Origin of the sequence: Clostridium saccharobutylicum DSM 13864, assembly GCF_000473995.1 — a bacterium.
Lineage (GTDB): Bacteria > Bacillota > Clostridia > Clostridiales > Clostridiaceae > Clostridium > Clostridium saccharobutylicum.
This window is the reverse complement of record NC_022571.1, coordinates 3,130,589-3,361,274: the sequence shown is the minus strand read 5'-3', so window position 1 is coordinate 3,361,274 and position 230,686 is coordinate 3,130,589. Positions and strand designations below refer to the sequence as shown.

Annotated in this window: 238 protein-coding genes, 1 tRNA gene and 1 pseudogene; 222 read left to right on the top strand and 18 right to left on the bottom strand. The window is 28.2% G+C overall.

What is annotated here, in order from left to right:
• The first annotated feature begins 283 nt into the window (after positions 1–283).
• The 9 genes from CLSA_RS14590 (at position 284) to CLSA_RS23495 (ending at position 7,192) form a co-directional block, all read left to right on the top strand.
• Positions 284–964, top strand: a complete 681-nt coding sequence (locus CLSA_RS14590; RefSeq protein WP_022747153.1) for a DUF5680 domain-containing protein — start codon at positions 284–286, stop codon at positions 962–964.
• Positions 965–984: 20 nt separating this feature from the next.
• The gene (locus CLSA_RS14585; RefSeq protein ID WP_022747152.1) at positions 985–1,854 is read left to right on the top strand and encodes a methionyl aminopeptidase; all 870 of its coding nucleotides are present in this window, start codon (positions 985–987) and stop codon (positions 1,852–1,854) included.
• A gap of 78 nt (positions 1,855–1,932) precedes the next feature.
• On the top strand, positions 1,933–2,037 hold the full coding sequence (locus CLSA_RS24600; RefSeq protein ID WP_335618195.1) for a L,D-transpeptidase family protein: 105 nt from the start codon (positions 1,933–1,935) through the stop codon (positions 2,035–2,037).
• A gap of 95 nt (positions 2,038–2,132) precedes the next feature.
• Positions 2,133–3,578, top strand: a complete 1,446-nt coding sequence (locus CLSA_RS14580; RefSeq protein WP_022747151.1) for an FAD-dependent oxidoreductase — start codon at positions 2,133–2,135, stop codon at positions 3,576–3,578.
• Complete coding sequence (locus CLSA_RS22880) at positions 3,568–3,726, top strand: hypothetical protein (RefSeq protein ID WP_022747150.1); 159 nt, start codon at positions 3,568–3,570, stop codon at positions 3,724–3,726. Before CLSA_RS14580 ends, CLSA_RS22880 begins: the two co-directional genes overlap by 11 nt.
• 532 nt (positions 3,727–4,258) lie before the next feature.
• Positions 4,259–4,840 carry an RNA polymerase sigma factor gene (locus CLSA_RS14575; protein ID WP_022747149.1) on the top strand — a complete coding sequence of 194 codons (582 nt, stop codon included), beginning with the start codon at positions 4,259–4,261 and terminating at the stop codon, positions 4,838–4,840.
• The gene (locus CLSA_RS14570) at positions 4,833–5,651 is read left to right on the top strand and encodes a hypothetical protein (RefSeq protein ID WP_022747148.1); all 819 of its coding nucleotides are present in this window, start codon (positions 4,833–4,835) and stop codon (positions 5,649–5,651) included. Before CLSA_RS14575 ends, CLSA_RS14570 begins: the two co-directional genes overlap by 8 nt.
• Positions 5,652–5,976: 325 nt before the next feature.
• Entirely contained in the window at positions 5,977–6,897 is a 921-nt protein-coding gene (locus CLSA_RS14565; RefSeq protein WP_041716290.1) for a DMT family transporter, read from the top strand.
• 118 nt (positions 6,898–7,015) lie between these two features.
• Positions 7,016–7,192, top strand: coding sequence for a hypothetical protein (locus CLSA_RS23495; protein ID WP_022747146.1), 177 nt, complete (start codon positions 7,016–7,018; stop codon positions 7,190–7,192).
• Positions 7,193–7,345: 153 nt separating this feature from the next.
• On the opposite strand, the gene CLSA_RS23490 is transcribed toward CLSA_RS23495, so the two are convergent.
• Both CLSA_RS23490 and CLSA_RS14560 read right to left on the bottom strand, forming a co-directional pair.
• A complete protein-coding gene (locus CLSA_RS23490) occupies positions 7,346–7,507 on the bottom strand; it encodes a hypothetical protein (protein WP_022747145.1) in 162 nt (53 codons plus the stop codon).
• A 747-nt stretch (positions 7,508–8,254) separates the two neighbouring features.
• Positions 8,255–8,341 (bottom strand) — tRNA-Leu (locus CLSA_RS14560).
• 494 nt (positions 8,342–8,835) lie between these two features.
• Here CLSA_RS14560 and CLSA_RS14555 point away from each other — a divergent pair.
• The 3 genes from CLSA_RS14555 (at position 8,836) to CLSA_RS14545 (ending at position 11,639) form a co-directional block, all read left to right on the top strand.
• Positions 8,836–9,528 (top strand): iron-sulfur cluster assembly scaffold protein, encoded by a 693-nt coding sequence (locus tag CLSA_RS14555; RefSeq protein WP_041716289.1) that lies wholly within the window; start codon positions 8,836–8,838, stop codon positions 9,526–9,528.
• Between the two features lie 26 nt (positions 9,529–9,554).
• Entirely contained in the window at positions 9,555–10,556 is a 1,002-nt protein-coding gene (locus CLSA_RS14550) for a GGGtGRT protein (protein ID WP_022747143.1), read from the top strand.
• 135 nt (positions 10,557–10,691) lie between these two features.
• Positions 10,692–11,639 carry a tyrosine-type recombinase/integrase gene (locus CLSA_RS14545; protein WP_022747142.1) on the top strand — a complete coding sequence of 316 codons (948 nt, stop codon included), beginning with the start codon at positions 10,692–10,694 and terminating at the stop codon, positions 11,637–11,639.
• 24 nt (positions 11,640–11,663) lie between these two features.
• Here CLSA_RS14545 and CLSA_RS14540 read toward each other — a convergent pair whose 3' ends face one another.
• The 3 genes from CLSA_RS14540 to CLSA_RS14535 form a co-directional block, all read right to left on the bottom strand.
• The gene (locus CLSA_RS14540) at positions 11,664–11,954 is read right to left on the bottom strand and encodes a helix-turn-helix domain-containing protein (protein ID WP_022747141.1); all 291 of its coding nucleotides are present in this window, start codon (positions 11,952–11,954) and stop codon (positions 11,664–11,666) included.
• 137 nt (positions 11,955–12,091) lie between these two features.
• Entirely contained in the window at positions 12,092–12,331 is a 240-nt protein-coding gene (locus tag CLSA_RS24380; protein ID WP_022747140.1) for a helix-turn-helix domain-containing protein, read from the bottom strand.
• 537 nt (positions 12,332–12,868) lie between these two features.
• The gene (locus CLSA_RS14535) at positions 12,869–13,225 is read right to left on the bottom strand and encodes a helix-turn-helix domain-containing protein (RefSeq protein WP_022747137.1); all 357 of its coding nucleotides are present in this window, start codon (positions 13,223–13,225) and stop codon (positions 12,869–12,871) included.
• A gap of 264 nt (positions 13,226–13,489) precedes the next feature.
• Between CLSA_RS14535 and CLSA_RS14530 the strand changes: the two genes are divergently transcribed.
• From CLSA_RS14530 to CLSA_RS14265, 59 genes are all read left to right on the top strand, one after another.
• Positions 13,490–13,693, top strand: coding sequence for a helix-turn-helix domain-containing protein (locus CLSA_RS14530; protein WP_022747136.1), 204 nt, complete (start codon positions 13,490–13,492; stop codon positions 13,691–13,693).
• Positions 13,694–13,871: 178 nt separating this feature from the next.
• Positions 13,872–14,147 (top strand): AbrB/MazE/SpoVT family DNA-binding domain-containing protein, encoded by a 276-nt coding sequence (locus CLSA_RS14525; protein ID WP_022747135.1) that lies wholly within the window; start codon positions 13,872–13,874, stop codon positions 14,145–14,147.
• A 2-nt stretch (positions 14,148–14,149) separates the two neighbouring features.
• A complete protein-coding gene (locus CLSA_RS23175) occupies positions 14,150–14,308 on the top strand; it encodes a hypothetical protein (RefSeq protein WP_022747134.1) in 159 nt (52 codons plus the stop codon).
• On the top strand, positions 14,305–14,430 hold the full coding sequence (locus CLSA_RS24375; RefSeq protein ID WP_022747133.1) for a hypothetical protein: 126 nt from the start codon (positions 14,305–14,307) through the stop codon (positions 14,428–14,430). The genes CLSA_RS23175 and CLSA_RS24375 overlap by 4 nt, the downstream gene beginning before the upstream one ends.
• 8 nt (positions 14,431–14,438) lie before the next feature.
• Positions 14,439–14,591, top strand: coding sequence for a DUF6906 family protein (locus CLSA_RS23170; RefSeq protein ID WP_022747132.1), 153 nt, complete (start codon positions 14,439–14,441; stop codon positions 14,589–14,591).
• A gap of 1 nt (position 14,592) precedes the next feature.
• Positions 14,593–14,811: a hypothetical protein gene (locus CLSA_RS14520; protein WP_022747131.1), complete on the top strand. Its 219-nt coding sequence runs from the start codon at positions 14,593–14,595 to the stop codon at positions 14,809–14,811.
• Positions 14,812–14,831: 20 nt separating this feature from the next.
• Positions 14,832–15,023, top strand: a complete 192-nt coding sequence (locus CLSA_RS14515; protein ID WP_022747130.1) for a hypothetical protein — start codon at positions 14,832–14,834, stop codon at positions 15,021–15,023.
• 8 nt (positions 15,024–15,031) lie between these two features.
• Entirely contained in the window at positions 15,032–15,232 is a 201-nt protein-coding gene (locus tag CLSA_RS14510; protein ID WP_022747129.1) for a hypothetical protein, read from the top strand.
• Complete coding sequence (locus CLSA_RS14505; protein WP_022747128.1) at positions 15,232–15,852, top strand: P-loop NTPase family protein; 621 nt, start codon at positions 15,232–15,234, stop codon at positions 15,850–15,852. The genes CLSA_RS14510 and CLSA_RS14505 overlap by 1 nt, the downstream gene beginning before the upstream one ends.
• Positions 15,853–15,854: 2 nt before the next feature.
• Positions 15,855–16,445: a hypothetical protein gene (locus CLSA_RS14500; RefSeq protein WP_022747127.1), complete on the top strand. Its 591-nt coding sequence runs from the start codon at positions 15,855–15,857 to the stop codon at positions 16,443–16,445.
• 19 nt (positions 16,446–16,464) lie between these two features.
• On the top strand, positions 16,465–16,827 hold the full coding sequence (locus CLSA_RS14495) for a helix-turn-helix domain-containing protein (protein WP_022747126.1): 363 nt from the start codon (positions 16,465–16,467) through the stop codon (positions 16,825–16,827).
• 41 nt (positions 16,828–16,868) lie between these two features.
• Positions 16,869–17,891, top strand: coding sequence for a phosphoadenosine phosphosulfate reductase domain-containing protein (locus tag CLSA_RS14490; RefSeq protein WP_022747125.1), 1,023 nt, complete (start codon positions 16,869–16,871; stop codon positions 17,889–17,891).
• A 74-nt stretch (positions 17,892–17,965) separates the two neighbouring features.
• The gene (locus tag CLSA_RS14485) at positions 17,966–18,523 is read left to right on the top strand and encodes an NUMOD4 domain-containing protein (protein ID WP_022747124.1); all 558 of its coding nucleotides are present in this window, start codon (positions 17,966–17,968) and stop codon (positions 18,521–18,523) included.
• The gene (locus CLSA_RS14480; protein ID WP_022747123.1) at positions 18,501–19,181 is read left to right on the top strand and encodes an ERCC4 domain-containing protein; all 681 of its coding nucleotides are present in this window, start codon (positions 18,501–18,503) and stop codon (positions 19,179–19,181) included. The genes CLSA_RS14485 and CLSA_RS14480 overlap by 23 nt, the downstream gene beginning before the upstream one ends.
• A complete protein-coding gene (locus CLSA_RS22185) occupies positions 19,181–19,618 on the top strand; it encodes a hypothetical protein (RefSeq protein ID WP_022747122.1) in 438 nt (145 codons plus the stop codon). Before CLSA_RS14480 ends, CLSA_RS22185 begins: the two co-directional genes overlap by 1 nt.
• On the top strand, positions 19,608–19,880 hold the full coding sequence (locus CLSA_RS14470) for a nucleoside triphosphate pyrophosphohydrolase family protein (RefSeq protein ID WP_022747121.1): 273 nt from the start codon (positions 19,608–19,610) through the stop codon (positions 19,878–19,880). Before CLSA_RS22185 ends, CLSA_RS14470 begins: the two co-directional genes overlap by 11 nt.
• Positions 19,880–20,371 (top strand): DUF5651 domain-containing protein, encoded by a 492-nt coding sequence (locus tag CLSA_RS14465; protein ID WP_022747120.1) that lies wholly within the window; start codon positions 19,880–19,882, stop codon positions 20,369–20,371. The genes CLSA_RS14470 and CLSA_RS14465 overlap by 1 nt, the downstream gene beginning before the upstream one ends.
• A gap of 155 nt (positions 20,372–20,526) precedes the next feature.
• A complete protein-coding gene (locus CLSA_RS14460) occupies positions 20,527–20,751 on the top strand; it encodes a hypothetical protein (protein ID WP_022747118.1) in 225 nt (74 codons plus the stop codon).
• Positions 20,752–20,760: 9 nt separating this feature from the next.
• Entirely contained in the window at positions 20,761–21,051 is a 291-nt protein-coding gene (locus CLSA_RS14455) for a hypothetical protein (RefSeq protein WP_022747117.1), read from the top strand.
• Between the two features lie 15 nt (positions 21,052–21,066).
• The gene (locus CLSA_RS14450; protein WP_022747116.1) at positions 21,067–23,676 is read left to right on the top strand and encodes a CHC2 zinc finger domain-containing protein; all 2,610 of its coding nucleotides are present in this window, start codon (positions 21,067–21,069) and stop codon (positions 23,674–23,676) included.
• Positions 23,677–23,810: 134 nt separating this feature from the next.
• A complete protein-coding gene (locus CLSA_RS14445; RefSeq protein WP_022747115.1) occupies positions 23,811–24,506 on the top strand; it encodes a DNA-methyltransferase in 696 nt (231 codons plus the stop codon).
• A gap of 470 nt (positions 24,507–24,976) precedes the next feature.
• Positions 24,977–25,960 (top strand): radical SAM protein, encoded by a 984-nt coding sequence (locus CLSA_RS14440; RefSeq protein ID WP_022747114.1) that lies wholly within the window; start codon positions 24,977–24,979, stop codon positions 25,958–25,960.
• A 40-nt stretch (positions 25,961–26,000) separates the two neighbouring features.
• Positions 26,001–26,222, top strand: a complete 222-nt coding sequence (locus tag CLSA_RS14435) for a hypothetical protein (RefSeq protein ID WP_022747113.1) — start codon at positions 26,001–26,003, stop codon at positions 26,220–26,222.
• A gap of 546 nt (positions 26,223–26,768) precedes the next feature.
• Positions 26,769–26,951, top strand: coding sequence for a hypothetical protein (locus CLSA_RS14430; protein ID WP_155762482.1), 183 nt, complete (start codon positions 26,769–26,771; stop codon positions 26,949–26,951).
• Positions 26,938–27,381, top strand: a complete 444-nt coding sequence (locus tag CLSA_RS14425) for a hypothetical protein (protein ID WP_022747111.1) — start codon at positions 26,938–26,940, stop codon at positions 27,379–27,381. The genes CLSA_RS14430 and CLSA_RS14425 overlap by 14 nt, the downstream gene beginning before the upstream one ends.
• Before the next feature lie 316 nt (positions 27,382–27,697).
• On the top strand, positions 27,698–28,144 hold the full coding sequence (locus CLSA_RS14420) for a hypothetical protein (RefSeq protein ID WP_022747110.1): 447 nt from the start codon (positions 27,698–27,700) through the stop codon (positions 28,142–28,144).
• Between the two features lie 259 nt (positions 28,145–28,403).
• Positions 28,404–29,003: a recombinase family protein gene (locus CLSA_RS14415; RefSeq protein WP_022747109.1), complete on the top strand. Its 600-nt coding sequence runs from the start codon at positions 28,404–28,406 to the stop codon at positions 29,001–29,003.
• 88 nt (positions 29,004–29,091) lie between these two features.
• Positions 29,092–30,918 carry a hypothetical protein gene (locus CLSA_RS14410; protein WP_022747108.1) on the top strand — a complete coding sequence of 609 codons (1,827 nt, stop codon included), beginning with the start codon at positions 29,092–29,094 and terminating at the stop codon, positions 30,916–30,918.
• 12 nt (positions 30,919–30,930) lie between these two features.
• Positions 30,931–32,268 carry a phage portal protein gene (locus CLSA_RS14405; protein WP_022747107.1) on the top strand — a complete coding sequence of 446 codons (1,338 nt, stop codon included), beginning with the start codon at positions 30,931–30,933 and terminating at the stop codon, positions 32,266–32,268.
• Position 32,269: 1 nt separating this feature from the next.
• Positions 32,270–32,401, top strand: coding sequence for a hypothetical protein (locus CLSA_RS24370; protein ID WP_022747106.1), 132 nt, complete (start codon positions 32,270–32,272; stop codon positions 32,399–32,401).
• Positions 32,394–33,287: a minor capsid protein gene (locus CLSA_RS14400; RefSeq protein WP_022747105.1), complete on the top strand. Its 894-nt coding sequence runs from the start codon at positions 32,394–32,396 to the stop codon at positions 33,285–33,287. The genes CLSA_RS24370 and CLSA_RS14400 overlap by 8 nt, the downstream gene beginning before the upstream one ends.
• A 155-nt stretch (positions 33,288–33,442) precedes the next feature.
• Positions 33,443–34,081 carry a DUF4355 domain-containing protein gene (locus CLSA_RS14395; protein WP_022747104.1) on the top strand — a complete coding sequence of 213 codons (639 nt, stop codon included), beginning with the start codon at positions 33,443–33,445 and terminating at the stop codon, positions 34,079–34,081.
• A gap of 14 nt (positions 34,082–34,095) precedes the next feature.
• Positions 34,096–34,470 (top strand): hypothetical protein, encoded by a 375-nt coding sequence (locus CLSA_RS14390; protein WP_022747103.1) that lies wholly within the window; start codon positions 34,096–34,098, stop codon positions 34,468–34,470.
• A gap of 16 nt (positions 34,471–34,486) precedes the next feature.
• Positions 34,487–35,518, top strand: coding sequence for a major capsid protein (locus tag CLSA_RS14385; RefSeq protein ID WP_022747102.1), 1,032 nt, complete (start codon positions 34,487–34,489; stop codon positions 35,516–35,518).
• Positions 35,519–35,566: 48 nt separating this feature from the next.
• Positions 35,567–35,839, top strand: a complete 273-nt coding sequence (locus tag CLSA_RS14380) for a hypothetical protein (RefSeq protein ID WP_022747101.1) — start codon at positions 35,567–35,569, stop codon at positions 35,837–35,839.
• Positions 35,840–35,841: 2 nt separating this feature from the next.
• Entirely contained in the window at positions 35,842–36,171 is a 330-nt protein-coding gene (locus CLSA_RS14375) for a hypothetical protein (protein WP_022747100.1), read from the top strand.
• Positions 36,164–36,535, top strand: coding sequence for an HK97 gp10 family phage protein (locus CLSA_RS14370; RefSeq protein WP_022747099.1), 372 nt, complete (start codon positions 36,164–36,166; stop codon positions 36,533–36,535). Before CLSA_RS14375 ends, CLSA_RS14370 begins: the two co-directional genes overlap by 8 nt.
• Before the next feature lie 6 nt (positions 36,536–36,541).
• A complete protein-coding gene (locus CLSA_RS14365) occupies positions 36,542–36,973 on the top strand; it encodes a phage tail terminator family protein (protein WP_022747098.1) in 432 nt (143 codons plus the stop codon).
• A gap of 23 nt (positions 36,974–36,996) precedes the next feature.
• Positions 36,997–38,040: a phage tail sheath subtilisin-like domain-containing protein gene (locus tag CLSA_RS14360; protein ID WP_155762481.1), complete on the top strand. Its 1,044-nt coding sequence runs from the start codon at positions 36,997–36,999 to the stop codon at positions 38,038–38,040.
• Between the two features lie 67 nt (positions 38,041–38,107).
• On the top strand, positions 38,108–38,572 hold the full coding sequence (locus tag CLSA_RS14355; RefSeq protein ID WP_022747096.1) for a phage tail tube protein: 465 nt from the start codon (positions 38,108–38,110) through the stop codon (positions 38,570–38,572).
• Between the two features lie 25 nt (positions 38,573–38,597).
• Positions 38,598–39,011 carry a hypothetical protein gene (locus CLSA_RS14350; protein WP_022747095.1) on the top strand — a complete coding sequence of 138 codons (414 nt, stop codon included), beginning with the start codon at positions 38,598–38,600 and terminating at the stop codon, positions 39,009–39,011.
• A 17-nt stretch (positions 39,012–39,028) separates the two neighbouring features.
• Entirely contained in the window at positions 39,029–39,175 is a 147-nt protein-coding gene (locus CLSA_RS23165; RefSeq protein WP_022747094.1) for a hypothetical protein, read from the top strand.
• A gap of 26 nt (positions 39,176–39,201) precedes the next feature.
• Positions 39,202–41,172 carry a hypothetical protein gene (locus CLSA_RS22180; RefSeq protein WP_022747093.1) on the top strand — a complete coding sequence of 657 codons (1,971 nt, stop codon included), beginning with the start codon at positions 39,202–39,204 and terminating at the stop codon, positions 41,170–41,172.
• A gap of 50 nt (positions 41,173–41,222) precedes the next feature.
• Positions 41,223–41,924 (top strand): LysM peptidoglycan-binding domain-containing protein, encoded by a 702-nt coding sequence (locus CLSA_RS22175; RefSeq protein ID WP_022747092.1) that lies wholly within the window; start codon positions 41,223–41,225, stop codon positions 41,922–41,924.
• The gene (locus tag CLSA_RS24065) at positions 41,921–43,645 is read left to right on the top strand and encodes an XkdQ/YqbQ family protein (RefSeq protein ID WP_022747091.1); all 1,725 of its coding nucleotides are present in this window, start codon (positions 41,921–41,923) and stop codon (positions 43,643–43,645) included. The genes CLSA_RS22175 and CLSA_RS24065 overlap by 4 nt, the downstream gene beginning before the upstream one ends.
• Before the next feature lie 14 nt (positions 43,646–43,659).
• Positions 43,660–43,977: a DUF2577 domain-containing protein gene (locus tag CLSA_RS14325; RefSeq protein WP_022747090.1), complete on the top strand. Its 318-nt coding sequence runs from the start codon at positions 43,660–43,662 to the stop codon at positions 43,975–43,977.
• A complete protein-coding gene (locus CLSA_RS14320; protein ID WP_022747089.1) occupies positions 43,978–44,418 on the top strand; it encodes a DUF2634 domain-containing protein in 441 nt (146 codons plus the stop codon).
• Positions 44,411–45,499 carry a baseplate J/gp47 family protein gene (locus CLSA_RS14315; protein WP_022747088.1) on the top strand — a complete coding sequence of 363 codons (1,089 nt, stop codon included), beginning with the start codon at positions 44,411–44,413 and terminating at the stop codon, positions 45,497–45,499. The genes CLSA_RS14320 and CLSA_RS14315 overlap by 8 nt, the downstream gene beginning before the upstream one ends.
• Positions 45,496–46,107, top strand: coding sequence for a YmfQ family protein (locus CLSA_RS14310; protein ID WP_022747087.1), 612 nt, complete (start codon positions 45,496–45,498; stop codon positions 46,105–46,107). Before CLSA_RS14315 ends, CLSA_RS14310 begins: the two co-directional genes overlap by 4 nt.
• A gap of 3 nt (positions 46,108–46,110) precedes the next feature.
• Positions 46,111–48,285 carry a phage tail-collar fiber domain-containing protein gene (locus CLSA_RS24060; RefSeq protein ID WP_022747086.1) on the top strand — a complete coding sequence of 725 codons (2,175 nt, stop codon included), beginning with the start codon at positions 46,111–46,113 and terminating at the stop codon, positions 48,283–48,285.
• A gap of 9 nt (positions 48,286–48,294) precedes the next feature.
• Positions 48,295–48,537, top strand: coding sequence for a hypothetical protein (locus CLSA_RS14300; RefSeq protein WP_022747085.1), 243 nt, complete (start codon positions 48,295–48,297; stop codon positions 48,535–48,537).
• Positions 48,538–48,540: 3 nt separating this feature from the next.
• Positions 48,541–48,675 carry a hypothetical protein gene (locus tag CLSA_RS24365; RefSeq protein WP_022747084.1) on the top strand — a complete coding sequence of 45 codons (135 nt, stop codon included), beginning with the start codon at positions 48,541–48,543 and terminating at the stop codon, positions 48,673–48,675.
• A 93-nt stretch (positions 48,676–48,768) separates the two neighbouring features.
• Positions 48,769–49,380, top strand: a complete 612-nt coding sequence (locus tag CLSA_RS24055; RefSeq protein WP_022747083.1) for a serine O-acetyltransferase — start codon at positions 48,769–48,771, stop codon at positions 49,378–49,380.
• A 258-nt stretch (positions 49,381–49,638) separates the two neighbouring features.
• Positions 49,639–50,649, top strand: a complete 1,011-nt coding sequence (locus CLSA_RS14290) for an Ig-like domain-containing protein (protein ID WP_022747082.1) — start codon at positions 49,639–49,641, stop codon at positions 50,647–50,649.
• 84 nt (positions 50,650–50,733) lie between these two features.
• Positions 50,734–50,970: a hemolysin XhlA family protein gene (locus tag CLSA_RS14285; protein ID WP_022747081.1), complete on the top strand. Its 237-nt coding sequence runs from the start codon at positions 50,734–50,736 to the stop codon at positions 50,968–50,970.
• Between the two features lie 22 nt (positions 50,971–50,992).
• The gene (locus tag CLSA_RS14280) at positions 50,993–51,442 is read left to right on the top strand and encodes a hypothetical protein (RefSeq protein WP_022747080.1); all 450 of its coding nucleotides are present in this window, start codon (positions 50,993–50,995) and stop codon (positions 51,440–51,442) included.
• A gap of 58 nt (positions 51,443–51,500) precedes the next feature.
• Positions 51,501–52,328 (top strand): lysozyme, encoded by an 828-nt coding sequence (locus CLSA_RS14275; RefSeq protein ID WP_022747079.1) that lies wholly within the window; start codon positions 51,501–51,503, stop codon positions 52,326–52,328.
• A 306-nt stretch (positions 52,329–52,634) separates the two neighbouring features.
• Entirely contained in the window at positions 52,635–53,462 is an 828-nt protein-coding gene (locus tag CLSA_RS14270) for a DNA/RNA non-specific endonuclease (RefSeq protein ID WP_022747078.1), read from the top strand.
• A 340-nt stretch (positions 53,463–53,802) separates the two neighbouring features.
• Positions 53,803–54,609, top strand: a complete 807-nt coding sequence (locus CLSA_RS14265) for a cell envelope integrity TolA family protein (protein WP_041716287.1) — start codon at positions 53,803–53,805, stop codon at positions 54,607–54,609.
• 241 nt (positions 54,610–54,850) lie between these two features.
• On the opposite strand, the gene CLSA_RS23160 is transcribed toward CLSA_RS14265, so the two are convergent.
• Positions 54,851–55,009: a hypothetical protein gene (locus CLSA_RS23160; protein WP_022747076.1), complete on the bottom strand. Its 159-nt coding sequence runs from the start codon at positions 55,007–55,009 to the stop codon at positions 54,851–54,853.
• 153 nt (positions 55,010–55,162) lie between these two features.
• Here CLSA_RS23160 and CLSA_RS14260 point away from each other — a divergent pair, with 153 nt between their 5' ends.
• The 13 genes and pseudogenes from CLSA_RS14260 to CLSA_RS14215 all read left to right on the top strand — a co-directional run bounded on the left by CLSA_RS14260 (position 55,163) and on the right by CLSA_RS14215 (position 67,818).
• On the top strand, positions 55,163–55,807 hold the full coding sequence (locus CLSA_RS14260) for a helix-turn-helix domain-containing protein (protein ID WP_022747075.1): 645 nt from the start codon (positions 55,163–55,165) through the stop codon (positions 55,805–55,807).
• Positions 55,808–55,812: 5 nt separating this feature from the next.
• Positions 55,813–55,968 (top strand): hypothetical protein, encoded by a 156-nt coding sequence (locus CLSA_RS23155; RefSeq protein WP_155738339.1) that lies wholly within the window; start codon positions 55,813–55,815, stop codon positions 55,966–55,968.
• A gap of 87 nt (positions 55,969–56,055) precedes the next feature.
• Positions 56,056–56,196: a hypothetical protein gene (locus CLSA_RS23485; RefSeq protein WP_022747074.1), complete on the top strand. Its 141-nt coding sequence runs from the start codon at positions 56,056–56,058 to the stop codon at positions 56,194–56,196.
• A 15-nt stretch (positions 56,197–56,211) separates the two neighbouring features.
• Positions 56,212–57,135, top strand: a complete 924-nt coding sequence (locus tag CLSA_RS14255) for a ParM/StbA family protein (protein WP_022747073.1) — start codon at positions 56,212–56,214, stop codon at positions 57,133–57,135.
• Positions 57,116–57,541, top strand: coding sequence for a hypothetical protein (locus tag CLSA_RS14250; protein WP_022747072.1), 426 nt, complete (start codon positions 57,116–57,118; stop codon positions 57,539–57,541). The genes CLSA_RS14255 and CLSA_RS14250 overlap by 20 nt, the downstream gene beginning before the upstream one ends.
• Before the next feature lie 79 nt (positions 57,542–57,620).
• Positions 57,621–58,340 (top strand): BRO-N domain-containing protein, encoded by a 720-nt coding sequence (locus CLSA_RS22165; protein WP_022747071.1) that lies wholly within the window; start codon positions 57,621–57,623, stop codon positions 58,338–58,340.
• An 857-nt stretch (positions 58,341–59,197) separates the two neighbouring features.
• A pseudogene (locus CLSA_RS22870) lies at positions 59,198–59,299 on the top strand (GGGtGRT protein); the annotation flags it as partial.
• Positions 59,300–60,186: 887 nt separating this feature from the next.
• Positions 60,187–63,189 carry a DEAD/DEAH box helicase gene (locus CLSA_RS14240; RefSeq protein ID WP_022747069.1) on the top strand — a complete coding sequence of 1,001 codons (3,003 nt, stop codon included), beginning with the start codon at positions 60,187–60,189 and terminating at the stop codon, positions 63,187–63,189.
• Between the two features lie 513 nt (positions 63,190–63,702).
• A complete protein-coding gene (locus CLSA_RS22160) occupies positions 63,703–64,152 on the top strand; it encodes a helix-turn-helix domain-containing protein (RefSeq protein ID WP_022747068.1) in 450 nt (149 codons plus the stop codon).
• 234 nt (positions 64,153–64,386) lie between these two features.
• Positions 64,387–64,812 (top strand): helix-turn-helix domain-containing protein, encoded by a 426-nt coding sequence (locus tag CLSA_RS14230; RefSeq protein WP_022747067.1) that lies wholly within the window; start codon positions 64,387–64,389, stop codon positions 64,810–64,812.
• A 76-nt stretch (positions 64,813–64,888) separates the two neighbouring features.
• Positions 64,889–65,866: a hypothetical protein gene (locus CLSA_RS14225; RefSeq protein WP_022747066.1), complete on the top strand. Its 978-nt coding sequence runs from the start codon at positions 64,889–64,891 to the stop codon at positions 65,864–65,866.
• Between the two features lie 105 nt (positions 65,867–65,971).
• Positions 65,972–66,727: a Fic family protein gene (locus tag CLSA_RS14220; RefSeq protein WP_022747065.1), complete on the top strand. Its 756-nt coding sequence runs from the start codon at positions 65,972–65,974 to the stop codon at positions 66,725–66,727.
• Positions 66,728–67,257: 530 nt separating this feature from the next.
• A complete protein-coding gene (locus CLSA_RS14215; protein WP_155762480.1) occupies positions 67,258–67,818 on the top strand; it encodes a DUF1256 domain-containing protein in 561 nt (186 codons plus the stop codon).
• A 5-nt stretch (positions 67,819–67,823) separates the two neighbouring features.
• On the opposite strand, the gene CLSA_RS23150 is transcribed toward CLSA_RS14215, so the two are convergent.
• Entirely contained in the window at positions 67,824–68,123 is a 300-nt protein-coding gene (locus CLSA_RS23150) for a hypothetical protein (RefSeq protein ID WP_155738336.1), read from the bottom strand.
• Between the two features lie 313 nt (positions 68,124–68,436).
• Between CLSA_RS23150 and CLSA_RS14205 the strand changes: the two genes are divergently transcribed.
• The 25 genes from CLSA_RS14205 (at position 68,437) to CLSA_RS24360 (ending at position 93,835) form a co-directional block, all read left to right on the top strand.
• The gene (locus CLSA_RS14205) at positions 68,437–68,670 is read left to right on the top strand and encodes a hypothetical protein (protein WP_022747062.1); all 234 of its coding nucleotides are present in this window, start codon (positions 68,437–68,439) and stop codon (positions 68,668–68,670) included.
• Positions 68,671–69,359: 689 nt separating this feature from the next.
• Positions 69,360–70,283 carry a DUF3991 and TOPRIM domain-containing protein gene (locus CLSA_RS14200; protein ID WP_022747061.1) on the top strand — a complete coding sequence of 308 codons (924 nt, stop codon included), beginning with the start codon at positions 69,360–69,362 and terminating at the stop codon, positions 70,281–70,283.
• A gap of 475 nt (positions 70,284–70,758) precedes the next feature.
• Entirely contained in the window at positions 70,759–71,955 is a 1,197-nt protein-coding gene (locus CLSA_RS14195; protein ID WP_022747060.1) for a hypothetical protein, read from the top strand.
• Positions 71,956–72,078: 123 nt separating this feature from the next.
• A complete protein-coding gene (locus CLSA_RS14190) occupies positions 72,079–73,866 on the top strand; it encodes an ATP-dependent DNA helicase (RefSeq protein ID WP_022747059.1) in 1,788 nt (595 codons plus the stop codon).
• 86 nt (positions 73,867–73,952) lie between these two features.
• The gene (locus CLSA_RS22155) at positions 73,953–74,738 is read left to right on the top strand and encodes a four helix bundle protein (protein ID WP_022747058.1); all 786 of its coding nucleotides are present in this window, start codon (positions 73,953–73,955) and stop codon (positions 74,736–74,738) included.
• A 216-nt stretch (positions 74,739–74,954) separates the two neighbouring features.
• A complete protein-coding gene (locus CLSA_RS14180) occupies positions 74,955–75,497 on the top strand; it encodes a helix-turn-helix domain-containing protein (protein WP_022747057.1) in 543 nt (180 codons plus the stop codon).
• Positions 75,498–75,666: 169 nt separating this feature from the next.
• Positions 75,667–75,936, top strand: a complete 270-nt coding sequence (locus CLSA_RS14175; RefSeq protein ID WP_022747056.1) for a hypothetical protein — start codon at positions 75,667–75,669, stop codon at positions 75,934–75,936.
• 93 nt (positions 75,937–76,029) lie between these two features.
• Positions 76,030–76,761, top strand: coding sequence for a hypothetical protein (locus tag CLSA_RS14170; RefSeq protein ID WP_022747055.1), 732 nt, complete (start codon positions 76,030–76,032; stop codon positions 76,759–76,761).
• A gap of 74 nt (positions 76,762–76,835) precedes the next feature.
• Positions 76,836–77,192: a hypothetical protein gene (locus CLSA_RS14165; protein WP_022747054.1), complete on the top strand. Its 357-nt coding sequence runs from the start codon at positions 76,836–76,838 to the stop codon at positions 77,190–77,192.
• A 39-nt stretch (positions 77,193–77,231) separates the two neighbouring features.
• Positions 77,232–77,948, top strand: a complete 717-nt coding sequence (locus tag CLSA_RS14160) for a hypothetical protein (protein WP_022747053.1) — start codon at positions 77,232–77,234, stop codon at positions 77,946–77,948.
• Between the two features lie 96 nt (positions 77,949–78,044).
• Positions 78,045–78,356, top strand: coding sequence for a hypothetical protein (locus CLSA_RS14155; protein WP_022747052.1), 312 nt, complete (start codon positions 78,045–78,047; stop codon positions 78,354–78,356).
• Between the two features lie 275 nt (positions 78,357–78,631).
• On the top strand, positions 78,632–79,321 hold the full coding sequence (locus CLSA_RS14150) for a hypothetical protein (RefSeq protein ID WP_022747051.1): 690 nt from the start codon (positions 78,632–78,634) through the stop codon (positions 79,319–79,321).
• Between the two features lie 218 nt (positions 79,322–79,539).
• A complete protein-coding gene (locus tag CLSA_RS14145; protein ID WP_022747050.1) occupies positions 79,540–81,057 on the top strand; it encodes a type I restriction-modification system subunit M in 1,518 nt (505 codons plus the stop codon).
• A gap of 22 nt (positions 81,058–81,079) precedes the next feature.
• Positions 81,080–81,346, top strand: a complete 267-nt coding sequence (locus CLSA_RS14140; RefSeq protein WP_022747049.1) for a hypothetical protein — start codon at positions 81,080–81,082, stop codon at positions 81,344–81,346.
• A gap of 12 nt (positions 81,347–81,358) precedes the next feature.
• Positions 81,359–82,654: a restriction endonuclease subunit S gene (locus CLSA_RS22150; RefSeq protein WP_022747048.1), complete on the top strand. Its 1,296-nt coding sequence runs from the start codon at positions 81,359–81,361 to the stop codon at positions 82,652–82,654.
• An 18-nt stretch (positions 82,655–82,672) separates the two neighbouring features.
• Positions 82,673–84,079, top strand: coding sequence for a KAP family P-loop NTPase fold protein (locus CLSA_RS14130; protein ID WP_022747047.1), 1,407 nt, complete (start codon positions 82,673–82,675; stop codon positions 84,077–84,079).
• A gap of 16 nt (positions 84,080–84,095) precedes the next feature.
• Complete coding sequence (locus tag CLSA_RS14125) at positions 84,096–87,290, top strand: type I restriction endonuclease subunit R (protein ID WP_022747046.1); 3,195 nt, start codon at positions 84,096–84,098, stop codon at positions 87,288–87,290.
• Between the two features lie 39 nt (positions 87,291–87,329).
• On the top strand, positions 87,330–88,097 hold the full coding sequence (locus CLSA_RS14120) for a hypothetical protein (protein WP_022747045.1): 768 nt from the start codon (positions 87,330–87,332) through the stop codon (positions 88,095–88,097).
• A 69-nt stretch (positions 88,098–88,166) separates the two neighbouring features.
• On the top strand, positions 88,167–88,880 hold the full coding sequence (locus CLSA_RS14115) for a M48 family metallopeptidase (protein ID WP_022747044.1): 714 nt from the start codon (positions 88,167–88,169) through the stop codon (positions 88,878–88,880).
• Between the two features lie 149 nt (positions 88,881–89,029).
• Positions 89,030–90,859, top strand: a complete 1,830-nt coding sequence (locus CLSA_RS14110) for a DUF262 domain-containing protein (protein WP_022747043.1) — start codon at positions 89,030–89,032, stop codon at positions 90,857–90,859.
• Between the two features lie 49 nt (positions 90,860–90,908).
• Positions 90,909–91,208, top strand: coding sequence for a YdbC family protein (locus CLSA_RS14105; RefSeq protein ID WP_022747042.1), 300 nt, complete (start codon positions 90,909–90,911; stop codon positions 91,206–91,208).
• A 77-nt stretch (positions 91,209–91,285) separates the two neighbouring features.
• A complete protein-coding gene (locus tag CLSA_RS14100; protein WP_022747041.1) occupies positions 91,286–92,323 on the top strand; it encodes a DUF1835 domain-containing protein in 1,038 nt (345 codons plus the stop codon).
• A gap of 64 nt (positions 92,324–92,387) precedes the next feature.
• Positions 92,388–92,903 carry a hypothetical protein gene (locus CLSA_RS14095; protein WP_022747040.1) on the top strand — a complete coding sequence of 172 codons (516 nt, stop codon included), beginning with the start codon at positions 92,388–92,390 and terminating at the stop codon, positions 92,901–92,903.
• 20 nt (positions 92,904–92,923) lie between these two features.
• Positions 92,924–93,547 (top strand): hypothetical protein, encoded by a 624-nt coding sequence (locus tag CLSA_RS14090; protein ID WP_022747039.1) that lies wholly within the window; start codon positions 92,924–92,926, stop codon positions 93,545–93,547.
• Between the two features lie 159 nt (positions 93,548–93,706).
• On the top strand, positions 93,707–93,835 hold the full coding sequence (locus CLSA_RS24360) for a hypothetical protein (protein ID WP_022747038.1): 129 nt from the start codon (positions 93,707–93,709) through the stop codon (positions 93,833–93,835).
• A gap of 161 nt (positions 93,836–93,996) precedes the next feature.
• Here the strand turns inward: CLSA_RS24360 and CLSA_RS14085 are convergent, their stop codons facing one another.
• Positions 93,997–94,287 carry a hypothetical protein gene (locus tag CLSA_RS14085; protein ID WP_022747037.1) on the bottom strand — a complete coding sequence of 97 codons (291 nt, stop codon included), beginning with the start codon at positions 94,285–94,287 and terminating at the stop codon, positions 93,997–93,999.
• Complete coding sequence (locus CLSA_RS14080) at positions 94,277–95,257, bottom strand: ParM/StbA family protein (protein ID WP_022747036.1); 981 nt, start codon at positions 95,255–95,257, stop codon at positions 94,277–94,279. Before CLSA_RS14080 ends, CLSA_RS14085 begins: the two co-directional genes overlap by 11 nt.
• 279 nt (positions 95,258–95,536) lie before the next feature.
• On the opposite strand from CLSA_RS14080, the gene CLSA_RS23145 reads away from it, so the two are divergent.
• From CLSA_RS23145 to CLSA_RS13985, 21 genes are all read left to right on the top strand, one after another.
• Positions 95,537–95,677 carry a hypothetical protein gene (locus CLSA_RS23145; protein WP_022747035.1) on the top strand — a complete coding sequence of 47 codons (141 nt, stop codon included), beginning with the start codon at positions 95,537–95,539 and terminating at the stop codon, positions 95,675–95,677.
• A gap of 180 nt (positions 95,678–95,857) precedes the next feature.
• Positions 95,858–96,109 (top strand): hypothetical protein, encoded by a 252-nt coding sequence (locus tag CLSA_RS14075; RefSeq protein WP_022747034.1) that lies wholly within the window; start codon positions 95,858–95,860, stop codon positions 96,107–96,109.
• Positions 96,110–96,215: 106 nt separating this feature from the next.
• Positions 96,216–96,338: a hypothetical protein gene (locus tag CLSA_RS24355; RefSeq protein ID WP_022747033.1), complete on the top strand. Its 123-nt coding sequence runs from the start codon at positions 96,216–96,218 to the stop codon at positions 96,336–96,338.
• Between the two features lie 100 nt (positions 96,339–96,438).
• The gene (locus CLSA_RS14070) at positions 96,439–96,747 is read left to right on the top strand and encodes a hypothetical protein (RefSeq protein ID WP_022747032.1); all 309 of its coding nucleotides are present in this window, start codon (positions 96,439–96,441) and stop codon (positions 96,745–96,747) included.
• Between the two features lie 206 nt (positions 96,748–96,953).
• The gene (locus tag CLSA_RS14065) at positions 96,954–97,472 is read left to right on the top strand and encodes a GNAT family N-acetyltransferase (RefSeq protein ID WP_022747031.1); all 519 of its coding nucleotides are present in this window, start codon (positions 96,954–96,956) and stop codon (positions 97,470–97,472) included.
• Between the two features lie 142 nt (positions 97,473–97,614).
• The gene (locus CLSA_RS14060) at positions 97,615–98,232 is read left to right on the top strand and encodes a DUF3841 domain-containing protein (protein ID WP_022747030.1); all 618 of its coding nucleotides are present in this window, start codon (positions 97,615–97,617) and stop codon (positions 98,230–98,232) included.
• Between the two features lie 244 nt (positions 98,233–98,476).
• A complete protein-coding gene (locus CLSA_RS14055; protein ID WP_022747029.1) occupies positions 98,477–99,226 on the top strand; it encodes a peptide arginase family protein in 750 nt (249 codons plus the stop codon).
• A gap of 21 nt (positions 99,227–99,247) precedes the next feature.
• Positions 99,248–99,568, top strand: coding sequence for a hypothetical protein (locus CLSA_RS14050; RefSeq protein WP_022747028.1), 321 nt, complete (start codon positions 99,248–99,250; stop codon positions 99,566–99,568).
• 1 nt (position 99,569) lies between these two features.
• Complete coding sequence (locus CLSA_RS14045) at positions 99,570–100,286, top strand: hypothetical protein (RefSeq protein WP_022747027.1); 717 nt, start codon at positions 99,570–99,572, stop codon at positions 100,284–100,286.
• A 21-nt stretch (positions 100,287–100,307) separates the two neighbouring features.
• Entirely contained in the window at positions 100,308–100,607 is a 300-nt protein-coding gene (locus tag CLSA_RS14040) for a hypothetical protein (protein WP_022747026.1), read from the top strand.
• Between the two features lie 402 nt (positions 100,608–101,009).
• Positions 101,010–101,579 (top strand): tyrosine-type recombinase/integrase, encoded by a 570-nt coding sequence (locus tag CLSA_RS14035; RefSeq protein ID WP_022747025.1) that lies wholly within the window; start codon positions 101,010–101,012, stop codon positions 101,577–101,579.
• Positions 101,580–101,622: 43 nt separating this feature from the next.
• Positions 101,623–102,159: a DNA topology modulation protein gene (locus CLSA_RS14030; RefSeq protein WP_022747024.1), complete on the top strand. Its 537-nt coding sequence runs from the start codon at positions 101,623–101,625 to the stop codon at positions 102,157–102,159.
• Between the two features lie 76 nt (positions 102,160–102,235).
• On the top strand, positions 102,236–103,006 hold the full coding sequence (locus tag CLSA_RS14025) for a TnsA endonuclease C-terminal domain-containing protein (protein ID WP_022747023.1): 771 nt from the start codon (positions 102,236–102,238) through the stop codon (positions 103,004–103,006).
• Positions 102,996–105,140, top strand: a complete 2,145-nt coding sequence (locus tag CLSA_RS14020; RefSeq protein WP_022747022.1) for a Mu transposase C-terminal domain-containing protein — start codon at positions 102,996–102,998, stop codon at positions 105,138–105,140. Before CLSA_RS14025 ends, CLSA_RS14020 begins: the two co-directional genes overlap by 11 nt.
• Positions 105,130–106,761 carry an ATP-binding protein gene (locus CLSA_RS14015; protein ID WP_022747021.1) on the top strand — a complete coding sequence of 544 codons (1,632 nt, stop codon included), beginning with the start codon at positions 105,130–105,132 and terminating at the stop codon, positions 106,759–106,761. The genes CLSA_RS14020 and CLSA_RS14015 overlap by 11 nt, the downstream gene beginning before the upstream one ends.
• A gap of 2 nt (positions 106,762–106,763) precedes the next feature.
• Positions 106,764–108,215: a TnsD family Tn7-like transposition protein gene (locus tag CLSA_RS14010; RefSeq protein ID WP_022747020.1), complete on the top strand. Its 1,452-nt coding sequence runs from the start codon at positions 106,764–106,766 to the stop codon at positions 108,213–108,215.
• 210 nt (positions 108,216–108,425) lie between these two features.
• Positions 108,426–109,490, top strand: a complete 1,065-nt coding sequence (locus tag CLSA_RS14005) for an ABC-three component system protein (RefSeq protein ID WP_022747018.1) — start codon at positions 108,426–108,428, stop codon at positions 109,488–109,490.
• Complete coding sequence (locus tag CLSA_RS14000; RefSeq protein WP_022747017.1) at positions 109,490–109,978, top strand: ABC-three component system middle component 2; 489 nt, start codon at positions 109,490–109,492, stop codon at positions 109,976–109,978. Before CLSA_RS14005 ends, CLSA_RS14000 begins: the two co-directional genes overlap by 1 nt.
• On the top strand, positions 109,971–111,812 hold the full coding sequence (locus tag CLSA_RS13995) for an AAA family ATPase (protein WP_041716284.1): 1,842 nt from the start codon (positions 109,971–109,973) through the stop codon (positions 111,810–111,812). Before CLSA_RS14000 ends, CLSA_RS13995 begins: the two co-directional genes overlap by 8 nt.
• A gap of 53 nt (positions 111,813–111,865) precedes the next feature.
• On the top strand, positions 111,866–113,359 hold the full coding sequence (locus tag CLSA_RS13990) for an AAA family ATPase (protein WP_022747015.1): 1,494 nt from the start codon (positions 111,866–111,868) through the stop codon (positions 113,357–113,359).
• Positions 113,340–114,380, top strand: coding sequence for an HNH endonuclease family protein (locus CLSA_RS13985; RefSeq protein ID WP_022747014.1), 1,041 nt, complete (start codon positions 113,340–113,342; stop codon positions 114,378–114,380). The genes CLSA_RS13990 and CLSA_RS13985 overlap by 20 nt, the downstream gene beginning before the upstream one ends.
• Positions 114,381–115,605: 1,225 nt before the next feature.
• Here the strand turns inward: CLSA_RS13985 and CLSA_RS13980 are convergent.
• Positions 115,606–116,406 carry a transglycosylase domain-containing protein gene (locus tag CLSA_RS13980; protein ID WP_022747010.1) on the bottom strand — a complete coding sequence of 267 codons (801 nt, stop codon included), beginning with the start codon at positions 116,404–116,406 and terminating at the stop codon, positions 115,606–115,608.
• A 428-nt stretch (positions 116,407–116,834) separates the two neighbouring features.
• Here CLSA_RS13980 and CLSA_RS13975 point away from each other — a divergent pair, with 428 nt between their 5' ends.
• The 11 genes from CLSA_RS13975 to CLSA_RS13930 all read left to right on the top strand — a co-directional run bounded on the left by CLSA_RS13975 (position 116,835) and on the right by CLSA_RS13930 (position 124,406).
• Positions 116,835–117,044, top strand: a complete 210-nt coding sequence (locus CLSA_RS13975) for a hypothetical protein (protein ID WP_041716283.1) — start codon at positions 116,835–116,837, stop codon at positions 117,042–117,044.
• A gap of 54 nt (positions 117,045–117,098) precedes the next feature.
• Positions 117,099–117,461: a spore coat protein gene (locus tag CLSA_RS13970; protein WP_022747008.1), complete on the top strand. Its 363-nt coding sequence runs from the start codon at positions 117,099–117,101 to the stop codon at positions 117,459–117,461.
• Between the two features lie 16 nt (positions 117,462–117,477).
• Entirely contained in the window at positions 117,478–118,614 is a 1,137-nt protein-coding gene (locus CLSA_RS13965; protein WP_022747007.1) for a zinc-dependent alcohol dehydrogenase, read from the top strand.
• A gap of 34 nt (positions 118,615–118,648) precedes the next feature.
• Entirely contained in the window at positions 118,649–118,876 is a 228-nt protein-coding gene (locus tag CLSA_RS13960; RefSeq protein WP_022747006.1) for a hypothetical protein, read from the top strand.
• A 25-nt stretch (positions 118,877–118,901) separates the two neighbouring features.
• Positions 118,902–119,207 carry a spore coat protein gene (locus CLSA_RS13955; RefSeq protein WP_022747005.1) on the top strand — a complete coding sequence of 102 codons (306 nt, stop codon included), beginning with the start codon at positions 118,902–118,904 and terminating at the stop codon, positions 119,205–119,207.
• Between the two features lie 539 nt (positions 119,208–119,746).
• Positions 119,747–120,427 carry a response regulator transcription factor gene (locus tag CLSA_RS13950; RefSeq protein WP_022747004.1) on the top strand — a complete coding sequence of 227 codons (681 nt, stop codon included), beginning with the start codon at positions 119,747–119,749 and terminating at the stop codon, positions 120,425–120,427.
• Between the two features lie 2 nt (positions 120,428–120,429).
• Positions 120,430–121,836 carry a sensor histidine kinase gene (locus CLSA_RS13945; RefSeq protein ID WP_022747003.1) on the top strand — a complete coding sequence of 469 codons (1,407 nt, stop codon included), beginning with the start codon at positions 120,430–120,432 and terminating at the stop codon, positions 121,834–121,836.
• Positions 121,837–122,034: 198 nt separating this feature from the next.
• Positions 122,035–122,622, top strand: a complete 588-nt coding sequence (locus tag CLSA_RS13940; RefSeq protein ID WP_022747002.1) for an undecaprenyl-diphosphatase — start codon at positions 122,035–122,037, stop codon at positions 122,620–122,622.
• 70 nt (positions 122,623–122,692) lie between these two features.
• Entirely contained in the window at positions 122,693–122,908 is a 216-nt protein-coding gene (locus tag CLSA_RS24050; RefSeq protein ID WP_236903254.1) for a DedA family protein, read from the top strand.
• A 6-nt stretch (positions 122,909–122,914) separates the two neighbouring features.
• On the top strand, positions 122,915–123,343 hold the full coding sequence (locus CLSA_RS24045) for a DedA family protein (RefSeq protein ID WP_335618178.1): 429 nt from the start codon (positions 122,915–122,917) through the stop codon (positions 123,341–123,343).
• A 265-nt stretch (positions 123,344–123,608) separates the two neighbouring features.
• Positions 123,609–124,406, top strand: coding sequence for a TIGR00266 family protein (locus CLSA_RS13930; RefSeq protein ID WP_022747001.1), 798 nt, complete (start codon positions 123,609–123,611; stop codon positions 124,404–124,406).
• A gap of 179 nt (positions 124,407–124,585) precedes the next feature.
• Here CLSA_RS13930 and CLSA_RS13925 read toward each other — a convergent pair whose 3' ends face one another.
• Together CLSA_RS13925 and CLSA_RS13920 are read right to left on the bottom strand one after the other, a co-directional pair.
• Entirely contained in the window at positions 124,586–125,236 is a 651-nt protein-coding gene (locus CLSA_RS13925; RefSeq protein WP_022747000.1) for a TIGR04100 family radical SAM protein, read from the bottom strand.
• Positions 125,237–125,296: 60 nt separating this feature from the next.
• Complete coding sequence (locus tag CLSA_RS13920; protein ID WP_022746999.1) at positions 125,297–126,124, bottom strand: pyridoxamine kinase; 828 nt, start codon at positions 126,122–126,124, stop codon at positions 125,297–125,299.
• 693 nt (positions 126,125–126,817) lie between these two features.
• Here CLSA_RS13920 and CLSA_RS13915 point away from each other — a divergent pair.
• The 22 genes from CLSA_RS13915 to CLSA_RS13810 all read left to right on the top strand — a co-directional run bounded on the left by CLSA_RS13915 (position 126,818) and on the right by CLSA_RS13810 (position 152,530).
• Entirely contained in the window at positions 126,818–128,248 is a 1,431-nt protein-coding gene (locus CLSA_RS13915; protein ID WP_022746998.1) for an anion permease, read from the top strand.
• Between the two features lie 259 nt (positions 128,249–128,507).
• Complete coding sequence (locus CLSA_RS13910) at positions 128,508–130,145, top strand: NAD-dependent malic enzyme (protein ID WP_022746997.1); 1,638 nt, start codon at positions 128,508–128,510, stop codon at positions 130,143–130,145.
• Between the two features lie 468 nt (positions 130,146–130,613).
• Positions 130,614–131,519 carry a LysR family transcriptional regulator gene (locus CLSA_RS13905; protein ID WP_022746996.1) on the top strand — a complete coding sequence of 302 codons (906 nt, stop codon included), beginning with the start codon at positions 130,614–130,616 and terminating at the stop codon, positions 131,517–131,519.
• Positions 131,516–132,385: a radical SAM/SPASM domain-containing protein gene (locus CLSA_RS13900; RefSeq protein WP_022746995.1), complete on the top strand. Its 870-nt coding sequence runs from the start codon at positions 131,516–131,518 to the stop codon at positions 132,383–132,385. The genes CLSA_RS13905 and CLSA_RS13900 overlap by 4 nt, the downstream gene beginning before the upstream one ends.
• Positions 132,386–132,620: 235 nt before the next feature.
• Entirely contained in the window at positions 132,621–133,202 is a 582-nt protein-coding gene (locus CLSA_RS13895) for a hypothetical protein (protein WP_022746994.1), read from the top strand.
• A gap of 471 nt (positions 133,203–133,673) precedes the next feature.
• Complete coding sequence (ruvA, locus tag CLSA_RS13890; RefSeq protein ID WP_022746992.1) at positions 133,674–134,270, top strand: Holliday junction branch migration protein RuvA; 597 nt, start codon at positions 133,674–133,676, stop codon at positions 134,268–134,270.
• Between the two features lie 85 nt (positions 134,271–134,355).
• Positions 134,356–135,396 carry a Holliday junction branch migration DNA helicase RuvB gene (gene ruvB / locus CLSA_RS13885; protein ID WP_022746991.1) on the top strand — a complete coding sequence of 347 codons (1,041 nt, stop codon included), beginning with the start codon at positions 134,356–134,358 and terminating at the stop codon, positions 135,394–135,396.
• 186 nt (positions 135,397–135,582) lie between these two features.
• Positions 135,583–136,608 carry a tRNA preQ1(34) S-adenosylmethionine ribosyltransferase-isomerase QueA gene (gene queA / locus CLSA_RS13880; protein WP_022746990.1) on the top strand — a complete coding sequence of 342 codons (1,026 nt, stop codon included), beginning with the start codon at positions 135,583–135,585 and terminating at the stop codon, positions 136,606–136,608.
• A gap of 242 nt (positions 136,609–136,850) precedes the next feature.
• Positions 136,851–137,990 (top strand): tRNA guanosine(34) transglycosylase Tgt, encoded by a 1,140-nt coding sequence (gene tgt / locus CLSA_RS13875; RefSeq protein ID WP_022746989.1) that lies wholly within the window; start codon positions 136,851–136,853, stop codon positions 137,988–137,990.
• 244 nt (positions 137,991–138,234) lie between these two features.
• Complete coding sequence (gene yajC, locus CLSA_RS13870; RefSeq protein WP_022746988.1) at positions 138,235–138,525, top strand: preprotein translocase subunit YajC; 291 nt, start codon at positions 138,235–138,237, stop codon at positions 138,523–138,525.
• A gap of 52 nt (positions 138,526–138,577) precedes the next feature.
• Complete coding sequence (locus tag CLSA_RS13865; RefSeq protein ID WP_022746987.1) at positions 138,578–138,946, top strand: TIGR04086 family membrane protein; 369 nt, start codon at positions 138,578–138,580, stop codon at positions 138,944–138,946.
• Between the two features lie 419 nt (positions 138,947–139,365).
• Positions 139,366–140,628 (top strand): protein translocase subunit SecD, encoded by a 1,263-nt coding sequence (gene secD / locus CLSA_RS13860; RefSeq protein WP_022746986.1) that lies wholly within the window; start codon positions 139,366–139,368, stop codon positions 140,626–140,628.
• Entirely contained in the window at positions 140,621–141,496 is an 876-nt protein-coding gene (secF, locus tag CLSA_RS13855) for a protein translocase subunit SecF (protein ID WP_022746985.1), read from the top strand. Before secD ends, secF begins: the two co-directional genes overlap by 8 nt.
• A 116-nt stretch (positions 141,497–141,612) precedes the next feature.
• Positions 141,613–142,491 carry a DHH family phosphoesterase gene (locus CLSA_RS13850; protein ID WP_041716281.1) on the top strand — a complete coding sequence of 293 codons (879 nt, stop codon included), beginning with the start codon at positions 141,613–141,615 and terminating at the stop codon, positions 142,489–142,491.
• Positions 142,492–142,550: 59 nt separating this feature from the next.
• Positions 142,551–143,069: an adenine phosphoribosyltransferase gene (locus CLSA_RS13845; RefSeq protein WP_022746983.1), complete on the top strand. Its 519-nt coding sequence runs from the start codon at positions 142,551–142,553 to the stop codon at positions 143,067–143,069.
• A 115-nt stretch (positions 143,070–143,184) separates the two neighbouring features.
• Positions 143,185–145,395 carry a RelA/SpoT family protein gene (locus CLSA_RS13840; RefSeq protein ID WP_022746982.1) on the top strand — a complete coding sequence of 737 codons (2,211 nt, stop codon included), beginning with the start codon at positions 143,185–143,187 and terminating at the stop codon, positions 145,393–145,395.
• 163 nt (positions 145,396–145,558) lie between these two features.
• On the top strand, positions 145,559–146,008 hold the full coding sequence (gene dtd / locus CLSA_RS13835; protein WP_022746981.1) for a D-aminoacyl-tRNA deacylase: 450 nt from the start codon (positions 145,559–145,561) through the stop codon (positions 146,006–146,008).
• Positions 146,009–146,073: 65 nt separating this feature from the next.
• On the top strand, positions 146,074–146,670 hold the full coding sequence (locus CLSA_RS13830; RefSeq protein WP_022746980.1) for an MBL fold metallo-hydrolase: 597 nt from the start codon (positions 146,074–146,076) through the stop codon (positions 146,668–146,670).
• Positions 146,671–146,809: 139 nt separating this feature from the next.
• Positions 146,810–148,234, top strand: a complete 1,425-nt coding sequence (locus CLSA_RS13825) for a coproporphyrinogen III oxidase (protein WP_022746979.1) — start codon at positions 146,810–146,812, stop codon at positions 148,232–148,234.
• Positions 148,235–148,277: 43 nt separating this feature from the next.
• Positions 148,278–149,531 carry a histidine--tRNA ligase gene (hisS, locus tag CLSA_RS13820; RefSeq protein WP_022746978.1) on the top strand — a complete coding sequence of 418 codons (1,254 nt, stop codon included), beginning with the start codon at positions 148,278–148,280 and terminating at the stop codon, positions 149,529–149,531.
• Between the two features lie 200 nt (positions 149,532–149,731).
• Positions 149,732–151,531 carry an aspartate--tRNA ligase gene (aspS, locus tag CLSA_RS13815; RefSeq protein WP_022746977.1) on the top strand — a complete coding sequence of 600 codons (1,800 nt, stop codon included), beginning with the start codon at positions 149,732–149,734 and terminating at the stop codon, positions 151,529–151,531.
• Positions 151,532–151,837: 306 nt separating this feature from the next.
• A complete protein-coding gene (locus CLSA_RS13810) occupies positions 151,838–152,530 on the top strand; it encodes a DUF554 domain-containing protein (protein WP_022746976.1) in 693 nt (230 codons plus the stop codon).
• 591 nt (positions 152,531–153,121) lie between these two features.
• Here CLSA_RS13810 and CLSA_RS13805 read toward each other — a convergent pair.
• Entirely contained in the window at positions 153,122–153,535 is a 414-nt protein-coding gene (locus CLSA_RS13805) for a C-GCAxxG-C-C family protein (RefSeq protein ID WP_022746975.1), read from the bottom strand.
• 390 nt (positions 153,536–153,925) lie between these two features.
• On the opposite strand from CLSA_RS13805, the gene CLSA_RS13800 reads away from it, so the two are divergent.
• The 24 genes from CLSA_RS13800 to CLSA_RS13690 all read left to right on the top strand — a co-directional run bounded on the left by CLSA_RS13800 (position 153,926) and on the right by CLSA_RS13690 (position 179,316).
• A complete protein-coding gene (locus CLSA_RS13800; protein ID WP_022746974.1) occupies positions 153,926–154,585 on the top strand; it encodes a sugar transferase in 660 nt (219 codons plus the stop codon).
• Positions 154,586–154,707: 122 nt separating this feature from the next.
• A complete protein-coding gene (gene cps2T / locus CLSA_RS13795; protein ID WP_022746973.1) occupies positions 154,708–155,898 on the top strand; it encodes a beta 1-4 rhamnosyltransferase Cps2T in 1,191 nt (396 codons plus the stop codon).
• 111 nt (positions 155,899–156,009) lie between these two features.
• Positions 156,010–157,194 carry a glycosyltransferase family 4 protein gene (locus CLSA_RS13790; protein WP_022746972.1) on the top strand — a complete coding sequence of 395 codons (1,185 nt, stop codon included), beginning with the start codon at positions 156,010–156,012 and terminating at the stop codon, positions 157,192–157,194.
• Positions 157,178–157,837, top strand: coding sequence for an acyltransferase (locus CLSA_RS13785; RefSeq protein ID WP_022746971.1), 660 nt, complete (start codon positions 157,178–157,180; stop codon positions 157,835–157,837). Before CLSA_RS13790 ends, CLSA_RS13785 begins: the two co-directional genes overlap by 17 nt.
• Before the next feature lie 26 nt (positions 157,838–157,863).
• Positions 157,864–158,928 carry a glycosyltransferase family 4 protein gene (locus tag CLSA_RS13780; RefSeq protein WP_022746970.1) on the top strand — a complete coding sequence of 355 codons (1,065 nt, stop codon included), beginning with the start codon at positions 157,864–157,866 and terminating at the stop codon, positions 158,926–158,928.
• 10 nt (positions 158,929–158,938) lie between these two features.
• The gene (locus CLSA_RS13775; protein ID WP_022746969.1) at positions 158,939–160,174 is read left to right on the top strand and encodes an O-antigen ligase family protein; all 1,236 of its coding nucleotides are present in this window, start codon (positions 158,939–158,941) and stop codon (positions 160,172–160,174) included.
• A 110-nt stretch (positions 160,175–160,284) separates the two neighbouring features.
• Entirely contained in the window at positions 160,285–161,214 is a 930-nt protein-coding gene (locus CLSA_RS22145; protein ID WP_022746968.1) for a glycosyltransferase, read from the top strand.
• A gap of 139 nt (positions 161,215–161,353) precedes the next feature.
• On the top strand, positions 161,354–162,466 hold the full coding sequence (locus tag CLSA_RS13765) for a glycosyltransferase family 4 protein (protein WP_022746967.1): 1,113 nt from the start codon (positions 161,354–161,356) through the stop codon (positions 162,464–162,466).
• Between the two features lie 11 nt (positions 162,467–162,477).
• Complete coding sequence (locus CLSA_RS13760; protein WP_022746966.1) at positions 162,478–163,887, top strand: lipopolysaccharide biosynthesis protein; 1,410 nt, start codon at positions 162,478–162,480, stop codon at positions 163,885–163,887.
• Positions 163,884–165,014, top strand: coding sequence for a polysaccharide pyruvyl transferase family protein (locus CLSA_RS13755; RefSeq protein WP_022746965.1), 1,131 nt, complete (start codon positions 163,884–163,886; stop codon positions 165,012–165,014). The genes CLSA_RS13760 and CLSA_RS13755 overlap by 4 nt, the downstream gene beginning before the upstream one ends.
• A gap of 11 nt (positions 165,015–165,025) precedes the next feature.
• Positions 165,026–166,189, top strand: a complete 1,164-nt coding sequence (locus CLSA_RS13750) for a Coenzyme F420 hydrogenase/dehydrogenase, beta subunit C-terminal domain (RefSeq protein ID WP_022746964.1) — start codon at positions 165,026–165,028, stop codon at positions 166,187–166,189.
• Between the two features lie 180 nt (positions 166,190–166,369).
• A complete protein-coding gene (rfbA, locus tag CLSA_RS13745; protein WP_022746963.1) occupies positions 166,370–167,281 on the top strand; it encodes a glucose-1-phosphate thymidylyltransferase RfbA in 912 nt (303 codons plus the stop codon).
• Positions 167,282–167,292: 11 nt separating this feature from the next.
• Positions 167,293–167,889: a dTDP-4-dehydrorhamnose 3,5-epimerase gene (gene rfbC, locus CLSA_RS13740; protein ID WP_022746962.1), complete on the top strand. Its 597-nt coding sequence runs from the start codon at positions 167,293–167,295 to the stop codon at positions 167,887–167,889.
• A gap of 1 nt (position 167,890) precedes the next feature.
• Positions 167,891–168,772 (top strand): dTDP-4-dehydrorhamnose reductase, encoded by an 882-nt coding sequence (gene rfbD / locus CLSA_RS13735; RefSeq protein ID WP_022746961.1) that lies wholly within the window; start codon positions 167,891–167,893, stop codon positions 168,770–168,772.
• Positions 168,773–168,786: 14 nt separating this feature from the next.
• Positions 168,787–169,842 carry a dTDP-glucose 4,6-dehydratase gene (gene rfbB / locus CLSA_RS13730; RefSeq protein ID WP_041716280.1) on the top strand — a complete coding sequence of 352 codons (1,056 nt, stop codon included), beginning with the start codon at positions 168,787–168,789 and terminating at the stop codon, positions 169,840–169,842.
• Between the two features lie 536 nt (positions 169,843–170,378).
• On the top strand, positions 170,379–171,128 hold the full coding sequence (locus tag CLSA_RS13725; protein ID WP_022746959.1) for a YveK family protein: 750 nt from the start codon (positions 170,379–170,381) through the stop codon (positions 171,126–171,128).
• Between the two features lie 84 nt (positions 171,129–171,212).
• The gene (locus tag CLSA_RS13720) at positions 171,213–171,875 is read left to right on the top strand and encodes a CpsD/CapB family tyrosine-protein kinase (RefSeq protein WP_022746958.1); all 663 of its coding nucleotides are present in this window, start codon (positions 171,213–171,215) and stop codon (positions 171,873–171,875) included.
• A gap of 16 nt (positions 171,876–171,891) precedes the next feature.
• Positions 171,892–173,100 (top strand): nucleotidyltransferase domain-containing protein, encoded by a 1,209-nt coding sequence (locus tag CLSA_RS13715; RefSeq protein WP_022746957.1) that lies wholly within the window; start codon positions 171,892–171,894, stop codon positions 173,098–173,100.
• A gap of 74 nt (positions 173,101–173,174) precedes the next feature.
• Positions 173,175–173,480 (top strand): lasso peptide biosynthesis PqqD family chaperone, encoded by a 306-nt coding sequence (locus CLSA_RS13710; protein WP_077393799.1) that lies wholly within the window; start codon positions 173,175–173,177, stop codon positions 173,478–173,480.
• Positions 173,455–173,967: a lasso peptide biosynthesis B2 protein gene (locus CLSA_RS13705; RefSeq protein WP_022746955.1), complete on the top strand. Its 513-nt coding sequence runs from the start codon at positions 173,455–173,457 to the stop codon at positions 173,965–173,967. The genes CLSA_RS13710 and CLSA_RS13705 overlap by 26 nt, the downstream gene beginning before the upstream one ends.
• A 97-nt stretch (positions 173,968–174,064) precedes the next feature.
• Positions 174,065–174,976, top strand: coding sequence for a phosphoenolpyruvate carboxykinase (ATP) (locus CLSA_RS13700; protein WP_022746954.1), 912 nt, complete (start codon positions 174,065–174,067; stop codon positions 174,974–174,976).
• Between the two features lie 22 nt (positions 174,977–174,998).
• On the top strand, positions 174,999–176,927 hold the full coding sequence (locus tag CLSA_RS13695) for an asparagine synthase-related protein (RefSeq protein ID WP_022746953.1): 1,929 nt from the start codon (positions 174,999–175,001) through the stop codon (positions 176,925–176,927).
• A 62-nt stretch (positions 176,928–176,989) separates the two neighbouring features.
• Positions 176,990–177,142 (top strand): hypothetical protein, encoded by a 153-nt coding sequence (locus CLSA_RS23140; RefSeq protein ID WP_022746952.1) that lies wholly within the window; start codon positions 176,990–176,992, stop codon positions 177,140–177,142.
• 233 nt (positions 177,143–177,375) lie between these two features.
• Positions 177,376–179,316, top strand: a complete 1,941-nt coding sequence (locus CLSA_RS13690) for a S8 family serine peptidase (protein ID WP_022746951.1) — start codon at positions 177,376–177,378, stop codon at positions 179,314–179,316.
• Between the two features lie 144 nt (positions 179,317–179,460).
• Here the strand turns inward: CLSA_RS13690 and CLSA_RS13685 are convergent, their stop codons facing one another.
• Complete coding sequence (locus CLSA_RS13685) at positions 179,461–181,161, bottom strand: ABC transporter ATP-binding protein (protein WP_022746950.1); 1,701 nt, start codon at positions 181,159–181,161, stop codon at positions 179,461–179,463.
• A 577-nt stretch (positions 181,162–181,738) separates the two neighbouring features.
• Between CLSA_RS13685 and CLSA_RS22140 the strand changes: the two genes are divergently transcribed.
• The 13 genes from CLSA_RS22140 to CLSA_RS13630 all read left to right on the top strand — a co-directional run bounded on the left by CLSA_RS22140 (position 181,739) and on the right by CLSA_RS13630 (position 196,827).
• Entirely contained in the window at positions 181,739–182,242 is a 504-nt protein-coding gene (locus tag CLSA_RS22140) for a hypothetical protein (protein WP_052334808.1), read from the top strand.
• Positions 182,243–182,297: 55 nt separating this feature from the next.
• On the top strand, positions 182,298–183,560 hold the full coding sequence (locus CLSA_RS13680; RefSeq protein ID WP_052334807.1) for a methyl-accepting chemotaxis protein: 1,263 nt from the start codon (positions 182,298–182,300) through the stop codon (positions 183,558–183,560).
• Between the two features lie 615 nt (positions 183,561–184,175).
• Positions 184,176–185,471: a homoserine dehydrogenase gene (locus CLSA_RS13675; protein WP_022746949.1), complete on the top strand. Its 1,296-nt coding sequence runs from the start codon at positions 184,176–184,178 to the stop codon at positions 185,469–185,471.
• A 252-nt stretch (positions 185,472–185,723) separates the two neighbouring features.
• Complete coding sequence (locus CLSA_RS13670; RefSeq protein ID WP_022746948.1) at positions 185,724–187,064, top strand: FIST signal transduction protein; 1,341 nt, start codon at positions 185,724–185,726, stop codon at positions 187,062–187,064.
• Between the two features lie 223 nt (positions 187,065–187,287).
• Positions 187,288–188,715 (top strand): sensor histidine kinase, encoded by a 1,428-nt coding sequence (locus CLSA_RS22570; RefSeq protein ID WP_022746947.1) that lies wholly within the window; start codon positions 187,288–187,290, stop codon positions 188,713–188,715.
• A gap of 113 nt (positions 188,716–188,828) precedes the next feature.
• Positions 188,829–189,386 (top strand): glycerol-3-phosphate responsive antiterminator, encoded by a 558-nt coding sequence (locus CLSA_RS13660; RefSeq protein WP_022746946.1) that lies wholly within the window; start codon positions 188,829–188,831, stop codon positions 189,384–189,386.
• Positions 189,387–189,604: 218 nt separating this feature from the next.
• Positions 189,605–191,104 (top strand): glycerol kinase GlpK, encoded by a 1,500-nt coding sequence (gene glpK / locus CLSA_RS13655; RefSeq protein ID WP_022746945.1) that lies wholly within the window; start codon positions 189,605–189,607, stop codon positions 191,102–191,104.
• Positions 191,105–191,288: 184 nt separating this feature from the next.
• Positions 191,289–192,716, top strand: coding sequence for an NAD(P)/FAD-dependent oxidoreductase (locus CLSA_RS13650; RefSeq protein WP_022746944.1), 1,428 nt, complete (start codon positions 191,289–191,291; stop codon positions 192,714–192,716).
• A gap of 56 nt (positions 192,717–192,772) precedes the next feature.
• The gene (locus tag CLSA_RS13645) at positions 192,773–194,026 is read left to right on the top strand and encodes an NAD(P)/FAD-dependent oxidoreductase (protein WP_041716621.1); all 1,254 of its coding nucleotides are present in this window, start codon (positions 192,773–192,775) and stop codon (positions 194,024–194,026) included.
• A 3-nt stretch (positions 194,027–194,029) separates the two neighbouring features.
• Positions 194,030–194,383: a DUF1667 domain-containing protein gene (locus CLSA_RS13640; RefSeq protein WP_022746942.1), complete on the top strand. Its 354-nt coding sequence runs from the start codon at positions 194,030–194,032 to the stop codon at positions 194,381–194,383.
• Between the two features lie 183 nt (positions 194,384–194,566).
• Positions 194,567–195,895 (top strand): phosphoglycerate transporter protein PgtP, encoded by a 1,329-nt coding sequence (gene pgtP, locus CLSA_RS13635; protein WP_022746941.1) that lies wholly within the window; start codon positions 194,567–194,569, stop codon positions 195,893–195,895.
• Positions 195,896–196,318: 423 nt separating this feature from the next.
• On the top strand, positions 196,319–196,453 hold the full coding sequence (locus CLSA_RS24350; protein ID WP_022746940.1) for a hypothetical protein: 135 nt from the start codon (positions 196,319–196,321) through the stop codon (positions 196,451–196,453).
• A gap of 218 nt (positions 196,454–196,671) precedes the next feature.
• Positions 196,672–196,827: a zinc-ribbon domain-containing protein gene (locus CLSA_RS13630; RefSeq protein WP_002580662.1), complete on the top strand. Its 156-nt coding sequence runs from the start codon at positions 196,672–196,674 to the stop codon at positions 196,825–196,827.
• A gap of 274 nt (positions 196,828–197,101) precedes the next feature.
• On the opposite strand, the gene CLSA_RS13625 is transcribed toward CLSA_RS13630, so the two are convergent.
• A complete protein-coding gene (locus tag CLSA_RS13625) occupies positions 197,102–197,590 on the bottom strand; it encodes a CarD family transcriptional regulator (protein WP_236903252.1) in 489 nt (162 codons plus the stop codon).
• A 295-nt stretch (positions 197,591–197,885) separates the two neighbouring features.
• Here CLSA_RS13625 and CLSA_RS13620 point away from each other — a divergent pair, with 295 nt between their 5' ends.
• From CLSA_RS13620 to CLSA_RS13605, 5 genes are all read left to right on the top strand, one after another.
• Positions 197,886–198,710 carry a hypothetical protein gene (locus tag CLSA_RS13620; RefSeq protein WP_022746938.1) on the top strand — a complete coding sequence of 275 codons (825 nt, stop codon included), beginning with the start codon at positions 197,886–197,888 and terminating at the stop codon, positions 198,708–198,710.
• Between the two features lie 722 nt (positions 198,711–199,432).
• Positions 199,433–200,056, top strand: a complete 624-nt coding sequence (gene udk, locus CLSA_RS13615; protein ID WP_022746937.1) for a uridine kinase — start codon at positions 199,433–199,435, stop codon at positions 200,054–200,056.
• A 176-nt stretch (positions 200,057–200,232) separates the two neighbouring features.
• The gene (locus tag CLSA_RS13610) at positions 200,233–200,889 is read left to right on the top strand and encodes an HAD family hydrolase (RefSeq protein ID WP_022746936.1); all 657 of its coding nucleotides are present in this window, start codon (positions 200,233–200,235) and stop codon (positions 200,887–200,889) included.
• A gap of 87 nt (positions 200,890–200,976) precedes the next feature.
• On the top strand, positions 200,977–201,153 hold the full coding sequence (locus CLSA_RS23135; RefSeq protein ID WP_022746935.1) for a hypothetical protein: 177 nt from the start codon (positions 200,977–200,979) through the stop codon (positions 201,151–201,153).
• 344 nt (positions 201,154–201,497) lie between these two features.
• Positions 201,498–203,561: a methyl-accepting chemotaxis protein gene (locus tag CLSA_RS13605; protein ID WP_022746934.1), complete on the top strand. Its 2,064-nt coding sequence runs from the start codon at positions 201,498–201,500 to the stop codon at positions 203,559–203,561.
• A gap of 266 nt (positions 203,562–203,827) precedes the next feature.
• Here the strand turns inward: CLSA_RS13605 and ilvA are convergent, their stop codons facing one another.
• Positions 203,828–205,048: a threonine ammonia-lyase gene (ilvA, locus tag CLSA_RS13600; protein ID WP_022746933.1), complete on the bottom strand. Its 1,221-nt coding sequence runs from the start codon at positions 205,046–205,048 to the stop codon at positions 203,828–203,830.
• 271 nt (positions 205,049–205,319) lie between these two features.
• Here ilvA and CLSA_RS13595 point away from each other — a divergent pair, with 271 nt between their 5' ends.
• Positions 205,320–206,522: a multidrug efflux MFS transporter gene (locus CLSA_RS13595; protein WP_022746932.1), complete on the top strand. Its 1,203-nt coding sequence runs from the start codon at positions 205,320–205,322 to the stop codon at positions 206,520–206,522.
• A gap of 159 nt (positions 206,523–206,681) precedes the next feature.
• Here CLSA_RS13595 and CLSA_RS13590 read toward each other — a convergent pair whose 3' ends face one another.
• Positions 206,682–207,104, bottom strand: coding sequence for a YjdF family protein (locus tag CLSA_RS13590; RefSeq protein WP_022746931.1), 423 nt, complete (start codon positions 207,102–207,104; stop codon positions 206,682–206,684).
• A 462-nt stretch (positions 207,105–207,566) separates the two neighbouring features.
• Positions 207,567–209,123: an ABC-F family ATP-binding cassette domain-containing protein gene (locus tag CLSA_RS13585; protein ID WP_022746930.1), complete on the bottom strand. Its 1,557-nt coding sequence runs from the start codon at positions 209,121–209,123 to the stop codon at positions 207,567–207,569.
• A gap of 1,231 nt (positions 209,124–210,354) precedes the next feature.
• Here CLSA_RS13585 and CLSA_RS13580 point away from each other — a divergent pair.
• The 16 genes from CLSA_RS13580 (at position 210,355) to CLSA_RS13505 (ending at position 230,530) form a co-directional block, all read left to right on the top strand.
• A complete protein-coding gene (locus CLSA_RS13580; RefSeq protein ID WP_022746929.1) occupies positions 210,355–210,891 on the top strand; it encodes a biotin transporter BioY in 537 nt (178 codons plus the stop codon).
• 226 nt (positions 210,892–211,117) lie between these two features.
• Positions 211,118–212,254, top strand: a complete 1,137-nt coding sequence (locus tag CLSA_RS13575; RefSeq protein WP_022746928.1) for a thiolase family protein — start codon at positions 211,118–211,120, stop codon at positions 212,252–212,254.
• A 90-nt stretch (positions 212,255–212,344) separates the two neighbouring features.
• Positions 212,345–213,832: an AMP-binding protein gene (locus CLSA_RS13570; protein WP_022746927.1), complete on the top strand. Its 1,488-nt coding sequence runs from the start codon at positions 212,345–212,347 to the stop codon at positions 213,830–213,832.
• A 64-nt stretch (positions 213,833–213,896) separates the two neighbouring features.
• Positions 213,897–214,181, top strand: coding sequence for a hypothetical protein (locus CLSA_RS13565; RefSeq protein WP_022746926.1), 285 nt, complete (start codon positions 213,897–213,899; stop codon positions 214,179–214,181).
• A gap of 214 nt (positions 214,182–214,395) precedes the next feature.
• Positions 214,396–216,066 carry an alpha-amylase gene (locus CLSA_RS13560; RefSeq protein ID WP_022746925.1) on the top strand — a complete coding sequence of 557 codons (1,671 nt, stop codon included), beginning with the start codon at positions 214,396–214,398 and terminating at the stop codon, positions 216,064–216,066.
• Between the two features lie 109 nt (positions 216,067–216,175).
• Positions 216,176–217,138, top strand: a complete 963-nt coding sequence (locus tag CLSA_RS22135; RefSeq protein ID WP_022746924.1) for a pseudouridine synthase — start codon at positions 216,176–216,178, stop codon at positions 217,136–217,138.
• A gap of 214 nt (positions 217,139–217,352) precedes the next feature.
• Complete coding sequence (locus CLSA_RS13550; RefSeq protein WP_041716277.1) at positions 217,353–217,805, top strand: GNAT family N-acetyltransferase; 453 nt, start codon at positions 217,353–217,355, stop codon at positions 217,803–217,805.
• A 27-nt stretch (positions 217,806–217,832) separates the two neighbouring features.
• A complete protein-coding gene (locus CLSA_RS13545) occupies positions 217,833–218,159 on the top strand; it encodes a hypothetical protein (protein WP_022746922.1) in 327 nt (108 codons plus the stop codon).
• Positions 218,160–218,202: 43 nt separating this feature from the next.
• Complete coding sequence (locus tag CLSA_RS13540) at positions 218,203–218,817, top strand: hypothetical protein (RefSeq protein ID WP_022746921.1); 615 nt, start codon at positions 218,203–218,205, stop codon at positions 218,815–218,817.
• Positions 218,818–219,375: 558 nt separating this feature from the next.
• Entirely contained in the window at positions 219,376–222,000 is a 2,625-nt protein-coding gene (locus tag CLSA_RS13535) for a dynamin family protein (protein WP_022746920.1), read from the top strand.
• A 137-nt stretch (positions 222,001–222,137) separates the two neighbouring features.
• A complete protein-coding gene (locus CLSA_RS13530) occupies positions 222,138–223,052 on the top strand; it encodes a coiled-coil domain-containing protein (protein ID WP_022746919.1) in 915 nt (304 codons plus the stop codon).
• A 151-nt stretch (positions 223,053–223,203) separates the two neighbouring features.
• Positions 223,204–224,970 carry a dynamin family protein gene (locus CLSA_RS13525; protein ID WP_022746918.1) on the top strand — a complete coding sequence of 589 codons (1,767 nt, stop codon included), beginning with the start codon at positions 223,204–223,206 and terminating at the stop codon, positions 224,968–224,970.
• Positions 224,971–225,203: 233 nt separating this feature from the next.
• Positions 225,204–227,003, top strand: a complete 1,800-nt coding sequence (locus CLSA_RS13520) for a dynamin family protein (RefSeq protein ID WP_022746917.1) — start codon at positions 225,204–225,206, stop codon at positions 227,001–227,003.
• Between the two features lie 129 nt (positions 227,004–227,132).
• Positions 227,133–228,455 (top strand): IS3 family transposase, encoded by a 1,323-nt coding sequence (locus CLSA_RS13515; protein ID WP_022744368.1) that lies wholly within the window; start codon positions 227,133–227,135, stop codon positions 228,453–228,455.
• 248 nt (positions 228,456–228,703) lie between these two features.
• On the top strand, positions 228,704–229,915 hold the full coding sequence (locus CLSA_RS13510; RefSeq protein WP_022746916.1) for an APC family permease: 1,212 nt from the start codon (positions 228,704–228,706) through the stop codon (positions 229,913–229,915).
• 321 nt (positions 229,916–230,236) lie between these two features.
• On the top strand, positions 230,237–230,530 hold the full coding sequence (locus CLSA_RS13505) for a hypothetical protein (protein WP_022746915.1): 294 nt from the start codon (positions 230,237–230,239) through the stop codon (positions 230,528–230,530).
• Positions 230,531–230,686: the final 156 nt, after the last annotated feature.

The window sequence follows — 230,686 nt, the reverse complement described above, 5'->3', positions numbered from 1 at the left end:
CTTGGGCTAACCTTTCTTATGCAATAGGGGAAGTAAATGAAAATGAAGATTCAGCAACAGTTCAAACAAAAATCGCTAATCAGGATTTATCAAATGTAAATAAGGATATATTGAGTTATAAAGATGCAGACAATTCGCCAATTGAAGCAATAAAAAATGCTAAATGATTGATATTAAAATTACTTTTTTACTGAAAGCAACTTTGGGTTGTCAACTTTGTTATATTTAAGTGGTAGAAATATGATAATATTGTCAGTATACTGATATTAGGAGGGATTAAACTATGAGTTTTCAAGAACAATTGCAAACACTTAGAAAAGCGAAAGGTCTATCACAAGAAAAATTAGCTGAATTTTTAGGTATATCAAGACAAGCAGTTGCAAAATGGGAAGTAGGACAGTCTTATCCTGATATAGCCAAATTAATTGCATTAAGTGATTTCTTTAAAGTAAGCATTGATAAATTAGTTAATGACTATGAAGAAAATTGTCGCTTGTATATCCAAGAAAATAAAGTTAACCATATAAATGAAAGTATAATCGATTTTCTATGTAGGGCTAAAAGATCTACATATGCTGGAAATGGGGCAGAGCATAAATCCTCAAGGCCGAAATCTCATGACTTAGAATATGTAGAGGGAAACTTAAAATATATTGACACTTATTTAGGTGGAGAAAGATTCTCAGGAGAAGAAGGGTTATGGGAAGATGATGTTCCATTTTGGTCAATGAATTATACTGGAAGAGTTTTGGATGAAAGATTTTCAGGCAGTTTTTTAAAGGAAGCTTTGAGCTTAGTGACTGAGGAAAATTCATATAGAGGCCCTATTATTTATCAAAATGGACAGTATAAATATCATTGTATTATAAATGGAGAATTTAAGTGGTTTCAAGGATATGAGGAAATATATTTTGATGATATTAAAGTTTATGAATGTTATTTTCACGGAGGATCAATTAAATAGTTAAAATAAGGAGTAATATCATGATGTTAAAAAGGAATGATTTATGTTGGTGTAAAAGTGGATTGAAATATAAAAAATGTCATTTAGAATTTGATAAAAAATTAAGTGACTTAAAAAGAAAAGGATATATAGTACCAGGGAAAAAGCTTATAAAAACAAAAGAGCAAATTGAAGGAATAAAAAAGAGTGCTGAAATTAATAATGGTCTTCTAGATTTAATTAGTGAGAACATCAAAGAAGGTATGACAACAGAGGAAATAGATAAATTAACATATGATTATACAATATCAAAGGGTGGAATACCAGCAGATCTTAATTATGATGGTTTTCCAAAAAGTATTTGTGTGTCAATAAATAATGAGGTATGTCATGGAATACCAAGTAACGATGTTATTCTTAAAAATGGTGATATTGTAAATATAGATGCAACTAGTATATTGAATGGATATTATTCAGATGCATCAAGGATGTTTATGATTGGCGAAGTAAATGAAGAAGCCAAGAATTTGGTTAAAGTGGCTAAGGAATGTCTAAATAAAGGATTGGAAGAAGTTAAACCTTGGGGATTTTTAGGAGACATTGGAGCAGCAATTCAGGAGCATGCAGAAAGTAATGGATATTCAGTAGTTAGAGAATTTGGAGGACACGGAGTTGGATTAGACATTCATGAAGATCCATTTGTTTTTCATTTTGGAAAAAGAGGAACAGATATGGTTTTAGCGCCTGGAATGGTATTTACAATTGAACCAATGATAAATGCTGGAAGTCATGAAATATTCATAGATGAGAATAATGGATGGACAGCATTGACCGCTGATGGATCTCTTTCAGCACAATGGGAACATACAGTTCTTGTAACAGAAGAGGGAGTAGAAGTTATTTCAAAATAACTATGTGATTTTGAGAAAGTGATGTATACTTCAAAATCATTAATAACAGATGAAATTAGCAAAAAGCATTAATATCAATTGGGAATAATTAGATTTGATGTTCCTTATGGTTGTATTAGAATGTTTAATAAAGATATTGAGAAATTATATGAGAATGTGAAATACGGAATCACAGTAACATAAATTGTATATAATAATTAACCTAAAATAGTCTATTTCATAATATAAATCTGTGTATATTATAAAAAAAATGGAATACTAAACATGAGGTGATTTACATGGAAAGTGTATGGAATTCTGAGGTTAATTTTAGAAAAAGAGAAGCTTTAAGTAAAGATATAGAATGTGATATTCTTGTAATAGGGGCTGGAATGGCTGGATTACTTACAGCCTATATGCTTACTAAAAGTGGGAGAGAGGTTGTTGTTATTGATGCTAAAAGTACAGCTAGCGGAGTTACGAAAAATACAACAGCAAAGATAACATGCCAGCATGACTTAATTTACGATAGTATAATTAAGGAATTTGGAGAAGAAGGAGCAAGTCAATATTTTAAGGCTAATCAACTTGCAATAGAAAAGTATAAAGAAATAATTGATGAGGAAAATATTGATTGTGATTTTGAACGCAAGGATGCATATGTGTATTCAGTAGATAATACTAAAAGCCTTGAAGATGAATATATTGCAGCAAAAAAACTAGGAATAGATGCAGAGTTAGTGGATGAAGTAAATCTTCCTTTTAAGGTTAAAGGAGCATTGAAATTTAAAAATCAAGCACAGTTTAATCCACTTAAATTTTTGCAAACAATTTCGGAAAAATTGACTATTTATGAAAATACAACAGCACTTGATATTACAGAAGAAATTTCTGTAGTTACAAAGGATGATATAAAAATTAAGGCAAATAAAATAATAGTAGCAACACATTATCCATTTCTAAATACTCCTGGATATTATTTTATGAGAATGCATCAAGAAAGGTCATATGTTTTAGCTTTAGAAAATGCTCAAGATGTAAATGGAATGTATAAAGGTATTGATAAAAATGCATATTCATTTAGAAATTATAAAAATTTATTAATATTTGGTGGTGCAGCACAAAGAGCTGGTGAAAACGAAGAGGGCGGAGCTTATGAAAAGCTTAGAAAAGCAGCCAAAGAATTTTATCCTAATTCAATAGAAAAATATCATTGGTCAGCACAAGACTGTATGACTTTAGATAATATACCTTATATAGGTCATTATTCATCAAAGACTCCGGATATTTATGTTGAGACAGGGTTTAAAAAATGGGGAATGACAACTTCAATGGTAGCTGCAATGATAATAAGTGATATGATTCTTGGAAAAGAAAATGACTTTTCAGAAATATTTTCACCTGGAAGATTTGATATGTCAGCATCAATGAAAAATGCGGCTAATGATCTAATGATAACTGCAAAGAACTTTATTGCACAGAGAATAGATATTCCAGAGGAAAGTCTTGAAAGTATTCAAAGAGGTCATGGCGGTATCGTAGAATATAATGGCCAAAAAACTGGAGTGTATAAGGATAACGATGGAAAGGTATTTGCAGTATCAACAAAATGTGCACATCTAGAATGTGAACTTCATTGGAATGATGATGAATTAACTTGGGACTGTCCTTGCCATGGTTCAAGATATGATTATAAGGGTAATTGGATAGAAAGTCCTACAAATAAATCTCTTGATGAAATATAGTTTTATAAATAAGAATAAATTCAAATTAGCTAGTGGATTAACAGAGTTTTTTGATTACTTAAAAGAAAGTAAAAATCCTTTTATAATTGCGACAGCTTCAGGAGTGAATAATGTTAAATTATTAATAAGAGTATTGAACTATTCATAACTAAAAATACATTTGTGATATTTTTTATAATTTTAATAAAGATAAAGCAACATTTCATAATGGTATGATATGTTGCTTATTTACATTTATAGAGTAAATATTTATGAAAAAAATCATTATTGTATTTATAAGCTTTATTATAATGTAACAGTGTGGAAGAGCAGTGAGAAATTCAGACTATGATTGTAAAAGCTTAACAGTGCTATATTTACAAAATATGTTATAATCAACCAAAGGATAAATTGTAATTTGTAAGAGAGGAAAATTAAAATATGTGTACTGATTTTGTAAACTTAACAATAGAAAACTGAATTTGGTGAAGTAATAAAACAGAAGTAGGAATTTCAACTTCTGTTTTATTGTTTTGCTAAACGTTTATAAGGCTGTCACAATATGTACATTCAACAATATTAGCTAAACAATATATGGTAAATGTTATATAATAATTATTTTTTGTTAAAAATGAACCAATTGAGAACTTAATGTCTCTAATATATAGATGCATCGATAAGAATAGAAGGGAGATAGTAAATTGTGTGAAGAAGAGCTTGTCATAAAAATCCAGTCTGGTGATATAAATGCATTAGGTGAATTGTTTGAAATATATAAAAATGAATCATACAAATACGCATATCTTATTACAGCTAGCAAGCATACAAGTGAAGATATTGTACAAGAAGCATTTATAAGCTGTTATAACAATGTAAAAAGTCTTAAAAATCCTGAATCTTTTAAATCATGGTTTTTCAAAATGCTTACACGAATTGCATGGAGATATGCAAAAAAAGATAAAAAATCTTTGCCAGTTGACAATATATTTGAAAAGGCAGATGAAAAAAGTATTGATACTTCTATAGATCAATATTTAAGGAAAGAACAAAACAATAATCTTCATGAAGAAATTGAAAAGCTTGATTTAAAACAAAAAACAGTAATTATTCTATATTATTTTAATGGTCTTACAGTTAAGGAAATTGCAAAAATAATGGGATGCTTTGAAGGAACAGTCAAATCGAGACTTCATAGTGCAAGAAAAAAATTAAAAAGCAGTTTAATTAAATGTGACGATGAATATAATCATAGAAATTTAAAGAGGGTGAGACTTAATGAATAAAAATTTTAATGAAAATATAGATCAAAAAATTAAAGAATGCTTAATTGATAAAGCAGATAATGCTTCAATACCCGAAAATATGTTTTTTAAAATTAGAAATGAAATATTAAAAGAAAAGGATAATAAAGGAGTTTTTATTATGAAACATAAATTATTAAAAGCAAAGACATTTATAATTGCGGGGATGTTGATTGTTGCAACAACCGTAACATGCGTTGCAGCAACTAATAAGTCTGCAATATTTGGTTCATCATCTCATCTAACTGAAGTTAAAACTTTTCCAAGTGAAGATAAAGTAAAAGAGAGTGTTGGCTTTACACCTAAATATGTTGGATCCTTTAATAATGGATTTAAATTTGATACATTTAACTATAGAAACAATGAGGTCCGTGATGATAAGGGAGCTGCTGTTGAGAAATACAAGAGTGCAGATTTTGATTATAAAAAAGAAGGTTCTAAAAAAAATCAGAGTTTGGGTATGTCTGCTGCGAAAGTAGATCAGAAACATTTCGATGAAAATATTTCAAACAATGCTGTATCAGTAGAATATAAGGGAATAAAAATTGAATATACTAGCAACCAATACAAGTCAGTTCCAGAAGGATATGAGCCAACAGATGAAGAAAAAGAATTAGAAAATAAAGGACTTCTTGAAATTGGATATGGAAGTGACAAAGACGAAATAGAAGTTAGTCAAAATCAAACAGTCATGTGGTATGAAGATGGAATATCTTATTCTATCCTCAATATGGATTATACTGAATTAAGTCAGGATGATATGATTAATATGGCAAAAGAAGTTATAGGATAAAAAGACTATCCCTGAGGAATTATATCATTTATTCCTTGGAGCTTAATGTATTTTTATTAAATTTACACAAAATTTTTATAGAGTCTATAAACTTAGAAAACAATTCACTGAAAGTAAAAAATGCTGCATTAAATAAAAGTTTTATTAAAGGCATAAGATATAATAAACAATTTAAGATTAAGTAAAAATTTTAGGTAAAATATAATTAGGACAGTAGATAATTTTGTAAAAAAGCAAAACTATCTATTGTCCATTTTTTATTTAAAGTACGGAAATTTATTTATATGATATATAATATTTTATAGGAAGGAGATGATTTGTGATTATGGATGATAATCAACGAGTTCAGGCATCAAAAAATCCATTTATTTTAATGCCTATTTTATTACTTATGTGGGGATCGTTAGCAGCAACAAGTAAATTGCTTTTGAATCATTTGGATAGCTATCAAGTTTTGTCTTATATGTATGGGTTGGCTGTTATTGTATTTTTAATAATTTTAATATTCAAAGGAAGTTTAAAAGATATTTTATCATGGAAACTATCAGAAATCAGTTTATTAGCTCTATGTGGTATTCTAGCCTTTCTCTATGATATATTATTATTTAAAGCGCTTGAGGTCATTCCAGCAATAGAAGCATCTATGCTCAATTATTTATTTCCAATTTTTATTGTTATTTTTGCTATACCTATAAATAAAGAAAAGTTAAATATTTATAAGGTTAGTTCAATATTAATTGGATTTATAGGAACTGTTCTTTTAATAACAAAGGGCGACTTAGTAAGCTTGAAATTTACAAATTTTAAGGGAGATATGATGGCGATGATAGCTGCTATAAGCTGGGGACTTTTTAGTAATCTTGTTAAGAAAAATACAAAAGACATGTTGCTCAGTACATTTTTTATTACAGTTATATCTTTTGTTTTATCTATATTTGGTGTCACTTTCTTTTCAAGTTTTAAACTTCCGCAAATTACTGATTTATATGGCCTTTTATGGTTAAGTATGAGTAATATAGTCGCTGGATCCTTTCTTTATTTTCAAGCTTTAAAATATTCACCAGCTTCTTTGATTGCAAGTTTTACATTTTTTACACCATGTGTTACTTTATTTTTTATTTTTCTATTGTTAGGGGAGAAGTTAACAATGATAGAGTTTTTTGCATCTTTATTGATATTATCAAGTGTACCTGTTCAAAAAATCAGTGTTTTAATAAAGAACAAAAATAGAAAGAAGTTAATGTAGAATAGAAGTATATTATTTTATAACTAAATTACATATATAGAAGAACAGTGGTATAATAAAAAGATGTTTCTGATTATATAATAAATACATAAATTATAAAAGATTTGAGACGAGTAATGTGAGCAAAGACAAAAAATATGGTTATAGTGGTAAATGTGAAGAAAAATATGAAGTGACTTTTGAAGAAGAAAAAAGCAAAGTAGATTCATCAAAGCTATGTGATCTAGCCAATACAGATTACCCATGGACATCATGTGGTATAGATAGAAAAACTAAAGAGAGTGAAGAAAAGTAAAATTACAAGACAAAATAACATACCCAGAAAATATATTGGTTAAACCTACATAAACTTCATTTGAAAGTTTTATTTATCATCTGAAGTTTATGTGGGTTATTTGTAGTTGCTAGAATTTAATTTTAATTAATATATAACTTTTGTACATTAAATTTATTTTGAAGTATCTGATGAATCGGAAGAATTTGTTGTATTACCTTTTTTAGAAGCAGATTTTTTAGCACTGCCAGAGTAAACGCTGCTAGCGGAATTTTGTACTGAATTGTTTGAATTTAATATCTTTAAACCTTCGACATCATATGCATTTCTAACCATAATTATGATCTCCTTTCGTTTTTTGTAAGTGTTAATTACAATAATCAAGAATACCTAATGTATTTAACAAATATATTTTTCCTTTATTGCGTTAGTTTATACTGGAAGTTTATCACTTTAAATGACTATTATAATTATAGGCACTACAATACAACACAAAGAAGAGGAAAAGTTATGATTATTGCAGAAATAAGTAAAAAATTGACATTTTCATTCAAACATTTCGATATTATGTAGATATTATGAACGTATAGGACTGTGTCCGTTAGTCAACCGAGATACTAAAGATTTTATTGAGAAATACTTTAATAACGTAAGTATAAAAAGGAAAGTGAAAAATTTACTCCTGTATGCATGTTTTGTTGTAGTTTCTAATTTAATTGTTAATTATAAAAAGGGAGAAACATGTTGGATAAATTATTTGAGTGTACTGTGTTTTTGTTTTTGATAGAAATTTTATTAATCTTTTTTTAGTATAGATTATATAATAAACAACGATTAAAGCAGTATTGTGAAAATTGATACTGATATTCATAATAAATGTCAAGAGAGATGTAACAAATGGAATAACAAAGAAGAGAATATATATTGATATTTAAAAATAAGTTAATAGGATAGGGAAGGGAATTGTTATAAAGATATGTTTTAGTATTTAATGTATTATAAAATCGTGTAGAAACAAACAAATAAAAAAAGCTGTACTACAAGGTATGTAAACCAAGTAATACAGCAATTCATCTAAATAAATGGTGCCGCTGGCCGGATTCGAACCGGCACGATATCACTACCAGAGGATTTTGAGTCCACCACGTCTGCCAATTCCATCACAGCGGCATGTTAGCTGACAAAACATATTCTAGCATGTATTAGAAAATATTGCAATACTTATTTTTAAAAAAATATATTTTGCTTTTTACATGTTTTTATAAAGTTACAGTTATCATTGATGATTAAAGCTCAGATAGCAAAAATATCTGTTTTTACGTTTCTGTTTCATAATTTAATTTTAATCCTATATTTATATTAAACAATAAATTAGTCTTTTAATATTCATACAATTAAATTTTACAACAACAAAGTTATATGCAATATTGTGTTAATGTATTTAAGAAGTTGAAAAAAATACAATTTTTAAAAATTAAAATAACTTTTTGTAGATTTCTTAGAGAAAATTTCAAATAAAGGTTGTTACAAGTTAAATCATTTGCTAAAATAGCAGTAGGGGAAAAATGCCCCACTGGGTTATTTTATGTCCAGTACAATTAGAAAGCTTAGAAATAAGGTTTAAAAGTTGTGATTATCTATTAATTAGGGAGGAGCAAAAATATATGATGTATTCAAAAGAAGTTGAAGAAATGTGTGTACTTGCTAAAGGTCCTAATCACGGACCAGCACCAATTCCTGCAGAAGGAAAATGGGTTCAATCTAAAGAAGTAACTGATATATCAGGATTAACTCACGGAATAGGTTGGTGTGCACCACAACAAGGAGCTTGTAAGTTAACTTTAAATGTTAAGGATGGTATCATTCAAGAAGCATTAGTTGAAACAATTGGATGTTCAGGAATGACTCATTCAGCTGCTATGGCTTCAGAAATATTACCAGGAAAAACTATATTAGAAGCATTAAACACAGACTTAGTTTGTGACGCTATAAACACAGCTATGAGAGAATTATTCTTACAAATCGTTTATGGAAGAACTCAAACTGCATTCTCAGAAGGTGGACTACCTATCGGAGCAGGTCTTGAAGATTTAGGTAAGGGATTAAGATCTCAAGTTGGTACTATGTACGGAACTCTTGCAAAAGGACCTAGATACTTAGAAATGGCAGAAGGTTATGTAACTGAAGTTGCTGTTGATGAAGATAAAGAAATCATTGGATATAAGTTTGTTAACTTAGGAAAAATGATGGAAAATGTAGCTAAGGGAATGGATGCTAACGAAGCATTAGAAGCAGCTAGAGGTCAATACGGTAGAGTTGCTGATGCAGCTGAATTAATGGATCCAAGACATAAATAATTATTTGTAAAGGAGGAAATATTATTATGGCATTATTTGAAAGTTATGAAAGAAGAATTAACCAAATCACTCCTGTATTAGAAAAATACGGAATGAAGACTCTAGAAGATGCAAAGGCAGTCTGCGCTGAAAAAGGAGTAGATGCTTATACAATTGCAAAAGAAACTCAACCAATCGCATTTGAAAATGCTGGATGGGCTTATACTTTAGGAGCTGCTATAGCTATAAAGAAAGGTTGCACAAAGGCTGCTGATGCTGCTGAAGCAATCGGAGAAGGATTACAAGCATTCTGTATCCCAGGATCAGTTGCAGATGACAGAAAAGTTGGTTTAGGACACGGAAACTTAGGAGCTATGCTTTTAAGAGAAGAAACTAAATGTTTCGCATTCTTAGCAGGACACGAAAGTTTTGCTGCTGCTGAAGGTGCTATTAAAATAGCAGAAAAAGCTAACAGAGTAAGAAAAGAACCTTTAAGAGTTATCTTAAATGGTCTTGGAAAAGATGCTGCATTCATTATTTCAAGAATTAATGGATTCACATATGTTCAAACTCAATTTGACTACTATACTGGAGAAGTTAAAGTAGTTAAAGAAAAAGCTTACTCTACAGGAGAAAGAGCTAAAGTTAAATGTTATGGTTGTGACGATGTTAGAGAAGGTGTTGCAATAATGCACAAAGAAGGCGTTGATGTATCAATCACTGGTAACTCAACTAACCCAACTAGATTCCAACATCCAGTTGCAGGAACATATAAGAAAGAATGTATCGAACAAGGTAAGAAATACTTCTCAGTAGCATCAGGTGGTGGTACAGGAAGAACTCTTCACCCAGATAACATGGCTGCAGGTCCAGCTTCATACGGTATGACTGATACTATGGGAAGAATGCATTCAGATGCACAATTCGCAGGATCATCATCAGTTCCAGCTCACGTTGAAATGATGGGTCTTATCGGAATGGGTAACAACCCAATGGTAGGAGCTACTGTTGCAGTTGCTGTTGCTGTTGAAGAAGGTATGGCGAAGTAATTGGTATTACTGGCTTTACAGACTTTAAGATAATTAAATACTTAAAATAATATATAGCACACATCATATTTTTTGAAAAATAATTTTTAAAATATGACGTGTGCTATTTTCACGTCTATTTCTTGGAGGGATTTTATGAAAAAATTAAAGATGAACTACAGAAATGATAAAACTTTTAAGGAAGGATTTGAGGAATATATCTTAAACTGTAGATCTAGAAATTTACGTGAGGGAACTATTAAACATTATATTGAATCATATAAGCAGATAATCAAATATTTTGATGAAAGTATATTATTATCTGATATAAACAAGAAAACATTTGAAGAATTTATTATAAAAATCGAAAAAAATAAAGATGTAAGTTCACAAACGTTGTATACTTATTGTAGAGATCTTAAGACAATAATTAATTTTTTTATAAATCAAGAGTATACTGCTGCATTTAAGATAGTGTTACCTAAAGTTGATAAACATCCTATAGAAACATATTCTGATGAAGAATTAGATAAATTGCTTAAAAAACCAAATTTAAAAAAATGTGATTTTTGTGAATATAGAAATTATGTTATAACAGCTTTTTTCTTATCTACTGGAATAAGATTAACTAGTCTTATAAATATTAAAATAAAAGATTTGAAGCTTAATGAAGAATGTGTGGATATAATGCATACGAAGAATAGAAAAGCTCTCACAATTCCTTTAAATAACCAAATAATAAAAATTATAAAAGAATATTTGAATTATAGGCAATATTCAAATACTGAAGATTATTTGTTTTGTAATATCTATGGTAAACAACTAACTAAATCAGCACTCACACAAGCTTTAGGTGGTTACAATAAGAGTAAAGGAATAAAACATACAGGCATACATAGATTACGTCATACATTCGCTAAGAAGTGGATTTTGGCAGGTAATAGTGTTGTGAGTTTAAGAAAGATATTAGGACATAGTAGTTTAGAAATGACTCAAAATTATATAAATATATTGGTTTCAGATTTGAAAAAAGATGTAGATAATTATAACATTCTACAGGAATTTAATAATACTTTTATTAAAATAAATAATAAAAAGAAATAATCTTACATAATTAAATATGCAAGATTACTTCTTTATTATTTTATAATTATTTACAAGTTCATGTATTTTGAATAAAAATTCCTTGGTGTATTTATCTAATAAATTGAAATTATGTTTTTCTTCAGTTCGTCCCAATAAATAATCCAAGCTTACATTAAATACATCTGCTATCTTGACTAGAACGCTTAAACTAGGTTCAACACCACCATTTTCATATCCATTTATGCTTGATCTAGATACATTTATATATTCCGCAAGTTGGTCCTGTGTAATGCCTTGGTCTTTTCTTAGTAATTTAATTCTTTCACCTAACAATGCTATATGCTCCTTATATTCTTTTAATTATAATTATACAGGAGCATATTGTTAGACAATGGCTATTAAATAATCATTTTGATGTAAAAAAGGTGATATTATAATCAAATTGAGTATGGTTTGATAAATTAATTGTTTTAAAGCAAATCTGTTTTTTTAAAATATCCACAATCAATATCTGCAAAAAATATAAATAATTGTACAGGGCAACATTTCAATTCTTTACTTAATTCTTTTATCATATACAAATTAGGTTCATAGCCTTTTACTTTTCTTTCTAGTCTACTGACGTAACTTTTGCTTTTTCGTATTCTTTTTCCTAATTGTGATTGATTTAGACCTCTTATTCTTCTTTTGTGTTTAAGTATAGTTAACACCTCACTTTTTTTAGTGTCTTATTGTGGGGAAATGTTGTAATATATACAACCCTTTTGGGTGTATAATAATTTTAAAGCAAAACAGACAAGCTTTGCAATGTAAAAAAATACAAGTAGTTAAGGAGACACTAATGATGAATGCTGCAGAAGAATATTTATTATATATTTTAAGTAAAAAAAATGGACAACTATAAAAGCTACTTTTTCTATTTTGATTATATATTGCTAAAAATAACATAAATATGCTATAATATACATAATCTTTCAAAATAGGTAAGGTAATTTTATTATAAAAGTTGATGTTAATCCATATTTTTAAGAGACGCAAATTTATTATACATAGAGATTTAATAGACCAATAGATCAATATAATACTATTAACATCTTTATTATAAAATACTTATTGAATTTGAAAGGGGACATATCAATGATCAAGTATAAAGAAAAAGAAAATCAGCTTAATGAAGCTGAGGAATATTATCTAGAGATAATGAAAATACTTGAAGAACATAATAAAAAGAAAGCACAACATACAAATTAATGTTGTGCTTCTTTTAATTTATTGCTTATTTCTTTATCTAACATAGTATGTAATATTATTTTTATTTTCTCATCATATGTACCATCTTGTTTTATATCTCCGCTTTTTATAAATGTATCTATTAAAGTATTTAGAGAAGCCAAGCCTTTATATTCATTTTCACCAAAAAGCCACCAATGAACACTCTTTCCACTCATTTCTGACAAGGCTTGAACCAATGTATTACTTGGAGGAATCTTTCCTGTAGCTACATTACTAACATATCCTTTAGTTACATTAGCCTTATCTGCTATATCAATTTGTTTTATTCCATTTTCTTTCATCCATATTTTTAAACGATTATTAAAATCCATTACATTCACCTCACTTTTTATTATACATATTTATTGACTATAGTCAATAAAAGTAAACAAAAGTAAACAATAAATATATAGAGTATATAAAAGTATATAAAAGTTTAATTACGAAAAATGAAGTAAAATAGTATAAAGTATTGTAAAATAAAGTAATGGGAACATAGTTTCGCTAGATTAATGTATATAAAAGTATATGAAAGTTTATAAAAGTAAAATATGAGTTTATAATAAAAACATACCAAGTGAGGGGAGGTAAGACAAATGCCTATAAACATAAACAAAGTTAAAGAAATAATGTTAGAAAAAGGCATAGCACCAAGTAAATTAGCTGAAAAAATGGAAGTTTCAAAAAGTAGAGTTTCGCAGATATTAAGTGACGAATCATCAAGTTCAAGAATAAAAACCATTCATTCTTTAGCAAATGCACTTGATGTAAAACCTACAGATATTCTAAAGGAGGAATAAGCATATGAATGAATCAGAAGAATACTTATTGGAAATTCTATATAAAAGTATACAAAAGTATACAAAAAGTTAACATAATTAAATATTGGTCAAGCCTAGTAAAAACCACACACCGCTAGGGCTAACATGGTGAGGAATTGGAAAGATAAAAAGCAATTATTTTAAGGAGGACAAAGTTATGAAGAATACTGGAATAGTAAGAAAAGTAGATGACTTAGGAAGAATTGTAATACCAAAAGAGTTAAGAAAGACTCTAAACATTAATGAAGGTGATGCATTAGAAATATTCACTGAAAGCAAGGACATAATCTTAAGAAAGTATCAATCAGGCTGTCATTGCTGTGGAGAAATGAAAAACTTAACAACTATATTAGGCTTAGATATATGCCCTAAATGTTTGCAAGAATTTAATAAAGCTGCAGAAGAAGTAAACAAAGTAAGAAAGGCTGAATAATTATGAAACCTACAGGAACTAAGTTTAAAACTAAGGACGGAAAAGAATGGGAAGTTGTGAATACTAATTTGGGTTTGTTTTTAACTTGCGTTCATAGAGGTAAAACTCTAGAATTTAGAGATTTTGATTACGAAGAATTGGAAGGGGTTGAGTTTTATTGAAAAAATTCAATATTAAAGGTGAAGAATACAGAGTTATAAAAGATTACAAAGATTTTTATTTCTGCGTTAGTGAATTTGGCTTTAACTTTAAGAGGATACCTAAATTGGTAAGGGTTAAATAGGTGGCAGTATGAAGCATGGTAAAAAATTAACTGTGGAAATGAAAAAGTTTCTAAGATCTAAAGGGTATGAAGTTGGGTGCTATTTATTTGTAAAAAATACTTCTGATGTTTTAGTTATTTTGAATAAGGAAACTGGACAAACCGAAGAAGTTAGGAGGTAGTATGGGGAGCATTGCAGCAATAGTACAAATAGCATCCAATAGAGCAAAGGCTAAAGAGATCGCCTGTAGAGTTCAAATGAAAAGAGAACTTAATCAAGATTCAAGAGCATTTGGAGATATTCTAAATGAAGAAATAGACAAACTTTATAAAGAAAAAGCTATCAAGGATGACCGCCAAGAAATCCTAGATAGCAAAGAAAATCAATCAAGAATATTATAGCACATACTGGAGGTATGTAAATGTCAATAAGTCTTAAACAATTAAATCAAAAAGCAGCAGCAGTAAGTTGTATTGTTAAAGATATTACTGTCGCTAGAGTTCCTAAAGTGGAAGATTTAGAGGACTTAGAAAGAAACTTTGAACAACTTTATAGCATGATTTTAGATGTTGGTGAAACATTAGATGCAGTTTTATCTGATATAGAAAAGTAGGTGTTTGTATGAACATTCTAAAGGAAACGCATAGCAGACTTGAATATCAATGCTTAAAGTTAAAAGATTTACAAGAGTGCTTAGAACAACCAGTCACTAATGATTGTGCAAAATATTTAAAAGGTAAAATTTATAGCACTAGTAAGAGTATTGAGTATTATCAAGGATTAATTAATATTTTAGAAAAAGTTAAGGAGAGTGAAAATTAATGGGATTACCAGTATTAATTATGGGGGAAAGTGGAGCAGGAAAAAGTGCAAGCTTAAGAGAGTTTGAAATTGATCAAGTAGGAATATTTAATATAGCAGGCAAACCACTACCTTTTAGAAAGAAACTTAATAGATATAATAATGTAAATTATGACCGCATTTTAAAGAGTCTTAAGACACCTAAATTAAAGTGTTATGTAATAGACGATAGTCAATACCTAATGGCATTTGAAATGTTTGATAGAGCCAAGGAAACAGGCTATAACAAGTTTACTGATATGGCATTGAATTTTAGAAATTTAATACAGTTTATCATTACAGGCACACCTGATGATGTGATTGTATATTTTCTTCATCATATTGAGACAACGCCAGAAGGTAAGATTAAAGCCAAGACAGTAGGAAAAATGTTAGATGAAAAACTGACTCTAGAGGGTTTATTTAGTATAGTTCTACTTTGCAAAACAGATGGCGAAAGACATTATTTTGAGACTCAATCAGATGGCTATACAACCTGTAAGAGTCCAATGGAAATGTTTGAGAAGGAAATAGATAATGACTTAAAAATGGTTGATAAGACCATAAGAGAATATTATGAATTTGAAAGTGAGGATAAATAGTTATGATTAAACCACAAGATTTCGATAATGTACAAGCTTTTGAAGGGTATGAAAAATTTGAGCCAGGCGGACATGTTTGCAAAATTATACAGGTAAGTGAAACTGAAAGTTCAAATGGACATAGACCAATGATAGTTGTATTACTTGATGCTGATACAACAGATAAACAAGCAGGATATTGGAAGAGAAGATTTGACAGTGACCAAAGACAAAATAAAAAATACCCAAACAATGCAACAGTTAGACAACTTGTATATGATGCAGACAATAACACAAATAGAGGTTTCAAGACGTTTATAGAAATGGTAGAGAAAAGTAATCCAGGATTCCAAGTACAATGGGGCAATAACTTTGCAGCTTGCTTCAAAAATAAGTTAGTTGGTGGAGTATTTGGAGAAGAAGAATACTTGGATAAGAATACAGGAATAAGTAAATTTGCAGTTAAATTTCAAAATTTCAAGACAGTTGAAGAAATAAGAAAAGGTGTTGAAGTTCCTAAAAAGAAATTGCTTAACCCTGGTAGCAATAGTAATAACTCATTTAATTATGACACAGAAATTACACCAGTAGATGATGGGGACATGCCATTCTAGCCTATAGGAGGTAATAAAGATGATTTTATTAAGAAAGCTTAGGCAAGAAAAAGGATTATCGATTGAAAAATTAGCTAAAGAAATTGATATTAAAGAATCTACAATACGTAATATTGAAAATAAGATATATAAAGCTTCAAATGAGAATTCGAAGAAATTTGCAAAATATTTTAATGTTAGTGATCCAAAAAAATTAACTGAAAATGTTGATGAATTAATTAAAGAGAAAAGATGTCTTAATCAAAGATGTCCACTTAATAAAGAGTGTTATTGCCAATCTGACCAAGTAATAGCAGGCGAATATTGCAAAAGCCAAAAATTAATTACCGATAAGTCTAAAAAAGTTAGCTTTAATAATACACAAGCTTTATTTGTAGAATAGGTAAGAAACTATAGATATTATGTGTTAATAAAGGAGAAAAAATGTATATTCAAGATATAGATTTGAAACTTAAAGATTGGGCCTTTAGCCAAAGAAAAGGACTACCTTATGAATTGAAGTTGCTACTAACAAAAAAGAGAATTGAAGATTGGTACAGCTATTGGCAATGTGATGTATATGTAAGTTTCTCAGGTGGTTTAGATAGTACAGTTCTTTTACATTTAGTAAGAGAACATTTATACAATGATATACCTGCTGTATTTGTTGATACTGGACTTGAATATCCAGAGCTAAGGGCATTTGTTAATACCTTTGATGATGTAACAATATTAAAGCCTCAAAAGTCATTTAGGCAGGTTATAAAAGAATATGGATATCCAATAGTAAGCAAAGAAACAGCAGCTAAAATAAGAAAATTAAGACATGGAAATTTATCAGATAAGTATAGAAATTACTTAATGAATGGTGATGAAAGAGGATCATTAGGAAAGTTAGCAGATAAGTGGAAGATTCTTTTAAATGCTCCTTTTGATACAAGTGAAAAATGTTGTGATGTTATGAAAAAGAAACCTTTCAAAGAATACCATAAAAAGACCAATAGATATCCTTACATTGGAATTACTCAAGATGAAGGATTCCAAAGACAAAGACAATATGAAAAGACTGGCTGCAATGTTTATGAAGCAAATGCTCCTAAAAGTCAACCAATGGGATTTTGGACTAAACAAGATGTATTGAGATATGCATTTGAAAATAACCTTAAAATATGTAGCGTTTATGGGGAAATAGTTTGTGAAAGTGGGATTTATAGAACTACAGGAGTAGAAAGAACTGGTTGTATATTTTGTGCATTTGGATGTCATTTAGAGAGATGTCCTAATAGATTTCAAAAAATGCAAACAACACACCCACAGCTCTACCAATATTGCATGAAGGATTGGGAACAAGGTGGATTAGGATTGGCAAAAGTTTTAGATTATATAAATGTTCCATATATGAATAATGTCAAGGTGTTAAAAGAACCAGGGCAAGGAGCATATCAGCAATTTAAAATGACAATTTAATGAGTAATTTGAGCATTTAACAACATTGTTATTTGCTCTTATTATCAAATGATTTCAAGTGAGAAGGTGATTAAATGGAGGAAGTGTGGAAGGATATAAAAGGCTATGAAGGACTTTATAAGGTTAGTAATTTAGGTAGAGTTAAAAATATAAAAAGAAACAAATTACTAAAATTGCAATTACAAAAAGATGGATATTTAAGAGTTGGTTTATATGATAAAAATGTAAATTATAGCACTAAGAAGGTTCACAGACTTGTAGCGGAAGTATTTATATCTAACCCTAATAATTATAAATGCGTAAACCATAAAGATGAAAACAAGTCTAATAACAATGCTGATAACTTAGAATGGTGCACTCATCATTATAACAATTCATATGGGAGTAGAGGAAAAAGAATAAGTAAAACAATGCTTAAGAAATATAAAGGTAACCCGCTATCACATAGACATAGACCAGTTATTTGCATTACTACAGGAGAAAAATTTACTACTACAAAAGCAGCAGGAGAAAGATATGGTTTAATTCCAAGCTATATAACTGCCATGTGCAAAGGGCAATTAAAACAAGCTAATGGATATAAATTTAAATATCTAGAGGAGGCACAAAATGAGATATCGTTTCACGGATAAAGAGATAGATAGAATACAAAAAAATTTAACAATATTAACAGATACAAGGGAACAATCCAATAGTCATATTATTAGATTTTTAGATAGTAAAAAAATTAATCATAAGTCTATGAAGCTTGATTATGGTGATTATTCGATTATGTTGCCAGCTAATAGTTTTAAAGGACAACAAAGAGATATATATTTCACTAATGACATTGTTATAGAAAGAAAATTTTGCATTGATGAAATTGCTATGAATTTTAAAGACAAAAAAACAAACATCAATGAAGTTAATAAAGAAATAGTTGAATTACTTGGAAAAGAATATTTAGCAAAGGTTTTAAAATCTGATTACAACAGATTTAAGCAAGAATTGACTGGTATAAATAAAAATGGAATTGAGTTCTTTATATTCATTGAAGATAAGAATTTTGATGAAAATATAAGACAAGCCAATTATAGGAGTCAATATGATCCTCAATCATTATATGGAAGAATTAAATCTTTAGAAAGAGAATTTAGAACAATTATACGACCTATAGGCAAAGAATGTATGGGAAGTGAAATATTCAATACTCTTAAGTATGGTGTTAGAAATAAATTTGTTCATGAGGGTTATATAGACGAATTTACATGGGATGTAGTTAATGATTATGAAAGTGGAGGAATTAGTTAATGAGTAAAAAGTTAAATATAATCGAGGCTATGAAAATGCCTATAGGAACAGAATTTGAGGTTATTTTTAATGGTGAAAAGATATCTAATAATACAATGATAATTTCATTAGCTTTGACAAGGACTAAAGAATATAAAATTATAGACTGGAAATTCCATCCTAAAGATACTGTTATGAAGCCATATGACTTTTTAATTAATGGAGTATTCATCCCAATTCAACAGCCAGTAAGCTTTATGGAAGTAGTTAAGACTAAAAGAAAAGTTAAAGTTGAATGTGAAGGATATTTCAAAGTTCGTGAATATAGATGTTTGCATGAAATATTGCAAAAGATAATTGATAATAATTTCGGAGAAGAAGATAAAGCACTTAATAATTTCATTACTAAAGGCAAATGGTATATAGAAGAGAGTGGGGCTGATTCTAATGACCAGTAAAGAAGAAAAAGAGATACTTCAAAAGGCAATCAATACATTTGGAGCCAATCAGCAGATTATAAAAGCTATGGAAGAGTTAGGCGAATTAAGCACAGCATTAGCAAGATATTTTGATAAGAATAAAATTGATTGCAATAACATTTATGAAGAGATAGCAGATGTTGAAATAATGTGCAGTCAGCTTAGACTAATATTTGATAACTATGTAATAGATCATTACAAGGAAATGAAATTAAATAGGCTCAAAGGAGTTGTTTGGTAGTGAAAGATTATCTTAATAATTCAGAAACAAAAGAAATGATAATACTTAGCCAAGCAAGAAATCTAATCAAACACTTTGTTGATGGTGATGTAATGACGAAAGAGGAAAAAACTAGTCTTAAAAAGGCTAGTACCTTTATTAAAAAGAGTTTAATTAGTTTAAATCAACGTTTAGGAGAACAGCAAGCTAAAAAATTTGTTAGATTAAACAAAAACTCAAGGGTTGTAGTAATTACCAATAGTGAATTAGAGGTATTACAAAAGCGTAAAAGTGCTGAGCTTGATGCAGCCTTTGAAGATAGTAAAGAGTATTTTGATCTAGTGGAAATAACAATGGATATGAATTGCAAGAATTGTACTAAGTGCTTTAAAGATTGTGATTTGTACAAGCACTTTGATGAACAGGAAGTAATACCTTTTGACGAGGGAACGGATTTAAAAAACTGTAAATTTGCCTATATAGGTGATGATATTGCAAAGAAGTGTGAATGAAATAATAGACCAAGCTATTAAAAATACGCTCTTAAGACTAAGAAATAATAAACCTATAGAGATTGAAATAAAAAGGACAGGCAATAAAAAAGCACTACACCAAAAAGGTAAAAATAAAATCAAGAAATTTAGTATATAGAAAGGAATGAAAAGCTATGGAAAAGTTTAAAGAATTAGTTGAATTAGCAGCTAACAAAAACGTAAGAGCAGAAATATTAATTCGTAATGATAGAGATAGAGGTTGGTTCGTACATTTGTTATTCCCAATAGATAGTTTTAATGGAGAACATGAATTTAAAAGTCTTTTTAAAGAGTATTCACATGACCTAGATGCTTTATTAAATAGGTTGGAATTGTTTATTCACAATACTCAATTTTAAGGTGAAATCATGGAAAGTTTAAATGATTCAAAGAAAAAATATAATGCCTTACTAGATAGAAATAGTAAGGCAGAAGCCTACTTAAATACTCATAGTTGGTTAGAATATGAAACTCCATTAAAAAATAAGGATGGCACATACATGACTAAAGATGATGGAAATGGTAATCCAATGTATATTAGTGCTCATACTATGTTTGATGATTTAGTAGTTGATTTAAGTCAAACTAAGAAACAGATTGAAACTTTACTCTATAGAAATATGACAGAATATGAAATTTGGAACGGATTTAAAGTATAAAAGGAGGTGCAAGAGTTGAAAGAAATACAAGACATTGATTTAAGGACATTGATAGAGCAGGAAACAGGACAAAGATTTAATAAGGATAATAAGATAAATTCTCCATTTACAAACGAAAAAACACCTTCATTTGCAATATATTTTGATAGTAACGCTAATAAGTGGAAATTTAAAGATTTCTCCAATAGTGGTAAGAATGGTGATGCACTTGATTTCATAATGGAATATAAAAATTTTAACTATAAAGAAGCTAGGCAATATCTTGGTTTAGAAGTGGAAAAGACAGAAGCTGAAATCTTTGAAGACCAAATTAAAAAGCATATTGATATTCAGCTACAGGATTTTAAGAGAGGTTATAAATTATTAGGATTATTTACTTTTGTAGATGAAAATAACAAACCTATATATTGCAAGGCTAAATTTCTTAAGCCAGATGGCAAGAAAGAAACTCCTTACTATTCAGTTCGCAATGGACAAGTAATTGATAAAAGGGGACATGATGAAGTTCCTTATAATTATTACAACCTACTTAAAGGCATAGCCGAGAATAAGACTATAGTCTTCTTGGAAGGGGAAAAAGATGTTAATACGATAAATAATACTCTTAGCAAGAAAAACTTTGTAGCAACTTCAATAAAAGGCTTTAAGGACTATGACAAAATTAAATCTGAATTTATGAAGATTGCAGCAATTGGTGATACAGGAGCAGCAGGACAAAAGTACATTGATAATATTAAATTCAACTTTCTAAAGGGTGCCAGTAGCTTCAAAATAGTTAATCTTCCAGGTATAAAGTCTTTAGGTGACAACAAGGATGTTACAGACTGGCTAGAGGCTGGACATACTAAATACGATTTATTAAATGCTTTTAAAAGAAGCTTAGATTTAAAGAATAAATTTGAATTGCAACAAGATGGTCAAGGAGTTTACCAGCTAAAGAAAAGTAAAGATGAAGAAGACAACTTTATAAGAAATTATTTGACAGACTTTAATATACTTGAAGCTAGTAAAATAGATAAATTAGACGAAGGTATACAATGTATAAAACTTAAAATTAAAAGTTGTGTAGATGGTAAAACAATGGAGAAAGAAGGACTTTCTAAGATATTTGATGATGTAAGAGCCTTTAGAAATTACTTAGGTATGGATTTTAGTTTTACTGGTAAGAGCATAAATGATTTAGTTGAGTTAAAGAGATGGATTAATAAGTATTTTGCAATAGATAATGAAGAAATTCATATTGGATCTAAAATATTGCCTATAGATGATACAGATAAGTTTAAATTAATCACATCTAAAGGCACAATATATCAAGATAAAGTTGACAATAGTACAGTATGCGAAAAAAGTAATATTTACATTGCAGATACAAAGCCTATAGAGAAGCAAGAGCTCCAGGAGTTAATGCAACATTTGTTCAGATTTATAAATTACAATCAAGCAATTTCAATAATAGGAAGTGCACTGAGCTTCTTAGAAATAAGTCAAAATATAGCTTTAGATTCCCAGTTACATCATTTATTCATAATTGGAGAAAGCCAAACAGGTAAAACTACAATACTAGAAAAAGTAGTCATGCCACTTCTTAATTATCCTAAATGTGACAAAAAAACAATGTCTTCCACAGCCCATTCAATCAAAGAAGAGTTAGCCATGGGAAATTATCCAATCGTATATGAAGAATTTAAACCGAGTAAAATGACAGATTATAAAAAAGATGAATTAAGTAATATTTTTAGAAGTGCATATGATAGGGATGCAATATCTAGAGGCGATAAAGGTTTTGGAGTTAAAGATGTAAAGTTAACAAGGCCTATGATAATAGCAGGTGAGGAAACAATACCAAACAATGAAAAAGCTATTATTACTAGAAGCTGCATAGTGTACATGGGTAGAAATGAAAGAACACCAGAAACTAGCCAGTCTGTATTTTGGTTACAGGATCACAAAGAATACTTAGAGAAGTTAGGCAAAAGCATTGTATTAGAAGTATTAAACTTGCCTGTAGATGAATATAAAAACTTACGTATTAGCTTAAGAGATAAATTCACTATAAAGGATAGACCACTTAATACAGCTATCAATATTGCATGTGGAATTGAATTATTAAATAAGGTATTAATTAAGCATGGTTTACAGCCTTTAGAAGACTATTATGGTGCCATTGAACAAAATATATTTGATGAAGTTTTAAATGGCCGTGATGACACAGAAAACACTATTGAGCAAATGATAATTTTATTTAATGACATTCTACAGGATAGTAATTATATAGCTGCATATAAAGCAGTAAAAACCGAAAGAGGTAAAACATATATAAGATCACAAATGCTAGTTGATACATTGTTTAAATATCAAAGAGATTACCAAAGTATAGACATTAATATGGTTAAGATTAAAGATTTTAAAAAACAAGCTAAGAAAAGCGGTTATATTATTAAATCTAATGCTAAGCAATTTAGAGATAATAATCCAAATTCAATTAGTTATGGTACTAATGCCTGGTATGACGAGTATGACACTAATAAATTAGTTGATTTAAAGGTAGGGGAAATTGTCGATTGCGAACTAATGGAAGAAGCAGTTAGCATGGCAGAGAAGAATATATTTGGTGTTGCTAAGTAATGCGGAATGTGTTTATTTTGCGTATTAGCAAAGGTAACTTCATGAATATCTAATGCATAACATTATTTTTAATTTATTAGTGTTTCACATACTTAAATTAATATATAAAAATTACTCAAATCGAGGTGATGTCAATGTTTGAATTAAATAGGCTGTACAATATGGATTGCATGGAAGGTATGAAGCAAATACCAGATAAATATTTTGATTTAGCTATAGTAGATCCTCCATATTTTAAAGGACCGAATAAAAGACAGTATTATGGCAGGCGTGTAAATAAATTAAAGATTAAGAGAAAAGATTATAGTGAAATTAAAAGATGGGATGTACCAAACGAACAGTACTTTAAAGAGCTATTAAGAGTATCAAAAAATCAAATTATATGGGGTATAAATTACTATGATTTCTATTTAGGTCCTGGAAGAATAATATGGGATAAAGTAAATGGAAAGAGTTCATATAGTGATTGTGAGATAGCTTACTGCAGTACCCATGATTCTACTAAACTATTTAGATATATGTGGAATGGTATGAATCAAGGTAAATCAATAAGTGAAGGTCACATAATGCTAGGCGATAAAAGTAAAAATGAGAAAAGAATTCATCCAACCCAAAAGCCTATTAATCTTTATAAATGGTTGCTAATGAACTATGCAAAACAAGGAGATAAAATTTTAGATACTCATGTTGGTAGTGCATCAAGTTTGGTTGCGTGTCATGAAATGGAATTTGATTTCCTAGGATTTGAACTAGATAAAAATATGTATGAGCTGGCCAGTAATAGATTAGAAGAAGTGATGAATCAAATAAGTATGTTTAATATTATATAGATTTGAAATAAATATTTGATAATAATAACTATCGATTATATTTTCATTGAAATAGGAAAGTGGATACAGCAGAGTTATTTTTAATTTATCTTTAACTCTGTGTGCACAGTCATCAAATAATTAGTTTAATGCTGTACGGGGCTTTGAAATAGAAACAATTAACTATTTTGCTATTAAAGCGAAACTATTTATCAACATAATAATTAATAGTAAAAGCGCTACTAAAGCAAGAAGATTTTTTTGTTTCATGTTCCCCACCACCTTCCTGTGAAAAACAATATTAAATTTTCTGTTTATAAATTCTACATATAGTTAGAATATATAAATCAAATTGTATCAAAGATTAAAGAAAAAATATAGTGGAAATAAAAGGACACTAATATTCATAATTAAAAAATAAAATATAGATAATTAAATTGGAGTAATTCTAGATAAAAAGTGTGCGTACACCTCCAGACGTGGAGGGAAAGATGAAAATATTATTGGTTAATGTAGATTCAAAATTTAACCTAGCAATAAGGCGAATGTATAATTATTTCAAGGAGGATCATGAAGTAGTTATGAAAGATTTGAAACTAGATGGTTATCCAGATAGAAAGAAAGTAATAGTTGATGCAGCTGGATTTGATAAAGTTTATTCCAGTAATATCTTTGAAATTAATCAATATAGATTTGAAATAGTAGGTTGTAGCAATATTGAATATGGTGGCATAGGTTCAATTAATCCATCATTAAAATTGCCTATAGAGATAGAGCAAACAGAGCCATTTTACTATCCAGAAGAAGATATAAGTTATGGTTTTCTTACTAGAGGATGTATAAGAAATTGTTTCTTTTGCAAAGTTCCAAAATACGAAGGAAAATTAAAGGTTTATAACTCACTAGAGAGCATAATCAAACATCATAAGGTTAAGTTTCTTGATAACAATATACTAGCTTATGACAAGCATATGGAAGTATTTCAGTATCTTATAAATCGTAATATCAGATGTGAATTTAACCAGGGATTAGACTTTAGATTGATTAACGAAGATAATGCAAAATTACTATCGGAATTAAATTATATGGGTGAATATATATTTGCTTTTGATGATCCTAAATATCAACCACTATTGGAAAAGCAATTAAAAATCATAAAGAAATATATTCCTAAGGATTGGAAAGTTAAATTTTATATATATCAAAACAAAGATATGGATATAGGATTATTAATAAATCGTGTGGAATGGTGCAGAAAAAATAAGTGTCTGCCTTATGTTATGAGGGATATTAATTGCTGGGATAGTGAAGAAAGAAACTTTTATATAGATTATGCAGCATATTGTAATCAGCCAAGTTTTTTTAAAAGCATTGATTTTGAAACATTTTTAAATAAAAGACATAAGAATCAGGAGCGGATCAGAGAGAGTTTAAAAATTTATAACTCTAATAGCATTTTTGAATGTGCTATCTAATTCGCAATACTACTATTTGATGCAGAAAGAAGGAGATTAGATGGATATTATTCAAGAAAAAATAAAAAGTCTTGCTGAACAATTAATTGATTTTTTGAAGAGGTTTATCAAAGAAGTAATAGAGCCAGTATATAGAATGTTTGAAAAGATATTTAATTCAATATATTGGAACAAATATAAGAGGTATTTAAAATACAAGAAAAGAGTTGTTAACAGAAAAAGGCTTTATGCTAAACGTAAATCAAAATATGGCAAATCCTAATACTAATTACGGATGCAGAAGATATTATGTGATAAGTAAACAGAATTTCAATACATTGCCTATTGGAATCTAGGAATATTGCTAGTAGGTTATGTGATTCAAAAACAGAAGTTGCAAAAGAACCAAAAAGCAAAAGGCTTGCCAGTAGTCATAACAAAAAAATAACAAACTCATACCAAAAATGAAAATATTTTTGTTACAGACTCAAAGCAAGTCGTACCAACGTCTAAGGACTAATGTTAGAAAATGGATATAACAAAATTGATTTCGGTTTTGTTACAGACCTCAGACGGCATGCCTACTGGCTTTACCTTATATATATATATAAATATAACAAAAAATATAAATATATATATATATGATGAGAAATATATATACGTGTCTTATATATATAAGATGGGGGTATTTTATAAAAATTTTTGTTATTTTGGTATGAGTTACTATAAAGCTAGTAATATCAACAGTTTCAGACGTAACAAGAATTTAAAATAGTTGTTATTTTCTTGTTATTTTTTGTTACAAACTTGTTATTTTTATAAAAATGAGGTGATTAACATTAAAATTGATATGTTAGAAGTCAAAAAAGATAGACTTAAAGAAATAGATAAACAGATTAAAAAAGCATTTAAATGTAAATGTGCTATTAATTTAAAACCATTATATGATGAAAAGAAACAATTAAAAGCTGAAATCCAAAAGATGGAGGATAAAAGAAATGGAAAAAAATAATTTTAAGAAAACAGAATATCACTTATACAGTTATAAAGATATAGATAAATTAAATCAATTAGCAGATATAAAGATTAAGCAGCTACTAAATGATGTATCAGTCAAAGCTATAAGTTATGAAGAGAAGAGTAGTCCAACTAATGCATTTAATTCAAGTGTAGAAAATGAAGTTATTAAACGTGATGAACATATTAAGGATAAGATAGAGCAGCTTAAAAAGGATAAAGAAAATAGGACCATTGAAAAAGAATTAATAAATACTACATTAGATCTATTAGAAGATGATGAAAGAAAACTTGTTGAGTTAAGATATTTTAGTAAACCAACAAGAAGTTGGACGAGTATCGCACAAGATCTTAATCAATCAGTAGATAATTGTATTAAGGTTAGACGTAAAGTAATAGAGAAAATATCTACATATATATTATAATTTATTATTACTTTATTATATTTTTATTATTACATTATTATCATAACATTACTATTTTCAATGGTTTTAAGGTTATATAATAGTATCATAGAAATAAAACAAAAGGGCACTTACTTAATTAAATAGTAGGTGTCTATTTTAATGCACTTAATTAGCTTATACAAAGGTTTTATTTTTAAATGAAGAAGTTATCGAATAAACATATAAAGCTTGTCTGTGAATTTAATAGATAGGTAGAAATTCATAATAAGTGTTACATTTAATATAAACATATGTGACAATGTGATAATCATAATTAAGGAGGTGTTTGAGCATTATGCTGACAGAACAACAAAGAGAATGTATAGATCAATTATGCATTGGAACAAAGACAGATCAAGAGATTGCAAAAGATATAGGTTGTCGTAGAGAAACAGTAAGTAGATGGAAGAATCAAAATAAAGAATTCAAGGCTGAGCTTAACAAACGCTCACATGATTTTGAAAATGGGTTAATAGATGAAGCACAAACCCTTCTTAAACGTAAATTAGGTATAGCAATAGACAATATACTTAATATAGCTAATGACTCTACAGTAAAAGAAGAGACACGCTTAAAAGCTAACCAATATCTAGTTGATAGAGTCTTAGGTAATACAACAACTAAGATAGAGCAATTCAATACAGACTCTACTGGCAAGAATACTAATGTTAATATTGAAGATATGCTTAATGAGATCAAAGAAGATAATGTTATTGCATTGCCTAAGGATAAAGTTAAGTAGTATCAAATCATTGTTTCAATAGAGTATACTACAGTGAAACAATTAAATAATAAGTAATTATATTTCAATAGAGTGTTAAAAACAATTTTGAAATATTTCAAAATAAACATTGACTTCATTGAAACACTTGCATATAATAAGAGTATAGAAGATGATTGAGAGTCTAGAAAGAGGGGGTACCTTCTAATTCTGAAAAGCCTTTTCGACTGGCGACGGACTCCATAAAATTTTCTAGTATTTTTTAGAAGGAAGTGTTCTTATGAGAATATATGGTTATTCAAGAGTTAGTACAAAGGATCAAAATTTAGATAGACAATTAGTTGAACTTAAGAAGTTTGTAGAAGATAGATTTATATTCCAGGATAAGTTAAGTGGAAAAGATTTTGATAGACCTCAATATCAGTTAATGAGAAAAGTTGCTCAAAAGGGCGATATTATATATGTCAAGTCTTTAGATAGACTTGGAAGAAATAAGAGCCAGGTAAAAGAAGAACTTGAATACTACAAAAATGAAGGTGTCAGAGTAAAAGTTTTAGATATTCCCACTACTATGATGGATATTCCAGAAGGCCAAGAATGGTTAATGGATATGATTAATAATTTACTTATTGAGGTTCTAGCAACTATGGCAGAACAGGAAAGAGTTAATATTAAGCAACGTCAAGCTGAAGGTATTGCAATAGCAAAAGAAAAAGGTGCATATAAAGGCCGTAAGAAAATTGAGGTCGATGATACTTTTAAAGATGCATATGATAAATGGAAAGCCGGAGAGATAACTGCTGTAAAAGCTATGGAGATTACTGGACTTAAAAGAAATACATTTTACAGAAGAGTTTCAGAGTATGAAGAAAACAAATAATATAAAATTAAGCATTTGGCGAAATCTAGGTGCTTTTTTTTATGCCTAAATTTTAAATTCATATAAAGAAAGGTGGTGCTATAGCACTGTGATATATTTTGATAATAAGCAATTTGATACTGAAATTAAATATGATGTGTATTTATTAAAAAAATATTTAACTGAACATTATGATGAAGATACGGCTATAGCTCTACTTAAAAATAATAGTTCCGATATTGATAAATTAGCTGAAGCTTTAGGTGAAATTGATGTAGAATTCTTTTGTTTATATTTTATGAGTGATACATTTGTTCCCAAAGGAGTTAATGATGATGGAAGTTATCCAGAAGACCATACACCTAATGTTGCTAGAACATTATCCAGAGGTCACTATGAATTGTGGGATATTGCAAATGAAATATTTATAGAAGATAAAAGAGATAAAGCAGCAATTATTGAGCCTAGAGGGTATGCAAAAACAACTATTTTTGATATGGCTGTTAGCGTATATCTGCATTGTTATAAAAAGTCTTTGTTCACTCTATTGGGTGCTAAAACTGATACAGATGCAACTCAGTTCTTGGATTCTATTAAGAAAGTATTCAATGAAAATAAGAAAATAATTAAAAACTTCGGCAAGCTTATTGATATTAAGGCAACTAAAGTTAATGGTGAAAGGTACACAGTTAACGCTAATGAGGTTGAGTTCACTAATGGAACCTATATTAGAACCGTTGGTAGTGGAACATCTGTCAGAGGTGCTAACTGGGGAGGAATTAGACCAACTGTATTTATTGGTGATGACTTCCAAGATGAAAAGAACATTTTAACAGATGCAGCAAGAGAAAAGCAGTACTCTAAATGGACTAAAGAAGTTGAAGAAGTTGGAGATAAAGCTGTATATAGAAATGGTAAGAAGATAAAAGCAGCCACTAAGATTATTGCTATAGGTACAGTATTGCATATTGATTGTCTTATGAGTAAACTAGCTAGAAATAATGATTATTATACAGTTTTAAGGCGTGCAATTATACTTGAACCAGGACAAACTGTTGAAGATATTTTTGAATATGGAGAAACAATTGAAGGCGAATATAAACCTGGTTTATGGCTACAATGCCATGATATTTATTTTGATGAAAAGCTAAATGAAGATGAGCGAAAAGAAAAAGCAAGGCAATTCTATGAGGACCATAAGGAAGAAATGCAATTTGAAACCTGGTGGCCCGAAAAATGGGATTGCTTTAATGATTTAGCGATAAAATATTGGGAGAATAGAGCTGCTTTCATGAGTGAGTTGATGAATGATGCAAGTTCTATAGGTGAAAAGTGGTTTAAATCTGTTGCCACTAGAGCCAAAGAAGAAATTGAAAACCATACATTCACTAAAACAATGCTAAGCATAGATCCTGCCAGTACAACTAATAAAAAATCTGACTTTACAGCAATGGCAGTTGGTTCAAAAGCAACAAATGATTTTACATATATAAGGGATTTACTTATGAAAAAGCTGGGGTATGAGCAATATTGTAAAAAGGCTGTTGAAATACTTGAAAGAAATTTAGATGTTACCCATATAAACATTGAACGAAATACTTTTCAGGGGGCTGATGTTGTTAGAATTAAGGAACTAATAACTGAAAGCCCTATTTTAAAAGGTAAAAAGTATGAGTGGATTAATGAAATGCAGAAAAAAAATAAGGATGAAAAGATAAGTACTGTTGTAGATCCTATGAATAATGGCCAAATAATAATTTGCTCTGATTGTGAAGATAGCAAAGAAGCAGTTAAACAAATATTAGAATTCCAAGGTCAATTGTATACACCTCATGATGATATGATTGACTGTATTTCAGAATTAGAGAATAAAATAAAAACTATAAAAGTTACAACTACAGTTAAAATACTGGATAGAAAAAACTTTGGATTATAGGAGGTGAGTAGATTGAATTTTAGTGATTTGATAAGAAAATTGGTTACGAAACAGGTATTATTAGACTTAAATATTCCGGATCACTTAACATTAGTTAAAAAAATTTATGGTACATATTATGCTTATAAGCATATTTACAATAAAATGTACAGTTACTATAAAGGTGACACTGATGCTATGAAAAAATATAAATTCGTTACTGAAAGATCTAATCTTAAGATAAATACAAATTATATTAAGAAGTTTATTAAAGAAGAAGTTTCATATACGGTTGGTAATTCAATAACATATGAATCTAGAAATGATGATGCTAATATAATAAATGATATTGAGTATTATACAGCACATTGGGATGAATTGCATGATACAGATTTAATGAAATATCTTTTAATTTTTACTAAAGTCTATGAAATATATTATTTAGATAGTAATGCTGATTTTTGCAGCAAAATTATAAAACCCACTGAAGGATATGCATATGTTGATAATGCTTCAGGTAAGGTTTTATTTTTTATTCATGCATTTAAAAATGATTTTGATACTATAAACACTTATGTTGATATTTATACAGATGAATTTATTTATCATTATGATGGACATTTTAAGGAAATAGCGAATCCAACTGAAAATATATTTGGAGAAGTTCCAATAAGTGTTGGTAAATTAACATTAGAGGAATACCATGATAGCTTATATAAAGATATTAAGGGATTGCAAGATGCTTTTGAAACAAATTTGTCTGATATAGGCAATGAAATAAGTGATTTTAGAAATGCTTATTTAGTATTTATGGGATGTCAAGTTGATGAAGAAAAAATTCCAGATATGAAAAGACTAGGCATATTAAATGCAGATGGTGAAAAAAGCAAAATTGAATGGTTGATTAAAAATATCAATGATACATTTATTCAAAATACTTTAGATAGGTATGTAGATACAATGTATCAAATAAGTTGCCATATTAACCACAATGAAGGTATGGTAAGTAATCTAAGTGGTATTGCTTTAAGATCTAGATTAATTGCGTTAGAAAATAAATGTGAACTTGAAGAAAAAGCTCATAAAAATATAATTAAAAATAGGATGAAATTTTTATGCAAATATTTAGATTTAAAGAAAAATAAAAATTATGATTATAAAGATATTAAAGCTCTTTATACACCTAATATTCCAATAGATGATTTATCTACTGCTCAAATGTTGGCACAAATTCCCGAAGGTGTTATTTCAAAAGACACTGCTAGAGGTTTATTCAGTTTCATAAATAATAAAGTAACCGAAGCTGAAAAAGTTAAGAAAGAACAGCAAGAAGAATTACCAGAAACTAATTTAGACAAGGTGGCTGATTAAAATGAGTGATAAATATAGTGATTGTGATGAAATATGTAAAGATTATTATTATGATAATGATGAAAAAGAATGCATTTTTAAAAGACTATGTGTTGCAGCTGAGTTACCAATAGTGGTGAAAAATAATGAGTAAGAAACTTACTAAGAATCAACAATTATTTATTGATAAAACTTTGGAATTTACTGAAAAGTTATATAGTGAAGATGATAATAAAATTAATGAAGTTTATAAAAATCAAAAGAAGAATAGAGATGATATTTTAACTGAAATAGCTAAAATATTACTAAGTTGTAAGATAGTAGATTCTCTATTATCTTTAACTTTAGTAGAAAGAAAAATCTTAAATTTAAAGTTGGGAAATATAATAGATGATGCTATTAAAAGTGAACTTAAAAATGAATCTAATATAATGAAGGATATTTTAAGTGATACTTGTTTAGAAAAGTATAGCACTAATAATTATATCTATTCATTGGGTACTAATTTTAAATTAACTCAAGTTCCAGATAAAGTTTTAGATAAGATTATAAACGGAAAAATTGATAGTGACTTGTGGTCTGATAGATTGTGGAGTAATAAGAATGAAATAGCTAAGAATTTAAAAGTTCAAGTCAAAAAATTTCTACAAGGTGATATTAATGTTAATGATATTGAGAAGGTTATAAAAACTAAATATAATACTAATGCTACTAATACAAACAGGCTAGTTAAAACTGAAATTACAAGGGTTCAATCAGCAAGTAATGATTATTGGGCAAAAGAACATAATATCAATCAACAGTTATTTATGGCTACTTTGGATAGTAAAACTAGTGATAAGTGTAGAGGATATGATGGACAAGTATTCGACATAGATGATTCAAGTAAACCAGTTCCACCTTTACATCCTTATTGTAGAAGTTGTCTTGTAAATTTACCCAATAAAGATTGGAACCCAAAGCAAAGATATGATAATCAAAATAAACAGAATATAAATTGGACTACTTATAATGAGTGGAAAGATAATCAAGAGTCTTAGAAATAAGGCTTTTTATTATGCCTTTAAGCAATAGGCATTAAACAGGTTTAAACTCGTCTTGTGGGTGTTTCATGTACAAGGAGTGTAATTATATTAAATAAACTAAAATTTGTGTCCTAGGGTAATTTATATAGTCTAGGGGATAGGAGAAATATATGTTAAAAAAAGATTTATTAAAAAAAATTGAAGCTGCTAAAGATGATGAGGATATCAATTCTTTACTTACTGGAACTGATATTGAAGAAACTTTCAAAACAAGTGGGTTAACCTTGGATGCATTTAAGGAAAAGATTAAATCTGATAAGGATTTTAAAGCATATGTCGAAAGTGAGCAGGATAAGTATCATAATAAGGCCCTTAAAACTTGGAAAGAAAATAATCTAGAAAAGGAACTTGAACCATTTATAAAAGAAAAATATCCAGATTTAGTTACGGATCCAACTCAAAAGAAGTTACTAGAATTAGAAAAGCAATTAGAAACTGAGAAAGCTGCAAATGCTAGAAAGGATTTATTAACTGAAGCTGTTAAGTATGCATCTGAAAAGAAAATACCTACAGGATTTGTGGAAAGATTCTTAGGTGATGACTTAGATTCTACTAAAACTAATTTAGATGGATTTGCTGATGCATGGTCAAAGGGGTTAGAAGATGGGATAAATGACAGAATGAAAGCAAAATCATATGTTCCAGGAGGAAGTAATCCAGATGGTTCTAAAATATCAATTGGTGCTTCAATAGCGCAACAAAATAATAAATCAACTACTGCTGCAAGTGATCCTTGGGCAAGCAAATAAGGAGGAATGAATAAATGAATTTTACAAGAACAACTTATGACAATGATATGGAAATATTGTATAGCAATGCAAATTTAGTTACTTTTAGTGGAACTGTTTTAGCAGCTAATGTAACTGAAGCTGATGAACATGGAAAGAAATATGTTGCATCAGGAAGTTTAATTGATAAGGATGGTAATGTTGTAAAACAAACTGGTGCAACAGGATCAGAAACATTATCTTCAACACCAGCAAGTATTTTGTATAAAACAGTAGATGTCACTAATGGTGATGAAGCATGTTCTTTAATTGTAGAAGGTTATTTAAGAGCAGATAGAGTTTTAGATGGTTTTTCAGATAAAGTAGTAGCTGCAATTAAAACTGCATTACCAAATATTAAATTTATATAATGAGGAGGAATAAGTAATGCCAAGAATAGAAGAAGTTTTTAATACAGAGGAATTAATAAATTATTTTAAGGAAAGACAAGTTACTCCAATGCTTGGAGAAAGTTTATTTCCAGAAAGAAAAATTCAAGATATTGAATTTGATATGATCTTAGGATCTGGAGGACTTCCAGTAAGTGCAGAAGTGCATGCTTATGACACTAAAACTCAATTAGCATCTAGAGAAGCTATTGAGAAGGGGGTTGCAAGTTTAGCGCTTATTAAAAGACAAATTAAGATCGCTGAAAAAGAAATAATTAAAATTCAAAACCCAAGAACTGATGCTGAATTAGCTTTTGTTTTATCTCAAATTTATAATGATGCTGAAAAAATGGCAGACTCAGTAAAAGTTAGAGTTGAAGCTATGAGAATGGAATTACTTTCTAGTGGTAAAATTGCTATTAATGAAAATAACATTAAGGTAACAATGGATTATAAAGTTCCATCTGATAATCAAAAGCCATTCACTTGGAAGACACCAACCACAGATACACCTTTAGATGATTTAGCAACTTTAGCTGATGCTGTTGAAACTACTTCAGGATACAGACCAACAAGAGCTCTAACTTCAAGGAAAATTGTAAAGACTATTTGTTCATGTGATTCTGTAAGAAAAGCTATATATGGAGTCAATTCAGATAAGATTGTAACTTTAGCAGCATTAAATGAATTATTAGCACAATTGGAATTACCAGCCTTTGTAGTTTATGAAGGTAAGTATAAGAAGGAAGGAGCTAAAGGATTTACAACTAATAGGTACTTCCCAGAAAACAAAATCGCAATGTTTGGAGATGACACTTTAGGTGAAACAATCTATGGTTTAACTGCTGAAGAAGTTAAACTTATCGGAGATGGGAAAATGGAAGAAGCTTCAATGTTAGATAATAAAATCTTTGTTGGAACTTATACAAGTATAGATCCAGTAGGTGAATTCACTAAGGCAGTTGCAACATCATTACCTACTTTACCACATGGTGAAGAACTAGGTATAGGAACTATAACATTGTCTTAATTTAAGAGAGATTAATTTCTCTCTTTTATTTTGAAGGAGGGGATTTGATTGGTCACATTTACTGATGAAGACTATGACCAAATGGCAATTCAAGCAATAAAAGAATATAAAAATAAAGATTTTACAGATGATGAGATAAGGAATAAATATCCTTTAGCAATTAAATTGATAATTGAAAATATAAAACAATCTTTAACTATAGATAGAAACATTAAAAGTGAAACTCAAGGACCACGTAGCAGAACCTATAAAGATGATGTTGTATTAATAGATGGCACTGTAAGAGTACTCTTAGGTGCTCCATATATAAGGATGTATTAGGTATGGGATGGTTTTATAATAAGGAAATTTTTATCTATAAATATAGTGAAACAGATGATGAAGATGGAGTTGCTAGGGAAGGTTATACAAAAGTAATAACAACAAATCCTATTTTAGTAGATGTACAACCTTATAGCTCTGAAAAAGCTAAGAAAGATTATGGATATGATATTGAGACTACTAAAAGAATATTTTGCGATATTATTCCCGAAATTATTGAAAGTGCAGTAATCAAATATCGAGAACAATTCTATTCAATTCAAAAAATTGTTGAGTGGGATGATTATCTAGATGTAATGCTTTTTGAAACTGAGGTGGATATCAATGAATGATGTTAGTGGATTTGATGAATTAGAAAATGCTATAAGACAAATTGCTGAAGAACTTAATGAAGGAGCTACACAACTATTGGAAGAAACTGCAACTGAATGTGTTGGAGAAATACAAAGTCGTACTCCTGTAAAAACTGGTAATTTAAGAAGATCGTGGACATATGATGAAGTTAAAACTAATGGAACTGAAAAATCTGTTCAATTGGGAAGTGCAGTTGAATATGCCGAACCAGTTGAAGAAGGATATAGACGTGGAAATACATTTGTTGAGGGTAAACATATGATGAAAGATTCGATTTCAATAGCTCAAAGAGAATTTCAAAAAAAAGTAGATAACATGGTTAGTAGAACATTTGGGAGGTAGATATTAATGAAATTAAGTGATATTCAAAAATCTATAACTAAATTATTAAAATCTAACTTTCCAGATTACAAAATAGTAGTTGATAATAATAATAAAAAAGATATAGAGAAACCTACTTTCTTTGTACAAGTAAGACCTGTAAAATCTTATAACTACAAGGTTTACAAAGAAAGACTTGTAAATGTAACTATTACATATGTAAATGCAACTATTAAACATGAAGAGAATTTAGATATTAGTGATTCACTAGAAGGAATATTTAATTTAACTTTAGATGTATTGGACAGGCACTTACTTATAAGTAATCTTACATTTAATGAAACAAATGACTTATTAAATTGTAGCTTTGGTTTAGATTTTAATGATGATAGTAGAACTTATATTGTTATTGAAGATGAAGACAAAGATTTAATGGGAGAATTAATTTTTAAAATATAGAAAGGTGTGTGATATGAGTGGGTATGCCAGAAGTTATAATTTCATTTACTGAAAAAGCAAGTACAGCAAAAGCAAGAAGTGCTAGGGGTGTAGCGTGTATAGTTCTAAAAGATGCAACAGTAAGTGGGATTTATAAATATAAAAGATATAAAAATGTAACACAAAGTTATTCTGATGATAACAAAGCAATAATAAAAGATTGTTTTGATTTAGGGGTTAATACATTGGTGGTTTGTGCTATTGCAACAGCAGGAACTACATCTGATGCTTTAACTTCTTTAGCTAAAGTGAGTATTAATTATTTAGCATTTGGATATGATGTAACAGCAGATGAAGAAGCAATTAAAACTTTTATAGAAAATAGAAGAGAAAATAATATGAAATTAAGTGTAGTAACAGCTAACTTTGCAGCAGACTATGAAGGGGTAATTAATTTTACTGCCGAAGAAATTAAAGTAAATGGCATTGCTATGACAACACAAAGATTTACTATTAGAGTTGCTGTTATTTTAGCAGGTATTCCACAGACTCAAAGTGCTACATATTATGTGTTAAGTGATGTTACAGGAGTTAAAGATAAGGTTGATGAAAATACTTGTGTTGATAATGGGGAATTATTTATTACATTTGATGGTGAAAAATATAAATTGAGTCGTGGCGTAAATAGTCTTAAAACAATAACACTTGGTAAAAAAGAGTGTATGAAGAAAATTAAAATTACTGAAGGTATGGATTTAGTAAGTGGAGATATTTATACAACATTTAGAGATAATTATACTGGGAAAGTAATTAATGATTATGCTGATAAAATGTTATTCGTTGCAGAAGCAAATGAGTATCTTAGAAACTTAGGAAAAGAAGGTGTTTTAAATAAAGATGCTGATAACTATGTTGAATTAGACGTTGAAGCAACTAGAGATTACCTTGAAAGTGAATTAAAAGTAGATACTACTGATATGGAAGATGAAGAAGTATTAAAGCAAGACACAGGTGCTAAATTATTTTTAACAGGACAAATTACACTACAAGATACAATGGAAGATTTAGAACTTTCAATGTTCTTTTAATAGTTAGTTTATTTTATTTGAACTAGCTATTTTTATGCAAAATTTTATAGAAAGAGAGAGTGATTAGATGTCAAAAAAAATTAAAAATGTGTGTAATGGTCAATTCGGGCATTTATATCTAAATGGTGTTGAAGTTTTTATGGTTCAGTCCTTTAATGCAGAATTAAAGCTAGACTTAGAAGAATTACCATGCAACGGTGGCTGGGAAACAGGTTTTAAATTAAAGAAAGTATCATTAGAGGGAAAATTCAAAGTTTCTTATGTGGATAGCATGGGGTTACGTGATTGTGTAAACATGATGAAAAAAGGTATTACACCAACTTTCAAAATTACTTCATCTTTACAAGATCCCGAACAATATAAAGGGCAAATTGAACAAATTTATATTGGCGAAGCATTTTTGGAAAACCTAATTGTTGCAGATTGGGAAATCGGTAAAATGGTAGAAAAAGAATTTAGCTATAAAGCAAATCCAATGAGTTTAAATGTATTAAAAGAAATATTAGATAGTGAAGGGGTTAAGGTAGCTTAATATCTTAATATAAGGAGGATTATAAATGAATAAAGAACAACAAAAAAGATTAACTTTAGCTGATGTTGTGGCTAAAAAACAGGCACGAGAAAAAGATGCTAAGAAAACACAGGAATTAAATATAGGTTCTTATGACATGTATATTTTAGTTAAAAAGCTAGATGATGAATTATTCTCATATTTGAATGAAAAATACAAAGATGATGAAATGGGAATGATAAATCGTATTGTTTATGAATGTGTAGTTGATCCTAAGTTAAAAGATGAAAAAACTCAAGAAACTTTAGGTATTACATGTGAACCATCACAAATTATAAATGAAACTGTAAAAGCAGTATTCCCTTCAGTTAAGGAACGTGGTGGAATTGCTACAGAAATATTAAACCTTAGTGACTTAGCAAAAGGTGGAGTATCGGTGGTACAACACATAAAAAACTAATTTTGACCGACAATGACATGGCTTTATATTGCGTATGTTTTGCTAAAGGTCATACATTTGAAGAAATGTCTAGTTGGTCACAATATGAAAAAAATATAGCAAGGGCATTTGTTGAAATTGAAGCAGAAAGACTAAATAAGCCTCCGTCTAATGAGGAAGAATAGTCTTTCTTTTAGATTGGGGGTGAAATATGAGTAATTATAATATGGAAGCTATTATAAGGGTTAGAGATATGTTTACTAATCCTTTGAATAGCTTTAGGGATAAAATACGTCAAGCTAGATCTGATGCTGAAAATGCTAGTAGTGGAGTCAGAAGTTTTAGTAATTCTGCTAATGAAACTGGTGGTATAAGTGGATTGACAAGCAAACTTGCAGGTTTAGCCGCAGGATATTTAAGTATAAAAGGGGCAGTAGGTATTGTTAAATCAGCAATAAGCGAAGCTAGTGATTATGAGAATTTAAGAAATACTTTAAATGTAGTAATGAAGGATTCAACATTAGCAGGGCAAAAGTTTCATGATGCAGTTGTGTTCGCAAACTCGACACCCTTTGATACCAAAGAAACAGTTGAAGCTTTTGTTAAATTAAAGTCTTATGGACTTGATGCAAGTAATGAGATGATGACACAAATTGGTGATATGGCAGGGGTAATGGGAAAGCCATTGAATCAAGCAGTTGAAGCTATTGCAGATGCTCAGACTGGAGAGCTTGAAAGACTTAAAGAATTTGGTATAACTAAAAATATGATTGTTGATCAAGCTAATAAAACTATGCAAGGTAAACAGATTGTAAATAATAAAGGACAAATTACTGACCAAACAGCATTTAATACAGCTTTATTATCTTTAATGGAAAGCAAATTTAAAGGTGGTATGGAATTACAATCTAAAACTTTGTCTGGTACTTTATCTACTTTAAAAGGTAACTTTTCAACTACACTTGCTACAATTGCAGGTGTTACTGATGATGGAACTGTAAAAGCTGGTGGTGCTTTAGATAGATTAAAAGGTGTAGTTCAAACCGTAGCTGATAAAATACAAGCTTGGGGAGATGATGGTGGAGCAGAACGTGCATGTGATGCCATTGGTAATGCTTTTGATACACTTGGAAAAGCTATTACATTTGTTAAAGATAATTTTAGTACAATAATGCCAGTAGTTGTAGGAGTGGCAAGTGCATTTGTTGCATTTAATGGTATTACTAAAGTTATAACAATATTTAACGGATTATCTAAAGTTGTAGGAGTAATTAAAACAGTTATTTTTGCATTTCAAGCTTTTGTAGGTGGGGCAGGAACACTTGGAGAATGTCTTGCACTTATAAGTAATCCAATTGGACTGGCTGTTGGTGCTATAGCATTATTAACAGGTGCTTTTGTTTTGGCTTGGAATAAATCTGAAGCATTTAGAACTGTAGTAACAAATGCTTTTAATAGTGTTAAAGCTAAAGTAGCTGAAGTTATAGCAGGTATAAAAGCTAAAATTGATGAGTTTAAAGCAAAACTTGATGAGAATAAAGAAGCAGTATCTTTAATAATGTTTGTTTTAAATGCTATTTTCCAAACAGGGGTAGCTACTTTGGGAGCGATTTTTGAGACTTTAGCAACTACAATAGGAAATGTTGTACAAGATATAGGTACTATTTTGGGTGGTATAGTTGATGTTTTAGGTGGAGTAATGGATATTATACAAGGCATTGTGACAGGTAATTGGTCTAAAGTATGGGATGGTATAAAAGAAGTAGTAAGTGGAGCAATTGATATTATTAAAGGATTGTGGAAGGGGCTTGTTGATTTATTAAATACACCGATTAAAGCTGTTGTTAATATAACAAAAAAAGTATTTGGTGGAAAAGATGACAGTGGAGAACAAACTGAAACTGTTGGAGAAAACTATACTGGAACATCTAACTACCGAGGTGGATGGACTAAAACAGGAGAACGTGGCTATGAATTAATGAATCTTCCATCTGGAACACAAATTATAAATCATCAAGGCTCTGAAGCTTTATTGGATAAAATTGCAAATAGTTCTAGTAATAATACTAGAGATATCCATGTTCACATGGAAGGTTCTGTATTTTCTAAAGAAGTTGATATGGATAACTTTATAGATAAATTCGTTTCTGCTATAAAAAGAGAGCAACTAAAGATGGCATAAGCTTATAGATTAATACCTATAGGCTTTTTATTTATTAATTTTTGGAGGATGTGATTAATATTAAAATACATTATATCAAAAATGATATAGAAACAATACAATTACCAATTTCTCCTTCATCCTACAAAATAAAAAGTAGTAAAAATAGTGCAAGTATTAATTTGCTTGGGTTCGGTGAAATAAGTGATGGTGGTACACCAACATTAAAATCATGGACTATATCATCTATATTCCCCTCAAAAAAATATAATATTTGTACTTGTACCCCAAAATCAAACCCCTTTGATTATTGTGACTTGATTGAAAAACTTAAAGACAATAATATTGTTTGTACTTATGTGATAACTAAAACAAATGTGAATATTCAGTGTACTGTAGATGATATTGAATATAGTGAAGAAGATGGAAGCGGAGATGTTTATTTTACTATTACTTTTAAAGAACACAAAGAAATAAAACTTACTACCAATTCAAGTACTGAAACTTATTATACAGGAGTTGACCAAATGGCAACACCTAGTGGATATCATAACTTAGCAACACCTTATACGGTATCTAATTTAGCACAACCTAGTGGATATAGTAACTTAGCACAAGCTTATACAACTTCTTACACTGTTAAAGATGGTGACACTTTGGTTAATATTGCTAAAAAGGTATATGGAGATTCTAGTAAATACACAAACTTAATTTCAAAAAATAATTTGGAAAATGTTAATGATATTTCTGTAGGACAGGTTCTAAAAATATGATAAAAGTATTTTGTATTTATTATGGAAACACAGTAGAAATAACAAATCTATGTGAAAGTATAAAGATAAGTGGATCATTGACAAATGTGTGTAGAGAATTGGATATAACAATGGGTTATGGTGTGTTTAATACTAATATTTCAAGAACAGATTTAAGTGCTGGAACTTTAGTTTGGGTTACTTTAGATGATGAAGAAATATTTAGGGGAAAGTTGATAGAAGATACTTTAAAAACAGATGATACATTGACATTTACTGCTTTTGATTTTGCATGGTATTTGAAACAAGATGAAGTTACATTTAATTTCAATGGTACAACAGCCGAAGATGCAACTCAATCTATATTAGATAAAGTAGGGGTTAGTAGTGATTATATATATCCTACAGGTATAGCTATAAATCATTTAATAGCAAAGCAATCACCTTACGATGCAATAATGGAAATGTATACGCAAGTTAAAAAGCAAACAGGAGAAAAGTTTTATTTATGGATGAGTGGCGATAAAGTTATGGTTACTCAATTTGGAGGTAAAATTGCAAATACTATAATTAAACCTTGTACTCAAGGATTAAGTTATGCAGATGGAAATTTAATAAGTTTTGAGTATACAGAGACTATGGCAAATATGGTTAATAGAGTTGAAGTATATGATAACAATAATAATAAAATTGATACTGTTAACTCAGATTCTAGTGTTCAAAATAGATATGGAATTATACAAAAGAATTATGTTCAGGAAGACGGAAAAGATTATAAAACAGTCGCTAATCAAATGTTACATAATTTAGATATAACAATTAAATGTAAGGTTCTAGGTAATTATGATGATTATTTTACAGGTAAAGGTGTAACAGTTCAAATTCCTTGGATTAATAAAGTTTCCAATACGGTTTTATATATTACTGAAGATTGCCACACTTGGGATATTGGCACAGGTACTTATACAAGTGAATTAACATTAAATTTAGAAAAAGTAATGGATGAAAAAGAATATCAAGAAAGTTCTAATAATAGTTCAAGTAATAGTAGATCAGATGTAAATGCTATTGTTGAATACGCTAAAACATTTATAGGAACACCTTATGTATGGGGCGGAACTACACCTGATGGCTTTGATTGTTCTGGATTTGTACAATATGTATTTAATCACTTTGGATACAATCTACCACGTACAACTTATGAACAAATTGATTGTGGTTCTAGTGTAAGTCAAGATGAATTACAACCAGGAGATTTAGTATTCCCAGGTACAGGTCATGTTCAAATTTATGTTGGAAATGGACAAGTTATACATTCGCCACATACAGGAGAAAGTGTTTGCATAATTGATATGTATGGATTCTATGCAGGCAGAAGAATTGTAACAGACAGTAGTGATAGTTCAAGTTCTAGTGGAGATGTAGATTTAAGCAACGCTACTCAGATGCAAATGAATTTAAGTTTTTATACAGGAGCAGCAAGTGAAGGTGGAAATGAGTCTGCTAGTGGTAAGACATTGCAATATGGTATGTGTGCAAGTAATGTTTATTCATTCGGGACTCAATTTTATATAACTGGTATTGACGGTTTAGATGATGGAGTCTTTACGGTTGAAGATCATGGAGGAACAGATTTTGATTCTGCTAATAGGTTAGATATTTATGTAGGTGTTGGGGGAGATTCTGTAACTAAGGCTAACAATTTAGGGAGACAAACAGTAACAGCTTACAAATTGAATTAAAAGGGGAATTGTATATGAAACAAAATAGTAAATCTGAATTTATAAAAATTGTTAGAGATGAAGGTAGTAAATATAATCCTCCTATGATTCAAAAAGGAACAGTTAAATCTGTAAATCCAATGCAAATAGTAGTTGGAGAATTACCTTTATTTGAAAATAATTTAGATATGGACAAAAGATTATTAGGATATACAGAAACAGTAATAATTAAAGATGATACAGGAACAAAAAGTGCAACTATTGTACATGAACCAGTATTAGATATTAATGATGTTGTATTTCTTTATCCTATAGAAAATGGACAAAAATATATTGTGTTTGGGGTGGTGTAGATGAGTATTTTACCATCAGACAGTTCTAGTAGTGCGATAGATTCAACTATAACTACTACAGATTTACCAATATATCGTGATTATGCTTGGGACTTTGATAATGATGATTATATTATACAGGATGCAGAACTTGTAATAATCGAAGAAGATGAAGCTCTTAAAGTTTGGATATATAAAGCTTTAAAAACTCCTCGGTTTAGATATTTAGCTTATTCGCTTTATTATGGCAATGAATTTGAAACATTAATTAGTCAAAATTACGATAGTGATATTGTAAATATAGAATTAAAAGCACTTATAGAACAGTGTTTATTAGTAAATCCATATATTAAATCTATTGATACTGTAAATATTGAATTTGATGATGCAAAATTAACAGGAACTATATATTTAACAACTATATATGGTTCTATTGAACAGGAGGTAAATGTAGATGTCTGATACTGATACTTATTTTGAAAGTAGCGAAACGATTTTAAATAGAATGAAATCGGGTATAACTAATGTAAGTACAATAGAAGGTAGTGATATACATAATTCACAAGCACCAGTAAGTGTTGAATTAGCAAATACTAAATTACAGCTTGATGAAATTTTCAAGAAAGTATTTGCTAAAAGTGCATTAGAAAATGGTTATTCTGAATGGTTAGAAAAAAGATGTGAAGAATTTGGAATTTATAGAAAAAGTGGAGATAAGGCAACAGGTTATATAACATTTATTGGACAGGCAGGTGCAACTATTTTAGCTAATACAATAGTCCAAACACAAACTGGATTAAGGTATTTTACTATGGATAATGCAGTTATAGCGAATGGTACAACTTCTATAAAAGTTAAAGTAGCTGCTGAATATATAGGTAGCGCTTATAACAAAATAGCTAACACTATTACATATTTACCTATTCGGCTAATTAATATTACTAGTATCACCAATGAGGAAGCCTTTGAAAATGGTTATGATGTAGAGAGCAATGAAGATTTATGTAATAGATATATCGTTAAAATTCAGACTCCTGCAACAAGTGGAAATGAAAATCATTACAAAAACTGGGCATTAGAAGTTGTAGGTGTTGGAGATGTTAAAATATTTTCTGAAACTAATTTAGCTGGAGAGCATCAGAATGGATGTGTAAAAGTAGTAATTGTAAATTCAAATAAACTAGGTGCTGATTCAACATTAGTTAGTAATGTATTAACTCATATAGAAGAAAATAGACCAATAGGTTGTACTCCATATGTTGTGAGTGCAACTGAAAAAGCTATTAATGTAAATGCAGCTATTGTGTTATCAGATGGCTATTTAATAGATAACGTAAAAACAAATATTGAAAACCAACTAGTGGATTATTTCAAAAGTGTAGCTTTTAAGAAAACTTATGTTTCTTATAATAAGATTGGTGCATTAATTTATGAAACAGAAGGTGTCGAAGATTATAGTAATTTAACAGTTAATAATGGAACAATTAATATACCATTAGGAGATATAGAAATTCCTGTAATTGGGAGTGTGGTGGCAGCATGATTAGTAATTATGTACCACCTTTTTTATTAAAATCATCAATATTAAAAAAATTATATGAGAATCAACAAAATGAAATTGATGATATTAACTTAGATATTGAAGATTTATTAAATCAATGTTATGTGCAAACCGCTACATGGGGTCTTAAATATTGGGAAGAAGAACTAGGAATAGTTACAAACACCCAAAAGACCTATGAGGAAAGAAGAAATAAAATACTTTCTAAATTAAGAGGGCAAGGAACTGCAACAGTACAGGCTATTAAATCAATTGCTGAAACTTATGCAGATACAGCAGATGTAATAGAAAATAACCCAAATTATTCTTTCTTAATAGATTTGGTATCCAATAAGGGATTTCCTTATGCAATAACAGATTTAGAAGAAACAATACATGAGATTAAACCTGCACATTTACAGGCAAATTATAAAATGACTTCAAAAACTAATGATGTTTTTAATGTTAGAGCCTTTATGTTATGTGGCGAAGAAATAAGGGTTTTTCCTTATCAAATAACTCAAATTAAAAGCACAGGAAAAATAAATGTAGCAATTGGACAAACAAGTGGAGCTGAAACAATAACAATACTACCGAAAGGGGGAATTTAAAAAATGGCAGAACAATTTTATACTATACTTACCAATAGTGGTAAAGCAAAAATAGCAAATAGTGTAACTCTAGGAACTAAAGTAAATTTAACTACATTAAAAGTGGGGGATAGTAATGGAACATACTATAATCCAAGCGAAAGTCAAACAGATTTAGTACATAGTGTTTACTCTTGTAATGTAACTAGCGTTGCAGTAGACGAAACTAATTCTAACTGGATTAATGTAATATGTGCAATTCCAAGTGACGTAGGAGATTTTTATATAAGAGAAGCAGGGGTGTTCGATGATACTGGTGCATTAATAGCTATAGGTAAATATCCTGAGACTTACAAACCTACTGCAACAGATGGAAGTACAAAAGAACTTTATATCAAAATGACTTTAGAAGTTACAAATACAAATTCAGTTGAACTTAAAATAGATCCGACAGTTATACTTGCAACTAAGAATGACATCAATATTTTAGCTAATTCTATTGCTTCAATTAGTACACAATTGTCTAATAAAGCGAAACAAACTAATCGTGATTTACTTACATGTGGTTATAGAGGATTAACTATTAGAAACTATACTAAAGGATTATTTTATACGGATTATTATAAGAAAAAAGCGATAGAAGTTGCAAAAGAAGTTGGAAGTGATACTATTGCTATAGTTTTTAATGCTTATCAAAGTAATATTAGCTCAAATGATATAGAGTATTTAAAAGAAGATAATTCAAGTAGGTGGTGGACAACTTATCAAGAAGTTTACGATTATTGCAAATATATAAAGCTTTTAGGTTATAAAATAATGTTAAAACCTCATGTTGAAGTATCTGATGCAAGTGTTCCTAGAGATAAAATAAAGCCAGAAGATGTGGCAACGTGGTTTTCCAACTATACTAATTTCTTATTGCCTTATGTAAAAATGGCAGAAGAATTAAATATAGAAGTTTTTTGTATAGGTTGTGAATATAAAGGACTTACAACATATGCTGATGGACAAAATAATGATAATTATTGGATTAATTTAATAAAAACTGTTCGAGAAAATTATTCGGGATTATTAACGTATGCATCTTATTTTACTGTGAATTATTATGAGGAAGCGGAATGGATTACTTGGTGGGATAAATTAGACTTTATTGGAGTAGATTTTTATAGACTAAGTACAGATGAAAAAACTTATGATGAATATATACAATTTTTACATGATGATGAAACACATTCAAATACTGTATCAACTCTAAACTCTCTGCAATCAAAATTTAATAAACCTATTTTTTTTACTGAATATGGTTGTACAGTCGCTACAGATGCTAAAAAAGCAGATTGGTATAGAGCTGTTTTAAATACATTTAATAAATATAATTATTTTAAAGGGTGTTTTATCTGGGAATTTAATATTGAGAACATGATAACAACAACTATAAATGACAATACTCCATTAGCCAAAGAAGCTATAAAAAGTTTATACAAAAATATCGGAAAAAATGGAGTTATAAATGATGGTTATTATATAATATCGAAAAATGATCAAACTGAATATTGGTATGAATTCGCTGATATAAATTTAACTAAGGATTATTCTAAAATTATTGCAAAATTTTATTTTGAAGACAATGTACCATCATTATTTTCAAGTAAAAAAGGATATGTTTCAGCAGAAATATCTTATACAAACTCACTAGCTGTTAATGCAATTATAGATAGCAATAGTACATTAGATAAAAATAACTTTGGTTTTTCAATAGAAGGAAATTTAGTAAGACTGTTTGTTAGAGTTCAACAAGATTATTCTTATATATTTAAATTAGTTGATTGTAATAAAAAAGATTTAGTTAAATTAAAATATTTCAATGCTACTAATCAAAAAACAAATAATACAAAAATTCCAACAACTTATTTTAGCAAGACGGATCTGTCAAAAGGTTATAATTTTGAAACTTTAACATACTCAGGAAGTATGACAAACGGATTATTAGAAGTAAACTTAGCATTGCCATATGAATTTTCATTTTTGGCATACACAGGAGTAAATGTATCAATTGTTAATTCTGGAAACACATCCGATGTTAGTGCAAATGTTACAGCAGTTGATAATAATAATATTAAAATAAATGCAAAACATACAACAGGTACAGGTGATTGGTTTTGCAGCTTTAAAATTTTAGTGTATGGTGTAAGAAAGTAGGCGAAACAAATGTTATATGCAATATTAAATGAGAACAACTTTGCTACAAGTATAATTGAATATGAAACTAAATTAATTAATAAGCCATCTAACTATATAGAAATTGAAGATAACTCCGTTTTACATCATAAATATTTAGATGGAAAGTGGAATTCTGACACTGAAACAACTATTCAAAGTATATCTAAACCATCTTTAGAAGAAAGAGTTTCAAGTATTGAAAGTGTGTTAAAAACATTTATGGGGGTGTAGTATATGTATGATTTTATAAAAATTCAATGGATAATGCGAAAATATAGTGAAACTAATATTGCTAATTGTGTAACTAAAAAATATATAACACAAGCACAAGCAGATGTTATTTTAGCAATGCCACAAGCTTCTGTATAATAAGAATAATATGGATATTTATGAACTTAATGGTGATATTTTCAAACTAATATGGTAATATAATAATATGAAATTTGAAAAAGAGGTAAGTTTATGAATAAAAATAATATTAAGGAAATTTATGCATATATAAACATTATAAGGTCAATACCATTATTAATTGCGTATAAATTTTCTAAAAATAGAACTATAATAAATAAAGATATAGTAGAAAACATGAAAAGAAGAGATGGAGATATACATCATAATTGGGGGAATATACAAAGTTTAAATTATCTATTAGTATGTTATCCAGAATTTAGAAATGTATTTTATTATAGGATAGGACTATTGTCACAGATATTAAAATTATTCTATCCAAAAATGAAACCGCTATATATTACTTCTAATGGTATTGGAAGTGGACTTGTTATGTATCATGGATTTAGTACAATAATTTATGCTAAGTCAATTGGAGAAAATTGTACAGTATATCATAATGTTACAATAGGAAAAACTGATGATGTACCCACAATAGGTAATAATGTTACAATTTGCACTGGAGCTAAGGTTATAGGCGGAATTAACATAGGTAATAATTCAACAATAGGGGCAGGAGCAATTGTTACAAAAGATGTGCCTAATAATTGTGTAGTAGTTGGAAATAATGAAATAATGAAACGAAATGGAACACGAGTAAATAAAAAAATACAGCTAGTTAAATAGATACTTATAGTATTTATTGTTACGCAATAGGAATAAATTGTGTAAAAGTAAATTAAATATCAAAGCAATAATCAAGAGCTTTTTAAGGGTTCTTTTTTATTTAAGAAACATTATATTTTAGATATAAAAAATTACTAAAATTCTTATATTTAATAGAATTTGTATTATGATTTTTCTTGGATTATATTGGGACAGAAGCTATAATAATCATTGAACGCGTTCATTTATTATGAAAATTACATAAGGGAGAAATGATAAATGAAAAATTACTTTAAAAAGTTTAGTATAATGTTTGTAATGTTATTAGCTGTTATAGGTGTTGGAATAATTCAAGATGGAAGTGTTGCTAATGCGGCGACTCTTGGACAACAATTGACTTCGCCAGAAGCTGGATGGCAAAGAATTGATGATACTGATAGTAGAATAAAGTATGATGAATCTTATGTAATAAGTCAGTCTAGCACAATGAATTATAATTATACTGAACATAATTCATCTGTACTAAATAATAAAATGTCATTTAAATTTTTTGGAACGAAACTTAGATTAATAAATAGGATACATCCAAATAGAAGTATTAAAGTACAAGTGAAGATTGATGGAGTTGTTAATGGTAATAATGATGTATACAGTATCTCAGATACAGCGAATACTGTAACATTTGAAGTAATGGGATTGGAATCAAATTTACACACTGTAGAAATAGAAAATTTAGCAAGTGGATATATGGTTTTTGATGCTCTTGATATAGATGCTACAGGTTATTTGGTAAATCCAAATACTCCAATTAGTACAATAACATTAAATCAATCATCAATAAATTTAAATATAGGAGATTCACAGCAATTAACAGCAACAACAACCCCAGCATCTGTAGGAGTAAAATGGACATCAAGTGATTCTTCAATAGCAACAGTAGATCCAACAACAGGTAAAGTTACAGGAGTAAAAGAAGGACAAGTTAAAATTACAGCAATAACTGCTGATGGTTTAACTGCAACATGTATTGTGACTGTAACTAAAAAAGATGATCCACAACCAAGTAATCCAGGCGGAGGAACAACTACAGGTGATGCAAATTTATATATAGAACTAGTAGATGGACAGATAAAACAATATTCTGTATCACAAGATGAAATAAATAAATTTACAACATGGTTTGAAAATAGAGATAAAGACCATTCTTTATCAGCAACATATAAGTTGGCTAAGGGAACTTATACTGATTATGTAGTGCATGACCAAATAGATTGGTTTGAAGTAAGATAATTTAATATAAATAGTTGTTTAGGACACTTGCAGAAATGTAGGTGTCTTTTGTTATACAAAAATTTGAAATAAGGAAGGTGAAATATGAATGATGAATTAGTAAAAGATAAACTAGATACACATGAAAGGAGACTTAATAATCATAGCGAAAGAATTGATAAACTTGAGCAGGATGGAAGAGAACTAAAGACAGAACTTAAGAATTTATGTGAAAATCTAAAATCATTAACTAGCATGATGAAGTGGTTTATAGCTACATTAGTAGGGGCTTTAATAAGCTTCTTTTTTTATGCAGTTCAAACAGGAATATTCAATAAATAAAAATGAAAAGGTGGAATGTAAAATGATAAAAACAATATTGGTATTAATCGCAAAAGTATTAGAAAGTAAATTAGTTAAAAGTGGAGTAGAAGAAATTATTTTAAAGAATCAAAATTATATTACTGTTGCTAAGCAAGTTTGGAATACTATTGAAGAGAATTTTAGGATCACAGAAAAAGTAGAAGATAAATTAAAATCAAAAGCAGATGAATTTGATAAAATGTTACTTATTCAATTCCCAGAGTTAACTCAGTCAGATGTTGTAACACTAAGACAAAGTATTGCTGGAGAAGTAAATAAAGATAAACAAGCTGTAGTTGATAATTCTGCATTATTGCAACAACTTCAAACAACTATTACACAATTACAAGCAGAAAATGCAGCACTTAAAAATAAAATATCTCAAATTCAATCTACAGTAGCAATTCCAGAAGAAACTACTAATGTAAATCAACAAGCAGTACAAGCTTAATTCTTAGAGTAGCTTTTAGAGGTTGCTCTTATTTTTTATATTTAAAGGAGTTGATTATATGTCACAATGGAAATGGTGTGCAACAGATGGTAATGGAAAAGTTATAAAAGGTTGGTATCAAGATAGTAATGGTATCTGGTATCATTTAAATGAAGATAATGGAACAATGGATACTGGTTGGTTTCATGATAGAGATGGACGTTGGTATTATCTTGCTGATAATGGAGCAATGCAAACAGGATGGATACAGAGTAAAAAAAGTAATAAGTGGTATTATCTAAATCCTAATAGTGATGGATATATGGGAGCTATGTTTACAGAAGGTACCTATGCTATAAATGAAAAAGAATATTCCTTTGATAGTGAAGGTGCATGGATTGAAAACATAAATCTTTTAAGTGATAAAGGTGCAGATTTTATTGGCAGTTGGGAAGGATTTTGGAGTAAAGCAGATTATGATCCATGTTATCCAGGCGTTGAAAAATATATAACTATTGGATATGGAACAACCATGGAAGCTAGACCTGATGTATTTACTGATGGAATTAATACAAAATGTACAATTGAGCAGGCTAGAGAATGGCTTGAAGAAGAAGCACAAAGTTGTGCTAAAACAATAAAATCAGATTTAGATATTAGAGGTGTATCTTTAAGTCAAAACGAATTAGATGCACTTATTTCTTTTGCGTATAATTGTGGTGCAGGAGCTTTGCTTGGGTCTACATTATATAGAAACATTTGTGACAATATTAAAGATGGTGATACTATTACATCTAATTTTCAAGCATGGAGTAAGGCAAATGGAGCTACAGTTCAAGGACTATATAAGAGAAGAACTTCAGAAGCTGTACTATTCTTAAATGCAGACTATACAGGAAATGTATAAATTAAAAATAAACATGTTATAATATATTTGGCTAAATTGCACAAATACTAGCCATTAAGAGGTAGATTAGGTAGAAATACTTAGTCTACCTTTATTTTTTTGAAAAAATATAAATTTTATGTTTACATTTTTGAAAAACGTTATCTCTATTTTTTATGTTTAGATTATTAGACTACATTAGCATTATTGACTAAAATTTTGAACAATATGCAATGAGGCAATAATTGTTTATTGTATATTTGTTTGACATATTAGATATATAATGTAAAATTATAGTATATATAAAACATAAGGGGGAATAAAAAAATGAAAAAAAAGATTGCAGCTTTATTACTTGTATGTTCTATGTTTTCTTGTTTTACTGCAAATGCAGCTACTAATGATAATGACAATATGCTATTAGGTAATCCAAGCGGGGCAACCAGTAGTATATCTGATTCTAATAATTATTTAATTACTAAACCGCAATATGATTTTTCCTACAATGACAGCAAACATGAGCCTAACTGGACAAGCTGGCATCTGTCTTCAGGTGATATCGGCAGTGCTTCACGTCAAAATGATTTTCGTCCAGATACAAAGCTACCATCAGGATGGTATGAGGTTACCGCGAATGAATTTTTTGCTACTGGATTTGACAGAGGACATATGTGTCCTTCTGGAGATCGTACAGCTTCGGCTGGTGATAACCAAGCAACATTTTTGATGGATAATATGATTCCTCAAGCTCCCAAAAACAATCAGATTACTTGGGCAAAATTAGAGGAGTATGAACGTACACTTGTAAAACAAGGATATGAGCTATATATTATCGCTGGAGGTTACGGAACTGGAGGAACTGGATCTAAAGGATACATGACTACTGTAGGAAACGGTGTCGTGGTACCAGCAGAGACATGGAAAATTATCGTAGCTTTACGTGACGGAAATGATGATATTAGCAGGATAACAACTGATACCAGAGTAATAGCAGTGTTGATGCCAAACAGTCAGGCATGTTCAAGTAAATGGGCTAACTACAGAGTAAGTGTAGATGACATTGAGTCTTTAACTGGATATAATTTCCTTTCGGAAGTACCGACTAGCATTCAAGATGTTATTGAAGCTAAAGTTGATAATGGTGCTACAAATTAATATAATACTTATTTAAAATTTAAATACATAACGTATAAAGAATATACGTTATAGTCATTAATTTTGCTGTATTTTTTGCATGAAAATAGAGATAGTATCTATGGCAGTTTGAGGTGAGCCATAGATACTATCTCTTTTTGAATACTATGAAAAAAATTATGCTTATCTTAAGTATTACCACTATATGCAGGAATATACAAACAAGCCAATAAGAATTAACATAAATTTAATCTTATAGAACTATTTTTCATTATTAATTAGCTTGTTTGTGATATATTTGACAAAAGTTCCAAATAATATACAATTATCTTATAGAAACTTAAGGGGAGGGAAAATAATAGTGGATGGTATTATATTAATTTTAGTTGTAATATTTTCATGTTGTTTAATTTTAGGTATTATAGACCCAATATTGGTAATAAAATGGGGTCCGGAAGAAAAAAAGACTAGAAAAAATGTATTTATGTATTTTGGAGTTGGTTTAGTTATAGTTTCGTCTTGGTTGTCGCTTACAAATTATAATAATGAAAAAAAGGCAGCAATAATTAAAATACAAAATGAAGCTGAAGTCAAGAAAAAACAAGCTAAAGAAAATGAAAAATATACAACATTGCTTGATAGTGGAAAGACATATGAAGCTATGACTACTCAGGAAAGAACTGATATAAATGAATTACTACAGACCTGGAATGAAAAAAATCAAGAATTTAAAGATAAGTATCAATCTAAAAAGGAACTTGTAGAAAAGAGCAAGGATGAAGCTATGGCAAAATGGAAGGCTGAAAAAGAAGCACAGGATGCTAAAAAAGCTGAAGAAGATAAAATAGGATATGATACAGGAATAACTTATGATCAATTGGCTAGAACTCCAGATGATTATAAAGGAAAAAAAGCTAAATTTAATGGTAAAGTAGTTCAAGCATTAGAAGGAACTGGAGAAACTGATTTGAGAATAGCTGTAAATGGAAATTATGATACAATATTATATGTTGCATATGATTCTAAAATTAGTAGTGTAAGAATATTAGAAAATGATAATGTAACAGTAAAAGGAGTATCGCAAGGAATATATGCATACACATCAACTAGTGGTAGGAAGATAAGTATTCCATTGTTGAAAGTGGATGAAATAACATTAAATAAATAGTTTGTATGTTAAAAAAGCTAGGATTAAACTCCTGGCTTTATTTTTTTGTTCCAAATCTGAAACTTATAGTAAGTTCTATTTTTGAAACTTTAAGTATAAAATATTAGTTTCATTTTTAGAAATTCAAATGAGTTGCACTTTTGGAACTGCATATATTACTTAAGCTTTATATTAATTACTTGTTTATACTACTTAGCATTTTGAGTAAAAAAATAAGACACTAGATTAATTTCTAATGTCTTTATTTACGACTCTTATAAATATCAAATAACTTTTCTATAAATTCACCCATAGAGCAATCAAGATCAACAATTTCTTTTTTCATATCTTTTTTTACATCTTTATCTATAAGAACAGTTAGTTTTTCTCTGTTTTCATTTTTAGATATTTTTTTATCCATTTAATCAACTCCATATTTAACTTATAAATCAATTATATCATAAATTTAATAAAAAGTATAATTAAAATAGTTGACTTATACGGCAAAATGATTTAGTATTAATTCATACAGTAAAATGATTTATACGGTAAGTTAAAGAGAGGTGGATTAAAAATGACTAAAGACTATTTAAAGTTTAGAAATGCAATTAAAAAAGATACAAATCTATCTCTAGAGGAATCTTATATGTTAGAACTTATCTATGATTATTACAACACATCTCTGGGATATGCTTATCCAGGTTATGACATATTAATGGCAGATCTAAAAACAAAAAGAAAAGCAAAAGTTTCTAAATTATTAAAATCTTTGGTTAAAAAAGGTTACATCTTAATAAAGAAGAGTGGTAAAAAGAATACTTATAAATTATTAAAGTACTTATTTTTAAATCAACCACCAGTAGATTCAAATGGTAAGCCACCACTAGATGGACAAATACACATTTCTGAATTAACAGAAGAAGAAAATCAAGTAATTCAATTAGGATTTACAGAAAAACAAGCCAAGAGCCTTTTAAAGGTTGCTAAAGATAAGATAGATAAAATAGTTCAAGCTTTAAATTATGCAAGTGATAAGGGAGCAGATAACATATATAGTTACACTCTATGGGCAATTAACAACATAAATAAAATCAAGAATACTTTTAAGCCTGTAGTGGAAAATACTCAAGGATGGAATCCAAAAACTAAATTTGATAATTTTAGACCTAGGGAATATGATTGGGATTCATTAGAAAAAAGATTGTTAGGGTGGGAGTGATTATAATGAGAAAAACACAAGAATTATTAATAGAATTAAGCGGGATTAATGACAACATAATATCACATAGAATTAATGTAATTATAGATTTCCATAATGAATGGGTAGTCCGCAGAAATGAAATAATAAAAGAATTAAAATTATTAGGCATAGAATGGTAAATTAAAAAAGGCAGCAGCCTTAAGCTACCACCATGCGCAACATTAGTATAGCTTAAGTTGCTCCTAAAATCAAGGAGGGATTTTATTATGACATTAGAACAATGGATAGAAATTGCAGAAGTATTAATTACATGGGGATTTTGGTTTATAATCTATGGAGCTATAGCAATGTCTTTAGGATTTGGAATTTTAGCTATAGTTAATAAGCCAATTAGATTTTTTAGATAGAAGGAGTATAAGAAAATGAGTAATAAAGTAAAAATATTAATATCAGTAATAGATTTAGGAAATTACAATGTTAAGGTTTTGGATGTAGAAACAGGAAATAAGATAGTATTTTCTAGCAAAGTATCAAGAGAACATGAAAATACTCCAGAATTATTTAATTGGGTGAAGCATGAAGGAGTTACAGTTTATTTTGAAAAAGGTAATTATTCAATGGAGAATGTTAAAACTAATAAGGAGTTTACAACACAATTATTATATAGTTTGTCTAAAATACATGAACAACAGGAATTTGAAACAAAACTTTGCTTACTGCTTCCAACACAACAGATGACAACAGAGAATAAACAAAAGTACCTGGATCTGAAAGATAAAGAATTTAAATTTGATGCTAGAGCAAATAATATTACTGGCACTAGGAATATAAAAATAAATGATGTTATGATACTTCCAGAAGGATATGTAACATTTTTTGCTTTGGATAAGGAATTGCAAAGTAAAAGTATACTTATTGTAGATATTGGGGGCAGGACAAGCAATTACTGCTCATTTATAAAGGGAAAGCTTGAAGTAAATAAAACATCATCTATTGGATGCTTAGATTTCTACCAAAGGATAAGAGAAGCTAATTCAGCTAAACAATATGATTTGAAAGACATGGAAAGATTTATAGAAGATGGATATGTAACAGTTCATAAGAAAGATTATATACAGTTCTATAATGACATAATAGAAGATATTCAATCTCATAATTGCATTTTATCTCACTTTGATCAGATTATATTTACTGGTGGTGGAAGTTCTTTGTTAGAGCCTATAAAAGATAAACTATCAACTAATTCAAGAATATTAGAAAATAATATATACACAAATGTAATAGGTGCTGGTGTTGTAGCTAAAATGAAATGGGGCGAATCTAACAATGGCAAGGCAAAAGAGTAGCGAAAAGCCTATAAGAAAATCATTCACATTAAATTCAGATAATAATAGAGATAGAGTTATAAGGCTCTATCTTTCAAATTTAGGTAATGAAGCTGAGTTTATGAAAAATATAATATATGACTATATAATGAATAATGGTGTCAAAAATGATACCAATGATGGTAGCAATATTAACACCAATATTAAGATTATAAATAAAGATACCCCCAAGAATGATATCAAAAATGATACCATGTATAATAATGATGTGAAAATTGACACCAATATTAGCACCAATATTAAACCTAATGGAAATTTCATAATTAATATAGATGATTCAGATGATGAAATTGTTGAAATAAAAAAAGATGAAGAAAAAGAACAGGATGAAGCTTTTTCAAATGCTCTTAACGGATTAGGAGTATAAGTATATCGTACCGATAATTGATAAGTTTAAATATACACAGTACAATAATTATAGGACAATTATGTAAGGGGATGTTGTTATGGAAAATAAGATTGAGATTTTTAAGAATGAAGAATTAGGAGAAGTAAGAAGTTTAACTATTAATGGAGAGCCTTGGTTTGTTGGTAAAGATGTAGCTATTGCTCTAGGATATAAAGATACATCGGATGCTTTAAAGGTTCATGTTGATGAAGAAGATAAAGGGGTCGGTGAAATGCCTACCCCTGGAGGAAAGCAAAATATGATTACTATAAATGAAAGCGGATTGTATAGTTTGATATTTAATTCAAAACTTCCAAGTGCAAAAAAGTTTAAGAGTTGGGTTACTAAAGAAATATTGCCATCAATAAGAAAACATGGAATGTATATTACAGATGAATTGCTAAAAGATAATGATAGGCTACAACATGAAATTAAGTATTTGCAAGATAAAGCGAATTTATCTGAAAAATTACTTTATGCTCATAACTTTATAAATACTCAAAAGAATGTTAATAGCTATATGCCAAGCATAATTATTAATGTATTAAATGCCTGTAGAAAAGCAATTATAAGACAAGATGATACAGCCTATTATTTTAATGCAGAAGATGTTAAAAAAGAGTTTAACAAATATGAGATAAAACCAAGAAGATTTAAAGAGATACTTGATTGTATGGGTGGTTATAAAGATTCTATTTTTCTTACTGGAAGAAATGATCGTAAATATAGGTATGAATGCTATATAGCTCCTAAATACTTAATTGATTGTAAACTATAAGACCAGGAATTAATTGCCTTGGTCTTTTTCTATGCACACAGAACCTATTTATTGACTTTAAATTTAAGTCTAAATAGTATTAATGATAAATTTATACCTATATAAATAAAACTTCTCTAAAGACAGGCTAATATACGCCTTAAGAATGCTAATTTAATTTTGATTGGGTAGCACTGTTTTGAAGCAACCAAGTAAAATAAACATTTTTAGGATAACTCCATTTTGGCATGACCCTTGGTAGCCCTCACTTTGAATATAACTTTATTCCGTATAGAACATAATAAATCTCATCTTTTACATTCATTTTAGCTTAAATTAATTTCATCACAAAAAATAACAAAAAAAATAACAAAAATTTAAATGAATTATTATGCCTGTAGGCTAGTAATATCAAGGCTTTAAGATTTAAATACCAAAATAACAAGAATTTTTACTATATACACCTATCTTTATATGAGTATGATTATATTTACCTCATCATATATATATATATTTATAAATTATTGTTATATATATATTATATATAGGGGTAATGCTAGATATACCAAGGGTTTGAACCTGTAACAAAATCAATTTTAGTTTTGTTATATCTATTTTTTACCATTAGGCTTTAAGTATTGAATTTACTACCCTAAAGGCTGTAACAAGAATTTTTATGTTTTTGGTATGAGTTTGTTACAAAATTACTATTTCATCTACAGGCAAGTTTTAGGATTATTCTATTGGAATTTTAATTTATATTATTGACATTTTATTGACATTAGTTTACTATTGTTTACTATATGATGAGTACTATGAAATTGGATTTTAAAAGTTTAATTCTAGTTATATAGCCATTTATAAGGTATTTAGCCATGGCTCACGTTGAAATGATGGGTCTTATCGGAATGGGTAACAACCCAATGGTAGGAGCTACTGTTGCAGTTGCTGTTGCTGTTGAAGAAGGTATGGCTAAATAGGCTATTTTTGTCTATTAATAATAAAGTTCCCCATCTAATAATAAATATCCCAAACTCATAATAAAGTTCGGGAAAAATAGATAGGGAATACGCCCCGCAGGGAGTTCTTAGGAACAAAATGCGGGGCTTTTTTGCGTCCAAATCAAGCAAAAAATCAAATAAAATTTCCAGTTCTAAAGCATGAAAAAGTTGCAGGAGTTATGCCTGTATCTATTCATGCTTTTCGTTGTTTGTTGATTCAAATAATAGGTTAGATAGCAGGAGAAGAATAAGAGGAAACCGAAGCGAAGCCTTGCGTTAGATAGGATTAAGGAAGAGAAGATGATAGAGCTAAGACAGAAGAGAAAAGATAGGCTCGGCAAGATGTAAAACGCAATAAATTGGACGGGAAGTTATGCGTGGACATCATAATATTGAGATGAAATTGGAAAAAGAAAAGACGGGATTAGAGAGATGTTTTATGCCTGATATTTTTGGGGAACTTTATTATGATTCTGGCATTTTATCTGATTTTCAACCTGTTCATAAGTCGGAAAAAAGGGCGATTTTGACGTGGGGATTTTTAATATGATACAGAAATTGGGGAAAGGTGGAAAGTGAGGCGTAGTGAGGGGCGAGAGGGTGTGGGAGGATTGGGGAGGTTTTTTATGAGGGAACATAGATAGTAGGAGCAAAATTAGAAATTTTGCTAAGGTGGCAAGTTAAAAGGTTCAAGTTTAATTTTAATAAGGAATATATTCAAATATGTGCAAAATGGTAATCGCTGTTAAATAAATTGATATAATTAGTAACATACTATAAAATATAATTTATAGTAAATTTTTGAATAAGAAGGCATTAAGCAATAAAATTTCTAAAGGTAATGTTTTCTAATAGTGGAGGATTTTATGCAGGATATACTAAATAAGCTATTTTACTGGTATACAGTAGAGAAATTTTCATCGTTTAATGTTGAGTATGATAGAAACTCATATTTTAATAAATTGCCATGGATAAAAGAAAAAAAGAATAAACATTATGAAGTATATTTGGGATTATACAATAATTCAGATGTGATAGGTTTTTTAGCAGATAAATATGGTGATAAGGATAACTTACCTGAAAGGGTTTCAGGGATTTCATGTTTAGGCATTTTTAATGTAGATGAAAATGGAGAATATATTGAAAATACATTTAAAATTTCAATGTTGCCATATGTTATAAATGAATTGTTAAGTGACAATATAAAAACAACTAATAGTTCATTAGAGTTTGATAATTTAACTAAAATAATTGAAGGTACAGCGATAAATGTACTGAAAAAAGTTAATTATGCTACTGTTAATGAAATGCTAAGTAAGCTATTAAAACATTTTGGATGGTTTAATGAAAACTGGTTTTCTAAAATGGGAAAATTTAAAATAGAAGAAAGATCAATAGGGAAAGAAAGCAATCAAGATGAAGAGGATAAGTATTTTAATAGTTTTTACCTGAGTGATATTGAAAAGTTAATTGTTGAAGCTAATAGAAAAAACTATGGTAGTGCGTTTAAAAACTTTATATTACAATATAAAAGCAATAATAGAGTAGATATTGAGAATGATAGAAAATATATAGAGGATATACTTCAACCTAATAATATACCTATGGCAAAGTGGCCTTCAAAATATGGATTAAGTTTAATGCAACAAGTTTCTGTAAACTTAGCATTAAAAGAGTTAAAGGATAGCAGTGATATTTTTTCTGTAAACGGGCCACCAGGTACAGGGAAAACCACATTGCTTAGGGATGTCATTGCTAATATTATAGTAGATAGAGCGAAAAAGTTATCTAATTATGATAAGCCTGAAAATGCTTTTAAAAAAGCAAATGAAGTTATTAAGGTAACTATGAAAAATGGAGTCGAGTACCCTTATAATCCATATATAATTGATGATGAATTAAAAGGATATGGAATAACTATTGTATCAAATAATAATAATGCTGTTGAAAATATATCTAAAGAATTACCAGAGATGAAAGCAATAAATGGATTTGATGATTGTTTAGGAGCTGATTATTTTCGAGATACTGCAAGCAAAGTATCTGGATTAGAAGCTTGGGGCTTGATTTCAGCTACATTAGGGAAGAAAAATAATTGCTCTGAATTCTCTAAAAACCTTTGGGGTGGGGGCTTTTCAGAATTTGCTAATCAGATAAATAGTAAAAATGAATCTTTAAATTGGGAACAAGAAAAAGAAAAATTTTTAAACGCTTATGAAGAAATTGAAAATTATAAAGAAGAATTGAATGAATTAAAAAATGCAATAGAGGAAGAAAAAAATACAAAAGATCAGATAGAAAATATAAATAACAAAATAAATATGAGATTAGACGCAATAGGCCTTAACGATATAAAATATAAGTTGATAAAAGAAGCTATTGAGGATGTTGAGAACAGAATAGAAGTGTTTAAAGAAATAATAAAATGTCATAAAGAAAATCAACCATCTTTATTTATTAGAATTTTTAGAAGAAAAGTTTATAAACAGTATAATTCTGAATTGCAAAAGCATAATCTTGATAAGAAAGAAGCATTAACTAAATTACTGGATTTAAAGAACGATTTAGATTCCTCAAAAAACTATAAAAATAAACTTGAAAAAGAGAAAAATGAATTTTTAAATGAAATGAGTATATATACAAATAAGCTTGATGAAATTATAAGAATAAAAGAAAAATGGAATAATAAAATAGGTAGCTTATATCCAGAAAAGTATTGGGATAAAACAATAGATGATCAGCAATTAGAATGTTTGTGGATTACTAAAGATTTAGATGAAAAAAGATGTGAACTGTTTTTGTTAGCATTACAGTTACATAAAGCTTTTATTCTTAATGTCCATCAACCTCTAAAAAGTAATTTGTCTATATTTACGAATTACTTATCAGGGAATGAACTGCAAGGAAATTATTTAAGATATATCAATGATTTATGGAATACATTGTTTTTAATTGTTCCAGTTGTATCAAGTCCATTTGCGTCTATTGGAAGAATGTATAAGCATTTAGGTAAAGAGGAGATAGGATGGTTGTTAATAGATGAAGCGGGGCAAGCTTTACCACAAACAGCACTTGGAGCAATTTGGCGTTCCAAAAGAGTTGTAGTTGTTGGAGACCCACTACAAGTTGAACCAGTAGCTACAATACCATTAACATTAATCGAACTTATAGGAAAAGAGTGGAATGTGGAAGATGTAGTATCAAAAACTTTATCGGTTCAAAAAATGGCAGATAAAATAAATAAATATGGTACATATCGTGAAGATTTGTGGATAGGATGTCCTCTTAGGGTTCATAGAAGATGTGAAAATCCTATGTTTAAAATAAGTAATAAAATAGCATATGATAATAAAATGATATATGGAACATTTAAAAATAATACATATCTACCTATTAGAGAGTGCAGATGGATTGATTGTATAGGCAGGAGTAAAGGTGGTAAATCTCATTACATAGAAGAGCAAGGAGAAGCGGTATGTAAATTAATAAAGCAATGTATGAATGATGGTGGTGAATTGCCAGAATTATACGTGATTTCCCCATTTAAAACTGTTGTAGGTGGAATAAAATATAAAATAAAAAAAGAATTTAATTTTGTAGAGCCTAAAATCTTAACGAAATGGATTAATAAGTCTATTGGAACAGTCCATACATTTCAAGGAAAAGAAGCGGGTATGGTAATAATATGCTTAGGTGTAGACAAAGACCATGAGGGTGCTGTAAGATGGGCTTCAAAATCTCCTAACATTTTAAATGTAGCTGTAACAAGGGCAAAGAACCGACTTGTCATTGTAGGAGATAAAGAATTGTGGGGCGATAAGCCTAACTTTAAGGAAGCACTTGAAGCTTTAAGTATTGGTAAATCTTAAAAATATAAATCAGTTTAATTTGGATAAAATAAAACAGCTATGGACAATACATCCAAAGCTGTTAGGAAAATGACACAAAGGTTGTAGGAATTTCACACACACATTTGATTGATACAGGAAATATTTATTTAGGTTAGTTTATAGAAATATTATAACAGTGATTATATTTGTTTGTAAATAATACAATAGACAACGCAAATACTGTTATAGATAATATTGGAGATAGTAAGAAGAGACCTCGTAAGAGGTCTTTTTGTTGTTTAATCTTTTTGATAACATATTTTCAAAAAGATGGTTTTCTGACAAGAACTATTATAAAGAATACTTGTATCTTAACCAGAGAGTAGGCTAATCGCCCACTTGTTATGAGGATTTATTATTATATCTGGAAATTATAATTGACAGAAAAGTGATATTTATTGAAAACAAAGCTACTGAGTATAATACATTATCAAATAAATAAAGTAGGAACTGCTTAATGCAGTAATTTATTAACAGGAAGGATGATGTAAAATGAGTACATATGGTAAATTATTTGGTGAGGTAATTAGAGAACTTAGAATACAAAAGAATATGTCGTTAGATGAATTATCTAATATCACCAATGTAAGTAAATCTTATCTTTACAGATTGGAGCAAAATCAGAGAAATAACCCAACAATATACGTAATTAATAGGCTGTCGACTGCCCTGGAACTCGACATTAAAGCGATGGAAAAATTGTTAGTAAATGAGGAGTGCAAAGAACCGAAAGAATATATAAGCAATATTGATGGAATGTTATTAAATAATACATATACATTTGCTGAAAATGTAGCAACCATGGAAGTACAGTTAAGTCTTAGGGATGTAATTAAATCGCTCGAAATGTATTGCATTAAGCAAGATTTAAGTAGAGAAGATGACAAAGCTTTACTGGAATTAGTTGATAAGTTAAGATGTGAAGTGTCAAAATTAACTTAATGTTAATTTTAGATTAGGTACTTTTATATAATTAAATTTAGACTGCATTTATGGAAATATGACCATAATGCAGTTTTTTTAAATCCAATAAATTAATATGAATATTGGAAATTATAATTTACAACTAAATGAAAGTAGTGAAAGTGAATGAAACTTTATAGAATATATTATTAAAAATAATTAATAAAGGTGTTGCATGGCAACTAATTTGCAAAGGAAGGAAGTTGATAAATTATGTCAGGAAAGAGTTTTGGTTCTATATTAAAAGAAATGCGGGAAAATCAGGGTTTAAGTATGCACGATTTGGGTAAGGAGGTAAATATTAGCCCAGGTTATGTTTGCAGGCTTGAAACAGAGAGCAGAGACAATATTTCTATGGATTATTTTTCCAGGTTGGCCAAACGTCTCAAAATGCCTGCAAGTATAATATTAGAAATTTATCCAGATTGTTTTGTAGACGATATTTCAGGAGTAATTTTTACATTGGATGAATTAATAGTACATGGTAATTTTATATTTGCTAAAAAAGATAGTGACATACATATAAAACTTGGGTTACAAAGAATTGTGCAAGAATTAGAGAGGCATATTTTATGTAAAACAAGAGAGTCAGAGGCGAGGTTATTAAGCGAAATAGATAAGTTTAAGGACAAATATTAATAGAAAAGTTGAATTTTAAAGTTAGCATAGATGTAAAAGTTTATATTTATGCTAACTTTTTTAAGAGGTGATAAGAATGGGACAAAGGAATAGTCGAAAAAAGGAATTAATACTAAATTTATACTGCAAATTATACCCTCAAAAGCTTAACAAAATTTTAAGGACAAACCTTAGTAGTATAATGTTGGAAAGAGATTTTGATAAAAGGCGGATAGATATTACTGCAATATCTGATGATGGCAAGAAATGTTATATAGAAGTATTATTGAAAAAAACAGATGATATACATTATGAGCAGGTTAAAACAATAATTGAAAGAGTTATAAATCCTCAAATGGATAATTTAATTGTGTGGATAGCACCAGAGTTTAATCAAAAGCATATACAGGAACTATTCAAATTAGTAGCTTCAAATTATTCATGTAGAAATTTAGAACTTAAAATTATAAGATTAAATGGTGAAGCGGTTATTCCGATACTTGAAGATATAAATAAGGCAAGTATATTAGAGCAGGTGGAAAAATATAATCAAATAGAATCTATAGAAGACCTTTTTTTCTTTTCAAATGAGATAAAGTGTTCTGGTAATACTGATAATATATCATTTCATGGTAAAGATAGATATGTAGAATATACAAGAAAACAGAATTTGCTCATTAAAGTTATAGAGAGGCTTAGAGAAGATTTTTGGATGAATCCTAATGTACATCAATATAAAGATGTTGAAAATGGTAATTACATCTCAATGGGGAGCGGTATTAGCAGTGGAATAGAATATAGAGTTGTAATTAATAAAAGTAATAGTATGGGAGTTGAAGTGTGTTTTGGCTACGATTATAAAAATATATTTTATAAGCTGTTATCCGAAAGTAAAGAAGATATAGAGGAAAGCCTTGATTTTGTACATTTAGTATGGAATAGTAAGCACGAAAAAATTGGGTGGTATCTTGGCAATACTTTTATGTATGAAGAAGATTTGCTTATAAAAAGATTAGCAAGAATAACCAAGCAATATATATGTATTATGGATAAATACATAAGACAAGCAATATAATTTATAAAAATGCACTTTAAAATAGAGTGCATTTTTATTGACTTTATTTTATGTATTAAATGCTATAATTTATGTATATAGAATAATAGGGGGTAGGAGCTATGTATGATATATGAGGAGTGTGTTAAAAAGTGGAGAAAATCAAAAGAAAAAGATGTATTAGATAGATTTTTTCAAAAGTTTACGTATTCATCTAATAAAATAAATAACAAAGAAACAAAGTTAAGAGATGTTGAAAATATTTTTAATGGAATAGACATTAATACGAGTGAGAAAACAATTAGAGAAATAAAAAATCATAAAGAACTTTGTGATTTTGTTTCAAAATTGATTAAAGATAATAATTCAGAACTATCAGTAGAGTTAATTAAAAAGTTTCATTATATTTTAATGAAAGGTTGTTTTGGGGAAGAACTTTTAATGGACGGTGAAAAGCCAGAAGAGCTTAGGAATAATCAATATATTGATGGGATAGATGATAGAGAAGAAGTATGCCAATTAAACGTTGAAGAGAGCCTAAGAGTTTTAGTAGATGAAATTAATGCTATACAAATAAATGAAGATAATGCGTTAAGAACTGTAAGTTATTTTGTGTGCTGTTTTCATAGAATCCATCCTTTTCGTATTGGAAATAGGCGTATAGCAGGAATGATAATTAACTATTTACTTATTAAGAATGATCTTCCTCCAATTATCGTATTTTACCATGATATAGAAGAATATCATCAAGCATTAGAACAATTCAGAAATGCACAAGGACACTTAAAAATGGAGAAGTTTTTAAGTATTCAATCATACAAAACATGGCTTAAAAACTATAATGTGAGGATGAAAAAGTTAAAGGATTTTTTAGGAGAGTAAAATTTGGGTAGTAGTATTTTGGGGATTTTATGTAAAGGTATTAGAATAGAAAATCTTTATTGCCACTGTTATATATACAATGTATAATAATAACATAGGAGCAGAGAAATACTGCTTTAAGTAAATGGTTAAATATTAATGGCTATTTTTACAATACTTTATATAATCAAGATATTGTTAATTATTAATAAAAATAAATAAGGTGATTAAATGAATAAATACTGTTGTGTTATACAATTAAATATAAATTTTGAAAAGACATCCTAAATTTTTAGGGTGTCTTAATTTTTGTGTTGACAATAGTAAATATTTTAGGAAAGGATAAGTGATTAGTAATGAGTGAAACGACAGGAGTTTTTATTTTAGCAATAGCAGGTGTGTTAATTATGAGTGTGACCTCTATATACACTATATGTTTGATGATTGAGTTGGTAAAAAAAGATAAGTAGAGTTGCATTAGATATTTATAATTATGGTAAAACGAGAATTAGTTACAATAAAATGCTACAGAAAGCAGAATAAGAAAGGACGTGAACTTAGTGTTATTGGTTGGTGTACATTACCAAGATGAAATGGCTTCAAGAATTTTAGCTGACAAGATCAAAGATATATTAGTTGAAAATGATAAGGTATTGGTTGTTTGTATTGGTTCAAGTAAATATATGTGTGATTGCTTAGCACCATTGTTGGGAACATTGTTGAAAGATATTAAAATACCATTGAATGTATTTGGAACGCTTGAAGACCCAATTCACTTTTTAAATGCAAAAGATAAGATTAGAGAAATTTCAAATAATTTACCAGACCATAAAATAATATGTATTGACGCATGTCTTGGCGATAATGTAGGTTGTATACATATTAGAAAGGATTCAATAGTTCCAGGATTAGGTGTTGGTAAATCACATGATCCAATAGGCGATTTTTCTATGGAAGTAGTAATTGAAAACAGAAGAAAAAGTAAAAAGATAATGGAACTACCCATAACTTTAGATTATTTAATGTGCATTGCATTTGTTATAAGGAGTTCGTTTGTACAAGCTTTTAATAGTTATATGGCAACTAAAGGAAATAATGATACAAAGATATAGAAAACTCAGCAAAGAATAGAGAATTCTATGTTTTTAATTGTATTATCTGCTATTTCTAAATATATGCAAAGATTATCGGCAAGTGTATTAATAAAGCCAATGACATTGATTAATATATGGTTTTGGGTAAACTCTGTAGTTAGGTTATTATTCGTAGTATTACTTATTGGGATAATTGTGCTAATAACATAGATAATTTCACTGATAAGCAAATTGTATTTATGCTTATCAAGGTCTTCAATATTTAAGTTTAGGAACTTTTTATCAAGTTGCTCTTGTATTAAATATAATGCGTGATTCATCATTTGTATCTCCTTAAAATTATTATTTATACTTTAATTATATTAGGAAGTCAATGACTTGATAAGCTTTAAATGGTTCTATCATGTTTTAGTGTCGCAATATAATAAATATAAAATCTTTTGTTGCAGATAGTCAAAATTATGGAAACTTACGTTCTGTTAATGTAAAATAATATTATAAAATACTATTTTGTAGGTTTCATATGACAAGTAGATTAGAAATTAAAGTATTGGATGTGTTAGAAATGATTTGGATTGAAACTGGACTTGCTATAGATGAATATAAAAGGTAATTAATAGAGAGGTGGATTAAGCAATGAGAATGGAAGAAATGTTATATGGTGAATTGAGCAAGATTAAAACTGACGCTTTTATTCAGAATGAGATATTAAAAAGAGAGATGGAAGAGAAAGCCAAAGAAGAAGTGGTTTTTGCAATTATGGCAGAGCAAGTAAGAATTGCTTGTCAGCTTATAGGAATTTTGGAAGATGATATTATTTCAGAAGTTACAGGAGTTAGCATATCGCATTTGCAATGTATGAAAAATTAAGTATAACGTCTAAAGGGATTGAAATAAAAGCTATGATTTGGTAATTAATGTGTTTTAGGTAACATAGTAATTAGTGAATTGTAGCTTTTTTATATTAGGAAAATAATGAATATTTTATGTATAAAAATACAAAATATGAGTATAAAAATAAAATATTCAGAATATTCACAACTACTCTCGAATCATAATCCTATATAGAGTAAAATTATTGATTAGTAATTAACATAAAATGGAAAATAAAAATTGTTTGTTCTTGCGAACAAAGGCATACTGTAAAAGTGATTGTTATAGGTTCAAGTATATATATATTATAGGAGTAAGTTCTAAATATTTTAGGAATAATAATCATAAATTAAAAAATGAGTTGAATTAAATAATTATACAGGTAATAGGAACAGGATTAAACAAAATTAATATTACATGAAATACGGAGCAGGTACAATTTGCTATCAAGAAAATATAGTTTATACGAATTCATAGCCAGGATTGTCAATTTTGAAACATAAAATAGCAATGAGTGTAAATGCAACAACATTTTGAAGCATTGCTGTACGAAGTTGCAACAATTCTTGATAAAGATATTTAATTCCTAATACTGGTAAGACAAGCTCGAACCGTTTTAGGGTTTAATACTCTCAATTATCTTTGTACAATATAGAAAATACAAAAGATAAAAGGAGAAATTAAATATGGCAAGACTTACTGATACGCAAATACAAGAGGCAAGAAGTAAAGATTTTAAGGAATTTTTGGAAAGGGAAGGTTTCAGTTTTAGGAAACATGGAAATTCTTATGAATGTGTTGAGCATGATTCTCTTGTTCTAAATAAAAAAGGAGATTGTTTATGGTATCACTGGTATTCGAGAGATGAAAAAGGAAATATAATAACATTTGTACAAAATAATATAACTAATGGAAATTTTAGACAAGCTGTAGCATATATATTGAATTGTAACATCGGTTCTTATAGTATTGAAGAAAGCTATAGCAATGAAAATAAGAAAAATAGTCTTGGTAGTAATTTCAAAATTGACATTGGTAGCGATATGAAGAGATTATTTGCATACCTAACTACGACACGAGGAATTGATAAGGATTTAGTGAATCAACTAATAAAGCAAGATAAGATTGCTCAGGATTCAAAAAATAATATTGTCTTTAAGTATATGGATGAAAGTGGAAGAAATGTTGGTGGAGAGTTAAAAGGTACTTGCAGTAGTAAATCATTTAGTGGAGTGGCTAAGAATTCAGATGAAAATTATGGATTTACAATAGTAATAGGAAATAACAATAATATAAAAGAGATTAAGGTGTTTGAAGCGAGTTCTGATTTATTGAGTTATTATCAATTATTTGGTAATGGATTAAAAAATACAATACTGCTATCATTAGGAGGATGTACAAAAATTAAAAAAATAAGCACTTATTTAAGACAATATGAGAATCTTAGTTTAATATCTGCATGTGTTGACAACGATAAAGCAGGAAACACATCATTTGACAATATAAGTAAAGAATATAGCAATTATGAAATACATGACGAAAGGGAACTATTACTTAATAATGGTGTTAAAGATTATAACGAGTTACTGAAAAAAGGCATTATAAAATAAATAGATGAAATGACACTGCTGACATATTGGTTACGGTGTCTTTTTTGCTTATTGAATACAATTTAATGAAAACAGTACATATATTTTGTAGTCTACAATTTAGAAATGCTTAAACTCATTATAACTAAATTTTCAGTAAAACCAAATATTTATAATTATTATAGGCTTAATTATTAATCATAGAAGATTTAGCTGTAGTAATATTTGTTCTAACAGAATTTATTAGCTAAAATTAATTGCTTCAACTTCATAATTATTCTTTTTTGTAGCCTTTAATATCTTTAAATATAGTTAAACTTTGTTGAGCAATATTACTATATGAATTACAGTAATTGTTTTGTAAACTTATTTTAAAATACTTCTAATACGTTAATCTATAGGTAATAGTAAATAAGTTTTAAGTAAAAATTTAAGATATTTAACAACTAACTTTCTTATAGGTAATCGTTCGGTTTAGTAAATGAGGAGGAAATTTATGGATAGGATTGAAAGCATTAAGGATATATTAGATAAAAGAGAATTAGCCATTGCAGAAGATGACAGACGAGCAGTTAATAAAGCTAATAAAGCATTAAATAGTACAATTAAAGCCAATGTTATTAAAGCACAAGAGGCACTTGGAGCAGATAATAAATATAAAGAATACTTTGTTAATAATATAGAACATATAAAGGAGTTATTGGTTATCAATAAAGAGATTAACACAATAGAGGAAGCTATTGGTCTTATTCATCAAGTCGATTTTAGATATATTTTTGGATTAGATGTATTAATGGAAGAACCATTCGCTTGTGAATTTATCAATAGTGAACGTAGGATTTCTTTAGCATTTACGACAGAAGAAAAAGCCAATGTAGGTGTAGAGAAAGAAATGGAGAGGTTTAAGGGAAAAGAAATAATTGTTTCAAGCTATGAAAGATTTGGAATGTATATTAAGGAGCTTGTAGTAAGTGGAGAGAATACAGAAGCCTGGATAACTTACAATCTTACCAGAAATAAGTATTTATATATGGTTGGAAGCAAGAAGGAGGACAATCCATATGTGATTATTTCTTTTGACATATTGGATTTGTGCCAAATCTTTATGAAATGTGATATTAGTAAGGCAATACAAGGTCTATGCGAATTGTTAGGAATAAGGATTAAGGAATTTGAGGAGGTTAGAGGTAGGTATGAGAGATGTAAAAGCTTTGTTAGGAATAATTTAACTAAAGATAAATTTCCAATACTATTTGAACTTATAGGTGAGCAAATTCCTAAATTAGAAACAATATTTGAAGAAGGAATAGATAAATTATACTATCACGGGGAAAGTAAAGAAGGCATGGTATTTTCAGCGTCGATGCAATATCTTGCCGATACTATGGGGAAAAGGAAAAGCACAATAAATCCGATAGTTAATATTTTTGCTCTTCTGGGATTATTGCAAAAGCCAGATGTTAGAAGTGGTATATATGGTAAAGGGTGCAATAACGATATAACATATTATTACATTCCAGAATATAATAATGAGATATTTCAAAAAGCTGAACAATTAGCAATGATACTGCTTTATAATGGTGAGCGTGTTACTGCAAGTTCTTTTTCTTATTCAATCTGTATAGAGAAGTTCGGACAAGAAATAGCTAATAAAATATTTAAAGATAAAGTTACAAAGGCAAGAGCAAGTTAATGTTTCTTGCTTTTTTTGTTGCAAAGAACCTTAAACAGTATAGAGCAGTTTATCAGTATGAAAATTATTGACGATGTGAGAAGATTAATTTGTAACTAAAGAAAAAGGAGAATTTATAAACAGATGAAGAAAGTTAATAAAGATAATGAATTAGGAATTAAAGAGAACCTTATAAAAGAATTCAACATTAGCAAAGAAGTAGCTGAAAAATTGATTGCGGATTATGGTGCAGATATAGCAAATATTATTACAGATAAACCTTATATATTAAGTCATTATTTAATGCCTTTAGAAGAAGTAAAACAGATAATTGAAAAATGTAGTACCAATAAAAATGAAGATTACAAAAATAGGAATATAGTTGCGGCCCTAATAATTTATGTGATTGAGTCTATGGCTGAATTTGAAGGGCATGTGTTTTGCTATAAGAGTGAATTAGAGGATAGGGTTAAAGGTTTGGAAGTATTCAGTAATGAGGAGAAATCATTAAATGAAGCATTAGAATTGTTAAGGATTGAAAATGAGATAGTTATTGATAATGATTCTAATGGAGAAGTATGTATATATTTAAGTAGATTATATAAAGCAGAGGTAGAACTGGCAAATGTAATGAGCTACTTAGTTAAAATGAACCAATGTACTAATTGGAAAATAAACAATCAAAATAAAATAGGAGAATTAATTAACAGTTATAACAATTCGGATATTAAATTAAATAAGGATCAAATAGACGCTATTAATACAGCGTTAAACAACGGTATTAGTATTGTTTCAGGACTGGCAGGAACAGGGAAAACTACAGTTATAAAAACTATTGTAGAGGGCTTTAAAGCTATATTGCCAATCCACCAACCTGAAATACATATTGTTGCATATACTGGAAAATCTGTAGATGAACTAAGTAAGAAAACAGGTATACAGGGTACAACTATACATAGATTTTTAGGCATAGGAGTAGATGTTAACTATAAAATCGAGAGTAAAAAAGTAGATGTAATTGTTGTTGATGAAAGTGGTTTAATTGGAATTGAATTAATGAACCAGTTAATTTGTAGTGCTGTTAAGGAAAATCCAAATGTAAGAGTTGTTATAGTAGGAGACCCTTTTCAGTTACAATCAATTGAGCCAGGTTGTATATTAAAAGAATTATTAAAAAGTGAAGTAATTCCAGTGGTAGAGCTAAGAGATGTTGTACGTCAAAAAAAAGAGAGTTTGATAACTAATAATGCTCATAAAATAATTAAAGGCACTGGGCTTGACGAAAGTAAGTCAGGCGTAAGGCTAAAAAGAAGTGAGTTTGAATTTATTGAAACTGAAAGTTCAGATATTAAAGAAAAAGTATTAGGAGCAATAGATAAATTGCTTAATGAGGGTACAAGCATTTATAACATCCAAGTTATGTCTCCAATGAAAAAAGGAATTAATGGAGTGGAAGAATTAAATAGGGAAATAGCTGATAGATTTAATTATGTTACTGAAAGAGATATTTATAAATTTGAAGTTGTAGACCCAATAATAGTAATAAGGAGTATGTCTTCTAAAGGTATCTTTAATGGACAACAAGGATGGGTTAAGAAGGTTGAAAAAAGCACTAATGGGGTCGAGCTTATTACAGCAGATTTATTTGGAATAGAAGTGAGTTTTAATAAAAATGAAATTGAAGAAATAGAACTTTCATACGCTTCAACTATACATAAAATGCAAGGCAGTGAATGTGAAGTGGCGATAATAGTTGTAGATAAGGCACATGAAAGGATGTTAAGCAGAGAATTATTGTATGTTGGAGTAACACGTGGAGTTAAGCAGGTAATATTGGTAGGAGACAAGGAAGCTTTTAATGAAGGTGTGAGAAGCGTAAGCAAGGAAAGGAATTCACTGTTAGCAGAGAGATTAGTAAGGATAAGTAGTTAGAGTGAAGGTAATGATAGATGTGAAGCATATTGAGTATGCTTTTGGAGGATAACTTAGACGAAATAAAACAAAAGAGGAGAAAATGAATGAATACATATGACAAAGTCTATTTTGAGAATTTTAGAAAGAAGTTTGCCTATGAAAAGGCTATGAACTTAATTAAGAAAGTAAATGAAATAATTGGAGTATGTGATACCAAGGAGAAGGCAAATCTACTAAAAAATACAGCAAGAGTTGCTACAGAAATTGCATTAGCAATTGGCAGTATTCTTTCATATGAAAGACGAGACTTCCATTATAAAGTAGCTATAGGACAAGCGTATACTCTGTCAAAGTTATTGGATGAAATGCAATCAGAAGATTTAAAAGATTGTACTGAAATAATTGAGGAAATTATAAAGCTATTAAGAACATACAGAAAACAATTAAGAACAAAGGAGAGCAAACAAATGAAGAAAGTTACGGTTGGAGATAAATTAGATATAAATAAAATACAGGAAATGGTGGATGGCTTAAAAGACAGCAGAACTCTAAAGGCGTATGAAAAAATGATTGTATTCTATACAAGATTATATGCTGTATTGGGAAAATTACCATTTTTTGAGCAGTATTCGGTTTTTTCTCAAACTCAAAGAGCGGCCGAGAGTATTATTGCTAATTTGGCAGAGGGAAACGCAAGACAACCGTATAAATTAGTGGTGGCAAACTTCTATTCAATTGCTCTTGCCTCAGCAGTCGAGGTACAGGCATGGTTAGATATAATGAGTATTAAGAAATATATTTCAGAAGAAGAGCATAGAGTTTTCGATTCCATGCTTGAAGAAGTAAAAAGGTTAATTATAGTGTATATTAAGAAAGTTGCTGTGGAATAAAGTAAGTAGGGATTTGCCTACTTTTCTGCTGTTGGGAGTTCATCAATATTAATATTTTTGTATTAATATTAATAATATAACGACAGAAAATTAGAAAAATCAATGAAATCAGAACTATTTTATTTACAAAAAATTCTTTAAAGAAATGGCGTTCTTATATATTGATTATAATATATGAATGTTGTATAATTTCTAATAAGATAAGGAGTGATTTTTATGATTACTGATGTTAATACTAATGATAGTGACCTAACTTTTGGTGCTATATTGAGTAGAAAAAGAAAAGAATTAAAACTTTCATTTAAAGAATTAGAGGAAAAGTTAGCAGAGGATGATCCAGAAAATCCTGTGATAACAGCCAGTTATTTAAATAGAATCGAGAATGGAAAAATGGACAATCCGAGTTTTAAAATTGTATGTTTTCTGGTTGAAAAATTAAATTTAGATTTAAATGAAGTAATGAAAAGTTTTGGATTTAAGTTAGGTTTAAGCAATAATAACAAATTTAAGGATATTGAACAATTTATACGTTTATCTGATATTGAAGCTCCGCTTTTTCAAGATGGAGGTGAAATTTATGAAAGAAAAAATTTGACTTTAAATGAAAAGAAACTTTTAAACCAATTAATAGAAAATTTCTTTACCTATGGTGTGGCTTATGATAGTGCTTTAGTAGCAAGAATAAAAGATACAATTGAAATTATGGAAAAGTATAGAGAAAGTAGAGTAAAAATTTATAATGCTGATGTAACTGAATAAAGTTACATCAGCATTATTTTTTTATGTTTTCATTTCTTGTAGGAAATTATATTTAAAAATATTTTTTATAGGCATTGACATTGTGAAAAAAGTAAGTATAATTAAATCATACACTACAGGAAATTAAATGAATAAAAATTTCTTATAGTAAACGGAGGAGGAGATAAAAATGAAAAATAATAATGTAAAAATGAATGAAATTAAAAATAAATTAGGTGTTGAAAAATTGAATGAACTTTCTGAGATGTTGAATAAAGTAGGAATATTTAATCTACCTGCAACTAATGAAGTAACTAAGAAATATGGCATACTTTTGGAATGTAGTTGCTGTGGGGAGTTATATTGCTTAAAATCTTATAATTACAACGAACTGATGTCAGTAAATCTTAAAGAAGAAGTGTACAATTTAATGATTAATGAAGAGATGATATTGCATTAGAAAATACTTAAATTAGTTCCAGATGAATGCTAAAAGGTTAGCGTCTTTTAACGTTAGCCTTTTAAAAGATAATTAGGAAGGGGTTATGATAATATGAAGAATTTAACTACTGAGAGTTTGAAAATATATACAGAAAATATAGGTGGAATGGTGAAAGAATTAGTTAATAAGAAAGCCATTTGTCTCAATGATGAATTTTCTAAAGCCATTTATAAAATGAGTTTCAGAAAATCGGAAGAGTGGGAAGTATTATACATGACAAATAGTGGAGATTATGTATTGCATATAGGAGTACCGCAAGATAGTTATGTTTCTGAGATAGGATTTAGATTTGAAAATCTCCTAAATGAATGTATTGTAGTAATGAACGAAGAAGAAGCCATGGACTACCTTGAATATAGACAATGTACAAGCACATTATTAGAGTTCTTTTCAGATAAACTGGATTGGGATAAATATGAAGTTTCTCAAATAACAAACTGCTTCATCAAAAATAGAAAAGTATACGATTTAAATAGATCGTATTGTCTAAAAGCTTATGGTGAGGATTATATAAGATATGGACAAGAAAGATGTGCAAAAGAAGAATTAAATATTACAACTGATGAAAGATTTTTCTTAGTGGTAATGGGAGATTCGATTCGAGTGGTAAATCCTAATCTATATTTTAGGGCTAAAGAAACTGATGATACTTCTAAGAGGGAAATAGTCCCTATTACTAAACAGGAAGCAATGAAATGGTGGGTCCATAGGACTAATAGTAGGTTAGAGGAATTTGAATTCTATTTAAATAAAGCTAAGAGTTATCTTGGTAATATTGACTAATTTCTTTCAGTAGTTTGGATTAAAAGGATTTAGTCCAAACAATAAATAAACTAAATATGATGGAGGCTGATCAAATGATGAAAAAAGGTAATATGAGTTTGTTAGGTAATGGATATAAGGAAATATTGGGAGCAATAAATCGTGGTTCTATATATGTGGGAATAAATTTTGAAGTTATTATTCTTATAAAGAAAAAGGCAGATAATTTCAAGTATGAGGGCATGGCTTATAGCTTATTAACCTACAATGTTGCGGTATTTGAAGTGAATTTGAAAGAATTAAAGGAAATGTATAAAGACCTGCTATATCAAATTATTGATGAACAATTTGAATTAGAAGATGACCAAGAACATCTTAAAGATAATATGATGACAGCATTAACTGAACTTGGAAATTGGAAGAAGAGTAGCAAAGTAATTAACTTATATTAATGATAAATTCAGAAATATAGCAAATGAGGAGGACTAAAAATGATAAATAATATAAAGAAATATAAAGACTTGATACAAGTTGATGGGTGGATAATCCCTAAGAAAAAATATTATGGAAGATACTGTGATGATAGTGGTAATACTCTTAATGGACTATATCGAAGGGATTATAAAGAAAACTCAGTGATGTTAGCAATAAATAATGGGAATCTTGTACGTAGGTATAAGTACCCCAAAATTGAAATCCCATTTAAATCGAAAATGATACGTTGGGAAAACTTACATTTTTGTGGGGGCTTAGGAATACCAAAACCAGATGGAACTATTGCAGGAGCAAATGATGAACTTTTGCAAGCTGTTATAGATGAACTAAAACCTGTTGGGTTTATTATCACAGATAAACCTGAAATATACATAAATGAAGCTATGAAAAATCAATGTAAATATACTATAAATAATAATGTAACTTGGTTGCAGAATTATAAAGAAGTTGCAATTGCAAATAGTGGAAAGCTGAAAGATAATTTTGACTTGAATTCATTAATAGAGTCATACAGATTAATGAGCATAGAAGTAGGGTGGAATTTACTAACAAAAGAAGATGAAAGTCGGTTATTAAGTAAAGGTAATTGCTATCTAAGTGATTTTTTGGTGAATTGGGATTATGCTAATCCAATAAGTAATTATGATCTTGCTCTAACAGGTTTGCTATTAGGATTTCCAGTTGAATCTACAGTAGCTATAATGATTGAATAATTAATTATATGGATTGTGATAAGAAGGCTATCGAGAAATAGAGTAATAATTAGACATATATAAATATAAAATAAAATTACGAAGGAGAAATGAAATATGAGAAAAGTAATTGAAAAGAAAGTGTATGATACTGAGACAGCAATTTTAATTGCTGAATATTGGAATGGATTAGGACAAGGTGACTTTAGATATTATGAAGAAAGCTTATATAAAACAAGAAAATGTGGTTACTTCTTATATGGCTCTGGGGGACCATTAACCAAGTATTCAGAATCAAATGGGAATCAAACTTGGGGGATTTCCACAATAATACCACTTAGCAAGGAAGAAGCTTATGAGTGGTTAGAAAATAATGGTGAAACCGAAGCAATAGAAGAATATTTCTCAAATGATATAGATGAAGCATAGAGAAAAAGTAGTTGATTAAGGTATTTGGTAATTTGTAGATTAATGAATTTATAAATGACCAGATTAACTATAAAAGACGAGGAGAATTCAAAAGGGAGATTTTTTTGCAAAGTATCTCTTATTGAATAAGTAGAATATTTAGCATTATATGGGTTAAAAGGGATAAGTCGTGGTGGGAGTTTCAATATGGAGTTAAAAGTTGAAACACATGAAATTGTTGAAATAGATAATGTAAATATAATAATAAAAAACAAATGATAAGGAGAATGATAAAAATGTTTGATAACTGTAATTTAAATTTTGAGGTTAAAAATAAAAATAGAGAAGATAGAAAAACAATTATTGTGAGGTATTCCCCGCATGATTACATGCCATCAGATGAAGAATATTTTTATAATATATTTGATAATATAGATGGAATTATCTATTCGTGGCATGATTTAGGGGATTATTATGAAAATAAACTTATTCATGTATTTGTTATCAATAAATCTAACGAAGATAAATTAATTAATGTAATTAAAGAAACCTTGTTAGGGTTATATGAAGACGGTGAAGATGAAGGAGAAATCATTAAGATAGCACAATATTGCGAAGATTATATAGATTTTTCTATAGAAGAAATTGATGGTGAAATATGTGAAATTGAGAGAGATGATATGCTTTTTTACATACCTAATATTAATAATAATTTAGACTACGATGAAGATGTTGAGCAGTTAATAGAGAGAATATTAGATGACTATGCAACATTAAAATGCAATTCTATAGGTGGTTGGAGCGAGATTGTATATTTCTTGGAAGAAAATGATTATAACGAATATATGGCTTTGCAAAGAGAAATATATTCGATTGACAATGAATTAGACGAAATTGATAAGGCTATTGATAAGCATACAGAAAGCAGGAAAGAAGAATTATTGAATAGATTTAAGGAAATCTATGAGATGATTTGTGAGGAATAAGATAGTGAAAAGGTGAAAGCAAACCAATTAATAAGTTAAGGTAAAAGCAAAGCTCTGTAATTATACTACAGGGCTTTTTAACTTAATTTAAAACTAATCTATTATTTCACTTAATTCTATACTATGTAGACAATAAAATACAAGATTGTGGTAAAATATAATAAGTTAGAAAACTGATTATTTGATATTAAATATATACTGCGAGGAGACAAAAGATTATGGAAAAATTGACACTACAGCAATTAGAAACAAAACTATGGGAGTGTGCAGATATTTTAAGAGGGGAACTTTCTGCAACTCAATACATGGATTATATATTTGGAATGTTATTCCTTAAAAGAATGAATGATGAATTTAGCTTTGAAAGAAGTATTAGAAAAAAGGAATTTGAAGAGCAAGGAATGGTGGAAGAAGAAATTGAGGAACTACTGGATGATTCATCAATCTATGAAACTTTCTATATTCCAGAACAAGCAAGATGGGATAAATTAAAAGATTTGAATTTAAATATAGGACCTGAGCTTGATAAAGCCTTTAAAGCTATAGAAGATGAACCTAAGAATAGTGAACTTATAGGAGTTCTGACCACGGTTAATTATAATGATAAGGAAAGAGTGCCAGATAAAAAACTAAGTCAATTATTAATGATATTTGATAGTATGAATTTAGCTAATGAGTATATTGAGTCAGAAGATATTTTAGGAAATGCTTATGAATATTTAATTAAGCAGTTTGCAGACCAAGGTGGAAAAAAGGGAGGAGAATTTTACTCTCCTACAGAAGTAGTTAAAGTAATGGTAGGTATACTAAAGCCACAAGAAGGTGAACGTATATATGACCCAACTGCGGGTTCTGGTGGTATGTTAATTCAAAGCCTTCAATACATAAAAGAACATGGAGGAAATCATAAAAATATCTCTCTTTATGGTCAAGAAATAAATCTTTCAACCTGGGCTATTTGTAAAATGAATATGCTATTACATGGAGCTAAAGGAGCTGATATTCAAAAAGGAGATACCATTCGTGAACCAAAACATACAGAAAATGGCGTTCTCAAAACTTATGATAAGGTACTTGCAAATCCTCCGTTCTCATTAAAAAATTGGGGATTAGAAGAAGCGAGTACTGACCAATTTCATAGATTCCCTTATGGATTGCCACCGAAATCTTATGGTGATTTAGCTTTCGTGTCACATATGGTAGCAAGTTTGAATATGAAAGGAAAAATGGCTACAGTTATTCCACATGGAATTCTATTTAGAGGTGGCTCTGAACAAACAATAAGAACAGGATTCTTAAAGGATGATTTAGTTGAATCTGTAATTGGATTACCTCAAAACATTTTTTACGGTACTGGTATTCCTGCGTCCATAATTGTTATTAATAAGAATAAGAGTGAAGAGCGAAGAAATAAGGTTTTATTTATAGACAGCAGTAATGATTTTATTAAAGATGGCAATAAGAATAAATTAAGAGATGAAGACATTGAAAAGATAGTAAAGGCTTTTGATGAATATAAAGATATAGAAAAATATGCAAGTGTAGTTGATTTGAAAATTATAGAGGAAAATGATTATAACCTTAATATAAGCAGGTATGTTGACACTACAGAAGAGGAGGAAGAAGTTGATATTGATTTGGTATTGCAAGATATAAGAGAGTTAAAGCTAAAGATGGCTGATTCAGAAGAAAAGCTTAATGGTTATCTTGAAGAACTTGGATTTGACAATATTTAATAGGGTTAAGGGATAAGAGTATATGGATGGTACAGAAATTGGGAAAATTATATATCAAGCCATATTAAACGAATCAATTGAAGTATTTACAATATTTTGGGCAATAGATGAATTTAAATCTGCTGTAATTGGAATTCCAGTCTCAATAATTACGTTTAGGATTGTTGGCAAAATTTTTAGTTATGGTAGAGCTTATGGAATATGGTTTGGAAGTTTAGGCGGAAAAATACTTTATTATTTAATCAATACTTTCCTTGTTTGGTTGGTAATGAAGATTATACGAAGTTGAGGTGACGGAATAGTGAAAAAGGTTAAAGAAGGATATAAGATGACGGAGTTGGGGGAGATACCGAATAGTTGGAAGGTTGAAAAGATAGGCAATATATTTGATTTTTATGGTGGTATATCTATTTCAAGAGATAAGCAATCAGAAAATGGTGTATATTATTTGCATTATGGAGATATTCATAAAAAAAATAGGAATTATTTTAGCGTAAAAGAAGATTCTAATTGGCTACCTAAAATTGAAATTGATATTAATGATTTGAAGGAAGGAATATTATTAAATACAGGAGATGTGGTTTTTGCAGACGCTTCTGAGGATTATGAAGGTATAGGAAAAAGTGTAGTAATTATTAACGAGAAGAATGAAGATTTTGTTTCAGGATTACATACGATTGTTGCAAAAGATAAAGGTAAGGAACTTGATACTTTATATAAAAAATATTGTTTTGGTACAACAGAAGTAAGAAAACAATTTAGGACATTAGCTACAGGAGCAACGGTATATGGAATATCAAGGTCTAATATAAAGGATATAAAAATATTAGTTCCAACAATTGAAGAACAAGAACAGATAGCCTTAACCCTATCATCTGTAGATGAACAAATAGAAATAACTGATAACCTTATAGAAAAAACGAAGGAACTTAAAAAGGGGCTTATGCAGAAGCTTCTTACAAGAGGAATTGGACATAGTAGGTTTAAGGATACGGAGATAGGAAGAATACCAGAAGAATGGGAAATAGAGAATTTAGGTGATGTTACTGAAATAGTAAGAGGTGCGTCTCCAAGACCAAAGGGAGACCCTAAATATTATGGTGGAAATGTGCCAAGACTTATGATTTCAGATGTAACAAGAGATGGAAAATATGTAACTCCGAGAACTGATTTTTTAACAGAAGAAGGAGCAAAAAAAAGTAGACCTATGAATAAAGGTGATTTAATTATTAGTATAAGTGGTACAGTTGCTTTGCCAACATTTTTAGCAGTAGATTCATGTATTCATGATGGATTTATGGGTTTCAAAAAAATAGATGAAAAATTAAACAAAGATTTCTTATACTATCAAATTTTATTCCTAAGAGAAAAATTAATAAGGTCTGCAACTGATGGAGGGGTTTATATAAATTTAACAACTGATATTGTAAAAGAATTCAAAATAATAATTCCTCCATTAGAAGAACAAAATCAAATATACTTAATGCTATCATCATTAGATGAACAAATAGACCAGTATAAAGAGAAAAAGGAAAAACTTCAAGAACTTAAAAAAGGACTTATACAGAAGCTTTTGACAGGGAAAATTAGAGTATAGAAGGAACAAGGTATATTTATGGGGATGTTTAATAATAATTTAGAAATTGATATGTTAAATCCATTTAAAAATGATAAATTACAGAGAGACGAAGAAGTGAGAAATCTTACAGCATTATTTGAAATTTTAGATAATCAAATGGTGTTAGCAATAAATTCTCAATGGGGAACTGGGAAAACGACATTTTTGAAAATGTGGAATCAGTATTTAATAAATGAGGGTTATAAGACAATATTTTTTAACGCTTGGGAGAATGATTATGTAGAAGAACCTTTTATTGCATTTGTAGATGAAATAAGAGAGAGTATTAATGATGATAATAAAATTAAAGGATTTATGGAAAAAGCTAAGGACGTTGGATTAGCTTTAGTAAAACAATCACCCAAAATAGTTTCAAAAGCAGTTAAAAATAAGACTGGGATCGATAGCGAGGAATTTATTTCAGATGATGAATTAAGCAAAATAGTCTCAGATAAAATTGATAATTATAATAAAAATAAAAAATCAGTAGTTGAATTTAGAAAAGAGTTAGAAAAGATAGCATTGAAAGAATTTGAAAAGAATAAAAAGCCTATGATTATATTTGTTGATGAATTGGATAGATGTAGGCCAAATTATGCTATAAACTTACTGGAAAGAATAAAACATTTTTTTAATGTACAAAATATAGTTTTTATTTTGGGAATAGATAAAGAAGCAGTATCAAACTCTATAAGAGTGATATATGGTGAACAAACAGATATTAATGGTTATTTAACCAGATTTATTGATTTAGAATATAGACTTAAAAGAAGTAGCAATGAACAATATATAAATTATATGTTAAGCAAATGTAACTTTATTGAAGTATTTGAAAGTAGGAACTTTAGAGATACATTTTCGGCAGAATATCAGTATTATGATTTTTCACGAGTATTAATGCAAGTTGTAATTGGTTTTAATTTATCATTAAGGGATATAGAGAAAATTGTTGTTGAACTATATATGATTTTGAAAGCGAATATAAGAAATTATATATATCCGTATCCATTGATAATGCTTTGTATTATAAAGAAAAGAAACAGGGATTTATATAATAAAATTAAATATAAGCAAATAACTTATAATGAACTTATATTAAAGTTGAAACAACATAATGAAAATATTCAAGAATGGCTTGAAGAAAGTGAAACCTGTGTATTTAAAGCATACTTGATTTGGTTATTAAATGATAGTATTGAGATTGATAGGATAAAAGAAAAAATAGAAACAATAGAGGTAAATAAACGGTATGGAGATAAAGATGTTATATGTTTAGAGAATTATGAAAGTATAGTTTCAGGAAAGGGATATTCATGGGTAAGGTATGACGGAATAAGAGTTAAAGAAAAAATATTTGCAATGGCAGAACTATATGATAACTTTACTTTAATTAACGGTGAATAATTAGGAGGGGATTTGAATGTATAATTTAGGGAATGAAGAAACTCTTGTTGAATTACCTGCAATTGAATATATAAAAGATATTTTAAAATATGATTTTATTCATGGAAAAGATTTAATACCTGAAAAGGGAGAACGTGATTCTTTAAATGAGACTATATTAGTTAAAAGGCTTGAAAAAGCATTAAAAAGACTAAATCCATGGATGGATGAAGGAAATCTCAATAAGGCTATTAGATATTTAAGCAGACCAGAAAATTTAGGTACAAGCCTTTTAGAAATAAATGAAAAGCTTTATGAGTCTATAGTCGATTTAAAGTATACTGTAGACCAAGATATTTATGGTAATGGTCAAAAGAAGCCTCAAACAGTACATTTTATTGATTGGGATAATGTAGATAACAATGATTTTTTAGTAACGAGGCAATTTGAGGTTAAAACTCAACTTGGAAAGTCCATTTACCCTGATATAGTTCTTTTTGTTAATGGTATTCCAGTAGTTGTTCTTGAATGTAAGTCTCCATTTTTAGAAAAAGCTAAAAATGAGAATATAGGTAAAAAAGAAGCTTTTGAACAACTTAGAAGGTATATGAATGAAAGAGATAATAGCGTAATTGAAGGAAATCCAAGGCTTTTTTATACCAATTTTTTTACAGGAATTCTAAATAAATATCATGCTTATGTAGGGACAATAAGCTCTAAATATAATCATTACTTGGAGTGGAAAGACCCGTATCCAGTTAGTAGAGATAAGGTTAAAGATGTAGAAGATAATGGACAAAATATATTCATTCAAGGTTTATTAGAGAAGAATAATCTTTTAGATATAATGAGGAATTTCTTATTATTTGAAGCAGATAATGGAGTTACAATAAAGAAAATCTGTAGATACCAACAGTTTAGGGCTGTTAATAAAGCTATTAAGAGATTACAGGAAGGAAAAGATTCTTTATCAAGAGGTGGCGTTGTTTGGCATACTCAGGGGTCAGGGAAATCTCTTACTATGGTAATGCTTGCAAGGAAGATAAAAAGGACTAATGAACTTGCTGACGCTACTATAGTTGTTGTAACTGATAGAATTGATTTAGATAAGCAAATATATGGAACGTTTTTAAGAACTCTTTCTAAAATTACTACGCCTGAAAGAGCGGATAAGATAACATTAATGAAAGAACTTTTAGGTAAGGCACAGCCTAAAATTATAATGACTACAATCCAAAAATTTGAGAGTGAAATAGAAGAAAAAGAAGCCATTGAAAATGGAGTAAAAGTTAAGAAAAAATTTGTTAAGCCTTATGAAGTTTTAACAACTAAATCTAATGTTATTGTACTTTCAGATGAAGCTCACAGAAGCCAGTATAAAGACACAGCTTTAAATATGAGAACTGCTCTTCCTAATGCAACTTTTATAGGATTTACAGGTACTCCAATTGATAAAGAAGACAAGTCAACTTCAAGAACTTTTGGAGGGTACATTGATAAGTATGGAATTAAAGAGGCTGTTGACGATGGAGCTACTGTAAAAATAGTATATGAAGGAAGAAGACCAGAGCTTCATATAAAAGGGGAGAGCTTGGATGAATTATTTAATCAAGCATTTGAGGATAAAAGTGATGAAGAAAAGGAAGCAATAAAGCAAAAATATGCAAATAAGAGAACGATAATTGAAGCTGACGACAGAATTAATGATATTGCTATAGATATGCTTAAACATTACAGGGATAATATAATGCCAAATGGATTTAAGGCTCAAATTGTTTGTGTAAGCAGAGAAGCTTGTGTTAAATATTATAAAGCGTTAAATGACAATATGAAAGAGATTATAGGTGAAGAGTTAGAATGTAAGGTTATTTTTTCAGGTGATTTAAATGATCCAACTCATTTGAAAGAACATTTCACTACAAAAGCAGAGCAAGAAGCGATAATTAATAGATTTAAGCAACCAATAGACAAGGATAAGTTATGTTTTATTATAGTAAAAGACATGCTTCTAACTGGTTTTGACGCACCAATAGAACAAGTTATGTATCTTGATAGACCACTAAAAGAACATAATTTGTTACAAGCAATTGCCAGAGTAAATAGAACATGTACAATGGATATTACCCGTAAAGTGGATACAGATAAGGTTAAAAAAGATACAATTGCAAAGCAATGTGGATATGTGGTTGATTATTATGGTGTTTCAGATTATTTGGAAGAAGCATTGGCTATATTTGATAAAGAAGATTTAGGACAGCCTATGCAACCGATGGGTGACTTATACAAGGAAATGCTTTCCTATAGAGAAGACGTGATAAACTTATTTAAAGGTAAGGACAAGGCTAATCTTGATGAATTAATAAAAGTATTAGAACCACAGGATAGAAGAGCAGAATTTGAAATTGGATATAAAAGATTTTCAGGTGCGGTAGAAGCGTTACTACCTTCTCATGTAGGTACAGATATTTTGAATGATTTAAAGTGGCTTGGTTATATTAGAGCAGGAGCTAAGGCAAAATATAGTCCACAAGAAGAATTAGATATAAGTGATTGTGGTGAAAAGGTAAGAGAAATAATAGAAGAACACTTAAAGTCACTTGGAATAATCCAGTGGATAGAACCAATCACATTATTTGAGGATGACTTTAAAACAAAGATTAATACTTTAAAATCTGACGAAGCTCAGGCTTCTGCTATGGAACATGCTGTTAAACATGCTATTAGTGTAAAGATGGACGAAAACCCAGTATTTTATACAAGCTTATTAGAAAAGCTTCAAAAAATACTTGATGAAACTATAAGTGATTGGATTGAAAGAAAGAAGAAGCTTGAAGAATTTATTGAAAGAGAAGTTGAAAAAGGTACAAAATCTCAATCTGAAAGCTTAGGTTTAGATGAAAAGGAATATGCTTTCTTTGAGGTTGTAAAGAAATATATTCTTGATGAAGAAGTTCAAGAGGGTAGCGTTAAGGAAGAAAGTGAAAGCTATATTAGTAATGACATTATAGAGTTATCTAAAAATATTGCAATAGATGTAAGAAGAGTGGTTGAAGATAACTATGTCGTAGATTGGACTAATAACCAAACTAAAACATCAGACATAGAAAGAGCAATATTTATGATACTTAATAAAAAATATTTTAAACAAATACCACTTAAAAGCAGAAAAAGTATGACTCAGCCATTACTAAATTTAGCAAAGACACATTTTGCAGTAATTATGGCACAATAGTAATAGTTTAATGGCTATTGATAGATGGAGAAAACAAATATGAGTGAAAATAAGGAAGTTGAATATTTAAAAAAGAAAATTTCAGAGGTGTCATATAATTCAGAACGATTTAAGTTGCACTTTGGGGAAGATAGATTTCTATTTGGTGTAATATCGCCTAAAGATGATGAAGCTCCATTCAGTAAACTAATGAAGTATAAAACTATATATGATACATTGATAGATTTGGATTGGAAATTAAAAATTTCATTTGAAAAAGGCATAAAATATACTTATTCCAAACCAGTACAAGATAATTTTAGTATAGTTCATATTAATTCAAAAGAAGAAAAATTAGCATATTATTATATAGAAAATGCTTTATTTAGGACTTCAAGTTTATGGGATATGTTAGCTCAGTTATATTGTTTATTTTATCAGATAAAGAAAATAGATGAAAAAACGAAAAATGAAGTTTTGATTCAACAGAATGAAGTTTATTATAAAAAAATTTTCAATCCCAAATTGTCGTTTAGCAATAAATTTAAGGATAAGGCTATAAATATTTACAACTATTTATACCAAGAAGATGATACAAGTATAGAAGGAGAATGGAAAGGAAATCATCAATGCACTAATAAATGTAGAAATAAAATGACACATAGAAATTCACCTAATATATCTGTTATTAGTGATTATGATTTAAATTTTAAGAGTCATCCATCAGTCTTATTAAAAAGGATCATTGAAGATTATGTGGTTGTTTCTAAATATATTAACGAAATTTTAGATGAAATAGAAAAGCAAATGATTAGTAATATTGAATAAAATAGCATAAAAATCAAGAAAATATAGAAATTATAACGTATTCTTTAAACCTAACACGGAGGTTAGATAATGAAATTGGAGTTAACATATGGAACAACAAATATAGCATTTAATGTAATCTTTAAAAAAAGAAAAACAATGGAGATTGCTGTAGAACCACCCAATAGTATTACTGTTACTGCTCCAATTGGGACAACAAAAGAGGAAATACTTAAAAAAGTTCAGAATAAAGGGAGTTGGATTATACAAAAGATATATTCTTTTAAACATATGCAGTATAGGCATATTAATAGGGAATTTGTTAATGGAGAATCATTTATGTATTTGGGGAGAAATTATTCTTTACAAATAGAAGTAGATTCAAGTTTTAAGAAGCCAGAAGTTAAGTTATATCGAGGTAAGTTCATAGTTAAAGCAAGTAATAAAAATGATGAAGATATTAGGAACGCTATTGAACAGTGGTATAGAGATAAGTCTAAGGAAGTAATAGGTTCAAGGGTTAAGTATTATCAAAAGTTTTTTATTAAAGAGCCTACAGATATTAGAATTAAGGAACAAAAGAAAAGATGGGGAAGCTGTACATCAAAGAATGAATTGTTATTTAATTGGCGGTGCATTATGGCTAAATCTAATGCTTTAGATTATATAGTGGTACATGAAATGTGCCATATGTACCATAAAGACCATTCAAAAGAGTTTTGGGAACTTGTAGCTTCTGTACTTCCAGATTTTGAACCAAGAAAAGAATGGCTAAGAAATTATGGAGTTAGAATGGATTTATAAATTAGAGATAAAAATAAACGAAATACTTAGTTATAAGTATTTATGTATTACGGAAAATTAAGCAAATTATAGGTATATGAGTTTATTAAATTAAGGGAAAATTAGATGTCTTACAGAAAAGATGTTTTGTATGTGGAGGATAATAGGTTATGAATAAAATAATAGGAAGCCCTGTTGAAGTTAATAAGTTATTTAATAATAGATATACAGTTCATTATTATCAAAGAGAGTATAGTTGGCAGGAAAAGCAGATCAAAGAATTAATTGATGATTTAGCTAATGAATTTATTGAGTATTATCAGGAAGGCGATAGTATTCAAGATGTTGAAAAATATGGAGATTATTTTTTAGGTCCTATAATTCTTACAAATGATAACGCAATAATAGATGGTCAGCAAAGGTTATCATCTTTAACATTGCTTCTTATGTATTTAAATAATTTACAAAAAAATGGTGATATTGATAAAGTCAATGTTGATAATCTTATTTATTCTGAAAAATATGGACAAAAAACCTTTTGCATTAATGTAGATGAAAGAAAGGCATGCCTCCAAGGTTTATTTGAGAATGGAGAATATGATATAAATAATGAGAACTCTGAGAGTGTAATTAATCTTTATAGTAGATACAAAGATATTGAGAAGTTCTTTCCAGATCAGCTTAAAGAAGAATTACTTCCACTATTTATAAATTGGTTAATCTACAATGTAGTTTTAATAGAAATTAGAACTGATTCTGAGCAAGACGCACATAAGGTTTTTGTAACTATGAATGATAGAGGGCTTAGGCTCACACCAACTGAAATGCTAAAAGGATATATTCTTTCTGAAATAAGTGATAATGATACACGAAATAAGGCAAATGATATTTGGAAGAAAAATATATTGATATTAAAAGAGCTTGAAAAAGATGGGGACGCAGATTTTATAAAAGATTGGCTAAGATCACAATATGCTGATTCAATAAGAGAAGGTAAAAAAGGTGCTGAGGATAGAGATTTTGAAATAATAGGTCAGACTTTTCATAAGTGGGTTATGGAAAATAAAACTGAAATGAAATTAAGTAAAAGCAAGGATTTTGAAGAATTTATACTTAATGAATTTAATACATTTTCTAATATTTATATAAGATTAAAACAGTATTCAAATAACTTTAATAAAGAGTATGATTATGTATTTTATAATGCAGATAGAGGATTTACTTTCCAGTATCAAATAATATTAGCCTCAATTTGTCCAAAAGATACATTGGATATAATAAACAAAAAAATAAAACTTGTATCGTGTTTCATCGACCAATTCATTTCAGTACGTGTATTTAATTTTAAGACGGTGGATTATTCTTCTATCAGATATACAATATTTAACTTAACAAAGAAGATAAGAAGAAAGGATATTAATGAATTAGCTAATATCTTTAAAGAATATATTGAAGATATGGAATATACCTTAGATGGCATTGATAGTTTTTATTTAAACCAATTTACAGCAAGATATATGCTTCATATTTTATCAAGAATGACTTATTTCTTGGAAGAAAGTAGTGGAATAAACAGTAGTTTTTACAACTATGTTAATCGTCAACAAAAAAATCCTTATGATATAGAGCATATATGGGCTAATGATTATACACAAGGAAATCATCAAAATGAATTTTCAACAGAGGAAGAATTCCAGAGTTTTAGAAATAGATTTGGTGGCCTTTTAATTTTGTCAAAAGATAAAAATAGAAGTTTTCAAGCTATGGATTATGTAAATAAAGTAGTAAAGTACGATAGTGAAAATTTATTAGCAAGAACATTAAATAATAATTGCTATAGTAATAATCCACTATTTTTAAGGTTTATGCAAAGTAATGGACTGAATTTTCAACCATATAATCAATTTGATAAAGCAAATCTAATTGAAAGACAACATTTGTATAAGGAAATATGCAAGAAAATATGGAATACAGATTTATTTCAAGAAATAATTAAATGATTTTTATAATATAATCAGAAAAACATTAGAAACTAAATTGAGAATAGAGATGTATTCAAAATTAAGAATAAACATAAAAACTTGTTTTAGAATAGGAGTAGAGGTTACTATGGCAGAAATTAAGTTTGACATTATTAAGAATATTGCAGTTCTATCCGAAGGAGCTAAAGGTTGGAAACGAGAAGTAAATATCATCAGTTGGAATGGAAGAAAACCCAAAATTGATATTAGAGACTGGGATGAATCTCACGTTAAAATGGGAAAAGGTATCACGTTGAGTAGTGATGAACTAAAACAGTTAAAAGAGGTTTTAGACCAAATTAATATTGATGAATTGGATATAGATTAGGGTTAAGGATATAAGTATTAGATGTAGAGATTTAATACTTATATCCTTATGTCTATTATTTAATAATGGAGGTTGTTATGAGTAAAATAATTCATATAGTTTTTTCAGAAAGTGCGGAGGGAAGTTTTAGGCAAGCTGTTAAGAAAGAATATATTTCAATGGATAAGCTTATAGCACTTTATGATAATCTTTCAAATGGACTAATAAACAATTTGAAAGACATAAAGAATAGAAAAGAGTGGTGGAATGAGCTTAATGGAGAAGAAGAATATTTTTATTGTGAAATAGATGAATTTGAAGATAATTATAAAAAATTCTATGATGATATTTCTAAAATAAATGATGGAGACATTGTGTATCTTTGGTATGGACATTGTAATAGAGAAATTTGTGGCATGATGTATACTCTTTATTTATTAAAAGATAAGGAAATAGATTCTTATGTTATCAATGTATCAGATAAAATTATAGAAAATAATCAAGGAAGAATTTTTACGTATATTGCAAATTCTGCCTCGGAAATTATACCAGAAAAGTTAGTAGAATACTTAAAATTAGCAAGGAAAATAGAAGTAGATGAATACAAAAAGTTATTGAATCAATGGGATGAATTAACTAAAGAAAATTCATTATTACGTAGTTATATAAATGGAAATATGGAAAGTGTAAGTGAAGACTATTTTGATATAGATATATTGAAATTTACAAATGAAGAATATAGAAAATCAGCAAGAACTGTTGGAGAGGTACTTGGAAATACTGAACCAAGAATTACAGATGATTATATATTTTGGAGAATTAGAAAGCTTGTAAAATTGGGAAAAATAAGCTTCAAGGGTAAATTTGGTATTATGAGAGAAATGGAGATATGTATAACCAATGATGGATTAAAGTATTTAAGTAGCGATAATGAGGCGATGGATTTCTGGAATGAAAGAAAAAAATCTGATGAAAGAAAGTTAGAATTTATTAATGATATTAAAGAACAAGGACGATTAGAGGAACGTATAAAAATAGCTAAGAATTTGTTGGGTGTATTAGACATAGAAACTATCGCTGATAAAACTGGACTGACGATTGGGCAGGTTAGGAATTTGAATATAGAAGAGAAATAGCTTTAGTAGCAAATCGAAGAGAATCGTATAATGACAATTATTTTAGAAGGAGTTGGGTATTAAAATGAGATTTGTATATTTATCAACAACAAGTGAATCAGAATATAAAACTAAAGAAAGTACAATTAATTCATTTAAAGAATATTTGGGAGGAGAATATAATTTTCATATAACTGAAAGAAAAATTGATAAAAACAAATTTAATGTTGCAGAAGACATATTCTTTTTAAGAGCAGAAAAAGAATTTGGGTATTATACTTATAAGATAGTAGCGTACTGTAGATCAAGTTCAAGAATTGAAGAAACTAATGATGGGGGAGACTATCCATATTATTTTAAGATTAATCCAGATTCTTTAAGGATTTTTATAGAAGGAATAGATATTAAGTATATCCAAAACTTTGTTGATGATCCTAACAATACTATTAATTCTGTAAATTTTACTGGGTCTATAAATAATAATAGGTTTACAGGTTCTCAATCATGGATTTATTTTGATAAACAAGATTCAGCTAAAATTATAGAATGGTTTAGAAAAGTTATAATTGAAGAAAATATTCAAATGTTATGCAATTTGTAATGGTAGAGAGGTATTAAGAAGTGCGGGATGTTGTAATATGGTGTGCTGATATTGGCTCAATAAAAAAGAAGAATTTTGGTTGGTGTAGAGGGATAATAGGAGATAAGGACGAGTTTCTAATGGGGAGTAGTATTCAAGATTTCGCTGATGGTATAGCTAAAGATATATCAAATGGATATAAAGTAGCACTGGGATTTGAATGTCCGTTATTTGTTCCTATTTCAGAAAATCCATTGAATTTAACAAGTGCAAGAAAAGGAGAAGGAGATCGTCCTTGGAGTGCAAGTGCAGGTGGAACAGTGATAGCGACAGGTCTTGCAGAAACAGCTTGGATATTGGGTAGGATTAACGAATTAGCAGAAGTAGATATAAAGGTAACGTTTGACTGGAACGAATTTATTAATAAATCCTTAAATCTATTCATATGGGAAGCTTTCGTTTCTAAAGAATCCAAAGCTCAAACACATTCGGGTGACGCAGAAGTTGCAGTCAAAACATTTATTAAGGAGTATCCTGATGTTGTGCAAGCTAATGCTGTAACAGCAGAAAATCCATATAATTTAGTTGCGGCCGCACTATTAAGAACTGGTATTAGTGATGATTTGAGCTTGCTATCTGAATGTTGTATTGTAATAAAAGCATAAATATTAGGATTAAGTAAAAACCTTCTTAAAGCATAAGCTTTAAGCCTACTATATGGAGGTGTATTAATTTGAAGATAACTGAATTCATTGAAAGCGAAATTTATAAGGACTTAGATTTTAAGGTGCAAGAGTTATTAAAAAATTTAATTGAAAAATTATGTGATAATCAAAAGGAATGAACCTGTTTTAGTTTTTAAAGTTAGACCGATGTATGAAATAAATCCAAAATCTAAAGCTAATATTGCAACAATTAGATTGAAGCAAGGATATATTACTGTAGGACCTTAAAAATAATGATGAAAACATAGTGTGTTGCAGAAGTAAAGAGGACATAAATGATAAGTTAATAAAGGAAATAAAAAATATCTATATAGAGAAGATTAAGATGTTTCTATAAATTTAAAAGATGGACAAAGATTAGATTAAGCGTGTCCATCTTTTAATATTTATTAAAATAAATCCTTTATAAGAGATTTATCATCGTTACTCAATGAATTTAGTATATTTTGACTTGTAGCAGTTTGTGAACTACTGTCAAACGAATAATCATTTTCTTTAAGCACTTTTTTTATAAGCTCTTCAATTTTAGCCTCTAATTCTGCATTTGTGATATTTTTATTATTCATTTCAGCTCTGACAAGTTCACATATGTAAAGACTTATATTGTGTTTTGTTTTCAAGTATTGGTATATATCATTATAATGCTCTGAAAAGCTTATAGAAAGCTTTTTAGTCTTCATGCTTGGCCTCCAAAATATTCAAGTAGGATAAGCAATTTGAGAACTGGTCTTCTATTATCGCAAGTGGATATTGAGCAAGAATATAATCTTTCAAAAGCAATGATCCACCACCACAGAAGACGATGTTACTGTTGTTGAAGGTCAAACACCTGCTTCTACCGTAGTTAAAGATTTCATTTACATGATTAGTAATTAGCTTCTCTATAATTTCTTTGCTTTCTGCTTTTTTAATTCCTGCTATATAAAGAAATCCACCGTTTGTAAATATTTCTTCTACGTCCTCGTCATTTACAATCGTGCCATAGATTTCGGTTAATTTTTCGGCTATTTTACCTCTTAAAACATTTATACCGAAGTTCGAGATATTCATGCTATTAAGTTCAGGCACTAATCTATTGAATGTACAGTAATTTACGTTTAAAGACCCTACATCTATAACTGTTACCTTTTTATCTCTAAAGTCATTTATCCTATTAACACAATATATAGGTCCCATAGCTTCTGGTAGTACAACTAAGGAAGCTATTCTAAACGCATATGCTATACCATTAACTTTCAACGATATTATTTCGCTATTATTTTGGATAAATGACTGGTATGAAGTTTTTGAATTACCATTTTTATATAAATTCAATGGAATATTTACAGCTAAATGGATTTTAGGCAAACCCATTTTCATTGCGTCAGTAATTTTTAATATTTTACATATTGCTAAGTAAATGCTTAATTGATGGTCTATCGTGTGTTTGGAAATCTGGAAGTTGCAGGAATTCTCAGATACCATATCCCCAATTAGATAAGATTTTCCTTGAAATTCAATTAAGTGGGTATTACTTGATAAAGTTATATCTAAATTTGAAACTTCCTGTACTTTTGTTCTAAAAAGAACTTTTTCTATTTTTTCTCCTTTTTTAGTAATAGCTTTAGTGTATGATTTTCCTGTATCAACGCTTAATATTATCTCTTTCATCTTTTGTTTTTCCTCCGTTTGTTAGTTTTAAGTATTTTTATATCATAAGCACTTGCAATGCGAATTATTACTACATCATCGCATTAAATAAGTTTTATTCGGACGAAGAATTGCGAATAAGTAGCATGTGTGTGCTTGTTGCCTATTGTGATTTAAAGGTAAGCTATATTGCCAATCTTGGACACCATTATTACATGATATTTGATAAAATATAGTTGAAAGAGTAATAATTAGAGAAATGGTTAGAATTAAAATTAATAAAAGGAGATAAGAAATAAAATGAGTAGGGCTGATACAGTAAATCAGAAAATAATGAAGAATATTAAATATCTGTTTAGAAAATCTGAAATATTGGCTAAAGCATATCCAGGCAATATAGGATTTTATTATATGAATAAGAATATAGGAATAAGTATATAGCGGTTAGGAAAGATATTATAGCAGGTGGGTTACCAACAAGTAGTTTCTGTATCAAGGAGCTACAAGATATAGTTTTACGGATTAAGTAAATAGGTATAAGTAAGAGCTTTCCTTTTTAGGGGAATTGCTAATTAAGTAGGATTAAGGAGAAATAAGTGTTAGAAAGGTGGTTATATTTAAATGAAAAAAATGAGCGATTTAGTTCCAGAAGAAGCAGGAAAGGAAATTAATGTAGGTATTTGGCATGAACATACGCCCTATGAAAATAAGTTAGAGCTGTGGGATGGTGTTCCTTTAGGCGAAGATGGTATACAAAGAGATAGGTTAAGTATTTGTCTTATATATAGTATGGGGCTTAAACATCTATTAGAGATATTGCCCAATGGATCGAAAAGCGAATTACTTAAACTTCTTAAAGAAGAGCAAAGTTAAATAGTAGCTATAGAAAGGGGCTTTAGCAATGGGACAATATATACAAGCAATAGGATCAAGGTAAGCAGATAATAGGAATAAGGGGAAAGGATTAGGTAGTATCAAGATGACTACTATTAGAGACCATAGTAAAAAGATTAACTTGGCTATTAAGAAGAAAACTTCTATAAGTTTTAAGTCTAAAGCACATGAAGAATTAGAAATATTAATAAAAAAATTAAAAATATAACTAAATATATGACTTATAATTTTAGGCTTTGATATAATAATTAGGCGATAAGGTTTAATCAGATTAAATACCTTAAACCTAATTTTGGAGTGGTGAAATAATGGATGAATTTACAAAGCAGATTGCTGATTTAATTAATAATGAAGCGGAGAAAAGAGCTGATAAAATAGTCAAGGAAAGATTAAATGGTATAGTTAAAACTTTAGCAAATAAACTCAGTATCAAAGACATTGCATGGTGTACAGAATTATCTATAGCGGAAGTAAGAGAAATTTTGCAGGAGACGGTGGATATACAAAATAACATTTTGAAGCTTTGCGGAAAAAGTGATGAATTAGAGACAATAGAAACCTATTTTAGATTAGGGAAAGAGAATTTGGATAATAAAATAGATGAAAATAAGCAATGAGATAAGCTCTGGAAATAATCCAGAGTTTTTATATTTTAGATAGATATATCTAATGGTAAATATAGAGTTTATTTAAGATAAATGGTACTATAATAAGAGTTGTAAATTAAACCAATATAGGTTCTATTAAATTATGTAATGGCAAATATCTATATTTTATTATGAAATCAATTTAAAATATAAATATTGTTGGAGGAATGAAATTTATGGAAAACTTTTTAATTAAAGAATGTAGTTTAGAAGATATAGAAAAAATTAAATACATAAGCGAAAAAACATTTTATGAAACATTTTCTAATGAAAATACAAAAGAAGATATGGAAAATTATTTGAAAGAAAACTTTTCTTATGGACAGATAGAGAGTGAAATGAAAAATAATGGTTCAAGATTTTATATAGTCAAAAATAATGAAGAAGTAGTTGCATATATGAAGCTTAATTTTGACAAAGCACAAACAGAGATAGGGCATAATAACACATTAGAAGTTCAAAGAATTTATGTATTACAAGAATATAAAAGTAAGCATATCGGCAAAATGTTAATGAAAAAAGCAACAGAAATTGGGGAAAATAATAACCTAAATTATATTTGGTTAGGTGTATGGGAACAAAACATCAATGCGATAAAATTTTATGAAAAACAGGGATTTGAAAAATTCGATACACATATTTTCAAATTGGGTGAAGATGAACAGACAGATAATTTAATGAAATTAATATTATAAAGTTTATTTATAATAAATAAGATAAGACATAATCTTATTAATTTGTGAATCAGCAGGTGGCTTGAAATTAGAACACCTGTTTTATTATGCTTATATCAGCAATTTAGAGTAACAGATACAAAATAAAAAAAGGAAGTTAAATATGAAATTATGGACTATACAAAATGAAGGAGCATATGAGAAATTTAAGGATACAAGAATTCTTAGAGCTAATGATAGATTTATTTGTGAAGATATGATTTTTCATTATAATTGGATAGCAGACCAAATGAAAAAGAGAATAGGTTTACTTATTTCAGAAAAAATAAAATATCCTATATGGGTTTGGTATCAGTGGAATGGAATAAAACATAAGAAACCAGATTTAAGGTTTTCTGGACATTTAGAAAAAGGAACAAAAGGTGTACTTTTAGAATTAGAAGTAGAACCTCAAAATGCCTTGTTATCTGATTTTCAGGATTTTAATAATGTTCTAAATTATGGGTATATAAGTGATAGTGAAGAAGAATATGATAGTTTTTATAATGAACTTGAACGTTATGGATATAGTCATTATAATTTACAGTCAGCAGATAAAAAATCTGATATTTTAGATGAATACAAATTAAGACTTTATGAAAGTTGGGAGAAAATATTTGATTTAGAGAGTGAGGGGGACGAGAGATGGTCAGGCAAAAAAGAGGATCAATCTATACAAGCGACAATGTGGGAAGTAAGGTGGGAGCAGGTTGTTTCAGTTAAGCATTTTATAGCAAAATAGAATTAAGGAATAAGTGATTAAGGAGCTGTAGATTAATGGTTCTTTATTTTTTTATATATGCTTATAGCTATATTAGATGTTGCCTATCTTCAACTAAACATAATTAAGATTAGATTAATGAAAAATAAGTGCAACAAAATATGATGAAGAGTAAATTAATTATATTTGGTACTATGTATAATTTTTAGTTATTTTTTGTGGTATAATTTGTAATAGTAAACTAATTTAGGAGATAAATCGTACAATGAGAATTTTAGATTTAGATTTAGACTTTTTTCAGAATGATATAGTACATATGGTTAATGATTTTGGAAATAGATTAAATGATACATCTATAGTACCATGGTCTAAAGAGATAGTGAAAAATTATTTGGAATCAAATTTAGGTTTAAATAAAGATAAAAAGATTAAGGGAAGAGTAGTTAAGCACCATAATGAAGTATTTTATTTTTGGAGAGAATTAATATTAAATGGAAAGTTGTCAACTCCATTTGAGGTTGTTCATGTAGATGGACATGCAGATATGGGGTTAGGCGACCTTAGTTGGCATTATATTATGACGGAATATTTATATAGAGATATAAATGAAAGAATATACCCAGAATTATTAAATGTAAGTAAATATGAAAGAATTAATTGTGGAAATTATTTAACGTATGCTATGGCTTGTGAATGGATTGATAAGCTTACGTTTATTATTCATCCAAATTGGCAACAGGATTTAATTCAGGAGATATTTAAAAATTATGATGTAAATAGTGGCTTCATTCAGTTAAAGAAATTTAAAAGAGGAAAAAAGATAGATATTATGAATATTAAACAATTTACACCAGTTAGTTATGAAAATGAGATTGTGTTTGAAGGTATAGAAAAGGATAACTACTTTAATGAATGTAAATTTGATTTTTTAGCATTGAGTATATCACCTGGCTATACAGTAAAAGAAAGTGATGAATTAATAGATGTTATAAAAGAGTATATTGAGGGAATATAGGTATATAGAGGAGTGACAAGAATGAAAATAAATAATGGAATGATTGGATATTTTGTATTTGGAATTAATTCTATAGTTGACGCAGGAGAAATGATTTCAATAGAAACTGCTACAGATTGGGTAGAAAATAAAATTATAATTAATCAGTTGAAAGATAAGTATTCAAATTATTGGGATTGGGATGTTATGGAGAAGTATGCAGATGATCTTTGTGAATTAATGAATAATTATATACAATATATTGAGAGCGATAGTTATAGAAAGTTTGGAATTGCAAATAATGGTTTTATAATTATATCATCTGTAGCTACTCAAATAATTATTAATAAGGAAAGAGATTAGTATGGAAAAATTGAAGTTAGCAAAGCTTGAAGATATATTAGGATATTTATATTCTATAGATGAATGGACAGATATAGCTACATTAAGTCTTAGTTTTTCATATACAAAGTCTACAATGATTAGTCGTATAAACCAATTAGTTTCTTATGGCTATGTTAAGGAGAAAATAGAGGGGAAATTTTACAATTATCATATTACAGATTTAGGTAAAGAATATATTCAAAAGTATGCGATAAAGGTTCAACCGAGAGAAGAACTAAAGCACATAGAATTACAATATGAACCAGTTAAAAGAGCTAATGAGACACTAATGGAAATTGAGAAAATTAAGAATAATCTTGATAAACAAATTGAAGAAGTGGATAAAATTAAACTAAATGTTGATAGAAAAGCAGAAGAGTTAGAAAAAGAAATTAAAAAGTTAAAATCAGCAACAGAAAAATTTTATGGTAGAATAGGGGAAATAATAACATTACTAATAGCTTCAATATCTATAATTGTTTTTAATATAAAAGTTATGGATACTACTAAAATAGATTTTAGTAAAGGATATAGAGAAGCTTTCCTGAATATTATGGCTATTGATTTACCAATGATAGTTTTATTGGTAGTTGCTACAGCCTTATTTCATTATATAGTAGGAAAACAATTAGGAATAAAAAAATTAATTATTCCAATAATTCTTATAATAGTATGTGGAGTAGCTTTAATAATGTAGTTAATTGAAGGGAGAATTAAAATGGAAAATTTACATCAATATGCGGTAAGTTTAGAATTTACTTTAAGAAAGATATTTGAGTGTGACAGAGGTGGATTGGGTGGACTAATTGACGCTGACGCTATCGAAGGGGGAAGCATGTTCACCTTAATAGTATCGGCTCTTAGTCAAAAATATATAGGAAGTTATAATATCAAAAGCATAGATACATTTATTGATAATAATTTTGATATAGAGGGCAAAGGATTTAGAGAAATAGGGGAGGAAAGGATAATAAAAGTAATAGAAGAATTTGAAAAGTTATATAAAAGTTTGGGTTAAATATTTACTGAAATTTTTATATTGTTGATTTTGAAAAAATATAGACAAGCATATATAATAATAAAACTTATATCACATTAATACAGGTATAAGTTTTTATTATTATATATTTGAAGAGCAATAGGTTCACCATGTTGACTAAGTTGAACATTACAATCAATAAAATAATGATATAATTAGATTATAGAAATTAGTTAGTGCAGGATTTTTTAACAAAACTCTGCATTATTTATTAGAATTTTTGAATTTTACAGAATCACAGAAAGGAAAGTAAGAAATGAGCAAATAAGCTATTTCTTAAAAATGTGATTTTTAAGTATCTATTGAATTTTACAAAACACTTTCTTTAATGGGATTATGTAAAATTGAGTATTTTACCGTTTGAAGGGAGGTTTTACATAAATGAATATGACATATCCGTTAAAAGAACAAAAACAGATAGATTTAGTGAAGATGTATTTAAAAAGTAAATCCGTAAGAAATTACCTTATGTTTACAGTTGGAATTTCATCAGCTCTTAGAATTTCTGATATTTTACAATTGAAAGTTTCCTCAATATACGATGGAAAGAAGCCTAAAGAATTTATTGAAGTTAAAGAGAAGAAAACTGGCAAGAGGAAAAGGTTCGCTACCTCACCGAATTTACAAAGAGCTATTAAGGACTTTGCAAAAGTCTATAAACCAGAACAGGAAGAATATGTTTTTGTAAGTAGAAAAGGTGATAATAAACCAATAACAAGACAAAGAGCTGTTCAGATACTTACAGAGGCTTTAGATATGTGTGGGTTAGCTCATATAAATTTTGGAAGCCATGGAATGAGAAAGACGTTTGCATATCATTGTTGGAAAAATGGCACTGATATTACATTCCTAATGAGAATATTAAATCATTCTTCACAGAAAGAAGTGCTACACTATATCTCGGTTGAGCAAGAAGAATTGGATGATATATATGTTAATTTAAATTTATAATAAGATTCATATAAAAATTATGATGAAATCAAAGGTGATATAAATGAAAAATATAGGAAAAAGAATAATGGTTATAGGTTCACCAGGCAGTGGTAAAAGTACATTTTCAAGAAAGCTTTCAGAGATAACTGGAATTCCACTTATTCATCTTGATAAGGAGTTTTGGAATGATGGATGGGTTGAAACTCCGAAAGACCAATGGTTAGAGATACAAAAAAGTTTGATAGAAGGTGACGAATGGATAATTGATGGCAATTATGGAGGGACTATAGATATTCGCCTTGAAAAAGCTGATACTGTAATTTGTTTTGAATTAAGTAGATTGGTATGTTTGTTTAGTTATTTTAAGCGAGTAATTACAAATCTTAATAGAGTAAGACCAGATATGCCAGAGGGTTGTAATGAAAAGTTAGATTTTGAATTTATGAAATATATATGGGAGTTTCCTAAAAAATCAGGTAAAAGAAATAAAGATAGAATTGAAGGAAATAGAAATAAGCAGATAATAATATTTAAAAATAGAAGAGAATCCAATAAATACATAAATAATATTAAGACCATATACAAAAGCAATTGCTGATAAAAAAAATCAGTAATATTGCCTAAAGTATATGGTTTTTTATTTTGTGTAATTTAGTAGAAGCGGAGGCAGGTGTATGTCAAATAAAATAAGTTTTCAAGATAAAGAATATGTCCCAGGAATAAAGATTCAGGATTTTGCTCCAAGAGGACGTGTATCTCGGATAAAAGGAAAAACAACAAATAGAGTACATCATTTTTTAAGTGATTTGGAGACAAATGTATTTTATTTATTGGATTTTGAAGAAAAAATAACAGATATAAAAGAACATTATCCATTATTAGACTTGCATGAGGTAGTAGATGATTTATCTGATATTAAATTAGAGAAATTTAAAAATAAAAAGACTGGCGAGGAGTATACTTTTACAACAACATTTGTAATTACGTTAAAAGGAAATGGTGAAGAAAAATACGTAGCTTTATCTGTTAGAAATGAAACTGAACTATACCGAGATTTACTTATAGAAAAGCTTGAAATTGAAAGGCGGTATTGGGGAAATAAGGAAATTAGGTGGTCTATTATTACTAATAAAGATATTCCTATGACTAAGGTTGATAATATTAAATGGCTCTATTTAGGAGATATAGATATTAGATATGAAGACGAAGCTTATATTAAGGAAGTTATGGCAAATAAAATTACTTACAATAAATGTGCAATGAAAGAAATATTAGATAATGTTGATAGAGAACTGTCGTTACCTATAGGTACAGCTTTGGTTATATTTAAAAGAATGATAATTTCTAATGAAATTATTATAGATTTATATTCTCCTATTAATATTGATATTTCAGCAGAAAAATTTACTGTTAATTATCAAGGAGTGAGGAAAAATGTGCTGTAGCTTAATGGTAAATAGTTTAATAAAGATAGGTCAAGGTGAAAAAGAAATAGAAAGAGTTTTATGGATTTCAAAGGATATTGATGTAGCTTTTATGATAAATATTTTTGATAATTCTTGGCCGCATGAAGCTAAATTATCTGAACTAATTGTACTTATAAATGAAAAGAAGGCTCAGTATATTGCAAATGAGGTACATTATAGATTAGTTATTGAAAGTGAGCTAAGTGAAAAGGATAGAAATAAACGTGATAAGGCATTTAATGCAGTTATGGAATTTTATAAGTATATAGGTGAACCAGATATATTTATAACACATGAACGTAATAAGTTTATTAATAAAGTTATAAAAGAATGTGGGATTAGTAGAAGAACTATTGAAGATTATATAAAAAGGTACTGGAAGCGAGGTATGAATCCTAACTCATTATTACCTGATACCCATAGATGTGGAGGAAAAAATAAAAGTAAGCTATCTGGTGATGTAAAAAGAGGAAGACCAAGGTTGAATGATATAAATAGTGGAATTAATATTGATGAAAACATTAAAAAGATTTTTAAAACGTCTATTAATAAGTTTTACAATAACCAAAAGAAAAATTCATTAGTAACTGCGTATCATCTAATGTTGAAAGAATATTTTACAGAAAAAGTTATAAATGAAAAAGGAAAAAAAGAATTGGTTTTAAACAATAAAGATTCAATACCATCTTTAAATCAATTTAGATATTGGTTTAATAAAGAAAGAGACATAAAGAAAGAAGTTTCGAGCAGATATGGAGCAAGGATATTTTATCAAAAACATAGAGCTGTACTTCATTCAGTTAATGACTTGGTAATAGGTCCAGGAATGGAATATCAAATAGACGCAACAGTGGGCGATGTATATTTGGTTTCCAGATTTAGCAAAGAATGGCTAATTGGACGTCCTGTTATCTATGTCGTGATTGATACTTATTCTCGCCTTGTTACAGGAGTAAATGTAACATTAGAGGGACCTTCTTGGGTTGGAGCTATGGGAGCTTTGGCAAATGCCATGACTAATAAGGTTCAATTTTGCAAAGAGTATGATATTGAAATAAACCATAGTGAATGGCCTATTGAATATATTCCATTTTCTGTAATTGGGGATAGAGGAGAGATAGCAGGTTTCAACGCGGATCATTTAGTGAATAATCTTAATATTAAAGTTTCCAATACACCGCCCTATTTCCCTCAATGGAAACCAATCGTAGAGCAACAGTTCCGCCTTATAAATTTACAGGTTCGACCATTATCGCCAGGAGCAATAAATCCAGATTTTAGATTACGTGGTGCAAAAGATTATCGCTACGACAGTGTCCTAAACATTAAGCAATTTACTAAAATAGTGATACTTTCCATTATGTACCACAACAATCATAATGTTTTAAAAGGTTACAGAAGAGAAAAGGGAATGATAGAAGATGAAATTGAACCAATCCCAATAAATATATGGAACTGGGGAATAAAAAATAAAAGTGGGATGTTAAGATCAGCACCAGAAGAACTTATTAAGCTAAGTCTCATGCCAAGAGATACAGCAAAAGTAACAGAAAATGGAATACGCTTTAGAGGTATATTTTACAGCTCTATTACTGCAATAAAGGATAGGATTTTTGAAATTGCCCGTTCAAAGGGTAATTTTAAGATAGATATAGCATATGATCCTCGAAATCTTAATGATATTTATTGGATAGATAAAACTGGAACAAAATATGAGAAGTGTTTTCTATTAAAAAAGGACTATAGATATTTAGACAAGACTATTGAAGAAATTGAATATCTTAGACAAAAAGAACTTCTAATGGTTAAAAATATTGAAAGAGATGAAGTAGAAAAAAGAATAAATTTAATGGATGAAATAGAAAAAGTCGTAAAAGAAGCAACAGAGGAAGCTAAGGGAATTAAATTAAATAGCTCAAATGTCAAAGGAATAAGAGTTAATAGACAAGCTGAGAAAATTATAAATGGAAATGAAGAAGCTTTTGTTATTGGTGAAGATGAAATAATAAATTCAGGAAAGATTATAGAATATCCAATATCAGATTTTGAAGAAGACGATGATATGTTGTTGCTAAGGAAAAAACAAAAGGGGGAAAAGAATAATGAATACTAATTATGCAGTAGAGGCTAATTATAAGGAACAATTAGTTAATGAATATGAAGGAAATCCTTTTATAGAGGCTCTTCCTCTAATATTTAATAAGGAGGATGTTATAAATAAAATTGCATTTTATCCTAAGTTTGATATAAGAGAAAGAGAATATGAAGCTCATATACGTCTGCACCTAATTCAGAGATTGTTCACTTATTTTCAACCATTGCCAATACATTTAGAGCTTGAAAGTAGAATGTCAAGAATTCTGAGAATGGGATATGCCATGAGAAACCCCATTATTCCTAAATATGTTAGAGATTTAAACAATGGATACAAGGATATACTAAATGAACAAATTACTTTAGGCAATGGAGAGAATTATGTAACAACTTCAAGTGGATTTTCGCTTATAGGGGTTAGTGGTATGGGGAAATCTACCATATTATCAAAGCTGTTAAGCACTATGCCACAAGTAATTTTACATTCAAATTATAGAGGCAGACCATTTTCTATGACACAATTAACTTATTTGAAGCTTGATTGTCCGTTTGATGGATCACTTAAAGCACTTTGCTTGGAATATTTTTCATGTGTGGATCGAATCTTATCAACAAATTACTTTGAAAAATATAGTATGGCAAGACTTTCAGCCAATGCAATGCTTCCAATAATAAATCAGATTTCCAGAAATGTAGGGTTAGGATTATTGGTTGTTGATGAAATACAGAATTTAAGTTTAGCTAAAAGTGGAGGTTCGGAAAAGATGTTGAACTATTTCGTTTCTATGGTTAACCTTTCAATCCCAGTTATTTTGGTTGGAACTCCAAAAGCTATGCCAATTTTACAAGGTGAATTCAGGCAAGCACGAAGGGGACAAGGAGATTTTGTATGGGACAGATTAAAAAAAAGCAAGCAATGGGATTTATTAATTGAAGGATTATGGGATTATCAATGGGTTAGAAATCCACAGCCATTAACAAAAGAAATAAGTGATGTTTTGTTCGATGAATGTCAAGGAATAATAGATATTTGCATTAAATTGTTTTTTATGGCTCAGGTGAGAGCTATATCTTCAAAAAAAGAAACAATTACTTCTGAGTTAATAAAAAAAGTAGCAGATGAAAATTTAAAATTAGTTAGACCTATGTTACAGTCACTAAAAAATGGAGGGAAAGGCTTATCTTTATATAATGACATTATGATTTTAGATATATCAAATTTCATAAATAATGAACATAACCAGATTAATCTAAATAGCACAATAGAGCAGTTTAAAAAGATAAAAGAAGAAAAAAACAATATGCAAAGTTTCGATTTAAAAAAAGAAGTTACAATTAGACTTTTAGATTTAGGATTTAAGGAAGCGGAAATAAATATTTATTTGGATCAAGTTATAAATATAGGAGAAACAGATATAAATAAAATTACACGAACAATGTTAGGTTTTCTTATGAAAACAGGCAATAACGGTAGTATAGTGAAAAAGAAAGCGAAGAAAAGTAAAATCGAGCTTAAAGATAAAAATGACATAAGATATATAGCTAAAAAGTGTAAAGAAGAGGAAAAATCTATTTATGATGGATTAATAAATAACAATTATATTAAAGAGTTCGATAGTTTAATAATGGAGGTTATTTAAATATGGTTACATTCTTCCCTATGCCATATCAAGGCGAAACATTATATAGTATGATTGCACGTTATCATATTTGGAGCGGAAATTTAAATTCTAAAGCTACATTAAGAGATTTATTTAATACAACATCAGTAACAGCAGGTAGGGAACTACCTGCTAATATTAATTTATTGATAAATAACTTACCAGATAAGTGTACACTTACAGTTGATGAAATTATTAAAAAGCACACATTATACAAGTATTATACTGCATTTTTACCAAGTGAAAGAGCCACTTATATATATGATTTAATGTCAGAAGGAAATGGTTCTTTAATATTTACAGCGTTAGGTTTGTGTAACAATAATATGAAAATAGATTCCTCTTTGAAGTATTGCAATCAATGTGTTGAAAGCGATAGAAATAACTTTGGAGAGGCATTTTTTCATATAGAACATCAAGTGCCAGGTGCTTTAATGTGTCAAAAACATTCTGCTGAACTTTATATATGCAATAAATCTACCCAAATAAAAAATAGGCAAGAGTATTTAAATTTAGAGTTTAGTATAAGTGAGAAAGATACCGTAGTAGCTACTTTAAATAAACAGATTATAGAACATCAGAAAAAATTCGGTAAAGACATTGATAGCATTATAAATGGAAATTTTAGATTTAAAGAAATGAATTTTTTTAGAGAGCATTATTTAAAAGAATTAATACATAAAGGAATGGCTGAAAGTAGAATGAAAATTTATCAGCAAGATTTACTAAGAGACTTTAAAAATTACTATGGAAATGATTATTTGACGCTTTTAGGATGTAATTTTGATGTTGATAATAAATATAATTGGGTAACTGCTATTACCAGAAAACACAGAAAGAGCTTTCATCCAATTCAACATTTATTAATTATAGAATACCTAAATATTGATATTAAAGAGTTATTTAATTCAGAATACATGGAAGTTAGAAAGAAAATTTATAAAAGTAAGACAGATGGAGAAAAAATAAGTTATAGGGAAAGATGGTCAAAGTTAGGAAAGGATTATCCAAATGAAAATACAAGTTTTATTAGAAAATTAGATAAGGCTACATATATATGGTTAAACAAATATGATAAGAAATGGTTAGCTGAAAATTCACCTGTAAAAAAGACTTATGGACATAGCAAAAAGATTGATTGGAAAAAGAGAGATGAAGAAATATTACAGGAGGTTAAAGAAGTTGTAGAGGCTATATATAATAGTAAGGAAAAACCAGAAAGAGCTACTGTTGGGGTTATTGGAAGGAGGATAGGAAAAGCTTATTTATTGCAGAAATACTTAGATAAAATGCCTAAGACTAAGGAATATTTACAAGAGAAAGTTGAATCAGTTAAAGAATATCAGAATAGAAGAATTTCATGGGTAAGAGAAAATGTAACTATTAATGGAGAAAGTGAGTGGATTGTAATGAGAGAAGCAGGGGTTAGATAAATAATATTTTAGTAAATATCTTATAAATTAGAGGTGAATTTATGTAATATTAATACTTGATTATATGAACGTCGATATGTTTACAATTGAAGCTTACAATTATATACTATTAATTAAGATAAAATGTAAAAAATTATTGAAAGATGAAAATTTTGGAGAGAGTATATTTACAATTATTATTTTATATAGTGTATTTGGAGATGATTACCTATGAAGTTAGAGGAATTGCAAGCACCTAAATTGCCTGAAAATTATAATCCATACACAGGGATAGCTATAGCTCCATTAGATAGATTAAAAATAATGGATGATGGTGAATTTGAGGATTTAATAATAGAATGGGCTAATGATTATTTAAAAAAAGTATATATAAAAGTAGTAGGGATGGCGGGTTCAGGTGATAAAGGAAGAGATGTGGTAGCATATTATAATAAAACAGAGTTTGATATTTACCAATGTAAACATTATGCGGAAGCATTATCCCCAAGTAAATATTGGGTTGAATTAGGAAAGTTATGTTATTACACGTACAAGCAAGATTATAGAGTACCCGTGCATTACTTTATAGTAGCAAGCAGAGGAATAGGACAAGCATTAAGAGACCTTTTAGACAATCCAGAAAAGATAAATAAGGAACTTATAAGTAATTGGGATAAATATTGTAAGAATAAAATAACTTTAAGTGAAAAAGTTGAGCTAAAAGGAGAATTAAAAAAATATGTTGAAGAATTCGATTTTTCAATTGTAGATGACATTCCACAAATTAAATTATTAGAGCAACATAGTCATACAAAATGGCATAAATTTAGATTTGGTGGAGGATTAAGGAAAAGACCAAAACCAGTTATACCAGAGAATATTGATGAAAAGGAAATCAGTTTATTGTATGTGCAACAACTATTGGATATTTATTCTACAATGTCTAAAGGGGAAGTAATTGATATAAATACATTAAAGAAGAATGATACTTTATTTGATCATTTTAGTAGGCAGAGGCAAGATTATCATTTAGCACAAGCATTAAAGAGGTTCACAAGGGACGAATATATAGATTTTGAACCTTATGATGATATAAAGGGTGAGGTATATCGTGGAGTTGTAGATACAACTTTAGAAGAGTATAGTAATTTAATAAAAAAAGTAAACAATACATTAAATATGGCAAGAAACTTACCAGTGCAAAGCGTTGAATTAGGAATAATAAACCCAAGTGAGAAGGTAGGAATGTGTCACGAACTTGTTAATGAAACTAAATTGAAGTGGGTGAATAAATAATGGTTGAGCTTAAACTATATAATACGCCTATTGAAATTAGTATAAGAATATTACTAATATTAAATAGGTTCAAACGTGCATTGGAGATAAATTCAATTATAATATATGATCATTTAATGCTACACATAGGAGATGTTGATAAAAATTGTCTGAGCTTACATCCTGCGAATCCATATCATGCTACAGAACTGTTAGCAAAAAGAAGAACAGTTCAAAGTGCTATAAATTTATTGATGAAAAAAGGATTAGTTAATATTATTTGTTCTAAGGACGGATTCAAGTATAAAGATAGTGAGATAGGAGAATATTTTTTATCCTATTTTGAAAGTGAATATTATTTTAAATTATGTAACAATGTTGATATATTAGCAGAAAGATTTAGTGATTTTACCGAAGCAGAGCTAAATGAATTTATAAATAACAACATACATATGTGGAAAGATGAAACTAAAACAGATATTTTATTTAGGGGTGAATTTATTGACTGATTATGGTTTTTATATAAAATTATTAGTAATTAAAGGAATTGATAAAGATAGTGCTGAAATAAGGTTGTTTAAAGGATTAAATGTTATATCTGGTGCTTCGGATACAGGAAAAACCTATATATTTGAATGTATAAATTTTGCTTTGGGAAGCAAAGATGTTCCAAGGGCTATTGATGAAGGATATAATGAAATATATATTGAAATTGAAACATATAAAGGTGAAATTGTAACAATAAAAAGGAATTTATCTGACAAAAAAATGTTTTTGTACAAATGTACATTTAATACAATTGATACTAATGCACCAGTTGAAATAAAGCAAAAGCATGATGAAAATAAGAAAAATAATATATCAACAATTTTGCTGAATATTTGTAATGTTGATTATAAGAAAATACTTGCAACTAAAAAAGGTACATTTGAAAATTTTACATTTAGAGATATTGCACACTTAACAATGTTAAATGAAGAAAGTGTAATTTCCAAGGCTTCAATAATCTATTCAGGTAAAGGAGGGTTCAAGAAAACAAGAAATGAATCAGTTTTTAAAACTATTGTAACAGGGATAGATGATTCATCGAGTATTATTGATTGCGACCCTACAAGTAGAAAGATAGGCATACAGGCTAAGATTGAAATTATTGATAAGTTTATATCTGATACAGTGAAGGAAATTGAGGAATTAGAAAAACACATAAGGGATTACAATACCTCTAATAATAGTATGAATGAAGCAATTGATGGATTAGAAAATATGATTGAAGGTAAGAAACAAGCTCTCGATACGTTAGAGCATGAAAGAAGAGCAATTTGGGATGATGATATTAAATTAAAGCAGGAAAATTTATATAATACGGAACTTATAAAAAGATTTACATTGTTAAAAGAAAACTATTTATCAGATTTGGAAAGATTAGATTTTATAGATGAAGCAGGTTTCTATCTGGGACAATTAAATGACATTAAATGTCCCTTATGTAATGGAGAATTAAAGAATGGTTTTGAGGATAGTAATTTTGAAGAAGAAGCTGTTGAGCAATCAATAAAGAGTGAAAGAGTTAAATTAAAAAAACAAATTAATGACTTGGTAGCTACTATTAATGACTTGCAAGAAAAAATATTAATTAGAGAAAAAGAAATACATAAGCTTGATGAATGTATTAATAAAATTGATAAAGAGATAAATGATGAATTAAAACCTATTATAGATAAATATTTAAGTCGATTGGATAGTTTTTTACAAATAAGGGATTATGTTAAGAAAAAAGAATATGCAATAAAGAAGATAGAACAATTAAAAGATGAAAAAGAATATTTATCTGTGGATTTGAGCAAAGATAAATATATTAAACCAGTAGTAAATGAAATAACGGATGTGAATTATGAAGATTTATGCGAAATTATGAAAAATATTTTATCTGAATGGAAGTTGTATGAAAGTGTGAATGTAACTTTTGATAAATCAATCATGGATTTTATTATCAACAATAAACATAAAGAGAACTATGGTAAGGGGTATAGAGCATTAATTAATACAGCTTTTGTTATTGCAATTATGAAATATTCTATTAAATTTAGCTTACCTCATTCAAAGTTAGTAATAATAGACTCACCTCTAACTACATACAAAGAAAAGGATAAAGAAGTTGATAATAATGAGATAAAAAGTGAAGTAAAGCAAATGTTTTATCAATATTTAAGTAAAGAAAGTGAAAACATGCAAATAATTATGTTGGATAATGTTGATCCCAATATAGATAATCAAAGTAATATAAATTATTATCACTTTAGCAAAAATAAAGAAGTTGGTAGATATGGTTTTTTACCAATATAAGATATTAAACTAAAATAATATTTTTTGTAATATTATTTATAGGAGGTAAAACTTTGATATTAAAATATTTATACATCAAAAATTATAAAAAATTTAAAAATATAGAAATAGAGTTCTATGACAATAAGAATGAAGATAATATTGAATTAATGAGTAGAATCTATGGGAATATAAATTTTACTGTATTTGTTGGTGAAAATGGTGTTGGTAAAACAACAATTTTAAGTTTTATTGCTCATGTTTTTGGAAAATTGCAAAGGTTTCATAATAGAATACCAAGTGATTTTAAAATGATTTATCAGCTTGATGAAAATAAATGTGACGATATAATAATTGAAAAAATAGAAGAAAAAATATTTTTTACTGTAGATGGAATGAGAAGATTGTTATTAGAGTTTGATGGAAGGACAAGAACTTATATAGGTAAAAACTGTGAACAGACTGTAACTTATGATGAAATTAAAAAGCACCTACCTACGAATGTTATAGTATCATGTTTTGATGTGGATTATCCAAGTGATTACAGTTGGAATTATATAGGGGATAGGATGATAAAAATAAAACCTATTGATAAAATGTATAAAAAAACAGGCTTTGGCATGGATATATCACAAGGAATAATAGAATTTTTACAAAAGTATTTTTATGAAAATAATAAATTAGAAGAATTTTTTATTTCGTTAGGATTTGAATTTTCAGAAGAGTTGTATATATTTAGAAATTTTATTTTATATGATAATTATTCACATGAGATTTTTGAAAATTTTTATGAAGAGGAAGGATTTAATAGTTGGGAGGAGTTCTTAAAAGATAAGAATTTTAAATGTGAAGATGATTTTATAAATTATGTTATGAGTGAAGAATTTTGGAGTGAATATTGTGAAGACATAATAGATGATAAAAGTAATACGAAAACTTATTCAAATGAAAAGTTTAATTTTAAAAAATTTGTTGAAGGTAATTCTTTTAATACAAGTTTATTATATAGACTTATTTTAAATGATAAATTGTATATCAATGAATTTTTTATAAAAAAAGGTAGTAAAATAATATCCCTAAATAAAATGAGTACAGGAGAAAAAATATTTTTGTGTAGAGTGTTTTTTGTATTATCAAAGATAGAGGATGACTCATTAATAATATTAGAAGAACCAGAAGTTCATCTTAATTATTCATGGATAAAGCAATTAATAACAGTAATAAAGATTTTATTTGATGAATATAAAACACACTTTTTAATTAGTACCCATAATAATGCTTTCATCAATATGCTTTTTACTCAAAATATTTTAGTTTTAGAAGATGATACAATAAGACATCCTAATTTTAATACATTTCTTGCTAATGAAAGAGAAATTAATGGGAAGTTGTTCAAGAATAGTAATGTTAAAAATATTATAGAAAAAGAAATATTATCAATGATTGATACAGCAACTAAAGAAGAACTTGAACACATAATGAGTAATATGGGTGAGTCTTACTTTAGATACATGCTATTTAGAAGATTAAATGAAATTGGTGATAAAGATGTGGAAAGTGACAAATGAAGTTAATAAAGTAATTTTAGATGATTTTAGAAATAAATTAATAGAACCATTGTTTGAAGAAATAATTTACTATAAAAGACAGTCTCTAAATATATCGTTTTGTGAAAATATAAAGAATGGCATAGATGTAAAGCGTGGCAGTTCAAGAAGTTTAATAAATTATTTAAATAAGAGAAAGACAAAGAAAGTTACTTTTGGAAATTTAATAGATAAAATAATAAGTGACAACTCTTTAAATGAACTTGAAAACTATTATAGTATATTCGTATTTCAAAATAATGAAATAAATAGTGGCAATTATAATATTAAAGAAGAAGTGATTAGTAAGGAATTTAAATTCCTTTTTGCTGATTTTTTTTATGAAATGTTTTTTGATTATAAAAAAATATGGATATTAATTGATAAAAAGTATGAAAAAAGTTCTTTTGATAGAAATATTTTTCATATAAATTTTAAAAGAGAGAATAACATAGAGATATGCCCATATTGTGATATTGATTCTACAATTAGTGTATTTAATAATGAAGTAGAACATTTTCTGCCAAAATCAAGGTTTCCATTTTTGGCTATGAATGCCTATAATCTTATTCCATCTTGTCATGCTTGTAATAAGAAACCAGATGGTAAAGGTAGTGATGTTTATATGCCTATATATTCACCATATAATATGCAAATTGGAGACAAGCTCAAATTTGAGAATGATATAGTAAAACGTAAGATAGAATTAAGCACAGATGATAGTTTTATAGAAAATTATTTAAAATTGTTAAATTTGAAATCAAGATATAGCCCAAGGAGAGTATATGACTATGTTGAAGCAAAGGCAGAATCAATTTATGAAACATTAAATGATATTGAACAAATGGGGAAAGTCAGTTTAACGCAAAAACAAATTGAAAATTATATATTGGAAAAGGGTATTAAATTTGCTAAGAAAGAACCCTTAACTCTTGCTGTAAAATATGCGTTTAGTGAGTATGAATTATATTTGAGTTATAGAGATAAACATATTGTAGATTAATTTTATAAAATATAGCTATTTTTAATATAATCCTTGAAACTATCTATGTCTATTAATAATAAAGTTCCCCATCTAATAATAAATATCCCAAACTCATAATAAAGTTCGGGAAAAATAGATAGGGAATACGCCCCGCAGGGAGTTCTTAGGAACAAAATGCGGGGCTTTTTTGCGTCCAAATCAAGCAAAAAATCAAATAAAATTTCCAGTTCTAAAGCATGAAAAAGTTGCAGGAGTTATGCCTGTATCTATTCATGCTTTTCGTTGTTTGTTGATTCAAATAATAGGTTAGATAGCAGGAGAAGAATAAGAGGAAACCGAAGCGAAGCCTTGCGTTAGATAGGATTAAGGAAGAGAAGATGATAGAGCTAAGACAGAAGAGAAAAGATAGGCTCGGCAAGATGTAAAACGCAATAAATTGGACGGGAAGTTATGCGTGGACATCATAATATTGAGATGAAATTGGAAAAAGAAAAGACGGGATTAGAGAGATGTTTTATGCCTGATATTTTTGGGGAACTTTATTATGATTCTGGCATTTTATCTGATTTTCAACCTGTTCATAAGTCGGAAAAAAGGGCGATTTTGACGTGGGGATTTTTAATATGATACAGAAATTGGGGAAAGGTGGAAAGTGAGGCGTAGTGAGGGGCGAGAGGGTGTGGGAGGATTGGGGAGGTTTTTTATGAGGGAACAATTTTAGAGGGTTTTACCTAGTTAGGTAGACGGTTCTAAATACGCACATCTAATAGATTTTATTATCTATAGATGTGCGTATTTTTTTATACATAAAAAGCTACTCCCATCTATAGGTGTGCGGAGGTGTATTTTATTGAGGAAAATAAAGATGAAAGCTAAAAGAAATAATAAAACTTTTTATAAAGGTTTTGAATGATTTTTAATTGAATTTAGTAAGAATTTTTAACTGAGAATATATAAGAAATATCTTGAGTTTAATTAAAGTTTTTCTAAACATGGACTATAGGTTATTATATTTAAATTCAAGATGAGGGTATGAAAGATACATATGATAAAAAATCAAAAAATAATAACAGGATTATTATTAGCAGCATCTTTAATTACAACAATACCAACAACATCTGACGGTTATCATGTAGATAAAAATGGTGTTTGGACGTCTTAAAAATATAATGAATAATAAAAACTCCCCAAATTACTAGGGAGTTTTCTCATTATAATAGAGGATTTTGGATAATTTTTGTTATTATTTACCTGTATTTAAAATTATCTTATAATTAATAGCGTTTTTATATTGTTCATCAGTAATGTAATTATATTCTTTCATCTTTTCTAATACTAAATTTCTTCGTTGTAAAGTATTATCTAGATGTTTTATTGGATCATAATATTGTGGCTCATTAGGAATTGCAACTAAAAAACATATCTGTGAAAGATTTAGTTCTCTACAATCTTTATTAAAAAATTTTTTGGCAGCAGTATTAAGACCATAAGCATTATTACTGAAATATATATTATTAATATAAAATTCTAATATTTGATCTTTTGTGAATTTTTGTTCTAATTTAGTGGCAATAAACATCTCTTCAACTTTTCGTTCATAATTCTTGTCAAAGTTTAAAAAAACATTTCGTGATAGTTGCTGAGTAATGGTGCTGCCACCTTGTGTTATTCTCCAATCATTAGTGAATATAGAATATATTGATCTAAAGACAGCTTTTACGCTTACACCTCCGTGATTATAAAAATCTTTATCTTCAATAGCAATGAAAGCATTTTTAACATCTTGGGGAATAAATGATGATTTTAAATATAAGGGATCTTTGTTATTTAAAGTATTTAAATTATTTGATTTATTGGTGTTAAAGGTATCTATTGTACAATTATTTACTTTTTTAGTTGCATCATTATATAAAAATGAAATGGTAGGCCAATATTTAAAATAAATAAATCCACTAATTAAAATTATTATTATAATAAGAAAATGTAAAACCTTTGATAATGTTTTATTTTTAAAATTATTGCGATTATTTTTTTTCTTTTTCATTAAAAACTCCTTTTATTTCTATGGATATATATTATAATTTCCGTTTTTATTTATAATTATTTGTATATTATGTAAAAAGGCATGATTGACTATTTTTGAATATTAGGCTATTTATTAATTTGTTTATATTATATCTAATTTTATGTAATAGGTATAATATAAACATACTAATTTTCTATAAATAATATATTAGATGATTTCAATGAGTGATATTAAATTGATAATAGGACACTTAGGTGGAACTAATTGATTTGATGCAATTAAGATGACAAAAGAAACTAAAAATGTTGAATAGAAAGCTCAATGTGAGGTTGATTTTTAGCTTGAATTGAGTTTTTTTGCTGTTTTTATTTTATTCTATTAATCGTATAACTGAGAGTTGTATGTGGAACAATACATGTATTACACAAAACTTAGGAGGTGATATTATGGAGGAAAATTATTTGGGACCAAATGAAACAATGCAGATTCATGAAATGCTAAATTTCAAAACTATATGTATGACCACATCTAAAATGATGGAAGGTGTAGTTTTTGATCAAGATCTTAAAGCACTCTTAGAAAAGGATGTGCAACAGTCTATTGCAGAAATAAGCAGTTTACAAGGTTTATTAAAAAAAGCTCCTAAAATAAGATGAATAAAATGGTTGATTTAGATATAAAGTGATATATAAACAGAGGAGGAAAAAATAATGATTAATGATTATTTAGAAATTAGAAATGCAGAGGGTATGCCTAAACTTGTTGATGCAAATATGTCACTTGGATTTTTATTAAATGCAAAAAGTGGTGTTAGAAATTGTGCAATAGCATTGACTGAATCAGCAACTCCACAGGTTAGAAGTGTTTTAAAAGAACAATTAGATCATGCAATTGACTTACATGAAGAAATATCTAATCTCATGATTGAAAAAGGATGGCTTCATCCTATTGATTTAGAAAAACAATTTAAAATGGATATAGAATCATCTACAACAGCGTCCCAAATTGCAAGTTTGGATTTATTTCCAGGTGACACAAGTAGAATTGGTACATTTGCAACACCAGAAAAATAATTACGGAGGTAGTGTAATGAAGGCAGTAACATTTCAAGGAATAAAAAATGTAAAAGTTAAGGAAGTTCCAGATCCTAAAATTCAAAAACCTGATGATATAATTGTTAAATTAACTAGTACAGCAATCTGTGGTTCAGATTTGCATTTAATTCATGATATGATTCCTAATGTATATCAAGATTATATTATAGGTCATGAGCCTATGGGGATTGTTGAAGAAGTAGGACCAGACGTTAAAAATTTAAAAAAAGGTGATAGAGTTATTGTCCCTTTTAATGTGAGTTGTGGCGAATGCTTTTATTGTAAGCACGACTTAACGTGTATGTGTGATAATTCAAATCCAAATGGTGAGAGTGGTGGTTTTTTTGGATATTCAGATACCTTTGGTGGTTATCCAGGAGGGCAGGCAGAATATATGAGAGTTCCCTATGCTAATTTTACTCCTTTTAAAATTCCAGAGAATTGTGAAGTAGAGGATGAGAAATTATTATTAATGTCTGATGCTATGGCTACTGCCTATTGGAGTGTTGAAAATGCAGGAGTTAAGAGCGGAAATACAGTTATTGTATTAGGATGTGGCCCAGTTGGTTTATTAGCACAAAAGTTTTGTTGGCTTCATGGGGCAGAAAGAGTTATAGCAGTTGATTATATAGATTATCGTTTGGAACATGCAAGAAAGCATAATAAAGTAGAAACAGTTAATTTTGAAGCACATGATAATACTGGAGAATATTTAAGAGAAATTACTCATGGTGGTGCAGATGTAGTAATAGATTGTGTAGGTATGGATGGAAAAATGACACCAATGGAATTTTTAGGCTCCGGATTAAAACTTCAAAGTGGATCATTAGGTGCTTTTGTTATGGCTACTCAAGCAGTGAGAAAAGGTGGAATGATTCAAGTAACAGGAGTATACGGAGGCAGATATAATGCTTTTCCTTTTGGTGACATAATGAATCGTAATATTAATATAAGAACAGGTCAGGCACCTGTAATTCCGTATATGCCAACCCTCTATAAGTTACTTTGTGAAGAAAAGATTGATCCAAGTGATATCATTACGCATAGGTTACCATTAGATAAAGCAGAGTATGGGTATGAAGTTTTTGATACAAAGACAGATAATTGTATTAAAGTTGTATTAAAACCATAAAATCTATTAAATTTAATTAAGGAGGTTAGGATAAATGAATGAACAAGATATTACACCTAATGAAGTGATGCAATTACATGAAATACTAACATTTAAAAATACTTGCTTAACAAAATCAGTTACTATGTCACCATTAGTTTCTGATGATGAATTAAAATCAATATTACAAAAAGATGTGACTCAATCACAAAATGACATTGAGGAATTAAGAAATCTTATTGAAAAATCTAATATTGCTGTTTCACAAAATATTAAATCGTAATTAATAAGAAGAAGGTGAATAATTTATGAATGGATTAATAGAAACTCTTACAGGAATGGATAAGATGACTGATCAGGTTATTGCTACAGATTTTTTGATTTCTGCTAAAAGTGGAGTACAAAATTATGCTGTTGCAATAACAGAAACAACCTCCCCAGAAGTAAGGTTAGTATTGAGAAAACAATTAGAGGATGCCATTGTTACTCACGATAAGATTTCAAATTATATGATGGAAAAGGGATATTATCATGCTTATAACATGCAAGAACAATTAAAAGTAGATATTAATACTACAGATGTGGCTTTAAACCTTGTTAAAAAATTTAAGTAAGGTGTATTTCTTCATTAAAATTGAGATTTTAGTAAATAATTTTTTCTTATCTATATATTTAAGAATTAGAAGTAAGAAAAATTTGATTCTATTAAAATGAAAAATTGCATGAAATAAAAATATATAAATAACACTTTTAATAAGTTATAAATTACCAACCATAATCAAATTAAAAAATATATAAATAAAGATACATAGTAAGTACAAGCTTGAAGGTGCAAAAGATAGAAATAAACTGTATAAATAATCAATTAACATAAAAATTGTAATGAATTATATTATAAATTAGAATCATCCACAGGAATAATATTTATGTTATTTTATTTTGAATTAATTTTATTTATTGAAATTGAAGTAGCATATATTCACGGCATTTTGAAAAAATAAAAATATAAGGTATATAATTAAAAAATAGAAAAATGTATCATGAATGATTTATAATTAAGGATAAACATAGCAAAAATTTTTAAAATAGTATATATTATAGTAGTACTAAATAGTGGGCTAATAGCTCACTATTTTCTTATGGAGGTGGTAATTTGAAAGATTTTAAAATTCTTTTAGTAGAAGATGAAAAACAGATGTCGATGTTTATTGAGATGGAGCTTACTCATGAAGGGTATGAGGTTGATGTAGCATATGATGGAAGAGATGCTTTGAGAAAAGCAGAGAATTCGGATTATAGTTTAATACTTATTGACATTATGATACCAAGTTTAAATGGAATAGAGGTTTGTAGAAGAATAAGGCAATTTTCTGATGTGCCAATTATAATGCTAACAGCTAAAAGTGATGTACCAGATAAAGTTTTAGGGCTTGATGCTGGTGCTAATGATTATTTAACCAAACCTTTTGCAATAGAAGAATTACTAGCAAGGATAAGAGTATATACAAGGGAAAAGACACAAAAAAATGTATTGGATGAGATTAAAGTAAAAGATATTTTAATGGATAATAAAATACATCAAGTATGGAGAGATGGTAAGGAAATTGAACTTACTAAAAAAGAATATGATCTTCTAAAAGTTTTATTGATAAATAAAAATATTGTACTTACAAGGGAACAATTAATTGAAAAAGTTTGGGGATATGATTATGTAGGAGATACCAATATAGTGGATGTATTTATTAGATATCTAAGAAGTAAAATTGATGATGGATTTGAAGATAAAGCTATAACTACCATAAGAGGTGTAGGGTATATCATTAAAGGTGAATGAATATGAATTTTAAGATAGTTAAGAACGCAAAAATTTCAATAAAACTTACTATAGTTTATGCATTTATGTTTTGTGTAGTATTACTATTACTAAATGCTTCAATCTTATATGGAGTAAAATATCATTTATATAGGCAAGCGGATAAAGAAATAGAAGATATACAAACTATAGTGTTAAATAAGGTAACTTTGCAGAATGAAAAAATAGATTTATCTGATAGTGAATTATTTTTAGAGATTCCTTTTAAAGAAAATATATCAATAAGAATAATTCAGCAAGATGGTAAAGTACTGAATTCTACAAAAAAGTTTCCGTATGATGTTGAAGAATTTCAATTAAATGCAAAAAGTTCACAGAATAAAGAAAAACATATTGAAGATAAAGAAAAGCATTTAGTATATAAAAATGTTAGATTTGAAAGTAAAGCATATGGGATTGTATTTTTTCAAATAGTAAAAGATATGGGTAATGAATATGATTTTATGAAAATATTATTTGCAGTAATGGCTATAGCTGATTTTATAGGTATAATTGTGTCTATAATATTGGGATATATGGTAAGTAAAAGAATGTTAAAACCTATTGATAATATAATTGAAACAGCTGAAAATATAAGTATTAATAATTTAAAAGAACGAATAGATATTAAAGGACCGAATGATGAACTTAAGAGGCTTGCAAGTACATTTAATAATATGATAGATAGGCTTCAAGCTTCATTTAATAGGCAGGTACAGTTTGTGTCAGATGCATCTCATGAACTTAGAACACCTATTACTGTTATTCAAGGATATGCTAATCTTTTAGATAGATGGGGAAAAGATGATAGGAAAGCTTTAGAAAAATCAATTTATGCAATTAAATTAGAAGCATCTAATATGGCTAATTTGGTTGAAAAGTTATTGTTTCTTGCAAGAGGAGATAGTGGAACTCAACTCATAGAAAAAAAGGAATTTTTACTTAATGAATTAATTGATGAAGTAGTTAAAGAGACAGAAATGATAGAAGAAGGTCATTTAATATCTAACAAAAAAAATGAATTTGTTAGAATTGTTGCGGATTATAACATGATAAAGCAAATGCTAAGAGTATTCATTGATAATAGTTTGAAATTTACTCCTAAGAATGGAAATATAGATATAAGTTCTGAAGTAAAAGGAACAATGGTAGAAATAACTGTTAGTGATACAGGAATTGGGATACCTGAAGATGAAGTTGAAAATATATTTGATAGATTTTATATTGTAGATAAATCTAGATCAAAAGAAAAAGGTGGAACTGGGCTTGGTCTTTCTATAGCTAAATGGATAATTGATATGCATAATGGAACTATAAATTTAGAAAGTGAAGAAGGTAAAGGAACAAAAATAATTGTTGGTTTAAATATAAAAAATAACAATTTAAAGTAAAATATAATTATTAAAATAACTGTTTATTCATATATAAAGTTTCTTAATATAAATATAAGTATTTTTTAAGCTAATTTTAATCTTAAGGGTGAATAATATAAAACATCATCCAACACTTTTAAGGAACTAAAATACACCTTAAATTAATGTTAATAAGTTGGAGAGAAATAAATATGTTTTATAGAAAGGGTTTTTAAGATGAACATAGAATTTTTTAGGTTAATAAATAATCTGGCTAATAAAAATAGTATTTTAGATAAAATAATGATTTTCTTTTCAAAGGATGCATTATATATATTTATAGCAGCTCTTGCCATAGTATTTATTTTGGGAGCTATACAGAAAAAGTCTGATTATAGAAAAATAGCTGTAAGTACTTTTATTCTAACATCAATAAATTTAATTTCAAGTTTTCTTATCGGAAATATATATTATGTCGATAGACCATTTGTAAATAATAAGGTGAATCTATTATATCCCCATGTAAAAGATGCATCATTTCCAAGCGATCATTCAATAGGAACAATGAGTATAGCGTTAGGACTTACAAGGTACAATAAGGTAATAAGTTTTTTGTTAACTGTATTGTCAGTAATGGTTGGCTTTTCAAGAGTATATGTAGGACATCATTATCCAATGGATGTTATAGGAGCATATATAATTGCTTTTGGAGTAAGTTATGTTTATAATTTGAAATTAAGAAATAAAGTTGAAAGTTTATATGAGGCAGTTGAAAGGAAGCTGGTATTTAGATTTGGATTAGGAAAATTGTATGAAGAAATATAGAAAATAATATATTATGAATATAAGATAAAATATAGGTGCTAATAAATAATAATTTTATGTATTGAACAAGATGTTAAAGGGTATACTTGTTATATGCGAGGTGAAAAAATTGGGACTTATAGTAGAATTATTTAATAATTATGGATATATTGTATTAATGGTAGCTTTAATATTAGAATTGATAGCATTTCCTTTACCAGGTGAAGCTATTATGACATATTGTGGATATGTTATTTATGAAGGAAAGATGAATTTCATATTTAGCATATTAATTGCTACTATTTGAGTTGGAATAGGAATTACTGTATCTTATTTTTTAGGTAGAGTATTAGAAGTAAAGTTTATTGAAAAATATGGTCGTTATATTCATATGGATAAGAGTAGGCTGGATAAGATATCAACGTGGTTTGATAGATATGGTAATAAGTTGTTGGTAATGGCCTATTTTATTCCAGGAATAAGGCATGTCACTGGTTATTTTTCAGGAATAAGCAAGTTATCTTATAAGAAATTTGCAGCCAACGCATACATGGGAGCTTTAATATGGACGACTACATTTATTTCATTAGGAAGAGTTTTTGGAGTTGATTTTCAGAAATATCATCTATTGATTAAAAAATATTCATTGATAGGGACACTAGTAGTTATTACTGCCATAATTTTTGTATATATTTATAGAGCATATAAGGAAGATTCGTTTAAAATTGCAATATTTAAATGATGTGGATGTATATTAATATCTTAATTTAAATTGCATATAAATTAAGATATTATCAAAAAATACATTTGGTAAATTGATATTTATTTAGGCGCATTCAAAAAAGAATAAGTCCATTTGTTGATCTATTTTCTATCGTGCTATATAGGTAAGTTAACCCAATAATCCACTATAAGGATAATTTATATTTTTGTCTGATAAAAAATATCCACGGCAAATTGGACTTAATATTTTTTTCATGCGTCTTAGGAAGCAAGGAGTGAACATTATGTATTCACATGAAATTGAGTATAAGATTTATGGAGATGATATGCAGTTTGTAGAAATTGAACTTGATCCAAGTGAAACAGTAATAGCAGAAGCAGGTGCTATGATGATGATGGAGCCTAATGTACAAATGGAAACTATATTTGGAGATGGTTCAAAGCAAGGAACTGGAGGCTTTATGGGAAAACTCTTTTCTGCGGGAAAAAGGGTATTAGTAGGAGAAAGTTTGTTTATGACAGCATTCACTAATATTGGCCAATTAAAAGAAAAAGTATTTTTTGCGGCACCTTACCCTGGAAAAATAATACCTATGGATTTGAGTTTAATGAATGGAAAATTAATATGTCAAAAAAATGCTTTTTTGTGTGCGGCTAAAGGTGTATCTGTAGGAATTGATTTTAGGAAGAAATTAAGTGTAGGTTTCTTTGGCGGTGAGGGATTTGTCCTTGAAAAGTTAGAAGGAGATGGAATGGCCTTTATACATGCATGTGGTGCTATAATGAAGAAGGATTTAATAGATGGTGAAATATTGAAAATAGATACAGGATGTTTGGTGGCGATGACTAAGGATGTGCATTATGACATCCAATTTGTAGGCGGTATTAAGAATACTGTATTTGGTGGGGAAGGAGTATTTTTTGCTACAGTAAGAGGTCCAGGAACCGTATGGGTTCAAAGTCTACCTTTTGGTAGATTAGCAGAGCGTGTATTTGCTTCAGCACCAAGTACTGGCGGAAAAAATAAAGAAGAAGGTAGTATTTTAGGAGTGCTTGGTAACTTCTTAGATGGAGACAATTAATCATTAGTATGAACTGTAGTTCATATTTTGTTTATTTATATAGATAAACAAAATATCAGTTAGACTTATGCTTTGAAATATATGATATACCGGAAAGAATGGATACTCTCTAAGCAGATGAACCAAGAGAGTATCCATTCTTTCGGTAAATCACCAAAAAAATCTAAGTCTAAACAATTTTATTCAAAAGGACGTACTCTTAAAGTAACTCCTATTTTATCACATATAGCCTGGCAAGCATTTATTTCTTCTTGCCCAATACAATCTACTACAGTCATAACAACATTTGGAATATAAGTTTTACAGTTAACTGCAAATTTTAACATTGCATCAAAAGATTCAAGACCAAAATTATTACGAGTCAAGTTTAAATAATCTTTAGCATTAGAGGCATTTAAGCTTATTGATATTGTGTCTATTAACCCTTTAAATAATGGAGCAATTTCTTTTTTATAAACTAAATCACATAATCCATTAGTGTTGATACGAATTGTAAGATTAGAATTTTTGTTTTTTAAGTAAGTTGCTATCTTAAGCAATGTATCAAGTGCCATTGTAGGTTCACCAAAGCCACAGAAGATTATTTCATTAAAATTATTCAAATCATATTTTTCAAATTCAAATATAACTTCGTCAGAAGTTGGTTCTCTATCTAGCCATAAGCTGTTTGATTTGTCCATTTCCTTAGTATTCCTTAAGCAAAATGTACAAGCACAAGAACATTTATTTGTTAAATTAACATAAACATTATGTTTGATATTCTTTTCTTCTTTTAGGATATCATTAAGATTTGTATAAGTACCATTTTTTGCTGTATATAAAATAGTCATATATTTTTCTCCTTCTAATATTAAATTGCTAAAAAATTGTTTTGATTGTACCTTATGATGCTATAATTCAGTTAAATATTCTTCAAAGCAAATTCCATTATGTATTGGAGTACCAAGTTTTGTTGTATATTCAATAGTTTTGCTGATAAATTTAGTAGCTTTTGTTACTGAAGCGACTAAATCTTCACCTTTTACTGTACTAGCAGCTACAATTGAAGTAAACACATCACCAGTACCAGAACGATCTTCTCCGATTTTTTCTACATTAATAACATTATAAGGTTTGTTATGTTCATAGATGAAATTTTGTATGTGTCCATTATTTTGTAATCCAGTTATTACAATTTTACTTGGACCAAGTTTATGAAGTTTTTTGGCAATAGTTTCAAGTTCAACAATAGTTAGATCTTTATTAGGATATGGAATATCAAGAAGTCTACATGCTTCAGTAAGATTAGGTGTAATCACATCAGCATATTGCATAAGACGTTTCATTTCATCACACATTTCCTTTGTATAGGTAGAATAAATCTTGCCATGGTCTCCCATTACTGGATCTACTATAACTGTAGTGTTATCTGCTTTAAACATTTGTATAAATTTTATTACTATATCAATTTGTTCCTTAGATCCTAAAAAACCTGTATAAATTCCATCGAAACCTATATTAAGTTCTTTCCAATTATCCATATATGCTTTCATATGTGGAGTATAATCATCAAAGAAAAAATTAGGAAATCCAGTATGAGCCGATAAAATTGCAGTAGGTAAAGGACAACATTGTATTTTCATTGCTGATATAATAGGTAATGAAACTGAAATTGAGCAACGACCAAAACCAGTTAGATCATTTATAATAGCAATTCTCTTCTGTTTTTCAAATTTCATAAGACTACTCCTTCATTTTTTTTTCTATCTTTTATTATAATGCAGTAATATGAAAAAAGAAAAGTGTACCGATACAAAAAAGAAACATATATAATAGTTAATAAAAAATAGCGTTTAAAAGAATGTGTTAATAATATATTTGTATAATGACACTATGTATTTACATAGATAAGGCACATTCGACTTATTATTTATTTTCATGTGCCTAAAAAGAAGTCTTAATTAGTCAGAAAATTCTAAAAATACATTGTAATTATTGAGTAAATGATATATAATATATTTAAGATAAATATTTAAATTTATCTTAGTGTACTGACACTATCAATCCGGCAGAAGAGTATATCGTAATAGGTATACAGTTGGTGACGGGCAACGTAAAAAACCCGAAAGCAATGTACGACATGAGGGCGTACCCAGTTGGCGGACAACGTAAAAATCAGTTACTGAGCAAGTGCATTTGATGCACTTGCTTTTGCTTTTTATAATAAAAATTAAGTTGAAAATAGTTTGGAATAATATTACTATAAATAAAATTTATAATCTCATAATTAAACTATATTTCTTATTAAATCATTGTAGATTTATAATAGATTTATAATAAGGTACAATCAAAAAATAATAGATCAGTATGTTAGCATATTTGACATATTATTTTCTTTTATGTGCTTAATCTAATAAGAAAGGAGTTTCATTATGGCAGAAGCTTTAAAGAAGCATATATTTTCTAATATATATATTAAATTTATTATTATATTCATAGTAGGCGTTATAATATGGCTTATGCCGGTACCAAAAAATGTAGAAATAAATGCTTGGCACATGATGGCAATCTTTATTTCTACAATTTTAGCTTGTATATTAAAACCACTTCCAATAGGTGCAGTATCAATAATAGGACTTACAATATCGGTTTTAACAAAAACATTAGATATGAAAAATGCACTTTCTGGTTTTAGTGAAAGTAGTATATGGCTTATAGTCATGGCGTTCTTTATTTCTAGAGGATTTATAAAGACGGGATTAGGTTCTAGAATAGCATATCAATTTGTAAAGAGATTTGGAAAGAGTACTTTAGGACTTTGTTATTCAATATTATTTTGTGATCTTGTGATAGCTCCAGCAACGCCAAGCAATACCGCAAGAGCAGGAGGAATAATTTATCCTATTATAAAATCGCTTTGTGAAGCTTTTGGTTCAAGACCGGAAGATAAAACTGAAAGAAAAATAGGATCATTTCTTATATTTTCGGAGTTTCATGGTGATATTATAACTGCAGCTATGTTTATGACAGCTATGGCGGGTAACCCATTAGCTCAAACTTTGGCAAAAACATTTAATGTTAATATTACATGGTTTGGTTGGTTTTTAGCGGCAGTTGTGCCAGGGGTTATTTCTTTTATAGCAATACCTTTAATAATATATAAAATTTATCCGCCTGAAATAAAGAGTACTCCTAATGCAGTTGAATTGGCTGATAAATCTCTTAAAGAAATGGGACCATTGAAAAGAGAAGAGAAATTCATGGCGATAATTTTTATGGTAATTTTAGTTTTATGGATTACAGGAACTTTAACCCATATTGATGCAACACTTACAGCACTTGTAGGTCTTTCACTTCTTTTAATTTTTAGAGTCTTGGATTGGGATGACATAAAAAGTGAAAAAGGTGCTTGGGATACTCTTATTTGGTTTTCCGTTCTTGTAATGATGGCAGATCAACTTAATAACTTGGGACTAATACCATGGTTTGGAAACCTGGTAGGAAATAATGTACAAGGCTTTAGTTGGCAAGTAATATTATTAATTTTACTTTTAGTCTATTTTTATAGTCATTATATGTTTGCAAGTGCAACAGCTCATGTAAGTGCTATGTACAGTGCATTTCTTGGGGTAGCAATAGCAGAAGGCGTTCCGCCAATGCTTGCAGCTTTAACTTTAGGTTTTTTTGGAAATCTATTTGCATCAACAACTCACTATGGTAGTGGACCTGCACCGATACTTTTTGGATCAGGATATGTGGATCAAAATAAATGGTGGAGTTTAAATTTTGTACTTGGAGTTGTATATATAATTATTTGGCTTGGAATAGGTTCTTTGTGGTGGAAGTTTATTGGAATATACTAAATTAAGTAAGGTTTACAACTTAAGGTACAATCAAAAAATAATAGACCAGTATACGTGTAGATTTCGCGTCATACTGCGTCGATAAATTCTACTGATAGCCTGCTATGAGCAGAATTTGCCTCATTGGCTGACAAGAAATATTCTACGAATCTTTGGTCTATTATTTATTTTCATGTGCCTAACATATAAAAAATAAAACGAAAATATTGTAATATGTAAGTAGATTTTAAATCATACTTATTAAGAGGGAGTGTTAAAAATGAACAATTTAAAAGGACAAGAATTATTAAGAAATCCATTCTTAAATAAAGGAACAGCATTTACTGAGGAAGAAAGAAAAAAATATGATCTTGTTGGTTTGCTGCCTAATGCAATAAGAACTATTGATGAGCAAGAAAAAATAGTTTATGAACGAATTAAATGTTTTGATGATAATCTTGAAAAACATCTTTTTGTAATGAATTTATATGACACAAATCGTACATTATTTTACTATGTTATAAGTAAGCATGTTAAAGAATTATTACCTATTATATACACACCAACTATAGGAGATGCAGTTATAAATTATTCAAAGAAATATGATACTCCAAAGGATGCTGTATTCCTTTCAGTAAATAATATTAAGGATATAAGAAAATCAATACAAGCTTCATTAAAAGACCTTGATGAAATAAAACTTATAGTTGTAACAGACGGAGAAGGTGTACTTGGAATCGGAGACTGGGGAGTTCAAGGGGTTGATATTTCAGTTGGAAAGCTTGCAGTTTATACTGTAGCTGCTGGAATTAATCCAAAGAATGTTCTTCCAGTAGTAATTGATGCAGGAACAAATAATGAAAAACTTTTAAATGATCCATTATATTTGGGAAATAAACATGAAAGAGTTACTGGAGAAAAATATGATAATTTTATAGAGGAATTTGTTAAGGTTTCTATGGAATTATTCCCAGAAGTACTTATGCATTGGGAAGACTTTGGACGTGGAAATGCAAGCAGAATTCTTGAAAAATACAGAGACAAAATATGTACATTTAATGATGATATTCAAGGGACAGGAGTAATGATGGTATCTGCACTTAATGCAGTAGCTAAAGTTACAAACATTCCAGTGAAGGAACATAGAATATTAGTGTTTGGTGGTGGTACTGCTGGTGTTGGGGTATCAGATCAAATTTTCTCAGAAAAATTAAGAAGTGGATTAACTGAGGAAGAAGCTGCAAAGCATTTTTATCTAGTAGATAGATATGGACTTGTTACAGAAGATATGGATAATCTAACAGAAGGACAAAAGAAATATGCGCGTAAAAAAGGTGAGTTTGAAACTCCTTTAACAGATTTAGCACAAATAGTAGAAGAAGTTAAGCCTACAGTACTTATTGGAACTTCTGGAGTACCTGGAGCATTTACAGAAGCTGTTGTTAAGAATATGGCGAAGTTAAATGAAAGACCAGCAATTATGCCTATTTCAAATCCAACAAAACTTTGTGAAGCAAAAGCAGAAGATATAATAAAATGGAGCGATGGTAGAGCGTTGGTTGTAACAGGAAGTCCATCTAATCCGGTAGAATACAATGGTGTGACTTATAACATAGGTCAAGCAAATAATGCATTACTTTATCCAGGTCTTGGATTTGGAATAATAGTTGCAAAGGCAAAAGTAGTTACAGATAATATGCTATCTGCTGCAGCACATGGAATTGCATCATTACAAGACCTTTCAAAACCAGGAGCACCAATGCTTCCACCAGTAGCAAAACTTAGAGAAGCATCAAAACTTGTAGCAACAGCAGTAGTAAAACAAGCAATAAAAGATGGTGTTAATAGAGCAGATGTTACAGAAGAAACTGCAATGGATGTAGTTCAAAAGCAAATTTGGGAACCATACTATAGATAAACAACGTAGAATTTAGAGTTATGATATAATTTATCGAAAAAAGCTGTATTCTTTTTCTCGGTTGCTAGATAATTTAGCTGTGGATTTCTACCATCAGAAGTTGTACCCATTCTCGCATGCTCACAAGGTAAGCGCTCACTTTTGTGACAAGCAAGAAAGGAACAACTTCTATTGAAGAAATGCCTACACCTAAATTATTAATGCAACACTCCGAAAAAGGATACAGCTTCTTTCTAGTGTAGAATATATTTCAAAGTTTGAGCATGGTTTGTAGTTTGTTTATCTAATAGATATCAAATACATTTGTGTGAAATTTTCATAGTCCTGTGGAACACAAATGTATTTGATTTCGGTAAGTTACCACATAAGTCTAAATCCTGAGTAGTTTATCTATATTGATATCGAATTTAAGTATTTGCTTACTTTTAATAAATGGTGTATTCTTATTTCTAAAGGGGACGTGTAGGTATGAATCTTAAGGATTTAGAGTATTTTCACTATTTATGTGAATTTAAAAATTTTACTAAAACAGCAGAAAAATTTTATATTTCTCAGCCTTCTATAACAATGGCAGTAAAGAGAATAGAAAAAGAATTGAATACAAAACTTGTAATAAGAAATCATTCAGAGAAGCAAATATCACTAACAAAAGCTGGAGAAATTTTAAAAAAGCATACGCAAAATGTACTTGGTGAAATTAAAGAAATAAAATTAGAAATATCAAAAATAAGTGGTGGAAATATAAGATTAGGAGTTCCTCCTATGATAGGGGCATATTTCTTTCCAACAATCATGGAAGAAATAGTTGTCAATGGATTTGCTAGAAATATTGAACTTGTTGAAAAAGGTTCTGTAACAATGAAAGAATTGTTATTATCTAATGAAGTTGATATGGCACTTATAGGTTCACTTCAACCATTAGAAGAAGAAAACTTAGAAGCAAGTATTTTGAAAATAGATGAATTTAAGGTATGTATGAGTCATAATCATAAGTTTTCTAAAAAAGAAAAGATAGATTTTAAAGATTTATTAGATGAACAATTTATAGTACTTGGAAATTCATATATACATAATGAAGTTCTTGAAAAACTTTGCAAAGAAAATAATTTATCAATGGAAAATTTTTATTATACAGAAGAAATACAAACAGCAAAATCACTTATTGCTTCAGGACTTGGGATTGGGATAATGATAGATATGGCTGTTAACAATATGAATACAATAAAGACTATACCACTTTGTAAGCCGATAAAATTTTATATATCATTTGCATTGAAAAGAAATGGTTATCTCACTTTAAATGAACAAAGGATAAAAGAGATAATTTTAAACAATTCGATTGAAAGAGAAATTTATAAGGAGCACACTTTATGAAAAAATTTAAAAAAGTCTATATAGAAATAACTAATGTCTGCAATTTAAGCTGTAACTTTTGTCCTAAGACATCTAGAAAATTAGAATTTATGGATAGAAACTCATTTCAACATATTATAAAAAACATCAAACCGTACACAGATCATATTTATCTTCATCTTATGGGGGAGCCGTTTTTAAATAAAGAACTTGAACAGTTTTTGGACATAAGCAGAGAAAATCAATTACGTGTTAATATAACCACTAATGGTACATTGATAGAAAATGTTAAAGATATATTATTAAAGGCACCAGCCTTGAGACAAGTGAATATTTCACTACATAGTTTTGAAGCTAATGAAGAAAATGTTGATTTTGATGTATACATAGAAAATATAATTAATTTTGTTAGGGAAGCAACCGAAAAAACTGAAATTATATGTTCTTTAAGATTATGGAACTTGGATACTAAGTATACAGCTAATAATGATATGAATGTAGATATATTTAAATTGTTAGAAGAAAAATTTGAACTTAAAGAAGATCTTAAAAAGATTCTAAAAGAAAAGAATAGTTTTAAATTAAAGAAAAATTTATATCTTAGTATGGGTGAAAAATTTATGTGGCCATCTCTCACGGTTGAAGAACTAGGGGAGAGAGCTTTTTGTTATGGATTAAGAGATCAAATAGGTGTTTTAGTTGATGGAACAGTAGTACCGTGCTGTTTAGATAGTGAGGGAAGTATCAAACTTGGAAATATATTCAAACAAGATTTAGAAGAAATATTAAATTCTAAAAGAGCTAAAGATATTTATGATGGATTTTCAGGGAGAAAAGCAGTAGAAGATTTATGTAAAAGATGTGGATTTATAAATAGAGTTAGATAAGGCATATGAAAATAAATAACAGGTCCAGAGTTGTCATGGATATTTTTCATCAGGCAAAGAGGTGAATCGCCGTCGTAGTAGAACTATTATGTCAATTTGTCGATGCGGATGATGAAAAATAGTATGGCAAATTGACTTGTTATTTTTTGATTGTGATTAAAGTAAATAATTTATTTTAAATAATGTATATATATGATTATAGTAGTCAATACTCCTAAAAAGAGGAGTGATTATTATGATAAATAAGAAGAAAATATTAATTTCAATGATTATATTATTAGCACTTATATTTTCCATAAGTTATTATTTGACAGGTAGATATTTCAAAAATAAAAATGCTGATACAACTAATAATACTACAGAAGTAAGTCAAACTAAAGGGCAAAGCGGATTAGATGATAGTACAAAGATATATTTGTTCGCAGGTGAGAAGAAAGAAAAGGAATCAACTATAGCAGAGCTTAAAAAAGAGTTAAATATAGATGGCGACTTGACTCAAGCACAATTATCAAAAGCATTGAATCAAAAAGGATATGCGTTAGAATTAGCATCTAATGGTGAACTAACATATAAAAGAGATGCTTCTAAAGCAGTTAAACCTAATAAGTATTACATTGGAGAGAAAGATGGGTATTTAGCTATATACAAGACTGATAATACTGGAACATTAACTATCGAAAATAAAGAGGATGTATATTCAGACGGTAAGAAATTTGATAGTTTAACAGAAGGAGATAAAACAAAGATAAAAAATTTTGAATTTGAATATGATTCAAAAGAAGATGCGGAAGAAAACTTATCAGAATTTTTATCATAGTTAATTTCAATATAATATTACGTACATGAATGAAAATAACAAGTCCAAAATAATCTTGGCAGATGGACTTGTTATTTTTCATGTGCATAAATTGCAGGTTGAAAGATTTCTTGTAAAATGATAAAGTATAAGTTAGATTTGGAATAAATGCGTTATATGATACTTGGTTATAAAGAATATAAGGAATATAAGGCATATTAAAAGTAACCCAATAATAGAAAAGCTATGCTAATCTACTTTGGGTTGTATTCTATTGTATAAATTTAGTTGGTTTTTTAGGTACATAAAAATAAATAACAAGTCCAAAGTTTCCATGACTATTTTTCATCAGGCAAAGAGAAAAATAGTCATCATAGTACGCCATTAAGTGGATTTGACAAAGAAGGATTATGAGAAATAGGCTGTCAAATGAACTCGTTATTTATTTGATTGTGCTTGATGCTTAAATAAATCTTGGAGGAAAAAATATATATGTATGAATATATTAAGGGAACATATATAGGAATGAACAAAGACTATATAGTTGTAGAAAACAACGGAATCGGATATAAGATATTTACGTCAGGTGCTACAATGTCTTCAGTGCCTAAATGTGGCGAAGAAATAATGTTATATTTAGATCAAATTGTAAGAGAAGATTTTCTTGGGTTATATGGATTTGAGTCTAAAGAAGAACTAGAAATGTTTAAGTTGCTTTTAACAATTAGTGGAGTAGGTCCTAAGGCAGCATTATCATTGTTATCTATAAGTAGAGTTAATAATTTAAAATATGCAATAATGACTGGTGATGAAAAGCATATATGCAGAGGTGTTGGTATAGGCAAAAAAACAGCAGCTAGAATTGTTTTAGAGCTTAAAGATAAATTAAAGCCAGATGAATTGTTAGATAATGTAGGTGAAGATGGAATTCTAGATAATGAAAATACTATGGTTTTATCGGAAGCCTTAAGTGCATTAATAGCACTTGGATATAGTGAAAAAGAATCTGAAACGGTTCTTAAGACTGTAAATAAAGATGATACTGTTGAAAATATAATTAAAGCTTCATTAAAAGCGCTAATGGGATAATATTTTAAGAATATAAATTTTGAATGTAAATGCATCAATAATATAATATAAGAAAAACAATTAAAAATTAAGGGGGCATTACAATATGGAAAGAATAGTTATGCCGAGTGAGCTTCAGGAAGATTCTAAGTCAGAACTTAGTTTAAGGCCTCAAAAAATAAATGAATATATAGGACAAGAGAAAGTTAAAGAACGATTAGATATATTTATAAAGGCAGCAAAGAAAAGAGAAGAAGCTTTAGATCATGCACTTTTGTATGGACCACCAGGTTTAGGTAAAACTACTTTAGCCAATATTATTGCTAAGGAAATGGGAGGAGATTTAAAGGTGACTTCAGGGCCAGCAATTGAAAGAGCTGGGGATTTAGCTGCAATTTTAACTACCTTAAAAGATTATGATGTTTTGTTTATTGATGAAATTCATAGATTAAATAGGAATGTTGAAGAAATATTGTATCCTGCAATGGAGGATTATGCGTTAGATATAGTCATAGGAAAGGGTGCAGCAGCTAAATCTATAAGAATAGATCTCCCTAAGTTTACTCTTATAGGGGCAACAACAAGAATAGGGATGCTTACATCTCCGCTTAGAGATAGATTTGGTGTACTTTGTGCAATGGAGTATTATACTAATAATGAGCTTAAAGAAATAGTAGTTAGAAGTGCTGCTGTATTTGGATGTAAAATTACAGAAGAAGGAGCATTTGAGATTGCAAGAAGATCTAGAGGTACTCCAAGAATTGCAAATAGATTGCTTAAAAGAGTTAGAGATTATTCGGAAGTGAAATCTGATAAATTAATTTCACTAAAAGAAGCTAAAGCGGCATTAGAATTATTGGAAGTTGATAATCAAGGTTTTGATAAAGTTGATAATAAAATTTTAGAAGCTATCATAGATAATTTTAATGGCGGGCCAGTTGGAATTGAAACTCTTTCTTATTTTATAGGAGAAGAACTTGGAACAATCGAAGATGTTTATGAGCCTTATTTACTTCAGCAAGGATTTATTATAAGAACTCCAAGAGGGAGAATTGCAAGTGATAAAGCATATGAACATTTTGGAAAAGTTAATACTTCTAAAATGAAAAATAGAGATAAGAGACAAAAAACATTTTTTGATAATTAAAGGATATTAAATCATGTTTGGAATAAAAATAATTTACTAGATGAAGTACTTTAATTTACATTTTATTAGGTTACTAATAAAATTAATAATTATGAAATGAACATATTTAATAATTATTTGAAATTAAGATTTATATGTAAATTAGTGTTTTATTTCATATGTGTAAAGTTAGGAGAAGAGAAAGAAATGAACGTTAAAGATTTTGATTTTTACTTACCAGAGGAGTTAATAGCACAACATCCTTTAGAAAAAAGAGACACCTCAAGACTTATGGTATTGGATAAGGAAAGTGGAGAAATAAAACATAGAGTTTTTCATGATGTTGTAGAGTATTTAAATGAAGGGGATACTTTAGTGTTAAATAATACTAGGGTAATGCCAGCAAGACTAATTGGTGAAAAAGAAGAAACTGGTGGTAAAATAGAATTTCTTTTACTTAAGAGAATTGAAGGAGACAAGTGGGAATGCTTAGCAAAGCCAGGTAAGTCCGCAAGAGTTGGAAGAAGATTTACTTTTGGAGAAGGAAAGCTTAAGGCAGAAGTAATAGAAGTTAAAGAAGATGGAAACAGAATTGTTGAATTCTATTATGATGGAATATTTGAAGAAGTTTTAGATTCGTTGGGAGAAATGCCACTTCCACCATATATTCATGAAAGATTAGATGATAGAGAAAGATATCAAACTGTTTATTCTAAAGAAAAAGGTTCAGCAGCAGCACCAACAGCAGGATTGCATTTTACAAAAGAATTATTAAAGCAAATTCAAGATAAAGGTGTTAATGTAGTTTATTTGACGCTACATGTAGGACTTGGAACATTTAGACCAGTAAAGGTCGAAAATATAGAAGAACATGATATGCATTCAGAATATTATCATCTTTCAAAGGAAACTGCAGAGATAATAAATGAAACTAAAAGAAGAGGAAATAAAGTTATATCAGTTGGAACTACATCTACAAGAACTTTAGAAACTATTGGAGATGAGAATGGTTTTGTAAAGGAACAAAGTGGATGGACTAATATTTTCATTTATCCTGGATATAAATTTAAAGTTGTTGATAGATTAATAACAAACTTTCATTTACCAGAATCAACATTAATAATGTTAGTTTCAACTTTAGCTGGAAGAGATCATGTTTTAAATGCTTATAATGAAGCAGTTAAAGAAAAATATAGATTTTTCTCATTTGGAGATGCTATGTTTATTAAGTAAAAGTTAAAGATTTACATAGAGTAGTTAAGTATAAAGCTTTTAACAGTTTTTAAGTAAATATTATAAAAAATAAATGGCAATATTAAATTTATTAATTAGTTGTTGTTTACGCTGATGAGGTGACATTAGTCAAGCGTTTCAATATATAAATATAAAGCATATAAAAATAGTATATTAATATTATGTTTATTATTCTATTTAATATGCTGAATATGTAAAATTATAATTAAGAGGTGACGCTTGTGAGTAAAAGATACACATTGTTAAAAAAAGATGGAAATGCGAGAAGAGGTCAGTTTGTAACTCCTCATGGAACTATACAAACTCCAGTATTTATGAATGTTGGTACACTTGCTGCAATAAAAGGTGCGGTTTCAAGTATGGATTTAAAAGATATAGGATGCCAAGTTGAGCTTTCTAATACATACCACCTTCATTTAAGACCAAGTGACAAAGTAGTTAGTAAATTAGGTGGATTACACAAATTTATGAATTGGGATAGACCAATACTTACTGATTCAGGCGGATTCCAAGTATTTTCACTTTCAGCCATGAGAAAGATAAAAGAAGAAGGCGTATATTTTAATTCTCATATAGATGGAAGAAAAATTTTTATGGGACCAGAAGAATCTATGCAGATTCAAAGCAATTTAGCCTCAACGATTGCTATGGCATTTGATGAATGTATTGAAAATCCAGCTCCAAGAGAATATGTATTAAAGTCAGTGGCGAGAACTACAAGATGGCTTGAAAGATGTAAAAAGGAAATGGATAGATTAAATTCTATGCCGGATACAATAAATAAAGAACAAATGTTATTTGGAATAAATCAGGGTGGAGTTTATGAAGACATAAGAATAGCACATGCTAAAGAAATAACAAAGATGGATTTAGATGGATATGCTATTGGAGGTTTAGCAGTTGGAGAAAGTCATGAAGATATGTACAGAGTAATAGAAGCTGTTGTACCACATCTTCCAGAAGATAAACCAATATATTTGATGGGAGTTGGAACTCCAGCTAATATATTAGAAGCTGTTGAAAGAGGCGTAGACTTTTTTGATTGTGTATTACCTGCTAGAAATGGTAGACATGGTAATGTGTATACTAAAGAAGGAAAGCTTAATTTAATGAATGCTAAATTTGAACTTGATGAAAGACCAATAGAGGAAGGCTGTCAATGTCCAGCATGTAAGAATTATACTAGAGCTTATATCAGACATTTATTTAAGGCTAAAGAAATGCTTGCTATGAGACTATGTGTATTACATAATTTATATTTTTATAATAAATTAATGGAAGATATAAGAGCAGCAATCGATGGAGATTATTTTAAAGAATTCAAGGAACAAAAGTTAAAAGAATGGGAAGGCAGAGCTTAATACTATATGTATACATAAAAATATCTATTATATAATTTAGGATGCATAAATAAAAAATAAAAATGATTTTAAAATCGTGTTTATTTTTTATAATTTAAGATAATAATTTTAATACATTGAGTGATATATTAATAAAACCTTAAAAGTAATAAAATTATGTTGATATTATACTTAAAAAATTGTAAACTACTACTTATAATGGAATATTATATGTGATAAAAAATAAGTATTGGAGGGAAGAGAGATGAACAGTAATATGCAAGCGCTATTTGCTAATATACTACCTTTTGTAGTTATAATAGTTGTATTTTATTTCTTAATGATAGTACCAGATAGGAAAAGAAAAAAGAAATACAAAAGTATGATAGATGAATTAAGAGTACATGATGAAATTGTAACAAGAGGCGGTATAGTAGGAAAGATTACACACATAGATGATAAGTATGTAACTATTGAAACTAGCAGCGCTAATACTAAAATAAAATTTGATAAGAGTGGAATAGCTTATAAAGTAGCTAATAACACACAAAAATAATCATAATACCTTTTACTATCTCATAATATGAAGTAGTAGGAGGTGTTGCTTTATGGAAAATGGAAAATATTTTCGATCAGTATTAAAAGGAACAATAGGAACATTAATATTGAGTTTTGTTGGAATTGCAGTTTTATCTCTACTAATGACTAAATTAGTATTGAGTCAAGGTGTTTTTAGTGCAATATATGTTATTATATCGTTATGCAGCTTGAGCTTGGGTGCAATAGTGGGCGCTAAGAAAAATGAATCAAAAGGTTGGCTTGTAGGAATTGGAGTTGCTATAGCGTATTATTTAGTATTATTTATATTATCGAGTCTATTTAGTGGTGAAATGACATTTAAGCTTTTAGATTTTGGAAAGCTTTGTATATGCTTGGTTGTAGGAACGCTTGCAGGAATGTTAGGAATAAATCTGTAGAATTTTGTTTGGCAGAAATTCACGTTAAATGATTAGAAAAAATTATACATATGCAAAATTGTTTTTGTAAGTTATAGCAATAATAGTATTGATGTAATAATGTATCAACAAAAAACTTTATTAAGAAATTATAGTATGCTATAATGAACAATGTGTTGACAGTATGATGGTAATAAGGTTTAGAATTAAGAATAAATAAATCCAAAAATGATTTATTTTTATATTCTTAATTTTAAATATTTTAGTATTTTACATAACAATGAGAAAAGTTAACAAAATTATATTTAAAGCCTTTTATCTATAAGAAGTGCATAAGGCACATTCAAAAAAATATTCATGGCAATTTTTAAACTGTTGTTTAAGTTCATGTGCCTAAGAATATTTTGGATAAAAGAGAAAATATCCAGAGGGGGATTAAGATGAAGAAGAAAGGCAAAAGTTTATCAATATTTATAGTCATAATTGCTGCTATTCTATTTTTTGCTTTTGCAGGATTTAAAGGATTTGTCCTAGGAGGATGGGAGTTTAAATCATTTGATAAAGTTATAACTAGAGGACTTGACCTTCAAGGTGGAGTTTCAGTACTTATGGAAATTCAAAAAGACAATGTAACTCCAGAAGAATTGGAAAGTACTAAGGAACATTTATCTTTAAGAGTAAATAAACTTGGAGTTGCAGAAACAGTTGTGGCAACAGAAGGTACTAATAGAGTTAGAGTAGATGTACCAGGAAAATCTGATTCTAAAGAAATCGTAGAAGATTTAAGCAAATCAGGTAATTTAGTATTTAAAGGACCAGATGGACAAGAAATTTTAAGTGGTTCAGATGTTAAGAAAGCAACAGCTCAAGCAAACACAGAAAAAGGCGGTTACGAAATTGGACTAGAATTTAATGATGAAGGACAAAAGAAGTTTGCAGATGCTACAGCAAAGTATATAGGACAAAAAATTTCTATTTATCTTGATGATGAAATGATACAAGAAGCTACTGTGCAAACTCAAATTAATGATGGTAAAGCTGCAATTACTGGAAATCAAACTCTAGAACAATGCAAAGCTACAGCTGGATTAATTAATTCTGGGGCACTTCCAGTTCCAGTAAAAGAAGTTTCTGTTACTAATGTTGGAGCTGAACTTGGTGCTACAGCATTCCCAAATGCAATGAAATCAGGAGCTATAGGTATAAGTTTAGTATTTTTACTTTTATTAATCTTATATAGATATGAAGGATTAATAGCGTGTATAACATTAACATTATATACAATACTTTCATTACTTACATTTATAGAAGTAGGAGTAACTTTAACACTTCCAGGTATAGCAGCGTTCTTACTTACTATTGGTATGGCAGTTGACGCCCATATATTAGTATATGAAAGAACTAAAGAAGAGTTAAAGAGAGGTCATTCAATTAAATCAGCAGTTAAAAAAGGAGCTGAGCATGCTCTATCGTCAATTATAGATTCCAATATGACAACTATGCTTTGTGCATTGATCTTATATTTTATAGGATCCGGATCAGTTAAGGGATTTGCTATTACACTTATGGTGGGTATAATAATAAGTTTATTTACTGCATTAATAGTAAATAAATTACTTGTTAGCTTGGCAGTTGAATGTGGTTTGTTAAACAAATATTCACACTTCGGAGTTGTTAAAAAGGAGGCTGAAAAACATGTTTAAGATAATAGAAAAATCAAAAATATTGATTTCAATTTCCTTAATTGTTATTTTAATTGGAATAGGTTTTATATGCTTTAGAGGATTGAACTTTGGAATAGATTTTAAAGGTGGTACTGAAGTATCAATAAAATTAAATGATAGCATAAATAAAGAAGATGTTGATACAATTGTTAAGAGCTATGCTAATGATGCAAACACTAATATATCAGATTCTTATGAATATGAAATAAAATCAGCAGATTTGGATAGTAATAAAGTTTCATCAATCATGAATGATTTAAAGGGAAAATATTCTCTAGAAGATTCAGCATTAATTTCTCAGAATGAAATAGGTGCATCAGTAGGAAAAGAATTAACAAAAAACTCACTTTTAGCTTTATTTGCAGCATTTATAGTAATGCTTATATACATAGCTATAAGATTTGAATTTAAATTTGGAGTTGCAGCTTTAATAGCAACAATTCATGATATATTAATAACTGTTAGTGTGTATGCAATTTTTAATATTCCTGTAAACACACCATTTATTGCAGCTGTGTTAACTATAGTTGGTTATTCAATGAATGATACAATAGTAATTTTTGATAGAATAAGAGAAAATACAAAAATTATGAGAAGAGCAGATCCGACAGAAGTTGCAAATACAAGTTTAACTGAAACAATGTCAAGATCAATATATACATCACTTTCTACTTTAATGACAATAATTGCGATGGATATATTAGTACCATCAGTTAGACAATTTACGATTCCGCTAATAGTAGGAATTATAGCAGGTGCATATTCTTCTATATTTATAGCTTCTCCAGTATGGGTATATTTAAAAGATAGAATTAAAGATCAAAAGAAAAAATTACAAAAAGCTTAATTACTGGAACACAATTAAAGAAGAACCTCCAGCATAAAATGGAGGTTTTTTTATTGTCAAAATCATTATAATCATTTATAATAAAGGTGTTTTCTAATTTTATGGAGGAAGAAGCCATGCGTAAATTCTGGGAAAGTATATATTGTCCAAATTATATTACTGGATATAACCCATTTATACTTAAAGGTATGAACAAAGCAATAGAAAGATTAGCTTTAGCTATAAATAATAGGCAAAAAATTGTTGTCTATGGTACATATAATGTCGATGGGATTTGTGCTGTTTCATCATTGATACTTGTTTTAAGATATTTAAATGCAGATGTAGAGTATTTAATATATGATAGACAAGAAAATGATGCTAGGATAAATTCTGTAGATATAAGAGATAATGTAGATTTTTTGGGCGCTGAGCTTTTAGTAACTTTAGGTGTAGGATTAAAATCACAAGAAGAAGTAGATTTGTGCAAACAATTGGGCATAGATTTGATTGTTCTTGAAAATGAAGAAAGTGATATTGTGAATGATTATATTTACATTAATCCAAATCAAAAGGGTTGTCAGTATAGATATAAAAATTTATCTACAAGTGGATTAGCATTTAAGTTAATGCAAGCTATTGCAATCTATTATAACATGAAGAGTATAAACAAATATTTAGATCTGATACTTATAGGCATAAAATGGTCAAATGTATCAGACAAAGGGGAAAATGGAGTATTGATTAAAGAAGGAAATAAATTTTTGATGAATACTAATAATAATGGGTTAAGGTCAATAATAGAATTTAATAGTATAGAAGAATTTGATGATGATGGCATAAGCAAGATGATAGAATTTATAATTCCGCCTATTGGTGCTGTAGGAATTATGGATAATGCTAGAATAGTCTTAGAACTGTTGACAACAAATGATAAAGACAGAGCGGATCAAATCGTAAAATATTTATATAGCTTAAAGAGGAATAATCCTTTAAAACAAATAAAACATATTTAACAATATATGCTATTTAATCTTGAATTTTATATTAAAATAATTTCTGTGGAGGAATAAAAATGGATTTAAAAGAAAAAATAAGAATAGTTGAAGATTTTCCTAAAAAAGGAATAAGCTTTAAAGATATAACAACATTAATAGGTGATGGTGAAGGATTAAGAGGAGCTATTGATGCAATAGTAGAACATTTAAAAGATAAGAATATTGACTTAATAGTTGGACCAGAAGCACGAGGATTTATTTTTGGAGTTCCTGTAGCTTATGCTTTAGGTATAGGATTTGTTCCGGTAAGAAAGCCAGGAAAGTTACCAGCAGAAACTATTTCTGTAAGTTATGATTTAGAGTACGGACAAGATGTATTAGAAATCCATAAAGATGCTATAAAGCCTGGACAAACGGTAGCAATTGTAGATGATTTATTAGCTACTGGTGGAACAGTGGAAGCGGTTGCTAAATTAATAGAGCAAGCAGGTGGAGTTGTTGCATCATTAGATTTTGTAACAGAATTAACAGAACTTAATGGTAAAGATAAATTAAAAGGTTATGATGTATTATCATTAGTTGAATATGATGTCTAAAATTATTGAAAATAATTCTAAAATAATATATAATTATTAAAAAGCAAGGCTGGTTATTAAACCAGCCTTTGAATTTAGAGATAAAATTGATTAAAGTAGAAGGAGAGCAATCCTTATGATTGATAAGTTGTTAGAAAAAATACAAAACAATTGTCATAATATTGATATTGACATGGTAAAAAAAGCCTATAATTTTGCCGAAGAAGCTCATAAGGAACAAAAAAGAGAATCTGGTGAACCGTATATTATTCATCCAATAGCTGTAGCTGAAATTTTGGCAGAAATGGGTATGGACACTAATACAATTGTTGCTGGACTCTTACATGACGTAATTGAAGATACACATTATTCTTATGAGGAAACAGCAGAACTTTTTAATCCGCAAATAGCGAATCTTGTAGATGGAGTTACTAAGCTCACAAAACTTGGGGAAATGGAATATAAAACTAAAGAAGAGCAGCAAGCGGATAATGTTAGAAAAATGTTACTTGCTATGGCAAAAGATATAAGAGTTATAATAATAAAATTAGCGGATAGGCTGCATAATATGAGAACCCTTAAGTTTATGCCAGCTAATAAACAGAAGAATAAAGCTAAAGAAACACTAGACATATATGCACCTTTGGCACATAGACTTGGTATATCTAAAATAAAATGGGAACTTGAAGATTTATGTTTTAGGTATTTACATGAAAAAGAATATTATGAATTGGTAGATGATATAGCAGAAAAAAGAGTTGAAAGAGAAACATATATAAAAGATGTAGTAAAAGACTTGAACGAAAAGCTAGAAAGTGCAGGAATAGACTCAGATATAGATGGTAGACCTAAGCATTTCTATAGTATTTATAAAAAGATGGTTACAAAAAACAAGAGCATAGAACAAATATTTGATTTGACTGCAATAAGAGTACTGGTTAATTCAGTTAAAGATTGTTATGGTGTTCTTGGAATAGTTCATACAATATACAGACCGATTCCAGGCAGATTTAAGGATTATATTGCTATGCCTAAGCCTAATATGTATCAATCTCTTCACACAACTGTAATTGGCCCTCAAGGTAAAACTTTTGAAATTCAGATAAGAACATTTGAAATGCATAAGACAGCAGAATATGGTATTGCAGCTCACTGGAAATATAAAGAAGGTGATACTGGAAAAAATGAACAAGATAAAGAAATGGATTTTGAAAAGAAGCTTGTATGGCTTAGAGATATGCTTGAATGGCAAAAGGAAACATCTGATGCTGAAGAATTTATTGAAGGATTTAAAATAGATTTATTTTCTGATGAAGTATTTGTATTCACACCAAAAGGAGTTGTAATAAACTTATGTAGAGATGCTACTCCTATTGATTTTGCTTATAGAATACATACAGATGTTGGGAATAAGTGCGTTGGTGCTAAAGTAAATGGAAGGATAGTACCTCTAGATTATACTCTTAAAACTGGAGAAATTGTAGAAATACTTACATCTTCTAATGCTAAAGGACCTAATATGGATTGGTTAAATATTGCAAAGAGTAATCAGTCTAAGAGTAAGATAAAGCTTTGGTTTAAGAAAGCTAAAAAAGAAGAAAATATTTTAAAGGGTAAGGAGCTTCTTGAAAAGGAATTGAAGAAGCAAGGCGTTAATTATGCAGATATTGCTAAAGGCGATACTTACGAAAAAACTGTTAAAAGATATAATATACATACTATAGATGATTTACATGCATTATTTGGAATCGGTGGATTATCTGTATCTACATTTATCTCAAGATTGAAAGAAGATAATGGAATAGATAAAGTAAATAAAGAAAAAGAAAATAAAGAAATTTTAAATAAGTCAATTGAAGAACAAATTGCTAAATCTGCAAGGCAGCCTGAACCAAATAGTTATGGAATAACTGTAAAGGGTGAAAGCAATTTAATGGTTAGATTTGCAAAGTGCTGTAGCCCAGTACCAGGTGATGAGATTTTAGGATATATTACTAAAGGTAGAGGTGTATCTGTACATAGAAAAGATTGTACAAATCTTCAAAATCTTATCGATACTGATGGTGATAGGGTTGTAGAAGTTAATTGGGGATCATCTAAAGGAAATGCTTATTTTGCAGAAATTCAAGTTGAAGCAGACGATAGAGATGGATTACTTGCAGACATAATGAGTGTAATAACAGACCTTAAATTGCAATTAAGTGCTGTTAATGCTAATTTGGCTAAAAAAGGATCTGCTTTTGTAAATGTAAAAGTTAAGATTACATCAGTTGATACGTTAACAGATTTAATGAAGAGAATAAGAAAATTAAAAGGCGTAGTTGACGTATATAGAGTTAATAGTTAAATTTACAGTTTTAATATATTATATAATTAGGAATAAGGTGTTAATGTAGCTGCAAATTAAATATACTAATTTTATTATTTAACGTGAAGTAGTTATATTAATAACTTTATTTCCTAAGTAAAGTATTGTAACAGTAATGTGGATTGAAGGAAGGCGTAATAAGATGAGGGCAGTGGTACAAAGAGTAACTTCATCTAGTGTTTCAGTTGATGGAGAGATAATAGGAAAAATAAATGAAGGGGTTAATGTTCTAATAGGAATATCTAAGGATGATACTTTAGAAGATTTGAAATATATAAAGGATAAGATTATTAATTTGAGAATTTTTCATGATGAGAATGATAAAATGAATTTGTCACTTCTTGATATACAAGGAGAAATACTTGCTATATCACAGTTTACCTTATATGGAGATTGTAGAAAAGGAAGAAGACCAAATTTTATGGATGCTAAGGGTGGAAATGAAGCTAAAGAACTTTATGATGAATTCATAAAAATGATCAAAACATCCAATTTAAAAGTTGAAACTGGTGAGTTTGGAGCACATATGAAGGTTGAAATTAATAATGATGGTCCTGTTACAATTTTGCTAGACAGCAAAAGAAATTTTTAAGAAAATAATGATTGTAATTTATTACAAGTATTATAAATTATAATTTTAATAAGGAGGAAATGATTTTGGTTATAAAAACAATTCCAGCAGGAGTTTATGAAGCAAATTGTTACCTATTAATTGATGAAGATACAAAGGAATGTGGAGTTATAGATCCAGGTGGAGACTATAAAAAAATAGAATTTCAAATAAAATCAGCAAATGTAGATCCTAAATATATCCTTTTAACTCATGGTCATTTTGATCATGTTGGAGGAGTTGTTGATTTAGCGAACTCATTTAATATTCCATTTTATATAAGTAAAGTAGATGAAGATTATATGGAAAAAGATGATTCAGTATTTGGAACATTGCCTAAGGCTAGTGGATATTTAAAAGAGGGAGATACTTTAAAGTTAGGTAATCATACTATAAAGGTATTAGAAACACCTGGTCATACAAAAGGTGGTCTTTGCTTTGTAGTTGAAAATATGGTGTTTACAGGTGATACTTTATTCCAAGGATCTGTAGGGAGAAGTGACTTTATTGGTGGGAATGGTTTAGAGCTTGTAGAAAGCATAAAAGCAAAATTGCTTCCTCTTGGAGATGACGTAGAAGTTTATCCAGGACATGGACCTAAGTCTAATATAGGATATGAAAGAAGAATGAATCCCTTTTTATAAGGCACGTGAAAATAAATAACAAGTTCAATTTGCTATTTGAATGTGTTTAAAATGACACTTAGAAGTTAAAAAGACAATATATTTTTAATATGGATAAAATTATATACAGTATTTTGGATATATTGTTTAAGGAGAAAAAATGGAGATTAAAGTTAATTTAAATGATTTAAAATTTAGGTATGAAGTATATCAACTGTTTAATGTATATTTTCCAATGAATAATATAAAGTTTTTAGATTCTGATAATTCAGATTATATTTTTTATATTGATGATAAAATTATGAAATTTAATCATAAAGAATATAGTAAGGAAGAATCTCTAGGAGAAGATATTAAAAATTCTCTTAGAAGATTCCTTTTTCTGTGTTTAAAGGATATAACAAACGATATATATCCTTGGGGAATTTTAATTGGAATAAGACCTTCTAAAATAGCATTAAAACTACTTAAAGAAGGCAATACTGAAGAAAAGGTAATTGAAATTTTTAAAGAAAAATATTTAGCGGATGAAGACAAGGCAAGGTTATGTATAGATGTAGCAAAAGCTGAAGAAAGAATAGTAAATAAAGATAAGAATAATATTGCTGTTTATATTGGAATGGCATTTTGTCCAACAAAATGTATGTATTGTTCATTCACATCAAATCCTATAAGCGCTCATAAAAAAATGGTAATCCCATATGTAGAAGCTTTAATGAAGGAAATAAGAGAAATAAGTAAGTATGTTAAGGAAAAAAATCTTAATGTAGAATCAGTTTATTTTGGTGGTGGTACTCCAACATCTGTAAGTGATGGCGAATTCATGATGGTTATGGATGAAATATATAATGACTTTATCAAAGATTGTAATGTTAAAGAATTTACAGTTGAATGTGGCAGACCTGATACTTTAAATAGAAATAAACTGCAAACTATGAAGGATTGTAATGTAACAAGAATAAGTATTAATCCTCAAACTATGAATGATGAAACTTTGAAATTAATTGGAAGAACTCATTCTAGTGAAGATATTAAAGAAAAGTTTAAGATGGCTAGAGAGCTTGGGTTTGAAGACATTAATATGGATATAATAATAGGTCTTCCAGGTGAAGGTCATAAAGAAATATTAAAGACTAAAGAAGAATTAATGAAATTAAAACCAGATAGCATTACTGTACATGGTCTTGCTTTAAAAAGAGGATCAATAATGTATGAAAATTTCATCTTGAAAAAAGGAATACAGATGACGTCTCAAGAAGAAATTATGAAAATGTACGAAGAAAGCAGAAATTTAGCACAAGACCTAGGTATTTTTCCATATTATATGTATAGGCAAAAAAATATGGTTGGAAATATGGAGAATTTGGGGTATGCTAAAGAAGGCAAAGAATGTATCTATAATATTCAAATGATAGAGGAAAGACAAACAATAATCGCTTTAGGTGCAGCCGCTGTAAGTAAAGTGGTATTTCTAGAAGAAGATAGACTTGAAAGATTTCCTAATTTAAAAGATCTTCATGAATATGTAACTAGGATAGATGAAATGATTGAAGGAAAGAAGAAATTATTAGATACGTTGTATTAATGTAATGTAGTATTCGAATTATATAAAGAGGAGGAGTAGAATAATGGCAATGGAAATGCAAGCACCAAAGGGGACAAAAGACATGTTACCTCAAGATGCTTATAAGTGGCAATATATAGAAGGAGTATTTAGAGAGGTTGCTAAGACTTATGGAATTAGAGAAATCAGAACTCCTATGTTTGAACATACAGAACTATTTTTAAGAGGTGTGGGCGACACAACAGATATAGTTCAAAAGGAAATGTATACTTTTAAAGATAAAGGTGATAGAAGTGTAACATTAAAACCAGAAGGAACTTCACCAGTAGTAAGGTCATTTGTTGAAAGCAGATTATTTAATGAAGCACAACCTACAAAGTTATGCTATATAACACCAGCATTTAGATATGAAAATGTTCAAAAAGGTAGACTTAGACAATTCCATCAATGTGGAGTGGAAGTATTTGGATCTAAGGAACCTTCAATGGATGCAGAAGTTATTGCTGTAGCTATGGATACTCTAAAAAAACTTGGATTAAAGAGTTTAAGTTTACATATTAATAATTTAGGATGTCCAAATTGCAGACCTAAATATAATGAAGCTTTAAAGAAATTTTTAGCAGAAAACTATGATGGGCTTTGTGATACTTGCAAGAGTAGATTTGAAAAGAATCCTATGAGAATTTTGGATTGCAAAGAAAAGAAATGTAATGAAATTACAAAAAATGCACCAATAATTTTGGATTATATGTGTGAAGAGTGTGATAGTCATTTTGCTAAGGTAAAAGAATATTTAGATATTTTAGAAATACCTTATGAAATAGATCCAGGCATAGTTAGAGGATTAGATTATTATACAAAGACTATATTTGAAATAGTAACTCCAGATTTTACTGTATGTGGTGGAGGAAGATATGATAAACTTATAGAAGAACTTGGTGGGCCAGATATGCCAGCAGTTGGTTTTGCTATAGGAATCGAAAGATTAATCATGACTTTAGAAAAAGAAGGTATTGAAATACCAAATGAAACTTTATTTGATTTATACATTGGAGCTAGAGGGGAAGAAGAGAGAAAAGCAGCATTTAAGCTAGCTAGTCAATTAAGACCTTTAGGTGTTAAATGTGAAATAAACCATATGGGTAGAAGTGTAAAAGCTGAAATGAAGTATGCTAACAAATTAGGTTGTACATTTACTACTATCATAGGAGAAGATGAATTAAGTAATAAAAAGATAAACTTAAAAAGAATGAGTGATGGTGAAATATTTGAAGTTTCATTAGAAAATATTGAAGAAATAGCTAAAAGTGTTAAATAAGAATATGTTTTAAGGCACATATATTTGTTATTTTTTGAATGTGCCTAAACATATGTTCATTTATAATGATTAGATTAAGTTATAGTTTTTAATTAATATTTTAGTAATATAAGATTTTTTAATGTGTTTATATAAACAATCTTATATGCATTTATATAATGTTAATTATTCACCGTAACTGAATTAAGGAGGAAATTACAATGGGTGAAGCTTTAAATGGATTAAAGCGTACAATGATGTGTGGTGAACCTAGAGAATCACATATAGGTAATAAAATTACTTTAATGGGATGGGTTCAAAGAAATAGAAAGCTTGGAGGTCTTGAATTTATCGATTTAAGAGATAAAACAGGCATAATGCAAGTTGTATTTGGTGAAGAAATTAATGGTGAAGCTTTTGAAAAAGCAAAATCAGTAAAACCAGAATATTGTGTAGCAGTAACAGGTGAAGTTGTTAAAAGAGAAAGTGTTAATGAAAACATGCCAACTGGTTTTGTTGAATTAAAATGTGAAGCTATAAAAATTCTTTCAGAATCAGAAACTCCACCAATATATATAAAAGAAAATTTAGATGCAGCAGAAAATATCAGATTAAAATATAGATATTTAGATTTAAGAAGACCAGATATGCATAGAATATTTGAAATTAGAAGCAAAACAACAAAAGCTATTCGTGATTATTTAGAAGAACATAACTTTCTAGATGTTGAGACTCCAATTTTATCAAAGAGTTCTCCAGAAGGAGCAAGAGATTATTTAGTACCTTCAAGAAATTATCCAGGAATGTTTTATGCACTTCCACAATCACCACAAATATTTAAGCAATTATTAATGGTATCTGGATTTGATAGATATTATCAAATAGCTAAATGTTTCAGAGATGAAGACTTAAGAGCTAATAGACAACCGGAATTTACTCAAGTCGATATGGAATTAAGTTTTGTTGAACAAGATGACATAATGGCAATAAATGAAGGATTAATTGCTAATGTATTTAAAAAGGTAGCAGGTGTAGATGTACAGCTTCCAATTAAGAGAATGACATTTAAAGATGCTATGGAAAAATACGGTTCAGATAAGCCTGATTTAAGATTTGGAATGGAAATAACTGATATTACAGAAGATGTTCGTGGTTTAGATTTTGTTGTATTTAAATCTGCAATAGAAGGTGGCGGATCTGTTAGAGCTTTATGCTTAAAAGGTGGAGCAGACCTTGGAAGAAAGCCTTTAGATAAATTAGGGGAGTTTGTTAAGACTTATAAAGCTAAAGGTCTTGCTTGGATTCAACTTAAAGAAGATGGTGTTAAGTCATCAATTGCTAAGTTCTTAACTGATGATGTAACAAATTCTATAGTAAAAACTATGAATGCTGAAAAAGGTGATGCTGTTTTAATAGTAGCAGATAAAAATTCAGTTGTATTCCAAAGTTTAGGTGCATTAAGATTAGAACTTGCTAAACAATTCGATTTAATTAAAGATAAGAATGAATTTAACTTCACTTGGATTACTGAATTCCCATTATTTGAATACAGTGAAGAAGAAGAAAGATATAAAGCTTGTCACCATCCATTTACTGCACCAATGGATGAAGATTTAGATTTTATTGAATCAAATCCAGGAAGTGTACGTTCTAAGGCTTATGACTTAGTGTTAAATGGTGAAGAGTTAGGCGGAGGTTCTATAAGAATTCATGATACAGCGCTTCAAGAAAGAATGTTCAGGGCACTTGGTCTTACAGAGGAAGTAGTTAATGAAAGATTTGGATACTTATTACAAGCATTTAAATTTGGACCACCACCACATGGCGGTTTAGCATTTGGTCTTGATAGAATGATTATGTTCTTAGCTGGAACAGAAAACATTAAAGATGTAATTACATTCCCTAAGAACCAAAACGCATATTGCTATTTAAGTGAAGCTCCAAACATAGCTGATGAAAAACAATTAACTGAACTTGGAATTGCAATACTTCCAAAGGAAGATAAAAAAGAAGAAGAATAGAAAATATTTTGATAAAAAAGGCTCTTTTATAATGATTCATTATCATTTATAGAAGAGTCTTTGCATTTTTTGCTTATTTATTATAAAATGTATTTTAAAAGTATTAAGGCACATTCAAATAAATAACAAGTCCATTTGCCAGTTTATTTTCCATCATGCTGCGTCGGCAAATTGACCTAATATGCTTGCTATGAGGGCAATTCACCTCCTTGCCTGATAAAAAATATTCATGGCAAATAGGAACAGTTATTTATTTTCACGTGCCTAAGTCACATTTAAATAAATAGAAATTGGGGAGGAAATAAAATGATAGGAACTATTGTTAATGCAGGGGCTATAATAGGTGGTTGTTTAGTAGGGTTAGTTGTAAAAGAAAGGTTAACGGAAAACATTAGTACAACCATTATGAATGGTTTGGCTTTATGTATATTATACATAGGAATGAGCGGTGCACTTAAAGGTCAGGATACACTACAAATTATAATTTGTATAGCAATAGGTGCATTAATAGGAGAAGTAATTGATATAGATAAGAAAATTAAGAATTTAGGCGATTTTATAGAAGAAAAAATAAGCAATAAAAAGAATAAAAAAGCTCAAGATAACATTTCAGTATCCGAAGGGTTTGTTACGGCGAGTTTACTATTTTGTATTGGTGCAATGGCAGTAGTAGGATCTTTGGAAAGTGGTCTTCATGGAAATCATGCAACTCTTTTTGCTAAATCTATATTGGATGGAGTGTCGTCAATAATATTTACATCATCACTTGGGATAGGAGTAATATTTTCGTCTATTGCTATATTAATTTATCAAGGAAGCATAACTCTTCTTGCAAGTAGTCTTTCAACTGTATTGAGTGAAAGTGTAATATCAAATATGTCTGCGGTTGGAAGTCTTTTAATTGTAGGACTTGCATTTAATATGCTTGGAATAAGCAAAATTAAGGTGGCTAATTTATTACCTGCTATATTTATACCTATTATATTTGGATTATTTTAAAATTTTGTGATAATTCACCGAAATTAGCCATATTTGTTGCAACAGCTTATTTTCAATGCCTATTTAACAAATATGTGGCTAATTTCTCTGTTTGTAGTAACCTTTAGGTTAGAATAATGATATAGTTACCGAAAGAAGCTATATTCTTTTTCTCGGTTGCCATATAACTTAGCTGTGGATTTCTATCAGTAAAAGTTGTCACCATTTATGCATGCTCCTCAAACAAGTTGAGGACAAAAAAAGTGGAATAACTTCTATTGAAGAAATATCTACAGCCAATTATAAACGCAACACTCCGAAAAAGAATATAGCTTCTTTCTAGTTTGTACATATTAGGCTTAACTAATAGCTAGACTTATGCTTTGAAATATATTCTGAACTAGAAAGAAATGGTGCTCTTTTGTGAAGTGTTACATTGAGAAAATAACTGTAGGATTTCTTCAGCATAAGTTGTTCAATTCTTGCTTGTCATTAACTTGATTAAGGAACATGCAGGAATTGAACAACTTATACTGTTAGAAATCCACAGTTATTTTCTCTAGTAACCGAAACAACAGAGCACCATTTCTTTCGGTAAATCACCACATAAGTCTATTTTCCACCAATTAAGAAATTTTCAACTATTTTTGCTGCATCTTCAATGCAGCCAGGGCATGAACGTTTTACAGGTTCGCCATTTGTTCCTTTAAGTTCTTTGCATATTGTTGTTGAATTCATTTCTCTGAATTCATCAGATAATGTTCTTACAAGTGCATATGTGGAAGCTTTTGAATTCCCACTATCTATTGAACCAACACTATTTTTCAATCCAGCAAGCATAAACATTGCAGTTACAGCACCGCAAGTGTTTTGCATCCCTCCCATACCGCCACCAAATCCTTCAGATACCTTAAAGGCTGTTTCTTCATCCATTCCAAATAAATCGCAATATGTACATACAATTGCTTGAGCACAATTATATCCATGCCTATGTTTATCTAATGCTATTTCAATTCTACTTTCCATTTTAAAATCCTCCATAATAATAATTTATTGTAAATTTGTTAGGCATAGTATACACAAATATAGAATTTAATTCAAGTAGAGATCTTATTCTTAAATTATATTTTAAAATTTAATTTGGCATACTGGGATAAATAAAAGAATAATATTATAAATTTATTTTTATAAATGATTGTTATCTAAATTGGTGAAAATGATTTCGTGTTTAAAATAAGTGGTTATAGGATTTTTAGTATATTGTTAAATTGATGTTTATATAAGAAAATAGTGTTATTTTAATAATTATAAATGTTTACAAATGTTAAATGTTAAAAAAAGTAAAAATTAAGATTTTGTGGAATAAAAGGAATCATAGAGAACATATTAATAAATCATATAGTTAAATTATTAGCAATGAGATGGAGGCCTAATGTGCAAAATTCAATATTAAAAGAGCAAGTGAAAGAGAAACCAATATATGAGATTGCAAAAAGGTTCATAGACATAATTTGTTCCTTAATTGCATTAATAGTTTTAATGCCAATACTAATAATTGTTGCAATTCTTATAAAAATTGAGTCAAGTGGCCCAATAATTTTTTGTCAGAATAGAGTTGGTAAAGGAGGTGCCATATTTAAAATTTATAAATTTAGATCTATGGTTACAAATGCAGAAGCACTTAAAGAACATTTAGCACATGAAAATGAAAGATCAGGTCCAATGTTTAAAATTAAGAATGATCCTAGAGTAACTAAAGTTGGAAGGATTATAAGAAGGACAAGCATAGATGAATTGCCACAGCTACTTAATATTTTAAAGGGGGATATGAGTATTGTAGGACCAAGACCATCGCTTCCTAAAGAAGTTGAGCAATTTGAGGAGTGGATGCTAAAAAGGTTAACTGTTAAACCTGGACTAACTTGCTATTGGCAGGTATCAGGAAGAAATGATATTGAATTTAATGAATGGATGGAATTAGATATTAAATATGTAAATGAAAGGAATGTTGGGATTGATATATTATTAATATTAAAAACTTTCTCGGTATTATTTGGTGATAGTCATGCAAGTTAGAATTCAATATAAAAAATAATTTATCAAAATACTTATAAATTGTTGTAAAAAGGCTATTTTAATTTACAAAGTACCTAAAAAAGAAGTTGCAATAGCAATAATGTGGAATAGGGGATTAAATAATGAAACATGTATTTATTATAGGTTCTAAAGGAATACCAGCAAATTATGGCGGGTTTGAAACATTTGTTGACAAATTAACAAAAGGACAAAAAAGTAAAGAAATAAAATATCATGTTTCTTGCTTATCAAATAATGAGAAGGAATTTGAGTACAATGGTGCTAGGTGCTTTAATGTAAAAGTACCTAATATTGGACCTGCTAAAGCAGTTTATTATGATATAGCTGCATTAAAAAGGAGCATTAAATATATAAAGATGAATAATATAAAAAATTCAATAGTATATATTTTGGCTTGTAGAATCGGTCCATTTGTAGGGCATTACAAAAAGAAATTAAGAAAACTAAATGGGACGTTAATTATAAATCCAGATGGTCATGAATGGAAAAGGGCAAAATGGAATAGATATATAAGAGCATATTGGAAAATATCCGAAAAATATATGGTTAAACATGCTGATTTATTGATATGTGATTCAAAAAATATCGAGAAATATATACAACAGAATTATAAGCAATATAATCCTAATACAACGTTTATTGCTTATGGAGCTGACATTCAAAAATCAAAGTTATCTGATGATTACAATTCTTTGATTCAATGGTATAAAGAAAAAAAAGTAAATAAAAAAGAATATTATTTAGTAGTAGGTAGATTTGTTCCAGAAAACAATTATGAAATTATGATAACTGAATTTATGAAATCAAAAACTAACAAAGATTTTGTATTAATAACGAATGTAAAGAGAAATAAGTTCTATGAAGAATTAAGAAAAAATACACATTTTGAAAAAGATAAAAGAATAAAGTTTGTTGGAACGGTTTATGATCAGGAGCTATTAAAGAAAATTAGGGAAAATGCTTATGGATATTTTCATGGTCATGAAGTTGGAGGAACTAACCCATCCTTACTAGAAGCTTTGGCTACAACTGATTTGAATATTCTACTTAATGTTGGATTTAATAAAGAAGTGGGAGAGGATGGAGCATTATATTTTACCAAAGAAAGCGGAAATTTAGCTAATCTAATAGATAAATTAGATACAATGAATGAAACAAAGATTAAAGCGTTGGGATTTAAAGCTAAAAATAGAGTTAGAAAAGAGTATACATGGAATTATATTATAGATCAATATGAAGATTTATTAGTTAACGGACTTTCATGCTATGAGAATGTGAGTATAACTTGTTAAGGAATGGAAAATGCTTGAAAAGCTATTAATAAGAAACATATTGATAAATATAGGATATGCTTTTGTGAATTAGGCAATGGCATCACAAACTATGGAATAAAGGAGTTTAAAATGATAAAAATATTATATCTCCATGCTGGAGCAGAAATGTATGGTGCTGATAAAGTGTTACTTGAATTAATAAAAGGATTAGACAAGACAAGGTTTAATCCAATTGTAGTTCTTCCATGTGAAGGCATTCTTGTTAACGCACTTAGAAAAGAAGGAATAGAAACAGAAGTAATTCCGTATCCGATATTAAGAAGGAAGTACTTTAATTTAAAGGGGATAATTAAGTATATTATATCATATAGGAAGTATTGTAAGTTGATACTAAAGCTAGTGAAAGATAAAAATATTAACCTTTTGCATATAAATACAACGGCGGTATTAGAAGGAATTTATTTAAGAAAAAAATTAAAGATACCAATGATTTGGCATGTTCATGAAATTTTAATTAATCCAAAGATTATATATAAATTTATTAGTTTTATTATTGGTAAATATTCTGATAGAACAGTGGTAGTATCAAATGCTGTTGGCAATCATCTAATTAATTCCAACAGAGTAAATCCAAATAAGGTTAAGACAATTTATAATGGTGTAAATAATGCTATATTTAATTCTAACAATGAAACAGAATATTTAAGAGAAGAGTTACAAATTCCTAAAGATGCTTTTATTGTAGGCATGATAGGGAGAGTGAATGCTTGGAAGGGACAGAAAGATTTTCTAGCTGCTATTGAGCCAATACTTGCAAAGTATCATAACGTTTATGCAGTTATGGTAGGCGGTGTATTTGAAGGTGAAGAGTGGAGAATGGAAGAATTAAAACAAAAAGTTAGTGAATCTCATTTCAAGGATAGGATAATCATACAAAATTTTAGAAAGGATTGTCCTAATCTTCATAATATTTTTGATATATTTGTTTTACCAAGTACCAATCCAGATCCACTACCTACAGTCGTTCTTGAAGCAATGGCAACTGGAAAACCTGTCATTGGTTATAAGCATGGGGGAATATGTGAAATGGTTGTTGATGAAGAAACCGGTTTACTAGCTGAAGTAAGAAATACAGAAGATATGTCTTCTAAAATTGAATTATTAATTAAGGATAGGATTAAAATGATTGATATGGGAATTCAAGCAAAGAAACGTCAGAAAATGATGTTTTCACTAAAAAGTTATATAGAAAGTTTTTCTAAATTGTATTCTAATCTTGTAAGTGATGGAATAAGACATGTTAGAGAGAATTGATAATAATATAAAAGTCATTGATAAAATTGCTATCTTAGTTTCAGCTACAATTAAGATAATAAGAGGTTTTACTATAAAGCTATTCTTAAAAAAATCTAATGGATTTATTTTTGTAGGGAAAAATGTTTCTATATTAAATAAGCATCGCATATCAGTTGGAAAGAATGTTAAGTTTGAGAAGAATTCTGAAATTCAGGGTTTAAGTTCAAAGGGAATTATATTTGGAAATAATGTAACAATTGGACATACGACAATGATAAGACCATCAAGTTATTATGGTGTTGGAGAATTAGGAGAAGGATTGATTGTCGGAGATAATTCATCAATAGGACCATTCGGGTATATTGGTTGTGCGGGATTTGTTAAGATTGGGAATAATGTCATGATAGGACCTAGAGTTAGTATATTCGCAGAAAATCATAATTTTTCTGATATTAAATCTGACATAAAATCACAAGGCGTAAATAGAAAGGGGATAGTAATTGAGGACAATTGTTGGATAGGCAGTGGAGTTATTATTTTGGATGGAGTAAAAATTGGAAAAGGTAGTGTTATAGCTGCAGGAACATTAGTTACTAAAGATATTTCTGCACAAAGTATAGTAAAAGATTTAAGAAATAGTTATACAATTCATAGAAAATAAAAATTAACGAAATGGTGACAGATAAAATGGAAAATAAAATTATTTTTTTAGGAAAATTAAATAGAACAAATTGTAATAATGGGCCAAGCGGTGTTTTAAAGAGCTTGATGAATGCTGGTAAAAAAATAGATAAAATAGACTTTAAAATAATTAATATTAATAAGGAAGTTCTAAAATTACCAAGGATGCTATTAGATTCAAATTATAAAATTGTATGTATATGTTCAGATGGTTTTTTTCTTACTTTTATTATATTTATTCTTTCGCTTTTGGATAAAAAGAGGAAATATTATCTTATTATACATGGAATCTATAAGATTGAAAGTAAATATAATGGAATAAAACCAAATAGAAAAACTGTGTTGATTGAAAAGATTATCTATAAATATTTTCCGAATGTAATATGTGTATCAGAAAAATTAAAAATAGATATTAAATATTATTTTAAAAGAACAAATAATGTTTATGTAATAAATAATGGTATGGATTTAATTAAATTGAATGGAAGTATTAACAGTTTTGTTAGAGGGAGTGTGTTAAATCTAATACATGTAGGAGGAATTAAAAATAGAAAAGGTATTTATGAGGCATTAGAATTAGTAAGAGCATTAAATGCTTTAAACATAAAAGTATTTCTTAATATATATGGAGATGTTATTGATAACAAAAGTTTAACGAAGTTTTATAATTATATAAAAACTTATAATTTGAGTGACCTTGTTTGTTATAATGGTCAAATTAATGATAAAGAAAAACTGTATAATGCGTATTATAAATCAGATTTTAATTTGTGTTTGAGTAAATATGATACATTTAATATTGCTGTTTTAGAATCTATGAGTGTAGGATGTCCATGTTTTGTTACAACGAATTGTGGAGCTTCTGAAATTGTTGAATCTGGAATGGATGGTTATGTAATTAATCAAGATGACTATATTCAACAAATTGTTTCAATAATAAAATTATATTTAAATTATTCAAATTGTGAGATTAAAAAATTAAGATTAAATGCAAGTATTAAAGCTAGTAAATATAGTTGGAATAATGTTATTAATCAGTATTTTGCATTGTTAGGAAAAGATTGCGATTAGGAGGAAGATAATGAATTATAAAATTAACACAAAATTTAAATTTTCATTGGAAATATTACTTCTGATTGCTTTGGCAGATTGTTGTTTTTATTTTGTTGATTATCAAGAAAAATTATTTGGAGTAGCATCTGGTTATGATATTTCTATGATTATATTTTTTCTATATTTTATTTGGAATTTTGTTAGGTACGGAACAAGCTTGTTTAAAAATAAAAAGTACAAATTAATTATCCTTTTCATTCCGATATTGGCAGTTATAAGTTCAATTAGTGCATTTATTAATTATAATCAAGGCATAGTTAGTGGATTATTAACACATAGATATTGGATTGTAATTTCTTTTTTATATTTTCCAATATCAACTAAATTGCAAAAGGGTAAGTTGAAAATTGAGGAAATAAAAAATGCAATTTTAGTAGTTGCATCTATAGAATTATTATTAGTTTGGTTACAATATTTTTTTGCAGATAAATTTTTCTTTTTGAAGGTAATTCATAATTATCGTTATGGATCTATAAGATTATATATCGATTATTCATATATTATTATGTCCATGTATATTTGTTTTGATGAAATTTTAAAAGGAAAGAAAAAAATTAAAAATATTATATTAGTAGTAATCACTATTTTATATGTGATATTTATTAATAAAAGTAGAATGCTTTTTGCTGCTATTATTGCAACTTTATCACTAAATGGATTATTAGGTAAAGGAAAATTACGATATAGAATTATTTTTGGAGCGATATTATTAACTTCTTTTTCATATATAATGAACACACAATTGATGCAAGAATTTATAAATGCAGTGGTTGAAAAAGGAAATGATCCTACTTATGAGATTAGATTATTAAGCCAAAGTTTTTATTTAGAGGGATTCTATAAATCGCCAGTATTTGGTTATGGATTTCCAAATACATCTGATATTTCAGCATATTATTCAGCAGGAATTGGAAGCGGTTATCTTGTTGCAGATAATGGAATATATGGATATTTGTTTTCGTATGGTTTAATAGGAATTTGCTGGTTTTTAAGTTTGTTTAGCATATTTTTGAAGAATGGTTTTCTTTATTATTATAGAAATAGAAGTAGCTGGATTCTATTAATGACTGCATACTTAATTATAACAATTGCAACGAATTGCACATGGTTTTTTAATTATTACTCTTTTTATGTTGTTCTTATTTTAATTTTTTGTGAATATTCAAATTTAAAGAAAGAGAATATTGTGATTAATAAAAAATAATAAGATTTTAATTTATTGAAGAAATATATAGTTCATTTTTATATTTTATCAAAATATAAAATACTAATTCTAAAGAATGAAATTTGAGAGGTGAAAGAGGAAGTTTTTATATGGAAAACAATTTAGTTATAATCATATTAAATTATAAGAATTACAATGAAACTATAGATTGTGTCCATAATATATTGAAATTTAATATAGGAAACAAAATAGTTATTGTTGATAATTCATCTCCTAATAATTCGTATTCAATATTAAAAGAACATTTTTCTTTAATTAAGAATGTGTTTGTAGTATTAAATAAATACAATTATGGATATGCATCAGGAAATAATTTTGGAGTTCGTTATGCATTAAATAATTTTAATGATGTTAGATATATATGTATTATGAATCCTGACATTCGTATAACATATAGACAAATATTTTCAAACCTAATTGATAAGTTAAATGAAAATAAGAATTTAGCGTTAATTGCTCCAATAATTATTTCATGTGATTTTTTAGATTTTAGAAATGTGGGATGGCTAATTCCAAAAACATGGCAACTTTTTTGTTTACAATCTGCTTTTAGAAAAAATAATAAATGGAGTCCTAAGTATAAAATTGATAAAAATGGATTGATGAATATAGATGTTGTTCCAGGTTCAATGTTTATTATTAAAGCAGATGTGTTTAATAATGTAGATTTGTTTGATGAGGGTACTTTTTTGTATTTTGAAGAAACAATATTAGCTATAAAATTGAAGAGACAGAATTATAAAGAAGCAATTTCAATTGGAGAATATTGCTATCATATGCATGAAATCGGAGAAAGACCAACATTAAAGCAAAACATTTTGCTCTATAAGAGAAATTCCGACTCCTTAATTTATATGGTAAAAAAATATTACAATAAGAATCTAGTCATTCTTTTGAAACTTGAATATTTAATCAATATATTAATCATTATCATTAAATATCCAATAGGTACTATGACAAAATATAATAGATGGTTAAAAATTAATTGTAATAAAGCATTGAGTACTAGAAAGTTCTAAGGAGAATTTTCTGAATTTAGATGATATGAATATATTATTTTAATAAATAGAGGAATGTCCTATAAGTTAATAAGTATTATAAAAATACATATTAAGTGATGGACATTAAGAAGATTTTAACATTAAGGAGGAATTATTAGTGGAAATTTTATATGTATGCTCTTGGGATAAATGTAGAGAGAAAACATGGTCTGGAACTACGTATTCATTATATAAAACATTAGAAGCAAAGATCCCAGTTCAAAATATAGATGTAACATTGAATAGAAAAGATAAGATGTTTATAAAGTTACAAAGATTTACAGATATAAAATTTAAGAATGAAAAAGTAAAAATAATTCACGAATTTTCATCACTAAAAACGAAAATTTATCAAAAAAAGGTTAATAGATTAATAAAAAATGATAAAAAATCAGTAGTATTACAAATTGGAGATTATGGATTATGTGACAATAAAACTTATGTATATCAGGATCTTAGTTTAGATTCATTATTTTATTTTAAGGAAAAATATAATGGACTTTTCCAATATAGCGGATTTCAAAATTACTTAGAAGATGATATGAGTAGAAGAAGAGAGAATCAATTCAAATTTTATAATAATATTCACGGGATTTTTACTATGGGAAAATGGCTAGCAAATAATTTGGTTGAATATTCTAAAATTCCAAAAGAGAAAGTTCATTGGGTGGGAGGTGGGATTAATTTAAATATAAAAAAAGTAAAGCCTTTTCCTAAGTCAAAAAACAAAATTTTATTTGTAGGAAGAGATTTTTTTAGAAAAGGTGGAGATTTAGTATATAAAGCTTTTAAAGTATTAAAGAGGTATTTGCCTAATGTAGAATTATATGTTGCGGGACCTAAAGAATGGCCATTAAAAGATAAAGATGATAATTTAAGATTTTTAGGTGAGATTAATTCAGATGAATTAAGTGATTATTTTAATTTGTGTGATATATTCTGTATGCCTTCGAGATTTGAAGCATATGGATTAGTATTTATTGAAGCATTGGTATATGGATTGCCTTGCATAGGAAGAAATAATTTTGAGATGAAAGAATTTATAAAAGAAGGGTATAATGGTTATTTGATTGAAAATGATGATATTGAACAATTGGCGATAAAAATGTATCAATTGTTAAACAATGATGATATTAAAAGTAATGTTGTTACAAATAGGAATAAATATATTAAAGAATACTCATGGGATACTGTGGCAGATAGAATTATTAATATTATAAATAAGGCATGAGGAGATTATAGATGGGAAGCAAAAAAAGTCTTATTAAAAACACAGTAATTATAGCTATTGGAAAATGCAGTACACAAGCAATATCATTTTGTCTACTACCATTATATACATCTATATTAACAGAAGCTGCATACGGAACTTTTGATTTTATTAATACTGTTGTATTATTTATTGTTCCATTTATAACTCTATTAATGGAAGAAGCTATGTTTAGATTTTTAATTGATGCAGAAAGTGAAAGTGAAAAAAAGCATATAATTAGTCAATCGGTTATATTTATTTTAATTAATATTATAATATCTAGTTTTGTATTATATGTAATATTGAGCTTAGTTAAATATGAATTTAAATTCTATCTTATATTTTTCTTGATTACAACTATTTTAACTAGCTTAACTGAAACTTTAGCAAGAGGATTATCTAAAATTAAATTTTATTCAATACTTGGATTTTTCTCTGGTGCGCTAATAGTTACATTGAATTTAATATTTATAGTATATTTACAAATGGGATTAATTGGACTATTAACGTCATATATAGTAGCTAATGTAATAATTTCAGTTTTAGGGTTATGTAAACTTAAGGTGTGGAAATACTTATCATTAAAGGAAGTGGATTTTTTTAAAATAAAAGAAATGATAAAATACTCATTTCCATTAGTACCGAATAGTATTTCATGGGTAATAATAAATTTATCAGATAGGTTAGTCATAACTACTGCAATTGGAGCTGAAAGCAATGGAATATATGCTGTTGCAAACAAATTTCCTAATTTAATAAATATATTTTATGGTTTCTTTTATACAGCTTGGAAAGAAGAATCGGCTAAAGCTATAAAGCAAGAAGATGTTAATGCATATTATAATATTATCTATAAAGATTTAAAAAGATTTTTAATGGCAATTTCATTATGTTTAATATCTGTGCTACCTTTAACTTTTCATTTGGTGATAAATGCTAAATTTGGAGAATCTTTTAATTATATACCATTATTGATAGTTAGTATGTTTTTTGCTAATATTTCTGGATTTTATGGTGGAATATTTTCAGCTAATAAAGAAACAAAAATAATGGGAATAAGCACTGTATATGCTGCATTAATAAATATAGTTCTTAATATCATTTTTATAAAGCTATTAGGCATATATGCTGCTGTTTTATCTACATTGATATCTAATTTATTGACATATATATATAGATATGTAAAATTGAAAAAGTTTATTTTAATGGAAAAGGATATAAATTTTTATATCACTTCATTTTTAATATTAAGTGTAAATATGTTTTGTTATTATTCCAACATATATTTTCTTTATTTAATAGGATTTATAATATCTTTTATTTATAGCGTTTATATAAATAGAAATATTTTGAAAGGAATATATAATAAACTAAAGACATATAGGGGAGAATTAATATGAGATATATAGGAAATATTACATTTCATTCATCGCATAATTACGGGTCAGTTCTTCAGGCTTATGCATTACAAAATGCAGTTAAAAGTATTATAGATTGTAAGTATGAGATTATAGATTTTTCTAATAAAAATCAGAGAGACATGTATTCAATTTTTTATAAAAATAATTCATTAAAGAATATCTGTAGAAATATAAGGATTATTCTATATAAATATAAAGTAGTAAAATCCAGATATGAATTGTTCAATAAGTTTATTAATAATAATCTTCAGCTTAGTAAAAATAATTATGTTACTGAAAGTGAGTTAAAAAACAATAATTTAAAGTATGATACGTTAATATGTGGAGGTGATCAGATTTGGAATGTATCAGTAAGTGATTTTGATAATGCATATTTTTTAACCTTTAGCGATAGTGCGAAAAAAATTGCATATGCTCCAAGTTGTGGAGGTGAAAATCCTTTTAAAGATGAAAAAATGAAAAAATTAATAATAGAATACTTAAAAGATTTTTCTCACATATCTATGCGTGAAGAAATAGGAAAGGAAATTTTTCGAAAGTTTACATCTAAAGAAATTAATTTGGTCTTAGATCCAACATTATTATTAGAGAAAAAGGAATGGAACAATATATGTTCTCAAAGATTAATATATGAAGACTATATATTTTTTTATTCTATAGATTACAATAATGATGTTATGAAGATGGTAAATATAATTTCAAAAAGACTAAAATTACCTGTAATAATTTTGTATACAACATCTGCAACTTATAAAACAATATTTAAGGGATTTAAAATGTGTAAATATCAAGGACCAAGTGATTTTTTAAGCTTAATAAAATATTCAAAATTAGTTCTTACAAACTCATTTCATGGAACTGCATTTTCAATTATATATAGAAAGTCATTTTATGTGTTGAGAGGAACATATGATGGAAAAATAAACAATGATAACAGAATGGCAACTATATTAGCAAAATTTCATTTATATGATAGAGAAATTAATATTAATATAATTAGTCATTTTAAAATAAAGTTAGATTTAAATTATTCAGAATTAGAAAAATATATAGAAAAAGAACGTTTAAAATCTATACAATTCTTAAAAAATTCAATATATGATTAAGGTGATAAGATATGATATGTAATAAAGATAAATGTACAGGCTGTTATGCTTGTTATAATGCTTGTCCTAAAGAATGCATAATGATGCAAGAGGATGATAATGGTCATATATATCCTAAAGTAAGAAAAGAAAATTGTATTAATTGTAGATTATGTTACAGTGTATGTCAATCTTTAAGCAACGTAAAATTTAATGAACCTAAAAAGGCCTATGCATGTTGGGCATTAAACAACTTAGAAAGAGAAACTAGTACATCTGGTGGAGCAGCATCTGTTTTTTCAAGAAATGTTTTAAAAAAAAATAATGGAATTGTATTTGGAGCAGCAGTAATAAATAAAGATGTTCAGCATATACGAGTAGAAGATCAAGGCGATTTGGTCAAACTTAAGGGATCTAAGTATGTTCAAAGTAAAATAGGTAATACTTATAAACAGGCTAAAATGGATTTAGATAATAATAAAGAAGTATTGTTTATAGGAACACCTTGCCAAATAGCAGGGCTGAAAAAATACTTAAAAAAGGTGTATAGCAATTTGTTGACAATAGATATTATTTGTCATGGAGTTCCATCATATAAGATGTTATCAGATTATATAAAATCTAATGGGGATGTTAATTTTGATAATATTATCTTCAGAGATAAAGATGGATTCAATTTTAAACTTTTAGATAATAATAAAGTTGTATTTAGTGAAACAATGAAAGAAAGTTTATATTATAGGGGATTTATGGAAGCATTATTTTATAGAGAAAATTGTTATGAATGCAAATATGCAACTAGAAAAAGAGTTTCAGATATAACAATAGGAGATTTTTGGGGTATAGGAGAAGAAAATGAATTTTTAAAATCTACAAAGGGAGGAGTTTCTGTATTATTACCATGTACAGAAAAAGGATTAGATTTTATTTATAAATGTCAAGATGATATGTTTTTAGAAGAACGAAGTATAGATGAAGCAATTAAAGGAAATGATCAATTAAGGCATTCATCAATAAAGAATAAAAATTATAATAAATTTAAAGAATTATATAATATAGGAGGATTTAATTATGCGGCTTTAAAATGTATGAGGAAAGAAATATTTTTAGGGAAATTAAAAGAAATTTTATATAAAAATGAATTTACCCACAACTTAGCAAGAGGGATTAAGAAGATAGTAATCAAAAATAATTAAGAATGAAAATAAATATTTACTATAAGAAATCTGACCATACTACTTGTATTATAAAATTTGTAATATGAACAAATATAAAAAGCAATTCTTTAAAATAAGAATAATTCTTATCTAAATTTAAATAAACACATTTCTATAAATACAACATAATCTCATATTAAATTTAAAGGAGTAATGGGTATGAAAGGAATTATATTAGCAGGAGGTTCTGGAACAAGACTTTATCCAGTAACAAAAGCAATGTCAAAACAAATGGTGCCAATTTATGATAAACCAATGATATATTATCCAATGTCTGTTTTAATGTTAGCTGCAATCAAAGATATATTAATAATATCTACGCCAAGAGATATTGTTGGTTTTAAAGAGCTGTTTAATAATGGACAAAGCTTAGGATTAAATATTAAATATGCAGTTCAAGAAAAACCTAATGGTCTTGCTGAAGCATTTATTATTGGAGAAGAATTTATTGGAAATGATAATGTAGCTATGGTGCTTGGTGACAATATTTTTTATGGACAAAGTTTTACAGAACACTTAAGAAAAGCTGCTGCCTTAGAAAATGGTGCATATGTATTTGGCTATTATGTTCAAAATCCTAAGGCTTTTGGTGTGGTGGAATTTGATGATAATGGTAAGGTGATTTCATTGGAAGAAAAACCTGAAAAACCAAAATCCAAATATGCAGTTCCTGGTCTTTATTTTTATGATAATTCAGTAGTTGAAAAAGCTAAACAATTAAAGCCTTCAACAAGAGGCGAATTAGAAATAACAGATTTGAATAAAGCTTATATGGAAGAAGGAACATTAATGGTTCAATTATTAGGCAGAGGAATGGCATGGCTTGATACTGGGACTCATACATCTATGCTTCAAGCATCTAATTTTGTTGAAACTATCGAAAAGACACAAGGTACTTATATAGCTTGCCTTGAGGAAATTGCATATAGGCAAGGATGGATAAATGCTGATAAAGTTATTAAACTCGCTAAACCATTAATGAAAACATATTATGGAAAGTATTTATTAGATATAGTACAAGAAATTGAGATTCAAAAAGCAAAATCTGAAATTGCGGCAGCAGATAAATAAGAGGTGGGATAATGGAAAATTTTAAATTTAATAAAACTCAAATAAATGGACTGTATATAATAGAACCTAAAGTTTTTAATGATACAAGAGGGTATTTTATGGAAGCTTATAATAAGGAACATTTTAAAAAAGCTGGACTCAATATGAACTTTGTTCAGGACAATGAATCAAGATCAAGTAAAGGGGTGCTTAGAGGTTTACATTTTCAAAAAAAACATAGTCAAGGAAAGCTTGTTAGAGTAATAAAAGGAAAAGTTTTTGATGTAGCAGTAGATTTAAGAGTTGCTTCTGAAAGTTACGGAAAATACGAAAGTGTCATTTTAAGTGAAGAAAATAAAAAGCAATTTTATATTCCAGAAGGCTTTGCACATGGTTTTTTAGTGCTTTCAGATGAGGCTATATTTAACTATAAATGTACAGATTTTTATTATCCTAAATATGAGAGTGGAGTCAAGTGGAACGATGCAGATATTAATGTAGAATGGCCATTAGACCAGATAAAAAATATAATTTTATCTGAAAAAGATAAAAAGCATCCCAATTTAAAAGAATTAGATTTAAGTGAATTTCCTCAATTTAATGTATGTGAAAGAGAGGGAAATCAGTAAAATGAAGATATTAATTACAGGATCAAAGGGACAATTAGGAAATGAGCTTCAAGGTATAATAAAAAGTGGAGTAGCTGAAATTGGTAAAGTATCAGATTTTATAAAAGAATCCGAGGTTATATCATTGGATATAGATAAATTAGATATAACTGATTTAGGACAAGTTGTTAATAAAATAACTGATTTAAAGCCAGATGTAGTTATTAATTGTGCAGCAGCTACAAATGTTGACTGGTGTGAAAGTAATGAAAACTTTGCATTTAAAGTTAATTCACTTGGACCTAGAAATTTAGCGATAGCATGTGAAAAAATAAGTGCTAAATTAGTTCATATATCAACTGATTATGTATTTAGTGGAGAAGGAGATAAACCACTAAAGGAATATGATTTAACAGCTCCATGTAGTGTTTATGGAAAAACTAAGCTTTTAGGTGAAAATTATGTAAGGAAGTTTTCTACAAAGTACTTTATTGTGAGAACAGCTTGGCTTTATGGATATGTAGGAAGTAACTTTGTATATACTATGAGAAAGCTTGCCAAAGAAAGAAATATAATAACTGTTGTTAATGATCAAAAGGGAAATCCTACTAATGCTAATGATTTAGCTTATCATATATTAAAGCTTATACCAACAGAAGAATTTGGATTATATCATTGCACAGGTAAAGGAGAATGTACATGGTATGATTTCGCTAATATGATAATTAGATTGTCACAAGAAGAATGTGAAGTTAAACCGTGTATATCAGAAGAATATAAAACTAAAGCAAGAAGACCAAAACATTCATCACTTGACAATATGATGTTTAGAAATACGGTTGGTGATGAAATGAGAGGATGGCAAGAGGCATTAAAATCATTTATATATAAATTAGATAAATAAAAAGGAGTAGAATGATGAAAATATACTTAGTTACAGGTGGGGCAGGATTTATAGGGTCAAATTTTATTTTATATATGTTAAATAAATATAAAGACATTAAGATAATAAATTTAGATAAATTAACTTATGCAGGAAATTTAGAAAATCTTAAATTGATTGAAAATGATAAAAGATATACCTTTATTAAAGGAGATATTTGCGATAACCAACTAGTTTCCAATCTTTTTAAAGACTATGATATAAATTACGTTGTTCATTTTGCAGCAGAATCACATGTTGATAGAAGTATAAAAGAACCAGCAATATTTGCTAAGACAAATGTACTTGGAACAGTTAATATGCTTAATTGTGCAAAAAATGCATGGATAATTAAAGGAGAATTTAAGAAAAATGTTAAATTCCTTCATGTTTCAACAGATGAAGTTTATGGATCATTAGGAGATGAAGGATTATTTACAGAAACAACTCCAATAAATCCACATAGCCCTTATTCCGCAAGTAAGGCAAGTTCAGATTTAATGGTTAAAGCTTATTATGATACTTATAGAATGCCTGTAAATATAACTAGATGCTCAAATAACTATGGACCATTTCAATTTCCAGAAAAGTTAATTCCGCTATTGATAAATAACTGTTTAAATCACAGAGAGTTACCAGTGTATGGAGATGGTCTGAATATAAGAGATTGGCTATTTGTGGAAGACCACGCAAAAGCAATTGACATGGTTATTAATGGTGGCAGGCTTGGAGAAGTTTATAATGTTGGAGGACATAATGAAAGAACAAATATACAAATAGTGAAGACGGTTATTGCATATATAAATGACAAGGTAGATAAAAGCGTTACTGAAAGTTTGATAAAATATGTTCAAGATAGAAAAGGTCACGATAGAAGATATGGAATAGCACCAGACAAGATAGAATTAGAATTGGGATGGCATCCTGAAACTACTTTTGAAGTTGGTATTAAAAAGACTATTAAGTGGTATCTGGATAATAAAGAATGGATGAAAAATATAACGTTAGGAGATTATCAAAAGTATTATGAGAGAATGTATACAGATGTTTAAATTAATCACTAATCAAAATAGAAAAAGTTATAATTAAATTTATATAATTATAATCAATACAGTAAAATCCAATTAAATCTAATCTAATGAGTAAGAAGGAGCTATCGTATTAAAAATATATTATACAATATATTGCACTTGCATTTTGTATTTAAATGCAAGAACTATATATAGTTTAATAGTTGCTTAATACGAAGCTCAAGAATAAAGAATCAAGATATTGTGTAGAGTCAAATCTTGCTTTTAATACATTAAAAATATATTGATTTTATTATATCAAAACTTAAGAAAAAGTATATTATAATATACTTCTAAAATACACTATATGTAAATATATATATAGTGTGTAAACTAGTAATTGATTTTTATTACTATATGTATTTTAGAAAAATATAAGAGTAAACGTGGTATTGAGGTTAAAGCAACGAGTATATCAATGCTTTATGAACATATAAATAAGATTATTCATGTATAGCTTAAAAATATTATAACTATATGATACAGTTAAAATTTAAGTCATGAAGGAAGGGAAGAGAATGGAGGAAATGGATTTAGAAATTAAGGATATATTAAAAATACTAAAAAACAGATGGAAAGTTATAGTTGGAATAACTACCATTATAACTTTAATTGTTGTAGTTATGAGTCTTTTTGTTATCAAGCCTGTTTATAATGTAAGTACAAAAGTTTTTATAGGTAAAGATGCAACAAAAGATGTAAAGTATGATAGTAATGATATTGAAATGTATCAGAAATTACTAAAAACATATTCAGAGTTAATAAAGACAAATGATTTAATCGAAAATGTAATTGACGAAAAAAATTTAGATATAACAGCATCGGCGGTAAATAAAACTTTGGTAGCTATGCCTAGGACAGATACTCAAATATTAGAAATAAGTTATGAGAATAATAACAATGTACTAGCAAAAGAAGTGTTAGAAGGTATAGTTGATGAGTTTGTAAAAGAAACTAAAGTGCTTATACCAAATGGAACGGTAAAAGTTATAGAGACCGCTAAATTACCTCAATATCCAGTAAGTCCTAATTATTTTAAGAATATATCGTTAAGTATTTTTGGAGGACTTATATTTGGAATTCTATTATCTTTCATAATGGAATATATGGATAATACATTTAAGACAAAAGAACAAATTGAAAAAGTAATGGGTATATCTGTAATAGGGGTAATACCATGGGAAGATAAAAAACATAGAAGGTATGATGATGTGCATAATAGAAAAGAAAATAATAAGAATTTAAATAGTCCAGTATGTGAGAACTAAAATAATATGTTTTTTAATTAGATATATTGATAATATTCAGAATTAGTAATTGACTTAATCAGATTGTTTAAGGAGGAAAATATAATGCTTGTATTTGAAGATAAACCAAAATCAATAGATGCAGAAGCATATAGAACATTAAGAACTAATATGCAGTATTTATCTATTGAAAAAGAAATTAAAAGTATTGTTGTTACAAGTGCTTGTCCCAGCGAAGGAAAGTCAACTGTGTTAGGAAATTTAGCACTAGCATTTGCTCAGAACGGGAAAAATGTAATAATTATCGATTGTGATTTAAGACAACCTTCAATTCATAAAAAATTTAATGTATCAAATTTGCTTGGTATTTCACAGGTGTTAATACAAGAAGAGACATTAGAGAATGCAATTCAACACTATAAGTCTAATCTTGATATATTGACAAGTGGAAAAATTCCACCTAATCCATCAGAAATTATCAATTCAACTGCAATGAATAATTTATTAGAAGAGCTTAAGAATAAATATGATATTTTAATAATAGATAGTCCACCATTAGATGTTGTTACTGATGGTCAAATCTTATCTACAAAAGTAGATGGAACGATTCTTGTATTAAAAGCTGGTCAAAGTAAGATACAATCAGTAAAAGAAGCTAAGAATCTTTTAAATAAAGTAGGTGCAAATATAATTGGTTTAGTAATAAATCAGGTAAAAGAAAGTAAAAAAAAGTATTCGTATTATTATGGAATAGATAAAAAAAAGTAATTATGTAAGGTGAAAAATGGAACAATATCAAAAAGTGATAGTTAATCTTTTAAAATCATCTATAGATAGAAAAAAAATTAAATTAGAAGAAAATAGTGATTGTTTGAATAAAGTTATAAATGAAAGCAAGCAACATGAAATTAGTTCACTAGTATATTCTTCAATCGATAGAAATAGTTTTAAATTCGTTGATAATGGTGTTCTAAATGAATGGAGACAGAAAATTTTAAAGGAAAACTTAATTCAAATACAAAATATAAATAGTATTGCAAAGTTAATTGAGGGCTTAGATCAGCAAGGAATAGAAATAATATTATTAAAGGGGGTAGTTTTAAGAAATTTTTATCCAAGACCAGAATATAGAACTATGTGTGATGCAGATATATTAATAAAACCACAAGATTATTTGCTTGTTAAAAACTACCTTATAAAAAATGGTTGTAAATGTTATGAGAATAATCATCCAATTCATGCAGGATTTATGTGTTCAAACCAATTATATATTGAAGTTCATTGGAAACTTATAAATGATTCTTATTTAAATGAAAGTGTAAAGAATTTTGAAAAAGATATTTGGAAAAGGACGATTGAATTTAACATTTGTGGAGTTAAGTGTAAAACATTATGCAATGAAGATTTCCTCATGCATATGTGTTTCCATATGGCTGTACATGCTAAATACAAAGGGTTTGGATTAAGGCAATTATATGATATGGCAGTATTTGTTAAAAATAAAAATATAGATTGGACAAGTTTTGACAACAAAATATCTTTGTATGGAATATCAAAATTTATAAAAGGAATATTTGAACTTTTAAATAAAATATTCGATATAAATATTCAGGAAAATATTTTAACAAGCGAATTTATAAGTGAGCAAGAGATACAATTATTATTAACCAATATTTTTGCTGCTGGAGTACATGGAGAAAAAGAAGAAATAGATGGTTTTAAACAATTGTGTTGGATTGAAGCTAATCAACAATATGTAAATACTAATATCAAAAAATTATTTCGATTTATTTTTCCACCTAGAGCTTTGTTAAGCCATAGGTATAAATATGCAAAGGAGAATTTCTTATTATTACCAATAGCGTGGATACATCATGCGATCAGGGGAATATTTATAAGAAAATATGGAGTTGTTAAAATAATTAAATATTATAAAATAACATTGGATATTATTGATAAAAGGAAAAAATTAATCAAAACTTTTGAGTTATAGATATTAATAATTTGTGATGAATTTAAGGTATAAGGTATTTTTATAATAGAGTAATAAATGTTTGTAGTTGTTAAATGATAGAATATGTAATTTCGGAGGTTAATATGGTAGGTTATAATACAAAAGTATGTCAATCTAAACAAATAGATACTACAGATTTAAATGGAGATAAGGTTATGATGAATTTAGATAAGGGTAAATATTTTGCATTAAATTCAGTTGGAAGTCGGATTTGGGAAATTATTGAACAAGAAATTTATGTAAAAGATTTAATAAAAATACTATTACAAGAATATAATATTGATAAGAAAACTTGTGAAAGTAATGTACTTAATTATCTAGGAGTATTGGAAAATGAAGAGCTTATTACAATTAAGTAAGAAAATTTTTAATTTCAATCAACTAAAGAATTTTAGTCGATTGAAATTAAAAGATAAAATTTTGATTTTTCAGGTTTTTATACTTACAGCCATAATTAGAAGTGCAATACTAATTGTTCCGTTCAAGAATTTACGAAAATATATGGGAGAATTAAATAGAGAATCATCTTTTAATTTAAAAAATAACGAGTATAAGATTGCACAAAAAATATCGTGGATTATAAATAAAGTTTCTAAATACACACCATGGGAAAGTAAATGTTTAGTTCAAGCATTAACAGCTCAGTATTTACTATCGAGAGAACATATACAAAATACTCTATATTTAGGTGTTTTAAAAGAAAATAATATTATAATTAAAAATGCAGAGAGCAAACACGAAAAAAAATCTAAATTGGTAGCTCACTCATGGATAAGATGTGGAAGATATTATGTTACGGGAGGAAATGGAAGTGGTTTTGCAGTGGTCGCGAAATTTTCTAAATAATATATAATTGATAAATGTAGTTCAAATGTTCTTGAATATACTAATATATATTAATTAAGCATATTTTAATAATTTAGAATAAATAAGTGGAGGAAAAATGATACCAAAGGATATTAAGTATTATTATGAGGTATATGGTTTGACAATTAAATCAGATATTGAATTTCCAGAATTACTAAAAAGTATTAATGTAAATTGGGAAATAAATATTTGTATGGGTATTACTCCAAGTAATGTTCTGAATAGTATAAAACAAGGAAGAAATTTATATTTAAGCTCAAATTATAAAGAAATTTGGTTTAATATAAAAGCTGTTGGAACTTACTTAATATATAATGGAAATACTATTGTAGTTGATAAAAATGCAAATGCAGACATAGAAGATGTAAAAGCATATTTATTAGGTACTGCTTTAGGCATGGTTCTATTTCAAAGAAATACTTTAGCCATTCATGGAGGAACTATTGTTATTAATAATAAAACTTTAACTATAGTAGGAGATTCAGGTGCAGGAAAATCTACGTTAACAACGGCGTTAAGATTGAATAAGCATTTATTTATGGCAGATGATGTTTCAGCTATTAATAATAATTTTATGATAAATTCATCATATCCGCAACAGAAATTATGTAAAGATACAATGTTAAGGTTGGGATATAAATTAAATAAATTTAAAAAAATTGATGATGATAGGGAAAAATATAAAATACCAGTTAGAAAAGATTTTGTATCTAAACCTGTTAAAATGGGAGCAATTTGTGAAATAAAAATAAGAAACAATCCTAAAGTAGAAATTGAAGAAATTAAAGGAAAAGAAAAATTGATAATTTTAATTAATAATATATATAGAATAGAGTTGATAAAAAAGAATGGGATCCCTCCAGAATATTTTAAAAAATGTTTACAGATTGCTCAAAATATCAAATTTTATCGTATATATAGACCAAAAGATAAATATACAATTAGTGAACAGATTAAAGTGTTAGAAAATACTTTAATGAATTTATGATTAACACGATGAGGTGGATAGAATGAGTGGAGCTATATGTGGCAAGATAAACACCAATGGAGAATCAGTATCTATTGTTACTGCAGAAAATATGATGGACAGTCTTAAAATGTATAAATTAGATATTCAAAAAACTTTAAATAAAAATAATATGTTTATGGGATGTGGATTATTAGAAATTACAAATGAATCAAAAAAGGAAGTATTACCGCTTTGGGATAAAGAGAAAGGATTAATAATTACTGCAGATGCTAGTATATATAATAAGAAAGAATTATGCTGTCTGCTTAATATTAAATATGATAAGGAAATGAGTATAACTGATAGTCAAGTTATATTATTGTCTTATGAAAAATGGAATGAAGAATGTCCTAAGTATTTGGTAGGAGATTTTGCGTTTGTTATTTACGACGAAAAAGAGAAAAAAGTATTATGTGTAAAGGATCATATGGGGAGTCGTAGTTTATATTACTCTTATGAAAATAATATATTTTCTTTTTCAACTATAATTGAACCATTAAAAAATAATAGAAAATTAAATGAACGATGGATATGTGATTTTTTAGCATTAAAAAGTGTTGTTCATCAATTTGAGCCTGAAGAAACTATTTACAATAATATATATCAAGTTTTACCTGCTACTGCCATAATTATCAAAAATAATAAACTTACAAAATATAAATATTGGAATCCATTAGCAAATAATGAAGTATTAAAATTAAAATCGGATAATGATTATATACAGGAATTCAAAAAAGTGTTTTTTGAAGCTGTAAATTCTAGAATAGATAGTAGTAAAGAAATATCTATTATGCTTAGTGGAGGATTGGATTCTACTTCAGTAGCTTGTGTAGCTGCAAATATATTAAAAAATAAAGAAAAAAATTTAATATCATATACATCAATACCTATGGATGGATACAAGGACGATACTTCTAAGTATAGATTTGCAGATGAAAGTGAATATGTTAATAGTTTAAAAGATGTAATAAACAATTTAGAAATAAATTATTGTAAAAGCGAAAATAAAGATTCAGTTAGTGACATAAAAAAATTCACTAAAATATTAGAGCAGCCATATAAAACCTTTCAAAATATATTTTGGGTGAATGAAATTATGGAGAAAGTAGAAAAAAGAAATTCTAAGGTTTTACTTACTGGACAATATGGTAATTTCTCAATATCATATGGAGATTTTTTAGTTCACATAAAGACATTATTAGGGAGAGGGCATCTATGTAAAGTTGTTAAGGAAGTATTAGAATGCAGTAAATTATATAATCAATCTCCAATTACTACCTCAAAATATATTATTAGAGCATTTAGAGAATATAAAAATACAAGAAAAAGTTTATCCATACAAGATAAATATGAAAACTCTCCATTAAAAATGGAATTAATTAATAAATGGAATATAGATACTAGAATTGAAAAAAGTAAATATGGATTAATAAATTTAAAATGCAAAAACATTAAAGAACTCAGACAATATTTTTTAGATCCAGTGATGTTGACTCAGATTGGAAATATAGAGAGTAAGATGTCATTAGCACATGGAATAGTGCAAAGAGATCCAACTAAAGATAAAAGAGTAGTTGAGTTTTGTTTAAGTTTACCTATAGATCAGTTTGTAAGAAATGGTGAAGAAAGATTATTAATAAAAAGAGCAATGAAAGAAATATTGCCAGATAAAATAAGACTTAATTCTTTTACAAAAGGATTACAAAGTGCTGATTGGATTCAAAGATTATTACCTAAACAAAAATATATATGTGATAAATTAGAAGAAGTTATTAAAGATGAAGAGAGTAGAAAGTATTTAGATATTGAAAAATTGAAGAAACAATTAAAACATTTAAAAGTTAATTCAATTGATAATAATGTTATTGATATGAGGATGATTATAATATCATTAACGCTATATGAATATTTAAATAATGAAGCTATATAAATTTAATGATATAAGGTTAATCCTATATCATTAAGTTTGAGTATATAAAAGGGGGAATTGAAATGAATGAAACAAAATTAATGTGGATTGAACCAGAGATTATTGACTTATCTGTAAAAGAGACTAAACTAGGCAGTCATTTCTCAAGCACTCCAGATGGAGCACCATGGCAAGATGCAAATGGTGACTGGCAAGAACCACATGGAAAATCTTAAGAAAAAAGTTTTTGGAAAACTTTAATTTTAATTTGAATAAGTCACAAGTATAGAATGTAAAGTAAAGGAACTGTTACAAATAAATTGTAGCAGTTCCTTTTAACGTATAAATGATTTAATATCAGTTGTTTGAAAGTAACATATGTAAAAAAAAGGAATATAATATAATATTCTTAATATAGCGTACTTTATATTTAAGCAATTTATATTTTATATAATAGGGGGATAATAGAATGGATAACAATGATTTTTTAAAATCGTTAAATATAACATCTTTAAAAGAAAAAAACATTAAAGGAAAAGGAATTAAAGTTGCAGTAATAGATACAGGTGGAAACAGTTTTGATGGGAATTTAGTTATAAAAGGTGGATATAATTTTATAGAAAAAAGTAACAACTATAAGGATGTAGATGGACATGGTACGGCAGTTGCTAGTATTATATCAAGTAATAACTATGGTGTAGTTCCTGAAAGTGATGTATATTCATTAAAAGTCGATTTATCACTTTCGAATGAAGTCGTAATAAATCAAGTTATAGATGGTTTAAAATGGTGCATAGATAATAAGATGGATATTGTTAACATGTCGTTTGGATTTCCAGATTGTGAAAGTGATGAATTAGAGGCTGTATGTTTAGAAGCAAAGAAAAAAGGAATTGTTTTAGTATGTGCAGCTGGTAATACTTCAATTAATGCATATTTGCCAATTCCGGCTAGATATGATTCAACAATTGCAATATCTAGTGTAGATAAAAATAATATTATATCGAAAACATCTTCTTACTCATTTGGAATAGATTTTTGCTGTTATGGTGAAAATATAGTAGCATTAGACCAAAACGGTAAAAATATAACTGTATCAGGAACCTCATTTTCTTCAGCAATAACTTCTGGAATTATAGCATTAATAAAACAACAGAATTCTAATTTAACTTTTAGAGAGATATATGAAATATTGAAAGATAATTGTATAGATTTAGGTGATAAAGGTAAGGACTTATATTATGGATATGGATTAATTCAAGCAAGCATAGTTCCTACGAATTATAAGAGAGAAGATGAACTAATATTAGAAGATATTCAAAAAAACATTTATTTTCCACAAACAAAACTACAAGTTCAAGAATCTAATCAAATAAATGCTAATATAGTTTTTTTACCTAATGAGATGGCATATGTTAAATTTAAAACAACAGATGAAAGTATTGCTACGGTAAGTGATGGAGGGATTATAACAGGGAAAAAAGTTGGTAGCACTAATTTAATAGCAACTTATAACAATAAGGCAGCGGTTTGTGAAGTAGATGTTGTTGAGTATGTAACTAATGATAGTCCACCAAATGTTTCTACTACGGATTTGTTTAATTTTGAAGATTTAAATGTATATAAATTGCATAATGCAGGAATAAAAGGGAAGGGGATTAAGATTGCTTATTTAGGATATGGATGTATATCTACTGATAAAATTAATGTCACTAAGTATAACGATATTACAAGTGAGAAAAGTAGCTTTGTAGATTCTAATGGATATGGAACTGTATATACAAGTTTAATATCTGGAAAGTTAACAGGATTAGCTCCTGAATGTGAGATATATGTAATAAAGGAATCTGTAGGTTATGCAACTAAGTCATATACAAATTGTAAGAATGCTGTTGAGTGGTGCATTGCTAATAAGATAGATATAATTAATTTTGACAATGGTGTTCAAGATACAGTTGCAGATAGTCTATTAAAAAAATGTTATGATGCAAATATTATTTGTGTGACTAATGGTGGGGGATGGGTTATAGGCCCTCAACATAAATCAATTTATTCACTTACTGTAAATTACGTAACTCCTGATAAAAAATTTATTAGTGGAGATAATAACAAAACTCCATTTACAGGGAATTTTGTAGATTGTGTATCCTATGGTTATGGAGTTACTTGTGTAAATTCAAAAAATCAATATGATATTTATGAAATAGGAACCAATCCACACAAAATATTTTTGTGTGATGTAGCTGTAATGCAGGTGATGGGATTATTAGCATTACTAAAACAACAAGATCCAACAATAAATAATGCTGTAAAGGTTAGAAGTTTGCTTCCAAAACTTTGTGAGCCACTATATGGAGGAAGAAATGATAACACTGGATATGGATTATTAAAAGCCGATATTTTACAGTGATATAAATATATAAACAAACGCTATCACATTTTGATGGCATTTGTTTATATGCAATATGCAAAATTAATTTTTGATGCATGAAATTAAGGAATAAATAATTGGATAATAACTACTATACGTTATATATTTTAGTTTGAATGTATACTACGGGTATGAAGTATATAGCGAAATATTATTATTTTCTAACTTATATATTTTATCACAAATTGAAAGTGCTGATGGTCTATGAGTTATTATTATGCAAATAGGCTTAGGTATTAAATTCTTAATTTCATTTAATACATTTAATTCGGTTTTATAATCTAATGATGAAGTTGCTTCATCTAAAATTAGGATTGGCTTTTTTCTTAAGAAAGCTCTTGCAATAGTTAGTCGTTGAGCCTGTCCTTCAGATAACCCGATTCCTTTTTCTCCTATAAGGGTATTTAATTTATTTGGTAATGAATTAACGAAATCTAATGCAGAAGACATTTTTAATGCCTCAATTATCTCATTTTCGTTTGCATCAGGATTACCAAATTTTAAATTGTCTAAAATACTTCCTGAAAATAAAGTGTTACCTTGGGGAACATATGAAATTAGTTTTCTATGATTTGTGTTGAGGTTTTGACCATCAATATAAATATTACCACTGTTTGGATGTATTAAGCATAATAAAAGCCTTATCAATGTTGTTTTACCTTCTCCAGAAGGACCAATAAGACCAATTGTTTCGCCACAATTAATAGAAAACGAAATATTTTTTAAAATAGGTACAGTTGGGATATATCCGAACTCTACATTTTCAAAATAGATCTCATTATTTATAGTAGTGGCAATTTCATCATATCTATGTTCAATAGAAACTATTGAATCTTCTATGTTAGAAGGAAAGTTTTCTAAAGCCATATTTTCTATTTCTATTAACCGATCTGTAGCAGATAATGCAGATATAAGCTGAGGAAAAGAACTAGATAAACCATAAATGGGAATTTGTATATTTGAGAATAACTGAAACATAGCAGTTAAATCACCAAAGGCTGATACCCCAACAATTGAAAGGTTAATTGTTCCCCATATAAAGACTACAAAATATCCTAATAAAGAACTTAAAGCTAAAAAACCATTAGACATAGAAGAAAAATAACTTTTCTTTATTGAAAGATTTAATTTTTCAATTTGAATTTTTTTTAAATATCTATATCTATTGTTTTCTAAACAAAAACTTTTTACTATAAGAATGTTGTTGAAACTTTCTTGTAAGAATCTGTTATATAAAGTCTCTTTTTTTTGAATTTCAATATAGAAGTAGTGTAGTTTTCTACCATATACTTTGCTTAACAATATTAATAATGGAAATATACTAATAGAAACTAATGACATTGTTAATGAGATTGATAATAGTGCAAAAAACGATGAAATCAACATTACTATTAATGAAATTATACCTGGTAGAGTACTTGTAATCATACTGGTTATGGTATTAACATCATTGTTTATGCGAGTTAGTAGCTCTACACTATGGTATTTATTATGCTCTGACCACGTACTATGAATTATGTGATTATATAGTTTGCATTGCATGTTATTACGTATATTTTCACATACATAAGTTGAAGCGATTGTATTTATGGAACTTAAAGCTATATTCGATAATAGTAATAAGCCAAGGATAATTATCCATCTTATAATTTTATCAGAAGCATTTTGAGTTGCAGCATCAATCAAGGATTTAGAGACTAAAGATTTAATTACATTAATAATGGAAAGTATGGATCCAATCAATACTATGAAAGAAATCCATCGGAATGATGATTTGCATTTATCATATATCCACCAAATATTTTTTGAGATTGTTTTCATCATACTTGCTGCTATGGAATAACAACTTGTCCCTCCTTTTGGAAATATATTTTTAATGTGATGTGAGTAAAATTTTTATTGCAGATGAAAGATTAATGTACTTGATAATTTTAACATATTTAGAAAAAACATTAAATATACCTCGATAAATTTTTCGATTTTATCAAAAGTATGTTTTATATTTTTAATAATAAAATTTATATTTAATTAATATGAAACATAATTAGTTAATATTATCTTAATAAGGCACATGAAAGAAAATACCAAGTATAAAATATCATGATTATTTTTCGGCAGCTTTTTTGACTGATGAAAAATAAGATTTGAAGATGAGTTTGTTATTTTTGAAAATGTCGCTAAAGTAAATATGAAAAAAATATTAACCTTTAGTTAACATAATTTAACGTTAAATCAATAAGAAGTTAATAAATTAAAGCTATGCTTAAGATGAATAAATTAGTAGTTTATATTAAGTTTAGAGAGTGAGGAATAAAGTGTAATAATTAAGTTAAGAAAGACTACTAAAATATAATACAAAGTAATTAAAGTAATTTAATTATTAGATGCAATGGAGGATTTAATGTTAAAAAGTATATTTGAAAATATAAATAATTATGGATTAAACATTAAACAAAAACAGATTAATAATAAGGTTAGTAATTTATTAACTAAAAAATACAAGGAAGTTAATAATTATTTAAAAGTGAGATATAAAGATCATCCTATAGAAAAAAAAATAAAAAGAGGATTTTCTATAATTATAGGAATAAGCATGATTTTTATGTTGGCTTTATTATTAAATTTAGGAATTGTGTCTAATAAAATCAATAGATTATATAATGGTCCATATAGTACTGTAGATACAGCATGGAGTATGAAAACAGGATTAGCTATGATTGATAGATACATGTATAGAGCTATGTTGGAAGATGATAAGAGTAGAATAAAAAAATACATAGAGGCTTCAAACAATGAAGAAGAGTTACTCAAACAAAATGTTCAGAAACTTAGAAGTAATTTCGTTGGAGACATGACATTAATTGATGATTTTGAAAATAATTTAGATATAGCACTTAATTCATAGAAAGTTAATATGTGATTCACTTAATAAAGGAGATAAATATGCCGCAAGAATTATAATGGATAGTGGCTATAAAGCTAAAGTAGAACATTGTGAAAAATCTATATCAGATATATGCAATGATTCCGAATTAAGTTCTAAGAACTTTGTAAAAGATTCTAATATAAGCGCAATTGCAGGATTTATAATTGCATTGCTCGTTATAATTATAATTTCAATAATTTCAATTGTAATTACTAAGATCATTGTAGGAGTATTACTTGAAGGAATTAATCATGTTACTAAAATATCCAATAATTTATCTAGTGGGGAACTTAAGTATGATAATCTTTATGAATCAGAAGATGAAATGGGAAAAATGACCCGAAATTTAAATTCAACTATTGATGGATTAAGTAATTATATTAACGATATTTCAAGTATTTTAAAAGAATTATCTCATGGAAATCTGAAAATAAAGACTACTATTGATTATAAGGGGGAATTTTTACAGATAAAATATTCTCTTGAAAATATAATTAGTTCCTTAAACAAATCTTTTGGAAGTATAAATCAAGCAACTAAAGCTGTGGCTAGTAGAGCAAAGGATATAGCACTAACTAGTAAATCTCTAGCAGAAGGATCAACAAATCAGTCTAATGCAATAGAGGAGGTAGTAAAAAGTATTGGAGATATATCGAGTAAAGTAAGAAATAATACAGAAAATGCAGCAAAAGCTAATGAATTTTCTATAGTTACTAAAACTATGATTGTAAATGCAAATGAAAAAATGAAGGATTTAATTAACTCAATGGGTGATATAAAAGATTCATCAAGAAAAATTTCAGATATTATAGTTACAATAGAAAATATAGCATCTCAAACAAATCTTCTCGCTTTAAATGCAGCAATTGAAGCCTCAAGAGCTGGTGACGCTGGCAGGGGATTTGCAGTAGTGGCAGAAGAAGTGAGGAAGTTAGCAAAACAGTCAGAGGATGCAGTTAAGGATACTACAAACATCATAAAAAATTATATAAAAGAAGTTGCCAGGGGGAATGATCTAACAGAAGATGTTAATAATGAACTAAATAAAGTAGTTCTTAATATTTACAATATGTCTGATTTAGTTAATGAAATATCAACAGCTTCTGAAATACAATCATTAGATATAATTGAGATTAACTCTAGAATAGATCAAATTTCAGATGTGGTTCAAATAAATTCAGCTATATCAGAAGAAACATCAATATCAACAGGCGAATTAGTTATGCAAACTAAGATACTAGAAGAAGAGGTTATTAAGTTTGATTTACGAGAGCAGGTGAATTTCAAATTTCTATAATGATAAATATATTAGAAAAATCATTTGTTTAAATATGTAAGAATATATAAAAGTTCAATTATAAATATGTACAAGACTTCTATAAAAATACGATTTGTTGGTTTAATTTTTTATAAATATGAGAATTATAGTAATAGAGTTTAATTAACAATTATGTTAAATGAATTATAGTTAGTATAATATATTAGATAGAAACTGAGTCCTGTTTATTAAATTTTAATAAATAGATTTTATATACTATTTGCATAATTTAATTAATATAATATTTCTATAAAAATTCATATTATAATATTATATTTACAAATTAACTTGGTTTAGATTGCTGTATCAAACTGAGCTTTATAATAAAGGAAGTTGATGTAAATGATTATAAAAATAATTTTTATATATTGTTTTTTAGTACTTATTATTGTAGGATTCTTTAAAGGAGCACATAAGAAATGGTGAACTATCTCAATGTAAATAAATTATACTTAAAAAGCAATAAGGTGTAACTCTGGAACAAAAATGCTTAGGTTAAATATAAATAAAAAAAGATAGCCAAAATGTAGTATTACAATTATAATTATAGATATAATATTAGTTATAGTATTTAGAACTTAAGGGGGGCATAAAATGAAAAAAATAAAAATAGCACTACTAGGATTGGGGAATGTTGGTCGTGGTGTTTGGATGATTTTAAATTCTAATAAAGAAGAGATAATGAAAAGATGTGGATATGAAGTAGAAATAGCGAAAATTCTTGTAAGAGACAAAAACAAACCAAGAGGAATAGACGTTCCAGATGATTTAGTTACTACAGATTTTAATGAAATATTGGAAGATGGTAGTATTAAGATTGTTGTAGAAGTTATGGGGGGAATGGAACCAGCTAGAGATTATATGCTTAAATGTATGGACAAGAAAAAACATATAGTGACTGCAAATAAAATGCTGTTAGCTACTGGTGGAGATGAACTTTTTGAAAAAGCTGATGAAAAAGGAATTATGTTCCAATATGAAGCTAGTGTAGCAGGGGGAATTCCAATAATAAAAGGAATAAACGAAAGCTTAACAGCCAATAAGATAGAAACACTATATGGTATTGTGAATGGTACTACAAATTATATTTTAAGTAAAATGGAACTGGAAGGTGCTAATTTTGGTGATGTCTTAAAAGAAGCTCAAGAAAAAGGCTATGCAGAAGCAGATCCAACATCAGATATTGAAGCTTATGATGCTCAATACAAATTAGCTATACTTGCATCCTTGGCATTTGGAACTAAAATTGATGTATCAAATGTATATAGAGAAGGTATTACTAAAATTGAAGCTATAGATATGAAATATGCAAGTCAATTTAAAATGGGAATTAAACTACTTGCAATAGCTAAAGAAGTTGATGGAAAAGTAGAGTTAAGAGTTCATCCTACAATGATTCCTAAAAAGCATCCATTATCAAATGTATATGATTCATACAATGCAGTATTTATAAGAGGTAATGCAGTAGGAGATTTAATGTTCTATGGAAGAGGAGCTGGAGATTTACCAACAGGTAGTGCTGTAGTAAGTGACATTGTATCTATTGTAAGAAGTAATGTTAACACTGAAAATGATAATCCTGTTGTAAAGAATAATCTATGGAATAGAGAGATTTTGGATATGGAATCTGTCAAAAGTAAATATTATATTAGAGCAACAGTATTAGATGAATCAGGAGTTCTTGGTGAAATAACAGCCATTCTTGGAAAGCATAACGTCAGCATACGTTCTGTAATTCAAAAAGGTGATGAAGAAGATGGCCAGGTTACAATTGTATTGGTAACACATAAAACTAAAGAATCAGAAATTAACATTGCAATTGAAGAAATTATGAATTTGAAATCTGTATATAAGATAGATAATATTATAAGAATAGAAGATTTTAAATAAAATACATAATTTTAATATTGTGGAAAACTATAACAATATCTATTTATAGTAGAAAAATAGAACACCACCGTTAACGTGGTGTTCTGTTTTTTCATATATTCCATAAAAATTCAAAATAAGTATATAAAGAGTTTTTATGAAAATTAAGGTAAATTATAGTAAAAATATGTTATAATGATTTTGTAATTAAACATTATTTAAAGTTGAATATTAGATATCAGAGGATAAATCGATGAGAAGGAGTGAGGAGTTTTGGCTGGTCGAATAAAAGAAATAATCGATGAAATTATTAGAATAAGATCAAAGGGAAATCCTGCTATTGCAGAAATGACTATAGCCAAATTAATATTAAAAGGATTTAATCCAAATAAATTTGATAAGAACTCTATTGATGATGAAGTGATTATTGAAAAACTCTATAATATAGCTAAACAATTGAATGTAAATAGCTTAGAAAAGAATGAAATAAATATAAAATCTGCAGTTTCAACTAAGCAATTAGAAAAAGAAATTGTAGATGATATTAAGCGGCAGTTGAATATTTCAAAAATAAAATTAGTTATATTTTTTGCTTCTCCTAATTTTAACCAAGCTAAAATTAGTAAACTTATGCAAGAAGAATTTAATGATTGTGTAGTTGTAGGATGCTCAACAGCTGGTGAAATAGAGAGTGGGGAACTACTAGAAAATTCAGTTGTTGCAATGGGGATTAATTCTAATATTATTTCAGACGTAAAAGTTGAAGTAATTGAAAATATGAAACAAGCTTTAAATTTAGAAGCAGCCTTTGCATCTTTTGAGAAGTATTATAATGAAAGTTTGTATAATATGGACTCAAGAAAATATGTTGGAATGACTTTAATTGATGGTATAAGCATGAAAGAAGAAAAAATAATGGACTCAATAGGAAATAGGACAAATGTTTTTTTTGTTGGAGGTTCTGCTGGTGATAATTATAAATTTGCAAGAACATATGTTTGTGCAAATGGAAAAGCATATACGGATGCGAGTGTTTTGTTACTATTAAAAATAAATTGTGATGCTGACTTCGACATTATTAAGACTCAAAGCTTTAAAGCTTTAAATAGCACTCTTATTGCAAATAAGGTTAATGAAGAATGTAGAGAAGTAGTTGAATTTAATCATAAACCAGCGAGTTTGGCATATAAGGAATCCATTGGATTATGTAAATCTGAAGATATAGAAAATTATTTTGTAACTAATCCTTTAGGGCTAGTCGTTGGAGAAAATGATATATTTGTAAGAAGCCCGCAAAGAGTAAATAATACAAATATGTTGTTTTATTGCAATATACTTAAAGGAATGGAAGTAAGATTACTGAAACCTACCAATATTATTGAAGATACTGAGAAAATTCTAATAAATAAAATAAATGAGTTTGGAAACATTGATGGTATTATAAATTTTCAATGTCTTGAACGAACAAGAGAAATTAAGAAAAAGAAGCTTCAAGATCAATATTGCAAAATATTTGATAACATTACTAATATAGGGTTTTCAGCTTATGGTGAACAATATATAGGACATTTAAATCAAACTTCTGTCATGTTGGTTTTTAGAACAAAAAAATAGATAAATAATATGCATATAGTTTATGTAATACTATATTTTCAAAGTTACTTTAGTCATATGAAAACAAATAATAAGCCCAATTTGGTGTGAATCGCTTACTCAGTGAGTGAATGCGAGCCAATTTTCCTCAGATGAAAAATAGGTTGGCAAATGGATTTGTTATTTTTTGAATGTGCCTTATCAAGATAATTAATTAAAATATTTTGAAATGGAGCTATATCTAATGGAAGTAGAATATAAAAATATAAAATCCTATGATGATATTAATAAAATTAATGAACAATTGTTAAAAGAAAATGAATATTTAAAAAATAAAGTGGCTGAGCAAAAAAAGCAACTTGAGGAAATAACCCAGGAATTAAAAGAATTTAATGTTATGCTTGAGGACGAAATTAATGAACGTACAAAAACAGAAGATGCTTTAAAAGAAAGTGAAAGACAATTTAGATATTCTATAGAAGAAGCGCCAGTACCAATGATGTTATATACTGAAGATGGTGAAATAAAAAAAATAAATAGAACTTGGACTGATATTACAGGATATACAATAAGTGATATTCCAACAATTTATAAGTGGGCAGAGGCGGCAGGGATATTAATAAATGACTTAAAGGGGAATTATACAAGTAGGCTATTTAATTTAGAGAAAAGACAAGATGATGGAGAATATTCCATAAAAATAAAGAGTGGAAGCATAAGAATTTGGAATTTCTTTTCTGCATATATTGGAAATATGCAAGATGGACATAAATTATTAATTAAAGTAGCAATAGATATAACTGAAAGAAAACAGATGGAAGAACTTCGAAGAAATGTTCTTGAAGAAAGAAGAAAGCTATATGAAATTAAGGAATATGATAGGATTAAAACAGAGTTCTTTTCTAACATATCTCATGAATTAAGAACTCCTATTAATGTTATTTTTTCAGCCTTGCAGGTACATGACATTAATTTAAAGCGTTGTTCATTTGAAAATAAATCTATAGATAAGTATAAATATACAAAGATAATGAAGCAAAATTGTTATCGCCTTTTAAGACTTGTAAATAATATAATTGATATAACAAAAATAGATTCAGGTTATTTTGATATGAATGAATATAATATTGATATAATAAATCTTATAGAAAATATAACCTTATCAGTATCAGACTATATTGAAAATAAAGGATTGTCACTAATATTTGATACAAGCGTAGAAGAAAAAATTATTGCTTGCGATCCAGAAAAAATAGAAAGAATTATATTGAACATATTATCAAATGCAGTGAAGTTTACTCCTAAAGGGGGAAAAATTATGGTCAATATAGAGGATTGTAATGAAAATATTTGTATTAGGATAAAAGATACAGGTAGAGGTATCCCTAAAGATAAATTAAATTCTATTTTTGAACGTTTCGTACAAGTTGATAAATCTCTTACAAGGGACCATGAAGGTAGTGGGATAGGGCTTTCTCTTGTAAAGTGTTTAGTTGAACTGCACAATGGAACAATAGATGTAAATAGCAAGGAGGGAATTGGTTCCGAATTCATAATATATATTCCTTGCAGAATGGCAGATGAAGTTAATGATGAAATTAGATGTTGTGATCCGACAATAGATGATTTTGTTGAAAAAATCAATTTAGAATTTTCAGATATATATGAATAATCTATAGATTTTATGTAAAAATTCTATGATTAATTATTGTAATAAAATATTGACTATGTAGAATAAATATGTAATACTAAATGAGAGAAAATGATTACATAAAAAGGAGTCATATGGATATTAAGGAATTATTAGAAGAAAATCCGGTGATAGCAGCAGTTAAAAATGAACAACAATTGCAATTAGCAATGAATTCTACAGCAGAAATTATATTTGTATTATTTGGTGATTTAATAAACATTAAAAAATTAGGAGATGTAATAGCATCCACAGGTAAAATTGGAATAATTCATATTGATTTAGTTGAAGGACTTACCAATAAAGAAGTTGTCGTAAAATATTTAAAAGAAGAAACACAGTTTAAAGGAATTATAAGCACCAAGTCTCAAATGGTTAAAATTGCTAAAAGTTATGGCTTAATAGCAATTCAAAGAATATTTGTATTCGATACTCTTTCATTAAATAATGTAAAGAAACATATGGGAGCAGAATGTGATGCGTTAGAAGTATTACCTGGAATAATGCCAAAGGTAATAGGTATTCTTTCAGAATATTCATCTAAACCAGTTGTTGCTGGGGGATTAATTGAAACTAAAGAAGAGGTTATGCAAGCGTTAAGTTCAGGTGCAACTTGTGTATCAACAACTAAAAAAGAAATTTGGGACATGTAGGCGATAGAGTATGTAGAGTATAGCCACATAAAACAATACATATATAAGAAAAGATGAAAATATCTTTACTTATATATTCTAAATTTAATTGAATACTTATATGATTATACGTAAGATAAGTATTTGTTAAAGTTTAGATTGTTTTATGTGGCTATAACTTTTAGACACATTAGGCACATGAAAATAAATTAAGAATAAAAAGGGTGGGTGGCAAAGCTATGAATAAATATGTAATAGCATTAGATCAAGGAACAACAAGTTCAAGAGCGATAATTTTTGACAAGGATCAAAACATAATGGAGGTAAGCCAAAAGGAATTTAATCAGATTTATCCAAAACAAGGTTGGGTAGAACATAATCCATTAGAAATATGGGCAAGCCAATATGGAGTTTTACAAGAAGTTATGGCTAAAGCTAATATTAGTCAAGATGAAGTAGCAGCCATAGGAATAACCAACCAAAGGGAAACAACAATAGTTTGGGATAAAAATACAGGCGAGCCAGTTTACAATGCAATAGTATGGCAATGTAGAAGAACTGCAGCTATAGTAGAGGAACTTAAGAAAGATAGAGAGTTTGGAGATTATGTTAAAGAAAATACAGGGTTATTGTTAGATGCATATTTTTCAGGAACTAAGATAAAGTGGATTTTAGATAATGTTGAAGGGGCTAGAGAAAGAGCAGAAAAAGGTGAATTGCTATTTGGTACAGTAGATACTTGGTTGGTTTGGAAACTTACAAAAGGCAAAGTTCATGTAACCGACTACACTAATGCTTCTAGAACAATGCTTTATAATATAAAAGAATTAAGATGGGACGATAAAATATTAGAAAAACTTAATATACCAAAATCAATGCTGCCAGAAGTTAAAAATTCATCAGAAGTTTATGGATATACAAATCTTGGTGGAACAGGAGGAATTAGAGTTCCGATTGCTGGTATGGCAGGAGATCAACAATGTGCATTGTTTGGACAAACTTGTTTTGAAGCAGGAAGTGTAAAGAATACTTATGGAACAGGATGTTTCCTGCTTATGAATACAGGAGAAAAGATGATTCAAAGTAAAAATGGCTTAGTAACTACTATTGCAGTAGGTATAGATAACAAAGTGCAATATGCATTAGAAGGATCAGTATTTGTTGGTGGGGCTGTAATTCAATGGATTAGAGACGAACTTAAATTGGTTAATGATGCAGCGGATACAGAATATTTTGCTAAGAAGGTAGAAGATAACGGAGGAGTATATGTTGTACCTGCATTTACAGGACTTGGAGCACCATATTGGGACATGTATGCAAGAGGTGCTATATTTGGATTAACAAGAGGTGCAAATAGAAATCATATAATAAGAGCCGCATTAGAATGTATTGCATATCAATCTAAAGATCTTATAGATGCAATGCAAGAAGATTCAGGATGTAAACTTACAAGTCTTAAAGTAGATGGAGGAGCTAGTAGAAATAATTTATTGATGCAATTCCAAGCAGATATTACAGGCGCAGAAGTTGTAAGACCTATAATAACAGAAACAACAGCACTTGGAGCAGCGTATTTAGCTGGACTTGCAGTAGGATTCTGGGAATCTAAAGAGGAAATTGCTAAGAAATGGGCTGTAAGTGAGGCTTATGTTCCAAGTTTAGATGAAGATAAAAAACAAAATTTATACAAAGGTTGGAAAAAGGCCGTTGAAAGAGTTAAAGGTTGGGAAGAGGAATAATAAGAGTATAAAATATTAAAAATAAGAAAATTAATGGTAGACAGGAATACCTTTACATGATATAATTAACACATAAAAAGAAAATAAGTGCTGAGAGAATATAGAGTCAAGCACAAAAACTTTGGTGATTTAGTACACCTTGTTTTTGGCTTGGCTTTTTTGCATAAATTAAGGAGGATATAATATGTATGATATAGCAATAATTGGAGCAGGAGTTATTGGAACTTCAATATTTAGAGAATTAACTAAGTATAATTTAAAAGTAGTAGTTCTAGAAAAAGAAAAAGATGTATCCATGGGAACAAGTAAAGCAAATTCAGCAATAGTACATGCTGGATATGACCCTAAAGAAGGAACATTGATGGCAAAATTCAATGTAAAAGGAAATGAAATGTTTGAAGATCTATGCAAAGAACTAAGTGTACCATTTAAAAGAAATGGATCACTTATCATAGCATTTAATGATGAAGATATGAATACAGTACATGACCTTTATGAAAATGGAACTAAAATCGGAGTAAAGGGATTAAAGATTTTAACAAGAGAAGAAGTGTTAGAAAAAGAACCAAATTTAAGCGATGAAATAGCAGGAGCATTATATGCACCAACAGGCGGAATAGTAGGACCATTTGAATATACAATTGCATTAGCTGAGAATGGTGTTGCTAATGGTGGAGAGATTAAACTTGAAAAAGAAGTTGTTTCAATAGAAAAGAATGATTTATTTAAGATTACAACTAAAGATGGTGAAGTTATAGAATCTAGATTTGTTATAAATGCAGCTGGGCTTTATGCAGATAAAATTCATAACTTAATTTGCAAGGAAAGTTTTAAGATAATTCCAAGAAGTGGTGAATATTTTGTAATGGATAAGAGCCAAGGAAACTTATTTACACATACAATATTTCAATGTCCATCTAAGCTTGGTAAGGGTGTTTTGGTAACACCAACTGTTCATGGAAACTTATTAGTTGGTCCAGATGCGAGAGATATTGAAGATAAAGAAGATTTAGGAACTGTAGGAGAAGGATTAAATTTTGTTAGAGAAGCTTCAATGCGTACAACAAAAAAAGTTAATTTCAGAGAAGGAATTAGAAATTTTGCAGGGCTTAGAGCAAATCCTGATAAGGGAGATTTTATAGTAGAAGAAAATGAGAACGTAAAGGGATTTATAGATGTTGCTGGAATGAAATCACCAGGATTATCATCAGCACCAGCAATTGCTCTTGAAGTCATTAATATATTAGGTAAAGCAGAATGTAAATTAGAAAAGAAAACAAACTTTAATGGAAAAAGAGATCAAGTTCATTTTATGGAATTATCAGCAAAAGAAAAGGCTGAATTAATAAGAAAAAATCCACAGTATGGAAGAATAGTATGTAGATGCGAAAGTATAACAGAGGGCGAAATTGTTGATGCAATCCATAAAAGCTTTGGAGTATTATCTTTAGATGGTATTAAGAGAAGATGTAGACCTGGAATGGGAAGATGTCAAGGTGGTTTCTGTGGCCCAAGAGTTCAAGAAATAATAGCAAGAGAATACAATATACCTCTTGAAGATGTAGTTCAAGAAAAATCCGGTTCATATATTTTATTAGGAAAGACAAAGTAGTAGAGAAGGGAGGAAACTAGTGAAGAATCAAGAGATTTGCTAGTGAATTTAATATGATGAGTTATGAATTAATAGTTGTAGGTGGGGGTCCAGCAGGTCTTGCAGCTGCGTATGAAGCATATAGTAATGGAATAAAGAAAATTTTGATTTTAGAAAGAGATAAAGAATTAGGTGGAATATTAAATCAATGTATTCACAATGGTTTTGGTCTACATACTTTTAAGGAAGAGCTTACAGGACCTGAGTACGCAGGAAGATTCATTGATATGATTGAAGATACTAATGTAGAAGTTAAGCTAGATACAATGGTACTAGATATAGAGAAAGATAAAACAGTTCATGCTATTAATGGTGAAGAGGGTTATATGGAACTTAAAACTAAGGCCATAATTTTAGCAATGGGTTGTAGAGAAAGAACTAGAGGAGCTATTAATATTCCAGGTGATAGACCAGCAGGAGTATTTAGTGCAGGTGCAGCTCAAAGATATATTAATGTAGAAGGATATATGCCAGGAAAGGAAGTTCTTATTTTAGGATCAGGAGATATTGGACTTATAATGGCAAGAAGAATGACACTTGAAGGAGCTAAAGTTAAAGCTGTAGTTGAATTGTGTCCATATTCAAACGGATTAAACAGAAATATTGTTCAATGTTTAAATGATTATGATATACCATTATATTTATCACACACAGTAGTTGATATTGTAGGTAAGGAAAGAGTTGAAAAAGTAATAATCGCAGAGGTTGATGAAAAGAAGCAGCCAATTAAGGGAACTGAAAAAGAATTTGATGTTGATACATTACTATTATCAGTAGGTTTAATTCCAGAAAATGAATTGTCTTATAATGCTGGGCTTGAACCTGATAGAAGAACTAATGGACTAAGAGTTACAGAAAGCATGGAAACATCAGTTGATGGTATATTTGCCTGTGGTAATGTAGTCCATGTACATGATTTAGTTGATTTTGTAACACAAGAATCTAAACATGCAGGAGCTTCAGCAGCTAAATATATTAAAGGTGAGCTTAATAAAGATAACTGTGTAAACATAATTAATGGACAAAATATTAATTATACAGTTCCACAAAGACTTAATGTTAACGCAGTAGATGATAAATTAACTATATTTATGAGAGTAAATAATATTTATCATAATAAAGCATTAGTTGTAAGAAGTGAAGATGAAGTTATAGCTAAATTTAAAAGAGCACATTTAGCACCATCAGAAATGGAAAAAGTGGTCTTAAGCAAAGTGTTATTAGATAAAGTTAAAGGTGATATAACAATATCATTAGAGGATGGTGAATAGAAAATGGAAAAAGAATTAATTTGTATATGTTGTCCTAAGGGATGTCATTTAAAAGTAGATGCAGAAGTAAATAAAGTTACAGGGAATACTTGTCCAAGAGGCGCTGAATATGGGATAAATGAAGTTACTAATCCTGTTAGAGTAATAACTACAACAGCTAAGGTGGTTAATGGATATTTACCAGTAGTACCTGTAAAGACTGATAAGCCAATTCCAAAGGGATTGAATTTTAAGTGTATGGATGAAATTAATAAGGCTACAATTGAAGCCCCTGTTAAAATTGGTGATATTTTAATAGAAAATGTACTTGGAACTGGTGTTAATATTGTTGCAACTAGAAATATAAAAGCAATTTAATTTTATATTCTAGAGGTATTAGCTTTGCTAATACCTCTATGTTTTATTATTTGAAATATAGTACAAATATATTTTGTTAGAATGATTAATATTTACTAAACATAAGGAATATTAATTAATTTAAAATCATATAAAAGTAAAATAGGGGGTTATGTAAGAGAATTTATAGGGAGGGATTATTTTATGTTAAATTTTTTAAAACCAGCACCTTATGTTGAAAGGATACCTGAAGAAAGAATACCGTCAATCTACAAAAGATATCGTTTACAGATGTTCTTGAGTGCCTACATTGGGTATATGTTTTATTACTTTGTAAGAAGTAATTTTGCGTTAGCCAAGGTGTATTTTTTTCAACAAGGATTTACTAAGAGTGAAATTGGGTTAGTTGCATCAGCATTAGGTATGGCATATGGTGTAAGTAAATTTGTTATGGGTAATCTATCGGATAGATCTAATCCGCGATATTTTTTAGCAATTGGACTTATATTATCAGGCGTAGTGAATTTATTTATACCTAATGCTCCTAATTTAGGTATAATGTTTGTTTTAATGTTGTTAAATGGTTGGTTCCAAGGAATGGGATGGCCTCCATGTGGAAGAATTATGACACATTGGTTTTCAGATAATGAACGTGGTGTTAAAATGTCTATATGGAATACAGCGCATAATGTTGGTGGTGGATTTATAGCAACTATTGTTTTAGTCGGAGTATCAATATTTGGATCATGGAAAGGAAATTTTTATTTTCCAGGAATATTGGCAATTTGTGCAGGAATAATATATATGATTTTTGCTAGAGATACTCCTCAATCAGTTGGATTACCACCAATTGAAGAATATAGAAATGATTATCCAGAATCACAGAGTACAGTTGAAGATGCTGAATTAGAGCTTACTGCAAAGGAAATTTTGTTTAAATACGTACTTAATAATAAACTTTTATGGTGCGTAGCAGTTGCAAATATTTTTGTTTATTTTGTTAGATATGGAGTTGCAAACTGGGCACCAACATATTTACAAGAAGTAAGGCACTTTTCAACAACAGATTCATCTATAGCATATGCATTATTTGAATACGCTGCAATACCAGGAACTATAATAGTTGGCTGGATTAGTGATCATATCTTTAATGGAAGGCGTGCACCGATAGGAATAATATGTATGGTTGGTGTTGGAATTGCAACATTCATTTATTGGAAGAGTACAAATCCATTGGCTATAGATTGTGCTTTAGCATCTGTAGGAGCATTAATATATGGACCAGTTATGTTGATAGGGGTTAGTGCTTTAGATTTTGTACCCAAAAAAGCAGGAGGAACAGCAGCAGGCTTTACTGGCTTATTTGGATATCTTGGTGGAGAAGTAGCGGCAGAAGCATTAATGGGAGTAGTAGTAGACAAATTTAGTTGGAATGGTGGATTTACTATGCTAATTATTTCATCAATTCTAGCAATAGTATTCTTATCATTTACATGGAATTCTCATAATATCAAAGAGAAAGCCCAAAATTAAGAAAAATATTCAAAAAAATATTGAAAAAACTGACAATATGTGATATTATGATAACATAATAAATAAGAAAGAGATAATGAGGTCTCGAAAGTTTAAGCCAAGACCTCGTTATCTCTTTTTCGTTTTAAAAGCTATAAATTTAAACAAGCCCCCAAAAGGGATTATTTCTAAAATGTAATCATTGCTTTGCCATTGCTTATGATTTACATTGTATAATACAACTTCCACATTTTTAACGTTGTATTATTTAGAAATACAACCTTTTAATAATATATGAACCTCTGTATTTTAACAGCTTAAATACAGAGGATTTTTTATTTTGAAGATATGATTTTTGTATTAATTTTCGTTTAATAAGTTAAATTTTTAGTATAAATTGTTTCATATTCAACAGAAAAGTCTAGAGATGTAGCTTTTACACAAATGGGCGATAATGTTCAAATGAGTTTTATTAAAGTTGAATCAAGCACATATATTATAGTAAATTCCTTTGTTAATACAGCTTTAGTAAGAATACAAAAACAACAAGATAAGCAAGAAAGTAGTGAAAGTAAATAATGATTTATATCTATATGTAAAAGTATTAAATGATAATATTTACATGTTAGAGAAAATAACAAAATTAAATTTAAAGAAGTAGTTGTAATTAATATGAATACGTGTTATACTTAAGGAGTTCCGAAAGGAATAAAAATAGATAAAAGATTTAATTATATTAAAATTTCTCCTTATGAGAAAATTAGTTAACTAAGTCTTTGAATTTGGAGGAATTAGTAATGGAAGATAAGACTATCGTATGTAAAGATTGTGGAAAAGAATTTATATTCACAGTTGGAGAACAAGAATTCTACAAAGAAAAAGGATTTGAAAATGAACCAGTAAGATGTCCTGATTGTAGAAGAGCTAGAAAGCAACAAAACAACAGAAGATAGTATCTGTTTGTGATTTAAGCTATAAGAGTTTACTCTTATAGCTTTTTTATATGCTTTAGAATTTAACAAAAATCATCTGCTATGCTGGTAATTGTGGTAATTGGTTAATTTATGTTCTTTATAGTATAAAAATTCGTAATTAAATAAAAAATTAAACCTATTAAATAAAAACAACTATGTTGTTATTATTTAATAGGTTTAATTTTCGTGTACAATTTTGTGGTTTTATAGAATTGAATACATATAAATGCAAAATATGTACAGCAAAAATATCTTAATTAAGGTCTAAATGCAAGAAGTTTGTAGCTTCACTTTCAGTTATATCTTTAATAAGAGAAACCTCATCAACTAAAAATTTATGTGCAATATTATATAGTTGTTTTTCACTTGTGTTTAAAGCTTTTTCTTTATTCATAAGCATTAAATCATAAACGACTTCAGCGCTATCTTTTAGAGAACCAGATTTGAATTTATTTGCATTATATTGATATCTCTCTTTAGAAGATAGACTTTCAGAGTTGTTATTCATATTATTAAGACTAGAAAGTATATCATCTAATGTAGAATTATCACTAATCATACGCAAATTGGAATTAGAAATTTTATCGCTTGGAATCATTATTTCAAGATTGTTAGAAAATATTTTAATTATTATGTATTCCTTATTCTTTCCAGAAAAAACTTTGTCTTCTATTTTTTCAACTATACCTATACCTTGCATTGGATAAACGACTTTATCACCGATTGAAAACAAAAAACACACCTCCTAAATGATTTACTTATATAGTATAACATAAATTTAAATAAAAGTAAAATTTATTATAATAACATATATATATAATTATGTCAATAGGTTTAATTAAACAAATTCATAAAAAAATTTAAAGTGCATAAAAGACATATTATGTTAATATATGATAACAAAATAAATCATAACATATTGAAGTTTAACATAATTTGAAAAAATAGATAGATATATAAAAGATATAAAAACTTGATTGCAAAACACATAGGATGTAAAATTAAGGAAACAATTACAAAAAGAGGAGGTTGGGAGCGTGAATAGAGAGACAGAAAGAAGTTTTAAAAAACTAAAAATTAAAGATAAAAAAAACGATAAAGCTATAGATAAAAAAAACAAGGATCTTATGATAGAAAAAATTCTATCCTATAGTCCTATGTTATCAGAAGGTATTGAGAAGTATAAAGATGCGAATACAAATTTTCTATTACTAATATTTATTGGTATTTTGTTAAATAAATTTACTCTAATTGCACTACCTTGTTGTTTATTATCGATGTTTTTCACCGTAAAGATGTTCCAATTTGTAAAATATAAAAGTATAGATGTTATAGTGAGAAGATTGGCAAAAGACTTATCATTTAAAGGGATATATGATAAAGGAAAAGTAGAAAATATGATAGAAGAATTTAAAAATAGATATGGAGAAGATGTAATTGAATTTAAGGAATTAGTTAAAATGGTAGAGGAATATGAAGCTTTTGTAACTAAAATTGAATATGTTTTAAAAAATATAAATGTTAGAGATGAAAAAGAGGATACAAAAGTTAGTACTATCTCTGAAAACGAGATATGTTCTGATATAAATGCTGAAAATAATTTTAATGATGAACCTAAGTCAAAACAATATACTAATGTGAAATTAAATGATCATCATAGAGGTTTTAATAATAAAATATCAATGTTATGTAAAAATGAAAATGGAGAAATAAAAAAGATTAATAGAGCAATAGAATTTTTTGGAGACAAGGATGACGATGATACAAATGCAGTTATGCTTAAAAGCAGAGATAAAGATAATAATAAATTAACTGTGTATTTATATAAGAAAAATTCAGCTTTACAAAAAAATGTTTTGTAAAACTCTTATATATAAACAACTTTAGATTTGGACTTGTGTAGTAACTTATAGAAAGAAGTTGTATTCTTTTTCTCAGTTGCTATATAACTTAGTTGTGTAAAATGAAACTCGACTTATATACGTTCACTGAGTAAGTTCGAGAAGCCAAATACAAGATTTGGACATTCACTTATCAGCCAGAAGTTGTGCTCATTTATGTATGAGTCTCAAATAAGTTGATTACAAGCAAGAATAGAACAACTTCTACTGAAGAAATGCCTACAATTAAGTTATAAATGCAACACCCCAAAAAAGAATATAGCTTCTTTCTAGTATATAATATATTTCAAAGCTTAAATTTAGTTTGTAGTTTATTTATCTATATAGAAAAATATGATTAAATAGAATTGGATAGTCATCAAGTCGTTATAAATCAATATATTAAGTGAATATTTTTTCATAATTAAGTCTATAAAATAGACTTATTAGTATAAATATTTACACATTTATTAAATTTAAGATTGTGATTTTACTTTCTGTAAGTTACATCATAATTCTAAAGGATAAGTTACTTATCTATATTAAATTATAGTATTTTCATATACCAATTGTTAATAGGAGTTGTTTTTTTCTTTCATTTATAATAAAATTTAATAGTTAAATGTCAATAGGGACAGAGATTAAGTCTTATTAATAGGTATTATAAATTAATTAAGACATATTAATTTATTATGGAGGAAAATATGCAAGATGTAATGATAATAGGTATAGCTGGAGGTAGTGGATCTGGAAAAACTACCTTAGCGCAAAGCATAAAAGAAGTTTTTGAAGATAAGGTGAGTATTCTTTGTCATGATTATTATTATAAATCAAATGAAGGAATTCCGATGGAAGAACGTAAAAAACTTAATTATGATCATCCTGATTCTTTTGATACAGATCTTCTAATAGAGCAGCTTAAGAGTTTAAAAGAAGGAAATACAATATATCATCCAGTATATTCATTTGTTGAACATACAAGATTATATGAAACAGTTGAAGTAAAACCAACAAAAGTAATAATAGTTGAAGGAATATTGATTTTTGAAAATAAGGAACTTTGTGATCTAATGGATATTAAAGTATTTGTAGATACTGATGGTGATGTTAGAATAATAAGAAGATTGTTAAGAGATGTTCAAGAAAGAGGAAGGGATCTTGATTCAGTTGTAAATCAATATCTTAGTACAGTAAAACCTATGCATGAAGAATTTGTAGATCCAAGTAAAAGAAGAGCAGACATAATAATTCCAGAGGGTGGAGCTAATACTGTTGCTTTGAGTATGCTCTTAGAGAAGATACGAAACTTTATAAATGAAGTTAATTAAGTACATAATTATACGTATTTTTAGTAATATAAATATAGGTATGAAAAAGGATGCACATATATTTAGTGCATTCTTTTTATTTAAAAATTAATATAATATTAGGGGTAGCTAGTGTTGGAAAAAATTCGATTAAGTGTTACTATATACTGAGAGTAGTGATTAGGAGTTGATAGCATATGAAAAAAATAAAGGCAATAATCTTTGATATGGATGGAGTATTAATTGATACAGAAAGAATATCATTTCAATCTTTTAAAGAAGCTTTTAAAGATTATAAATATGAAATGAATGAAGAGTTTTATCTGAAATTGATAGGAAGAAATTCTAAATCTATAAAGGAGATAATGTTAGAACAATATGGAATTGATTTTCCTTTTGATGAAATATATAAGAAAAAAGTTGAATTGGCCATAAGTACTATAGACAGAGATGGTGTAATAATTAAGTCAGGAGTACATGAATTAATCGATTACTTAAAGGATGCAAACTATAAAATAGCTGTAGCTACTTCAACAAGGCAAGAGAGAGCACATAAATTATTAGAAGAAATAAAAATAAAGGACAAGGTTGATTATATAATTTGTGGCGATCAAGTTGAAAATTCTAAACCGGATCCAGAAATTTTTCTAAAAGCAGCCAAAGGATTAAATATGAATCCAGAAAATTGCATGGTAATTGAGGATTCAACAGCTGGAATTAGAGCTGCAAAAGCAGCTGGAATGATAAGTATAAATGTTCCAGATATGAAATTACCTGATGATGAAATAAGAGAATTAGCGTTTGAAATATGTAATGATTTATTTGAAGTTAAAGAGTATCTAGAAACAATTTAGGTATATGAAAAAAATAACCATGGCATTTGGACTTGTTATTTTTTTTCATGTATCTTAATAAAAGTAAGTATAAGAGGGGGATTAATTATGAATATTATACTTTTATCATTTATGGAAGCTATAATAGTGTCAATATTGGGATTAATAATTTTTATAGGGGTTTTATGTATGCCAAGAAAAGGAATTGTTATTCATAAGGAATTTAGAGTTGATTCAGAAGGATTTTGCTTAAGAATTGAAAGACAAAAAGAAAAAAATAGTTAAAGTAAGAGTTTGTTCTTTTTATAAATTTTAAATTATGATTTTTACTTATACAAACAAACTATCCACTAGAAATCAAATTTGAAATGTATTCACACTACAAAGAAGCTGTATTCTTTTTCAGAATGTTGCAATTATATAGCAACGGAGAAAAATAATGCAGCTTCTTTAGGTAAAGTTATATAGTAAATCTAAATCTTAAGTTGTTTATGTATAAAAAACAGAATTGGATAAATCTAATTAAAAAAAAGTATAAAGAATTTCCAAAATAAACCGATAATAGTGTGGTAAATAAATGTAATAATATATGAAGCTTAAATAATCAACTTAAAAGGAGCATAAGGAAAATGAAAAAAATCTCAACAAAAATAATATTATCGATTGTATGTTTCTGTTTGGCAACATCTATAATAATTACTGGTGTAACAAATATAATGAGTAAAAATGCTATGAGAAAGGAAGCTGAAAACAACTTACTACAACTTTCTAAGAATAATGCTCAAACTGTAAATGAAGGACTCATTAGTACAAAAGATACAGTAGACAATATATCCAATCTTATTTCAAGTACTATAGAATTAAATCAGGTTTCTGGTGATGATAACTACATAACTAACTATACAAAATTTCTGACTCCAATTATGCAAAAAACAATACTTGATAAAACAAACTTACTTGGAGTAGCGGTGATCATAAATCCTGAACTAACAACAAATGCACATCAAGTAATATTTGAAAGGAGTTTAGAAACTAAAAAAGTAACTCAAATTGATAAGTTTAAAAAAGAAGAATTTTATGAAAGTAATCATGATATGAGTTGGTACTATAATCCAATAAAGAATAAACAGGCTGTTTGGAGTGACCCTCACACAGATAAAAGTTCTACAAGTATGAGAATGTCCTACACGAAACCAATATATTTAAATGATGTACTCATAGGTGTTGTAGCTGTAGACTTATTTTTTGATGATTATAAAGATATGATAAATAAGGTACAAGTATATGGAAATGGATATGCATTTTTACTTAATAATAGTGGGGATTATTTAATAAACAAAGATAATAATAAAACGACTAATGTCAAAGATTTAGTTGGAAAAACTATAGATTTTTCATCAAATGAAAGTGGAATTCAAAATTATACGTTTAATGGCAAAAAATCAATATTGGGTTATTCAAAATTAGAGAATGGTAATGTAATGGTGATTACAGCAGAAGAAAGTGATATATTTAAAGAAATAAATCAAACAATATTATATTCTGTGATAATTACATTAATTGTTTGTGCCATTGTCTCAATAGCAGCATTAATTATAGGAAAAAGAATAAGCAATCCAATTATATTTATTACAAAGCTTGTTAATAAAATTGCTAAACTTGATTTTTCATCAGAAGATCAAGAAAAAAGGATAGATTGTTTTAAAGATGAAACAGGAATAATAGGACAATCAGTTTTAAATTTACGTAATATTGTAAAAGAAGCATTAATAGAAATTAAGGGCTCTTCACAAGCAACATTTAATCATTCAAACAATCTAAATTCAATAACTGAAGAATTGAGGGAATCTATAACTTCAATTAATCAAGCAGTATTAGAGTTAGCAAAAGGAGCCGAAGAACAAGCAGGAGAAGCGCAAATTGGGTCTGAGAAATTAGCACATTTAACAGAAAAAGTGGAAAATATGACTGCAATAGCAAAGGAATTTAAAGATAAATTTACAGAAGCAAGAGAAGAAAATGATAAGGGAATAAATTCTATTAATAATTTGATGATTAAAATTCAAGCTACGACTGAAATAGGAAATAAAACAACTGAAGATGTTAATGAGTTAGCTGAAAAATCTACAGTGATTGGAGAAATTATATCTGTAATTGATAGTATTTCAGAACAGACTAATCTTTTAGCGTTAAATGCCGCCATTGAAGCAGCTAGAGCTGGTGAAGCAGGTAGAGGATTTGGAGTTGTAGCAGAAGAAATAAGAAAACTTTCAGAACAAACAGCAGATGCAACTAAGAAAATTGAATCTATAATTAATGAAATTAGAGTTAAAATTGAAAATACAAAAAATAATATGGATAAATCAAATTCTACAATCATTGAAGTTAATGATTCGATGAATAATTCTAAAAGAGCATTTAATGATATAAAAACTTCTTTTGGAACAATGACGGATCAAGTGGCTAATTTAATTGAAAATATTGAAGATGCTGCAGCTAGTAAGGAAGCAGTAGTTGCCTCAATGCAGGGAATAATTGCAGTGTGTGAAGAATCAGCAGCATCAACAGAAGAGGTATCAGCTACAGTACACGAACAATTAAGTTCGGTGGAAAATGTAAATAATGCATCTGAGGAACTTAAGAATGTAGTTGAAAATTTAGAAAATGTTATATCTAGATTTATAATAGAATAGCATAAATATGATGTTAAATTGAATATATTTTTATAATTATTAAGGCACAATCAAAAAAATAACAAGTCCATCTGCTAAGCCAATTTTTCATCATGCTGCGTTAGCAGATTCCCCTAATAGCCCGCTATGAGAGGAATTCGCTTCCTTGCCTGATGAAAAATAATCATGACATTTTGGACTTGTTATTTTCTTTCATGTGCCTAAAATGAAATACAGATAACAGAAATCTAATTAAAAGGTTTCTGTTATTTGTATTTTATTTAATTTTATTGATAAATCATTTTAGGTTGAAGTACAGTTGGATTATATCCATTATCCTTTAACGCTTTTATAATAGCTTTTTTATGATCGTGTCCGAAAGTCTCCATAGTAATATCAAGTTCCACAGCACTCTTACGATTGATACTAACAAATTGGTTGTGATCAAGCTTGATTATATTACCTTGAGCTTCTGCAATTACTCTAGAAACGTTTGTTAATTCTCCTGGTTTATCTGGAAGTAATACAGAGAGTGTACAAATCCTTTCTCTCTCAATTAAGCCATGTTGAACTAAAGATGCAAATGTTATAACATCCATGTTACCACCACTTATAATAGGTACAATTTTTTTATCTCTAACATTAAGATGTTTAAGCGCTGCAACAGTCAATAAACCAGAATTTTCAGCAAGCATTTTATGATTTTCTAACATATCTAAAAAGGCTCCTATTAATTCATGATCTTCAATTGTAATTATATCATCAAGATTTTCTTGAATATATGGGAAAATTTTAGATCCAGGTGTTTTAACTGCAGTACCATCAGCTATAGTATCAACTCCTGGTAAAGTGACAATTTCACCAGCTTTAAGAGAAGCTTGCATGCAATTAGCACCTGCCGGTTCAACACCAATTACTTTAATATTAGGATTTAATAATTTAGCAAGAGTGGAAACACCGGTAGCTAATCCACCACCACCAATAGGAACTAAAATAATATCAACTGTTGGAAGTTCCTTTATGATTTCCATAGCAATGGAACCTTGGCCGGTAGCTACATCAAGATCATCGAATGGATGAATAAATGTATAACCTTTTTCGGCTGCTAATTCTAGTGCATAATTACATGCTTCATCATAAACATCTCCATGGAGAATAACTTCAGCCCCGTATGCTTTAGTTCTATTGACTTTCATAAGTGGAGTAGTTGTTGGCATAACTATTACAGCTTTTGCACCATAAGATTTTGCAGCATATGCAACACCTTGAGCATGGTTACCAGCAGAAGCGGTTATAAGTCCTTTTTCTCTTTCTTCGTCAGTAAGAGTACTGATTTTATAATAAGCCCCTCTAATTTTATAAGCTCCTGTTTTTTGCATATTTTCAGGTTTCAAATAAACTTTGTTTCCTGTAAGGTCGGAATAGTAATCACTATAAACTAACTTTGTTTTTAAAATTACTTTTTGGACAGTTTCATAAGCTTGCTCGAATTTTTCTAATGTCATCATTTTTATATAACCCCTTTTTGTGTATAATTACTTTTTAAAACTTAATAGTTTTATCATAACATTTTGATAATTTATGTCAAGTTGGAATTTTTATATGAATTATTTTAATATATTGTAATAATAATGATTAAAGTATTAGTAATATAGAAATTTGCATGGATATTATTTCTATAGTATAAATATATTGTAAGGATTATAATGTTCTTTAATATCTTTACATTTAGCAGTTTTATGATTGATAATATATGAACAAAAGAAGGAAGGTTATAATTTGAATGATTGGAAGAGAAATTTAACATTTTGTTGGTTTGGAATGTTTGTAACAATGATAGGAATAAGCCAGATTGCACCAGTATTGCCTTTATATATAAAGGATTTAGGTGTTAATGATACAGCTTTAATTGAAAGATTTTCGGGGATTGCATTTGGGGCTACATTTATAGTTTCAGCTATTTTTTCGCCAATTTGGGGAAAGTTAGCTGACAAAGTAGGAAGAAAGCCAATGCTATTACGTGCAAGTATTGGAATGGCTATAGTTATATTCTTTATAGGATTTGTAACTAATGTATATGAATTAATAGCTCTTAGGTTTTTACAAGGAATAATTTCGGGTTATGGAACAGCTTGCACAACGCTTGTAGCCACTCAGACAGATAAAGAGCATGCTGGTTTTGCACTTGGAACATTATCGACTGCATCAATTGCAGGATCTTTGTTAGGACCATTAATAGGAGGATATTTAGAAGATACATTGGGAATGCGAAGTGTGTTTACAGTAACTTCATTTTTATTAATATTATCTTTTATAACAACATTGATATTTGTTAAAGAGGAATTTAAGTGCCCTGATAAAGAAATTCCTAATATGAAAGAAATTTGGGGCAAACTACCTAATCCGGAGTTAATGATTACAATGTTTTTAACTGCATTTATTTTACAATTAGCTTTTTATTCAATAGAGCCAATTATAACAGTATATGTATCAGAGTTATCTAAAAATATGGTTCATGTAGCACTAATATCAGGACTAGCCTTTTCAGCTTCAGGCATGGCTAATATATTAGCAGCACCTAAACTTGGAAAACTTTCAGATAAAATTGGCCCACAGAAGGTAATGTTTGTAGCATTAATTATAGCTGGAATTGTATTTATTCCACAAGCTTTTGTAAAAAATCCATGGCAACTTATGGGATTAAGGTTTGTTTTAGGATTAGCAGCGGCAGGATTATTGCCATCAATTAATATAATGGTTAAAAAGATTGTTCCACAAGATATTACAGGTAGAATATTTGGAATAAGTATTTCAGCTCAATATTTAGGGACATTTTTTGGATCAACTTTAGGTGGGCAGATTGCAGCAACATTTGGTATTAAATATGTGTTTTTTATAACAAGTGGATTGCTACTAATAAATGCAATAATAATATATAAAGGAGTTTATAATAAGGATATATTAAAATTATCACAGGCTTAAGGAACAATCAAAAACAAATAAGTCATTTCTATATAATTTGTTTTATATTGTATGAATTTTAAGCTTATTGTTTTCAGTTATCTTATTAATATTAGCAAAAAAAGTTAAAGAAAAAAGTACATCATATAAAAAATGAGTACTTTTTTCTTTAACTTTTTTCTAGTGACCCTTATGTTTCTCAAGTTTTTTCTTTTGCTTTAAATAAAACTTTCTTTGTTCTTCTTTTTCTTTTTGCTCCTTGGATTTTTTCTTTTGCTCAATTTTATTTTGCTCATGTTGTAATTTCATAGCAATTTGAGCTTTGGTACCTATTCCTTTATTAGAGGTTTCCTTTTTAATTTCTCGTTGTAATCTTTTGGGATTTTGTTTTTTTTCAATAAAATTATTATCAAGAGACAAAATCGAATGACTAAAACGTAGTTTGTAGAACTTATGCAATATAAATTCGTAGGTTTCCTCATCCTTGGGTTCAGCACCAAAAGTAACTTTACATACTTTATATTCGGTATTTTCAACAATTTCAAAAATACCAATCCAAAATGGAGCATCAAAAAGAACTGTTAATTTAATTACTGATATCATAATTAAATCCTCCTGTTTAAATAACTTATGAAGAAAGGACAACCCCAGGAGGGCAGGCTACTGCTATATTAAGTTAATATAGGTTCTGACTACCAACAGAAACTGTGTTTTTATCTCATGTTTATAATTATAAGGCACATGAAAATAAATAACAAGTTATAAAAGTTGCCCTGGATATTTTTCATCAGACAAGGAGGAAAATAGCCCTCATAGCGGGCTATTAGAGCAATTTTCCGACGTAAGCAGTGAACCCAAATCTATGATTTGGGGTGAATCGCTTACTCAGTGAGCGTATGCGAATCGAGCTTCCCATGATGGAAAATAGGCTGGCAAATGGACTTGTTATTTGTTTGATTGTGCCTAACTTAAGATTTGTAAAATAAAAAGAGCCATTTTAAGGCTCTTTCATTTCAAGATTAATTATGTACATTCAATTGGACTTATTATTTTCTTTCATGTACCTTAAATAATTTTAGTTGTCCAATCTTCACAATTCCAAGTTTCAGTTATTACATCTCTATAGAATTCAGGTTCGTGAGATACTAATAGTATTGTACCTTTATATTCTTTTAAAGCTCTTTTTAATTCATCTTTTGCATCTACATCTAAATGGTTAGTAGGCTCATCTAGAATTAATATATTTGTTTCATTGTTTAAGATTTTGCAAAGTCTAACTTTTGCAGCTTCCCCTCCAGATAAAACTCTTATTTGAGACTCAATTTGTTTGGTTGTTAATCCGCATTTAGCAAGGGCAGCTCTTATTTGATATTGAGTGTATCCAGGGAACTCTTGCCAAACTTCTTCTATGCAGGTATTTTTATTATCAGTTCTATCTTCTTGTTCAAAGTATCCTATGTATTGATAATCACCAAGATGAACTTCACCGCTTAATGGCTTAATTATGCCAAGCAAACTCTTTAAAAGCGTTGATTTACCAAGACCATTAGCTCCAACTAATGCTATTTTTTGTCCTCTTTCCATATATAAATTTAATGGTTTTGTAAGAGGAGAGTCATATCCTATAACTAAATCTTTAGTTTCAAATATAACTTTACCAGCAGCTCTAGCAGGTTTGAAATTAAATTCAGGCTTTGGTTTTTCAGCTGAAAGTTCAATTACATCCATTTTGTCTAATTTCTTTTGTCTAGATTTAGCCATATTAGCAGTAGCGACATTAGCTTTGTTTCTAGCAACGAAATCTTCAAGTCTTGCAATTTCTTTTTGTTGTTTTTCATATGCAGCTTCTAATTTCTCTTTATTTATTGCATATAATCTTTGGAATTCATCATAATCTCCAACATATCTAGTAAGTTTTCTTTCATCTACATGATAGATTAAGTTAACTACTGAATTTAAGAATGGAATATCATGAGATATTAAAATAAATGCATTATCATATGATTGAAGATATCTTTTAAGCCATTCAATATGCTCTTCATCTAGGTAGTTAGTAGGTTCATCAAGAAGAAGTATATCAGGTGTTTCAAGTAATAATTTACCTAAAAGAATTTTAGTTCTTTGTCCACCAGACAAATCATCAACATCTCTATCAAGACCTAAATCTAAAAGACCAAGACCTTTTGCTACTTCTTCCACCTTTGGGTCAATTACATAAAAACCATTATGATCAAGCATATCTTGAATTACAGCTGTTCTTTCCAACATTTTGTTTAATTCATCTTCAGTACAATCTCCCATTTTTTCATAAAGGGAATTCATTTCTGCTTCCAAATCAAAAAGATATTTAAATGCATATTTTAATGCATCTCTTATAGTTTGACCTTTAGTAAGTGCTGCATGCTGATCCATATAACCAACTCTAACATTATTTGACCAAGTTACCTTACCTTCATCAGGTTGAAGTTTACCAGTCACTATATTCATAAATGTTGATTTACCTTCACCATTAGCTCCGATAAGACCAACATGTTCTCCTTTTAATAATCTAAATGAAACATCTTCAAATATGGCTCTATCACCAAAACCATGATTCATGTCTTTAACAAGTAGTACGCTCATTTGAGTCCTCCTAAAAATTTTAATTAAATCATATTTATATAGTACAAAGTTAATGAAAACTTAGTAAATAAAAATTACATATAGATAAATAATTTCTAAATTAGACTTATGTGGTAATTAACCGAAAGAAAGGATGCTCTTTTGTTCCAGTTTAGAATATAGTTCCAAAGTACAAATCTAATTCATAAGTAATTTATCCATATAAAAAGTATTAAATTAACTTTAGTTATATATTATATACTGTAAATAGTTTAATAGATAGAAAGCTAGTATGTCAAAGTAAATTTCAGAAATTTTTGGTCTTAGTCACATGAAAGAAAATAATATACCAAACATACCATGTATACTTTGTGTCAGACGATGATATAATTTTAGCTTATAGTGGGATATTAGCTCAAATTGTCCACGTGAGCAGAGAAACAAAAGTAATTCCAAAAATTTTATATTTGTTTAGCAGAAATTTCATATAGTACAATCTCTGATTTTGAATGAATCACTTACTCAGTGAGCGTATGCGAGTCGAGTTTCTTTATGACGCAAAATAGGTTGACATATTGATTTATTATTTTTTTGATTGTGTCTTATAAAAAACAATATGCTTAAACAAAGTAAACATATTATTTTAGGAAGTATAGAATGTAAAAATATTGAATAAGTTTGTATTGATAACCATAGTAGGAGTTTATGTTAATTTAAAACCAACATTTACAGGGTTTAAGATTGTATGAAGTATGATATTATATTAATACAACAATATTTATAGAGAAATTATTTATATTAAGTTTAATTTTTTGGGGAAGAATATTAAACGTAAAAAGCCTTGGTATGTTTTATGCTAAGGCTTTTTCTATTGCACATAATTTAAAATCTAAAATTTGTAATTAAAAGATTAATAAACTTGTATTATTTTGTGATAAATGTTTTTGGTAAAAATATTAACGTTAAAAAGGATGATTTTATTATCTAATATTAATAATGATGTTAACAAATAAGTAAACTGTAGTTGACAATCAGGTTGACAATAATTATAATATGAAATTAAAATGGAATAAAATGTTATGCGAAATATAGAATAATATTTTGTATAAATATATTAAAAAAATATAAAAATTTTAAAATAATATAGTTAGAATTTTAAATTTATGTTTAATGAAAAAATTAATGATATCTTAGAATATAAAAATTACGTTATTTTATGTGTATAAGATAAAAATATTTGGAGGATTTTAATATGAAAACAAGAGAATTAACTAAGATGTCAATATGCGTAACTTTATTGTGTATAGCATCATACATTTCATTTCCACTACCTTTTACTCCAGCAATGATAACGGCTCAAACTATAGTTATTAATTTAATAGCTTTAATATTAGTACCAAAGCAAGCTATAGTTACAGTAGGAGTTTATATTCTATTAGGAATATGTGGAATACCTGTTTTTACAGGTGGAGCGGCTGGTTTAGGGAAAATTTTTGGGCCTACAGGGGGATTCCTTATAGGGTATTTATTATCAGCACCAATTATCAGTTTGTTAAAAGGAAAAGAAAAAAGTTTTAAACGATATTTAGTAGTTACAGTATTAGTGGGTATGCCCATAATATACTTAGGAGGAAGTATTAGTATGTATATTTATCAGAGAACAAATATACTTTCAATATTGATTACGGCAGTATTTCCATTCATCTTGGGTGATCTTTTAAAATGTGCAGCAGCATCTTATATAGGAGTGAAATTAAATCAATCTATAGTAAAAAGTGTTGAAGCGTAAAGTTCAATGTTCATATAAATTTTAAATTATTCAATTATATATGCTTAAAACAATAATATATAAATATGCGATATATTTGGGTAACGCATAAACTTAATAGCACATACTAAGAAAAAACATACATCATAGCTTAATAAAAAATATACAGCGCATCTTAGCATTAAAAATATATGTGTTTTGTAAATTATGAAGAATTATTTCAATTTGTAATGAAAGTGGTGCAATAATGGAAGATGTTTATATTATAGGCGGTTTAAGAAGTAACATTGGACTAAAAAATGGGATATTTAAAAATATGCTGCCTGAAAAACTGGGAGGAGAAATTTTAAAATGTTTAGTTGGTAGATATGATTTGAGTGAAATTGATGAAATAATATGCGGAAATGCGGTAGGCACAGGCGGAAATATTGCAAGATTAATGACTTTATATGCTGGAGTTTCAGAAAATGTACCAGCATATACAGTTGATATGCAATGTGCATCAGGATGTGCTTGTATAGATATTGCTTTTTCTAAAATAAGCAGTGGTCAATGTGATTTGATTATTGCTGGTGGTTTTGAAAGCACATCTATGCAGCCAGCTAGAATTTATAATAAAAATGATAGCAGATATAACGAAGAAAATCCAATATATTGGACAGCACAATTTTCACCAAATGAAATTGGAGAAAATGTTATGTTAAAAGCTGCGGAAAGAGTTGTACAAAAGTACAATATTACTAATGAGGAATTAAATTTTTGGATTTTAGAAAGTCATAAGAGAGCTAAATTAGCTAGAAAAAAAGAAGTTTTAAGTGATATTATTTTATCTTTAGATGAAAGCAATTATGATGAAGGCATAAGAGATAATATGAATCAAAGATTGATAAATAGAATGAAACCTCTTTTATTTAAGGAAGGTAAGATTACAGCAACGAATACTTGTCTTATTAATGATGGTGCAGCATTTATTGCATTATGTTCAAAGAAATTTATTCAAGAAAACAAGGTGAAACCTATAGCTAAAGTTGTGAATACCAGTTTGATAGGAGTAAATCCATTATATTCTCCAGTTTCAGCTATGAAAGCAGCTGATAAACTGATTAAATCAGTTAGGTTAACATATGAATCTATCTCAGCATTTGAATTTAACGAAGCATTTGCTGTAATAGATGTTATGTTTGAACGAGAGCATCCTAGATTAATTGATAGATATAATAAATTTGGAGGAGCATTAGCTTATGGACATCCATATGGAGCTTCGGGTGGGATAATAATGTTACATTTAATTAAAAGTTTACAATCGGTTAGTGGAAAATATGGAGTTTGTGCTATTGCAGCAGCAGGAGGAATTGGTTCAGCAATATTAATTGAAAGAATATAGATATTAAGGCACAATCAAAAAATAACAAGCTCATCTGCCTAAATTATTTATGTCTAATATTTTATTTAAAATTCTGAGAGGTACTGATTAATGAGTATGAATTATTTTAAATTGTTAAAGAAAATACAAAAGGAAAATTCTGAAAAAAGCTTTCTTATTGTTGATGGAAAGTTTTATACATATGAAGATGTTTATAAGAAAACAAGACTATTTATTGATGTGTTGAAAAATATTCAAGTAATTAATGAGGAGAATACAAATGAAAGTTGTAAGAAAACTGTATTAATTTATTCAGATGATTTTTATTTTCAAATAATAAGTTTTTTTGCTATAAATGGAACTCATGCAATACCTATTATTGCACATCATAATTTACCTCATGAAGTTTTAAATAAAATTATTATAAATAATAATATAAATTATGTTTTAAGTAATAAAGAAATTAGTGGTATAAGTGAAGATGGTTTTGTTAAAGAAATTCTTTTACATAAAAAATTGAATTATAAAAAAAATGGTATAGAATATAAAGAAAATATCCAAATTTCTAAGCATGAAGTTTTATGTAATATATATGTTTATGGTCCACAAATGCTGAAGGAATCAATTAACGTAAATTCAGAAGTATGCATGGGAGTATTGACTTCAGGATCAACCGGTGTTCCAAAAGTATTATATAGAACTTATGAAAGTTGGGCAGAATTTTTTGATATTCAAAATAATATATTTAAAATTAATAGTAATTCTAAATTATTTATAAATGGAAGTTTGAGTTTTACAGGAAACTTAAATGCAGTAATGTCGACTTTATATGAAGGTGGAAGTATTGTAAGTTTAACAAGTTTTAAATGCAAACAATGGATTAAAACATTTGAGGAAATGAAGATTACGAATATTTATTTAGTACCAAGTAAATTAAGGATGCTAACTAAACTTGTTAAAAAAAGGATAAATAGTGTTAAGAGTATTTTTACAGGTTCAGAATTATTGATTTACGCGGTTGCAGATAGACTTAAACAAATTTTTCCTGAATCTGAGCTTATATTATATTATGGTGCAAGTGAACTAAATTATATTACATATATTACTTATAAAGAAATGTATGTTAATCCATTAAGTGTTGGAAGACCATTTCCTAATATGGATGTGTTTATAAAAAATGATTTTATTTATGTAAATACAAAATATCATGTTGAAGGAATGACTAATCCTTGTACAGTTTACGATGCTGGATATATCGATGATAATGGATATTTGATTTTTAAAGGTAGAAAAGATGATATTGTAAATAAAGGCGGCATAAAGATTAGCTGCTTAAAAATAGAAACAGAAATAAACAAAATAAACGGTGTAAAAGAAAATGCGGTTATACCATATGCTGATGATAAGAAAGGAAATGAAATGGCAGCTTTTGTAGTTGCAGATAAACAAGTTACAAGAGATTATATTATTGATAATTTAAAAAGTAAAATTATGAATATTGAAATACCTAAGAAAATTATTTTTGTTAAAAATATACCACGTAATTGTTCAGGAAAAATTGACAAGGTTTTTATTAATAATATTTCCGCACTCGGGTAAACTTAATTATAGATAAAAATTATTTTTATCTATATTAAATATTGTTTATGAAAGGAGATATATTATGGGAGATTTAACAGATGGAATAAAGGAAAAAGTTAAGGATATGGGTGATGGAATTAAAGATACTGCAGCAGTAGTAAAGGCAGCAGCACAAGTGGTTGGAGATGAAATAAAAGACAAAACTCATAACATAAGCAATGATGTACAAGAAAGAGTTGGCGAGATGAAAACACGTTTTGACAATAAAAAGGAAGATATGAATGATAGAATTGAACAAAAAATGTTTAGTAATGATTTGAAAGATCAAATGAGAGAAGAATCAAAAACAGAACAAAATGAATATTAGAATTTAGATTCAGCATCTTTTATAAGCGTTAGTGCTAATAAAAGGTGCTTTTTTGTTATATGGAATATATATAAATATATGTTATAATTTTGAAGAGAATGATTGAAGTTTAAAAAAAGAGATGAACTAGAATGAAGGTGTAAATATTAATAGAATAATTAAGATTATTAGATTAAAATTTAAGGAATTAATAAAAAGTAATATTTTAAAAAAAATGATATTAAATTTTTATAATAGAACTTATAATACAAAGATAGATAAGAATGAATTAAAAGAACATTTAAATATAGATAAAGTTCTCAAAGATGAAATAAAAAAATCAAAAAAAAATATAATTGAAGAGAATAATATACATTATAGAAGTTATAATGAAGAGTTTAAGAATCATTTAAAAGCACCAGATTTTTTAAGAAATTATAATCAACTATTAGAAAATACTGAAGTTAATGAGACAATGATGCAATATTTCGAATGGTATTACCCAAGTGATGGTTCATTGTGGAAAAAGGTAAAGCAAAATGTTAAGGAATTATGTAACGTTGGAATTACAGCATTATGGTTACCGCCTGCATGTAAATCATATAATGGGATTTATGATGTTGGATATGGAATATATGATTTATTTGATTTAGGAGAATTTAATCAAAAGGGAACCATTAGAACCAAGTATGGAACAAAAGAAGAATATATATCTGCCATAGAGGAGGCTCATAGGAATAATATAAAAATTTATGGAGATGTAGTATTTGATCACAAGGCAGGGGCGGATAATTCTGAAATTATAGATGCAAGACCTGTATCAGAAAATAATAGAAAAATGTTTATTGGCACCACAAGAAAAATAAGAGCACATACAATTTTTACTTTTCCAGGTAGAATGGAAAAGTATTCTGCATATAAATGGACATCAAGCGATTTTAATGGAGTAGATTTTGATGAGATTTCAAAGCAACATGGTATTTTTAAGTTTGAAGGAAAGGAATGGGAAAAATATGTTGATAAGGAAAATGGAAATTATGATTTTCTTATGTTTGCCAATTTAGATATGAATAATACTTATGTTGTTGAAGAATTAAAAAGATGGGGAAGATGGTATATAAATCAAACTAATGTTGATGGCTTTAGATTGGATGCTATAAAACATATTAAATTTACTTTCTTTAAAGAATGGCTTAAAGATATGAGGAAGTATAGTGATAAGAAACTTTTTGCAGTAGGCGAATATTGGACTCCTGATGTTAATAATCTTAAAGATTATATGAATGCATGTGAAAATTGCATGAGTTTATTTGATGTGCCACTTCATTATAATTTTTACGCTGCTAGTAACTCATTAGGAAATTTTGATATGAGAAAGTTAACAGATAATACATTTCTAAAAGCTAATCCAAGTCAAGCGGTTACTTTTGTTGATAATCACGACACACAGCCTGGTCAATCGCTAGAATCATGGGTTCAACCTTGGTTTAAGCCTTTGGCATATACATTTATTTTGACTAGAAAGGACGGCTATCCATGTGTTTTTTATGGAGATTATTATGGAATACCAGAAAAGAACTTTGAGGGAATAAAGGACAAATTAGATATTATTCTAAAGATAAGAAAATATAATGCTTATGGTATACAACATGATTATATTGATGATAATGCTATTATAGGATGGACTAGAGAAGGAGATTTTAAACATAAAAACTCAGGTCTTGCAGCTCTGATTACTGTAGCACTTGGTGGTGTTAAAAAAATGTATGTTGGAAATCAACATGCATATGAAGTGTGGAAGGATATTACAGGACAAATTGATGATAAAGTAATCATAGATGAAAGTGGACAAGGCATATTTAGAGTCATGGATGGTTCATATTCTATATGGATTAATGAAGTATGAGTGTGCCTAATATAAATTTTTATTGAATTTTAAATAATTTTTTAGTATAACTTTATAAGACACATTCAAAAAATAATATTTATAATTCATCGAAAGGATAAGTTTTAGCATGAGGATAAATAAACTTTTTAGTAATTTAGGTATTTGCTCGAGGAAAGAAACCAATAAGCTTATACAGGAAGGAAGAGTTAAGGTAAATGGAAAGCAAAGTGCACTGGGACAATGGGTTGAAGAAGATGATGAAATTTTACTTGACGGTAATAAGATTTTTACGAACAAGAAAGTTTATATTGCACTTAACAAGCCTATTGGAATTGTTTGCACAGCAGAAAGAGATGTTAGTGATAACATAATTAAATTTTTAAATTATCCTCAATATATTTTTCCTGTAGGTAGATTAGATAAGGAATCTCAAGGTCTTATAATAATGACTAATGACGGACAGCTAGCAAATGAGATTTTAGAGGCTGAAAATAATCATGAGAAGGAATATATTGTAACTGTTGATAAAAAATTTGAAGACGATTTTCTAGAGAAAATGTCACAAGGAATTGAAATTCCAGGAGTTCAAAGTACTGGAATAAAAAGAGTATCTGATACTTTGGGTATTAGGGAAATTAATGGTGATAAAGAGTTTGTTGTACTTGAAGAAGAATTTAAAAATAGAAAGTCATCTGTATATAAATTAAAGGAATTAAAATCAAGTAATTTAAATGAAGAATTGCAGAGTTTGATAAATCAACAAAATACAATAAAGTTAAATGAAAATAAGATTTTGAGTAAAAATAAGGTCAGAACTAAACCTTGCAAAGTTGCTAGAATAAGTGAAAATAAGTTCAAAATTATATTAACACAGGGTTTAAATAAGCAAATCCGCAAAATGACTTGGGCATTAGGGTATAAAGTTGTTAAACTAGAAAGAGTTCGTATTATAAATATAAGCATTGATGGTATAGAATTAGGTAAATGGAGAAAAATTAGTGAAGATGAAATAAATGAGCTTAAAAAAGCAATTCATTATAATGATATAAATAAATCTAATAATAATTGTCTTAGAAATAAAAATATATAATTTCAAATAAGGTACGTGAAAATAAATAGCGAGTTGAGTTTCCTCTGATGGAAAATAAGCTGGCAAATGGATTTGTTATTTGAAAGTGCCTAATACATAATAAAAAATATTCTTAGAAAATTGCACTATTACAAAATGAAATGCGAATTTGTGATTTTTTGTAATGCAATTTTGGATTGGGGTTAAGAATGTCAAAACTAAGGAGGAATTTGTAATGAAAGAATTACAAAAAAAAGTAGAATATTTTTTTATAGATAAGGAATCTGAATTATATGAGAGTGCTATTGATCTCAGATATAGAGAATTTTATGAAAAATTCAATCGTACAAGAGAAAGTATATTTGATGAAATAGAAGACAAATCTTTAAAAATTGTGGCTTGTATTGATAATAAAGTTATCGGACATGCACGTTTATTTATCGATAATTCAATAGGAGAAATAACACAAGTTGTTGTTGAACAAAATTATAGAAGTCTTAATATCGGAGCTAACATTGTAAAAAAATTAATTGAAGAAGGCAAAAAGCAAAGCGTTGAAAAAATATGTTTAGATGCAAGAATATATGCTATTGATTTTTATAGAAAACTTGGTTTTAAAACTAATGGTGAAATTTTTGAATCAAAAAAATCTGGATTACCTCATATTAGGATGGAGGTATATTTGTAGGTAGAAGAAAGAAAAGAGGTAAATAAAATGAATGAAGAGTATATAACGGTTAAAGAAGCTGCTAAAGAATATGGTTTATTTTTAAAGATAGCTACATCGGTAAAGAGTTTTGACTCTTATAACAGTTTTTTTAATATTTATGATGAGTTTGAGGAAGCCTGTAGAAGGGTAGTTATTTTAACTAAAAATGAAAAATTAGAAGAAGTTTATGATGAAGATCCTACTGAGCCTATAAATGAAGGTAGGATTGTTGATGGAATCCTTTGGGTTAAGGATTATTCTTTACTTATAAATCCTGAAAAAATAGAGTTGAATGATTTAAAAGTTAGTAGAAATTTAGTGGAGCAACTATAATAAGGCACAATTAAATAAATAATGAAAGATAAAGGATGAAAAAATGAATAATAATGTAAATTTAGAAAACTTAAATGCTGAACAAATACATGAAAAATTATACAACAAAGAATTAAATACAAAGAAAAATATTTTAGAATATATAGAGATTACAAAAGTACTTAAGAATGGTAATGCTGATGTATATCAAATTGAAACAACATATAATTTTATATATAAAAGTATTGATAGTATGTCAGATGTAATTAAACCAAATACTATAATGTACTTAAAGAATAATCTTAAATCTCAGCTTGGAAAATATGTTACTATAAAAGATCCTAAAAAGGAAAATAATTTTATAAAGTTTTTTAAAGAGGCGTATCCAGAAGGTCATAGAAGAAAAGATTTCACATGGGCACTAATGGATATAAATAAAATAGCAGAAGAGCAAATTTGGGTTACGTTAACACATATCAATAGAGAATGTTTAACTAATAATCGAGTGTTAACAAGTCAAGATAAAGAAGATATAATTGAAATGGTTGAAAAACTAGTAAATAAGAATAATTTAAAATATATAAATCAAATAAAGAGTTTAGATAAATTGCTTAGAATTTTAAACATTAAAATTGTTAGTGCTAAAGATATATTTAAGGTTAAAAATTTAAATAGATAAACAATTTGTAACTTAGATTTATGTGGTGGCCAAACGAAAGAAATGGTGATCTGTTGTTTCGGTTACTAGAGAAAAGGAATGTGGATTTCTAACAGCAGAAGTTGTGTCCATTCCAGCATGTTCTTTAAACAAGGTAATGACATGCAAGAATAGAACAACTATAAACAAACTACGAACTAAATTTAAGTTTTGAAATATATTCAATACTAGAAGGAAATGGGACTATTTTACGTAGTGTTGCATTGATAATTTGGCTGTAGGTATTTCTTTAGTAGAAGTTGTTCCATTCTTGCTTGTCACAAGCTTGTCTTGGGAGCATGTGGGAATGGAACAACTTCTATTGATAGAAATCCACAGCTGAATTATGTAGCAACCAAGTAAAATAGTCCTATTTCTTTCGGCAAGTTATGTCATAAATCTAAATTGCCAATTATTTATCATATTAACGGAATATTATTAGATAAATTTATATGATTATGATAATATAAATTGTATAGCATATAAATTCTAAAATACATATTAGGCACATTCAAATAAATATTACATATGGAGATTACTATGGAAAAAGATAATTATATATTAAATGTAATTAACGAGATAAAAGTGGTTTTGGAAAAGAATAATTATAGAAAAAAAAGGTATAGTAGCGATATATTATGGCTTAATAAAAAAGAAAGCATAATTGAAAAGAATATAATAAGAGTTGCCATTATGGGAATAACTAGTAGTGGGAAATCAACATTGGTAAATTCTCTCTTGGGTGAAAGTATTTTACCAGTGGCTATAAAACCAAGCTCTAGTATCATAATAACATGTTCAAAGGACAAAAAAAGACAAGCAACTATATATTTCAGAGATAAAGAACCTGAAATATTAAGTGGAGAAAAGTTAAATGAAAAGTCTATAGCATATTATGCGGATGAAGAATTAAATCCTAATAATGAATTAAATGTTAGTCAAATTGATGTAACAACTCCATCATTTTTATTAGATGAGGATATACATATAATAGATAGTCCAGGACTAGATGCTTGTGATTTAGAAATGCACGAAAAGCTTACTTTAGAAATATTGCTACCAACAATAGATATTTGTGTGTTTTTAACGACAGTAAAAGCTAATAGTGATGAAATTAATGCTGAAAAGATTAGAATTGTAAATGAAAAGGATAAACAAATCATTTTAGTGCAAAATATGATGGATTCAGTTGAAGAAAAGTTTGGAAAAAGTGGAATAGTTATAGAAGATAAAACAGCTGTCTTAATTAAACATAGGAAGAGAGCGCAAAACCTTCTAAGAGTAGCGATTAATGGAAATAGGAATGATTTTAAATGTAAATCTGATATTGAAAAATCAAAAAAGAATTTAAACAATTGTGAGTTTGAAGTAATACAAATTTCTGCACTTAATGCCTTAAGAGGAATTATACAAAAAAACGATGTTTTATATAATGAATCTAATATTGAAGGTTTTATAGAAGCTGTAAAGTTATCTATAAAAAGAGTTATGCCTAAAATTAATGTCTATAGGGGAAAGAGTTTAGTTGAAAGAATTAATCATATAATCAATACAGATAGAGACATTATACAAGGTAGTGATATTGAGTATATAAATGCATTAATGAATATAACTACTGGTGATATTGATGATATTGTTAGTGATTTTACTATGGCAAGGGAAAAGATATCATCAAAAATTAAGGAAATAGATAAAAATGTTAAAGAAATAATTAATGAAATTAATGAGTCGAAATCTGAAGAAGTTGAAAGTTATTCAAAGATAATAGAAAAGATTAATAACAAGAATGTTAATATGGAAAATGAAATTGTAAATATAGTTAAAGAATGTGAAGAGAAAAAAAATGAACTTTATAAAAGCTTTAACTTAGATATAAGATTTTCATATTCATTGCCTAGTATGGATAGTAAGTATATCGATGTTAAGCATAAATATGAGGAAAGAATAAAATTAATTGAAAAGAATGGGATTTTAAATAAAGGTAAAAGAATTTTATCACAGATATTTGATACTGAGTGGGGATATGAAAAGGAAGAATATGATGAAAAAGTAGTAGATAAAGATGCTACTATTTTAATGATTGAAAATATATGTAACCAGAATAGAAGAAAATATATGAATGTTTTATGGGATTGGAGTGCTCAGTATAATAAATCTATAAATATTTTTTATAGCGAAGTAATAAAAAGAACAGAGGAATATGAAAAGAAAAAGGGTCAAAAAATTGAGCTGGAAGATATAGAAGATGTAATCTTAAATTTAAAGACTATAAATAAAAAACTAAAAGTAAATAAAAATGATAAAATTGATGAAAATGCAATCGATATACTAGATAATCGTTTTAAATATAATAATAAGTCAAAAGCACTGATAAAAGATAAACAATGTAGTTCATATGAATTGGATAATGGTGGTTATAATGATAATAGATATTCTGTTATAAGCACACAATACAATCTTTACAAATTAAGTACTGGAATTTTTGAAAAAAATTATTTATTAGTTGGAAATTATATAAAACAAAAAAGCACAGAAAAAATTGGTTATGAAGGTAAGCAGATTTTTTGGACATGGGATTTAGATGCATGTATAACATTTATTTCAAGGAGTTGTGGAATATATTTAAGCCAGGAACAATGTGAACTGATTAAAAAAGAAGGTATATACACTATTGACAATATAATAATTATTTATGAATTATGTGAGAAAAAGATTGATCTTTATATGATTTTAAAAGAATTAAAAAATAATCTATACAATATGTTTATTATATTTAATGGCATTCAAATAGGAAATTCTGAAAAGCAAGTTTTAGAAAGTTTTATTTTAAAACAATTCGTAATGGAAAATAGTATAATGATAAATTTTGTAATAGATTCATCTAAGGAATTCATAAATGCTAACAATATAAGGGAATTACTATTTATTGTTAATAAATTTAAAGATAAAGTAATTAGTAGATTTAAGAATATTAATAATGGATACATATTAATTAATTCTAAAAATCCAATATATAATATGGCATTAATAGAAGGACAAGAGAAGGAAACATTTATAATAAGTAATTATAGAGATATAAAAGAAAGCTTATTTAAAAATCCCCTATCAAGAGGCAAAGAAGAAAAAGAAACGTTAGAGGAAATCTTAAAGTATTTCTTAAATTAAGGTACAATCAAAAAAATAAATTACATTAAAGAAAATATAAGCAGAAGAATAGTTTGAGTTTTAAATATGTCTAAAAACATAGTAGATTACAATGTGATTAAAAATACTATTTCAACATTAAACTTTGGAGGAGAGCAATGGAAAACAAATCAATTTTAATTCAATCAGATGAAGTAACAAAAAATATGATGAATGAACTGCAAGATGATATGATTGATTCACTTTCGAGAGTAGCTAATAATATGACAGAAGAGGTTATGGGAATATTAAAACCTATTGAGAAAAAGCTTAATGAATTTAAAAGAGAATTTCAAGATTTTCAGGAAGATAGTGGGGACTTTGGTGAACAAATTGATGAACTTAATAATAATTTGTCAAAAGTATCACAATCTATTAAGAATACACTAGAGGATTCAATAAAGAAGATAATAATTGAACAGACTATTGTAATAAATAATAGTGTAAATAAATTAGTAGAAAATACAGAGAAAATTAAAGTTAATATTGAAAATAATGAAAATGAATTATTAAAATCTGTACAAAATTCAACACATTTGATTAGCGAACAGATTAAGACTATAGAGATAGAGAAAATAGATGAAAGAATAGATTCATTAGAAGAAAATATTGAACATAAGATGAAATCAGTAAATCATAATATACAAGAGTTAGATGAAATACTAGAAAAAAGAGCTGAATTATTAAATAAAAATGTTGAAGACAAAATAGCACTTTTGGGAAAATACATAGTAAGAGAAGAGAATATTAACAAAGAAGATATTCTAAATAAAATAGATGGAATTAATATTAATGAAATAGAAGAAAGAATAGAATTAGTTGGAAAAGTTATAGAAAATAATCTATCTAATAGTGAGGATAATATTTTAGAAAGAGTTAATGCTATTAGTGAGAAAATAGATGCTAAGAATATTTTGATAGAAATAATAAGTAAGATGGAAAATGAATTTACTCAAAAGATAAATAAAATACAAGAAGAGGTAGAATGGGGAAATAGATCATTTTTTTCAAGATTATTCGGTAAAAAAAGATAAAATATATATTACAAAAAATAATCTATATACAAAAGAGTAACAATAGCTTAATTCTATTGAAAACTAAAATTTTTTAATATATTAAAAACAAAAATATTGAGTTACATATAATTATTGAAATTGAACTTTTAATTAAAGGAGATTATAAACAATGACATATATTGAATTAGTGAATGATTCACGATTTAATTTATTAGTAGAAAAATATCTTAATAATAACGGGCAAGGAATCGACTATACAGAATATTTTAAGCATTTTGTGGAGAATTTAGGTAAAGAAGAAATAGTAGTACCTGTGCTTGGAATTCAAGGCGCAGGTAAAAGTAGTTTTTTAAATTCTATTTTAATGGAAGATAATATATTACCTACTGATGTAGATGAGACAACTTGTGTGCCTGTTGAAGTTAGATATGGAGAAAATATTAATGAAGCTAGAGTATATTTTAGAGATGAAAGTAGTGAATTAATTAAAATAAATGATTTAGAGAAATATGTGCATAATGATTATAATCCTGCTAATGAGCTTGGGATATCAAGGATAGTTTTATATAATAAAAATGATATCCTAAAGAATAATATTGTGCTTGTAGACTTGCCAGGGGTTGGAAGTTTAACGCCGGAAAATCAAAGAACTACCTTAGAATATGTAAATAAGCTTGCTGCTGGAATATTTATGATAAGAACTAATCCGCCAATTACAAAAACAGAAAAGAATTTTATAAATGCATTATGGCCTAAACTTTCCAATACAATTTTTGTTCAAAATAGATGGAATGATGAAAGTTTAGATGATGCAAACGAAGCTAAAGAACATAATGAAGCAGTATTAAATAGTATAAGTGAATCACATAATGATGAAAAGACTATCAAAGTAAATATAGTAAATGTTTATGAGGCTGTTAAAGGAAAATTTACAGAAGATGAAGAGATTTATAATAAATCAGGGATAACAAGCGTTATAGAATCTATAAACGATATTTCTAGACAATATAACAAAAATGTAGAAAATACGTTGAATTTAAAGATTGATGAAGCACTAGAAAATATTAATGATAAAATAAATAATTTAAAAAACATATCTTTAAATGAAATTAATGATAATGAAGAAGAAAAAGAAAATAAAATTAAACAAATTAAATTAATACTTTCAGAAAATAAGAAGGATTTTAGAAGAATTAGAAATTATGCGTATAATGAAATGGATAATATAATTTCATATGCAGAAAACACTATAAAAGATAGTATTGGAAAATTAAGAAGAGATCTAAGAAGAATTATTAACAATGGAATAGTTGATGGCGAAAAGCTTAGTTTAATATATAAAGAAGCATCAGATAAAGCTATTAATGATATAATGGATGAGGTTTTATGGATAGTTAGTGAACTTGTAACAAAACTTAATGAAGAACTTCAAGGTATAACTATAAGAGGGTTTAATGGCCAATATGAGAATATTTCATTTTTTCATAAGAAGAGTGAATTTAAATTTGAAAAGTCGCTTCCTACAGTATTAGGATTAGGATCTGGAGTGATTGGTGCAGTTGGAACTATGGGAGTTCTAGGAGGACCAGCAGGTGTTCTTGTTGGAATGGGTATAAGTTTAGCATTTTCCATTATAGGAGATTATATGCGTAAAGAAATAGTACAAACTAGAGCAAATTATACAATAAAAGATTTGGATCCTATGATAGAAGATTTAGAAAATTATTTAAAGGAAGAAATTATAGATGATTTGAAAGCAAAGCAACAAGAAGTTGATGACTGCATAAAAGAATTTAGGCAAAGAGTTGAAACTACATTTAAAGATGATATGGAAAATATAGAAGAGCAATATGATACAAATTATAGCGCTAATAATACCAGAGAGTTTGAGAAAGACTTAGAAATTTTAAAGGAAATTAAGGAAAGCATTCAGTAGGGATATATTACAGATTTATTTTATAAAAATGCAGATAGTCTTTTTCTTTTAATAAATTATTTATGTTTTATAGAATGATTAATGTAGGACTAAGAAATATAATGTACTAATTTGCAATATTGATGATAAAATATAATTATGTGCATTAAATTACCGTATGAAGGAATTGTAACTGTTTAGTATCATGTACAGAGCCTTCATAAAAATGGCATTGAGGGAAGGAGATAATTTATATGAGTATTTTTGAAAGTTGTACGAATAGACAAAATAGAATTGATAAAGTTGTTAAGATTCTTGGAAATGAAGAAATTATTTCTAAGAATTTATTAATTAAAGATAGAATAATGAATCCGTCACATTATATAGTTATGATTGGAGAAACAAGTTCAGGGAAAAGTGCTTTGATTAATAGTATTTTAAATAATAAAATGTTAATTGAAAGTGTTAAGCCTACTACAGGAGTTGTAACTGAAATTGTGATAAATAATGAAACAGAAGAAAAATTATTGTCTATAAAAAAAGATGGAACTATTCAAGATGTTGATAAAAATGAATTTGAAACATTAATGGTAAGACCGAATGATGAATTAAATAGATTAAGATATATTGGTCAAAGCAAGGAAAATAAATATACAGGAATGAGACTTTTTGATACTCCTGGATATGGATCTCTTGTAAATTATCATGAAGAAGTACTCAAAGAATTTATTCCAGAGAGTGATTTTATTGTTTATGTAGTTTCATATAGAAGTGGTCTTGGTGATGATGATTATCAATTCTTAAAATATATTGGAGAAATTATCGGCAATAATGTAGAGGTTGTATTAGCTATAAATATGTGCCCTAAAGATATTGAAGAAAATAATAAAAGAATAATTGAAATAAAGAAAAATGTGGATGGGTGTATACATAGAAATGTAAAAACTTTTTTGATAGAAAGCAGCAGTGAGAAAAAGCCAAAATCAATTGAACTATGGGATTATATTTATGAAAGAATAAATAATTCTAAGAAAAAAGAAGAATTAGCAGAAAATCTTAAAAATTATCAAGATTATATATTAGGTGAATGTGAAATAAAAATCAACTCAAAAATTGCTAGTATAGAAGCAAAGCAAGATGAATTAGAAGAGAGAACAGAAATAGCTCATGAATTAATATATAAAAAGAAAGAAATAATAGATGCTATAGAAAGAGGATTTACCAGAGCTAAGGTAAAATCAATAAAACTTATAGATAAGTCAGCAATAACAATTAAAGAGAATATTGAAAATTATATTCATGATGAAAGTAAATGGTCTAAGAAGGAAGAAACTTGCTCACTTATGCAAAATTATTATGTACCAAAGCTTACTAATGAAGAGACAGATAATCTTTTGAATTATATTGAAGATGAAATAATTTCATTAGATAAGACAATAGAAGAAATGGTTAATGATACAGTGAAAAAATTAAAAAATTCAATAAAAATAAGTATCCCATCTTATACTGAAGTAATGGATGGAATATTAAAAAAACACATTGGAGACGCAATAAAACAAGCAACAGGTGAAATGTTTAGAAAAGTTGATGGAAGAAGTTATGGTAGATTAAATCATAATAATTCATCAAGTAAAAATTTAAATAAACTAGAAGGTATAACTAAACACACATTTTCTAAGAACTATAATAATAAGTTAAATAAATTGTTAAAATCAATAAAAGCTGCATCAATAAAAGGAATAACACATTATCTAAGTATCTTTACAGACTCAATATTTTATGTATATGATTCATTAACTTGGCAAAGCAAGATAAATGAAATTTCAATGAAGGCTATAGACAATTGGGCAAAGGATGTTGAAATTGCTATTAGAAAATATTTAGATGAGTTAAGGGAAAGTAACAAAGAAGAAATGATATCCTTGTTTGATGAGTTAGGAAAAGAACTTGGTGAATATGAAGTCGAAATTGAAGAAGAAAATTTAGAAGAATTAATTAGAATAAAAAAAGAGATAGAGTTTATATTGCATAAATGCTTATTTATGTCTTTATAAAAAATAATTAAAAAACCAACTAATTAAATAAAATGGAACCTATGAAATAGACACTTAAAAAAGACTATTTTTATAGGTTCTTTTTTTGTACAATAAAATCAAGTATAAATTCAGTCAGGATGTGAACTAATGAGTAAAAAACTATTTACTAATAAAGAAATTGAATTGTTATCAAAGAATAAATATATAAAAAACGTCACAAATAAAGCAATCACGTATACAGATGAATTTAAAATACTTTTTATCGCTGAGCGTAGCAAAGGTAAACTACCTATTTATATTTTTCAGGATGCAGGATTTGATACAGATGTTATTGGAAATAATAGAATTTGGTGCGCAAGTAAAAGATGGCGTAATATTTATAATGAATCAGGAGCGCTTGGATTGAGAGATTCTCGAAAATTAAATAGTGGTCGTCCACTAAAACGTGAACTAACCGTGAATGAAATAATAGCTAAAAAAGATGCTGAAATTGCTTATTGGAAAGCGGAGGCAGAACTATTAAAAAAAATCGAGCTGCAAGAAAGGCAGGTGAAAAATAATAAATTAAGTTCAACATCAATATTCAAGATCATACAGAGTATAATTTCAAAATACAGTTATAAAAATATAATTTCTCATTTATGCAAAATAGCTGAAGTCTCTAGATCAGGATATTATAATTATTTAAATTCAAGTAATAAGCGTAATTCTAAAGATGAAAAGGATTTAGAATTAAAGCATATAATTCTTAAAGCATTTAATCATAGAGGCTACAAGAAAGGATCACGCTCTATAAAAATGGTTTTAGAACATGAATTTAATAGAGTAATAAATCGAAAGTGTATACAAAGAATTATGAGAAAATATAATATTGTGTGTCCAATTAGAAAGGCAAACCCTTATCGTAGAATGATGAAAGCTACTAAAGAACATACAGTTCTACCTAATACTTTGAACAGGGAATTCAAACAAGGTTTGGTCGGTAAGGTATTATTAACTGATATAGCTTATTTAACATATGGAGCATCTAATAGAGCCTATTTATCTACTATTAAAGATGCTTCTACAAATGAAATTCTCTCGTATCATCTTTCAGAAAGTCTTACATTAGATATAGCTACTGAAACTGTTAAAAAGCTGATGAGGAATCATAAAAAATTACTTGATAAAGATGTTTTTATTCATTCAGATCAAGGCGTTCATTACACTAGTCCTAGATTTCAAAAACTTCTTAAGAAATATAAAATTGGACAATCCATGTCTAGACGCGGAAACTGTTGGGACAACGCCCCGCAGGAATCATTTTTTGGACATATGAAAGATGAAATAGACTTAAAAATTTGTACAACATTTTACGAATTAGAATCAACAATTAATAATTATATGGATTACTATAATAATTACAGATACCAATGGGGACTTAAAAAGCTGGCCCCTGTTCAATATCGGGACCAGCTTTTAGCTGCCTAGCCTTTTTCAAAATGTCCTTGACATAGGGACCATTTTAAAAAGTTAGTTGGTTTTTTAATTAATTATTAATATGAGGTACATTGAAATAAATAACAAGTCCATTTTGCAGCCAATTTGTCATCATACTATGTTGGCAAATTGGACTTGTTATTTATTTTTATGTGCTTAATAGTTTGAATTTTACAAGTATCGATATAAATGTTACTATAATATGCATATATAGCTAAAAACACAATAAGGAGACAATTATGAATAAAAACATAGGACTTATAACTCTTTGTGGTCTTATAATTGGACCTATTCTTGGATCAGGTATTGTTTTGTTACCGCCAATAGCTTATAACAACATTGGAGAGTGGGCAATATTTGCATGGATTATTATAATGATTTTAGGTATTGTATTTGCTTATGTATTTACATTTTTAAGTTTAGAAAGCCCAGGAAATGAAGGTGTGGCAATTGCAGTTGGCAATACACTGGGACTTTTCTTTAGAGATCTTTGCTCAAATTTTCTTACAACTGCTGTTTGTTTTGGACCTATAGCCGTTTTGCTTACTGCTTCAACATTTTTAAAGAATATAAACTTTTTTAAAAATGTTGAAGTTGAATGGATTGTTTTTGGATTTATTATTTTTTGTACAATTTTACTTACAAGAGGAGTTAAATCTATAGGAAAGTTTAATTTGGTATTTACAGGATTGACAGCACTTATACTTTTATTTGGGAGTGCATATACGTTAATATTCTCATCCGATTTTCATTTATCTAAAACTCCTTTTTCATTCTCTGAATTTGGACAAACGCTTTTGCTTTTATTCTGGGCAATTGTTGGATGGGAAGTTGTTGGAAATTATATTGAAAATATTAAAAATCCTAAGAAAACACTTATGAAAGCAATGACAATAAGTCTTATAGTGATTATTGGTCTTTATATTATGGTTGCACTTTCGTTACAAAGCTTTAGGGGAAATACATATGACATTATTTCAATAATGACTCCTTTATTCGGTTCATTTGCTATACCACTAATTACAGTTATGGCATGTGGACTTTGTGTATCAACTTATCTTATGATAGTTGGAGGGGTAACAAGAATGAGTGCAAAACGATCAGAAAATAATAAGTTACCATTATATTTATCAAAAACAAATAAGTATGAAAGCCCAGTTAATGCAATTTTTACTTTAGCTAGTATACACTGCTTTATGTTAATTTTAGTTAGTTTAAATATTTTAACTATTGGTAGTCTGGTGTCATGTGCAAATGTATTCTTTTTAGCGAATGCAATTATAGGATTATGCGCAGGTTTTAAATTATTAAAAAGTATTAAATTTAGAATATCAATTGCCATACTTGTTATATCATTTTTATTACTTATTTTAAGAGCGGATATTTGGAGTCAAATACTTTTAATTATAGTTTTCATATTATCATTATATAATGCACACTCAAAAAAATAACAAGTCCATCTGGTAGCATATTTTTCACTATTATTCATAGGTAGATTGGACTAATAGACCCGCTATGAGACCAATCTGCCTCCGTGCCTGATTGAAAATATTCAGGACAGATTAGACTTGTTATTTTCTTTCATATGCCTAATTATAAAAAGTAAATTCATAAATAAAACATAAGAGATTATTATATCATGTTTAATTACGAACATATCGCTATATTATAAAATTGGTTGCATATGTTGAAATAGAGATATAAAATAAAAATAATGTTTATTATTTATTAAAACGAACAGAGAAAATAATATAAATACATAAGGAGTTTATATGAAAGATATATTTACCATGGATGAGATGATAACTATAGTAATGGCAATAGTTGATAACCTAGAATTTAAAGAATTATATGGATTATATGAAGATCAAGAAATAAATATTCCAAGACCAATAAATGAAAAAATTGAAAATTTAAATCAATGCGAATATCAAAATTTTATAGAGAAAATGACAGAAATAGCAGAGGAAGTCATGATAATAAAAAGTGGAGAATTAAATGAATTGAATCGCTGTCATGAGGAAATAATTTTTTTGATAAACAAGTATTACAAAGTAGTTGGATAACAGGATAAAATATGTATTTATTATTGATTAGATAGAAATATATTTATGAATTATATTTAGGCACATTAAAAAAATAACAAGTAAATATGCCAACATATTTCGATTTGTTATTTTGTTTAATGTACTTTATTGAATTAATATTACGAGGTGTATGAC

Excerpts from the sequence above, each read along its gene's own strand:
- CLSA_RS14175 (WP_022747056.1), top strand. The coding sequence starts at position 75,667 with ATGAAAAATAATAATGTAAAAATGAATGAAATTAAAAATAAATTAGGT.
- CLSA_RS14120 (WP_022747045.1), top strand. The coding sequence starts at position 87,330 with ATGAGTGAAAATAAGGAAGTTGAATATTTAAAAAAGAAAATTTCAGAG.
- CLSA_RS13825 (WP_022746979.1), top strand. The coding sequence starts at position 146,810 with ATGGAGATTAAAGTTAATTTAAATGATTTAAAATTTAGGTATGAAGTA.
- CLSA_RS14285 (WP_022747081.1), top strand. The coding sequence starts at position 50,734 with ATGAATGATGAATTAGTAAAAGATAAACTAGATACACATGAAAGGAGA.
- CLSA_RS23135 (WP_022746935.1), top strand. The coding sequence starts at position 200,977 with ATGAATATTATACTTTTATCATTTATGGAAGCTATAATAGTGTCAATA.
- CLSA_RS13700 (WP_022746954.1), top strand. The coding sequence starts at position 174,065 with ATGATACCAAAGGATATTAAGTATTATTATGAGGTATATGGTTTGACA.
- CLSA_RS14535 (WP_022747137.1), bottom strand. The coding sequence starts at position 13,225 with ATGGATTTTAATAATCGTTTAAAAATATGGATGAAAGAAAATGGAATA.
- CLSA_RS14230 (WP_022747067.1), top strand. The coding sequence starts at position 64,387 with ATGTCAGGAAAGAGTTTTGGTTCTATATTAAAAGAAATGCGGGAAAAT.
- CLSA_RS13840 (WP_022746982.1), top strand. The coding sequence starts at position 143,185 with ATGATTGATAAGTTGTTAGAAAAAATACAAAACAATTGTCATAATATT.
- CLSA_RS14075 (WP_022747034.1), top strand. The coding sequence starts at position 95,858 with ATGAAAAAAATGAGCGATTTAGTTCCAGAAGAAGCAGGAAAGGAAATT.
- CLSA_RS14570 (WP_022747148.1), top strand. The coding sequence starts at position 4,833 with ATGAATAAAAATTTTAATGAAAATATAGATCAAAAAATTAAAGAATGC.
- CLSA_RS13660 (WP_022746946.1), top strand. The coding sequence starts at position 188,829 with ATGGATATTAAGGAATTATTAGAAGAAAATCCGGTGATAGCAGCAGTT.
- CLSA_RS14165 (WP_022747054.1), top strand. The coding sequence starts at position 76,836 with ATGATGAAAAAAGGTAATATGAGTTTGTTAGGTAATGGATATAAGGAA.
- ruvB (WP_022746991.1), top strand. The coding sequence starts at position 134,356 with ATGGAAAGAATAGTTATGCCGAGTGAGCTTCAGGAAGATTCTAAGTCA.
- CLSA_RS14140 (WP_022747049.1), top strand. The coding sequence starts at position 81,080 with ATGGATGGTACAGAAATTGGGAAAATTATATATCAAGCCATATTAAAC.
- CLSA_RS13680 (WP_052334807.1), top strand. The coding sequence starts at position 182,298 with ATGGATAGTGGCTATAAAGCTAAAGTAGAACATTGTGAAAAATCTATA.
- CLSA_RS24050 (WP_236903254.1), top strand. The coding sequence starts at position 122,693 with ATGTTAAAGGGTATACTTGTTATATGCGAGGTGAAAAAATTGGGACTT.
- CLSA_RS14105 (WP_022747042.1), top strand. The coding sequence starts at position 90,909 with ATGTATTCAAAATTAAGAATAAACATAAAAACTTGTTTTAGAATAGGA.
- CLSA_RS14035 (WP_022747025.1), top strand. The coding sequence starts at position 101,010 with ATGAATATGACATATCCGTTAAAAGAACAAAAACAGATAGATTTAGTG.
- CLSA_RS13960 (WP_022747006.1), top strand. The coding sequence starts at position 118,649 with ATGAATGAACAAGATATTACACCTAATGAAGTGATGCAATTACATGAA.
- CLSA_RS13535 (WP_022746920.1), top strand. The coding sequence starts at position 219,376 with ATGGAAAAAGATAATTATATATTAAATGTAATTAACGAGATAAAAGTG.
- CLSA_RS23165 (WP_022747094.1), top strand. The coding sequence starts at position 39,029 with ATGGCTTTATATTGCGTATGTTTTGCTAAAGGTCATACATTTGAAGAA.
- CLSA_RS14315 (WP_022747088.1), top strand. The coding sequence starts at position 44,411 with ATGTCTGATACTGATACTTATTTTGAAAGTAGCGAAACGATTTTAAAT.
- CLSA_RS14195 (WP_022747060.1), top strand. The coding sequence starts at position 70,759 with ATGGATAGGATTGAAAGCATTAAGGATATATTAGATAAAAGAGAATTA.
- CLSA_RS22185 (WP_022747122.1), top strand. The coding sequence starts at position 19,181 with ATGAGTAAAAAGTTAAATATAATCGAGGCTATGAAAATGCCTATAGGA.
- CLSA_RS24365 (WP_022747084.1), top strand. The coding sequence starts at position 48,541 with ATGTATGATTTTATAAAAATTCAATGGATAATGCGAAAATATAGTGAA.
- CLSA_RS14070 (WP_022747032.1), top strand. The coding sequence starts at position 96,439 with ATGGATGAATTTACAAAGCAGATTGCTGATTTAATTAATAATGAAGCG.
- CLSA_RS22145 (WP_022746968.1), top strand. The coding sequence starts at position 160,285 with ATGGAAAACAATTTAGTTATAATCATATTAAATTATAAGAATTACAAT.
- CLSA_RS14205 (WP_022747062.1), top strand. The coding sequence starts at position 68,437 with ATGAGAATGGAAGAAATGTTATATGGTGAATTGAGCAAGATTAAAACT.
- CLSA_RS14030 (WP_022747024.1), top strand. The coding sequence starts at position 101,623 with ATGAAAAATATAGGAAAAAGAATAATGGTTATAGGTTCACCAGGCAGT.
- CLSA_RS13785 (WP_022746971.1), top strand. The coding sequence starts at position 157,178 with ATGTTAGAGAGAATTGATAATAATATAAAAGTCATTGATAAAATTGCT.
- ruvA (WP_022746992.1), top strand. The coding sequence starts at position 133,674 with ATGTATGAATATATTAAGGGAACATATATAGGAATGAACAAAGACTAT.
- CLSA_RS13715 (WP_022746957.1), top strand. The coding sequence starts at position 171,892 with ATGGAACAATATCAAAAAGTGATAGTTAATCTTTTAAAATCATCTATA.
- CLSA_RS24355 (WP_022747033.1), top strand. The coding sequence starts at position 96,216 with ATGACTACTATTAGAGACCATAGTAAAAAGATTAACTTGGCTATTAAG.
- CLSA_RS13800 (WP_022746974.1), top strand. The coding sequence starts at position 153,926 with ATGAGATGGAGGCCTAATGTGCAAAATTCAATATTAAAAGAGCAAGTG.
- CLSA_RS14155 (WP_022747052.1), top strand. The coding sequence starts at position 78,045 with ATGAGAAAAGTAATTGAAAAGAAAGTGTATGATACTGAGACAGCAATT.
- pgtP (WP_022746941.1), top strand. The coding sequence starts at position 194,567 with ATGTTAAATTTTTTAAAACCAGCACCTTATGTTGAAAGGATACCTGAA.
- CLSA_RS13520 (WP_022746917.1), top strand. The coding sequence starts at position 225,204 with ATGAGTATTTTTGAAAGTTGTACGAATAGACAAAATAGAATTGATAAA.
- CLSA_RS14510 (WP_022747129.1), top strand. The coding sequence starts at position 15,032 with ATGAACATTCTAAAGGAAACGCATAGCAGACTTGAATATCAATGCTTA.
- CLSA_RS14490 (WP_022747125.1), top strand. The coding sequence starts at position 16,869 with ATGTATATTCAAGATATAGATTTGAAACTTAAAGATTGGGCCTTTAGC.
- CLSA_RS13985 (WP_022747014.1), top strand. The coding sequence starts at position 113,340 with ATGTGGAAAGTGACAAATGAAGTTAATAAAGTAATTTTAGATGATTTT.
- CLSA_RS14000 (WP_022747017.1), top strand. The coding sequence starts at position 109,490 with ATGGTTGAGCTTAAACTATATAATACGCCTATTGAAATTAGTATAAGA.
- CLSA_RS14275 (WP_022747079.1), top strand. The coding sequence starts at position 51,501 with ATGTCACAATGGAAATGGTGTGCAACAGATGGTAATGGAAAAGTTATA.
- CLSA_RS23170 (WP_022747132.1), top strand. The coding sequence starts at position 14,439 with ATGAAGCATGGTAAAAAATTAACTGTGGAAATGAAAAAGTTTCTAAGA.
- CLSA_RS23490 (WP_022747145.1), bottom strand. The coding sequence starts at position 7,507 with ATGGTTAGAAATGCATATGATGTCGAAGGTTTAAAGATATTAAATTCA.
- CLSA_RS13945 (WP_022747003.1), top strand. The coding sequence starts at position 120,430 with ATGAATTTTAAGATAGTTAAGAACGCAAAAATTTCAATAAAACTTACT.
- CLSA_RS14130 (WP_022747047.1), top strand. The coding sequence starts at position 82,673 with ATGGGGATGTTTAATAATAATTTAGAAATTGATATGTTAAATCCATTT.
- CLSA_RS14555 (WP_041716289.1), top strand. The coding sequence starts at position 8,836 with ATGATGTATTCAAAAGAAGTTGAAGAAATGTGTGTACTTGCTAAAGGT.
- CLSA_RS14190 (WP_022747059.1), top strand. The coding sequence starts at position 72,079 with ATGAAGAAAGTTAATAAAGATAATGAATTAGGAATTAAAGAGAACCTT.
- CLSA_RS14240 (WP_022747069.1), top strand. The coding sequence starts at position 60,187 with ATGCAGGATATACTAAATAAGCTATTTTACTGGTATACAGTAGAGAAA.
- CLSA_RS23485 (WP_022747074.1), top strand. The coding sequence starts at position 56,056 with ATGACATTAGAACAATGGATAGAAATTGCAGAAGTATTAATTACATGG.
- CLSA_RS14200 (WP_022747061.1), top strand. The coding sequence starts at position 69,360 with ATGGCAAGACTTACTGATACGCAAATACAAGAGGCAAGAAGTAAAGAT.
- CLSA_RS14015 (WP_022747021.1), top strand. The coding sequence starts at position 105,130 with ATGAATACTAATTATGCAGTAGAGGCTAATTATAAGGAACAATTAGTT.
- CLSA_RS13790 (WP_022746972.1), top strand. The coding sequence starts at position 156,010 with ATGATAAAAATATTATATCTCCATGCTGGAGCAGAAATGTATGGTGCT.
- CLSA_RS13695 (WP_022746953.1), top strand. The coding sequence starts at position 174,999 with ATGAGTGGAGCTATATGTGGCAAGATAAACACCAATGGAGAATCAGTA.
- CLSA_RS14385 (WP_022747102.1), top strand. The coding sequence starts at position 34,487 with ATGCCAAGAATAGAAGAAGTTTTTAATACAGAGGAATTAATAAATTAT.
- CLSA_RS13965 (WP_022747007.1), top strand. The coding sequence starts at position 117,478 with ATGAAGGCAGTAACATTTCAAGGAATAAAAAATGTAAAAGTTAAGGAA.
- CLSA_RS14110 (WP_022747043.1), top strand. The coding sequence starts at position 89,030 with ATGAATAAAATAATAGGAAGCCCTGTTGAAGTTAATAAGTTATTTAAT.
- CLSA_RS23155 (WP_155738339.1), top strand. The coding sequence starts at position 55,813 with ATGAGAAAAACACAAGAATTATTAATAGAATTAAGCGGGATTAATGAC.
- CLSA_RS14010 (WP_022747020.1), top strand. The coding sequence starts at position 106,764 with ATGGTTACATTCTTCCCTATGCCATATCAAGGCGAAACATTATATAGT.
- CLSA_RS14365 (WP_022747098.1), top strand. The coding sequence starts at position 36,542 with ATGAAATTAAGTGATATTCAAAAATCTATAACTAAATTATTAAAATCT.
- CLSA_RS13565 (WP_022746926.1), top strand. The coding sequence starts at position 213,897 with ATGGGAGATTTAACAGATGGAATAAAGGAAAAAGTTAAGGATATGGGT.
- CLSA_RS13545 (WP_022746922.1), top strand. The coding sequence starts at position 217,833 with ATGAATGAAGAGTATATAACGGTTAAAGAAGCTGCTAAAGAATATGGT.
- CLSA_RS22180 (WP_022747093.1), top strand. The coding sequence starts at position 39,202 with ATGAGTAATTATAATATGGAAGCTATTATAAGGGTTAGAGATATGTTT.
- CLSA_RS13895 (WP_022746994.1), top strand. The coding sequence starts at position 132,621 with ATGATAAATAAGAAGAAAATATTAATTTCAATGATTATATTATTAGCA.
- CLSA_RS24370 (WP_022747106.1), top strand. The coding sequence starts at position 32,270 with ATGAGTGATAAATATAGTGATTGTGATGAAATATGTAAAGATTATTAT.
- CLSA_RS14495 (WP_022747126.1), top strand. The coding sequence starts at position 16,465 with ATGATTTTATTAAGAAAGCTTAGGCAAGAAAAAGGATTATCGATTGAA.
- CLSA_RS14520 (WP_022747131.1), top strand. The coding sequence starts at position 14,593 with ATGGGGAGCATTGCAGCAATAGTACAAATAGCATCCAATAGAGCAAAG.
- CLSA_RS13645 (WP_041716621.1), top strand. The coding sequence starts at position 192,773 with ATGAGTTATGAATTAATAGTTGTAGGTGGGGGTCCAGCAGGTCTTGCA.
- CLSA_RS13930 (WP_022747001.1), top strand. The coding sequence starts at position 123,609 with ATGTATTCACATGAAATTGAGTATAAGATTTATGGAGATGATATGCAG.
- CLSA_RS13525 (WP_022746918.1), top strand. The coding sequence starts at position 223,204 with ATGACATATATTGAATTAGTGAATGATTCACGATTTAATTTATTAGTA.
- glpK (WP_022746945.1), top strand. The coding sequence starts at position 189,605 with ATGAATAAATATGTAATAGCATTAGATCAAGGAACAACAAGTTCAAGA.
- CLSA_RS14375 (WP_022747100.1), top strand. The coding sequence starts at position 35,842 with ATGGGATGGTTTTATAATAAGGAAATTTTTATCTATAAATATAGTGAA.
- CLSA_RS14225 (WP_022747066.1), top strand. The coding sequence starts at position 64,889 with ATGGGACAAAGGAATAGTCGAAAAAAGGAATTAATACTAAATTTATAC.
- CLSA_RS13550 (WP_041716277.1), top strand. The coding sequence starts at position 217,353 with ATGAAAGAATTACAAAAAAAAGTAGAATATTTTTTTATAGATAAGGAA.
- rfbD (WP_022746961.1), top strand. The coding sequence starts at position 167,891 with ATGAAGATATTAATTACAGGATCAAAGGGACAATTAGGAAATGAGCTT.
- CLSA_RS14500 (WP_022747127.1), top strand. The coding sequence starts at position 15,855 with ATGATTAAACCACAAGATTTCGATAATGTACAAGCTTTTGAAGGGTAT.
- CLSA_RS13610 (WP_022746936.1), top strand. The coding sequence starts at position 200,233 with ATGAAAAAAATAAAGGCAATAATCTTTGATATGGATGGAGTATTAATT.
- CLSA_RS23150 (WP_155738336.1), bottom strand. The coding sequence starts at position 68,123 with ATGATGAATCACGCATTATATTTAATACAAGAGCAACTTGATAAAAAG.
- CLSA_RS14420 (WP_022747110.1), top strand. The coding sequence starts at position 27,698 with ATGCTGACAGAACAACAAAGAGAATGTATAGATCAATTATGCATTGGA.
- rfbB (WP_041716280.1), top strand. The coding sequence starts at position 168,787 with ATGAAAATATACTTAGTTACAGGTGGGGCAGGATTTATAGGGTCAAAT.
- CLSA_RS14115 (WP_022747044.1), top strand. The coding sequence starts at position 88,167 with ATGAAATTGGAGTTAACATATGGAACAACAAATATAGCATTTAATGTA.
- CLSA_RS13675 (WP_022746949.1), top strand. The coding sequence starts at position 184,176 with ATGAAAAAAATAAAAATAGCACTACTAGGATTGGGGAATGTTGGTCGT.
- CLSA_RS22135 (WP_022746924.1), top strand. The coding sequence starts at position 216,176 with ATGAGGATAAATAAACTTTTTAGTAATTTAGGTATTTGCTCGAGGAAA.
- CLSA_RS13690 (WP_022746951.1), top strand. The coding sequence starts at position 177,376 with ATGGATAACAATGATTTTTTAAAATCGTTAAATATAACATCTTTAAAA.
- CLSA_RS14255 (WP_022747073.1), top strand. The coding sequence starts at position 56,212 with ATGAGTAATAAAGTAAAAATATTAATATCAGTAATAGATTTAGGAAAT.
- ilvA (WP_022746933.1), bottom strand. The coding sequence starts at position 205,048 with ATGATGACATTAGAAAAATTCGAGCAAGCTTATGAAACTGTCCAAAAA.
- CLSA_RS14300 (WP_022747085.1), top strand. The coding sequence starts at position 48,295 with ATGTTATATGCAATATTAAATGAGAACAACTTTGCTACAAGTATAATT.
- dtd (WP_022746981.1), top strand. The coding sequence starts at position 145,559 with ATGAGGGCAGTGGTACAAAGAGTAACTTCATCTAGTGTTTCAGTTGAT.
- CLSA_RS13760 (WP_022746966.1), top strand. The coding sequence starts at position 162,478 with ATGGGAAGCAAAAAAAGTCTTATTAAAAACACAGTAATTATAGCTATT.
- CLSA_RS24350 (WP_022746940.1), top strand. The coding sequence starts at position 196,319 with ATGGGCGATAATGTTCAAATGAGTTTTATTAAAGTTGAATCAAGCACA.
- CLSA_RS14455 (WP_022747117.1), top strand. The coding sequence starts at position 20,761 with ATGGAAAGTTTAAATGATTCAAAGAAAAAATATAATGCCTTACTAGAT.
- rfbC (WP_022746962.1), top strand. The coding sequence starts at position 167,293 with ATGGAAAATTTTAAATTTAATAAAACTCAAATAAATGGACTGTATATA.
- CLSA_RS13755 (WP_022746965.1), top strand. The coding sequence starts at position 163,884 with ATGAGATATATAGGAAATATTACATTTCATTCATCGCATAATTACGGG.
- CLSA_RS13585 (WP_022746930.1), bottom strand. The coding sequence starts at position 209,123 with ATGAGCGTACTACTTGTTAAAGACATGAATCATGGTTTTGGTGATAGA.
- CLSA_RS13775 (WP_022746969.1), top strand. The coding sequence starts at position 158,939 with ATGAATTATAAAATTAACACAAAATTTAAATTTTCATTGGAAATATTA.
- CLSA_RS13630 (WP_002580662.1), top strand. The coding sequence starts at position 196,672 with ATGGAAGATAAGACTATCGTATGTAAAGATTGTGGAAAAGAATTTATA.
- CLSA_RS22165 (WP_022747071.1), top strand. The coding sequence starts at position 57,621 with ATGGAAAATAAGATTGAGATTTTTAAGAATGAAGAATTAGGAGAAGTA.
- CLSA_RS14395 (WP_022747104.1), top strand. The coding sequence starts at position 33,443 with ATGTTAAAAAAAGATTTATTAAAAAAAATTGAAGCTGCTAAAGATGAT.
- CLSA_RS13685 (WP_022746950.1), bottom strand. The coding sequence starts at position 181,161 with ATGATGAAAACAATCTCAAAAAATATTTGGTGGATATATGATAAATGC.
- CLSA_RS23160 (WP_022747076.1), bottom strand. The coding sequence starts at position 55,009 with ATGGATAAAAAAATATCTAAAAATGAAAACAGAGAAAAACTAACTGTT.
- CLSA_RS14145 (WP_022747050.1), top strand. The coding sequence starts at position 79,540 with ATGGAAAAATTGACACTACAGCAATTAGAAACAAAACTATGGGAGTGT.
- CLSA_RS13975 (WP_041716283.1), top strand. The coding sequence starts at position 116,835 with ATGGAGGAAAATTATTTGGGACCAAATGAAACAATGCAGATTCATGAA.
- CLSA_RS14055 (WP_022747029.1), top strand. The coding sequence starts at position 98,477 with ATGAGAATTTTAGATTTAGATTTAGACTTTTTTCAGAATGATATAGTA.
- CLSA_RS14390 (WP_022747103.1), top strand. The coding sequence starts at position 34,096 with ATGAATTTTACAAGAACAACTTATGACAATGATATGGAAATATTGTAT.
- hisS (WP_022746978.1), top strand. The coding sequence starts at position 148,278 with ATGGCAATGGAAATGCAAGCACCAAAGGGGACAAAAGACATGTTACCT.
- CLSA_RS13515 (WP_022744368.1), top strand. The coding sequence starts at position 227,133 with ATGAGTAAAAAACTATTTACTAATAAAGAAATTGAATTGTTATCAAAG.
- CLSA_RS14005 (WP_022747018.1), top strand. The coding sequence starts at position 108,426 with ATGAAGTTAGAGGAATTGCAAGCACCTAAATTGCCTGAAAATTATAAT.
- aspS (WP_022746977.1), top strand. The coding sequence starts at position 149,732 with ATGGGTGAAGCTTTAAATGGATTAAAGCGTACAATGATGTGTGGTGAA.
- CLSA_RS14180 (WP_022747057.1), top strand. The coding sequence starts at position 74,955 with ATGATTACTGATGTTAATACTAATGATAGTGACCTAACTTTTGGTGCT.
- CLSA_RS13530 (WP_022746919.1), top strand. The coding sequence starts at position 222,138 with ATGGAAAACAAATCAATTTTAATTCAATCAGATGAAGTAACAAAAAAT.
- CLSA_RS14280 (WP_022747080.1), top strand. The coding sequence starts at position 50,993 with ATGATAAAAACAATATTGGTATTAATCGCAAAAGTATTAGAAAGTAAA.
- CLSA_RS14325 (WP_022747090.1), top strand. The coding sequence starts at position 43,660 with ATGAAACAAAATAGTAAATCTGAATTTATAAAAATTGTTAGAGATGAA.
- CLSA_RS13980 (WP_022747010.1), bottom strand. The coding sequence starts at position 116,406 with ATGAAAAAGAAAAAAAATAATCGCAATAATTTTAAAAATAAAACATTA.
- CLSA_RS14565 (WP_041716290.1), top strand. The coding sequence starts at position 5,977 with ATGGATGATAATCAACGAGTTCAGGCATCAAAAAATCCATTTATTTTA.
- CLSA_RS14220 (WP_022747065.1), top strand. The coding sequence starts at position 65,972 with ATGATATATGAGGAGTGTGTTAAAAAGTGGAGAAAATCAAAAGAAAAA.
- CLSA_RS13725 (WP_022746959.1), top strand. The coding sequence starts at position 170,379 with ATGGAGGAAATGGATTTAGAAATTAAGGATATATTAAAAATACTAAAA.
- secD (WP_022746986.1), top strand. The coding sequence starts at position 139,366 with ATGAAGAAGAAAGGCAAAAGTTTATCAATATTTATAGTCATAATTGCT.
- CLSA_RS13900 (WP_022746995.1), top strand. The coding sequence starts at position 131,516 with ATGAAAAAATTTAAAAAAGTCTATATAGAAATAACTAATGTCTGCAAT.
- udk (WP_022746937.1), top strand. The coding sequence starts at position 199,433 with ATGCAAGATGTAATGATAATAGGTATAGCTGGAGGTAGTGGATCTGGA.
- CLSA_RS24055 (WP_022747083.1), top strand. The coding sequence starts at position 48,769 with ATGAATAAAAATAATATTAAGGAAATTTATGCATATATAAACATTATA.
- queA (WP_022746990.1), top strand. The coding sequence starts at position 135,583 with ATGAACGTTAAAGATTTTGATTTTTACTTACCAGAGGAGTTAATAGCA.
- CLSA_RS14045 (WP_022747027.1), top strand. The coding sequence starts at position 99,570 with ATGGAAAAATTGAAGTTAGCAAAGCTTGAAGATATATTAGGATATTTA.
- CLSA_RS14485 (WP_022747124.1), top strand. The coding sequence starts at position 17,966 with ATGGAGGAAGTGTGGAAGGATATAAAAGGCTATGAAGGACTTTATAAG.
- CLSA_RS13570 (WP_022746927.1), top strand. The coding sequence starts at position 212,345 with ATGAGTATGAATTATTTTAAATTGTTAAAGAAAATACAAAAGGAAAAT.
- CLSA_RS13970 (WP_022747008.1), top strand. The coding sequence starts at position 117,099 with ATGATTAATGATTATTTAGAAATTAGAAATGCAGAGGGTATGCCTAAA.
- CLSA_RS13560 (WP_022746925.1), top strand. The coding sequence starts at position 214,396 with ATGATATTAAATTTTTATAATAGAACTTATAATACAAAGATAGATAAG.
- CLSA_RS14020 (WP_022747022.1), top strand. The coding sequence starts at position 102,996 with ATGTGCTGTAGCTTAATGGTAAATAGTTTAATAAAGATAGGTCAAGGT.
- CLSA_RS14355 (WP_022747096.1), top strand. The coding sequence starts at position 38,108 with ATGTCAAAAAAAATTAAAAATGTGTGTAATGGTCAATTCGGGCATTTA.
- CLSA_RS23140 (WP_022746952.1), top strand. The coding sequence starts at position 176,990 with ATGAATGAAACAAAATTAATGTGGATTGAACCAGAGATTATTGACTTA.
- CLSA_RS14260 (WP_022747075.1), top strand. The coding sequence starts at position 55,163 with ATGACTAAAGACTATTTAAAGTTTAGAAATGCAATTAAAAAAGATACA.
- CLSA_RS14525 (WP_022747135.1), top strand. The coding sequence starts at position 13,872 with ATGAAGAATACTGGAATAGTAAGAAAAGTAGATGACTTAGGAAGAATT.
- CLSA_RS14580 (WP_022747151.1), top strand. The coding sequence starts at position 2,133 with ATGGAAAGTGTATGGAATTCTGAGGTTAATTTTAGAAAAAGAGAAGCT.
- CLSA_RS14250 (WP_022747072.1), top strand. The coding sequence starts at position 57,116 with ATGGCAAGGCAAAAGAGTAGCGAAAAGCCTATAAGAAAATCATTCACA.
- CLSA_RS24060 (WP_022747086.1), top strand. The coding sequence starts at position 46,111 with ATGGCAGAACAATTTTATACTATACTTACCAATAGTGGTAAAGCAAAA.
- CLSA_RS13910 (WP_022746997.1), top strand. The coding sequence starts at position 128,508 with ATGAACAATTTAAAAGGACAAGAATTATTAAGAAATCCATTCTTAAAT.
- CLSA_RS13915 (WP_022746998.1), top strand. The coding sequence starts at position 126,818 with ATGGCAGAAGCTTTAAAGAAGCATATATTTTCTAATATATATATTAAA.
- CLSA_RS13905 (WP_022746996.1), top strand. The coding sequence starts at position 130,614 with ATGAATCTTAAGGATTTAGAGTATTTTCACTATTTATGTGAATTTAAA.
- CLSA_RS22880 (WP_022747150.1), top strand. The coding sequence starts at position 3,568 with ATGAAATATAGTTTTATAAATAAGAATAAATTCAAATTAGCTAGTGGA.
- CLSA_RS14095 (WP_022747040.1), top strand. The coding sequence starts at position 92,388 with ATGAGATTTGTATATTTATCAACAACAAGTGAATCAGAATATAAAACT.
- CLSA_RS14270 (WP_022747078.1), top strand. The coding sequence starts at position 52,635 with ATGAAAAAAAAGATTGCAGCTTTATTACTTGTATGTTCTATGTTTTCT.
- CLSA_RS22570 (WP_022746947.1), top strand. The coding sequence starts at position 187,288 with ATGGAAGTAGAATATAAAAATATAAAATCCTATGATGATATTAATAAA.
- CLSA_RS22140 (WP_052334808.1), top strand. The coding sequence starts at position 181,739 with ATGTTAAAAAGTATATTTGAAAATATAAATAATTATGGATTAAACATT.
- CLSA_RS13575 (WP_022746928.1), top strand. The coding sequence starts at position 211,118 with ATGGAAGATGTTTATATTATAGGCGGTTTAAGAAGTAACATTGGACTA.
- CLSA_RS14320 (WP_022747089.1), top strand. The coding sequence starts at position 43,978 with ATGAGTATTTTACCATCAGACAGTTCTAGTAGTGCGATAGATTCAACT.
- CLSA_RS14550 (WP_022747143.1), top strand. The coding sequence starts at position 9,555 with ATGGCATTATTTGAAAGTTATGAAAGAAGAATTAACCAAATCACTCCT.
- CLSA_RS13810 (WP_022746976.1), top strand. The coding sequence starts at position 151,838 with ATGATAGGAACTATTGTTAATGCAGGGGCTATAATAGGTGGTTGTTTA.
- CLSA_RS14080 (WP_022747036.1), bottom strand. The coding sequence starts at position 95,257 with ATGAAAGAGATAATATTAAGCGTTGATACAGGAAAATCATACACTAAA.
- CLSA_RS14530 (WP_022747136.1), top strand. The coding sequence starts at position 13,490 with ATGCCTATAAACATAAACAAAGTTAAAGAAATAATGTTAGAAAAAGGC.
- CLSA_RS14435 (WP_022747113.1), top strand. The coding sequence starts at position 26,001 with ATGGATATTATTCAAGAAAAAATAAAAAGTCTTGCTGAACAATTAATT.
- CLSA_RS14025 (WP_022747023.1), top strand. The coding sequence starts at position 102,236 with ATGTCAAATAAAATAAGTTTTCAAGATAAAGAATATGTCCCAGGAATA.
- CLSA_RS14310 (WP_022747087.1), top strand. The coding sequence starts at position 45,496 with ATGATTAGTAATTATGTACCACCTTTTTTATTAAAATCATCAATATTA.
- CLSA_RS13505 (WP_022746915.1), top strand. The coding sequence starts at position 230,237 with ATGAAAGATATATTTACCATGGATGAGATGATAACTATAGTAATGGCA.
- CLSA_RS14060 (WP_022747030.1), top strand. The coding sequence starts at position 97,615 with ATGAAATTATGGACTATACAAAATGAAGGAGCATATGAGAAATTTAAG.
- CLSA_RS14415 (WP_022747109.1), top strand. The coding sequence starts at position 28,404 with ATGAGAATATATGGTTATTCAAGAGTTAGTACAAAGGATCAAAATTTA.
- yajC (WP_022746988.1), top strand. The coding sequence starts at position 138,235 with ATGAACAGTAATATGCAAGCGCTATTTGCTAATATACTACCTTTTGTA.
- CLSA_RS14460 (WP_022747118.1), top strand. The coding sequence starts at position 20,527 with ATGGAAAAGTTTAAAGAATTAGTTGAATTAGCAGCTAACAAAAACGTA.
- rfbA (WP_022746963.1), top strand. The coding sequence starts at position 166,370 with ATGAAAGGAATTATATTAGCAGGAGGTTCTGGAACAAGACTTTATCCA.
- CLSA_RS14400 (WP_022747105.1), top strand. The coding sequence starts at position 32,394 with ATGAGTAAGAAACTTACTAAGAATCAACAATTATTTATTGATAAAACT.
- CLSA_RS14125 (WP_022747046.1), top strand. The coding sequence starts at position 84,096 with ATGTATAATTTAGGGAATGAAGAAACTCTTGTTGAATTACCTGCAATT.
- CLSA_RS14590 (WP_022747153.1), top strand. The coding sequence starts at position 284 with ATGAGTTTTCAAGAACAATTGCAAACACTTAGAAAAGCGAAAGGTCTA.
- CLSA_RS13780 (WP_022746970.1), top strand. The coding sequence starts at position 157,864 with ATGGAAAATAAAATTATTTTTTTAGGAAAATTAAATAGAACAAATTGT.
- CLSA_RS14585 (WP_022747152.1), top strand. The coding sequence starts at position 985 with ATGATGTTAAAAAGGAATGATTTATGTTGGTGTAAAAGTGGATTGAAA.
- CLSA_RS13720 (WP_022746958.1), top strand. The coding sequence starts at position 171,213 with ATGCTTGTATTTGAAGATAAACCAAAATCAATAGATGCAGAAGCATAT.
- CLSA_RS14150 (WP_022747051.1), top strand. The coding sequence starts at position 78,632 with ATGTTTGATAACTGTAATTTAAATTTTGAGGTTAAAAATAAAAATAGA.
- CLSA_RS14160 (WP_022747053.1), top strand. The coding sequence starts at position 77,232 with ATGATAAATAATATAAAGAAATATAAAGACTTGATACAAGTTGATGGG.
- CLSA_RS23145 (WP_022747035.1), top strand. The coding sequence starts at position 95,537 with ATGAGTAGGGCTGATACAGTAAATCAGAAAATAATGAAGAATATTAAA.
- CLSA_RS13540 (WP_022746921.1), top strand. The coding sequence starts at position 218,203 with ATGAATAATAATGTAAATTTAGAAAACTTAAATGCTGAACAAATACAT.
- CLSA_RS14065 (WP_022747031.1), top strand. The coding sequence starts at position 96,954 with ATGGAAAACTTTTTAATTAAAGAATGTAGTTTAGAAGATATAGAAAAA.
- CLSA_RS14445 (WP_022747115.1), top strand. The coding sequence starts at position 23,811 with ATGTTTGAATTAAATAGGCTGTACAATATGGATTGCATGGAAGGTATG.
- CLSA_RS13580 (WP_022746929.1), top strand. The coding sequence starts at position 210,355 with ATGAAAACAAGAGAATTAACTAAGATGTCAATATGCGTAACTTTATTG.
- CLSA_RS14545 (WP_022747142.1), top strand. The coding sequence starts at position 10,692 with ATGAAAAAATTAAAGATGAACTACAGAAATGATAAAACTTTTAAGGAA.
- CLSA_RS13605 (WP_022746934.1), top strand. The coding sequence starts at position 201,498 with ATGAAAAAAATCTCAACAAAAATAATATTATCGATTGTATGTTTCTGT.
- CLSA_RS14350 (WP_022747095.1), top strand. The coding sequence starts at position 38,598 with ATGAATAAAGAACAACAAAAAAGATTAACTTTAGCTGATGTTGTGGCT.
- CLSA_RS13710 (WP_077393799.1), top strand. The coding sequence starts at position 173,175 with ATGATAGAATATGTAATTTCGGAGGTTAATATGGTAGGTTATAATACA.
- CLSA_RS14425 (WP_022747111.1), top strand. The coding sequence starts at position 26,938 with ATGGAAAAAAATAATTTTAAGAAAACAGAATATCACTTATACAGTTAT.
- CLSA_RS22155 (WP_022747058.1), top strand. The coding sequence starts at position 73,953 with ATGAATACATATGACAAAGTCTATTTTGAGAATTTTAGAAAGAAGTTT.
- secF (WP_022746985.1), top strand. The coding sequence starts at position 140,621 with ATGTTTAAGATAATAGAAAAATCAAAAATATTGATTTCAATTTCCTTA.
- CLSA_RS14505 (WP_022747128.1), top strand. The coding sequence starts at position 15,232 with ATGGGATTACCAGTATTAATTATGGGGGAAAGTGGAGCAGGAAAAAGT.
- CLSA_RS24065 (WP_022747091.1), top strand. The coding sequence starts at position 41,921 with ATGATAAAAGTATTTTGTATTTATTATGGAAACACAGTAGAAATAACA.
- CLSA_RS14100 (WP_022747041.1), top strand. The coding sequence starts at position 91,286 with ATGAGTAAAATAATTCATATAGTTTTTTCAGAAAGTGCGGAGGGAAGT.
- CLSA_RS13920 (WP_022746999.1), bottom strand. The coding sequence starts at position 126,124 with ATGAAATTTGAAAAACAGAAGAGAATTGCTATTATAAATGATCTAACT.
- CLSA_RS13845 (WP_022746983.1), top strand. The coding sequence starts at position 142,551 with ATGGATTTAAAAGAAAAAATAAGAATAGTTGAAGATTTTCCTAAAAAA.
- CLSA_RS13650 (WP_022746944.1), top strand. The coding sequence starts at position 191,289 with ATGTATGATATAGCAATAATTGGAGCAGGAGTTATTGGAACTTCAATA.
- CLSA_RS13750 (WP_022746964.1), top strand. The coding sequence starts at position 165,026 with ATGATATGTAATAAAGATAAATGTACAGGCTGTTATGCTTGTTATAAT.
- CLSA_RS14480 (WP_022747123.1), top strand. The coding sequence starts at position 18,501 with ATGAGATATCGTTTCACGGATAAAGAGATAGATAGAATACAAAAAAAT.
- CLSA_RS13510 (WP_022746916.1), top strand. The coding sequence starts at position 228,704 with ATGAATAAAAACATAGGACTTATAACTCTTTGTGGTCTTATAATTGGA.
- CLSA_RS22160 (WP_022747068.1), top strand. The coding sequence starts at position 63,703 with ATGAGTACATATGGTAAATTATTTGGTGAGGTAATTAGAGAACTTAGA.
- CLSA_RS13590 (WP_022746931.1), bottom strand. The coding sequence starts at position 207,104 with ATGATATCAGTAATTAAATTAACAGTTCTTTTTGATGCTCCATTTTGG.
- CLSA_RS13805 (WP_022746975.1), bottom strand. The coding sequence starts at position 153,535 with ATGGAAAGTAGAATTGAAATAGCATTAGATAAACATAGGCATGGATAT.
- CLSA_RS13705 (WP_022746955.1), top strand. The coding sequence starts at position 173,455 with ATGAAGAGCTTATTACAATTAAGTAAGAAAATTTTTAATTTCAATCAA.
- CLSA_RS14440 (WP_022747114.1), top strand. The coding sequence starts at position 24,977 with ATGAAAATATTATTGGTTAATGTAGATTCAAAATTTAACCTAGCAATA.
- CLSA_RS14050 (WP_022747028.1), top strand. The coding sequence starts at position 99,248 with ATGAAAATAAATAATGGAATGATTGGATATTTTGTATTTGGAATTAAT.
- CLSA_RS13865 (WP_022746987.1), top strand. The coding sequence starts at position 138,578 with ATGGAAAATGGAAAATATTTTCGATCAGTATTAAAAGGAACAATAGGA.
- CLSA_RS14170 (WP_022747055.1), top strand. The coding sequence starts at position 76,030 with ATGAAGAATTTAACTACTGAGAGTTTGAAAATATATACAGAAAATATA.
- CLSA_RS14040 (WP_022747026.1), top strand. The coding sequence starts at position 100,308 with ATGGAAAATTTACATCAATATGCGGTAAGTTTAGAATTTACTTTAAGA.
- CLSA_RS13640 (WP_022746942.1), top strand. The coding sequence starts at position 194,030 with ATGGAAAAAGAATTAATTTGTATATGTTGTCCTAAGGGATGTCATTTA.
- CLSA_RS13850 (WP_041716281.1), top strand. The coding sequence starts at position 141,613 with ATGCGTAAATTCTGGGAAAGTATATATTGTCCAAATTATATTACTGGA.
- cps2T (WP_022746973.1), top strand. The coding sequence starts at position 154,708 with ATGAAACATGTATTTATTATAGGTTCTAAAGGAATACCAGCAAATTAT.
- CLSA_RS14360 (WP_155762481.1), top strand. The coding sequence starts at position 36,997 with ATGCCAGAAGTTATAATTTCATTTACTGAAAAAGCAAGTACAGCAAAA.
- CLSA_RS14085 (WP_022747037.1), bottom strand. The coding sequence starts at position 94,287 with ATGAAGACTAAAAAGCTTTCTATAAGCTTTTCAGAGCATTATAATGAT.
- CLSA_RS14470 (WP_022747121.1), top strand. The coding sequence starts at position 19,608 with ATGACCAGTAAAGAAGAAAAAGAGATACTTCAAAAGGCAATCAATACA.
- CLSA_RS13940 (WP_022747002.1), top strand. The coding sequence starts at position 122,035 with ATGAACATAGAATTTTTTAGGTTAATAAATAATCTGGCTAATAAAAAT.
- CLSA_RS23175 (WP_022747134.1), top strand. The coding sequence starts at position 14,150 with ATGAAACCTACAGGAACTAAGTTTAAAACTAAGGACGGAAAAGAATGG.
- CLSA_RS13925 (WP_022747000.1), bottom strand. The coding sequence starts at position 125,236 with ATGACTATTTTATATACAGCAAAAAATGGTACTTATACAAATCTTAAT.
- CLSA_RS14515 (WP_022747130.1), top strand. The coding sequence starts at position 14,832 with ATGTCAATAAGTCTTAAACAATTAAATCAAAAAGCAGCAGCAGTAAGT.
- CLSA_RS14290 (WP_022747082.1), top strand. The coding sequence starts at position 49,639 with ATGAAAAATTACTTTAAAAAGTTTAGTATAATGTTTGTAATGTTATTA.
- CLSA_RS14370 (WP_022747099.1), top strand. The coding sequence starts at position 36,164 with ATGAATGATGTTAGTGGATTTGATGAATTAGAAAATGCTATAAGACAA.
- CLSA_RS13955 (WP_022747005.1), top strand. The coding sequence starts at position 118,902 with ATGAATGGATTAATAGAAACTCTTACAGGAATGGATAAGATGACTGAT.